Here is a 225796-nt window from a genome sequence, read left to right as displayed (position 1 = left end):
GAAAAGCCGGCGAGTATATCAATGGCGGCACACATCGAGGTGGGATTTGCGTTGTAGCTGTCGTCGATGACTCGCACACCATTGGGCGCGATCTGCGCCACGGTACGGCCCTTGACCGGTTGCACGGCGCCAAGGCCGGCGGCGATGCCGCTCAGGCTCAGACCAACGGCATGGGCAGCGGCGGCGGCGGCCAGGGCGTTGCTGACGTTGTGGGTGCCGAGCAGGTTCAACTGCACCGGGACGCTGCCGTCCGGGCCGTGCAGGGTGAACGACGGGCAGCCACGGGTGTCGCGGCCGATGTCGCTGGCGTGGAAGTCGGCCTGCGGGTTGTCCAGCGCAAAGCTGACGACGCGGTGATTGCCCGCACGCTGGCGCCAGATGTCGAACGCCTTGTCGGCCAGGTTGAGAATGGCAGTGCCGCCCTCGCCCAGGCCTTCGAGGATCTCGCCCTTGGCTTCGACGATCTTCTCCGGGCCGCCGAACTCGCCAACGTGGGCGGTACCGGCGTTGTTGATGATGACTACCTGCGGCCGGGTCAGGCCGACGGTGTAGCGGATCTCGCCGATGCGCGAGGCACCCAGCTCGATCACCGCGGCGCTGTGCTCCGGGGCGATCTCCAGCAGGGACAGCGGTGCGCCGAGGTCATTGTTGAGGTTGCCACGGGTGGCATGCACCGGCCCGCGGGTACGCAGGATCGCGGCGAGCATTTCCTTGACCGTGGTCTTGCCGCTGGAGCCTGTGATGGCCACCACAGGCTTGTCGAAGCCGGCACGGTTCAGCGCGCCGAGCTGGCCAAGCGCTACCCGGCAGTCGGCGACCACCAGTTGCGGCAGATCGACATCGGTGATTTCGCGCTCGACCAGCGCGGCGACCGCACCCTTGGCCTTCACATCGGCCAGGTAGTCATGGCCATCGAAGCGCGGCCCGCTGAGGGCGACGAACAGTTGACCGGCAGCGACGCTGCGGCTGTCGATGCTGACGCCGGTGAAGCTTGCGTCGGCGCCTGCCAGGCGTGCGTTCAAGGCCGTAGTCAGCTGGCTGAGCATCATGGGCTTAAGCATGTGGAGCCTCCCAGGCGGCAAGGGCCTTCTCGGCTTCGACCAGATCGGAGAAGTCATGGCGCTGGCCATTGATCTCCTGGTAATCCTCGTGACCCTTACCGGCCAGGACGATCACGTCGTCGGCACTGGCACTGGCGATCAGTTGGGCAATGGCAGCGCCACGACCGGCGACGAACGCGACGGCCGCAGGCTTGGCGAAACCGGGGCGAATATCGTCGAAGATCCGCAGGGGGTCTTCGCTACGCGGGTTGTCGTCAGTGACCAGCACACGGTCGGCCAGGCGCTCGGCCACTTCGGCCATCAGAGGTCGCTTGCCGGCGTCACGATCGCCACCACAGCCGAACAGGCACAGCAGCTTGCCGTGAGCGTGCGGACGTAGCGCTTCGAGTACTTTTTCCAAGGCATCCGGGGTGTGGGCGTAATCGACCACCACCAACGGCTTGTCACCGCCACCCAGGCGCTGCATGCGGCCGACCGGCCCGTGCAGTTGCGGGGTGACCTTGAGAATTTCATCCAGCGGGTAATCCAGCGCCATCAGCGTGGCTACCACCGCCAGCATGTTGCTCAGGTTGAAACGCCCCAGCAGGCGGCTGCGCAGGACATGCTCGCCCTGTGGGGTGACGATCACGGCGCGCACGCCATCATCGTTGAAGACAGCCTCTTTGCAGAACAGCGTCGCCGCCGAATCCTGCAGGCTGTAACTGATCAGGCGCGATGTGGCAGGAGCGTCTGCCAGGCGACGCCCAAAGTCATCATCCAGGTTGACCACCCGGGCACGTAGGCTCGACCAGGCGAACAACTTGGCCTTGGCGGCCTCGTAGGCCTCCATGCTGCCGTGGTAGTCCAGGTGGTCGCGGGACAGGTTGGTCATCACCGCGATATCGAAGTCCAGCGCGGCCACCCGCCCCTGTTCAAGGGCATGGGAGGAAACCTCCATGGCCACGGCCTTGGCGCCACCCTTTTTCAGGTCGTTCAAGGTCGATTGTACGGCGATCGGGTCCGGCGTGGTCAGACGGCCGCTCTGCAGCTCGCCATAAAAGCCGGTGCCGAGAGTGCCGATCAGGCCACAACGCTTGCCCAGGGCGTCAAGTGCCTGACCCAGCAGCTGGGTCACGCTGGTCTTGCCGTTGGTACCGGTCACGCCGACCAGGTCGAGCTGACGGCTCGGCTCGCCATAGAAGCGCCCGGCGATCTGCGATAACTGGCCAATCAAACCCTTGACCGGAATCAGTGGCGCATCGGTGAGCGGCAGCACGCTGGCGCCCTGCTCTTCATAGGCCACCGCGGCGGCGCCACGGGCCAGAGCATCGGCGATGTGCGCGCGACCATCGACCTTGGCCCCCGGCACGGCCAGGAACAGGTCGCCCGGACGTACGGCGCGGCTGTCCAGGGTCAGCTCGCGGATCAACGGATCGCGGCTGGCATGGGCGAACAGTTTGCTCAATGGCATCGTCATCAACCTCGCCCTCCCTTGGCGGGTACTGCGCTGGCTTGCTGCGTCGAAGGCGGCAGGTTGTCCGGCGGTACATTCATCAGGCGCAGGGTGCCCGACATCACTTTGCTGAATACGGGGGCCGAGACCAGGCCGCCGAAGTAACCACCCTTGCTCGGCTCGTCGATGACCACGACGATGGCATAGCGCGGGTCGCTCATCGGGCCGAAGCCGGCGAACAGCGAACGGTAGGCGTTCTCGGTGTAGCCCTTGGAGCCGACGGTGGCTTTACGTGCCGTACCGGACTTGCCACCCACGTGGTAGAACGGCACCTGGGCACGGAATACCCCGCGCGGCGCCTCGATTACCTGCTGCAGCATGCCCTGCACGGTTTCGGCGGTTTCCTTGGGGATCGCCTGGACCGCTTCCGGGGCCTTGTCGACCTTGAGGATCGACAGCGGCACCATCTTGCCGTCGTTGGCCAGGGCGGCGTAGGCATGCACCAGTTGCAGGGCGGTCACCGACACGCCGTAGCCATACGACAAGGTCGCGGTCTCGGCCTTGCGCCACTCGCGGTGGTTGGGCAGGTTGCCGACGCGCTCGCCGGGGAAGCCGAGGCCGGTGTACTGGCCCAGGCCAACCTGGGACATGACCCGGTAGATGGCCTCGCCACCGATATCGAAGGCGATCTTGCTCATGCCGACGTTGGACGAGTTGATCAGGATGCCGGTCAGGTCGAGGATCGGGCCCTCACTGCGCGACACGTCCTTGATGGTGTAGCGGCCGATTTGCAGGCTGCCCGGATACACCTCGACCTTGTCGGTGACCTTCCAGCGGCCACTCTGCAAGGCGGCGCTCATCGAAATCGGCTTGACCGTCGAGCCCGGCTCGAACACGTCGATGATCGCCCGGTTGCGCATCGCGGCCGGGAACATGCTGCGGCGGTTGTTCGGGTTGTAGGTCGGCTGGTTGACCATGGCCAGGACCTCGCCGGTCTTGACGTCCATGATCACCAGGCTGCCGGCCTTGGCTTCCTGTTCGGCAATGGCGTTGCGCAGCTCGCGGGTGGCCAGGTACTGCAGACGCAGGTCTATCGACAACGCCAAGGTCTTGCCGGCCTTGGCGTTCTTGGTTACCTGGATGTCCTTGATCAGCCGGCCACGCCGGTCCTTGATCACCTGCCGCTTGCCGGGCACCCCGGCGAGCCATTCGTCGTAAGCGAGTTCGACGCCTTCACGGCCATGGTCATCCAGGTCGGTGAAGCCGACCATGTGCGCGGTGACGTCGCCGGCCGGATAGAAGCGGCGGAACTCTTCGAGGCCGTAGACGCCCGGAACCTTCAGGTCGAGCACATGCTGGCCCTGCTCCGGGGTCAGGCCGCGGACCAGGTAGATGAACTCCTTGCTCGCCTGCTGGGTGAGGCGTTCGCTCAGCTGCTGCGGGTTCTGCCCGAGCGCGGCGGCCAGCTGCGGCCAGCGGTCCTTGGCCGCCTGCATTTCCTTGGGGTTGGCCCACAAGGTGGTGACGGGCGTACTGACAGCCAGCGGCTCGCCGTTGCGATCGGTGATCAGGCCGCGGTGCGCGGGGATGGGAATATGGCGCAGGCTGCGAGCATCGCCCTGCCCCTTGAGGAAGTCGCGGTCGACGACCTGCAGGTCGATGATGCGCCAGCAGATGGCGCCGACCATCAGCGCCAGCAAACCGATCACCACCCGGAAGCGCCAGGGGTAGAGTGCGCCTTCGAGCTTCATCATGGCGCCACCATCCGCACTTCGTCAGCGGCGGGCACGCGCATCCTGAGCTGCTCCGAGGCCAGGTTCTCGATACGGCTGGAGGCAGTCCAGGTGCTTTGCTCGAGGATCAACCGGCCCCACTCGGCCTGGGCCTTGTCGCGCTCGTTCAGTTCACCGTACAGGGTGTTGAGCAACTGACGGTTCCAGTGGGCGCTGTAGGAAACGGCGATCGCCGAAATCAGGACGCCGACGAACAGCAGAAGCATCAGGAAGCTTCCGCCTGGCAGCGGCTTGGCAAACAGCCTGCTCACCGCAACTTCTCCGCTACCCGCATGACGGCGCTGCGCGACCGCGGGTTGGCCTTGAGTTCGGCTTCGGAGGCGAACTGCGCCTTGCCGATCAACTTGATCTTCGGCTCGAAGGCCTTGTGCTGAACCGGCAGGTTGCGCGGCAGATTGTCTGCCTCGCCCTTGACCAGCTTGCGCATGAACAGTTTGACGATACGGTCTTCCAACGAGTGGAAGCTGATCACTGCCAGGCGGCCACCCACCTCAAGGGCGTCGAGCGCGGCTTCAAGGCCGGTCTCAAGGTCGCCAAGCTCGTTGTTGACATGGATACGCAGGCCCTGGAAGGCGCGGGTCGCAGGGTTCTTGCCCTTTTCCCAGGCCGGGTTGGCGACCTTGAGCACTTCGGCCAGATCAGCGGTACGGGTGAACGGCTGCTTCTCGCGGCGCTCGACCACGGCGCGCGCCATGCGACCGGCGAAGCGCTCCTCGCCGTACTCCTTGAACACGCGGGCGATTTCTTCGACGGGGGCGGTGGCAACGAACTCGGCGGCGCTGATGCCCTGGCCCGGGTTCATGCGCATGTCCAGCGGGCCGTCATTGAGGAAGCTGAAGCCGCGCTCGGGGTCGTCCAGCTGCGGCGAGGATACGCCCAGGTCGAGCAGAATGCCGCTGACCTTGCCATCCAGACCGCGGGTGCGCACTTCGTCGCCGAGCTCGGCAAAGCTGCGCTGCACAATGACAAAGCGGCCGTCTTCGGCCGCCAGCGCTTGCCCGGTGGCAATCGCTTGAGGATCTTTGTCGAACCCCAGCAACCGCCCTTGCGGCCCGAGCTTGCTGAGGATCAGGCGGCTGTGGCCGCCACGCCCGAAGGTGCCGTCCAGATAGCAACCGTCGGCGCGCAGGGCCAATGCCTCGACGGCTTCGTCGAGGAGGACGGTGATGTGGTTGAAGCCGCTATCTATGGTCACAGGATCAGGTCACGCAAATCATCGGGCATGGCGCCCGGTTGTTGAATAGCTGCAAGGTCGGCTGCCGAAACCGCGTTCCAGGCATCCTCATCCCACAGCTGGAATTTGTTCAGCTGCCCCACCAGCATCGCCTTCTTGTCCAGCTTGGCGTACTCACGCAGGCGGGGTGGCACCAGGAAACGCCCACTGCCGTCGAGCTCCAGGTCCACCGCATTGCCGATCAGCAAACGCTGCAGGCGACGGTTTTCCTCACGCAACGACGGCAAGGCACGCAACTTGGCTTCTATCTGTTCCCACTCATCGAGGGGATAAACACACAAGCAGGGGTCAACGGCGTCGATGGTCACGATCAGTTGACCATTGCAACGCGAATCGAGCTCGTCACGGTACCGGCTCGGCATGGCGAGACGGCCCTTTGCATCGAGGCTGACGGCGTTGGCTCCGCGGAACACGGCTGCGATTCCCCACAATGTTAGCTTTTTTGTGCCAGAAAACCCACTTCATCCCACTTTCTGCCACTTGCGCACACTATAGGAATCCGCCCGCCACACCGTCAAGGCACGTTCATAAGGAAATCCCTTACAGGACGGCGATTTAGCGCAACAAAGGAAGGTGGAAGGATTACAGGAGGGAAAAACTGACGGAAAAAATCAAACACACTCAAGCGGATAGAGTGAGAAGTTAAAGTAATTTATTAAGAGTAAGATTTTTTCGGTATTACCAGGACGCATCTGCTATCGATTCAAGCAGGAAAGGAGAGGTGGAGAGTCGATCTGTAAGCCGGGTTTTGTCGAGGACAGTCATTCCTCTACGACGGCCATCACTGGACGCCTCTAGCAACCTACCCGGTTCCGACGCGGGCCACGCCGTATGGAACCCTATTTGGTCTTGCTCCGAGTGGGGTTTACCTAGCCACGGACTGTTGCCAGCCGTGCGGTGCGCTCTTACCGCACCTTTTCACCCTTACCGGCGCCGAAGCGCTTAGGCGGTTGTTTTCTGTGGCACTTTCCGTAGGCTCGCGCCTCCCAGGCGTTACCTGGCACTCTGCCCTATGGAGCCCGGACTTTCCTCCCCCGCCTTTTGCGGAACAAAAGACGGCAGCGACTGTCCGATCGACTCTCCGCCGCCAAGGTTACCGGTAGGCGCGCTCAAGAACAAGTGATGTGACAAACAATGTCATTACGCCATCAATGGGATTTCTGCTTCTCCAGCGCCAACTGGTAGAGCAGGTTCTTGCGCACCCCAGTGATCTCGGCCGCCAAAGCCGCGGCCTTCTTCAACGGTAGCTCGGCCAGCAACAGGTCCAGCACCCGCTGCGCCTCGGCACTGATCGCCTGCTCGCCCTCCGGCGCGCTCCAGCCGGCCACCAGCACCACACACTCGCCACGCTGCTGGTTGCTGTCACCCTGTACGAATGCGCGCAATTCGGCCAACGGCAAGCCTTTGAGGGTCTCGAAGGTCTTGGTGATCTCGCGCGCCAGCAGCGCCGGACGCTCGCCACCGAACACCGCCTCCATGTCCTCCAGGCACTCGAGGATCCGATGCGGCGCCTCGTAGAAAATCAGGGTGCGCGGCTCTTCCTTGACCTGCTCCAGACGTGCCCGGCGCCCGGCGGCCTTGGCCGGCAGGAAGCCTTCGAAGATGAAGCGGTCCGACGGCAACCCCGCCGCCGACAGCGCGGCGATCAACGCACAGGCGCCCGGCACCGGCACCACCTGCACGCCCGCAGCACGCGCCTGGCGCACCAGGTGATAGCCCGGATCGGAAATCAGCGGCGTGCCGGCATCGGACACCAGCGCCACATCGTCGCCGACCAGCAGGCGGGTGATGAAGCGCCCGCCCTCGTCACGCTCATTGTGCTCATGGCAAGCGGCCAGCGGCGTGTCGATGCCGAAATGCTGCAACAGGCGCACCGAGTGGCGGGTGTCCTCGGCGGCGATCAGGCTGACATCCGCCAACACCTTCAGTGCCCGGGCACTCATGTCGTCGAGGTTGCCGATGGGCGTGGCAACGACGTAAAGCTTGCCCAACGTGGATTTCGAAACCCCTGCAACATCAGTCACTGCGCACACCTGCTTTCCGGATCAAAGGTCACCATTGTAGCCCGAGCACCGGTAACAGGGCGCAAAGAACTTCGACCCGGGCACACCGCAGGCCACCTATAGTGAAGGTTCAGTGTCGGCGAGATCGCGCCGTGCCCCCCGCTTGGGTACAATTGCCGGCCAACTTGATCGAGTAACAGGACCTTTACATGATCGCTTGTCTGCGGCTGCTCACAGCCCTCTGCCTCGCTGCCCTGCTGGCAGCCTGCGCCAGCTCGCCCTCATCCAGCCTGGGCGAACTGCCACGCACCCCGGACGCCAGCATCGAGCAACTGCTCGAGAAGGCGGCCTCCAGCAAGTCCGCCGAGGATGCAGCCCTGCTGCGTTTGAGCGCCGCGGACCTGGCATACAAGCAAAAGGACTTCCCGCGCGCCGCGCGGATTCTCGAGCAGGTCCCGCTGGAGCCGCTCAAGCCCGCCCAGCAGGTGTTCGCCTCCACCCTGGCCGCCGAGCTCGCCATGAGCCGCAACCAGCCCAAGGCCGCCCTGACCGCCCTCGCCCACCCGAGCCTGCAGCGCGTCGGCGAACTGCCAACCGAGCAGCAGGCCCGCACCTACAGCGTTCATGCCGCAGCCCTCGAAGCCGACGGCCAGGCCCTGGCCGCAGCCCAGCAGCGCGTACTGCTGGCGCCCCTGCTCAGCAGCCAGGCTGCCGCTGGCAACAATGACGCGATCTGGGCCCTGGTCGCCTCGCTGCCCGCCGAACAGCTGCAGCAGCCGGCCGCCGACGAGACCCTGGCCGGCTGGACCAGCCTGGCTCTGGCCGTGAAGCGCGCCGGCACCCTGGAACAGCAACAGGCCGCCATCGACACCTGGCGCCAGCAGCATCCCGAGCACCCGGCAGCCAAGCAATTGCCGACAGCCCTGGTCAAGCTCAAGGAGCTGGCCAGCCAGCCACTGACCAAAATCGCCCTGCTGCTGCCCCAGGAAGGCCCGCTGGCCGGTGTCGCCCGTGCCCTGCGTGACGGCTTCATGGCCGCCCATTTCCAGGCCCAGCAAGGTGGCCAGGCGGCCCCTGCGGTACAGGTGTTCGACAGCTCGCGCATCACCTCGCTCGACGACTTCTACCGCCAAGCCCAGGCTGCCGGGGTGCAACTGGTGGTCGGCCCACTGGAAAAGCCACTGGTCAAGAAGCTCGCCGCCTACCCGCAACTGCCCATCACCACCCTGGCCCTGAACTACGCCGACGCCGGCCAGAAAGCACCGCCACAGCTGTTCCAGTTCGGCCTGGCCGCCGAGGACGAAGCCCGCGAAGTCGCGCGTCGTGCCCGCGCCGACGGCATGGTTCGCGCCGTGGCCCTGGTACCGAGCGGTGAATGGGGCGACCGCGTGCTCGCCGCCTTCCGCCAGGACTGGGAAGGCAATGGTGGCACCCTGATCACCGCGCAGCGCATCGCCCAACCCGTCGCCCTCGCCCAGCAGATCGCCGATCTGTTCCAGCTGCGCCAGAGCGAAGGCCGCGCCAAGAGCCTGCAGAGCACCGTCGGCGGCACCATCGCCGCGCAGCCTTCGCGCCGCCAGGACATCGACTTCATCTTCCTCGCCTCGACGCCGCAGCAGGCCCAGCAGATCAAGCCGACGCTGAACTTCCAGTACGCCGGCGATGTGCCGGTCTACGCCACCTCCAACCTGTACAGCGCCAGCGGTGACGTGAACCAGTACAACGACATGAACGGCATCCGCTTCTGCGAAACGCCTTGGCTGCTGGACACCACCAACAGCCTGCGCCAGCAAGTGGTGCAGCAATGGCCCCAGGCCGCCGGTAGCCTCGGCCGCCTGTACGCCATGGGCGTCGACGCCTACAGCCTGGCTCCGCGCCTGGGCCAGCTCAAGGCACTCCCGGACAACCGCGTCGAAGGTTTGTCCGGTAGCCTGAGCATGAACCCCAGCCAGCGCATCGAACGCCAGCTGCCATGGGCCGAATTCGCCGGCGGCCAGGTCAAGCGCCTGCCGGACACCCCTCGCTGATGCCCGGCGCATCGCCCAGCCTTGCCGGCCAGGCAGCCGAAGATCACGCCCTTGAATACCTTCAAGGGCAAGGTCTGCGGCTGCTGGAGCGCAACTGGCGATGCAAGGGGGGCGAGCTCGATCTGGTCATGCTCGATGCCGATACAGTAGTATTCGTCGAAGTCCGCTACCGGTTGCATGCGGAGTTCGGCGGAGCGCTCGCCAGTATCGATGGGCGCAAGCAGCAACGACTGGCGCTTGCCGCCAACCTCTTCCTGCAGCACGAACCCCGCTGGGCCACCCGCCCCTGCCGCTTCGACGTAGTCGCCCTGCAGGGCCGGGGGCATGCGGGGCAACCGCTTCAATGGCTGAAAAATGCCTTCGAATGCTGAACCCAATTCGATTTTCTAGCTCTATGTTTCGCGGGCTGGTCACTGTTGCGCGTAGCAAAGGCCACCGCCCCTCTTAAGGTCACCCAGATGGACATGCAATCCCGAATTCGCCGGCTGTTCCAGGCCAGCATCGACACCAAGCAACAGGCAATGGACATCCTGGCACCCCACATCGAGCAGGCCAGCCTGGTCATGGTCAACGCCCTGCTCAACGACGGCAAGATGCTCGCGTGCGGCAACGGCGGCTCGGCCGGCGATGCCCAGCACTTCTCCTCGGAACTGCTCAACCGCTTCGAGCGCGAGCGGCCGAGCCTGCCGGCCATCGCCCTAACCACCGACAGCTCGACACTGACCTCGATCGCCAACGACTACAGCTACAACGAAGTCTTCTCCAAGCAGATCCGCGCCCTGGGCCAGCCCGGCGATGTGCTTCTGGCGATCTCCACCAGCGGTAATTCGGCCAACGTGATCCAGGCGATCCAGGCCGCCCATGACCGCGAAATGATTGTTGTCGCCCTGACCGGGCGCGATGGCGGCGGCATGGCCTCGCTGCTGCTGCCCGAGGACGTCGAGATCCGCGTCCCCGCCACGGTCACCGCGCGCATCCAGGAAGTCCACCTGCTGGCGATCCACTGTCTGTGCGACCTGATCGACAGCCAACTGTTCGGGAGTGAAGAATGATCTCCAAGCGTATCGGCCTGATGGCCCTGACCCTGTGCCTCGGCGTATCGGGCTGCAGTTCCGTGCTCACCTCGGCGCGCAACTCGCCCATCGAGGATGACCGCGGCACCCGCACCATCGGCAGCAAGATCGATGACTCGCTGATCGAGACCAAGGTCTCGGTCAACATCGCCAAGGCCAACCCGGAGCTGGACAAGGGCTCGCACATCGTCGTCAGCAGCTACAACGGTGTCGTGCTGCTTGCCGGCCAGACACCACGCGCCGACCTCAAGTCCCTCGCCGAGCAGACCGCCGGCCAGGTGCAGCGGGTCAAGAAGGTACATAACGAGCTGCAAGTCATTCAGCCGTCGTCGATCCTGGCGCGCAACAACGACGCCTGGCTGACCACCAAGATCAAGACCCAGATGCTGACCGACGAGAGCGTGCCCAGCTCGCGTATCAAGGTGATCACCGAAAACGGCATCGTCTACCTGCTCGGCCTGGTCAGGCAGCAGGAGGCCAACGCCGCCACCAATGTGGTGCAGGGCGTGTCGGGCGTGCAGAAGATCGTCAAGCTGTTCGAGTACATCGACTGACAACCCCTTGGCGAGCGTCGGGACGCTCGCCTTTTCACTCTGATCCAGGAAGTACCCCATGAAGAAGCTTCTGCTGCCCGCCCTGCTGATCGGCACCTTCGCCACCCTGGCCGGCTGCTCCACTCCGAGCGTGATCACCCTCAACGATGGCCGCGAACTGCAGACCACCGACACGCCGCACTTCGACCGCAACTCCGGCTTCTACGAGTTCAAGCAACTGGATGGCAAGCCGACCCGCATCAACAAGGACCAGGTGCAGAGCATCAAGGACCTGTAATTGCAGCAAGAATGAAAAAGGCGATCCCCGCGGATCGCCTTTTTTTGTCCCTGCCTGTTACTTCACGACTTTCAGGCTCGGACGACCACTTGGGCGCGGCGGCTCGGGCGGACCATCGTCATCCGGCTCGACACCGTCGCCCTCAAGGTCATCCTCGTCCGCGAGCGGCGGCTCCAGCTCGAAGACCATGCCCTGGCCATTCTCCCGGGCGTAGATCCCCAGGATGGCGCCAATCGGCACATACAGCGTGTGCGCCACGCCACCGAAGCGCCCTTCGAAGCTCACCGCCTCGTTGTCCATGTGCAGGCTGCGCACCGCACTGGGGGAGATGTTCAGGACGATCTGGCCATCGCTGGCGAAACCTTGTGGCACCTGGACCGCCGGGTACTCGGCGTTGACCAGCATATGGGGCGTGCAATCGTTGTCGACGATCCACTCGTACAGCGCGCGAACCAGATAGGGGCGACTGGAGTTCATCAACGGCTCCTCTTTAAACCTTGCGCATTTCACGTTCAGTAGCAGACAGGCTCGCCTGGAAAGGCTCGCGGGCGAACTGTCGCTCCATGTAATCCAGCAGCGGCTTGGCCTGCCGCGGCAACTCGATACCCATCACCGGCAAGCGCCAGAGTATGGGCAGTAGACAGCAATCGACCAGACTCTGCTCCTCGCTCATGAAGCAGGCCATTTCAGCGAACAGCGGGGCCACGCCCGTCAGGCTCTCGCGCAACTCCTTGCGCGCCTGGGTACGTGCCGCCTCGCTGCTGCGCGGGTCCAGCACGGTGTCGGCCAGGCTGCACCAGTCGCGCTGGATGCGGTGCATCAGCAGGCGACTGTTGCCGCGAGCCACCGGATAGACCGGCATCAGCGGCGGGTGCGGGTAACGCTCCTCGAGGTACTCCATCACCACGCTCGACTCGTACAGCGCCAGATCGCGATCGACCAGGGTCGGCAGGCTGCCGTAAGGGTTCACTTCGACCAGCTTGGGCGGCAGGCGATTGCGGTCGACATCGATGATCTGCACCGTGACGCCTTTCTCCGCGAGCACCAGGCGTACCCGATGGGAGTAATGGTCAGCAGGGTCGGAATAGCAGGCTAACCTGTTGGTTGCGCCCATGTAGCGCCTCCTCGTACGGGATGCTTGTAATACTGCAAATGAAAACGCGCCCGGGGCACCCCAGCGACATGGCTGGGGCACCCCGGGCGCGTTCAACTACCAGAAACTACTGCGTGATCAGTGCACGTCCTTCCAGTATTCGCGCTTGAGCAAGTAGGCGAACACGAAGAAGAAAGCCAGGTACAGCAACACGTAGGTACCGATGCGCTGGCTTTCCAGTTTGACCGGGTTGGCCGAATAGGCCAGGAAGGTCACCAGGTTCTTGACCTTCTCGTCGAACTGCTCGGCCGTCAGGGTACCGGATTTCTCCTCGACGGTCAGCTGGTCGCACGCTTCATGGGTCAATGGGCTGCCGGTCAGCGGGTCGTATTGCTTCTTGCCGTCGACCACACTCTGCACCTGCTTGCAGCCAATCACCTGGTTGCCCTGCAGGCCGACCAGCACGTTGGGCATGCCGACGTTGGGGAAGACCTTGTTGTTCACCCCGTATGGCCGCGTCTTGTCTTCATAGAAGCTGCGCAGGTAGCTGTACAACCAGTCGTTGCCACGCACCCGGGCAACCAGGGTGAGGTCGGGCGGCGCGGCGCCGAACCAGGTCTTGGCATCGTTGGGTTGCATGCCGATCTTCATGTGATCGCCGATCTTGGCGCCGGTGAACACCAGGTTTTCGAGCATCAGCTCGTGGGGGATTCCCAGGTCGTCGGCGACACGCTCGTAACGCTGGAACTTGGCGCTATGGCAACCCATGCAATAGTTGGCGAAGGTGCGCGCGCCATCCTGCATCGCGGCCTTGTCGGTCAGGTCGATATCGACCTTGTCCAGCTCCAGACCGTGTTCGGCGGCGAACGATAGGCCAGGCATCAATGCCAGCAAGCATACTGCAATAAACTTTTTCATCAGCCAGTCACCCTTTCCGGAACCGGTTTGGTCTTCTCGAGCCTTGTGTAGAACGGCATCAGCAGGAAGTACGCGAAGTACAACACCGTGCACACCTGCGACAGCAAGGTACGCCCCGGGGTTGGCGCCAGTACGCCCAGCACGCCAAGGATGACGAAGGACACGCAGAACACCAGCAACCAGATCTTGCTCAGCCAGCCCTTGTAGCGCATCGAGCGCACCGGACTGCGGTCAAGCCAGGGCAACACGAACAGCACCGCGATCGCCGCGCCCATGGCAATCACCCCGAACAGTTTGTCGGGCACCGCGCGCAGGATCGCGTAGAACGGCGTGAAGTACCAGACAGGGGCGATATGCTCAGGCGTCTTGAAGGCGTTGGCCTGCTCGAAGTTCGGTTTTTCCAGGAAGTAGCCACCCATTTCCGGGAAGAAGAACACCACGGCACAGAACACGAAGAGGAACACCACGACGCCGGCGATATCCTTGACGGTGTAGTACGGGTGGAACGGGATGCCATCCAGCGGGATGCCGTTCTCGTCCTTCTTCTTCTTGATGTCCACACCATCGGGGTTGTTCGAACCCACTTCGTGCAGCGCCAGGATGTGCAGCACCACCAGGCCCAGGATCACGATCGGCAGGGCCACCACGTGCAGGGCGAAGAAGCGGTTCAGGGTGATGCCGGAGATCAGGTAGTCACCACGGATCCACTGGGTCAGGTCATCACCGATCACCGGGATCGCGCCGAACAGCGAGATGATCACCTGGGCACCCCAGTACGACATCTGGCCCCAGGGCAGCAGGTAGCCCATGAACGCCTCGGCCATCAGCGCCAGGTAGATCAGCATGCCGAACAGCCAGACCAGCTCGCGCGGCTTCTGGTAGGAGCCGTAGAGCAAGCCGCGGAACATGTGCAGGTAGACCACGATGAAGAACGCCGACGCGCCGGTAGAGTGCAGGTAGCGCAGGATCCAGCCGTACTCGACGTCGCGCATGATGTACTCGACCGAGGCGAAGGCCTCTTCCGCCGAGGGGGTGAAACTCATGGTCAGCCACACGCCGGTGACGATCTGGTTGACCAGCACCAGCAACGCCAGCGAGCCGAAGAAGTACAGGAAGTTGAAGTTCTTGGGCGCGTAATACTTGCTTAGATGGTCTTCCCACATCTTCGTCGCGGGGAAGCGCGCATCGATCCACTCCATGAACTTGCTCATCATGCGTTCTCCTGATCGACGCCGATGACGATGAGATCGTCCGACTCGTACGAGTGCGGTGGCACTGGCAGGTTGAGGGGCGCCGGCTGGGACTTGTAGACGCGCCCGGCCAGGTCGTAGTGCGAGCCGTGGCAGGGGCAGAAATAGCCACCGACCCACTTCGGCCCCAGGTCAGCCGGGGCGACTTCAGGGCGGAAGGTCGGCGAGCAACCCAGGTGCGTGCACAGGCCGACCAGGATGAGAATCTCGGGCTTGATCGAGCGGACTTGCGGGTCGACGTAGGTGGGCTGCACCGACGCCTTGGATTCAGGATCGGACAGCTCGCCGGTGATCTTTTTCAGATTGCCGAGGATCTCCTCCGTTCGCCGCACGATGAATACAGGTTGCCCACGCCATTCAGCTACCATCTGCTGACCGGGCTCGACCTTGGCGATATTGACCTTCACCGGTGCCCCTGCGGCTTTCGCCTTGGCACTGGGAAACCATGACCCCACGAACGGTACCGCTGCCCCCACTGCCCCCGCTGCCCCGACCACGGATGTCGCGGCTACGAGGAAGCGGCGCCGGCCTGCGTTGACGCCGTCATTGCTCATTCAGTCCTCTCCCATCAGCTTGCTTGGCCTGTTTGAACAGGCATCTACTTAGGTACGTCTGTGGCACTAAAAATTGGCCGCAATGGTAAGGAACAAATCCACACGCTGACAAGGTGATTACCCGCTCGTCGGGCCACTACCCTCGCTTTGCTTGATCTGCGTCTATGCGACAAACGGCCACGGACTAGCAGACAGGTTAGTTGAAGACATAAAAAAAGCCCGGTTCCAAAAAGGAACCGGGCTTTTTTCGACTGCCGAAGCGGTATTAACGCTTGGAGTACTGAGGACGCTTACGCGCTTTACGCAGACCCACTTTCTTACGCTCAACTTCACGAGCGTCGCGGGTGACGTAGCCAGCACGACGCAGAGCGCCACGCAGGGTTTCGTCGTATTCCATCAGGGCGCGGGTGATGCCGTGGCGGATTGCACCGGCCTGACCGCTGACACCACCACCGGAAACGGTGACGTAGATGTCGAACTTCTCAACGGTTTCGGTCAGTTCCAGCGGCTGGCGAACAACCATGCGAGCGGTTTCGCGGCCGAAGAACACGTCCAGAGAACGGTTGTTGATGGAGATGTTACCGGTACCTGGACGCAGGAAAACGCGAGCGGTTGCGGTCTTGCGACGGCCAGTGCCGTAGTTTTGAGTCGCCGACATAATGAACTATCCCGTTAGATCTTCAGTTCTTGAGGCTGCTGAGCAGTGTGTGGGTGAGCAGCACCCGCGTACACTTTCAGCTTGCGGTACATGTCGCGACCCAGCGGGTTCTTCGGCAGCATGCCTTTGACCGCGGTTTCGATAACACGCTCAGGGGCCTTGGCGATCAACTTCTCGAAGTTGATTTCCTTGATACCGCCCGGGAAGCCGGAGTGGGAGTAGTACATCTTGTCGGAAGACTTGGCACCAGTCACACGGATCTGCTCGGCGTTGATGACGACGATGTAGTCGCCGGTGTCAACGTGAGGGGTGTATTCTGGCTTGTGCTTGCCACGCAGGCGGCTAGCGATTTCGGTAGCCAGACGACCCAGGGTCTGACCAGCGGCGTCGACTACGAACCACTCGCGCTTTACTGTTTCCGGTTTAGCAGTAAAAGTTTTCATTCTCTAAAGCCTCAGAGGCCGCCCAGCGAAAAATAGACGGCGAATCTTACTGGATAGTGCACAGCTTGCCAAGGGCAAGCGCGCAGCCGAACGCTGACGCTTTTGGGGGCTCGGGTCGGGCACGCCAATGTTCGACAAGGGTTCCCTGCGTGGTGGTGCATCACTTCCGCCACACGGAGAGGGGCAGAATTATCCAGATTGCAGGAAAAATTTCAACCTGCTTTTATGGTCATCTTTGCCATGGAGCGTCTACCCGATGGAATACCGCAAGCTCGGCCGTACCGACCTCGACGTCAGCGCCCTGTGCCTGGGCACCATGACCTGGGGTGAACAGAACACCCAAGACCAGGCCTTCGCCCAGATCGCCCTGGCCAAGGCCAGCGGCATCAACTTCATCGACACCGCCGAGATGTACCCGGTGCCACCGCGCCCGGAGACCTACGCCGCCACCGAACGCATCATCGGCAACTGGTTCGCCGCCAACGGCGACCGTGACGACTGGATCCTCGCCAGCAAGGTCGCCGGCCCCGGCAACGGCATCAGCCACATCCGCGACGGGCAGCTCAAGCACAACCGCCAGCACATCGTCGCCGCGCTGGACGAAAGCCTCAAGCGCCTGCAGACCGATCGCATCGACCTCTACCAGTTGCACTGGCCCGAGCGCAGCACCAACTTCTTCGGCAAGCTCGGTTACCAGCACCTGCCCCAGGACATCTTCACCCCCCTGGAGGAAACCCTGGAGGTGCTCGATGAACAGGTGCGCGCCGGCAAGATCCGCCACATCGGCCTGTCCAACGAAACCCCGTGGGGCACCCTGAAATTCCTGCACCTGGCCGAAACCCGAGGCTGGCCCCGCGCGGTGTCGATCCAGAACCCCTACAACCTGCTCAACCGCAGCTTCGAAGTAGGCCTGGCGGAGGTGGCAATCCGCGAGCAGTGCGGCTTGCTGGCCTACTCGCCGCTGGCCTTCGGCATGCTGTCGGGCAAGTACGAAAACGGCGCCCGCCCGGAACATGCCCGCCTGACCCTGTTCAGCCGCTTTGCCCGCTATTCCAACCCGCAGACCGTGGCCGCCTGCGGCCGCTATGTACAGCTGGCCCGCGAGCATGGGCTGGACCCGGCGCAGATGGCGCTGGCGTTCGTGACCCGGCAGCCGTTCGTGACCAGCAACATCATCGGCGCGACGAGCCTCGAGCAACTGCGCAGCAATATCGACAGCCAGGCGTTGAACCTGGGCGATGAACTGCTGGCGGCAATCGAGGCGGTGCATCAGGAGCAGCCGAACCCCGCGCCTTGATGCAACAGAGGCGCTGCACTGCGCTTTCGTGGGGTAGACACAATCGCCAAAAAATAAGACGATCCAGCCGGTGATTGACCACTCTACCCTATAAGAACAATGACAATGATGTTTACTCAACCCCCGGCGTCGCTGCGGCGCGTCAGCATCCTGGCCGTTGATAAAGTGTTCGCTTCGACACTGATGCAGGCCAAGGACTTCTTCCACCTGGCCAGCCTGCGCTACAGCAAGCAGCTGGGCCTGGGCCTGCAACCGATGTTCGAGATCGGCCTGGTGAGCCCGGACGGTTTGCCCGTGGACAGCTTCAGCAACGTGCAGTTGCCGGTCGACAGCGGCCTGAACGATGCCGACGTGATCATCCTGCCGGCCTTCTGGGACGACTTCGACAACCTGCTGCAACGCTATCCGCAGGTACTGCCCTGGCTGCGTGCGCAGCATACCCGTGGCGCGGTGCTGTGCGCCGAGGCCAGCGGCGTGTTCTGGTTGGCCGAGTCGGGGCTGCTCGACGGCAAGGAGGCGACCACCTACTGGCGCTTCTTCAGCAGCTTCGCCGAGCGCTTCCCGAAGATCCGCCTGAACCAGGACAAGCACCTGACCGACGCCGACAATCTCTACTGCGCCGGCGGCACCACCTCGGCCTGCGACCTGTACATCTACCTGATCGAACGCTTCTGCGGCGCCAACGTGGCCCGCGCGGTGGCCCGCGACATCCTCTACGAGGTGCAGCGCAGCTATACCCCGGGGCGCATGGGCTTCGGCGGCCAGAAGCTGCACCAGGACCTGATCATCCTGCAGATCCAGCACTGGCTCGAAGAGCACTTCGCCGACAAGTTCCGCTTCGAGGATGTCGCGCGCAACCACGGCATGAGCATCCGCAACTTCATGCGCCGCTTCCAGAGCGCCACCGGCGACAAACCCCTGCACTACCTGCAGCGCCTGCGCATCGAGACCGCCAAGGGCCTGCTGTCGAGCACGCGCAAGAGCATCAAGACCATCAGCTACGAGGTGGGCTACGACGACGCGAGTTTCTTCGCCCGGCTGTTCCGCCAGCACACGGAGTTGTCGCCGAACCAGTATCGGCAGCAGTTCATGCAGGAGGCCTGAAAGGCCTCCCAGCTGCAAGCCTCAAGCTACAAGCCACAAGAAAAAGCCAGAGCAGTACGCGAACTGCTCTGGCTTTTCTTGTGGTTTGCAGCTAGAAGCTTGCAGCTGCCGTCAGGGCTTGTGCGCCCGCGACAGGAACTCGTGGGACTGCATTTCCAGCAGACGGCTGAGCGTGCGCTGGAACTCGAAGCTCAGGCGCCCACCGGTGTACAAGTCCTTGAGCTCCACCTCGGCCGAGATGATCAGCTTGACGTTGCGGTCGTAGAACTCGTCGACCATGTTGATGAAGCGCCGGGCGATGTCGTCGGTGGTCACGCCCATCTGCTCGACATTGCTCAGCAGCACGGCATGGAAGATCTTGCCCAGCTCGATGTAGTCGTTCTGGCTGCGCGGCCCGTCGCACAGGGCGCGGAAGTCGAACCAGGCGACATCGTCGCAGGTGCGCAGGGCATGGATCTCGCGGTTCTCGATCATCAGCACGTCGTTCTCGACGGCCTGGGTGCACTCTGGGGTCAACGCCTTGAAGCTGGCGCGCAGGCTTTCATGCGCCGCGTCGTCGAGCGGGAAGTGGAACAGCTCGGCCTGTTCCAGGTGGCGCAGGCGGTAGTCCACGCCACTGTCGACGTTCACCACATCGGTGTACTGCTTGATCATGGCGATGGCCGGCAGGAAGCGCGCGCGCTGCAGGCCGTCCTTGTACAGGCCGTCCGGGACGATGTTGGAAGTGGCCACCAGCGACACGCCGTTCTTGAACAGCTCTTCCATCAGGGTGCCGAGGATCATGGCATCGGTGATATCGGAGACGAAGAACTCGTCGAAGCAGATCACCTTGGCCTCGTCGCTGAAGCGCTTGGCGATGATGGTCAGCGGGTTCTTCTCGCCCTTGAGGGTCTTCATCTCCTCGTGGACGCGCTTCATGAAGCGGTGGAAGTGCGTGCGCATCTTCTGCTTGAACGGCAGCGCTTCATAGAAGGTGTCGACCAGGTAGGTCTTGCCCCGGCCCACGCCGCCCCAGAAGTACAGGCCCTTGACCGGCGTCTGCTCCTTCTTGCCGAACAGCTTGCCGAACACCCCCGGCTTGTTGTTCTGCGCCTGCACCAGGTCGTCGTACAGGCGCTGCAGGTGACGCACCGCAGTTTCCTGCGCCGCGTCATGGAAGAAGTCGGGGCGTTTCAGATCGGCTTGGTATCGTTCTAGGGGCGTCATGATTTCGTTAGCGAGGCAACAAAAAACGGGCCGTCACTGTAGCGACCGGCCCGCTTAATGGCAATCAGACTTGCGTCAAAGTGACTCAGTCCGCCTGTGGCGCCAGGGCCTCGCGCAGGCTGGTGATGGCCGCGTCACGGGCCTCGGCGGCCTCGAACTGCGGCCCGTCGGCAACTTGCTCGCCTTCCAGCCACAGGCTGAAGCTCAAGCCCTCGACCCGCACATCGGCCTCGCCGCCCTGTTGCAGTTGCTTGCTTACCGCACCCGCGCTCTTGCCATCGGCGAAGCTGCGCGACAGCAGCAATTGCTCGCCATCGGCGGCCAGCAGGCGGAAACGGAAGCTGCCGTCTTCATCGCGGAAACTGACGAAACGGGCAGTCTTGGCGGCCTTCTTCTTCACCTCGGTGCTCGCCTGCACGGTGGTGCGGAACGAACGCAGGCCAACCGCCTCGCGCAGTTGCTCGAGGAACGGCGTGGCGATCTTGCGGGCCTTGGCGGCGCCGGCCAAGAGGATGTCCTCGAGGTCCGACGGGCGCGAGATCAGCTGGTGATAGTGCTCGCGCTTGTCGGCCAACTGGCCGTCGAGCAGCTGGAACAGGCGCTGCTTGGCATCGCCCCAGCCCAGGCCCTGCAGCAGCTCTTCGCGGAACTCGGCGCATTGCGCCGGCGTGGAGAACGCCTGGAACAGGGTGAACAGGTGCGAATTGTCCGGATCCTTGGCCTCGCCCGGGGCCTTGGAGTCGGTGACGATGCGCGAGATCGCCTCCTTCATGTCCTTGGCGCTGGTGAACAGCGGGATGGTGTTGTCGTAGCTCTTGGACATCTTGCGACCGTCCAGGCCCGGGAGCGTGGCCACGCTCTCCTCGATCACCGCCTCAGGCAGGGCGAAGAAGTCCTTGCCCTGGCCGAACAGGTGGTTGAAGCGCTGGCCGATGTCACGGGCCATTTCCACGTGCTGGATCTGGTCGCGGCCGACCGGCACCTTGTTGGCATTGAACATCAGGATGTCGGCGGCCATCAGTACCGGGTAGCTGAACAGGCCCATGCTCACGCCGGCGTCCGGGTCTTCGCCAGCCTCGACGTTCTTGTCCACCGAAGCCTTGTAGGCGTGGGCACGGTTGAGCAGGCCCTTGGCGGCGACGCAGGTCAGCAGCCAGGTCAGTTCCGGGATCTCGGGGATGTCCGACTGGCGATAGAAGGTCACCTTGGCCGGGTCCAGGCCACCGGCGAGCCAGGTGGCGGCGATTTCCAGGCGCGAGCGCTGGATGCGCTGCGGGTCATCGCACTTGATCAGGGCGTGGTAGTCGGCCAGGAAGTAGAACGAGTCGACGCCCGGCTGCTGGCTGGCGAGGATGGCCGGGCGGATGGCGCCGGCGTAGTTGCCCAGGTGCGGGGTGCCGGTGGTGGTGATACCGGTGAGGATGCGCGTGGTCATGGGGGTTCGCTTATTCAGGCTTGGCTCAGTTCGAAAGGCGCGGCAGCAGCAGATCCTTCAGATCGGTCAGCTTGCCATGGAAAAAGTGTCCGCATTCTGCCACTTTCAGCAGCTCGTGGGGGCGCGACAGGGCGGCGGACCAATCGTAGACCAGTTGCGGATCGACCACTTCGTCGGTGTCCGGCTGCACGACGGTCAGCGCGACGCGCTCGGGCAGCGGGAACTGCGCGTTCAGGCGCATCACCGCCGGGGCGATCATGAACAGCTGTTGCAGCTCGACACCCGCCGCCTCCAGGCGACCGGCCAGGCTGGCGGCAACGAAGCCGCCGAAGGAGAAGCCCATCAGCACCAGTGGCAGTTCGGGGTGCTGCTGGCGCAGCCAGGCTGCGGCAGCCTCGGCATCCGCCACCTCGCCAGCGCCCATGTCGTGGCTGCCGGCGCTCTGGCCAACGCCGCGGTAGTTGAAGCGCAGGGTGACGTAACCTGCATCACGGGCGGTACGCTGCAGGGTCGAAACCACCTTGTTGAGCATGGTGCCGCCCTGGACCGGGTTGGGGTGGCAGATCAGCACCGCGCCACGGGCATCGGCCACGTCCAGGTACAAAGCCTCGAGCTGGCCGGTCGGGCCATCGATGAACAAGGGGGTTTCGCGGATAAGCAAGGTACTACTCCGTGACCTCGTGAAGGGTCGACTCGTCTAGCAAAGGAATTCTGTTCTGATTTGCGATCGCTCGCGGTATACAGCGCAGGTCTGAGCCGTTAACGTAAAGCAAAGCCGTTTATAGAGGAAGGACTCGTGGAACACTCGCTCCTTGTTTGGTTGCTGCCGACCCTGGCCCTGGTTGTCGGTGTCGTCGTCGGTTTCGCGCTGGCCCGCCTGCTGCCCAACGCGGCACCGAGCAACACCCAACGCCAGCTGGATGACATCCAGCAGCGCTTCGACAATTACCAGAACGAAGTGGTGACCCACTTCAACAGCACTGCCTCGCTGGTCAAGAAACTGACCCAGAGCTACCAGGACGTGCAGGATCACCTGGCCGACGGCGCCAACCGCCTGGCCCTGGACGAGCTGACCCGCCAACGCCTGCTGGCCGCGCTGCACTCGGAAGCCGCGCAAGGCCCACGTGATCGCCTGACGCCGCCGAAAGATACCGCCGAAGTGCCACGCGACTACGCACCGAAGTCGCCGAACTCGCCCGGCATGCTCGATGAAAGCTACGGGCTCAAGCGCTGAATCGATGACATGAAGAAGGCCTCGCAAGAGGCCTTTTTTGTGGGAAGTCGCAAGCGGGATCTGCGTGGGAGCGGGCTTGCCCCGCGATCACCGGCGAAGCCGGTGCCATACACCGCATCGCGGGGCAAGCCCGCTCCCACGCAGTTCCATTTAACTCACAGCGTAATCTTTGCCCCGCGATTGGGCCGGCCCAGATCACCTCAGCGATACCAGGCCGCCCCCTCCTCGCCGATGCCATAAAGCGCCCGCGCCTGCCCCAGCACATCCGCTGGCAACACGCCCTGGCGCACCAGCCCATGCAGCGCCGCCAGCACCACCGCATGCCGATCCACCTCGAAGAACCGTCGCAACTGCTGGCGCGTGTCACTGCGCCCGAAACCATCGGTGCCCAGGGTGGTATAGGGCGCCTGCACATACTCGGCGATCAACTGCGGCCAGGCGCGCACATAGTCGCTGGCCGCGATCACCGGGGCGTCGCCGGGCAGGCAACGACACACATGGCAATCCGCCTGCGCCCCGGCCATCGCCAGGCGTTGCGCATCCCTGGCCCCACGCGCCAGCTCGCTGAAGCTGGTGACGCTGAACACCTCGCTGTCGACCTGCCAGTCACTGGCCAGCAACTCGCCGGCGGCAATCACCTCGCGCAGGATGGTGCCCGAACCCAGCAAGCGCACCTGGCCACGGGGTGCGACCGAGGAATGCCGGGCAAACCGATACATGCCTCGCAGTACATCGTCGTGCATGTCGTCGGGCAACGACGGCTGCGGGTAGTTTTCATTCATCACCGCCACATAGTGGAACTCGTCCTGCTGCTCCACCAGCATGCGCCGCGCGCCATGGTCGAGGATCACCGCCAGCTCGCCGGCAAAGCACGGATCCCAGGCCCGGCAGTTGGGCACCATCGACGCCATGACCAGGCTCGATCCATCCTGATGCTGCAAGCCCTCGCCACCCAACGTGGTGCGCCCCGCTGTGGCACCCAGCAACAGACCCCGGGCACGCTGGTCGGCGGCGGCCCAGATCAGGTCGCCGACCCGCTGGAAGCCGAACATCGAGTAGTAGATGTACACCGGCAGCATCGGCTCGCCATGCACCGCGTAGGCGGTCGCCGCCGCGACCCATGAGGAAATAGCCCCGGCCTCGGTGATGCCCTCCTCCAGCAACTGGCCGTCCCGCGCCTCCTTGTAGACCAGCAGCGAGCCGGCGTCTTCCGGCTCGTAGCGTTGCCCGTGGGGCGAATAGATACCGATCTGGCGGAACAGGCTGGCCATGCCGAAGGTGCGCGCCTCGTCGGCGACGATCGGCACCACCCGTGGCCCCAATTCAGGCGCCTTCAGCCAGTTGCCCAGCAAGCGCACGGCGGCCATGGTGGTGGACATCTCCTTGCCCTCGGCGTGCAGGGCGAAACCGCCGAACGCCTCCAGTTCCGGCACGGGCAAGGTGGCGCAGTCGTTGCGGCGTAGCGGCAACGGCCCGCCCAGGGCTTCGCGGCGTTGGCGCAGGTAGATCATCTCCGGGCTGTCGGCGGCCGGACGGTAGAAACGCAGCTGCTCCACCGCCTCGTCCGACAGCGGCAGGTGGAAACGATCGCGAAAGGCCAGCAGCGCCTGCACATCGAGCTTCTTGGCCTGGTGCGCGGTCATCCGTGACTCGCCGGCACTGCTCATGCCGTAGCCTTTCTTGGTCTTGGCCAGGATCACCGTCGGCCGGCCCTTGCAGGCCTTGGCCGCGGCATAGGCGGCATGCAGCTTGCGAAAATCGTGGCCACCGCGCTTGAGGGCGCTGATCTCCTCGGCGCTCATGTGCGCCACCAGGCGCTGCAAGGCGGGGTTCTGCTTGAAGAAGTGTTCGAGGTTGTAGCTGCCGTCCTTGGCGCCGAGGGTCTGGAACTGCCCGTCGGGTGTCGCCGCCAGCTGGCGCAGCAGCGCATGCTCGTGATCGCGGGCGAACAAGGCGTCCCACTCCGAGCCCCACAGCACCTTGATCACGTTCCAGCCGGCACCGCTGAACAACGCTTCGAGTTCCTGGATGATCTGGCCATTGCCGCGTACCGGGCCGTCCAGGCGCTGCAGGTTGCAGTTGACGATGAACGTCAGGTTGTCCAAGCCTTCACGGGCCGCCAGGGTCAGGCCGGCGGTCGACTCCGGCTCGTCCATCTCGCCATCGCCGAACACGCCCCAGACATGCCGGGCAGAGGTGTCGAGCAGCCCGCGATGCTGCAGGTAGCGCAGGAAGCGCGCCTGATAGATCGCATTGAGCGGGCCGATGCCCATGGAGCCTGTGGGGAACTGCCAGAAGTCCGGCATCAGCCAAGGGTGCGGATAGGAGCACAGCCCGTTGCCGCCGACCTCCTGCCGGTAGTTGGCCAGCTGTTCCTCGCTAAGGCGCCCTTCAAGAAATGCGCGGGCATAGATGCCCGGCGCCGAGTGCGGCTGGAAGAACACCAGGTCGCCACTGCGCCGTGCGCCACCACCCTCGCCGTGGAAAAAATGCTGGAAACCGACCTCGAAGATCTCCGCCGCCGAGGCGTAGCTGGCGATATGCCCGCCGAGCTCGCCATAGGCGTGGTTGGCCCGTACCACCATGGCCAGGGCGTTCCAGCGCAGGATGCCGGTAATACGCTCGTCCAGCTCGAGATCGCCGGGGTAAGCGCCCTGCTGCTCCACCGGCACGGTGTTGCGGTAGGCCGAGAACGCCTGGGCCTCACGCTCCAGGCCCAGCTCAAGGGCATGGGCCTGCAGGCGCTGCAGCAGGTAGCGCGCCCGCGCCGGGCCGCAGTGGGCCAGGGTCGAGGCCAGCGCCTCGCACCACTCGGCGGTTTCCGCAGGGTCGCTGTCCAGGGCGGCATCAAGGGCCGTCAACGGCTCGTTCGGGTTCATCATCGCTACCATCGCGCAGGCCTCGTCCGTGGCGATTCAGGCACAGGCCTTCAGGGCCTGGGCAATGTCGGCAAGCAAGTCGTCGATGTCTTCCAGCCCCACCGACAGACGCACCAGCCCTTCCGAGATGCCATGTTCGGCACGCTCCTGCTGGGTATAGCTGGAGTGAGTCATGCTCGCCGGGTGCTGGGCCAGCGACTCGGCATCACCCAGGCTCACCGCGCGGCTGAACAGCTGCAGGGCGTTCATGAAACGGCGCCCGGCTTCGATCCCGCCCTTCAGCTCGAAAGCGATCATGCCGCCCGGCAGGCGCATCTGCCGCTGGGCCAGCGCGTACTGCGGGAAGGAAGGCAGGCCCGGGTAATGCAGCAGCTCGACCTGTGATTGTTCGGCGAGAAACTCGGCCACCTGCTGGGCATTGGCGCAGTGGCGGTCCATGCGCAGGGCCAGGGTCTTGATGCCGCGCATCAACAGCGAGGCGTCGTGGGGCGAAAGTACGGCGCCGGTCATGTCCTTGAGCCCTTCCAGGCGGATGCGGTCGATCAGCGCCTTGCGCCCCACCACCAGGCCGGCGGTGATATCACCATGCCCGGACAGGTACTTGGTGGCCGAATGCACCACCAGGTCGACGCCCAGTTCCAGCGGGCGCTGCAGGTAGGGTGTGCAGTAGGTGTTGTCGACCACGATGCTCAGGTCATGGCCCTGTGCAGCCTCGACCACCGCGGCGATATCCACCAGCTGCATGTTGGGGTTGGCCGGCGACTCGAAGTAGATCATCCGCGTCTTCGCGGTGATCGCGGCCTTGAGTGCCGGGATATCGTTGAGGTCGACATGGCGGATCTTCACGCCGAACTCGCCGATGCCGTGGTGCAGGTAGGCGAAGGTGCAGCCATACAGGGTGCTGCCGACGATCAGCTCGTCACCCGGGCGTAGCAGGGTCCATAGCGTGGCGGTGATGGCGCCCATCCCGGAGGCCAGCGCCAGCCCGGCCTCGCCGCCTTCGAGCGACGCCATGCGTTGCTCCAGCAGGGCCAGCGTCGGGTTGGAAATACGGCTGTAAAAGTGCCCCGGCTCTTCGCCGGCGAAGCAGGCGGCGCCGTACTCGACAGTCGGGAAAGCGTAGGTGGCGGTCTGGTAGACCGGCGGCACCAGGGCGCCGCCGTGGGACATCGGGTCATAGCCATGGTGGATGGCCCGCGTGGAGAAACCGGTATTGTTGTTGGAGTCGCGCATGGCAACAGTCTCTTGTGGTTTGTTATAAGCTTATGCCACCAAGCTGCCGCGCTTTTTCCAAACTTGCCCACGCAATCGGGCATGTTTTGAAAGAAAAACAACAAAAACAGAACCAGGAGGGCAAGATATGCCTTCAGCTCTCGACCGTACCGACCGCGCCCTGCTCGCCGCCCTGCAGGACAACGCCCGCCTGACCGTTTCCGAACTCGCCGACCAGGTCGCCCTGACCACCTCGCCCTGCTGGCGGCGGGTCAAGCTGCTCGAAGACAACGGCTACATCACCGGCTACCAGGCCATTCTTTCGCCCAAGTCGCTGGGCTTCGGGGTGACCGCGTTCGTCAGCATCATGATGGACTCGCATACCAAGGAAATGGCCCTGGCGTTCGAGAAACGGCTGGTGGAGATCCCCGAGATCGTCGCCTGCCACAATATCTCCGGGCGCTATGATTTTTTGCTGGAGATCCTGGCGCGGGACCTGGAGTCGTTTGGCGAATTCACCCGGGAGGTGCTGCAGCGGTTGCCGGGGGTGAAGGAGATCTATTCGAGCTTTTCGTACAAGGCGGTGAAGGAGCGGCGGGTGATTCCCGTTTCCGAAGCGCATATCTAGGGCCGCCCTGCGGCCCATCGCCGCGGTTCGTCGCCACGACAAGCCGGCTCCCACACCGACCGCGCTGACCTGAAACCCTGCACCATCCCGTGGGAGCTGGCTTGCCAGCGATGGGCTGCAAAGCAGCCCTAAATGAAAAAACCCGCCGAAGCGGGTCTTTTCATGGACGGCGATGGATCAGATCGCCCCACGCTGACGCAGCACATCCAGCACCAGCTTCACGCCTTCATCGACGCTGACCGACTGGGTGTCGATCACCAGGTCCGCATCCAGCGGCACATCGAACGGGAAGCTCTCGCCCGGGATGTTGTCGCCACCGGCGGCATACAGGCCTTGCGGGTCACGCTCGCGGCATACCAGCGGCGACGCCTGTACATAGACGGTCACCAGGCGCTCCTTGCCGATCAGCGCCCTGGCCTGCTCGCGGCCCTCGGCATCGGGGGCGACGAAGGCGGCCAGGGTGAGCAGGCCGGCTTCGTTGAACTGGCGCGCCACATGGGCAGCGCGGCGCCAGTTCTCGGTGCGCCCGGCGCGGTCCTGCGGCAGGCCCTTGTTCAGGTCATGACGCAGGTTCTGCCCGTCGAGCACGTAGACTGCACGGCCCATGTCGAACAGCTTGCGCTCCACGGCGTAGGCCAGGGTGCTCTTGCCGGCGCCCGACAGGCCACTGAACAGCACGGTGGCTGGCTGCTGACCGAAGCGCAGGGCACGCTCTTCGGTGGACACATGGGCCAGCTTGCCGTGTTGGCCAGTGCCGCCGTGGGGCAGTACCGGCGGGGCGATGATCATGCCGGCGCCGACGGTGCCGTTGGTCAGGCGGTCGATGACGATGAATGCGCCGGTGGTGCGGTTGCTCTCGTAACCGTCCAGGGCGATGGCGCTGTCCAGGGCGACCTTGACCCGGCCGATCTCGTTGAGCTGCAGCGCGCTGGCGGCGCCCTGCTCAAGGGTATTCACATCGACCTTGTGGCTGATGCTGGCGATCGAGCCCGGCACATAGCTGGTGGCGCGCTTGATATCGTACTTCTTGCCCGGGAGCATCGGCTCCTCGGCCATCCACACCAGCATGGCGTCGAACTGGTCGGCCACCGTTGGAACATTGTCGGCATGCACCAGCAGGTCGCCACGGGAGATGTCGATCTCGTCTTCCATGGTCAGGGTCACCGCCTGGCCAGGCCCGGCGTTCTCCAGTTCACCTTCGTAGGTGACGATGGACTTGACCCGGCTGCTCTTGCCCGACGGCAGAACGACGATCTCGTCGCCCTTGTGCACCACGCCACCGGCAATGGTGCCGGCAAAGCCGCGGAAGTTGAGGTTCGGGCGGTTGACGTACTGCACCGGGAAACGCAGGTCGGTGACATTGCGGTCGGCGGCGATCTCGACAGTCTCGAGTATCTCCATCAGCGCAGGGCCCGTGTACCACGGCGAACGCTCGCTGCGGTTGACCACGTTGTCACCCTTGAGCGCCGACATCGGCACGAAGTGCAGGCTGCTCGGCTTGAGGTCGATGCCCTCGGCGAACTTCAGGTAGTCGGCCTTGATCGACTCGAAGACCTGCTCGTCGAAGCCCTTGAGGTCCATCTTGTTGACCGCGACGACGATGTGTTTGATGCCCAGCAGGGACGCGATATAGCTGTGCCGGCGGGTCTGGGTCTGCACGCCGTAGCGGGCGTCGACCAGGATGATCGCCAGGTCGCAGGTCGAGGCGCCGGTGGCCATGTTGCGGGTGTACTGCTCGTGGCCAGGGGTGTCGGCGATGATGAACTTGCGCTTGGCAGTGGAAAAATAGCGGTAGGCGACATCGATGGTGATGCCCTGCTCGCGCTCGGCCTGCAGGCCGTCGACCAGCAGCGCCAGGTCGACTTCCTCGCCAGTGGTGCCGGACTTCTTCGAGTCACGAGTGATGGCCTCGAGGTGGTCCTCGTAGATCATCTTCGAGTCGTGCAGCAGGCGCCCGATCAGGGTGCTCTTGCCGTCGTCCACGTTGCCGCAGGTGAGGAAACGCAGCAGTTCTTTGCGCTCATGCTGAGCCAGATAAGCGAGGATGTCTTCGCTGATCAAATCGGATTGGTGCGACATGGAGTAACCCTGAAAATTAGAAGTAGCCCTGACGTTTCTTGTCTTCCATGGAGCCTGCGCCATCGTGGTCGATGACCCGGCCCTGACGCTCGGAAGTCCGCGTCAGAAGCATTTCCTGGATGATGTCGGTCAGCGTTTCGGCTTCAGACTCGACCGCACCCGTCAACGGGTAGCAGCCCAGGGTACGGAAACGCACCTTCTTCTTGACGATACGCGCCTTCTCTTCCTCGGAGAGGTGCTCGAGGATGCGCTCGTCGTCGATCATGATCAGGGTGCCGTTCTTCTCGATCACTTCACGCTCGGCGGCGAAGTACAGCGGCACGATCGGGATGCCTTCGAGGTAGATGTACTGCCAGATGTCCAGCTCGGTCCAGTTCGACAGCGGGAACACGCGGATCGACTCGCCCTTGTTGACCTTGCCGTTGTAGATGTTCCACAGCTCCGGGCGCTGGTTCTTCGGGTCCCAGCGGTGCTTGCTGTCACGGAACGAGTAGACGCGCTCCTTGGCCCGCGACTTCTCTTCGTCGCGGCGCGCGCCACCGAAGGCGGCGTCGAAGCCGTGCTTGTCCAGCGCCTGCTTCAGGCCCTGGGTCTTCATGATATCGGTGTGCTTTGAGCTGCCATGGGTGAACGGGTTGATGCCCTGCGCCACACCTTCGGGGTTGACGTGGGTGATCAGCTCCAGGCCCATCTCTTCGACCATCTTGTCGCGGAAGCGGTACATCTCCTGGAACTTCCACTGGGTGTCGACGTGCATCACCGGGAACGGCAGCTTGCCCGGGAAGAACGCTTTGCGCGCCAGGTGCAGCATGACCGCGGAATCCTTGCCGATCGAGTACAGCATCACCGGGTTGTCGAACTCGGCGGCCACCTCGCGGATGATGTGGATGCTCTCCGCCTCCAGCTGTTTCAAGTGCGTCAGATTGTCGACCATGGCTACTCACGAAAAACGATCTTATGGACGGCCTGCGGGCCGTGTTCGAGCGAGCCACTTTATCACAGCACCTGATTCTATTTAGGAGGCTGCCTAGATCGAAAAGGTCTAATGATATGACTGGGGGTTTGGGCGAAAAGCATCGCGGGGCAAGCCCGAGATGAGGCGTTCAGATCGGATTCGGGCAATCGATGAACAGGTGCTCCAGGGCAAAGCGACGCGCCAGGTAATCGCCCAGCGCCTGCACGCCGTAGCGCTCCGTGGCGTGGTGACCGGCGGCGATGAAGCTGACGCCGTTCTCGCGGGCACTGTGGAAGGTCTGCTCCGACGCCTCGCCACTGATGAACAGGTCGACCCCGGCGGCGATGGCGGTGTCGATGTAGCCCTGCCCGCCCCCGGTGCACCAGCCGACTCGGCGGATCATCTGCTCACCCTCGATGAGCAGCGGCTCACGCCCCAGCGCCTCCTGCACACGGCGGGCGAAATCCCGCGCCGATACCGGTTCGGCCAGCGAACCGACCAGGCCCACCACCTTGGGATTGTTCGGGTCCAACGGACCTTCGACGGTGATGTCCAGCTGGCGCGCCAGCTGCACGTTGTTGCCCACCTCCGGGTGCACGTCCAGCGGCAGGTGGAAGGCCAGCAGGCTGATGTCGTGCTTGAGCAGGGTCTTCAGGCGCCGCTGCTTGATCCCGGTGATGCACGGGTTTTCGCCCTTCCAGAAGTAGCCATGGTGCACCAGCACCAGGTCGGCCTCGGCCTCGACCGCGGCGTCCAGCAGCGCCTGGCTGGCGGTGACGCCGCTGACGATGCGGCTGACCTGGGGACGGCCCTCGACCTGCAGGCCGTTGGGGCAGTAATCCTGGATCCTGGCGCTGCCCAGGTAGCGCTCGGCTTCCTCGACCAGGGTATTGAGGGCGACGGCCATGAAAAATCTCCTCGAATTCGGCATTGCGACGGGCGTCAGGCCCTATAATGGCCGCCATTATGGGCCGTCGCCGGCGTGGGGGAAACCGCTGGCGGGCGCTCGGGGTGTCCAGCCATCGCCGTTCGGTTTCTTCAGGTGTATGATCGCGCCCGCTCGCGCCCCGGGCCCATAGACACAGCCCCCGCCCCACTCCCAGGATCGATTCATGCTCAAGGCTCTGCGTTACTTCGGCTGGCCCCTGCTCACCGGTGTGCTGATCGCCATGCTGGTCATCCAGCGCTTCCCCGAATGGGTCGGCCTGCCCAGCCAGGACGTCAACCTGCAACAAGCCCCGCAAACCACCAAGCTCATGCAGGGGCCGGTCTCCTATGCCGATGCCGTGACCCTGGCCGCGCCCGCAGTGGTCAACCTCTATACCACCAAGGTAGTGAACAAGAGCGCGCACCCGCTGTTCGAGGACCCGCAGTTCCGCCGTTTCTTCGGCGACAACCTGCCCAAGCAGCGGCGCTGGGAGTCGAGCCTGGGCTCGGCGGTAATCATGAGCCCGGAAGGTTACCTGCTGACCAACAACCACGTCACCAGCGGCGCCGACCAGATCGTCGTGGCCCTCAAGGATGGCCGCGAGACCCTCGCCCGAGTGATCGGCAGCGACCCGGAAACCGACCTGGCGGTACTGAAAATCGACCTCAAGAGCCTGCCGGCGATCACCATCGGCCGCTCCGACAGCATCCATATCGGTGACGTGACCCTGGCCATCGGCAACCCCTTCGGTGTCGGCCAGACCGTGACCATGGGCATCATCAGCGCCACCGGCCGCAACCAGCTGGGCCTGAACAACTACGAAGACTTCATCCAGACCGATGCGGCTATCAACCCGGGCAACTCCGGCGGTGCACTGGTGGATGCCAACGGCAACCTGGTGGGCATCAACACCGCGATCTTCTCCAAGTCCGGCGGTTCCCAGGGCATCGGCTTCGCCATCCCGGTCAAACTGGCACTGGAGGTGATGAAGTCGATCGTCGAGCATGGCCAGGTGATCCGTGGCTGGCTGGGCATCGAAGTGCAGCCGTTGAGCCAGGAGTTGGCCGACTCGTTCGGCATGCAGGGCCGCCCCGGTATCGTTGTGGCGGGGATCTTCCGCGATGGCCCGGCGGCGCGTGCCGGCCTGCAACTGGGTGACGTGATCCTGAGCATCAATGGCGAGCCGGCCGGCGACGGGCGCAAGTCGATGAACCAGGTAGCGCGGATCAAGCCCAACGAGAAGATCACCATCGAGGTGATGCGCAATGGTCAGCAGCTCAAGCTGGTGGCCGAGGTGGGGTTGCGGCCACCACCAGCGCCGGTGGCCGCCAAGGAAGAGAAGTAAGGCTACAGGGGCCGCTCGGCGGCCCCTGGTACATCAATGCAGGATCTGGCTCAGGAACAACCTGGTCCGGTCACTGCGCGGCCGGTCGAAGAAGTCGTCCGGCGCCGCCTGCTCGACGATCTCGCCCTTGTCCATGAAGATCACCCGGTTCGCCACGGTGCGGGCAAAGCCCATCTCGTGGGTCACGCAGAGCATGGTCATGCCATCCTCGGCCAGGCTGACCATGGTGTCGAGCACCTCCTTGACCATCTCCGGGTCCAGCGCCGAAGTCGGTTCGTCGAACAGCATGATCTTCGGCTTCATGCACAGCGCCCGGGCAATCGCCACCCGCTGCTGCTGACCACCGGACAACTGCCCGGGGTACTTGTGCGCCTGCTCCGGAATGCGCACGCGCTCGAGGAAGTGCATGGCGATTTCCTCGGCCTTGCGCCGCGGCAGCTTGCGTACCCACATGGGCGCCAGGGTGCAGTTTTCGAGGATGGTCAGGTGCGGGAACAGGTTGAAGTGCTGGAACACCATGCCCACCTCGCGGCGGATCGCCTCGATCTGCTTGAGGTCGTTGGTCAGCTCGACGCCGTCGACGACGATACGCCCCTGCTGGTGCTCTTCCAGCCGGTTGAGGCAGCGGATGGTGGTCGACTTGCCCGAGCCCGACGGCCCGCACAGCACGATACGCTCGCCCTGGCGCACGTTCAGGTTGATGTCCTTGAGCACATGGAACTGGCCGTACCACTTGTTCACGCCCTGCATCTGGATGATGCCTTCGGGGCCGGCAGGCTGCTTGATCGCTTCACTCATTTCGAAACTCCTAACGCTTGTGGCCAGTGTCCAGCTTGCGCTCCAGGTGCATGGAGTAGCGGGACATACCGAAACAGAAAATCCAGAACACTAGGGCGGCGAACACGTAGCCCTCGGTAGCCATGCCCAGCCAGGCCGGGTCAGCCGCGGCCTGCTTGACGCTGTTGAGCAGGTCGAACAGGCCGATGATGATCACCAGGCTCGTGTCCTTGAACAGGGCAATGAAGGTGTTGACGATGCCGGGGATCACCAGCTTGAGCGCCTGGGGCAGGATCACCAGGCCCATCGCCCGCCAATAGCCCAGGCCCATGGCGGCAGCGGCTTCGTACTGGCCCTTGGGGATGGCCTGCAGGCCGCCGCGCACCACCTCGGCGATGTACGCCGACTGGAACAGGATCACGCCGATCATCGCCCGCAGCAGCTTGTCGAAGCTCATGCCTTCGGGCAGGAACAACGGCAGCATCACCGACGACATGAACAGCACGGTGATCAGCGGCACGCCGCGCCAGAACTCGATGAAGGTCACGCAGACCACCTTCACCGCCGGCATGTTCGAACGCCGCCCCAGGGCCAGCAGGATGCCCAGCGGCAACGCGCCGACAATGCCGACCGTGGCGATCACCAGGGTCAGCATCAGGCCGCCCCACTGGCTGGTGGGCACCGTTTCCAGCCCCAGCACGCCACCGTGCAGCAGGATGTAGGCGAGAATCGGGTACAGCACCAGGAAGCCCAGGCCATACACGGCCTTGCGCGGGAAGCGTTTGATGAACAGCGGTGCGGCGCCGAGCACGGCAAGCCACACGGTCAGGTCGACGCGCCAGCGCAGCTCCGTCGGGTAGTAGCCATACATGAACTGGCCGAAGCGCTGCTGGATGAACACCCAGCAGGCGCCCTCCTTGGTGCAGTCAGCGCGGGTGGTGCCGACCCAGTTGGCGTCGATGAACGCCCACTGCACCAGCGGCGGCACGATCAGCCATACCAGGTACAGGGCGAACAGCGTCAGCAAGGTGTTGAGCCAGCTGGAGAACAGGTTGGCCCGCATCCAGGCGAGCACGCCAACGGTCTTCACCGGTGGCGGCATGTCGGGTTTGAAAACATGGGCTGTCACGGAAGGACCCTCACCGTTCGATCAGCGCAATGCGCTTGTTGTACCAGTTCATCAACAGCGAAATGCTGATGCTGATGGCGAGATAGACGCTCATGGTGATGGCGATCACCTCGATGGCCTGGCCGGTCTGGTTGAGCACGGTACCGGCGAACAGCGAGACCATCTCCGGGTAGCCGATACCGGCGGCCAGCGACGAGTTCTTCGCCAGGTTCAGGTACTGGCTGGTCAGCGGCGGGATAATTACTCGCAACGCCTGAGGAATGATCACCTTACGCAGCGTCGGGCCTTCGCGCAGGCCCAGCGAACGGGCCGCCTCGGTCTGGCCGTGACTGACCGAACGGATGCCGGAACGCACGATCTCGGCGATGAACGCCGCGGTATAGATGGTCAGCGCCAGGGTCAGCGCCAGCAGCTCGGGGATCAGCACCCAGCCACCGACGAAATTGAAGCCCTTGAGCTGCGGCACTTCCCAGTGCACCGGGCTGCCGAACAGCAACGCGCACACGCCGGGGATGCCGATCAGCAGCAGCAGGCCCACCCAGAACTTGTGGAACGGCTGGCCGGTTTCATCGAAACGCTTGTTGGCCAGGCGCACCATCAACACGATGGCGACGATTGCCAGCACCAACGCGATAACGAACGGCCAGAAGCCCTCGGCCATCGAGGCGCCGGGCATGTTCAGGCCACGGTTGCTGATGAAGAAGGTGTCGTCGATATTGATGCTGCCCCGCGGCCCCGGCAGGGTCAGGAACACAGCGAAGTACCAGAACAGGATCTGCAGCAGCGGTGGAATGTTGCGGAAGGTCTCCACGTACACCGTCGCCAGCTTGTTGATCATCCAGTTCGGCGACAGCCGCGCCACGCCGATGATGAAGCCCAGCAAGGTAGCCAGGATGATGCCGATGAAGGTCACCAGCAGGGTGTTGAGCAGGCCGATGACGAACACTCGGGCGTAGCTGTCCGACTCCACATAGGGAATCAGGTGCTGGGCAATGCCGAAGCCGGCACTGCGCTCGAGGAAATCGAAACCGGAGGTGATGCCCCGGTGCTGCAGGTTGGTCTGGGTGTTATGGAACAGGTACCAGCCCAGGCCCACCACGAACACCACGGTGAGGATCTGGAACAGCCACGCGCGCACACGTGGATCACTAAGGGAATACCCTTTCCGTGCGCCGATTTGATTTTGCATGAAGTGCCCCGAAAAGAAGGGATTCGAACGACCCGCGGCGGCAGGATGCCACCGCGGGGTGCAGCCATCAGCGCACAGGTGGCGCGTACTGGATGCCGCCGTTGTTCCACAGGGCATTCATGCCACGGTCGATCTTCAGGTCGGTGCTCTGGCCCAGGTTCTTCTCGAACACTTCGCCATAGTTGCCGACTTGCTTGACGATCTGCACTACCCAGTCCTTGGGCAGCTTGAGGTCCTTGCCATACTCGCCATCGGCGCCCAGCAGGCGGGCGACGTCAGGGTTCTTGGTGGACTTGGCCTCGGCCTCGACGTTCTTCGAGGTAACACCTGCTTCTTCAGCGTTGAGCATGGCGAACAGGGTCCACTTGACGATGCTGAACCATTCCTCGTCGCCTTTGCGCACGACAGGGCCCAAGGGCTCCTTGGAGATGGTTTCCGGCAGCACCACGTACTCGGTCGGCGCGGCCAGCTTGGAGCGCTGGGCGAACAGCTGCGACTTGTCCGAGGTCAGCACGTCGCAACGGCCGGATTCCAGCGACTTGGCGCTCTCATCGGAGGTATCGAAGGTGATCGGGGTGTACTTGAGGTTGTTGGCGCGGAAATAGTCGGACACGTTCAGCTCGGTGGTGGTACCGGCCTGGATGCAGATAGTGGCGCCATCGAGCTCCTTGGCGCTGGAGACACCGAGCTTCTTGTTGGCGAGGAAGCCAACGCCGTCATAGTAGGTGACGCCGGCGAACACCAGGCCCATGCCGGCATCGCGCGAGCTGGTCCAGGTGGTGTTGCGCGACAGCACGTCGACCTCGCCGGACTGCAGCGCGGTGAAGCGCTCCTTGGCGTTGAGCTGGCTGAACTTGACCTTGGTCGCATCGCCGAACACGGCGGCAGCGACGGCGCGGCACACATCGGCGTCGATGCCGACGATCTTGCCCTGTGCGTCAGGCACGGAGAAGCCGGGAAGACCATCGCTCACGCCACACTGGACGAAGCCCTTCTTCTTCACCGCGTCGAGGGTGGCGCCGGCCTGGGCGAAGCTGGTGGCGCCCAGCGCGGCGGCGGCGGTCAGGACTGCCAGGGTGGTTTTCAACATCTTCATCAACAACCTCCAAATCGCTCTTGTTGTATGAGCCGGAATTGCACCGCACCCTTATGAGGCGCATCCGACCCCTTGTTGGCTTGTTTTTGGGTCAATTGGCGCAATGGGCTGTTCTATGACAGCCTTCGATCCACACGAGGGGTGTTACCGGGACCGGCCCACCTCTTCGCATGACAAGGACATAGCAAAGGGCGTACCACAGTCCACGGCTTAAGCGATAAAGCGGTAGTCAAGTAGGAAAAGTTGTAGAGTTGCGACATCTTTTTCTGGCATTAACCGCCAATGCCTTCTTTTTACGCACTACATCAGTACGCCAGCACTCTTTCGGAGCAGTCATGACCCAACCGCTGATTCTCGAACCGCAGAAAACCGCCGACGCCTGTGTGATCTGGTTGCACGGCCTGGGGGCCGACCGTTACGACTTCCTACCGGTAGCGGAATTCATGCAGGAACGCCTGCTCAGCACCCGCTTCATCATGCCCCAGGCGCCAACGCGCCCGGTAACCATCAACGGCGGCTACCAGATGCCCAGCTGGTACGACATCAAGGCCATGACCCCGGCGCGGGCCATCGACGAAGTGCAGTTGGAAGAATCCGCCGAACAGGTCATCGCCCTGATCAAGGCCGAACAGGCCAAGGGCATCAACTTGTCGCGCATCTTCCTCGCCGGGTTTTCCCAGGGCGGTGCGGTGGTGCTGCACACTGCCTATATAAAGTGGCAGGAAGCCCTGGGCGGGGTCATCGCCCTCTCCACCTACGCGCCAACCTTCGGCGACGCGCAGCAACTGAGTGCCTGCCAGCAGCGCACGCCGGCGCTGTGCCTGCACGGTGTGCACGACCCGGTGGTGATCCCCTCGATGGGCCGCACGGCGTTCGAGTACCTCAATACCTGGGGGGTGGCCGCCCAGTGGCATGAGTACCCGATGGAGCACGAAGTGGTGGTCGAGGAGCTGAAGGACATCCACGACTGGCTGAGCCGCCAGTTGCAGTGATTCTGTAGCCCAGCCCGCATTGCACTACGCCGCGCCCGATTCTTGCATTACACTGCCCGGCGTACATTCCTTAACCAGTTGACGAGACGACCGTGCTCAAGGCACTCAAGAAAATATTCGCCAAGGCAGACACCGCGCCACAGGCCGCCGAGCCCGTCGCCACGATCCCGCCCGCGCCAGCCGCGCAACCGGCTGCCGCCAAGGCCCCGACGCGCCAGCACACCAAGCCCAAGCCCGCCGCAAAGGCCGTTGCCGAGCCGCAGCCCGCAGACCAACCGCGTGCCGAGCAGCCAATCAAGGACAAGCCGCGCCGCGAACGCAAGCCCAAACCCCAGGCCAGCCTGTGGAAGCCCGAGGACTTCGTGGTCGAGCCGCAGGAAGGCAAGACGCGTTTCCACGACTTCAAGCTCTCCAATGAGCTGATGCATGCCATCCACGACCTTGGCTTCCCCTATTGCACGCCGATCCAGGCCCAGGTCCTGGGGTACACCCTGCGTGGCCAGGACGCCATCGGCCGGGCCCAGACCGGCACCGGCAAGACCGCCGCGTTCCTGATCTCGATCATCTCGCAGCTGCAGCAGACCCCACCGCCCAAGGAACGCTACATGGGCGAACCGCGGGCGCTGATCATCGCCCCGACCCGCGAGCTGGTGGTGCAGATCGCCAAGGATGCCCAGGCCCTGACCAAGTACACCGGCCTGAATGTGATGAGCTTTGTCGGCGGCATGGACTTCGACAAGCAGCTCAAGGCACTGGAAGCGCGCCATTGCGACATCCTGGTGGCCACCCCGGGCCGCCTGCTGGACTTCAACCAGCGCGGCGAGGTGCACCTGGACATGGTCGAGGTGATGGTGCTGGACGAGGCCGACCGCATGCTCGACATGGGCTTCATCCCCCAGGTCCGCCAGATCATCCGCCAGACGCCGCCCAAGAGCGAGCGCCAGACCCTGCTGTTCTCCGCCACCTTCACCGACGATGTGATGAACCTGGCCAAGCAGTGGACCACCAACCCGGCCATTGTCGAGATCGAGCCGGAGAACGTCGCCAGCGAGACCGTCGAACAGCACGTCTACGCCGTGGCCGGCAGCGACAAGTACAAGCTGCTGTACAACCTGGTCACGCAGAACAAGTGGGAACGGGTGATGGTGTTCGCCAACCGCAAGGACGAGGTGCGGCGCATCGAGGAAAAACTGGTGCGCGACGGCATCAACGCCGCCCAGCTGTCGGGCGACGTGCCGCAGCACAAGCGTATCCGCACCCTGGAAAGCTTCCGTGAAGGGCGCATCACCGTGCTGGTGGCCACCGACGTGGCCGGCCGTGGCATCCACATCGACGGCATCAGCCATGTGATCAACTTCACCCTGCCGGAAGACCCGGACGACTACGTGCACCGCATCGGCCGTACCGGTCGCGCCGGCACCAGCGGCGTGTCGATCAGCTTTGCCGGTGAGGACGATTCGTACCAGTTGCCGGCGATCGAAGAGTTGCTGGGGCGCAAGATCAAGTGCGAGATGCCGCCGGACGAGCTGTTGAAGCCCGTGCCGCGCAAGCATCACTGAAGGGCAGTATCGGGGCCGCTATGCGGCCCTATCGCAGGCTTGCCGGAAATCCGGGGCGCAGCACCGGCCAGCGAATAGAGCATCACCAGCGTTCGGCGGCATCCTGATCGCTCTGCTTGCCTTCCACCCAGCGCGGCCCTTCCTGGGTATTCTCCTTCTTCCAGAACGGCGCCCGGGTCTTCAGGTAATCCATGATGAAGTTGCAGGCATCGAACGCTGCCTGTCGATGCGCGCTGGCCACGCCGACGAAGACAATCGGCTCGCCCGGCTCCAGGGCGCCGATACGGTGCAATACCTCTACCTTGAGCAGTGGCCAACGCCCTTCGGCCTCGACCACGATCTTGGCCAGGGCCTTTTCAGTCATGCCTGGGTAGTGCTCGAGGAACATCCCCGCCACCTCCCGGCCATCGTTGAAGTCACGCACATAGCCGACAAAGCCGACCACCGCGCCCACGCCGACATTGGCAGCGTGCATCGCGTTGACCTCGGCGCCCGGGTCAAAGGCCGTCTCCTGAACGCGCACGGCCATCGTCAACCTCCGGTCACGGGTGGGAAGAACGCGATCTCGTCACCCTCTTCCAATGGCTCATCGAGCCGGCACAGCTCTTCGTTGCGGGCACACATCAGGTTCTGCTCGGCCAGCACCGCGTAGTGCCCACCCTTGCCCGCCAAGGCCTGGCGCACGTCGTCCAACACCTTGAAGTCGCCTTCCAGGCGCTCGGCGTCGATACCCAGCAACTCACGGTAGCGGGCGAAATACATGACCTTGACCTTCATCACCCCTCCACCTTGTAGTGCCCGCTCTTGCCACCGGTCTTCTCCAGCAGGCGCACCTGCTCGATGACCATGCCCTTGTCCACTGCCTTGCACATGTCGTAGATCGTCAGCGCGGCAACGCTGGCGGCAGTGAGCGCCTCCATTTCGACGCCGGTCTGCCCGGCCAGTTTGCAGCGCGCGACGATATGCACCACGTCATCGCCTTCAGCGGCCAGCTCGACCTTGACGCTGGTGAGCATCAGTGGATGGCACAGCGGGATCAGGTCGCTGGTCTTCTTCGCCGCCTGGATGCCGGCGATGCGCGCCACGGCGAACACGTCGCCCTTGGGGTGTTGGCCATCGACAATCATGCGCAGGGTGTCCGGCAACATGCGCACCCGAGCCTCGGCAATCGCCTCGCGGGCGGTCACGGCCTTTTCAGTGACGTCGACCATGTTGGCGCGCCCCTGGGAATCAAGATGAGTCAGCACAGCTCTGCTCCTGGGAAGGGATAACAGAGTGTAAACCTGCCGGTCAGCTTTGAGCAGAGGGCAGAACAGCGCATCGCGGGGCCAGCCCGCTCCCACGGTGGGAACGGGCTGGCCGGCGACAGGTTACAGGTGCGACTCGGCGTACTCGGCCAGTACCGAGCGTGGCACGCCCTGCAGGGTGATATGAACGCCGTGGGGGAAGTCCTTGAAGCGCTCTGTGAGGTAGGTCAGCCCGGAACTGGTGGCCGACAGGTAGGGGGTGTCGATCTGCGCCAGGTTGCCCAGGCAGACCACCTTCGAGCCGGTCCCGGCGCGGGTGATGATGGTCTTGATCTGGTGCGGCGTGAGGTTCTGGCACTCGTCGATGAGGATCAGGCTCTGCTGGAAGCTGCGCCCACGGATGTAGTTCAGCGACTTGAACTGCAGCGGCACCCGCTCGAGGATGTACTCGACACTGCCGTGGGTGCTCTCGTCATCCATGTGCAAGGCTTCGAGGTTGTCGGTGATGGCGCCGAGCCAAGGCTCCATCTTCTCCGCCTCGGTGCCCGGCAGGAAGCCGATCTCCTGGTCCAGCCCCTGCACGCTGCGGGTGGCGATGATGCGCCGGTAGCGCTTGCTGACCATGGTCTGCTCGATGGCTGCGGCCAGCGCCAGGATGGTCTTGCCCGAGCCCGCCGCGCCGGTCAGGTTGACCAGGTGGATATCCGGGTCGAGCAAGGCGAACAGCGCCAGGCTCTGGTGGATATCCCGTGGCTTGAGGCCCCAGGCTTCCTGGTGCAGCAGCGGTTCCTGGTGCAGGTCGAGCAGCAGCAGCTCGTCGTTGCGGATGCCCTTGATCCAGCCGACGAAGCCCTGCTCGTCGATGATGAACTCGTTGACGTGCACCGCCGGCAGGTTGTCCGTCAACTGCACCCGATGCCAGGTACGCCCGCGCTCCTGGCGGGTATCGACCTTGCTCACGCGGTCCCAGAATGAGCCCGTGACCGAGTGGTAGCCTTTGGACAGCAAGGACACGTCGTCGACCAACTGGTCGGTGCTGTAGTCCTCGGCGGCGATCCCGCAGGCACGCGCCTTCAGGCGCATGTTGATGTCCTTGGTCACCAGCACCACGTCGAGGTCCTTGCGCTTGGCGCGCAGGTCGAGCAGCTGGTTGATGATGATGTTGTCGGCGAGGTTCTCGGGGAGCAGGCGGTTGGGCTCGTTGCGCGTGCTCATGAGGATGGACAGGAAGCCCTTGGGCCCGCTCTTGCCGCGCTGGATCGGCACGCCCTGCTCGACATCGCTGGGCGAGGCGTCGCCGAGGGTCTGGTCGATCAGGCGGATGGCCTGGCGACATTCGGCGGCGATGGTCTGTTTACCGGTCTTGAGCTTGTCGAGTTCCTCCAGCACCGTCATCGGTATGGCGACGTGGTGCTCCTCGAAGTTGAGCAGGGCGTTGGGGTCGTGAATCAGGACGTTGGTATCGAGCACATACAGGATTGGCTGGTTGGAGGAAGGGTTGCGTCCTTGGTCATCCATACTCGTTCACCTTATGTGAAAGCCACACGGCGCGAACGGCTGCGCCGCAAAGTGACTGCCGTTCTCCCCGTATCCGCGTCGTTACGGGCGGGGAACTCACCTGGCAAAGAGGGCGTGGATGACGCCACCTGTGCTGCAGGGTTCGGCTGTCTGGTTCCTTGATACCGCAAAAACCATGACCGAAAAAAGTCTTTTTACGCTCAGGTGAAGTTTATTTTTCGGATTGACGAACAGCGCTTGGCGCGGGCCCTGAGCAGGACTACAGTCAAGGATCAGGTGCCGCGAAGTGCACTCAGGCGCGCACGAAACGCTGGCGCAACACGTCGCTCAGGGCGTCCACCAGCAACACCAGTACCAGCATGGCGATGATCACCGTGCTGGCCTGGGCCTCCTGGAACAGGCTCAGGGTCGCGTAGAGCATCTGCCCCAGCCCGCCCGCCCCCACGAAACCCAGCACGCTGGCCATGCGGATGTTGTTCTCCCAGCGATACAGGCTGTACGCCAGCAACTGCGGCCACAGGTTGGGCAAGGTGCCGAAGCAGAAGGCCGCCACCTGGCTGCCGCCCTGCAGGCGAATCGCCGCCGCGGGCTCCGACGGTGCATTCTCCAGCGCCTCGGCGAACAACCGCCCTAACACCCCGGCGGTATGCAGCGCCAACGCCAGGGTGCCGGCATTCGGCCCCAGGCCCGCGGCCAGCACGGTCAGCGCCGCCCAGACCAGTTCCGGAATCGCCCGCAGCGCGTTGAGCAGCAGGCGCGCCGCGCCCTGCAGCGGCAAACCGAAACGGCCGGCGGCCGGCAGCGCCAGCAACAGGCCGAGCAGCATCGCCAGCAGCGTTCCCATCCCCGACATCGCCAGTGTTTCCAAGGCGCCCTGCCCTACCGCGCGCAGGTGTGTCAGGGACAGGTCCGGGTGCAGGAAACGCGCCGCGTATTCGCCCATCTGCGCCGGCCCGCCGCTACCGACGAGCGCGGCCAGGTCCAGCTCCAGGTAAGCGAACGACGCCAGCACCGCCGTCAGGATCGCGACGATAACCAGCCCATTGATCATCCGCCTCATACAAGCCTCCCGCGCAGGAAGCGGCTGAGCAGGTCGGCCAGCACCACCAGCAGCAGGAAGGTCAGCAACATGCTCGCCACCTCGGCACCGGCGAACATGCGCATCGACAGGTCGATCTGCTGCCCCAGGCCGCCGGCGCCGACGAAGCCCATCACCACCGAGGCGCGCACCGCGCATTCCCAGCGGTACACGGTGTAGGACACCACTTCGCTCGCGGCCTCGGGCAGGGTGCCGTAGAGAAACGCCGACAGGCGGCTGCTGCCGGCCTGGAGCAAGGCATGGGCCGGGCGCTGGTCCACCGACTCGAAGATCTCCGCGTAGACCTTGCCGAGCATGCCGCTGTAGGTGATGGCGATGGCCAGCACCCCGGCGGTCGGGCCCAGGCCCACGGCGCGGACGAACAGCAAGGCCCAGACGATCTCGGGCACGCTGCGCAGAAAGATCAGCACACCACGCACCGGCAGGCGCGCAGCACGCGACCAAGGCCCCAGGCGCCCACCGCTGGAAGCCGCCCGCAGCGACAGCGCCCGACTGGCCAGCAGACTGGCCGGGACCGCCAACAGCAACGCCAGGGTCATGCCCGCCGTGGCCACGGCCAGGGTCTGCACCGTAGCGCCGAGCAACAAGTCGAGAAAATCGGCATCGTGGGCCGGGGGCCAGAACGCGCTGAGGAAACCGGCCATCTGTTGACGGTTCTCGGCCTGCAACAGCACACCGGGATCCAACTCGCTCAAGTGCAGGCCGGGCCACAGCAGCGCCAGGCACAGCAGGGTCAGCAGCAAGCGAGGCGAGGCAGCGGGATCGCGGTGGTCAGTACTCAGCATCGCGGGATCTGCACCTGCAGGCTCGCCGTCGTGGCGACAGGCGAGGCCAGCTGCTCGTTGGCATACAAGGCATCGAGCATCGCTTCGCTGACCGCTTGCGCCGGGCAATCGAACGCCACCTGCCCGGCGCGAATGCCGACGATGCGCGGGAAGTGCGCCAGGGCGAGCTCCACCGCATGCAGGCTGGCGACCAGGGTCACGCCATGGGCCTGGGCATGGCGGTTGAGCAGCGCCAGGCTGTGATCGGCCAGCACCGGATCCATGGCCGAGACCGGTTCGTCGGTCAGCAGCACGTCAGGTCGCTGGTACAAGGCACGGGCAATGCCGACCCGCTGCAACTGGCCACCGGACAACTGCCCGCACTGGGCGAACAGCTTGTCGGCCATGCCAAGCTCCGCCAGCGCTGCACGGGCACCGGGCACATCGCCGGGGTGGATCAGGTTGAGCAGCCCGCGCAGCGTGCCCCATTGCCCCAGGCGCCCCGCCAGCACGGCGGTGACCACCCGCTGTCGCGGCGGCAAGGGCGGCGCCTGGTGCACCAGGCCGACCCGTGTGCGCAAGCGCTGGCGGGCGCGGGCAGACAGCGCCCAAGGCTGCTCGCCGAACAACTCCAGCCGCCCGCTACTGGGCGCCACGGCAGTGGCCATCAGGTGCAGCAGGCTGGACTTGCCGGCTCCGGACGGACCGATGATCGCCACCCGCTCGCCCTGGCCGATCTGCAGGTCCAACGCGCTCAAGGCCTGGACCTGGCCATGGCGCACGCTGGCGCCCTGAACACGGATACTCACTTGAGCAGGCCGGCCTCGCGCGCGGCTTGCTCGGTGCCCTGGTAGTTCTCGGGGCGGGTCTCGATAAAGCGGCTGGCGGCCTGCAGGTCGAGGATCTTCTTGTCCGCAGGCTTGGCCGGGTCCAGGGCAAGGAAGGCCTGCTTGATCTTCTCTTTCAGCGCCGGGTCCATGTTGCCGCGCACGGTCCAGTTGTAGTCGAAGTACTCCGGCGTGGTGGCAAATACCCGCACCTTGCCGGTGTCGACCTTGCCGGCCTTGACCAGCTTGTCCCAGACGCTGGCGTTGAGCACGCCGGCATCGGCCTTGCCAGCCTGGACCCAGGCGGCGGTGGCATCGTGGGCGCCGGAATAGGCGACGCGGCTGAAGTATTCCTCGGGCTTGATGTTGTCGTTCTTGAGCATGAAGTAACGCGGCATCAGGCTGCCCGAGGTGGACGAAATCGAGCCGAAGGCGAAAGTCTTGCCCTTGAGGTCCTTGAGGCTCTTCACGTCCGGGTTGGCGGTAATGAACTTGCTAGTGAACTTGGCATCCTGCTCACGCTGCACCAGCGGCGTGGCCTTGGGGTCCTTCAGGTGCACCTGGACGAAGGTGAAGCCCCCCAGCCAGGCCAGGTCCAGGCGGTCGCTGGCCAGCGACTCGACCACCGCCGGGTAGTCGGCCACCGGTACGAACTGCACCTTCATGCCCAGTTGCTGCTCGAGGTACTCGCCCAGTGGCTTGAACTTGCGCAGCAGTTCGGTCGGTGCCTCGTCGGGGATGGCGCTGACGTGCAGCACATCGGCGGCCTGGGCAACCACGGCGCAGCAGGACAGCGCGAGGCCGGCAAACAGTGCCAGGGGGCGTTTGAGCATGGGGGTTCTCCGGTTCAATAGCGGGGGCATCGGTCGGTGTCGCATCGCGGGAAGTATAAGAGCCACAGGCACAAAGACCAGCTTTGCTACAATCGCGCATCACGAAAAGTCGAGGTGCACATGAGCGAGCCGATTCGTCTGACACAGTACAGCCACGGCGCTGGCTGTGGCTGCAAGATTTCTCCCAAGGTCCTGGATGTGATCCTCGCCGAAAGCGGCACGCAGGCCCTCGACCCGAAACTCTGGGTTGGCAACGCCTCGCGTGACGACGCTGCCGTCTACGCCCTGGATGACGAGCGCGGCGTGGTCTCGACCACCGACTTCTTCATGCCCATCGTCGACGACCCGTACGACTTCGGCCGCATCGCCGCTACCAACGCCATCAGCGACATCTACGCCATGGGCGGCGACCCGCTGATGGCCATCGCCATCCTCGGCTGGCCGATCAACGTATTGCCGCCGGAGGTCGCCCGCGAAGTCATCCGCGGTGGCCGCGCGGTGTGCGCCGAGGCCGGTATACCGCTGGCTGGCGGCCACTCCATCGACGCCCCCGAACCAATCTTCGGCCTGGCCGTCACCGGCGTGGTGAGCAAGCGCCACCTCAAGCGCAACGACACCGCCAGCGTCGGTTGCCGCCTGTACCTGACCAAGCCGCTGGGCATCGGCATCCTCACCACCGCCGAGAAGAAGGCCAAACTGCGCGAACAGGACCAGGGCCTGGCCCGCGACTGGATGTGCACCCTCAACACCCCCGGTAGCCGCTTCGGCAAGCTCGACGGGGTGCAGGCCATGACCGACGTCACCGGTTTCGGCCTGCTCGGCCACCTGGTCGAAGTCGCCGAGGGTAGCGGCCTCACCGCCCGCTTGCAGTTCGCCGCCGTGCCACGCCTGCCCAGCGTCGATTACTACCTGGCCGAGGGTTGCATCCCCGGCGGGACCCTGCGCAACTTCGACAGCTACGGCCACAAGATCGGCGCGCTGAGCGACCAGCAGAAGCACCTGCTGTGTGACCCGCAGACCAGCGGTGGCTTGCTGGTGGCAGTCAGCCCGCAGGGCGAGGCCGAATTCCTCGCCGTGGCGCGGGAACTCGGGCTCGAACTGGCGCCGATCGGCGAGCTGGTCGAGCGACAGAGCCACGCAGTCGAGGTGATCTGATGCGCCCCGACTGCACCGAGCTGAAACAGCTGTTCCTCGACGACGTGCCGATGATGGACATGCGTGCGCCGATCGAATTCACCAAGGGCGCCTTCCCTGGCGCCGTCAACCTGCCGCTGATGAACGACCAGGAACGGCAGAAGGTCGGTACCTGCTACAAACAGCAGGGCCAGGCCGCCGCCATCGCCCTGGGCCACCAGCTGGTCAACGGCGCGCTCAAGCAGCAGCGCCTGGAGGCCTGGGCCGCGTTCACCCAGGCTCACCCTGACGGCTACCTCTACTGCTTCCGTGGTGGCCTGCGCTCGCAGATCGTCCAGGGCTGGCTCAAGGATGCCGGCATCCAGTATCCGAAGGTGGTGGGCGGCTACAAGGCCATGCGCACCCTGCTGCTGGAGACCACCCAACAAGCGGTGCAGCACTGCGACTTCGTGCTGGTGGGCGGCCTGACCGGCACCGGCAAGACCGACGTGCTGCTCCAGCTGGACAACGTGCTGGACCTGGAAGGCCACGCCAATCACCGCGGCTCCAGCTTCGGCAAGCGCGCCACCGCACAGCCGGCGCAGATCGACTTCGAGAATGCGCTGGCCATCGACATCCTCAAGAAACGCGAGCGGGGTATCGGCCAGTTCGTGCTCGAGGACGAAGGCCGCGTGGTCGGCAGCTGCGCGGTGCCGCTGGAGCTGTACCAGGGCATGCAGCGCTACCCGCTGGTGTGGCTTGAAGACAGCTTCGAGCATCGCGTGGAACGCATCCTGCGCGACTACGTGATCAACCTGTGCGCCGAGTTCATCGCCGTGCACGGTGCAGAGGCCGGCGGCACGCTGTTCGCCGAGCGCATGCGCCAGAGCATGGCCAACATCTACAAGCGCCTGGGCGGCGAGCGCTTCCAGCGGCTGTCTGCATTGCTCGACCAGGCGTTGGAGGAGCAGTTGCGCAGTGGCGACGTGAGCCTGCACCGTGGCTGGATCGAGGGTCTGCTCAAGGAGTACTACGACCCCATGTACGCCTATCAGCGTGCAGCCAAGGCGCAACGAATCGAGTTCGCCGGAGACGGGTTGGAAGTGCGTGAGTACCTGAAGGCCCGGGCACGGCGCAATCATCACAGCGCCTGAATTGCTGGCCCGCTCCTACTCCTCTGTTGGAGCGGGCTTGCCCCGCTAACATGGGCAAAGCCGGTGCCATACCCAGCTTGCCCGACCAACCAAAGGGGTCACTGTACTTCGCGTCAATGCTTGTACAACTTGAACTCACGATCTATCCAGATCACATGAAAAATCCGCCCACTGCGGTACCCCACCATCGCCACCAGGTCGAAAGCCCTGAACGCCAGCAGCCGAACATCCTCAGTGAGGAATGAAGGCAATACAGCCCTGATACTGCCGCGCGAAATCGTCTCCGTACCATAGCCGTGGCGATCGAGCTGGCGGATCTCTCGCCACGTGCGCTGACTGATCTGACGCAAGCGCTCGAGCATCCTGGCGCGCTCTGCCTGCTGGCAGTCCTGAATGCACCAACCTGATTGCAGATACTCCAGTGAGAACACCGGGGGACGCAGGTCTGATTCGTCAGCCTCGCCTGCCATGTGGCGTGCCCTTACCTGATTTCCCTGGGCACCTCGCTCCTTGAGCCGCTTACGTACCATCGCTCAGTTCACCAGGTGATTCCTGAAATACCGTTGCATTTCGTCCCGGGGAATCTCCCGGCTGAAAGCGCCCTCCTGATAGTTGTCCCGCCAGGGATCTTCTTCATGGGTCAGTTGACGGAGCTTCCACGCCGAATACTGCCCATAGACCTCGAAGACTTCCTTGATCAGGCGGGCCTGATCCCTGGAAAAACAGGTCGGCTCGAACACTGCAGGCATCGGGATCGGATTCGAGCCATGCTGGCTGAACCGACGGTAGAGATCGGCTACGACCGGGCCATGCATCCAGGCCTCGATACGCTCTTCGAACAACGGGGCACCCAGCAAGGCCAGGCTGAAGCCCTGCGCGTAGTAGACCAGCTTCTGCAGCTTCAGGTTCGAGATCTCGCCCGTCTCGCCTTCCAGGGCAAGGAAGTAATTGGCGACATCGATGCTTTCAGGCATGTGCTCCTCCCTTGGTGAACGTGCTGCCCATGAGCTGTACAAAAATACAGCCATCAGGGTCGCGGCGATACCCTTCAGCCGACCAGTTCACCCTCCAATCTGTAAGCTGATGCTGCGCTACTGCCCCGGGCTGAGCACCCGTTCCAGCTCCGCCGCCCGGTCCTTGCTCATGTCCATCTCGCACATCGCGCCTTCGATGCGGTAGATGCTGCCGTTGCTCAATTTGCCGTGGAACGCGCAGTTGCCGTCGCGGTACTTCATCCAGATGCGCTGGACTTCGCGCAGGTCCTTCTGCTGCTGGCTGTCGAGCTTGGCCATGAGCTGCTTGTAGACCCGGTTCAGCCGGTCATCCTGCAACTGGGTCTCGGCCTGGATGCAGGCGCCCATGGCCAGGGTGCTGGAGGCTTTGTCCATGCACTGGGTGTAGGTGGGCGAGTAGTCCTCGGCCTGGGCGCCGGCAACGATCAGCAGGGCGGCGGCGCCGACCAGGCAATGCTTGAACATGGGCTTTCCTTTTCACAGATGAATGCGGCACAGCCTAGCACTCTGCTCCACCTTCGTTCACGCACAGCGCCTGGATCCGCGCCCGCAGCCAGCGGTGCCCGGCATCGCCGTCGCGCCGCGAATGCCAGGCCTGGGCGAAGGCGAACGGTGCGATCGCCAGGGGCGGCGCGAACTGGCGCAGGGCCGGGTCCAGGCGAGCACCAACGAGGCTGCGCCGCGCCACGGTGAGCACCAGGTCGGTCCCGGCAATGACACTCTGGGCCACGCCCCAATGTGGCAAGGTCAAGGCGATGCGCCGACGTGCGCCCAAGCTGGCCAGGGCCTGGTCGATCTCGTTGTCGATGCCCGGGCGCACGGCCACCAGCACATGGAGCCGCGCCAGCCACGCTTCGAGCGCCAGGCCGCCGCGGGGCGGCAGGCTGGCGCGGTCGGCCAGGCAGACGAAGGACTCCTCGAACAACACCTGTTGGGCCATTTCCGTCGGCAGCTCCGGAAACACCCCCAGCGCCAGGTCAGCCTCGCCGTCGATCAACTGGCCGAGCATCGCCTCGCGGCTGCCTTGGGATACCACCAGGTCGATGCCCGGTGCTTCGCGCCGCAACAGGCGCATCAGCGAGGGCAACACCACGCGGGCACCGTAGTCGGACATGGCCAGGCGAAAGGTACGCCGTGCCCGCGCCGGCTCGAAGCCCGGCGTGCCGAGCAATCCATCGAGTTGCTGCAAAGCCTCCTGCAACGGCGCGTGCAGGGCCTCAGCGCGGGCCGTCAGTTGCAGGCGGCCACCGCGCCGTACCAACAGCGGGTCGGCGAAGAGCTCGCGTAACTGCGCCAGGGCATGGCTGACCGCCGGCTGGCTGCGGTGCAGGCGCAATGCCGCACGCGAGACATGCTGCTCGCTGAGCAGGGCGTGCAGGGTCAGCAGCAGATTGAGGTCGATACGGCGTAAATCATCCATACCACGAATACAGCCTGTGCAAAGTTCGAATTTCCATCATTGAAGTGCATAGCAAAGACTGTGGCCAGTGTTTTGATCAGGAGTAGACACCATGCCCGCCAGCCTCTTCGCCGCCCTCCCCTTGCTCATCGCCCTGCTCGCCGGGGCCGCCGTGCCGTTTCAGGCGGGCAGCAACGCCGCGCTCGGACGCCTGCTCGGCCATCCACTGTGGGCGGCCGGGGTGTCGTTGCTGGTCAGTTTGCTGATGCTGGTGCCGGCCCTGCTGCTGATGCGTGCGCCGCTGCCGCAGGTGCAGCAACTGGCTCATGCGCCCTGGTGGGCCTGGTTCGGTGGCGTCGCCGGGGTGCTCTACATCACCGCCGCCCTGGTGCTCACGCCGCGCCTGGGGGCGGCCGGTTTCATCGTCTGCGTGGTGGCCGGGCAGGTGCTGTCGTCGCTGCTGATCGACCAGTTCGGCCTCATGGGCCTGCCGGAGCGACCGGTTAACCTGCTGCGGCTGGCGGGAGTGGGGATGATCGTGCTTGGGATGATCGTGGTGCAATGGGGGACGGCGCGGTAAGGCCATCACAAGGTTTGCGGCTGCTCCGGTGGCACGATCACCTTGTGCGGTTCGAAGCGCAGCGACGGCATCTGCGTACCGGCATACAGCGTTACGCTCAGGGCAGCGATCAATGCCACATCGAGCCAGCCCCAGCCCGGTACATCTGCCGCCGAGCGCGCCTTCCAGCACCACCAGAGCTGCCCCAGGCAGAACACCGCAATCGCCAGCAACCACAGATAGAAGCCCGCGCCGAAGCCGGTCACATCCTGGAAGGCGTAGCTCTGGTTGTCCGGCAAGCGGCTGATGGCGAAACTGCTGGCCGCCAGATACAGCGCCAGCAGGCCGCACCCCAGCGCCAGGCGGCGGAACCGTCGGTGGGCGAGGACCGCCAGCGCCAGCAGCGGGTTGGCGAACCACTGGTACAGGCCGAAGGCGATGCCCCAGGGGCCGTAGAGCAACATCTGCAATGCCGGTACATGTCGCCCTGCACCTGTCAGGGCACCGTCGAAGGCCAGGCTCAGCAGGTACAGGGCCAGGCTTGTGGTCAGGTAGAAAGCGGGCAAGTCAGGTACCTGGAGAAAGCGGGACAAGCTGCGACCTTAACCCAGCCCCTGTCGACTTTCCAAACCCATCCGGGCCGCACCGCATCAGCGGGTCGCAGCCTGCTCCGGCAACTCGTCGGCGCTGATCGGCTGGACGCGCAGGCTCGGCATCTGCGTCCCGGCGTAGATCGTCGCCGCCAGCACCGTGATCAACACGCCATCGAACCAGCGCCAGCCGGGCACATCCCTCGCCGAACGCACCTTGCGGCACCACCAGGCCTGCCCCAGGCAGAACAGCAGGATCGCCAACGTCCACAGATAGTACCCGGCGCCAAAGCCGGTCAGGGGCAGGAAGTTATAGCTGCGGTTGTCCGGCACCCGCTCGATGCCAAGGCAACTGAGCGCCAGGCCCAGCGCGATCACCCCGGCGCCAAGCGCCAGCCGGCGAAAGCGCCGATGGGCAAGCAGCGCCAACCCCAACAGCGGGTTGGCAAACCACTGGTAAAGGCCCATGGCAATGCCCCAAGGCCCCATGAGCAGTATCTGCAAAGCAGGCATATGCCCGTCGACGCCCATCAGGATGCCGTCGAAACACAGACACAACAGGAACAGCAGCAAGGTGAACGTCACATACAAAGCAGGCAAAACGCGGGCTCCATCCATCAATAAAAGACTCGTCCATGACACCTTCGGGTATCAGGCCACTGGCGGTTCCAACAACAGCCCGTACAACCCCGAGTCGGACAGCTCACCCGCCACACACCAGCGGGCGCGCAGGGTGCCTTCCAAAACGAAGCCCTGGCGTTCCAGGGTACGTGCCGAGCCCTGGTTGCGCGGGTCGATTTCCGCCTCCAGACGGCGCAGGTGCAGGGTGTGGGCCAGGTAGTCGATGAAGCAGGTCAGCGCTTCGTCCATGTAGCCCCGGCCCTGGGCGGATTTGGCCAGGCAGTAGCCGATCTCGCCCCGGCGCGAGCCCTCCTCGAGGTTGAACAGCTGGACCATGCCGATCAACTCGCCGTTGTCACGGCGGTACATGCCCAGCTTGAGTAACTGGCCAGCGGCGTAGGCCTCACGGTCGGCAGCCAGTGCGCTCTCGGCCTCGGCCAGGGTCTGCCAGGGGGCGTGGTACCAGTAACGCATCACTTCCGGGTCGGCCATGATGGTCAGCCACTGCTGCGCGTCGCCATGGCGCATGGGGCGCAGCTGCAGGCGTGGGCTTTCAAGGCACAGGTCGCTGGGGAAACTGCGGGGGTCGGGCACGCCGGGACTCCTGTCCGGTGGTGGGAGCACGGGAGTTTAACGTCAGAGTGCGTTGCGGCGCACGCCCTTGCCTCGCCCTGACAAGGCAGCGTCAGGTCATTGCCGAGCCAAGTGGATTGATACCGGAAGACATTGCCCACTACCGCGGAGTGTCATATGTCCCAGTGCTCATCCTCATTGTGCTTATGTACTCTCGTCTTCAGCCCTGACCGGTTGCAAGACCATGCAAATAAATCTAGGCTTCGCCTAACTGTTGGGGATTCAGTTCAGCACAACATGAAAGGTATCGCTAAATCAAAGCATCCTACCCACGACCCCGCTTTGATAGTAACGAGTCAAAACATGCCTCAACAATCACAGCAGGCAAATTCGAGAAGTCTGGGAATGTCCGTAAAAAACGTCACAGAAGAGATTAACTCATTTGGCTACAGTGCAGGGATTGAGTTTGAACGCCCCCCCGAGCCTGAAGACATCTCGATAGGTGAGCCCTTCAATCCTGATGACATCGACATCACCACCCGCACGATGACCATCGACTTGCTGCTTTCCAGGATCGAAGATGATGCCATTGACCTGGCACCAGACTTCCAGAGACGGGCCGGCATTTGGAACGAAGAACAGCAAAGCAGGCTAATTGAATCGTTATTATTGCGCATCCCTTTGCCCACGCTGTACGCAGCCGAAGATGAAGAAGAGAACTGGGCGATCGTAGACGGTATTCAGCGACTCAGCACGATCGTAAGATTCATTTCGCCCGACAATGAAAATTTTACGAGACTGCGTTTAAAAAACCTGGAATATCTTGGCCGGGAGTTCAACGACTGCACATTTGAAGACTTACCCCCTCGCCTCAAGCGTCGACTCAGAGAAACCGAGCTGGTCGTACATGTTATCAAACATGGAACACCCGAAGAGGTAAAGTTCAACATCTTTGCTCGAATCAATACCGGGGGCCTCCCGCTATCGGGTCAAGAGCTAAGACATGCGCTAATTCCAGGGCGGGCACGCAACGTGCTGAAAAACCTTGCAGAGTGCCCCGAGTTCAAAAGTGCTACCGACTACAGCATCCGCGATGAGCGAATGGGTGCGAGAGAGATGGCACTTCGTTTCATTGCTTTCAAACTGGATGCCCCTGCCCGTTATAAAGAACGAGACTTTGACCGATTCCTCGGCAACGCCATGCGTACCATGAACGCACTTGACGCGAAACGGCTATCGCAACTCGAAAAATCATTCAAGGACGCCCTTATAACTGCCAGATTGGTATTTAGCACCGATGCATTTCGCAAGCGGTACAATTCAAAGGATGGCAGATACCCAATCAACAAAGCCCTTTTCGAGACATTCTGCGTCGCGTTCTCAAAGCTGACCAACGAGCAGAAAGAAAACTGCATACGGAACGCCAACAGTCTGAAGAAAGCGTTCATGAAGCTCATGCTTGAAACAGATTTTGACACTTCCATCTCTCAGGGCACGGGGGATGCGGCTAAAGTAAGAAAGCGATTCGCCTCTATCCAACAACTTGTCGATGATCACGCCCAATGAAAAAAGAACTTCACATTCACAATTTCAAGGCTTTCAAAGACATCAGTATCGAGCTTCGTCCACTGACCCTGCTTTCCGGTCAAAATGGCAGCGGCAAAAGCACCACCTTACAAGCCATCGCCCTGCTGAGGCAATCCATGGATGCCAATGGTTACTCCAACCTGCACGGATTGCTGCTCAACGGAGAGTTGGTCGAGTTGGGCACTGGCAGCGATGTCCTGCACAACGAACATGATGATGAAACCATTTCCTTTACGGTTAATACCGAAGCATCGGATAACTACTACCTCTACGAAACCAGTTATTCCAGCACCTCAGACGTACTGCCTGTGGAGAACGCCTATCGCAAAGGGAACCCCATACCGGGGCTCTATGAAACGGGTTTTCAGTACTTAAGAGCAGACCGTATCAGCCCTGCTGTCAGCTATCCAAAGTCCCACCATACAGTCAGTGAGCGTAAGTTCTTAGGCACCCGCGGCGAGTACACGGCGCACTTTCTGAGCCTTTTCAGGGATGAACAGATCACTGACAGCGCCAGAAGGCATCCTTCCGCCAGCTCCACACACGGGCTTTTGACCCAAGTGAACGCCTGGTTGCAAGAGGTATCGCCTGGCGCACGCGTGAGCACCGAAGAGGTCCCAAGGACGGACTTCATGCGCTTGGAGTACAGCTACGGCAGCACTTCGGGCATACGGGGCAACAACCCTTTCAGAGCGACCAACGTGGGTTTTGGCCTGACGTATTCACTGCCGATTATCGTCGCCTGCCTCGCCTCCCCTAAAGGCAGCCTTGTCATGCTGGAAAACCCTGAAGCGCATCTTCACCCACAGGGCCAGATTGCCATCGGTGGTTTGATTGCACGCGCAGCCGCGTGTGGCGTACAAGTACTGGTTGAGACCCATAGTGATCACGTGCTAAACGGCATACGGATTGCTGTGAAAGAGGGCGTTATTCCGAACACAGCTGTCGGCCTCAATTTTTTCAACCGAGCCGATGCAGCGTCCCAACCCATTCACTCGCGCCCCGAGATTTCCCCAAGTGGACGGCTCAGCGAATGGCCCGACGGTTTCTTCGATCAGTGGGACAAAGCCCTGGACAGGATTCTGGACTAAAGATGAGACTTATAACCGTACTCAATGAGCTTTCCCACCCAACTGATCAGCTTTCGGATGCACAAGCCAGGGCGACAGTGCGTGTACTCATTGGCGTACTGAAAGAGCTCAAGAAGGTTCGTCCCGCACTTGAACTGCATACTGCCTCACCGCTCCCGTCTATCAGTCTTGGCAGCCACCGAACCCTTTCGACCTTGCGCGCAGATGCAAGCACGCGTGAGGAATGGCAGTTTTTGAGAGGCTTGGAAAACCGTGCTTTTGATATGGCTGATGCCATTCATGATCTGTCGATTGACTACGAGTACGAAGGTACGCAATGCATCGGTCTGGGCCTGGCGCACGCGCTGGAAGCCTTGGCCGTCAGCTTTGAAGGCAAACCTTGGGTGCGACCCACCCTCGAACTACTATGCCGAGAACTGGACCCGACCGGTGAAATCGAGACCTCGACAGTTCCCGTCAAGCACGTAGCCTCAAGCGCCCATGTTGCAGAGCTTCTTGCCTGGCTTCAATCAATCCCTCTTGTATATGCCGCAGATGGCCAGGCGCTATGGGAGAATCGCGAAGAATATTTTCCCTCTCTTCACTTCCTGCCGCGAACCCAACAACAGTTGGCAAGCCTGCAAAATGGATCGTTGGCACTTGCCCCCATCAACGAGCGACTCTGGCAGTTAGAAAACGCCGCAAAAAACTGGCCAGTTAACTCTCCACTCCCCACATTTGCCAGTAAAATCACAGCCGAGTATGAGCAACGACAAAACCTCTGTTATTTCGAAAGCGTAAACGCTGGGCGGCAGCTTTTCGACTTGCACGCCCGCTACACCCCAGGCGCTGGACGCATTCACTTTTGGTGCAACACAACCAACCGCACTATTGAAATCGCGCACATCGGAAATAAGCTTTAACATATATTATTAAGTTCATTTCCGCGCCAGCGCCAATTTATAGCAATGCCACTTTACGTCACCTACACTTTTACGACTGCCATCTATCTGCATAGACTGCATCCCGCGAAATTACAGGCGGGTGTGGGTAGCATCCCTTCACCCGCACAGTTTTCGATTATTTCATCAGGTTCACGACTGTCGATTCAGCCCCAATTCCATATCATCGATCAGCCCCTTGGCCAGCCCGCTGAGGATCCGAGCGGCACTGGCGGCCATGAGGTCACCCTCCATCTCGGCCTCGGTGGTGAAATGCGCCACGCAGCCGAGCAGCACCGACAGGTCGCTGAAGGCGTGGTCGAACGGGATGCCGGGCTGGATGCAGAAGATCTCGAGGCAGGTGGTCTTGCCCTGGGTCGGGCCGGGCTTGAAGTCGTCGCTCATACCGGCGCCCCCTTGGCCCGGGCGTGGCGGACCAGCGAAATGACCAGTTGGCCGAGGATTTCGACGCTGTCCATCATCACGTCAAGGCGCGCGTCGCGCTGGCAGACGGTGTAGGCGTGGACGGTGTCGCTGAGGATGTGCATCAGCTTGTTGGCGTGGGCCATCGCTTCCTCGGGGTCGAGGTCGCTGATGATGGTGACGAAGGGGATTGGATAGGGTGGGTCGGGTACTAGTTTTTTCATGGTTACTCCTCGAAATTGAATTTCAGGAACAACCACCTCGATCCTTCTCACAGATTAGGGTGGCAGTCGTACGCATGGTGAGAAGCCCGTGTGTAACCATGAATCCACGGTCAGGCCAAAGCCTGCACGCGCACGACCGCCATTGACGGAATCGACATGGTTCACACAACGGGCTTCTCACACCCGGTCGCCAAATGTGACGACCCAGTGACGGTACCCCTGATGTATTTCCCGGCCAATTCTGAGCCTTCCGGCAGGCGCGTAGGATAGGTCCGAAGCGCTGGCTGGCTGAAGGATTTGGTTTCAAATTCGGAAATGTCTTACGGGGTTTGGGTCGAGGTTTTGATCGCGTTATGGCGGACAGGTGCTTGGCGATGGCCTTGCAGCGCCTACAAGATCGAGCGCCGCCCGCGCGGCGCTCGATCTTGTAGGCGCTGCAAGGATTGCGAAGAACACCTGGTGGCCCTGATGCGGTCAACAGCCCTCGCGCCCGAGCGTTCCAGCGTGGGAGCGGGCTTGCCCCGCGATCACCGGCGAAGCTGGTGCCCAACACCGCATCGCGGGGCAAGCCCGCTCCCACGCTGACCCAGTCAAATCAAAAAACCATGTTTTGTTCCATGAGAGCACCTTGTGCCGCGAAAGGGCTGCAAAGCAGCCCCGGCGATCTACCTCAGAACCCCATGCTGAAGCTCACCACCACGCCATGGTCGCGGTTCTCGCTGGACAGCTGCCCGGAGTATCCAACCCCCAGCTTGCCGCTCGCGCCCACCGACAGGTCCACCCCGGCCTCGACCACCGCCGCATCCTTGGCAATCGGCACGCCCTCGGTGCTGAACCCGGCGCCACCGTCGATGAAGCGCAGATCGGCATCAGGCTTGTCGTCACCGAACGCATGGCGCCAGCCCACCGACAACCGCGGCGTGACGCTGCTGCCATTGTCGAGCAGGATGCGCTTGCCAGCCCGCACGCCCAGGGTGGAGAAGGTCACGTCCTGGTCGACCTTGCCCTCCAGCCGCCCTGCCCCGCCCTTCTCATGGGCGGTGTCGCTGTCGTAATTGACATAAGCCAGCCCGGCGAACGGCTCCAGGGCAATGCCGCCGGCATCGATGGCGTAACCCACCTCACCAAACACCTGGGCGCTGCGCGCCTTGTACTTGGCCTTGAGGCGGTCGTCGTAGCTGCCCACGGTGACATCGCGCTTGGTGTCGATATCGTGCCAGCTGTAGGCCACGCCCAGACGAGCGGCGAAGGCATCCAGCTGGTAACCGAGGTAGGTGGTCAGGTGGTAACTGTCCACCGTGGCGTCCGAGCGGCGACGGTGCGCGTCGATGCTCGAGCGGGTGTAGCCGGCGGCGGCGCCCACTTTCCACTCATCGTCCAGCGCGCGGTCCACACCGAGCATGAAACCCGACAGGTCGCGGTCGACGCTGGCATGGCTGCTGCTGCCATCGTAGGTACCCCAGCCGCCGATGGCGCGGATCCAGCCCACGGCCTGGCCCTGGCAGCCTTCGCTGGTCAACTGCTGGTTGGCGGTCGGCGCCAGGGTGCGGCGCGGGTCGTCCTGATTGGTGCAGTCGGCCTGGCGCAGACGGTCATTGACCGCGTCGCGGACGTAGCGCGAGTCCTCGATCAGCACGGTCGCGGTACTGGCGTGGATCTCGCCGGACAGGCTGTCGAACGCGGCCTGGGCGCCCTGGCGGTCCAGCGGCAGCAGGTTGTTGACCAGTTCGGTCGGCGCCCCGGCACTGGCCAGCGCGTTGGCCACGCCACGCTGGTTGCCAGTGGCGGCGACATCAGCGAAGGAGTTGCCGTTGCGGCTGACCGACAGGGTGACCTGGTTGGCGCCGTAGTCCAGCGAGCTGTTGAGGAACGCTGAGTTGGCCAGGTTGGTGGTGGCGAAGGTGCCGTTCACCCCGCCCGCGGCGCTGACCACGGTGTACTGGCCGTTGCCGCTGGCCAGGTTGGCGACCATCAGGCTGCCGCCGAGGTTGGCGGTGCCGCCCACGTTCAGGTAGTTCACCGGCGAGGTGCCGAGGTCGATCACCAGGGTGCCGGTGGCGCCGTTGGTGAAGTTGCCCGACACGTTCAGGTTGCCGGCCGGCCCCGGCAGCACGGTGCCGTTGTTGGTCAGCCCAGCGACGGTGCCGTTGCCGGTCAGCGCGGCGCCGTTGGCCACGGTGACCTGGGCGCCGAGGTTGCTGCCCGGGTTGGCGGCATCGCCGACCTGCAGCATGCCCTGGTTGACGTTGAAGGCGCCGCTGAATGGCTGGTTGCCGGTCAGCAGCAAGGTCCCGCCACCCTGCTTGGTGGTGGTGCCGGTGCCGCTGAGCGTGCCGTTGAAGGTGCCATTGCTGCCTTGAGCGAAGACCAGGCTGGCGTTGTTGAGGATGTTGCCCTGCAGGCTGGTGGTGTTGCCGACCAGGGTACCGCCACTGACGGTGGTGCCACCGCTGTAGGTGTTGGCGCCCGAGAGGATCAGGGTGCCGGCGTCGAGCTTCTCGATGCCGCCGCTACCGACCAGCGGTGCGCTGACGGTGGCGGTGCCGCCAGCGTTGACACGCACCGGCGCCAGGCTGCCATCGGCACCGTTGACCGGGCTCAGGCTGCCGCCAGCGCTCGGGACGACCTGATAGCCGTCGCTGAGGAACTGCAGGCCCTCGAACGGCTGGTTGCCGACCACGGTGATGGTACCCGGGGTGCCGCCGAACACCGCGTAACCGCCAGTCCAGCCTTCGTTGCTGGTGCCGCCGGCATTGGTCCAACCGGTGTTGGGCCCCCAGGTGCCGCTGCCGCCACCGATGCTGCCATCGGGGTTGGTCTTGCCGCCATTCCAGAACTGCAGCTCTTCGCCGTAGTTCTGCACCACCAGGTTGATCTGGTTGGCGATGGCGGTCTGCAGGCTCAGGTCACCCAGCACCACACTGCCCGGAATCGCACCGAACACCAGGCCGTTGTCGGTGAGCGTGCCGCCGTAGCTGAACAGTTGGTAGACACCGGTGCCGAAGCCACCGGCATCGGTGATGTTCAGCGTGCCGTCCAGCAGCAGATTGCCGTTGACCTTGACCACGGTGGTGGAGGCCGCCGGGGCGCCGAGGCTGAAGTCCAGGGCGCTGCCCGACGCCAAATCGAGGCTGCCGACAGTGAGCGGCGTGGCGCTCTGGCCGGCGGCCAGGGTGGCGCCATTGGCGATCTGCACCGCGCCGCCGTAGGTACCGCTGCCGCCCAGGCGGGCGCCGGTGGCGACCTGCACGGTGGCACTGTCGAGGCGGCCATTGACCAGCAGGCTGCCGGCGTTGACCTGGGTCGCGCCGGTCAGGCCGTTGATGCCGGTCAGCAACAGTTCGCCGGTGCCGTTCTTGGTCAGGGTGCCAGTACCGGTGAGGTTGCCGGTGTAGCTGCCATTGGCGTTCTGCTCGAAGGTCAGGGCTGCGTTGTTGAGGATCGCGCCTTGCAGGCTGGTGCTATTGCCCACCACGCCGCCTGCGTTGATCTGGGTGCCGCCGCTGTAGGTGTTGGCCCCGTTCAGGGTCAGCAAGCCGGCGCCGTTCTTGATCAGCCCACCGCTGCCGCTGACCACGCCGTTGAGGGTCATGGCGTTGCTGCCGGCGATGGTCAGGGCACCGTTGAGCACGGCATTGTTGGCCAGGGTCACGGCGGTGTTGCTGTCCAGCGTGGTGCCGCCCGCGGCCGTCAGGGCGCCACTGCCCAGCGCGCTATTGTTGCCGAGCACCAGGGTGCCGCCGTTGAGGGCGGTACCGCCGCTGTAGCCATTGGCAGCGTTGAGCACCAGGGTGCCGCCGTCTTGCTTGGCGACGCTGCCCGTGCCGTTGAGGGCGACGTTGAGGGTGGCGGTGACGCCGCTGTCGACCCGCAGGTTGGTGGTGCCGTTGCCCAGCAGTTCACCGGCGGTACCGCCGTTAAGCACATAGCCGTCGGTGACGAACTGCAGGCCGGTGATGCTGTGGCTGCCGTTCACGGTGACGGTGCCTGGGGCGCCCTGGAACACGGCGAAGGTGTCATTCCAGGTGCCGTTGAGCACGCCGTTGGCGTCGGTCCAGTTGGTGTTGGTGGCATCCCAGACGCCGTTGCCGCCCTCGATCATACCATTGGCCACGGTCTGGCTGCCGTCCCAGAACAATACGTTGCTGGCGCCACCGACCACCAGGTTGACCTGGTTGGCCACGGCGGTCTGCACCGTCAGGTCGGTGACCGGCACCGGCGTGGTGCCGAAGCTCATGCCGTTGTTGGTGAGGCTGCCGCCGTAGGCGAACAGGCGGTACACGCCGGCGCCGAAGCCGCCGATGTCGGTGACGTTGAGGGTACCGCCCAGGGTCAGGTCGTTGGCCACGTTGACCAGCGGTGTGCTGCCAGCCGACGGCGCGCCCAGCGAAGCGTTGAAGTTGGCGCCACTGTCGAGCACCAGGCTGCCGGCATTCAGGGTGCTGCCACCGATGGCTGCCAGGTTGCCGCCATTGGCCACGGTCACCGAACCACCGAGGCTGCCGGCTCCGCTGAGGGTGGCGCCACTGGCGACGTTGACCGTACCGCTGGCCAGGGAGCCATCCACCTTCAGCCCACCGCCTTGCACGTTGGTATTGCCGGTGTGGCTGTTGGCGCTGCGCAGCGCCAGGGTGCCGGCGCCGAGTTTGTTCAGGGTGCCGGTGCCACCGATATTGCCATCGAAGGTGCCGCCCTCGACGTTCAGGCTGTTGCCGGCGGCGATGGCGATCGCACCAGTGCCTCCGATGTCACCCAAGGTGGTGTTGCCGTCGAGGTTGAGGCTGGCGCCACTGCTGACGTTCAGCTCGCTCTGGGTGCCCAGGGCGGTGGTGCCGATGGTGCTCAGGCTGCCGGAGAGGATGTTGAGGATGCCGCTGAAGGTGTTGTTGCCCGACAGGGTCAGGTCGGCCAGGCCGCTCTTGTTCAGCTCGCCCCCGCCGCTGAGCACGCCGGCCAGTTGCAGGTCGTTGGAACCCAGCACGTTGAGCACACCGCTGACATTGACCGGGTTGGCCAGAGTGACGGCACTGGCGCTGTCGAGGTTGGCGTTGCCGGTGACTTCCAGGCCACCGGTGCCCAGCGCCGCGTTGTTGCCGACCACCAGTGTGCCGGCCTGCAACTCGGTGCCGCCGCTGTAGGTGTTGGCGCCCATCAGCGCGAAGCGGGCGAGACCGGCCTTGAGCAGGCGACCGCTGCCGCCGACGGTGCCGCCCAGGGTCAGGTCGTTGCTGCCCAGCACGGTGAGGTCGCCGGTAGTGGTGACATTGTTGGCCAGGGTGACCGCCTGGCTGCTGTCCAGGCTGGTGCCGGGCGCCGTGGTCAGGTTGCCGGTGCCGAGCGCGGTATTGGAGCCCAGCACAAGGGTGCCGCCGTTGAGCGCGGTATTGCCGGCATAGGTGTTGTTGCCGGCCAGCGCCAGCCGCGCGTTGCCGGCCTTGACCAGGCCTCCGGCGCCGCCGATGTTGCCGTTGAGGGCCAGGTCATTGCTACCGGCGATGTTCAGCGGGCCCGTCAGAGTCATGGCATTGCCCAGGGCGACCGAGGCGTTGCTGTCGAGGGTGGTGCCTGCTGCGGTTTCAAGCGCACCGCTGCCCAGGGCCGTGTTGTTGCCGACAATCAAGGTGCCGCCGCTGAGCAGGGTGCCGCCGCTGTAGCTGTTGTTGCCGTTGAGCACCAGGGTGCCGCTGTCGAGCTTGTTGAGCTTGCCGACGCCGGTCAGGCCGACATCGAGGGTCGCCGTGGCACCGGGGTCGACCCGCACGCTGGTGTCGCCACCCGTGCCGTTGATCAGGTCGAGCGCACCGGCGGTTCCGGCCAGCAGGCGGTAGCCATCGCTGACGAACTGCAGGCCGTTGACGGTCTGGCTGCCGTCGACGGTGACATCGCCGGCAGTGCCCTGGAACACCGCGAAGGTGCTGCCCCAGGCGGTGTTGGTCAGGCCGTTGAGGTCGGTCCAGTTGGTATTGCCGGCATTCCACACGCCGGTGCCGCCGTCGACCTGGCCGTTGGCCACGCTCTGGCTGCCGTCCCAGAACTGGATGTTCAGGCCGGCGGCGCTGACCAGCAGGTTGACCTGGTTGGCCAGGGCGGTCTGCAGGGTCACGTCGCCCAGGCCCACGCCCAGCGGCAGGCTGCCGAAGTCCAGGCCGTTGTCGGTGAGGGCGCCGGTGTAGTCGAAGACGCGATACACACCGTTGCCGAAGCCGCCGATACTGCTGACGTTGAGCGTGCCGTCGAGGGCCAGGTTGCCGCCGACGTTGAACAGCGCGGTGCCACCAGTGGACGGCGAGCCGAGGCCGATATCGACGATCGAACCGCTGTTGAGCACCAGGCTGCCGAGGCCCAGGGTGGCGCCGCTCTGCCCGGCCAGGTGGCCGCCGTTGCTGATCACCACCGCGGCATTGACGGTGCCGCTACCCGTCAGGGTGGCGCCACTGGCGACGGTCAGCAGGTTGCTGCCCAGGGTGCCGTCGACTTTCAAGGTGCCGGCGTTGACCTGGGTGTTGTCGGCCAGGTTGCTGATGCCGGACAAAGTCAGGGTGCCGCTGCCGACCTTGGTCAGGCCGCCCAGGCCGTTGAGGCCACCGGCAAAGGTGCTGCTGAGGTTGTTGCTGCCCAAGCTCAGGACGCTGCCGACGCCGACATCGACCTGGCCGCTGCCGGTCAGGCTGCCGAGGGAGGCATTGCCATTGAGATTGAGCTGGCCGCTGGCGCCGACGTTGAGGGTATCGACGTTGGCCAGCACACCGCTGCCGAGGGTGGTGAGGGAGCCGGCCTGGATGTCGACGTTGCCGGTGAAGGTCTTGACGCCGACCAGGGTCAGGTCATCGACACCGGTCTTGACCAGGTTGCCGCTGCCGCCGAGGTCGCCGCTGAGGATCAGCGCATTGGCGGCATCGACGGTCAGGTTGGCAGCATTGCTCAGGGCGATGGCGTTGCCCAGGGCCATGGGTGCGCTGTTGGCCAGGGTGGCGTCGGCGGTGACCGACAGGGTACCGGTACCCAGCGCGCCGCTGCTGCCCAGGGTCAGACGCCCGGCGTTGAGCTGGGTGCCGCCCTGGTAGCCGTTGTTGCCATTGAGGGTCAGGTTGCCGCTGTCGTTCTTGGTCAGGCCGGCGGTGCCGTTGATCACGCCATTGAGGGTCAGGTCGTTGCCGCCATCGACGGTCAGGCCGGCATTGAGGGTAACGTTGTTGGCCAGGGTGGTGCTGGTGCCGCTGCTCAGGCTCGAGGCCCCGGCAACGGTCAGGGTACCCTGCCCCAAGGCGTTGTCGTTGCCAACCACCAGCCGGCCGGCGCCGAGGGTGGTGCCGCCCAGGTAGTTGTTGGCGCCATTGAGGGTCAGGGTGCTGGCGCCGGCCTTGTTCAGGCCGCCGACGCCATCCACCACGCCGGTGAGGGTCAGGTCGGCGCTGCCCGGCAGGTTGAGGGTGCCGCCCAGGTGCACGTTGTTGGCCAGGGTGGCGCCCGCACCGCCGGCATCGAGGCTGGTGTTGGCGCCGGTGCTGAGGTCGCCGCTACCCAGCGCGGTGTTGCTGCCGACCACCAGGGAGCCGCCATTGAGGGTGGTGCCGCCGCTGTAGGTATTGTTGCCATTGAGGGTCAGGCTGGCGGCACCGTCCTTGACCAGGCTGTTGTTGCCGGAGACCACGCCGTTGAGGGTCAGCGCCTGGCTGCCGCCGAGGGTCAGGTTGCCACCGGCGAGGTTGACGGCATTGGCCAGTACCAGCGCCTGGCTGGCGTCGAGGCCGGCGCCGCCGTTGACGGTCAGGGCGCCGCTGCCCAAGGCGTCGGCATTGCCCAGCAGCAGGTTGCCGGCCTGCAGCGAGGTGCCGCCGGCGTAGGTGTTGCTGCCATTGAGCACCAACTGCCCGGCGCCCAGTTTGTTCAGCGCCCCGGCACCGCTGATCACACCATCGAGGGTCAGGGCCTGGGCATTGTTGATAGCCAATGTGGTAGCGGCGCCGAGGCCGATGGCATTGGCCAGTTGCAGCGCCCCGGTGGTGGCCAGGGTGCTGTTGCCGGTCACCGACAGGTTGCCCGTGCCCAGCGCGCTGTTGTTGCCCAGCGTCAGGGTGCCAGCACCCAGCGTGGTAATGCCTTGATAGGTGTTGGCGGCGCCGAGGGTCAGGTTGCCGCTACCGGTCTTGTTCAGGCCGCCGCTACCGCTGATCACGCCGTTCAATGTCAGGTCGTTGTTGCCGGTCAGGCTCAGGGTATCGTTCAGCGCCACCTGGTTGGCCAGGGTCAGGGCACCCGTGGAGGCCAGGTTGCTGGCGCCGCCGACGACAAGGTTGCCGGTACCCAGGGCCTGGTTGTTGCCCAGGGTGAGCGTGCCGGCATTGAGGGTCACGCCGCCAACCAAGGTGTTGGCGCCACTGAGGGTGAGGTTGCCGGCGCCGTTCTTGGTCAAGCTGCCGGCCCCTGTGACCAGCCCGCCCAGGCCCAGGTCGTTGCTGCCGGCGATGGTGAGGTTGCCCCCCAGGTTGACGGTATTGCCGATAGTGAGCGCCGTGGCGCTGTCCAGCGTGGTCCCGGCAGCCGCGTTGAGCTGGCCCAGGCCGAGGGCGCTGGCGCTACCGAGCACCAGGGTGCCGGCATTGAGATTGGTGTTGCCCAGATTGCCATTGGTGCCGTTCAGGGTCAGGGTGCCGCTGCCGGTCTTGGTCAGGCCGCCGACGCCGGTGACGTTGCCACCCAGAGTCAGGTTCTGCGCCCCGGCGATGGTCAGGTTGCCGGCCAGGTTGATCTGGTTGGCCAGGGTGACGTTGGCATTGCTGCTCAGGGTGGTGCCGCCGGCTGCGTTCAGGGCACCCGTGCCCAGCGCAGTGTTGCTGCCTACCACAAGGGTGCCGCCGTTCAGGCTGGTAATGCCCTGCTGGCTGTTGCTGCCGTTGAGGGTGAGCGTACCGGCGCCGCCCTTGATCAGGCCACCGGTGCCGCTGAGCGCACCGTTGAGGGTAAGGTCGTTGCTCCCTGGCAGGGTGAGGTTGGCGTTCAGGGCAATGGTATTGCCCAGCGCCAGGTTGCCGGTGGTGGCCAGGCTGGCGGCGCCGGTCACGGTCAGGCCGCCCGTGCCCAGCGCCTGGGCATTGCCGAGGGTCAGGCTGCCGGCACCCAGGCTGGTGCCACCGCTGTAGGTGTTGGCGTTACCCAGGGTCAGGTTGCCGCCGCCGTTCTTGACCAGGCTGCCAAGCCCCGAGACCACGCCGGACAGGCCCAGGTCGGCGGAACCGGCGACGGTCAGGGCACCGCTGAGGTTGAAGGCGTTGCCGAGGGTGACGGCGGTGTTGCTGTCCAGGGTGGTGCCGTTGGCGGTGCTGACCGCGCCGCTACCAAAGGCGGTGTTGTTGCCGACCACCACCGTGCCGCCATTGAACAGGGTGCCGCCGGTGTAGCTGTTGGCGCCATTGAGCACCAGCGTACCGCTGTCGAGCTTGGCCAGCTGGCCGCTGCCAGAGAGGCCAACGTTGAGGGTCGCGGTGACGCCGGGGTCGACACGCACGGCGAAGGCGCCGTTGCTGGCGTTGACCAGATTCAGGCCACCGGCGCCGATCAGGCGGTAGCCATTGGTGACGAACTGCAGGCCGGTGACGGCCTGGGTACCGGCCACGGTGACATCGCCCGCGGTGCCCTGGAATACCGCGAAGTCACTGGCCCAGCTGCCATTGAGCACGCCGTTGACATCGGTCCAGTTGGTGTTGCTGCCATCCCAGGTGCCGGTGCCGCCGTCGACCACGCCATTGGGCACGCTCTGCGCACCATCCCAGAACTGCACGGTGCCGGTGGCGCCGCCGACCAGCAGGTTGATCTGACTGCCAATCGAGGTCTGAACCTGCAGGTCGCCGGGCAACATGGCACCCGGCACGTTGCCGATCAGCAGGCCGTTGTCGACCAGCGCGCCGGTGTAGTCGAACAGACGGTAGATACCGGTGCCGAAGCCGCCGATATCGGTGACGTTGAGGGTACCGTCCAGGGTCAGGTTGCCGTTGACGTTGACCAGCGCCGTGCCGCCGGTGGCGGGCGAGCCCAGGCCAAAGTCGAGGATCGAGCCACTGTGCAGGGTCAACGCGCCGGTGCCGAGGGTCGCGCCGCTGTTGGCCAAAAGGTGCGCGCCGTTGGCAATGTCGACCGCGCCCAGCACACTGCCAGTGCCGCCCAGGCTGGCGCCGGTATTGACCTGCACGCCGGCGCTGGCCAGCGAGCCGCTGACATTGAGCAGGCCGCCGTTGACGGTGGTGGTGCCGCCGATCACGTTGATACCGGACAGCTCGAAACTGCCGGTGCCGGTCTTGGTCAGCCCGCCGGCACCGGCCAGGGCGCCGCTGAACACGCTGTTGAGGTTGTTGCCACCCAGGGTCAGGGTGCTGCCGCCGCTGATATTCACCGTACCGGCACCGCCAAGGCCACCAACGGTGGCACTGGCGCCGAGGTTCAGGTTGGTGCCTGCGCCGAGCGTGACCCCGAAGGTATTGCCCAGGGCCGCGCCGCCAACTGTGCTGATGCTGCCGCCGAGCAGGTCGATGGCCCCGCTGAAGGTGTTGTTGCCGCTCAGGGTGAGATCGGACGTCCCGGTCTTGATCAACCCGCCGGTACCGGCAAGCACGCCGCCCAAGGTCAGGTTGTCGCTGCCGCCGAGGGTCAGGTTGGCGCCGAGGTTGATGTTGTTGCCCACGGTCATCGCCACACTGTTGGCCAGCGTTGCGGCGCCCCCGACATTCAGCGCGCCGGTCCCCAGCGCCGCGGCATCGCCCAGGGTCAGGGTGCCGGCGTTGAGGTTCAGGCCGCCGCTGAAGGTGTTGGCCCCCGACAGGGTAAGGTTGGTGCTGCCGTTCTTGGTCAAGGCGCCCGCGCCACTGATCACCCCGCCGAGGGTGGTGGCGTTGCTGCCCGGCAGGGTCAGGGTGGCGCCGCCGGCGAGGTTGATGGCATTGCCCAGGTTGAGGGCGCCGCTACCGTCGAGGCTGGCGTTGCCACCCACGCTCAGGGCGCCGCTGCCGATGGCGTTGTTGTTGCCCAGGGTCAGCAGGCCGGCATTGAGGGTGGTGCCGCCGCTGTAGGTGTTGTTGCCGTTGAGGGTCAGCCCGGCGCTGCCGTTCTTGACCAGCGCGCCCGTGCCGCTGACCAGCCCACCGAGAGTCGTGGCGTTGCTGCCCAGCACGGTCAGGGTATTGGCGCCGAGGTTGATGCCATTGGTCACGGCGACGGCGGTGCTGGCGTCGAGGTTGGCGTTGCCGCCCAGGGTCAGGGCGCCGATGCCCAGCGCGGTGTTGCTGCCCAGGGTCAGGGTGCCGGCATTGAGCTGGGTGCCGTTGGTGTAGAGGTTGTTGCCGCTCAGGGTGAGGTTGGCGTTGCCGTTCTTGACCAGCGAACCGATGCCGCTGACCACGCCACTCAGGCCCAGGTCGGCGCTGCCGTCGATGGTCAGCGGGCCGGCGATGGTGACGTCGTTGGCCAGGCTGACCGCAGTGCTGGCATCCAGGTGGGTGCCGGCCAGGGTGCTGAGGGCCCCGGTGCCCAGCGCGGTGTTGCTGCCGACCACCAGCGTGCCGGCGTTCAGGCGGGTGATACCGCTGTTGCTGTTGGCCCCGGTCAGGGTCAGCGTGGTGGCGCCGTTCTTGGTGATGCCGCCGCTGCCGGCGATGGTGCCGCTCAGGGTCAGGTCGTTGCTGCCGGGCAGGATGAGGTTGCCGGCCAGGTTGAGCGCGTTGGCGAGGTTCAGGCCGGCGGCGTTAGCGTCCAGGGTGGTGTTGTTCGCGGCGTTCAACGCGCCGGTGCCCAGCGCGGTATTGCTGCCGACCACCAGGGTGCCGGCGTTGAGGGTGGTGGCGCCGCTGTGGCTGTTGTTGCCGCTCAGGGTCAGGGTGGCGCTGCCGCTCTTGACCAGGCCACCGGTGCCGCTGAGGGTGCCGGCCAGGGTCAGGTTGCTGGTGGTGGGCAGGGTCAGGTCGGCGCCGAGATTGACCGCATTGTTCAGGGTCATCGCCGCCGAGTTGGCCAGGGTTGCGACACCGCCGACGTTGAGCGCGCCGCTGCCCAGGGCCGCGGCGCTGGCCAGGGTCAGGGTGCCGGCATTGAGATTCAAACCGCCGCTGAAGGTGTTGGCGCCGCTGAGGGTCAGGTTGCTGCTGCCGTTCTTGGTCAGCGCGCCGGTGCCGCTGATCACCCCGCTCAGGGTGGTGGCGCTGGTGCCCGGCAGGGTCAGGGTGTTGCCGGCCAGGTTGATGGCGTTACCCAGGTCGACCGCCACGCCGGCATCGAGGCTGGCATTGCCGCCCAGGGTCAGCGCGCCAGTGCCCAGGGCATTGTTGTTGCCCACGGTCAGCACCCCGGCGTTGAGCGTGGTGCCGCCGCTGAAGGTGTTGCTGGCGTTGAGGGTAAGACCGGCGCTGCCGTTCTTGACCAGTGCGCCGGTACCGCTGATCACACCACCCAGGGTCGTCGCGCTGGTTCCCAGGAAACTGAGGGTGTTGGCCCCCAGATTGACCGCGTTGCCCAGGCTGACCGCAGTGCTGGCATCGAGGCTGGCGTTGCCACCGAGGGTCAGCGCACCGCCGCCCAGGGCGTTGTTGTGGCCCACGCTGAGTGCGCCACCGTTGAGCGTGGTACCGCCGCTGAAGGTGTTGTTGCCGTTGAGGGTGAGCGCGGCGCTGCCATTCTTGACCAGCGCGCCGGTGCCACTGATGACGCCACCCAAGGTGGTGGCATTGCTGCCTGGCAGGGTCAGCGTATTGCTGCCCAGACTGATGGCGTTGCCCAGGCTCACGCCGGCACTGGCATCGAGGGTGGCGTTGCCACCCAAGGTCAGCGCGCCGCTGCCCAGCGCGCTGCTGTTGCCGAGGGTGAGCTTGCCGCCGGCCAGGCTGGTGCCACCACTGTAGGTGTTGACGCCATTCAAGGTCAGGTCGGCCGCGCCGGTCTTGGCCAGCGCGCCGGTGCCACTGATCACGCCGCCCAAGGTCGTGGCGTTGGTGCCCGGCAGGGTCAGGGTGTTGGCGCCCAGGGCGATGGCGTTGCCGAGGTTGAGCGCCGCGGCGCTATCAAGGGCGGCGTTGCCGCCGAGGGTCAGCGCGCCAGTGCCCAGCGCGCTGTCGCCGCCGAGGATGAGCGTGCCGGTGTTCAGGGTGGTGCCGCCGGTATAGGTGTTGATGCCGTTCAGGGTCAGGTTGCCGCTGCCACTCTTGACCAGCGAGCCGGTGCCGCTGAGCACCCCGCCGAGGGTCAGGGCATTGCTGCCGGGCAGGCTCAGCGCCGCGTTCAGGGTGACGGCGTTGTTCAGCACCAGCGGCACGCTACCTTGCAGGCTGCCGGCGCCGCTGACGGTCAAGCCGCCGCTGCCGAGCGCCGCGGCGCTGGTAAGGTTGAGGCCGCCCGCGGCGAGGGTGGTACCACCGCCATAGGTGTTGGTCGCCCCGAGCGTGAGCAGGCCGGCGCCGGTCTTGGTCAGCCCGCCAACCCCGGAAACCACGCCGTTGAGGGTCATGTCGGTGGCGCCGCCGACGTTCAGGCCGGCATTGAGCACCAGCGCGTTGGCCAGGCTCAAGCCGCCGACCGTGCCCGCCAGGCCGCCACCGTTGGCGGTGATGGCCCCGCTGCCGAAGGCACTGGCGTTGTCGAAGTTGAGCTGGCCGCCGTTGAGGGTGGTCTGGGTGGTGCCGTTGAGCACCTGGCCGATCAGGCTCCAGGTACCGCTGTCGACGATCAGGCGATTGAAGTTGATGTAGTTGCTGGCGTTGATGGTGCCACTGCCACCGGTACCACTGCCGCCACCGATGGCGTTCTGCAGCGCCAGGGTGTTGTTGCCGCCGGCACCGCCGTCGATCTTGCCGGCCGGTGCGAACGCCAGGTTGGGGTTGCCGGTGACCAACAGGGCAACCCCGACACCGGCCCCGGCGCTGACACTGGAGCCGGTCACCGCGTTGAAACGGTTGGTGCTGTTGGCGCCCATCGACAGGCTGCCGGTCAGGCTACCGACGTTGGTGAAGATGTTGCCGCTGGCAGAGGTCTGGAACGCGGTACGCCCGAGCAGCGTGCCGGTGTTGGTGAAGTTCACCGTGCCACCGCCGCTCACCGCGATGATCGGGGTGTCTTCGGTAAGGATCGAAAGACCCACCAGCGGCGTGGAACCGATGGTCCCGGCGTTGGTGATGGTGGTGGTACCGGCGGCGCCGTTGCGCACGTCCATCGCCATGCCGGTGAGGTTCAGCAGGTTCACACCGAGCACCGCACCCGTGCCCTTGATCGTGCCGCCCAGGTTGTTGTTGATGGTCAGGTTGCCAGAGGTACCGGTGCTGCCGATCACCACGCCCGTGGACTGCAGGCTCAGCAACCCCAGCAGCGTGGGGTCGATGGTGCCGGAGTTGTTCAATGTGTTGCCGCTGCCGGTCAGCGTCAGCGCGGTCCCTCCTACCCCCAGCAGTACCCCAAGCCCGGCACCGGGCTGGACATTGACCGTCAGGCCGTTGGTGCTGTTGGAATAACTCGGCGCAAGCGGGTTGGCCGCGCCGCTACAGGTCACCACGCCCGCGTTGAGCGTACAGGCCGCAAGGGCCTGCTCGCTGGTCAGGCCAAGGGCCATGCCGCCAACCGCCAGACTGACGGCAAGCGATAGTTGGGAAAGACGGGCAGGCAAACGGGCGGCAACAATTCTGTCCACGGAGAGCTCCTTCGTGGATCAGGCGGTTCGCTCCTTGAATGCGTGAGCAGCGATTGTTGCGGTGAGTCTGGGCACTCGAGCGGCGAAACACCTGACCATGGCTACAAATTTTCCTTTGCTGGAATGTGTAGCCGCTCAGGAACGCGGGATACGGCGCGCAGGCCGGTCAAATGGTGTTAATACTTTGTCGAGGCGGCACGTGTTTCGCGGGTTTCAGCCGGTCGCAGGTTGGATCCAACCGACGAACGGTCATGGCGAATGGCCAATAGGGTGAGCGAAGGCGCAGTTTTTGTCGGAACGGCGGTGCGCCGCTCCACAAAACCCGCCCCCCTTTGCGTCGATCAGCTATCAAGCGACCTCAGCGCCCTCCTGCGGCCAATGCGGCTCGTTGGCCCCCGGTGGGGTCAGTGGCGGCAGGCCATAAGCGGCACGGGCATCGTCGCAGCTGGGATTGTGTACACCGTTTTCCCAGGATGCTTCGAACTCGCGGCACGGGCTGGAGCGGTTCTCGTAAATGGAGCACGCCACTTGCGTGCCGATCTCCCCGCCCAGGCTCACGCACCGGCAGGGCTTGGCGTCGGTACCGATCATGGCGACGCGGGTCGGGTTGATCTGCACCACCAGATCGTCGGGCACCACGCCGCCGGCGGACTGGCATTCACCCCAGAAGAAAGACACACGAAAGTAGCCGCAGCAGGCGCCGCAGGTCAGGCAAGGGTTCTGTTCGGACATGATGGCCAGGGAAGGAGGTTGTTGTTATCGGGGCGAGCGCCCGCGGCGCTATTTGTAATCCAGGCGCGAACGGCTGAGAAGAGGGGGGAAGCAAAAAAAGATCGCCGCTGATCGGCGATCTGGAAGTCGTGATCGATATCGCCTGTACCGGCCCATCGCCGGCAAGCCGGCTCCCACAAGGTCCGGTGCCATCCTGTGGGAGCCGGCTTGCCGGCGATGAGGTCGGACCTGCTTACTTGCTGGTCAGCCCATCGGCCCGGAACATCTGGCGGATCCCGCGAATAGCCTGGCGGATCCGGTCCTGGTTCTCGATCAGGGCAAAACGCACATGATCATCGCCGTAGTCGCCAAAGCCGATCCCCGGCGACACGCAGACCTTGGCCTCGGCCAGCAGCTTCTTGGCGAACTCCAACGACCCCAGGTGGGCGTACTGCTCGGGGATCTTCGCCCACACGTACATCGAGGCCTTGGGGTTCTCGACCATCCAGCCCAGCTCGTGCAGGCCCTTGACCAGCAAGTTGCGGCGCTGGCGGTACTGCTCGGCGATATCGCGCACGCACTGCTGGTCGCCTTCCAGGGCGGCGATGGCGGCGACCTGCAGCGGGGTGAAGGTGCCGTAGTCGTGGTAGCTCTTGATCCGCGCCAGGGCGCTGACCAGCTCCGGATTGCCGACCATGAAGCCGATCCGCCAGCCGGCCATGTTGTAGCTCTTGGACAGGGTGAAGAACTCCACCGCGATGTCCTTGGCTCCCGGCACCTGCATGATCGACGGGGCTTTCCAGCCGTCGTAGACGATGTCGGCGTAGGCCAGGTCGTGCACCACCAGCACGTCGTACTGCTTGGCCAGGGCCACCACGCGCTCGAAGAAATCCAGCTCCACGCACTGCGCGGTGGGGTTGGACGGGAAGCCGAGGATCATCATCTTCGGCTTGGGGATCGACTCGCGGATCGCCCGTTCCAGCTCGTTGAAGAAGTCCACGCCCGGTACCAGCGGCACCGAGCGTACCTGTGCGCCGGCAATCACCGCGCCGTAGATGTGGATCGGGTAGCTGGGGTTGGGCACCAGGACCGTGTCGCCATGATCGAGGGTGCCGAGCATCAGGTGCGCCAGGCCCTCTTTCGAGCCGATGGTGACAATGGCCTCGCTCTCCGGGTCGATGGCGACGTCGTAGCGTTCCTTGTACCAGTTGGAGATGGCGCGGCGCAGGCGCGGGATGCCACGGGAGGTGGAATAGCCGTGGGTATCCTCGCGCTGGGCAACCTGCACCAGCTTCTCGACGATGTGCGGCGGGGTAGCGCCATCGGGGTTGCCCATGCTCAGGTCGATGATGTCCTCGCCACGGCGGCGGGCGGCCATCTTGAGCTCGGCGGTGATGTTGAAGACGTAAGGTGGGAGACGATCGATGCGCGCGAAGCGGCGCGGCGAACCGGGGTTGGCCATGTGTTCCTCGAGAGACGTAAGCGCCCGGAACCGTCCGAGCGACGCTGGCCGCTGCGGCGACCGACAAACAACATAATCCCGCCATAGCCACTTCGTAAAGGATAATTTCCTGTTTTATTAGATTTTTTCAGCCACTTCATTTGAAAAAAACGTAATTACAGTACCACCCTCCAGCAGGCGGTGCTTGCCGAAACACCGCCAGGCACCCCCGCCAAAGGGCTCAGTACACCTGCACCCGCCACAGTTCGCGCGCGGCCGAGGCCGCGCTCATCGGCAGGCGCCCGTGCAAGGTCTGGTAGTTGTCGATCAGCACCAGGTCACCCGCCTGCCATTCATGGGCAATCAGGCATTCGGGGTCGTAGACCAGTTCGTCGAGCTGGCTAATCAATGCCTGCTGGAAGGCTTCGTCATGCCCCTGCACCTTCTGCTCGAGGGTCTGCAACGACGACTGGCAGCCCTCCTGATAGCGCAGTACCCGCTCGCCGTTGCGCGGATCGAGGTCGACCAGCGAGTAGCTGCGCGGCGAGCCGCCGAAATAGGTCATGCGCGTGTAGTAGGTCAAGTCGATGCCCTGCCACTGGCGGGCGGTGCGCAGGCCCACTTTGCGCAAGGCGTTGCGGCTGTCGACGACCGTGGTCTGCCCCTCCCCCCGCTGCGGCGGCGTCTTGCAATACAGCATGAAGGTGTGGGCGCAGAACTTGGGATCGCGCTGCACCAGCGGATCGCTGTCGGGCAGCATGTTGAGGTCCCAATGCAAGGGCGTCTTCTCCAGCGAATGCACCACGCCTTGCGGCTGGTCGGCGGGCTTGACCACATGCACCTCGCCAAAAGACCAGCGGTAGATGGTGCCGAAACGCTCGCAGTCGGCGGCGAATGCCTGTTGATCGGTGAATTCACAGCCTCTGAGGCAGACAAAACCGAAACTGCGCACCAGGGCCTGCAAGGTCTCGGTGGACAGCCGCTGGAAGCCCAGCCCCAGCGGGTCGCTGACCAGCAGGCCGAACAGCGGGAGCTTCTGCAATGTGAAGTTGAAGCCCTCAAGCGCCTCGCCCGCTGTTTCATGAAACAGCCACGGCTGCCCCTGCCAGGTCACCAGCACATGCCGCGCGGGGTCGATCTGCGTACGGCCGCGCAGGGTCTGGCGACCGTCAAGCTGGCGCACCGGCACGGCATGCCAGGGGCTGGCGACATGATCGAGCCCCTCGGCCAGGGCCACGGTGAACTTGGGGCCCGCGTTGTCGTACTGGTGCACCGACAGGCGCACGTGCCCGGGGAAAAACCGCTCGACCGCCGCATTCAAGGCCTGGCCGCGCAGCATCATCTGGTAGGCCTTGTAGCTGATCTGGCGCAGGTGCTCGTCTTCGTCCTGCCCGGCCTGGCGGCACAGGCGCAGGTCGTTGTAGAGGTGACTGCACAACTTGTCGTGGGTCCGGCCCAGGGCCTCGTCGTGCTGGCACTGCTCGATCAGCGCCTCGACGTTCTTCCACGGCAGGCGGGCCTGCTTGACCAGGGTGGCGCGCAAAGCCTCGGCACTACTGGCCTGGGGGAACAGGTCTTCCATGCTTACCCAGCGGATGCAATGGGTCGTGCACAGGGTGCGCAGCGCCTGGTTGTAGGCGCTGCGCACTTCGTCCGGCACGCCGACGATATCGTTGAAGGTGGTGCCGTCGCTGAGAATCGCGATCTCGCAGCCAGGGGCGTGGAGCTCGGCGAGTTCCTGGGCGAGGCGGTCGAGGCGCTCGATGGCGATCACCTCGCCATGGTCGGGCAGCACGCCGAAGGTCTTGTCGCGATCATTCGGCGACTTGCACGGGAAGCCCGGCAGCACCATGCGCAGCGGCTCGCCGCTGTCGAAGCAGCGCGCCAGGTCTTGAGCCAGGTGCGCCCTGCCCGCTTGGTCGAAGCGGTCGTCTTGGGCCTTGAGCAGGTAACCGTCCAGCACCTGGCCGACGGCTTCCATCCAGCTGTCTTTGTCTTGCATGTCGTGTCTTCCTTGAGAACGGCTACAGCGAACCGATTGGCGTTGCGGATTGGCTTGCACAGTGGCGCAGCGCACGGAGCAGCTGCAGGGGTTGCTGGCAATGGAACTGCGGCTGCTGCTCGAGCAAGGCATGCCACGCGCCGTAGCCCCAACCGACGGCGGCAGCGGGCATGCCGGCGGCCTTGGCGGTCATGAGGTCGATGGGGGTATCACCGACGAACAGGCAGTGGCCTGGAGCGATGCCCAGCCGCTGGGCAGCCTGCAGCGCGATATCCGGTGCCGGTTTGAGCCGCTCGCCAGGCCGATGGCCCAGCACCGCGCCAAACCGTTGCGCGGGCAGCAGCCCTTGCACGACTCGCTCGGCGAGGGTGTGGGCCTTGTTGGTGACGACAGCCATGGGCAACCCTTTGCCGGCAATCGTCTCGATCAGTGCGATACAACCCGGGAAGGGTCGGGAACGCTTGACCAGGTTGTCGTGATAGCAGCTGCTGTAGTCGTCATGCAGGCGTTGGCGTTGCTCGGCGTCGAGGCCGATTGCGGCCCGCTCGAGCATCGCCGATACACCGCCGCCGATCATGCCGCGCACCTCATCCGGCTGCAGCGTGTGCAGCCCGTGCAGGCTCAGCACATGATTCAGGCACCAGGCGATATCAGGCAGGGTATCGACCAAGGTGCCGTCCAGGTCGAACAGAACCGCGCGTATGTCCATTGGCGCCACCCTCACTGCGCGCTGGCGTAGTGGCAAGGCCGGCCACGGCGGAATACCAGCCGGCTGTAACGCTCATCGACATTGCTGCGCCGGTCGAGGGTCACCACGCCACGGCGCTTGATCGCCACCGAATGCCAGGGGGTGCGCCACAGGTCGCTGGTCGGCACCAGGCGGATGCCGATCTTGCTCGATACCGCCAGCTGCGGGTGGATCGACAGGCGCAGGCAATGCGGATAGCGCTCTTGCAGCAACGCACTCCAGGCCTCGCTACGCTGGATCACCCGCTGGGAGGCGGGCTTGGCGGCCTTCTTCACCGCGTTCATGCTCATGCCTTCGAACTCCACCAGCCCGGCGTAGTCCTCGGCGAGGAAACGATGGATGCCGCAGTACATCAGCCGCATGTGCTCCTCGTCCTCGAAGCGCTGCTGCAGGGCGCGCAGCGACTGGCCATGCTCGATCATCAGTTCTTCGCGCATGGAGTCCAGGCAGCCCAGTTGCGGATAGGCATCCTTGAGGTCGAACAGGGTGAAGCGGCCAGGATAATGCTGGCCGGCATAGCGCTGGATATCGTCGGTGTAGGCGTGGACATGGGCATCGGGCACCCGCACCAGGTCGGCGAAGACATAGCCGTCCGAGCAGATGTGAATGACCGCACCGGGGGCATGCAATGCGCGGATTTCCTCAGCCAGGCGGTTCAGCTCGTCGATAGCATGGTGCTCTGCCAGGTCCGGGAGCGGGCCGAGGGTCTTCTGGCGGTTGGGCGACTTGCCGGGAAAGGCCGGGAGGACCATCTCCACCGGCAGGCCGCGCTCGACGGCCTGCAGCACCTTGGGCAGGTGCGGGGCGAGCACGGCATCGTCCAGCGCGCCATCCTGCCCGGGGGCCAGGCTGCGTCGACGAAACAGGCATTCGAGGATGGCCAGCGCGGTAGCGGTGCTGGCAGAGGCATGGCGTTGGCGCGGCGAAGCAGCGCACGCCGAAGGAGCGAAGCTCGATTCGGTCATGGAACAGTCCCTTGTCATGTTGGTCGACCCGTATGGGTCGCGGCCTACCTTGGCCTGCAGGTCATCCTGACCTGCGGCGCATAACATCCGGCAAAGGGCATGGCGCTGTCAACTGCCCTTCGAATGAATTTTCCGAGACAAAAAAAACGCCCCGGCAAGCCGGGGCGTCTTGTGCAGCAGCGTTGTTTCAGCGTGCGTAAGTCATCAGCACGTCGGCCGCGGTCTGGCTGTCCACGCCCATCATCACGCTCAGGGCGGTGACGGTGAGGATGGAGAAGCCGAACACCTTGCGCGCCCACTTGCTGTCGTCCTCGGCCTTGTAGCCGCCCCAGGCCATGTACAGCCAGTACAGGCCCATGGCGGCCGCCACGGCGAGGTAACCCAGGCCAGCGTAGCCGCCGAGGGTCAGCATCAGGGTGGCGAGGACGAAGGCCAGCACGTACAGCACGATCTGCTTCTTCGCCGCGAGGATACCGCGCGCCACCGGCAGGACCGGGATGTTGGCGGCGCTGTAATCCTTGAAGCGGAAGATGGCGATGGCGAAGCTGTGCGGCATCTGCCACAGGCTGAACATCACCAGCAGGGTGAACGCGGCCAGGTCGAAGCTGTTGCTCACGGCGCAGTAGCCGATCACCGGAGGCATGGCACCGGACAGGCTGCCGACCAGGGTGCCGTGCACCGATTTGCGCTTGAGCCACAGGCTGTAGAAGCCGACGTAGACCACGAAGCCAACCAGGGCGCAGAACGCCGACAGCGGGTTGGCCTGGACATACAGCAAGCTGAAACCCGCCACCCCGAGCAGGGTGGCGTAGATCAGCGCCAGGGGCAGCGACATGCCGCCCTGGACCATGACGCGGTTCTTGGTGCGCTCCATCTTGTGGTCGATGTCACGGTCGATGCAGTTGTTGAACACGCATCCGGACGCGACCACCAGGGACGTACCGATCACCACCGCCAGGAACAGGGCGAAATCCACATGCCCCTTGGCGGCAAGGAAGAAACCGCCTGCCACGGAAAGCACGTTACCGAAAATGATCCCCGGTTTGGTGATTTGGATAAAGTGCTTCACGGACATGCAGTCTTACCTCACTTGGCCAGCATTTCGAAGTGGATGCTGAACATGATCCACAGCGACAGGCCGACCAGCAGTGCAATTACCAGTACGGTGAACAGGAACGTCGACACGTTGGAGCGCTGCTCTTTCGAGCGGTCCATGTGCAGGAAGTACACGAGGTGTACCACCACCTGGATGATGGCCATGGCCACCACGATCAGGACGGTCAGGTTCTTCGGCAGGCTTGGGTACATCACCAGGCCGAACGGGATCGCGGTCAGGATGATCGACAGTACAAAGCCGATCATGTAGGACTTCACGCTACCGTGATTGCCTTCGTGATGAGTGTCGTGTGCGCTAGCCATTACAGAACCCCCAGCAGGTAGACGACGGTGAATACGCAGATCCAGACCACGTCGAGGAAGTGCCAGAACAGGCTCAGGCAGCTCATGCGGGTCTTGGCGGTCGGCGTGATGCCGTGCTTGTTGATCTGGTACATCATGATTGCCATCCAGATCAGACCGGCGGTCACGTGCAGGCCGTGGGTACCGACCAGCGCGAAGAACGCCGACAGGAAGCCACTGCGCTGCGGGCCGTAGCCTTCGGCGATCAGGTGATGGAACTCATAGATTTCCATCGCGATGAAGCCTGCACCGAACAGGAAGGTCACAGCCAACCAGCCCAGTACACCTGCCTTGTTGCCGGCGAACATCTTCAGCATGGCGAAGCCGAAGGTGATCGAGGACAGCAGCAGGAACGCGGTTTCGACCAGCACGAAGTCGAGCTGGAAGATGTCGTGACCCGACGGGCCGCCGGCGAAACCGCCGGACAGCACCGCGTAGGTGGCGAAGAGCGACGCAAACAGGATGCAGTCGGTCATCAGGTACAGCCAGAAACCGAGTACGGTCATCTGGCCCGAGTCGTGGTGGTGGTCATCGTGCGCATGGTCATGACCATGCGCACCACCGTGGATTACTTGACTGGACATTGATTACACCCGTTCAAACGATTCGACACGTGCGCCGCCGGCAGGCAGTGCACCAGCGTTGGCCAGCGCTTTCATGCGCTCGCCTTCGATGCGCGCCACTTCTTCGGCCGGCACCATGTAGCCCTGGTCGTCACGCGCGGCGTGGCGAACGAAGACAGCGATGGTCGCAACCAGGCTCGCACCCACCAGCCACCAGATGTGCCAGATGAAGGCGAAGCCGAACACGGTCAACAGCAGGCCCATGAACAGACCGGTGGAGGTGTTGCTCGGCATGTGGATCGCTTCGTACTTGGCCGGAGCTTTGTACGCGGCGCCGGCTTGCTTGGCTTCGTGCCAGGCGTCCAGGCCAACGTGCTCAGGCATGTGAGCGAAGTTGTAGAACGGAGGTGGCGACGAAGTCGACCATTCCAGGGTACGGCCGCCCCATGGGTCGCCGGTGACGTCCATGTTGTCCTTGCGATCGCGAACCGAGACGTAGATCTGGATCAGTTGGCAAGCGATACCGAACAGGATCAGTACGGCGCCGACCACGGCTACGTACAGGTAGGGTTCCCACAGTGGGTTGTCGGAGTGGTTCAGACGACGGGTCATGCCCATGAAGCCCAGGGCATACAGCGGCATGAACGCTACGTAGAAGCCGGAGATCCAGAACCAGAAGGCAGCCTTGCCCCACTTCTCGTTCAGGGTGAAACCGAAGGCTTTCGGGAACCAGAAGGCGAAGCCGGCGATGTAGCCGAAGACCGCGCCACCGATGATCACGTTGTGGAAGTGGGCGATCACGAACAGGCTGTTGTGCAGAACGAAGTCGGCACCTGGAACAGCCAGCAGAACGCCGGTCATGCCACCGATGGAGAAGGTGACCATGAAGCCCAGGGTCCACATGATCGGCGCGGTGAAGCGCAGACGGCCCTGGTAGATGGTGAACAGCCAGTTGAACAGCTTCACACCGGTCGGAATGGAGATCAGCATCGTCGCCAGGCCGAAGAAGGTGTTGACGCTGGCGCCGGCACCCATGGTGAAGAAGTGGTGCAGCCAGACCGCAAAGCCCAGGATGGCGATCGCGCCCGATGCGTAGATCATCGAGTGGTGACCGAACAGGCGCTTGCCTGCGAAGGTCGAGGTGACTTCCGAGAACACGCCGAAGGCCGGCAGGATCAGGATGTAGACCTCAGGGTGACCCCACGCCCAGAACAGGTTGACGTACATCATCGGGTTCCCACCAAGCTCGTTGGTGAAGATGTGGAAGTCCAGATAACGGTCAACAGTCAGCAGTGCGAGTGCGGCGGTCAGGATCGGGAACGAAGCGACGATCAGCACGTTGGCCCAGGTGCAGGTCCAGGTGAAGATCGGCATGTCCATCAGCTTCATGCCAGGGGCGCGCATCTTCATCACGGTGACGAGGAAGTTCACGCCGGTAAGCGTCGTACCCAATCCGGATAGCTGTAGCGCCCAGATGTAGTAGTCGACACCCACCCCAGGGCTGTACTGGATACCCGCAAGCGGCGGATAGGCAACCCAGCCGGTCTTGGCGAATTCACCAACACCCAGCGAGATGTTGACCAGCAGCACGCCTGCCAGCAGCAGGTAGAAGCTCAGGGAGTTCAGGAACGGGAAGGCAACGTCACGTGCACCGATCTGCAGCGGAACCGCGAGGTTCATCAGGCCGGTGAAGAACGGCATCGCCATGAAGATGATCATGATCACACCGTGGGCGGTGAAGATCTGGTCATAGTGTTCAGGCGGCAGGTAGCCTTCCGAGCCACCGGTGGCGGCGGCCAGCTGGGTACGCATCATGATGGCGTCGGCGAAGCCGCGCAGCAGCATGACCATAGCGACGATGATGTACATCACGCCGATTTTCTTGTGGTCGACCGTGGTCAGCCACTCGGTCCACAAGTAGGTCCACTTGCGGAAATAGGTGATGGCACCAACGACAGCGAGACCACCGAGCGCGATCATGGCAAGCGTCACCATGACTATCGGCTCGTGATACGGTATCGCCTCCAGAGTTAATTTACCGAACATCTCTTACTCCTCTGCACCGGCAGCTGGTTGCATACTCGATTCCACACCCTTGGTAGTGGCCAGGTCTTTGCTGCCTGCTTCTTCGTGGTTCGGACGACCGCGGTTCATGCCTTCGTACTTGTCGACGATGCGCTGGAACTGGTCAGCCTGAGCCTCGCTGTACAGCGCGACTGGATTGTTTTCGCTTGCTTTGGCCAAGGCGTCATATTCGGCCTGGTCCAGTTTCTTCGGCGAAGCCTTCACCTCGGCGACCCATGCATCGAAGTCGGCCTGGGAGGTGGCAACAGCCTTGAATTTCATACCGGTGAAGCCGGCGCCGCTGTAGTTGGCGGAGATACCGTCGAACTCACCGTTCTCGTTGGCGATCAGGTGCAGTTTGGTGGTCATGCCAGCCATGGCGTAGATCTGGCCACCCAGGCCCGGGATGAAGAAGGAGTTCATCACGGCGTCGGAGGTGACACGGAAGTTGACCGGGGTGTTGGCCGGGAAGACGATCTTGTTGACCGTGGCGATACCCTGTTCCGGGTAGATGAACAGCCATTTCCAGTCCAGCGCGACCACGTCGATCTGCACCGGCTTCACATCGGAATCCAGTGGACGGTACGGGTCCAGCTTGTGGGTGGAGTGGTAGGTGAAGTAACCCAGGGCGATGATGATCAGGATCGGGATGATCCACACCGCGGCCTCGATCTTGGTCGAGTGCGACCAGTCGGGGGTGTAGGTGGCGGCCTTGTTGGAAGCGCGATACTTCCAGGCGAACGCCAGGGTCATGATGATCACGGGCACGACCACCAGCAGCATCAGGCCGGTGGCGATCAGGATCAGGTTCTTCTGCTCAATGCCGACCTGGCCCTTCGGATCGAGCAGGGTCCAGTTGCACCCACTGAGTAAAAGCATGCCTAAAAAGGGCAATATGCCAAACAGTCTGGGGTAACGCTTTTTACTCATCTCACGACCTCTAGATCAGCTTGCTTCAATGCAATTTGTGTTTTGGTAGCCAACACTTCGTCCTGCCAAGTGCGGCAATTGGCGCCCGTACTCGCCCCTGCCAGGGATCCGACTGCTGGATCTTGGCGTCAAGCGGGTTGGCGGTGCTTATGGTTTCGTAGGCAACAGGCCTGTACTTCAGACCAAGTCCATTTGGTGCGGGAAAACGCGGAGGGGTGTCCGCCCGGTATCGCCGTTGGGCGAAACTTGTCGAAGTCAGCAAATGGAAAGCGCTGCGGCTCCCATCAATCCTGCGACTCGCAAGCAGTGCCGAACGGAAATTGGGGGCGATTGTAGATAGGTCGCCACACGATGACTATGACTTATTGAGCAACAGTCTTTTACAGAATGCGTAACAATACTGGTCAAAAAATCAACTTCGCGACAGTTTGTCGCACCCTGCGCAGTAGCCCTGAAACCCTTGCCGCGCAAGGGCTGGTGGCTGACCTGGATCAATCATCGGGGGCCATTTGCAGCTTATCTCGCCGCGCAATAGACCCAGGTCAATTCGGGACTTTGGTCTAAGCGCGGCGACGGTTACGGTAGATGCCCAGGGGCACCAGGACCGCCGTCAGCACGAACGCCACCAGCGCCCATTGCGCAAGAGACAGGCCGAGGATCGGTGGGTAGGGCGTGGCGCAGAACCCATCGACCTGGAACGCCAGCGGCCAGAGCTTGGCCAGCGGCAGGTCGTCGACGATGGGCTGCAAGGTGTCGATACCACAGCTGACCATGGGGTTGGCGAGTATATACACATGGTTGCCGGCGGCAACGATGCCACCGATGGCGCTGAGCACCACCAGCGCCTCGAAGAAGGTCAGGCTACGGCGCCCGGGCATGGCGGCGGCGATGAAGGCGAAGATCGCGATGAACAGCAGGGCATAGCGCTGCAGGATGCACAGCGGGCAGGGTGCCTCGCCCAGCACCACCTGCATGTACAGGGCGCCGCCGATCAGCGCCAGGCAGATCACGCCGAGGAGCACCAGAAAGCGCCGTTCCCGATTCAGGCGCGATGAGAGTTCGTTCATTGCCGATTCCTTCGATGGAGAGTGACAGCGCGGGCTGCCCGAGGGGCGCCCAGTCTACACGCTGGAGATGACCTTTGAATGCATCGAGGAGGGGCGTGCGCGGCTATCCACTGATGACCTAGGACCGAGCGGGTCGATTTCGGTTCACTGACGCGCGTGAAAAATGCGCCAGCCCAGGTGCCGGGCAGGAGCAGGCCCCTCGACACCTGGGAGTGAAGGATACAGTGATTAAAGGAGGATTAAAGATGAAAGCGGGTGTAACCGCGTTCACCTCTTCCTTATATAGAAGATTGGTTAGGCCCAATCGCTGCGGTTCGGCGCTCGGCCAGGCCGACAGCGCCGAATGTCATCGTCCGCTTCGTTCTCGATTACCCACGGCCGGGAGCATCCGTGTGCTGGTGGCCCGACAGAACGCCGAACCGCAGCGATTGGGATGAAGTCCATCGCGGGGCAAGCCCGCTCCCACGCCGCCATCCTCGGCTTCGTGGGAGCGGGCTTGCCCCGCGATGGGTTCAGCACTTCACTCCAAAGCCGCAGCCGGCCCGAAGAACTCGTAGCGGCTCTGCCCTTCCGGCACACCCAGGCCCTTGAGCTGGCGCTTGATCGCCGCCATGAAGCCCTTGGGCCCGAGGAAGTAGGCGTCGATATCGCGCTCACGCGGCAGCCATTCGGCCAGCAGGTCCTGGTCCAGCAGGCCCACTGCGTCGGCAGCCTGGCTGCCATCTTCTTCTGCGTAGCAGTAGAAGCGCTTGAGTTGCGGATGACGCGCCGCCAGGCCATCGATCCAGTCGCGGAAGGCATGCACCGCGCCGTTGCGCGCGCAATGGATGAAATGCACCGGGCGTTCGGTCTCGAGGGCCGCCTCAAGCATGGCCAGGGTCGGGGTGATGCCCACACCGCCGCTGATCAGCACCAGCGGCTTGTCGCTGGCGACCAGGGTGAAATCACCGGAAGGCGGGAACAGTTGCAGGGTATCGCCGACCATCAAGCCATCATGCAGGTAGTTGGAGACCTTGCCGCCCGCCTCGCGCTTGACGCTGATGCGGTACTGCTCACCGTCGCACAGGGCCGACAGCGAATAGTTGCGGCGCTGCTCCTGGCCATCGATTTCCAGCTTCAGGCCGATGTACTGGCCCGGCTCGGCCTTGAGCACCGGTTTGCCATCGACCGGCGCGAAGTAGAACGAGACGATCTCGCGGCTTTCCTGCTCGCGGCGCACCAGGCGGAATTCGCGGGTGCCGCGCCAGCCGCCGGCGGCCTCTTCCTTCTGCTTGTACAGGTTTTCCTCGGCACCGATGAGGATGTCGGCAAGCTGGCCGTAGGCCGCCGCCCAGGCAGCGATCACCTCGGCGGTGGCGATCTCCTTGCCCAGCACTTCCTCGATGGCGCGCAGCAGGCAGCTGCCGACGATGGGGTAGTGTTCAGGGAGAATCTGCAGGGCGACGTGCTTGTTGATGATCTGGCCTACCAGACCGCCCAGCTGCTCGAGCTGGTCGATATGCCGGGCGTACATCAGCACGCCGTTGGCCAGGGCACGCGGCTGGTCGCCGCTGGCCTGGTGGGCCTGGTTGAACAGCGGGCGTACCTCGGGGTACTCGCTGAGCATCATCTTGTAGAAGTGGGTGGTCAGGGCCTCGCCACCGCTTTCCAGCAGGGGCACGGTGGCTTTGATGATTGCACGTTGTTCGGCATTGAGCATTACGACAACTCCTGAGCCTGTGGCTTCGAATGGTTGCGTAGACCACTTCAGCAATCGTGCCAACTTTGATCGTCAGTAAAACCGGGGGTTTTCATTGATCGATGTCAAAAGGACACACTCAGGCGTATAGTCATTCCGACCAACAGGAGTCCATATGACTGCAAAGCCCCTGCTCACCGCCCTCCTCCCCCTGGTGAGCGACTTGTCCCGCGACCTCCCCGACCAGGAACGCTACCGCCGGCTGCTGCAGGCCATGCGCGGTCTGCTGCCGTGCGATGCCGCGGCGCTGCTGCGCCTGGACGGTGAATGGCTGGTGCCGCTGGCGGTGGATGGCTTGTCGGCGGACACCCTCGGCCGACGCTTCCGGGTCAGCGAGCACCCGCGCTTCCAGGCCCTGCTCAGCCGCCCCGAGCCCACCCGCTTCCCTAGCGACAGCCCGCTGCCCGACCCTTACGACGGCCTGGTCGACGCCGCCCATGTGGATCTCGAGGTGCACGACTGCATGGGTTGCCCGCTGATGGTCGACGAACGCCCGTGGGGCCTGCTGACCCTCGACGCGCTCACCGCCGGCCAGTTCCAGAGCCTCGAACTCGACGCCCTGCAGGCCTTCGCCAGCCTGGCCGCCGCCACGGTGACCGTGGCCGAGCGCATCGAGCACCTGGCCCTGCGCGCCGAGGATGAACACCAGCGCGCCGAAGTGTATCGCCAGGCCAGCGGCCAGGACCGCGAACTGATCGGCCAGAGCAAGGCGCACAAGCGCCTGGTCGAGGAAATCCGCCTGGTCGGCGGCAGCGACCTGACCGTGCTGATCACCGGCGAGACCGGCGTCGGCAAGGAACTGGTGGCCCAGGCCCTGCACCATGCCAGTCAGCGTGCCGGCAAGCCGATGGTCAGCCTCAACTGCGCCGCCCTGCCCGACACCTTGGTGGAGAGCGAACTGTTCGGCCATGTGCGCGGCGCCTTTACCGGCGCCCATGGCGAACGCCGCGGCAAGTTCGAGCTGGCCAACGGCGGTACATTGTTCCTCGACGAGGTCGGCGAACTGCCGCTGGCGGTACAGGCCAAGTTGCTGCGGGTGTTGCAGAGCGGGCAGTTGCAACGCCTGGGTTCGGACCGCGACCATCAGGTCGATGTGCGCCTGATCGCCGCGACCAACCGCGACCTGGCCGAAGAGGTGCGCAACGGCAACTTCCGCGCCGACTTCTACCACCGGCTGAGCGTGTATCCATTGCACGTCCCGCCGCTGCGCGAGCGCGGCCGCGACGTGCTGTTGCTGGCGGGCTTTTTCCTCGAACAGAACCGCGCGCGCCTGGGGCTGGGGAGCCTGCGGCTGTCCACCGACGCCCAGGCCGCCTTGCTGGCGTACGGCTGGCCGGGCAACGTCCGCGAACTGGAACATCTGATCGGCCGCTCGGCGCTCAAGGCATTGGGGCAGCACGGGCAGCGGCCGAAGATCCTCACCCTGGAAGCGGCTGACCTCGATCTGCGCAACGTGGCGCCGAGCATGCAGGTAGTAGCCGAGGCGCCGTCGGCCGACCTGCCGTTGCCCGAGGGTGGGCTGCGCGAAGCGGTGGATGATTATCAACGGCAGATCGTCGAAGCATGCCTGGATCGTCACCAGGACAACTGGGCAGCCGCAGCCCGGGAGCTGGGGCTGGATCGGGCCAACCTGAACCGGCTGGCCAAGCGCTTGGGGCTGCGCTGATGGGGCCGCTTCGCAGCCCCCCCTACAGAGCGAATAGCAAACTAAGCTAAAGCCTGGCGCCAGAAAGCCGATAACCCGGCATCCTCCCCCTCATTCATAGCGAAGGTTGTCCATGGCCACGCAAAAAGCCCGCGCGGACTCGCTGTCCCTGCTGCTGTTCACCCTGCGCAGCGGCAAGCTGATGGCTATCAACCTGCTCAAGGTCAGCGAGATCATCCCCTGCCCGCCACTGACCAAGCTGCCGGAGTCCCACCCGCACGTCAAAGGCGTCGCCACCCTGCGCGGCAACTCGCTGTCGGTGATCGACCTGTCCCGCGCCATCGGCGAAATGCCCCTGGCCGACCCCGACGGCGGCTGCCTGATCGTCACCGAGATCAGCCGCTCGCGCCAGGGCCTGCATGTGCAGGCGGTGAGCCGCATCGTCCATTGCCTGAGCACCGACATCAAGCCGCCGCCGTTCGGTTCGGGCAACCGTTCATTCATCACCGGCGTCACCCGGGTCGACAACACCCTGGTGCAGGTACTGGATATCGAGAAGGTCATCCACGGCATCGCCCCGCCGCCCCACGAACCACACCCTGGGGAGGTCAGCGAAGAAGATGCAAGCCTGCTGGCCGCCGCCAACATCCTGGTGGTGGACGACAGCCAGGTCGCGTTGCAGCAGTCGGTGCACACCCTGCGCAACCTTGGCATCGAGTGCCACACCGCGCGCAGCGCCAAGGATGCGATCAACGTGCTGCTGGAGCTGCAAGGCACCGAGCGGGAAATCAACATCATCGTCTCCGACATCGAGATGTCCGAGATGGATGGCTTCGCTTTCACCCGCACCCTGCGCGAAACCCCGGACTTCCAGCACCTGTACATCCTGCTGCACACCTCGCTGGACAGCGCCATGAGCGGTGACAAGGCCAAGCTGGCGGGGGCCAATGCGATCCTTACCAAGTTCTCCTCGCCGGAGCTGACCAACTGCCTGGTGACGGCGGCGCGGGCGGTGGTGTTCGAGGAGCGCTGACACATCAAGTCAGGATTTTCCTGACTTGATGAAGGAAAACGTTCGGGCATAATTCGCGCCCTTCGCAGGTTCATTGCCGGTGTCGCGTATGAAATTTCTCAATTCGTTCCTGATTCTCTGCGCCCTCGCCAGCGGCGCAGTCCACGCTTCGAGCAACCAGGCCTGGAGCGACCAGCGCCAGCACATGCTCAAGGCCTGCCTGGCCGCCAGCCAGTTCAAGGATGCCCACGCCCTGGGCAAGCCCGCCGAGTTCGACGACCAGGTCGGTTACAGCGCGCTGCTGATCGAGGGCACCTACCCGCAGAAGCACATGCAGAACCGCACCGGTACCGAGCTGTGCCTCTACGACCGCCAACGCCAGCAAGCCTTCACCAGCGAATGGGAAGCCGGCAAGCGATGAGCGACAGTATTCGCTTCGCCTGCACCGGCTGCGGCAAATGCTGCACGGGCCATCATGTGCCGCTGACGCTTGCCGAAGCCCACCAGTGGGCGATCTCTGGCGGTCAGGTGGTGGTGCTGATCGAAGGTTTTCTCGTCGATGGCCCTGGCATGCCGGCAGACCAGCGCGAGCATGTGCTGCGCCGTTCGCACCCGGTGCCATGCGGTGACGCGCAGTTGCAGGTCTCGGTGACCTTCGCCGCCTTCAATCCGGGGCGCTGCCGCAACCTCGATGACAATGACCTGTGCGGCATCTATGAAAGCCGCCCGCTGGTCTGTCGCATCTACCCGGCGGAGATCAACCCGCACCTGCCGCTGCGCCCGGAAAACAAGGACTGCCCGCCCGAGGCCTGGACCCAAGGGCCGGAACTGATTCACGGCAGCCTGCCGGTGGATGAGGCGCTGCGTGCCCTGATCGAGGCCTCACGCCAGGCCGACCGCGACGATATCGCGGCCAAGGTGGCGATCTGTCAGGCACTGGGGATGACCACCAGTGCGCTGAAGGGTAACGGGTTTACCGCGTGGTTGCCGGACATGGCGGCGTTTGCCTCGGTGCTGGAGCAGGCGCCACAGGCGGTCGATGGACCGTGGGCGGTGCATGTGCAGGACGAGGCGCTTGCGGCAGAGCTACAGGAACATCGCCTGCAGGTGACGGGCGAAGCGCCGGTCTACTATGCGTTCATCGGTTTCTAGATAGATCCAATCGCGGGGCAAGCCCGCTCCCACGCCCTGTCCCTTCGAAGCCTGGATGCCAACATTGTGGGAGCGGGCTTGCCCCGCGATAAGGCCGGCACAGACAATCCAGTCAATCACTGACACCGCCGCCAGAACTCATCCGCCAGCCGCCGCAGGTCCTTGGCCAGGTCCGCCACGTCACTGGCACTGCTGTGGCTGCGCTGCCCGACGCTGACCGTCGCCTCGCTGGCCTGGCGGATGCTGGTGATGTTGCGGTTGATGTTCTCGCTGACCTGGCTCTGCTGCTCCACCGCCGCGGCGATCTGCAGGCTCATCTCGTTGATCTGGTTGACCCGCACGCTGATGCTGTCCAGCGCGTCGCTGGCCAACTGTGCCTGCTCGACACTGTGCCCGGCATGGGCGCTGCTCTGCTGCATCACCTGCACCGCCGCGCGGGCACCGTCCTGCAGGGCACCGATCATGCGCTGGATATCGTGGGTCGACTGCGCGGTGCGCTGGGCCAGGCCGCGCACCTCGTCGGCGACCACCGCGAAACCGCGCCCCTGGTCGCCCGCTCGCGCCGCCTCGATGGCGGCATTAAGCGCCAGCAGGTTGGTCTGCTCGGCGATGCCACGAATCACGTCGAGCACCCCGGAAATCTCCCTGCTATGGTTCTCCAGTTGCTGGATCACCTCGCTGGCTTCCACCAGCGAGCCGGCCAGGTCCTGGATCGCGCAGCGGTTGCGATCGACCAACTGGTGGCCGGACTGGGTCTCGTCCTCGGCCTGGTCGGCCGCCATCGCCGCCATCTGCGCGCTGCTGGCCACCTGGGCGACGCTGGCGCTCATCTGGTGGATCGCCGTGGCCACCTGATCGGCTTCGCTCTGCTGCTCCAGGCTGTTGGCGTGGCTGCTGTGCAAGGCCTCGGCCAGCGAGCCCGAGTGACCGGCCAGGCGCGAGGAGGTGTCGCCGATGCGCCCGACCACCGCCCCCAGCTGCGCCTTGAGCATGCGCATGGCGAACTCGATCTGCCCCAGGCCATCACGCCGGCCGGTGTACAGCTGCTGGCTCAGCGGATTGTCGGCAATTACCTGGGCCTGTTGACGCAGCCGCTCATAGGGGCGCAGCAGCAACAGGATTGCCAGGCTGCTCAAGCCGGCAGCCGCCAACACCTCCAGCAATGATTCCAGCAGCGGTGCCCCCAGCCACCATTGACCCGCGCCTATCACCAGCGCCAGCACCACACCGACCGCCAACGACAAGCGCGTGCCCAGCTGCAGCACCGGCAAGCGCTCGCGCCAGCCACGCCGGCCTTCGCGCAACCTTGCATAGCAGCGCTCGGCCGCCGCGACCTGCTCCACCCCAGGCTTGGTCCGCACCGACTGGTACTCCAGCACCTGCCCGCCGCTGCTGATCGGCGAGACGAAGGCACTCACCCAGTAGTGATCGCCGTTCTTGCAGCGGTTCTTCACCAGCCCCATCCACGAACGCCCGGCCTTGAGCGCCTGCCACATCTGGGCGAAGGCCTGGGGCGGCATGTCGGGATGGCGGACGATGTGGTGAGGATTGCCCAGCAGCTCCTCGCGCGGGAACCCGCTGACCCGCAGGAAATCTTCATTGGCATAGGTGATGCGGCTGTCCAGGTCGGTAGTGGACAGGATGTTGGCGTCGCCGGGGTAATCCACTTCGCGACCGGTAACAGGCATATTGCACTTCATCGGAGGCACTCGTTGTTGTACGGGAAATCGGCAGGGCGTACGACTCTAGGGGCAAACGCCGGCGTAACATTGATCCATGGCAGGGTATTGGCACTTGGCCATCAACGCGCCGAAACTGACAGCCGTGACAGCCTGGCGTCACGCTGCCGACCCGGTCGGCGCGCTATAACCCTGCAATAGCCGAATCCATTTCCCAGCCCCTTGGCCAAGGTGCCCGCCCCGATGCGACGTCCGTCCCGCTCCCTCGTACTCGCCGCCCTGGCCCTCGCTCTGCTGGTCGCCATCGGCGCCTGGCAGGGATTGCGCCGCGAAGCCCCGGTCAACCGCGCCGCCAGCGCGATACCGGTGCGAGTGATCGCCGTGGCCCAGCAGGACGTGCCGCGCTACCTGAGCGCCATCGGCTCGGTGCTGTCGCTGCACAGCGTCGAGGTGCGCCCGCAGGTCGAGGGCGTGCTGACCCAGGTGCTGGTCAAGGAAGGCCAATGGGTCAAGCAGGGCGACCTGCTGGCCACCCTCGATGACCGGGCGATCCGCGCCAATCTCGACCAGGCCCGCGCCCAGCTCGGCCAGACCCAGGCGCAGTTGCAGGTGGGCAACGTCAACCTCAAGCGCTACCAGTTGCTCAGCAGCGACGACGGCGTATCGAAGCAGACCCTCGACCAGCAGCAGGCGCTGGTGAACCAGTTGCAGGCGACGATCAAGGGCAACCAGGCGGCCATCGACAATGCCGCGGTGCAGCTCAGCTACACGCAGATCCGCTCGCCGGTGAGCGGTCGCGTCGGCATTCGCAACGTCGACCCTGGCAACCTGGTGCGCACCAGCGACACCCAGAGCCTGTTCAGCGTCACCCAGATCGACCCGATCGCCGTGGAGTTCGCCCTGCCCCAACAGCAGCTCCCAATCCTGCAGGGCCTGCTCAATTCAGCCACGCCCGCCGAAGTGGAGACCTACCTGGACGCCGACGGCGAACGCAGCCTGCTCGCCAAGGGGCACTTGATGCTGATCGACAACCAGGTCTCGGCCACCACCGGCACGGTGCGAGTCAAGGCCGAGTTCGACAACCGGGACGGACGCCTGTGGCCGGGCCAGCTGGTTACCGTGCGCCTGCGCACGGCAGTGGACGAGGACGCCCTGGTAGTGCCGCCGCCGGTGGTGCAGCGCAGCATCGACGGCCACTTCGTCTACCGGCTGGACGGCGACAAGGTCAGCGCCGTGCCGGTCAAGGTGGTGTACCAGGACAGCACGCTGAACGTCATTGCCGGGGTCAAGGCTGGCGATCGCCTGGTGCTGGACGGTCAGTCGCGGCTCAAGCCCGGCAGCACTGTCGAGGTCACGCCCGATGCCCCCGCCCCAGCGGAAATGGCCGACCGCAGGAGCCAGCCATGAACACCCGCAACGGCGTCTCGGCCTGGTGCATCGACCACCCCATCGCCACCCTGCTGCTGACCTTCGCCCTGGTGCTGCTCGGTGCCATCGCCTTCCCGCGCCTGCCGGTGGCGCCACTGCCCGAGGCTGACTTTCCGACCATCCAGGTCACCGCCCAGTTGCCCGGCGCCAGCCCGGAAACCATGGCCTCGTCGGTCGCCACGCCCCTGGAGGTGCAGTTCAGCGCCATCCCCGGCATGACCCAGATGACCAGCAGCAGCGCCCTGGGCTCGACCAACCTGATCCTGCAGTTCACCCTCGACAAGAACATCGACACCGCCGCCCAGGAGGTCCAGGCGGCGATCAACACCGCCACCGCGCGCCTGCCCCAGGACCTGCCCAGCCCGCCCACCTGGCGCAAGGTCAACCCGGCCGACAGCCCGGTGCTGATCCTCACCGTCAGTTCGGCGCAGATGCCCGGCAACCAACTGAGCGACTACACCGAGACCCTGCTGGCCCGCCAGCTCAGCCAGATCGACGGGGTCGGCCTGATCAACATCACCGGGCAACTGCGCCCGGCCATCCGCGTGCAGGCCCAGCCCGAAAAGCTCGCCGCCATCGGCCTGACCCTGGCCGACATCCGCCTGGCCATCCAGCAGACCAGCCTCAACCTGGCCAAGGGCGCGCTGTACGGCGAGCACAGCGTGTCGACCCTCGCCGCCAACGACCAGCTGTTCCACCCCGAGGACTACGCGAAGCTGATCGTCAGCTACCGCAATGGCGCCCCGGTGCACCTGGCCGACGTCGCCAAGGTGATCGACGGCGCCGAGAACGCCTACGTCAGGGCCTGGTCCGGCGAACAGCCGGGGTTGAACCTGGTGATCTTCCGCCAACCCGGGGCGAACATCGTCGACACCGTGGACCGGGTGATGGCCGCCCTGCCCCGCCTGCAGGAGATGCTGCCGGCAGCGGTCGAGGTATCGGTGCTGCAGGACCGCACGCAGACCATCCGCGCCTCGCTGCACGAGGTCGAGCTGACCCTGCTGATCGCCGTGGCCCTGGTGATCGGGGTGATGGCGTTGTTCCTGCGCCAGTGGTCGGCGACCTTCATCGTTTCCAGCGTGCTCGGCGTGTCGCTGATCGCCAGTTGCGCATTGATGTACGTGTTCGGCTTCAGCCTGAACAACCTGACCCTGGTGGCCATCGTCATCGCCGTGGGCTTCGTGGTGGACGATGCCATCGTCGTGGTGGAGAACATCCACCGCCACCTGGAGGCCGGCGACGACAGCCGCACCGCCGCGCTCAAGGGCGCCGGCGAGATCGGCTTCACCGTGGTGTCGATCAGCTTCTCGCTGATTGCCGCGTTCATTCCGCTGCTGTTCATGGGCGGCGTGGTCGGCCGGCTGTTCAAGGAGTTCGCCCTGACCGCCACCGCGACCATCCTGATCTCGGTAGTAGTCTCGCTGACCCTGGCGCCGACCCTCGCCGCGCTGTGCATGCGCCGCCCGCCCGAGACGCAGCATGATGGTTTCGGCCAGCGCCTGGTGCGCTGGTACGAGAAGGGCCTGGACCGGGCCCTGGCGCACCAGCGCGTCACCCTCGGCGTGTTCGGCCTGACCCTGGCACTGGCGGTGGTCGGCTACGTGGCCATCCCCAAGGGCTTCTTCCCGTTGCAGGACACCGGCTTCATCCTCGGCACAAGCGAGGCGGCGGCCGATGTGTCCTATCCCGCGATGATCGAGAAGCACAAGGCCCTGGCGAAGATCATCGAAGCCGACCCGGCGGTGCGCGCCTTCTCCCATTCGGTCGGTGTCACCGGCAGCAACCAGACCATCGCCAACGGGCGCTTCTGGATCTCCCTCAAGCCCCGTGGCGAACGCGACGTGTCGGCCAGCGAATGGATCGACCGCATGCGCGCGAAACTGGCGCAGGTTCCCGGCATCGTCCTGTACCTGCGCGCAGGGCAAGACATCAACCTCAGTTCCGGGCCGTCGCGCACCCAGTACCAATATGTGCTCAAGAGCAACGACGGCGTCGCGCTGAACCTGTGGACCCAGCGCCTGACCGAACGCCTGCGCGAGAATCCGGCGTTCCGCGACCTGTCCAACGACCTGCAACTGGGCGCCAGCGTCACCCGCATCGACATCGACCGCCAGGCCGCCGCGCGCTTCGGCCTGACCACCACCGACGTCGACCAGGCGCTGTACGATGCCTTCGGCCAGCGGCAGATCAGCGAGTTCCAGACCGAGACCAACCAGTACAAGGTCATCCTCGAACTGGACGCCCGCCAGCGCGGCAAGGCCGAGAGCCTCAACTATTTCTACCTGCGCTCGCCGCTGTCCGGCGAGATGGTGCCGCTGTCGGCCCTGGCCCATGTCGCACCGCCCAGCACCGGGCCGCTGTCGATCAGCCACGACGGCTTGTTCCCGGCGGCCAACCTGTCGTTCAACCTGGCCCCCGGCGTGGCCCTGGGCGATGCGGTGCAGATCCTCGAACGCACCCAGCGCGAACTGGGCATGCCCGACTCCATCGCCGGCAACTTCCAGGGCGCCGCCCAGGCGTTCCAGAGTTCACTGTCGAGCCAGCCCTACCTGATCCTCGCCGCGCTGGTGGCGGTGTACATCATCCTCGGCGTGCTCTACGAGAGCTTCGTGCACCCGCTGACCATCATCTCCACCCTGCCCTCGGCGGGCCTGGGCGCGCTGATCCTGCTCTGGGCCATGGGCCAGGACTTCACCATCATGGGCCTGATCGGCGTGGTGCTGCTGATCGGCATCGTCAAGAAGAACGGCATCCTGCTCATCGACTTCGCCCTCGAAGCCCAGCGCAACCACGGCATGACGCCCGAGCAGGCGATCCACCAGGCGTGCCTGGTGCGCTTCCGCCCGATCATCATGACCACCCTGGCCGCATTGCTCGGCGCGCTGCCGCTGATGTTCGGCTTCGGCGCCGGCGCCGAGCTGCGCCAGCCACTGGGCATCGCCGTGGTCGGCGGCCTGCTGGTGAGCCAGGCCCTGACGCTGTTCACCACCCCGGTCATATACTTGGCCCTGGAGCGCCTGTTCCACCGCCGCCGGGCCACCGTCGCCCCCGCGCCGACCGCCAGTTGAGGCAAGACCATGCGTGTACTGATCATCGAAGACGAAGAAAAAACCGCCGACTACCTGCATCGCGGCCTCACCGAGCAGGGCTTCACCGTCGACCTGGCGCGCGACGGCATCGACGGCCTGCACCTGGCCCTCGAAGGCGACTACGCGGTGATCGTGCTCGACGTGATGCTGCCTGGCCTCGATGGTTACGGCGTGCTGCGCGCGCTGCGGGCGCGCAAGCAGACGCCGGTGATCATGCTCACCGCCCGCGAACGGGTCGAGGACCGCATCCACGGCCTGCGCGAAGGCGCCGACGACTACCTGGGCAAGCCGTTCTCGTTCCTCGAACTGGTGGCCAGGCTGCAGGCCCTGACCCGGCGCAGCGCGATCCACGAGCCACTGCAGATCCAGGTGGCGGACCTGTGGATCGACCTGATGGCGCGCAAGGCCAGCCGGGCCGGCCAGCGCCTGGACCTGACCGCCAAGGAGTTCTCGCTGCTCAGCGTGCTGGCGCGCCGCCAAGGCGAAATCCTGTCCAAGACCGCCATCGCCGAGCTGGTCTGGGACATCAATTTCGACAGTGATGCCAACGTGGTCGAGGTAGCGATCAAGCGCCTGCGCGCCAAGCTCGACGGGCCGTTCGACAACAAGCTGCTGCATACCATCCGAGGCATGGGCTATGTCCTGGAAAATCGTGGGTAGCCTCAGGGGCGCTGCGCGCATTTCGTTGATAGCGTGGGAGCGGGCTTGCCCCGCGATGCAGGCGGCGCCGTGGATGGCACCGGCTTGGCCGGTGTTCGCGGGGCAAGCCCGCTCCCACGCAATCCCCAAGAGCACACGGGCATGAAGCGCTTGCACACAAAACCGAGCAACTCCATCGCCCTGCGCCTGTCGGCGCTGTTCGCAATGGTTGCCCTGGCCGTGTTCGTGCTGATCGGCAGCGCCCTGTACCGCCAGGTCGATCGCAGCCTCGACCTGTTGCCTGAAGCCGAACTGGATGCGCGCTTCAGCGTGCTCGAATCCACCCTCAACCGCTACGGCACCCCCGAGCACTGGGCCAAGATCAACAACAAGCTCAACCTGCTCGGCGAAGAAGACCGGCGCATCCGCTTCTGGGTGGTGAGCGGCACTCCGGCCTTCGAGTATGGCCAGCCCAGCGAACAGGTCCGCGCTTTCGCCGACGGCCCGGTGGGCATGCGCGACCTGCGCCTGAGCGACAGCCCCTATCCCTACAAGGTGCTGGTCAGCGCCCTGCCCGCGCTGGGCGAGCGCCCGCCGCTGCGTTTTCTGATCGGCATCGACACCGAGACGTTCTGGCAGGCCCAGCACAGCCTGCTGGTGGCCATCGTCGGCCTGGCGGCCTTCGGCGTGGTGCTGGCCTCGCTGCTGGGCTACTGGGTCGCGCGCATTGGCCTGCGCCCACTGCTGGCCCTCTCCGACGAAGCCCAGGCCCTGGCCCCGCCACGCCTGGATGGCCGCCTGCAGACCCGCGACCTGCCGCCGGAACTGGCGCGCTTCGCCGGCACCTTCAATGCCGCCCTCGACCGCGTCAGCCAGGCCTATTCGCAACTGGAAGCCTTCAACGCCGACGTCGCCCACGAACTGCGCTCGCCGCTGACCAACCTGATCGGCCAGACCCAGGTCGCACTGACCCGCGGGCGCAGCGCCGAGCACTACTTCGAGGTGCTGCAATCGAACCTCGAAGAACTCGAGCGCCTGCGCAGCATCATCAACGACATGCTGTTCCTGGCCAGCGCCGACCAGGGCAGCAAGGCCACCGCCCTCACCCAGGCCTCGCTGGCCGAGGAAGTGGCCACCACCCTCGACTACCTCGACTACATCCTCGAAGACGCCCACGTCAGCGTCACCGTCAGCGGCGATGCCCAGGCGTGCATCGAGAAGGCCCAGTTGCGCCGGGCACTGATCAACCTGTTGAACAACGCCGTGCAGCACACCGCGCCGCACCAGGCGATCCAGGTGCGCATCGAAGCGGATGACGAGCAGGTCAGCATCGCCGTGAGCAACCCGGGGCCTGCGATAGACGACGAACACCTGCCGATGCTGTTCGAGCGCTTCTATCGGGTGGATGCAGCCCGCGCCAACAGCGGCGGCGGCAACCACGGGCTGGGCCTGGCCATCGTCAAGGCAATCGCACTGATGCACGGCGGCAGTGTTTTCGTGCACAGCGAGGCCGGGGCCAACACCTTCGGTATCAACTTGCCGAGCGCTCAACTACGCGGGTTTGCGGTAAAAGTCTGAGTGTTTTTGCCGTGATCATTACTTTTTGCGCAACAGTGCTTATCTGAACAGCCTCTGTTTCCCCGCTGTTTACAGGACTAACTTTAGCCCTGTCTCCATTAGCACTTGCCCCGCAAGAAGGTTGTTCCAAATGTCCAACAGTATGGGTATTGCCAGCGTCTTCGTCCTGTCTTCCCTGTTGTTGTCGCCCCTGGCCATGGCGGAAGAATCCCCGGCCTTCGTCGCCCGCAACGCCGAACTCGCCGCGGTTCACCAGGAGGCGCGTGACGCCTACGCCGCGCAGCAATCCGCTGCGGCTAAAGACGCACAGCAGACAGCTTCCAAGGTATCTGTCGATACCGATGCCGATAGTTGACCGGCTACGTCGACTGTTTCCAGTTTTCCCTGGGCTACACCATGGGCACTGCCTGTGACGATATGTTAGCCTTTCAAAGCCGCTGCCTTTCAGCGGCTTTTTTTATGCGTCGAAAATCTCAGCCTGGCTGTTACGTCTCTAATAAGAACTTGCAGACACGACAATAAAAAACTGCCCCATCGCTTGACCAAAGGAGTTTGTACCGGTGTCTTTCGCGTTTCGTTTCACCCCGTTGTTCGTTGCATTGGCCGCAACGATGCCCGTGGCCGCACAGGCCGATGAAGACAAGGCTGATGGCTTCATCGAGGGTTCCACGCTGAACCTGCATTTCCGAAATGCCTACTTCAACCGCAACGAGAAGAATGCCTCGATCAAGGACAAGCGCGAGTGGGGCCAGGGCGCCGTGGCGCGCTTCGAGTCCGGCTACACGCCGGGCGTGATCGGCTTCGGCCTCGACGCCCACGCCATGGTCGGCCTGAAGCTCGACGGTGGTGATGGCCGCGCCGGCACCTCGATCCTGCCGAGCGCGCCGGAGGACAAGGCACGCCATGCCTTCTCCACCGCCGGCGGCGCGATCAAACTCAAGGGCTTCGATACCGAGTTCAAGGCCGGTGACCTGTTCCTCACCAACCCGGTGATCGCCGGTGGCGAAAGCCGCATGCTGCCGCAGACCTTCCGCGGCGTCGCGCTGACCAACAACAGCATCGACGGGCTGATGCTCGAAGGTGGCAAGGTCAGCTTCACCAAGCCGTACAACCAGAGCGGCCACCGCCGCATCAACACCTACTACAGCAACCAGACGCCCGAGCAGGACAGCCAGAACCTGAGCTGGGCCGGCGCGTCGTGGAGCGGTACCGAGGGCGTCACCGCCAACCTCTACGCCGCCGAGCTGAAGGACATCTGGAACCAGTACTACGCCGACTTCGACTACACCTACGCGGTCAACGACCTGGTCAGCCTGAACCCAGGCGTGCACTTCTATCACACCCAGGACACCGGCCAGTCGAAGCTGGGCAGCATCGACAACAACACCTGGAGCGTGCACTTCACCGTCGCCGCCGGGTACCACAGCGTCACCGCCGCCTACCAGCGGGTCAATGGCGACACGCCGTTCGACTACATCAACCTGGGCGACAGCATCTTCCTCGACAACTCGCGCATGTACTCGGACTTCAACGCACCGAACGAGCGCTCGTGGAAGCTGCAGTACGACTACGACTTCGCCGGCCTCGGCATGCCGGGCCTGAGCACCTCGCTGTCGTACTCGCGCGGCAAGGCCGACCTGACCAAGGCCAGCCAGGACACCCAGTACTACGCCTTCTACAACGCCGACGGCGAAAATGCCCGGCACTGGGAGCGCGACTTCGACGTGAAGTATGTGTTCCAGGAAGGCCAGTTGAAGGACCTGTCGGTGCTGCTGCGCTATGCCACGCACCGGGCCAACGCGGCGTACTCGACCATTCAGGACAACAACGAATTCCGTATGATCGTGGATTATCCGCTGAACGTGTTCTGATCTGAAACCGATCGCGGGGCAAGCCAATCTCCAGGTCATTGATCAGCGCCTTGGCCATGGCGCTGAGCATCCGCGCCGCACTCCCCGCTTTCAGGTCACCTTCCATTTCCGCCTCGGTGGTCAGGTGCAGGATGCAATCCTGCAATACCGACAGTTCATCGAATGCCCGGCTCAAGGGCACACCCGGCAGCACGCGATAACATTCCAGGAAGGTCTCGTCGCCCGCGGTGACGGGCATATCGAGCTGCTCGCTCATGGCTGCACCTCCAGTGAGCTGGCGTGGGCCATCAGGCAGCTCAGCAGCCGGCTGAGGATGGAAATGTTATCCACCAGGATCTCGGGACGCTCATCCACGGGAAAGGCCATGTAGACATCGCAGGTGCGGGTCATCATGGTCATCAGGACAGCGGCATGCTCCCAGACTTCGGCGAGGGGCAGATGGTCGATGATGGAGATGTAGGGGATGGGGGGATCAGGTACCAGCTTTTTCATAAGCAATTTCCAATGTCATTAAAGGAAACCGCCAGCTCATCCTTTCTCACCAGATAAGGGTGGCAGCCGTACATGGGGTGAGAAAACCGAGGACATTGGAACCCGGTCAGACCTAAGTCTGCCCATGCACGGCTGCCGTAACAGAATGCGGAACCAACATCGTTCGGGTTTCTCACGCCCGGTCACCAAATTTGGCGACCCGACGACGTTAGCCCTGATGCATTTCCCAGCCTATCCAGACCCTTCCGGCAAGCGCGTAGGATAGGTCCCAAGCACAGCCCGACTGAAGCATTTGGTTTCAGATTCGGAAATGTCGTACATCCCATCGCGGGGCTACTGAATCAATTCCGTCGGGCAAAACACCTTTGATCTTGTCCGACAATCCCGCCTTGCCTAAAATACCGCCGCCGCTTTCCGGCCCACTCCCCATGGATCCCGGGGCTTATGCAGTTGCGAGCATGACGTTGCCCACCCGATCACCACGATCCGCCCTGTACAAGTCACACCCCGAGCTGGTCCTCAACCTGGGCAGCTGCCTTGCCGTGCTCGCCATCGTGGCCATCGTCGGCTACCTGCTGGCCCGCGAGCGCGACAGCGTCGAGCAATCGGAAATGCGCTCGTCGAGCAACATCGTGCAACTGATCGAAAGCGACATCCTGCGCAACGTCGAGCTCTACGACCAGTCGCTCAAGGGCCTGATCTGGGCCGTGCAGCACCCCGAGCTGCTCAACGTGCCGACCAAGCTGCGCCAGCAGATCCTGTTCAACCAGGCCTTCTCCGCCCCGGTGCGCGGTGACATTCTCTGGCTCGATGCCAAGGGCGACGTGCTCGGCGACTCCACCAGCGCGGTGCCGCGCCAGGCCAACTTCGCCGACACCGTGGCCTTCCAGGCGCACCGCGACCGCCCGGGCCTGGGCCTGCTGATCAGCCCACCGTTCAAGGCGCGGCTGGGCGACCTGGACTGGTGCATCAGCTTCAGCCGGCGCATCTCCGGCGCCAACGGCGAATTCCAGGGCCTGGCCGCCGGGGCCCTGCGCCTGTCCTATTTCAATGAGCTGTTCCAGCGCCTGGACATCGGCGTGGACAGCAGCATCAACCTGCTCAACACCGATGGCCAGCTGCTGGCGCGCCAGCCGACCCGGCCGCAAGACCCACTGATCGGCACCAGCTTCAGCGAGCGCCCCAACTTCAAGCGCATCCTCGGCGAGCGCAGCGGCAGTTTCACCGCCCGCTCGACGGCCTATGAAGGCCAGCGCCTCTACACCTTCGCCCGGGTCGCCGACCTGCCGCTGATCGTGCTGGTGGCCCACTCGGCCGATGAAGTGTTCCAGTCGTGGCGGCGTACCGCGATCGTGGTCAGCGTGGCCACCGGCGTGTTGTGCATCGGCATCCTTTGGCTGACCTTGCTGCTGGGCCGCGAACTGCGTCGGCGCCACGATGCCGAACTGGGTCTGGCCACCCTCGCCGCCACCGACAGCCTCACCGGCCTTGCCAACCGCCGCCGCCTGGACCAAGTGCTGCGCCAGGAATGGGCGCGCGCCCAGCGCAACCGCAAGCCGCTGGCAGTGCTGATGGTGGATGTGGATCACTTCAAAGCCTTCAACCAGCGCCATGGCCATGCCGGTGGCGACCATGTGCTGCGCGAGGTGGCCACCACCATCGAGCTGTGCATCCGTCGCCCGGCGGACCTGGCGGCGCGTTACGGCGGCGAGGAGTTCCAGGTGGTGCTGCCGGAAACCGAACTGGCCGGCGCCCGGTTGCTGGCCGAGCGCATTCGCGCCAGTGTCGAGGCGATGCCGCCATTTGGCGATGACGAGCGGTCGGTGACCGTCAGTGTGGGGATTGGTCTGCACACCCCAGGCAACCATCAGGATCTGGCGGCACTGCTGGGTGATGCGGACGAGGCGTTGTACCGGGCCAAGGCCAATGGCCGGAATCGGGTTGAGGGGGCATTAGACGAAATCTCGTAAATTAGAGGTTTTTCAACTGGATCTTTATGCCTACCCGATTCCTTTCGGGACGATGCCCGAGAAGGGTATTTTTCAGCAGAATCAATGAGTAGGTGAGCTGGAACGAGCTTGCTCTCCTAGACGATTGTTTTCTATACCGGAACCCGCTACGATAACAACATGTCAGTGACTAGGAGTATCTCCAGTCGCAACGCTGACCTCTACAGGCCTTGACTCATGTTACTTTTGTATGACTTTTCTCCTGCGTTTTGGAGAAAAGTCATACAGATAGTAAATTCGAATACAAGGCCATCAGTTTATCCCTCCCTCTTTCTCCTGCCTTCTTCAGTCTTTCTTAGCATGCGCACTTTGTTAGTTTGGCGCTCAACCTAAGATTTATTCACATACATCTTAGACTCTCGTGCCAAATAGGCTATGCTACCTTATTTGCTACAAGATCGTCCGAGAACCAGCATGGCAAATATTACATTCGAATCTGCTTTTGAAGCAATGTATCATGAAAAATATGATTTTTCAGACTTCATATCCGGCGACATATCAAAAAGAGTAAAAAAACGAACCAAAATCGCTGAGAAAATTATATATGAAGCCGACCCAACGCTAAAAACCTATCATAAATTTCTTAATCTTTTTGTACTCCAATGGTTAAAGTACAATGAATCCTGCGTTTATTCGTACCGCAAGGGCTTTAACGTTTCGGACGCGGTAAAAAAACACTCTGCAGGCAAGTATTTCTTTCAGACCGACTTGAATAATTTTTTCGGCAGCCTAAGTACGGAACTAGTGAGAAAATGCATTATTCAAAGCATCGAAAGTATTCCTATTAGCGATACATTGCAGTACGTTGATCGCATTCTGGATATGATTACCATAGACGGATGGTTGCCAGTTGGATACTCAACATCGCCACTAATTAGCAACGCTTGTCTTTTGGAGTTTGACGACCTACTTGAAAGCTTTTGCAGAGACCACGGCTTTACCTATACTAGGTACTCTGACGACATAATAATTTCAGGAGGCAACAAAGAGCTATACAATATCAAACCAGCAGTAGAGGCGATACTAAAGCAGTGTTTCGGCGATACGCTATCGCTGAATAGTGCAAAAACAAAATTCAACTCCATAGGTAACAGGGTGATCATTCTTGGCATGATGATTTTACCCAACGGCTCGATCACTATTGACTCGAAATTAAAAAATGAAATCGAAGTACTCCTTCACTTTTACACAAAAGATAGAGAAAAGTTCCTAGACAAAATAAATACTGAAAGCAACGCAGCCCTTACAAAAATATCTGGATACCTTAACTACATAAACACAACAGATAAAATATACTTAGACAAGCTCAGAAGGAAGTACGGAGCCTCAGTTGTCGACATGTTCGTTCGCGGATCGGTAAAATCACTATGAAGATACATCTCGAAATTTGTAACATCCAACACGTTTCGAGCCTAAGCTTTAGCATCGACTTAAACGACCCGAAACTTACATGTCTAATAGGCAAAAACGGAGTTGGAAAAACAACACTAATAAAATCGATTCAAAACTTGAAATTTGCTGACACTTTCACGCAAACATCCCAACCTGGCATATTCAGCAATGAAAGCTTCATAAAATACAAAGTCAACGATTCGGAATACACTTTCACTTACGACCATAACATCCGCACGCTGAATACAAAGACCCTCATACCAGATCATATAAAGGCCAACATAGACGTAGAGCTCCCTATACCACACGGGCAACGCTTCAGTTTTTTTCAAACGCTGACGAAAGCCGACCCTGATATTCGAAGCAACATTGTCTTGCGCACATTTGACCGCCCAACGGAGCTCATCAACTTCCTAAATTACATATACTCCACGACCAAGTTTGATTCACTGATACGCATAAAGGTTAAACGCACAGATTACTTCTGCATACTCTTAGACAACAGCCGATACATCAGGGAAGACTACCTCAGCTCTGGCGAGTATTTATTAATTAGCGTCTACAGAAAAATAAAAAACCACTGCAAGTTAATTGTAATAGATGAAATTGATATATCACTCGACGCAGCAGCGCAGACGAGACTAGCTTTTAAGCTTCGTGAATTTTGCCATCTATACAACGTAAATATTGTATTTACCACACACTCCCTCGCCCTTATAAAAACCCTTTCAGACAACGAGATATTTTACCTACTAGAAGACAACGGAAACGTCTCAGCAGCACCAGCGTCCTATGGGTATGTGAAGAGCCTGCTCTTTGGCTTTAGGGGGTGGGACCGTTACATCCTTACAGAAGATGAGTTACTTCAAAAACTTTTAGAGCACATACTTACTAAACATCACCCTGCGACTCACTTCCAGTACAAAATAATTTACATAGGTGGCGGAAGCGGTGTTGTAGATTTAATGACCAGAAATGCTAAAGAAGAATTTTTTTCTGAGCAAAAAAATGTAATTTCCATATTAGATGGAGATCAAGCCGAGCTCAAGCACGCCAAAAACTTCAAAAATGTTTACTGCATTCCATTTGACAGTGTAGAAAAGCAATTACACTCAGATTATCACAATGGCGCACCTGACTTAGTAAAAACTCTTGGCGCTATACCAACAGATCTAGACAATAAAAAATTTTATAAACATGTCATAAAAAACAAACTAATGTCTGAATCTCAAATAATCGAGCACCTCTGCTTAACCCACCATGAAAAAACCCTAGAATTCTCAAAAATATTCAATGAATTTCTTTACCTAAGCGATCAAAAGAAACAAGCATAGCATTCAATAATCACAGCATGTCTCTCGTTAATTTTTACACTATCTATATTTACATACTCCGCCACTGAACTATCTCAATATAAGCTGATAGCCCAGTGGCGGCATTAACTAATTAAATCTATGAACGGGCGCGGGCTGCGTTACGCAGCGCCTTCACCTGATCATGGTTACGCTGCACACCCTGCAGCTGTTTCTCTACCAAGGCATAGGAAGTGTCGTTGGCTGACCGGCCCAGCTTGACCAGCTTCTCACGGGCCTCTTTGTAGGCCTTCAGCGCATGGTCTTCACCACGCTCCACTTCGTTGAGCACCGCCTCTTCGTCCTTGCCGGTGACCATCGACTTGAGGTTGACCCAGCCACGGTGCAGGTCGCCGCTGATGCTGGTGCTGGTTTCCGGGTCGCCGCCCAGGCGCCGCACTTCGCCCTGCAACTCGGCGGCGGCACTGGCGCATTCGCCTGCCCGCTGCACAAAGAATGCTTTCAGTTCAGGGTTCTTCACATCCTCGGCGGAGGTCTTGAAGCCTTTCTCACCATCCTTGCTGTACTCGATCAGGTCGTTGAGTACGTCGATCGTGTCTTTGTTGGGATTACTCATGGCAACAACTCCTTGGCAGGTGATAGTCACCTTGATCGGAGCAGGCTTCGTGCCAGGCCCATGAAATAAAAATAATTCATATAAATCAGCGACTTGAATAACTCATAAACAGGCCGTTCAACGGCGTTCTGCATGATCGCCGCTTGGGTCGTCGTGCAGTTTGCAGTATGGTCCGCGCTTCACCCGCAACAGGCTGCCCCCGATGAAACCCGAAACCCTGCAACTGCTGGTCACCCGCACCATGCCCTTCGGCAAGTACCAGGGGCGGATCATCGCCGACCTGCCGGGGGATTACCTGGCGTGGTTTGCCCGTAAAGGCTTTCCGCCCGGTGAGCTGGGCGGGTTGCTGGCGTTGATGCACGAGATCGACCACAACGGTCTGGGCGACCTGCTCAAACCGCTGCGGGGCAAGACCAGGGGTTGAGGCGTTTGATGGCCCTATCGCGGGGCAAGCCCGCTCCCACGTCTTGTCAGCTGCCAGACGTGGGAGCGGGCTTGCCCCGCGACAGGGCCCTGCTGGGTTACCCCTTGGCCGGCGCCACGACCATCTCCACCTGCTCGCTCTTCTTGATCAGCGCGTACACCACCGCCGTCAGCAGGCTGCCGGCGACGATGGCCAGCAGGTACAACAGCGCATGGTTGATTGCGTTGGGGATCAGCAGCACGAACAGCCCGCCATGGGGCGCCATCAGCTTGCAGCCGAAGTACATCGACAAGGCCCCGGTCAGCGCGCCCCCGGCGATGCTCGCCGGAATCACCCGCAACGGGTCCTTGGCGGCGAACGGGATCGCGCCCTCGGAGATGAAGCACAGGCCCAGCGCCAGCGCCGCCTTGCCGGCCTCGCGCTCACTCTGGGCGAACTTGCGCCGGGCGAGGAAGGTGGCGATGCCCAGACCGATCGGCGGCACCATGCCGGCGGCCATGGTCGCGGCCATCGGCGCGTAGCTCGAGGACGCCAGCAGTCCCACCGAGAACGCGTAGGCGGCCTTGTTGATCGGCCCGCCGAGGTCCACGCACATCATGCCGCCGAGCAGCAGCCCGAGCAGGATGGCGTTGGTGGTGCCCATGCTGTCGAGGAAGTGGGTCAACCCTTCGAGCATGGCGGCCACGGGCTGGCCGACTACATAGATCATCACCAGGCCGGTGAACAGACTGGCCAGCAGCGGGATGATGAGGATCGGCTTGAGCGCGTCGAGGCTACTGGGCAGGCGCACCCAGCGGGCGATGGCCTTGGCGCTGTAGCCGGCCAGGAAGCCGGCGACGATGCCGCCGATGAACCCCGCCCCAAGGGTGCTCGCCAGCAGGCCGCCGATCATCCCGGGCGCCAGGCCCGGGCGGTCGGCAATGGACCAGGCGATATAGCCGGCAAGCAACGGCACCATCAGCTTGAACGCCGCCTCGCCGCCGATCTGCATCAAGGCGGCGGGCAGCGTGCCGGGTTCCTTGTAGGCCTCGATGCCGAACACGAACGACAGCGCGATCAGCAAACCGCCGGCCACCACCATCGGCAGCATGAACGACACCCCGGTCAGCAGGTGCTTGTAGACGCCAGTCTTCTCGGCCGGCGGCACTGCGCCGGTCGTCCCCGTCGCCTCTACCTTGCCCTCGGCCAGTGCCTTGTCCAGCGTGGCGCGGGCCTGCTTGAGGGCGATACCGGTGCCGCAGCGGTAGATACGCTTGCCGGCGAAGCGCGCAGCCGGTACTTCGATATCGGCGGCCAGCAACACCACATCGGCTGCGGCGATGGCCTCGGCCGGCAGCGGGTTGCGCGCGCCGACCGAGCCCTGGGTTTCCACGGTGAGCTGGTAGCCCATGGCCTGCGCCGCCTGTTGCAGGGCTTCGGCGGCCATGAAGGTGTGGGCCACGCCGGTCGGGCAGGCGGTTACCGCGACAATCTTCGGCGCGCCACGCACCGGGGTTTGCGCCACCTGCACCTGGGCGCCGGCAGCGGCCTCGTCGAGGAAGCCTTCACGGTCGGCCAGGGCCTGGGCCGGCGTACTCTGGTACAGGCGCTTGCCGGCGAAACGCGCCAGGTCCACCGGCCCGGTGCTGACCACCAGCACCCAGTCGGCCTCGGCGATCTGCGTTGGCGTCAGGCGCAGCTCCGGGTGTTCGGCGTCGTGCACCTCGACGCAGGTTTTCCAGCCCCGACGCTGGGCGGCGGCGGCCAACAGGCGGGCGCTGAGCACGCTGGACACCTGGCCGTTGGGGCAGGCGGTGACAATGGCAATGTTCATCAGCAGCCCTCTTCTTGTTGTTCTGTAACGCGCACGGCGGCTTCCAGGCGCTGCAGTTGTTCACGGTCGTGAATGCCGAAGCCGACCTGAGTGACTGCCTGGGCGGCGATGGCGGTGGCGCGGCGCAAGGTGGCGGCGGGCGCTTCGGCCTGGAGCAGGCCATGGACCATGCCGGCGACCAGCGAATCACCGGCGCCGACGGTACTGGCGATGCGCACTTTCGACGGTTGCGCATGCAACGCCAGGCCAGCGGCGAACCAGCTCACACCCTGCTCGCCCTGGGACACCACAACATGCTCGACGCCAGTGGCGAGCAGCCGCCGTGCGGCCGCGCGTTGCTCGTCCGCGGCCTGCACCGGCAGCCCAAGGACTTCACCCAGTTCCTCGGTATTGGGCTTGACCAGCCAGGGTGCGGCCTGCAGGCCGGCGCGCAAGGCTTCGCCGCTGCTGTCCAGGGCCACCTTCAGGCCCTGCGCCTTGAGTATCAGCAGCAGCTCGCGCAACCACTCGGGGCTGATCCCCCGTGGCAGGCTCCCGGCCACCACCACGGCGTCATGCCCCGGGGCTACGTGCGCCAGACGTTGCAGCAAGGCATCGCGGGCGGCCTGGTCGACTTCAGGCCCGGGTCCGTTGATATCGGTGACCTGGCCATCGGCCTCGACCAGCTTGATGTTGCTGCGGGTCTCACCGGGCACGCGGACGAAGCAATCGGCAAACCCGCGCCAGGCAATCAGCGCCTCGAACGGCGCCAGGTTGTCCTGCCCCAGGAAACCGCCGACGGTCACGCTGTGGCCCAGGTCGGCCAGCACCTGGGCGACGTTCAGCCCCTTGCCGGCTGCATGGCTGTGCTGGGCCTGGCTGCGGTTGACCGCACCGGGTCGCAGGCGATCGAGGCTGATGGTGATATCCAGCGCCGGGTTGAGGGTGAGGGTGAGGATCTTGGCCATCAGTAACGCTCCACCAGCGCCCGGACTGCTTCGGCGCTGTCTTGTTGCAGGGCCTCGCGCGCCAGGGCGCGGGCCGTCGAAAGGTCGGCCTGGCGCACCAGTGCCTTGACTTCAGGGATGCTGCGGGCAGCGACGCTCAGTTCGTCCACCTCCAGGCCCAGCAGCACGGCGACCGCCTGCGGATCGGCCGCCAGTTCGCCGCATACGCCCACCCACTTGCCCTGGGCATGGGCGGCGCGCACGGTCATGTCGATCAGGCTGAGCACCGCCGGGTGCAGGCCGTCGGCCTGGGCCGAGAGGCTCGGGTGGCCACGGTCGATGGCCAGGGTGTACTGGGTCAGGTCGTTGGTGCCGATGCTGAAGAAGTCCACTTCGCGGGCCAACTGCGGGGCCAGCAAGGCGGCCGACGGTACTTCGACCATGATACCCACCTGCAGGTCGGCCACCGGGATCTCCTGGCGCAGGCGCTCGACCATGGCCTTGGCGGCGCGCCATTCATGGAACTGGCCGACCATGGGGAACATGATGCGCAGCGGGCGCTCATCCGCGGCACGCAGCAGGGCCCGCAGCTGGTCTTCCATCACCTGCGGGCGTTGCAGGGTCAGGCGCACGCCGCGCACGCCGAGAAACGGGTTTTCCTCAGCCGCGATCGGCCAGTACGGCAAGGGCTTGTCGCCGCCGACGTCGAGCGTGCGCACCACCAGTGGCCGTCCGTCCAGGCCATCGAGCACCTGACGGTACTCGGCTTCCTGAGTCGCCACATCGGGCAACTGCGGGTGGGCCATGAAGATCAGTTCGGTGCGCAACAGGCCGATGCCTTCGGCACCTTGCTCCACCACCTTGTCGATGCCGTTGCTCTGGCCGATGTTGGCGAACACTTCGACGGCATGGCCGTCGCGCGTCCGCGCGGGCTCATGGCGGTTGGCCCAGGCGATCTGCAGCCGACGCTCGCGGGCATCACGCTCTGCCAGGGCTCGTTGCAACTCGGCCTCGGCTGGCGAAACCACGACCCGCCCGCGCTGACCATCGAGCAGCATCGGCGTGCCGGTCTCCAGCAACAGCACGGCCGCCCCGGCCCCGACCACCGCCGGGATGCCCAGTGCCCGGGCGACGATGGCGCTGTGCGCGGTGGCGCCACCCTGGGCGGTGACGATACCGGCAACCCGTGCCGGGTCCAGGCGCGCCACGTCCGAAGGGCCGACTTCGGCCATCACCAGCACATAGGGCTGCTCTGGCTCGGCGCTGTCCTTCACGCCGCACAGTTGCGCCAGCACCCGACGACCGATATCGCGCAGATCGGCGGCCCGCTCGGCCAGCAGCGCATCGTGCAGGGCCTCCTGCTGACGGGCGGCGGCTTCGATCACTGCCATCCACGCAGCGGCGGCGCTTTCGCCCTGGGCCAGGCGCACCTCGACGTCGTCGGTCAGGGCCGGGTCGGCGAGCATTTCCTGATGGGTGACGAAAATTTCGCCGATGGCCTTGTCGCTGCGTTGCACCAGGGCCTGAAGATCGGCGTGCACCGTGTCGATGGCCTGGCGCAGCCTGGCCCGCTCCTGGGCGGGCGACTCGCCGCGCAGCGGGTAGTCGATATCGCGCTCGACCTGGACATGGGCCGGACCGCTGGCGATGCCCGGCGCCGCAGCAACACCTTGCAGCGTGCTGCCTGGCAACGGAGCCTGCAGGGCCGGCACCGCTGCCTCGTCCTGCATCGCTGTGGGCGGCAGTGCCTCCACCTCCTCGCCCAGGCCCTGCTCGATGGCCGCCAGCAACGCCGGCAAGGCATCGGCGGCGATGTCGGGTTCGGCGATCAACTCCAGCACCTGGCCACGACGGGCGCCGAGGCTCAGCAGCTTGCTCAGGCTCTTCACCGAGACGGCAGGCTGGGCACTGTCTTGCAGCCGGATGCGGATCTCACCCTCGAACCCCTTGGCCAGTTGCGCCAGCACCTTGGCCGGGCGCGCGTGCAGGCCATGGGCGTTGGCCAGCGCCACACGGGCGCTAGGCCAGTCGGCGGGCGCCTCGCCGCCGAGCACTTCGAGCACGGCGCGGCTGCTGGTGGCCTGGTAGAGCATCTGCCCGCGCCCCTCGATCAGCACCTCGCACAGGCGCTCGAGCAGGGCCTGGTGGGCGGCACCGAGGCTGGCCAGGCAGAACAGGCCATTGAGTGGCTGGTCGCGGTAGCGCAGGGGGTGTTGCGGGGTAACGAACGCCAGGCCTGGCTGGCGCACCTGGCGTTCGCTGTGCAGCCACCACAGGCCTTCGCCCAACGGCAGCGGCTCGGTCTGCTGCAGCACGGCGGCAAAGCCGCTGTCGGCGCAACCGGCGCGTTGCAGCAGGCGAGCACCGCGCCAGGCCAGCTCGTCGAAGTCTTCCGCCGCCAGGTTGAGGCCGACCAGTTGGGCATCCAGCGCCAGCTCGCGTGGCGCTCCTTGCAATAACTTGAGCAGTGCCTCGGCACTGCCGGAGCGACGCAGCGCCTCGGCCAGGTCGGTTTCACCCAGGGCACGGGTCAGCAGTTGCAGCAGACGCAAATGTTCATCGGAGCGCGCGGCGATGCCGATGGCCAGGTAGACGATCTGGCCGTCGCCCCAGTCCACGCCGTCGGGAAACTGCAGCAAGCGTACGCCAGTGGCGAACACCAGGTCGCGGGTCTGCGGCGTGCCGTGGGGGATGGCGATGCCCTGGCCGAGGAAGGTCGAACCCTGTGCCTCCCTGGCCTGCAGCCCGGCCAGGTAACCCTCGGCGACCAGACCATCGGCAACCAGTCGATCGGCCAGCAGCGCCAGTGCCTCGCCCTTGTCGGCGGCACGCTGGCCCATGGCAATCTGCTCAACGGCAAGCTCGAGCATGACCCTCTCCTTTTGCGGCAGCCCCATCGGCTACCGAGGTATTGTTGTGGAATTCGGCGGTAAAAGCCGCCAAAACGATCAGCGCAACGGGCAAGTGCGCATTTCCAGGCAGGAAATTTCGTCTTGCTGAAACGTTTAATCTGACCAAGCGGCCACGTTACTCGATAATCTGCCAACGAAAAAGCCCCATCCTGTCGGACAATTGCGACAATGGTCGTCTGCGCGCGGGCTCGTCGATGGGTGAAACTAGCCGGTCAAGCCCCGCAGGCAGTCCCGGAAACAACAAGGAAAATTCGGTGAAACTCAGCGATATCGCCCGTCTGGCCGGTGTGTCCGTGACCACCGCCAGCTACGTCATCAATGGCAAGGCCGAACAGCAGCGCATCAGCAGCAGCACCGTCGAGCGGGTGCGTGCGGTGGTCGAGGCCCACGGCTTCACCCCGAACCCCCAGGCTGCCGGCCTGCGCAGCCGCCACACCCGCACCCTGGGCTTCATTCTCCCGGATCTGGAGAACCCCAGCTACGCCCGCATCGCCAAGCAGTTGGAGCAAGGCGCCCGCGCCCGTGGCTACCAGCTGCTGATCGCCAGCAGCGACGACCAGCCCGACAGCGAACGCCAGTTGCAGCAGCTATTCCGTGCCCGGCGCTGCGACGCGCTGTTCGTCGCCAGTTGCCTGCCTGCGGAAGACGACAGCTACCGCGAGCTGCAGGCCAAGGGCCTGCCGGTGATCGCCATCGACCGGCGCCTGGACCCCGCCCACTTCTGCTCGGTGATCAGCGATGACCGCGACGCCAGCCGCCAGTTGGCCCAGAGCCTGTTGAAAACCCGCCCGCGCAGCATCGCCCTGATCGGCGCGCGCCCCGAACTGTCGGTCAGCCAGGCCCGTGCCGGGGGCTTCGACGAAGCCCTGCAAGGTTTCGACGGCGAAGTGCGCCGCTGCCAAGGCGAAGCCTTCAGCCGCGAGTGCGGCCAACGCCTGATGCAACAACTGATCGATGAACTGGGTGGCCTGCCGGATGCATTGGTGACCACTTCGTACGTGCTGCTGCAAGGCGTGTTCGACACCCTGCAGGCGCGCCCCGAGGACTCACGCCAACTGCAGTTGGGCACCTTCGGCGACAACCAGTTGCTCGACTTCCTGCCGCTGCCGGTCAACGCCATGGCCCAACAGCACGGCCTGATCGCCGCCACCGCGCTGGAGCTGGCCCTGGCCGCCATCGAGGACAAGCGCTACGAGCCCGGCGTGCACGCCATCGGCCGCACCTTCAAGCAGCGGATCGCCAAGGCCTGAGCATGCGCCTGATCGACACCCACACCCACCTCGACTTCCCTGATTTCGACGCCGACCGCCCGCGCCTGCTAGCCAACGCGGCGGCGCGCGGGGTGGAGCGCATGGTGGTGCTGGGGGTGTACCAGGACAACTTCCAGCGGGTCTGGGACCTGGCCTGCGCCAACGAAGGCGTGTACGCGGCGTTGGGGCTGCACCCGATCTACCTCGAGCAGCACCGTCCCGAGCACCTGGCGCAGTTGCGCGACTGGCTCGAACGCCTGCGCGGCAATCCACGGCTGTGCGCGGTGGGTGAGTTCGGCCTGGACTTCTACCTGCCCGAACTGGACCCGACGCGCCAGCAGGCGTTGTTCGAAGCCCAACTGCAACTGGCCTGCGACTTCGAGTTGCCGTCGCTGCTGCACGTGCGTCGCAGCCACGCCCAGGTGATCGCCACGCTCAAGCGCTACAAGCCAGCGCGGGCGGGGATCATCCATGCCTTTGCCGGCAGCTACGAGGAGGCGCGGGAGTACATCAAGCTCGGCTTCAAGCTGGGACTCGGCGGCGCCGGCACCTGGCCCCAGGCGTTGCGCCTGCGCAAGACCTTGCCACGCCTGCCGCTGGACAGCGTGGTGCTGGAAACCGACGCGCCGGACATGGCGCCGGCGATGTTCCCCGGGCAGCGCAACAGCCCGGAATATTTACCAGAAATTGCACAGGCACTGGCTGAAGTTATCGGCGTTGATGTCGAGCAATTGGCCAAGGCCAGTAGCCACAACGCCTGCGCACTATTTGGCTGGTAAATCACCACTGTTCCAGCCTGCCCTTTGGCAACACCCAGAAGCTACTTTCCTATTTCCGACACCTCGACCGTCCAACTAGATTGATGCCCCGAACGCGCCTGAGTGAACCTTGTTCAAGTACGCCTACGAGCTAGTCACAAGGACATCGAGGTTGGCAATGGACAGTCTGAATGTAACGCCTCCACACCCGAACACCCACAGCGATCTGGGACAAGCCCTGATTCTCTTCACATCCGCCTTGAACAAACTTGCCAGGCTCCCCCTGAGTCAAGCGGATGACTCGACGCTTGTCCGTGTGGCACAGGCTGTCTGGTATTCGGATGTCGACCTGGTCGGCGCTGCCCGAGTATTTCTTAGCCGCCACCCTGATGAGCTTCAGGTCCGTCGAGTGGGTTACTTGTTGGAAAAGCTGACGCGTTTCTCCTGTGTGTCAGTCCACCGCGTCATGGATACCCGCCATGCACTTGAGCTGTTTCCCCACGCCATGCCAATTGCCCTGCCACCGAGCGCTGTACGCAAGCGCCGTGATGAGTTGGCAGCATACTGGGGGCTTGATGAAGGGCTCGGTTTGAAAGCGCAAGCCCTGCTGCCTTACCAGACACGCCATTACGAAGCCCGCCAATCCTCCCCCTGAGACACCCCAAACGAAAAACCGACTTGCGTCGGTTTTTCAATGCCACTGCTTAGACCCGAAACGCCCCGATCAACCGCTTGAGCTCCACCACCTGCGCCGACAACGCGCGGCTGGCATCTTCGGTCTGACAAGCGCCTTCGGTAGTGTCCTGCGCCGCACGGTTGATCGCCACGATGTTCTGGTCGATGTCATGGGCCACGGCGGTCTGCTGCTCGACGGCGGCGGCGATCTGCTGGTTCTGCTCGACAATCCCGCCGACCGCGCCAAGGATATTGCCCAGCGCCTGTTGCACCTGGCGCGCTTCGTCCACGGTGCCGGCGGCCATCTGGTGGCTGCTGCCCATCACCCGCACCGCCGCGCCCACGCCTTCGCGCAGGCGCTGGATCATCTGCGCAATCTCCTCGGTGGAGTCCTGGGTGCGCCTGGCCAGGGTGCGCACCTCGTCGGCGACCACGGCAAACCCCCTGCCCTGCTCGCCGGCGCGGGCCGCTTCGATGGCGGCGTTGAGGGCCAGCAAGTTGGTCTGCTCGGCGATGCTGCGGATCACCTCCAATACCCGGCCGATGGCCTGGCTGTCGCCCGCCAGCTGGTTCACAGCCGCCACGCTCTGGTCGATCTCGCCGGCCAGGCGGGCGATGCTGCCCTGCTGGCTCGCCACCAGGTCGCGGCCCGAGGCGCTCTCATGGTTGACCCGCTGCGCGCCTTCGGCGGCCAGGGCCGCGCTGCGGGCGACCTCCAGCGCGGTGGCGCTCATCTGGTTCATGGCCGTGGCCACCTGCTCGATCTGCTCGCGCTGGCCACTGACTGCCTGGTTGCTGCGGCTCGACACCGACAACACCTGGCCGGCCTGCTCCTCGACCGTGGTCACGGTCTCGCCGACCTGCTCGATCAGCCCGCGAATGCGCCGCACCGTCTCATTGAAACCGCGCCCCAGTTCGCCCAGTTCGTCCCGGCTGCTGGCCTGGAAGCTGATGGTCATGTCGCCTGCGGCCACCTTGTCCATGGCGTTGCCGAGATTGCCGAGGGTTTCCCGGGTGGACACGTAGAAGCCGCTGTAGAGGTAGATGATCAATGCGAAGACGCTGGCCAAAGCCGCCACCAGCGCGGCCGTGCGCAGGCGATGCTGGCCGAGGCGCTCTTCCAGTTGCCCGTGCAGATGGGCCAGCACGGCATCGTTCAAGCGGTAGGTTTGCGCCATCAGGTCGCTGGTCTGCTGGTAGAAACCGGCCCACGGCGCGTCCAGGCTCTCGGCCACCACCACCTGGTCCTCGAACAGGGTCGCCGCCTGCTTGACGGTGGCCTGGCTGGCCTGGGCGCTGCCGGCGAGCGCGAGCTTGAGCCCGGCATCGGTTGCCAGGGCGTCATCCAGGCGAATGGCGTAATCGGCGGACAAGCGCTCCAGGCGCTGCAGCAGGTCTTCGAAACGCGCGCTGCCCGAGGAGTCCATGAAGCCACGGCCCAGGGCCACCGCGCCCATTGCCCGGCCCTCACCGATGGCCTGGGTCACCTGGGCGGTGGCATTGCCGAGCAGCTCGCTCAACTGACGCACCGAGGCCTGGCTGTCCTGGCTGAGGCCAGACTGGCTGGCCACCAGCTTGCCCAGCACCTGGGCCTGAGCCAGCAACTTGTCGAACAGCGCCGCCTTGTTCTGCAGCGAGCTTTCGTCACGGGCACTGGCAAAGGCCTCGGCCAGCTCGGCACGCTTGGCCTCGAACGCAGGGTCGCTACCCTTGAGGCCATCGAGCCGGGACTGGACCTTGTCCTGCAGCGCCGCGATGCGGCTTTCCACATCGCCGGCCTGGCCCGACTGGCCCAACACGGCATTGATTTGCAGCAGATTGCCCAGGGTCTCCAGGTCGCCGCGCAACGTCAGGCTCTCCGACAACGGCGCCAGCCCCTGCAATTCACCACGGGTTGCCTGGAGCTGGCTGTAGGCGTCGCGTACCAGATAAAAGCTGGTGACCAGCATGGGCAGGAAGAACAGGACGCTGATCAGGCTGAACTTCATGCCGAAGCTCAGCCGGTTCATCAGTGCGATGGCCGGATAGAGCAGACGCTTCACAGGTCACCTCCTTGAATTCTTGTTGTTCTGCGGGGTAGCACTAGGCCATCTAGGGCCAGTGGCTTTGTATAGCGCAGATTGGAATCAAGGTTTGTAACTTATGGTTAAGCGATCAACTCGGTAGCGAACGGTTCAGATCAGTACCGTCCACAGCGCGAAGCAGGCATACCACAGCACCGCGCAGCGCAGCAGCAGCTCCCACAGGCTGTCCAGCCGCTCCAGGCCGCGCTGGCGGTCCTCTTCCTCGGGGATATCGTCGGCCACCCGGCCAACCTTGGCCACCAGGTGTCCGGCGCTGACGTGCCAATCGAGCAGCTCGTGCAGCATCACGCGGGTCACCGCGACGAAGTTGCCGACCAGGGCGAAACTCACCGTCATCACCCGTACCGGCAGCCAGTCCATGGCGTGGCGCAGTTGCCCGGCCAGGCTCTGCAAGGCCGGCTGGCGGCTGTTGTCCATGGTCAGCGCCAGCAGGCGGTAGGCCAGTGCCGCCGCCGGGCCAAGCAGGAAATACCAGAAGATCACCGCGAAGAAGCTCTGGTAGGCCTGCCACAGCAGGTGGCCCTGAACCTGCCTGATCAAGCTCTGTGCATCGTCGGCGGCCAGCCCCAGGTCGCGCTCGGCCACATGCAGCGCGGCCTGTTCATCACCCCGGCGCCAAGCATCGCGAAACGGCCCGAGCGCCGCTTTCACATCGCCGCGCCCCAGGCTGTAGATCAAAACCAGCAAATGCAGCGGCAGCGCCAGCAAGCCGTAGGCCACCGGCTCCAGCACATGCAAAAGCAGCACGAGCAGCACCACCGGCGCCAGGATCAGGATACCCAGCGTCCACCAGGGGTGGACCTTGCCGCTGCGCTCCAGGCGCACCAGCTCACCCAGGTAGAAGCCGTCGCGCTGCAACCGCTGGCGCAGGGCCGAGAACTTCTCGACCCACAGCGCCAGCACCAACACCAGAAAACTCATGCCTTGTCCTCGTTGCGTTGCAGCGCGGCCCGGTAGCGCGGCCAGTCGAAGGCCGGGCCCGGGTCGGTCTTGCGCTGCGGGGCGATATCGTTGTGGCCACAGATGCGCTGGGCGTCGATCACCGGCCAAGCCGCGCGGATCTCGCGGGTCAACTGCTCCAGGGTGGCGTACTGGGCATCGGTGTAGGGCAGCTCGTCAGTGCCCTCCAGCTCGATGCCGATGGAAAAATCGTTGCAGCCCTCGCGCTCGCCGAAGCGTGACACGCCGGCATGCCAGGCGCGATCGAGCAGCGAGACGAACTGGGTCACCGCGCCATCGCGCTCGACGAACAGGTGCGCCGAGACGGTCAGGTGGTTGATGGTGGCGAAATACGGGTGCTCGTCCGGGTCCAGGCGGTTCTGGAAGAACTGTTGCACCTTGCCGGTGCCGAAGCAGGCCGGAGGCAGGCTGATGTTGTGGATGACCAGCAGCGCAATGGCCTCGCCATCGGGGCGGGCGTTGAAGTTCGGCGAGGGGCAGTGGCTGACGCCGGTGAACCAGCCGGTCGCGCGGTCCAATTGCATGGTGCAGATCCTGAAATGACGCCCGAGACAGATGGTCAGTATGCCGTGGGCGGCCAGTGCTTGCATGTAAATGATTGTGCAGGAAGACTCGGCTTTACTGCGCCTGCTGCCCACGCAACTGCTCCAGCACCGCCTCCAGCGCCCGCTCGAACAGCAGGCCATCGTCCAGCAAGCGTACCTCGCCACGGCGCAGGGCCATGGCCAGGCCCATGCGGTTCCACTCGCGCACTTTCATACCGGTGCGGTTGCTGAAGACCAGCCGGTCGTTGCTGTCGATACGCGCCACCAGCTTGCAGCGCAGCGGCTCGTCGTCGTCCATCACCTCGACCCAGGTGCCGACCTGCAACCGCTGTACCTGATTAACGGCAGGGTCATGCTCATCGAGCGTCAAGCCGGCGTCCAACTCGGACTCATCGCTGACGACCAGCACGATATCGTCCTCCACCCACACGTCGTCCAGCGCGGCATCCGGCTCCGGCGTGCCGCCACAGGCACGCTGGTGCAGCTTCTCCAGTTGCAGGAAGAAATCACGGGTGGCGGCGGAGTCCAGCGCCACCCCGGCCAAACCGTCGCGCAGCGCCTTGAGCAGGCCCGGCACCTGCTCCAGCAGGCGTTGCGGCTCACGGTACGGGGCAATGCTGACCAGCAGGTCGTCCACCGTCGCCAGGGCCTCGGCCCAGACAGGCGAAGCCTCACCCTGCTTCAGCCAGGCCAGCAGCAGTACCTGGCTCCAGGATTGCACCAACATCTGCACCACCACCTGCGGCAGCACCCGGCCATGCAGGCGGTCGTTCAGCTCCTGCTGCACACGCTGACGAGCTAGCAGCGTACGGGCACGGCCCTCCTCGGCGTCACGGGTGCGCTGCTCAAGCAGTTCGTTGCGCCGACGTTCATCCTGGCTGAAAGCGAGGAACTCATCGAGGAGCTCGTCGAACAGGGCGCAATCGTCAGAAAAATCATTGAGCAGGCGCTGCACGATACGCTCTACACGCAGGTGCAGGCTGTCGCGCAGCCCCTCGGCCTCGGTCTCCCAGCCAATGGCCGCGGCGGCGATTTCGTTGAGCAGGCGGCGCGCCGGGTGGCTGCCACGGCTGAACATGCCCTTGTCGATCAGCGCCACCTTGAGTACCGGAATATGCAGGCGCACGATCAACGCGCGCAGGCTGGCCGGCAGGTTGTGGTCACCCTGGATGAAGGCGAACAGCATATCGACCAGGTTGATCGTGTCTTCGTCGTCGGTGGCAATGCGCCGCCGCGTGCCGCTGCGCACACTCACCCGCAACAGCAGTTGCTCCAGCTGCTGGCCGAGGTTGAAGTCATCCGGCTCGCCAGGGGCCGGCACATAGTGCTGCAAGTGGGTGAGCAGGCGCAGCAGGTCGCCGGTACTGGTCGGCTGGGCCGCGCCGGCCGCCTGCAAACGCGGCGTGACCCGCCCGCGCACCGGCGCCAGCAGCGCCTGCACCGAGGCGAAGAACGCCTGGCCGGCGGAGTCGGGCAGCCCGCCCGGCATGATGCTGGCCGGCACGCGCCTGGCGATGCCGCGCCGGTCCTCGGCACGGCGCCGTGGCGCGGGCAGCAGGTCCGGCAGCACGCCGGCACTGGCGAGCAACTGGCTGGCCTCGCCGTAGAGCAGGTCGAGGTCGCGCAGCACATAACGCTCGTACAGCTTGAGCAGCACCATCTTGACGTTGGCGCCGACCCCCAGGTTGCGCCCGGCATCCAGGAAGTAACCGCAGAGGTTGCCAGGCCCGAGTGGGTTGTGCGCGGTCTCCAGCGGCACTTCCAGCAACGTGGTGAAGCGCAGGTTCAGTTGATCGAGCAGAAACCCGTCACGCGACAGCACCCGATCGACCATGGCCTGCACGGCCACGCTGCGCTCCAGCGCCGACCTGTCCTGGGTCTGTGACCTGACCAGGGCCTCGAGCCCGCCGCCCTGGCCGATCCGGGCAAAGGCGTCGTAGAAGGTGTCGAGGAACCCGCGCTCGATGCTCTTGCGCTTCAGGCGCAGGTCACGCATGGCTTCGAAGTACAGGTTCTGGTCGAGGCGACCACTGGCCTTGTCGGCCATTTCGAAGAGGGTGTCGTCGGCATTGTCGAACAGCGCCTGCAAGCCCTGGCGCAGTTGCAGCGCGGCCTTGTCGCGCACCTGCAGGAGCAAGACCGGAAGGCATGGCGAGGGCGCGCGCGCACCCCGGTCGATGGCAGCCGCCAAGGGCACCACCTTGCCTTCATCATGCATCCCGGACTCCTTGCTGGATGTTGCGTTGTTCGACTGGAAGGGGAATCGTCAAAGCTATGACGCCAATTACAAGGCGCTATTATCGGTGAAAATTCTGGCAGCTGCTAGCACGCCTTTCGCACGCCTCAACGGACAATGCTTTTGCAGAATTGCTCAAACCGCCTGACCAAAGGTCATAACCCCGGCAGCTGTACACGCCGCCCCCCTGCCCTATAATCGCCGGCATCTAGCTTGTGGAGCCGACCATGCCGAACCTACGCCTCGCCGACCTGACCGCCGAAATCGAAGCCAACGTGCGCCGCGCGCTGCTCGAGGACATCGGCAGCGGCGACATCACCGCCCAGCTGATCCCGGCCGAGCGCCTGGCCAAGGCGACCATCATCACCCGCGAGGACTGTGTGATCGCCGGCACCGCCTGGGTCGATGCGGTGTTCCGCCAGCTCGACCCGCGGGTGGCGGTGCACTGGCAGGTGGCCGATGGCGAGCGGGCTACCGCCAACCAGGCGCTGTTCCACCTCGAAGGCCCGGCACGCTCGCTGCTCAGTGGTGAGCGCTCGGCGCTGAACTTCCTGCAACTGCTCTCGGGGGTGGCAACCCGCGCACGCTTCCTGGCCGACCTGGTAGAAGGCACCCAGGTGCACCTGCTCGATACCCGCAAGACCCTGCCGGGCCTGCGCCTGGCGCAGAAGTACGCGGTTACCTGCGGCGGCTGCCACAACCACCGCATCGGCCTGTACGACGCGTTCCTGATCAAGGAAAACCACATCGCCGCCAGTGGTGGCGTGGCCGAGGCCGTGGCGGCGGCGCACCGCATCGCCCCGGGCAAGCCGGTGGAGATCGAGGTGGAAAGCCTGGACGAACTGCGCCAGGCGCTGGCGGCGGGCGCCGATATCGTCATGCTCGACGAACTGAGCCTGGATGAAATGCGCGAAGCGGTACGTATCACCGCGGGCAAGGCCAAACTCGAGGCCAGCGGCGGGGTCAACGAGACCACCTTGCGGGTGATCGCCGACACCGGTGTGGACTACATCTCGATCGGCGCGATGACCAAGGATGTGAAGGCGGTGGACCTGTCGATGCGCCTGAGCCTCTGAGGTTTTCGCAAGGCATGAAAAAACCGGCCAGATGGCCGGTTTTTTTATCGCGGGGCCAACCCGCTCCCACGCTCAGTGCAGGAGCGGGCTGGCCCGCAAAGGCTGGATCAGTGCGCGGCGTTGGCCAGGCCGTCCAGGTAACGCTCGACGTCCAGGGCCGCCATGCAGCCGGCACCGGCCGAGGTGATGGCCTGGCGGTAGACGTGGTCGGCCACGTCGCCGGCGGCGAACACACCCTCGACGTTGGTGGCAGTGGCGTTGCCTTCACGGCCGCCGTGGACCACCAGATAGCCGTCCTTCAGGGTCAGCTGGCCTTCGAACAGCGAAGTGTTCGGGGTGTGGCCGATGGCGATGAACACGCCGTCGACCTTGAGTTCGTCGAAGCTGCCGTCGTTGTTCTTCAGGCGCGCACCGGTCACGCCCATGTTGTCACCCAGCACTTCGTCCAGGGTGGCGTTGAGCTTGAGCTCGATCTTGCCTTCGGCGACACGGGCGTGCAGCTTGTCGATCAGGATCTTCTCGGCGCGGAAAGTGTCGCGACGGTGTACCAGGGTCACCTTGCTGGCGATGTTGGCCAGGTACAGCGCCTCTTCGACGGCGGTGTTGCCGCCGCCGACGACCGCTACCGGCTTGTTGCGGTAGAAGAAGCCGTCGCAGGTGGCGCAGGCCGACACGCCCTTGCCCATGAAGGTTTCTTCCGACGGCAGGCCCAGGTAGCGGGCGCTGGCGCCAGTGGCAATGATCAGCGCGTCGCAGGTGTAGGTGCCGCTGTCACCGCGCAGGGTGAACGGCTTGTTGGCCAGATCGACGGCGTTGATGTGGTCGAAGACGATCTCGGTCTCGAAGCGCTCGGCGTGTTCCTGCATGCGCTGCATCAGGGCCGGGCCGGTCAGGCCGTGGGGGTCGCCCGGCCAGTTGTCGACTTCGGTGGTGGTGGTCAGCTGGCCACCCGCCTGCATGCCGGTGATCAGCAGCGGCTTGAGGTTGGCGCGGGCGGCATACACCGCGGCGCTGTAACCGGCAGGGCCGGAACCGAGAATGATGACGCGCGAATGACGTACTTCGGACATGTCGAACTCCTGTCGAGCGGGCCGCACGGGGCCGGCGTCGGTGCGCCGGTTGCGCCAGCTGGAATTAAAAGGGACCCACGCAGCACTTGGGGAAGGCTACAACGCGTTGGTCCAAAACCAAAAAAGTTGAGCGCACTGTAGCGAGGCCGCAGAGATTAAGGAAATATCCTTCGACAATCCACCTTATAGACAGTCTCTATCCGGCAGCCATTGTCCCAATGCTTTGTTACACGCCGTTTCCCAGAGGCGCGGTGCCTTTCGTCGGCGCGCCAAACTCGGTAAGGTCAGCGCGTTTTCCTCAAGCGGAGCATTCCGATGCAAGCCCCCGTCCTTTCCGGCCCCCAGTACCTGCGCGAGGGCCTGAAACTGGTCCTGAGCCCGAGCCTGCGCCTGTTCGTGCTGCTGCCCCTGGCGGTCAACCTGCTGCTGTTCGGCGGCCTGATCTACTTCGCCGGCCACCAGTTCAGCCTGTGGGTCGATGCGCTGATGCCCACCCTGCCCGACTGGCTGAGCTTTCTCACCTACATCCTGTGGCCGCTGTTCGTCGCCCTGGTGCTGTTGATGGTGTTCTTCAGCTTCACCCTGCTGGCCAACATCATCGCCGCGCCGTTCAACGGCTTTCTGGCGGAAAAGGTCGAGGTGGTGGTGCGCGGTCAGGACAACTTCCCACCTTTCAGCTGGGCCGAGCTGATGGCCATGGTGCCACGCACCCTCAGCCGCGAGATGCGCAAGCTGGGCTACTTCCTGCCACGGGCCATCGGCCTGTTCATTCTCTCGTTCATCCCGGTGGTGAACGTGATCGCCGCGCCGCTGTGGCTGGTGTTCGGCGTCTGGATGATGGCCATCCAGTACATCGACTACCCGGCGGACAACAACAAGATGAGCTGGCAGGACATGCTCGCCTGGTTGCGGCAGAAACGCTGGCAGTCGATGGGCTTTGGCGGGATCACCTACCTGGCGTTGATGATTCCGGGGGTCAACGTGCTGATGATGCCGGCGGCGGTGGCCGGGGCAACGTTGTTCTGGGTGCGTGAGCGCGCCTGAATGAGCGCCATCGGGGCAAGCCCGCTCCCACTGGATCCGTGGGAGCGGGCTTGCCCCGCGATGACTTGAGTTCGGTCAGTGGCTCAGCTGGCTGGAAAACTGCCCCACCGCATCCACCACCTTCTTCGCCCCTTCCTGGATTTCGACGATCACCCCGCCGGTATCGGCGGCCAGGGCCAGGCCTTGCTCGGCCTGGCGCTTGCTGGTGTCGATGATGTCCACCGCAGCCTGGGCCAACTGTTCGTTCTGCTGCACCACCTTGGCGATTTCCTCGGTGGCGCTGCTGGTGCGCGAGGCCAGTTGACGCACTTCGTCGGCGACCACGGCGAAACCACGCCCCTGCTCGCCGGCGCGGGCCGCCTCGATGGCGGCGTTGAGCGCCAGCAGGTTGGTCTGCCCGGCAATGTCGCTGATGGTCTTGATGATCGCGCCGATCACCTTCGACTGCTTGTCCAGCGCCTGGATGCCCTCGGCGGCGTCCTGCATCGAGCCCTCCAGCCCACGCATCACCTCGACGGTCTGGGTCACCACGTCGGTGGCCTTGCGCGCGCTGTCGTCGGTCTCCAGCGAGGTGGTGTAGGCGATGTCGGCGGCCTGGGCCACGGCCAGTTCCTGGTTGACCTGGTCGGTGATCACGGTGGCGAACTTGACCACCTTGTAGAGCACGTCATGGGCGTCGATGATCGGGTTGTACGAGGCCTCCAGCCAGACCACGCGGCCATGGGCGTCGATGCGCTTGAAGCGCTCGGCGACGAACTCTCCGCGGCGCAGGCGGTTCCAGAACTCCTGGTAGGCCGCCGAGTTGGCCTCCTCCGGCTCGCAGAAAATGCGGTGGTACTTGCCGCGAACCTGATCCAGGCTGTAGCCCATGGTCTGCAGGAAGCGGTCGTTGGCGGTCAGCACCTGGCCTTCGAGGTTGAACTCGATCACCGCGGTTGAGCGCATCAGGGCCTTGATCAGGCTTTCATGCTCGCGGGAGGTCTCGATGGTGCGGGTCAGGTCGCTGGAATGCAGGGAGAAGTACTTGATACGCCCTTCGCTGTCCTTGACCGGCTGCAGGATCGAGCGCAGCCAGGCTTCCTCACCGTTGCCGCGCAGCAGGCGGAAGGCGCCGTTGAGGTGTTCGCCGCGGGTGATGGCGTGTCTCATGCGCTGATAGAAATCGAGCTTCTTCACATGGGCCGGGACGATCTCCTCGATGTTGCGCCCGATCAGTTGCTCGGCGCGGTAGCCCATCTCGGCCTCGAAGTTGCCGTTGACCGACTCGATGCGCCCCTGAGGGTCGAGCTGGAGCACCAGCATCTCGCTGTCGAGGCTGTTCTTGACCTGCTCGATGGACATCAGTTCTTCGCGCAGTTGCTGGATTTCTTTCTTCAGTTTGCTGTTGAACATGGCCGCTCTCCCGGAGCGAATTCCTGTAGTCGAATGCCTCTGCATCGGCTGCGTCCCGAGAGTTCTTGAGTGCGTTGCAAGGAAATATTCATACGGATGAAACTGCCGAAAATCAGGCGTCATCGGCACGTCACAAAGGCGTCATATGGCCGCAACGGGGGCGTCGGACACTTTTTGTCATGAACACACCGTCCTTGCGCATCACCCTGGTCAGCGAAACCTTCCCACCCGAGATCAATGGCGTGGCCAACACCCTTGGCCGCCTCAGCGAGGGGTTGCGCCAGCGCGGGCATCAGGTAGAGCTGATCCGCCCGCGTCAGGCCGCCGACAGCGCAACGGGCAACGATGACGAACTGCTGCTGTGCCGTGGCTGGCCACTGCCCGGCTACCCCGGCCTGCAGTGGGGCGAAGTGTCGATGCACAAGCTTTGGCGCCGCTGGCGCCGGCAACGTCCGGACGTGCTGTACATCGCCACCGAAGGCCCCTTGGGCCTGAGCGCCCTGCGCGCCGCCCGGCGCCTGGGCGTGGCGGTGGTCAGTGGTTTTCACACCAACTTTGCGCAATATTCGGGGCAGTATGGCCTGGGACTGCTGTCGCGGCTGCTCACCCACTACCTGCGCTGGTTCCATCGGCGTACCGCCATCACCCTGGTGCCCAGCATCAGCCAGCGCCTGGAACTGGAACGCCGCGGCTTCGAACGCCTTGGCCTGATGGCCCGCGGGGTCGATGCCAGCCTGTTCACCCCGGCACGGCGCAGCCAGGGCCTGCGCGAACAGTGGGGGCTGGGCGTGGATGACATTGCCGTGCTGCACGTCGGGCGCCTGGCCGCGGAGAAGAACCTGGCCTTGCTGCACCCTTGCATGGAAGCCCTGCACAGGGCCTACCCACACCGGCGGCTGCGCCTGGTGATCGTCGGCGATGGCCCGCTGCGCGGCCAGCTCGAACAGCAGCTGCCCGATGCGGTGTTCTGCGGTGCGCAGCGCGGTGAAGTGCTGGCCGAGCACTACGCCAGTGGCGACCTGTTCCTGTTCCCGAGCCTGACCGAGACCTTTGGCAACGTTGTGCTCGAGGCGCTTGCCTCGGGCCTTGCCGTGGTCGCCTACGATGAAGCCGCCGCCGCCCAGCACATCCGCCACGGCCACAGCGGCGCGCTGGCCATGCCGGGGGACCAGGCGGCGTTCATCGACGCCGCCTGCTGGTTGCTGGAGGAAAGCGAAACCCTGCGCCGGGTGCGCCTCAATGCCCGCCAGCACGCCAGCCGCCAGGGCTGGCCGGCGATCATCGAGCAGTTCGAGGGGTATCTCTATAGTGCATACATCAGCGAGAAAGCTGAGATCAATAAAACGTGTTCTTCAGACAACTCGCCCTCCAGCTCTGTTCAGCTGTGAGTTTCTAAGTTCTTCATTCTTCTTGGCAAGATCACGGCTCTCAGCCGACTTCTTGACATCACCTACCGCTTGATAGAGCTTCGGTTTTTGCTCCATTATCTGGATTGTAAGAATATCTGAAATGTAGTCCTTGCTCTCATCGTAAATAATCTTTCCACCCTCATGGCCCTGCTCGGCGCTTGTCTTGGCATTGAGAAGATAGCTCAAGTTTTCGCCAGTAAACGTCAATGCCTTGCGCGCCTTTATCTCGGCGAAAGTAGCGTCAAACAGACTCAGTTTTTTTCCTGTACGCATATTTTCCATAATGGAATTGCCCTTTACCGCGTCCACCGCATGGAAAATCAGGTCGTTCATAAAGGCTGCAGCTAAGCGCTTAACTTTAATGTGACCGGACGGGTCGACTCGATTGACCGGGTTATTTTCACAGTAGGCAAACGCATTCAATCCGCCTTCACCAAACGGACTCCAACTGTCCGGCGCGCAAAACCGCATCAGCGTCGGGTTGTATAATCGATAGCCATTGCCGAGCAAATAACCCACCGTAATTTCCGGAATCTGCCCGGCAAACCCCAAACGTCCTGGCTGAGGGCGCAGATAACCATAAGGCGTATAACCTCTGAATTGCTGGGTCTGTCGCTCGACCCTCGCCATTACGGAAGCCTGAACATCATTCGCCAGTAGGCTTATGCCCATTGAAAACCTCGCTATCCCGTCAACGTCCAGGCCCGAGCCATGAGTTGATGACGCCTAGATTGAACGTGACTGACAGACCTTAAGCTACTGGCAGATTTGTCAGGTCCTGCGATCAAGCAAGGCTCGTCAGCGCCTCACGGCTGAACGGCAGCACATCGTCTTCACGCCCGTCCCGCACTTTGCGCGCCCATTCGGCATCCACCAGCAGGGCGCGGCCCACGGCCACCAGGTCGAACTCCTGGTCCTGCAAGCGTTGCAGTAAGCCTTCGAGGCTGGCCGGCTTGGCCACCTTGTCGGTGGCGACCATGAACTGCAGGAACTCGCCGTCCAGGCCGACACTGCCCACGGTAATGGTCGGCTTGCCGGTGAGCTGCCGTGTCCAGCCGGCGAGGTTCAGCTCGCTGCCCTCGAACTCCGGCTCCCAGAAGCGCCGGGTGGAGCAGTGGAAGATGTCCACACCCGCGTCGGACAGGGGTTTGAGGAACGCTGCCAGGGCCTCAGGGGTTTCCACCAGGCGCGCGCTGTAATCCTGCTGCTTCCATTGCGAGAAACGCAGGATGATCGGGAAGTCCGGCCCGACGGCTGTGCGCACGGCCTGGATCAGTTCGATGGCGAAACGCGAGCGTCCGGCCAGGTCGCCGCCGTATTCGTCGTCGCGACGGTTGCTGGCTTCCCAGAAGAACTGGTCGATCAGGTAGCCGTGGGCGCCGTGGATTTCCACACCGTCCATGCCGATGGCCTGGGCATCGCGCGCGGCCTGGGCGAAGGCGGCGATCACCTCGCGGATGTCGTCGCGGCTCATCTCCTGGACCAGTACCTGGCCATCCTTCTCCTTGCCGCTCGGGCCATAGCCCGGCACCTCGGCATCCGGCTCGGTGCCCAGGCGGCGCACACTGCCCACGTGCCACAGTTGCGGCACGATGCGCCCGCCTTCGGCATGTACCGCGTCGACTACACGCTTCCAACCGGCCAAGGCATCTTCGCCATGGAAGCGCGGCACATTGGGGTAGCCATTGGCCGCCTTGTGCCCGACAGTGGTGCCCTCGGTGATGATCAACCCGACACCGGCGGCGGCACGACGGCGGTAATAGTCGACCACGCCATCATGGGGCACGCCGCCCGGACAGAAGGTACGGGTCATCGGCGCCATGACCACGCGGGTCGGCAAGTCGAGGGAGCCGAGGGTGAAGGGCTGGAACAGAGGGTTGCTGGACATGCTGCGCTCCCGAGGGATCAGATGGATGCGCCCGAGCTTAGGGCCGGCCAGGTGCGTGTCACAGCATCATTGATTGCAGTGATCGGCAGCTATCGCTGCGAACGGACCAATTTGCAACAGAAAATTTATTTTGCAAAGGGGCTTGAATTCATCCGGTGCTTGCCTGACTTTAGAGTCAAGAGGCGCAGAAAACCCAACGCCCTCAGTGGCCTAGGCACGCCTCTCGCGAGCAAGCTGAATAAGGATTGAATCATGCAAATCCAGGTCAACAGCAGCAACCACATCGAAGGCAACATCCGTCTCGACCAATGGGTCCGCAGTACCCTGCAAAGCAGCCTCGAACGTTACGAGGACGACCTCACCCGCATTGAAGTCCACCTGCGTGACGAAAACGGCGCCAAGCCCGGTCCCCATGACAAACGCTGCCAGATGGAGGCTCGCCCGAAGGGTCACCAACCGATTTCCGTGACCCACACCGCCACTTCGCTGGAACATGCCGTCGATGGCGCCGCCAGCAAGCTGAACCACGCGCTGGAACACTTCTACGGCAAGTTGCGCAGCAAGCGCGGCGCCCTGGAACTGAGCGATCCAGACGCCTGATCGGCAATGGTTCAGACAACAACGCCCGGCCTTGCGCCGGGCGTTTTCGTTGTTCACCGATCAGCGGGCCTGAACCAACCTCGGCCGAGCCCGGTCAACTTCTGCAATCATTCAGTGCAGAACCCGACCATGAACAATCCCTTCGATCAGATCAGCGCCGCCTTCGCCCCGGAGTACCGGGTCAACCTGAGTATCGAACGCCTGGATGGCAGCATCATGCTGACCCTCTCCGACGACAGCGGCGTGGTTGCCAAGCGCCTGATCAGCCAGGCCCAGCGCAATGACCCGGTGCGTCTGCAGCGGGTCATCGACAGCATCCGCCTGGGCCTGGCCATCGAGCTGGGGCAGAACCCGCTGGAAGTGCTGGCCGCCCTGACCCGCCCCGCGCAGGGCGAGCGCCGCTTCCCTGCCGCCGGCCTGGCCAACTGAGGGCTATTTGCCCTCGTCCACTTCCTTGCCGCTGGCATCCAGCGCCTTGGTCGACGGGTAGCGGTACGACGCATAGCGCACCACCAGGATGGCGAAGGCCAGCAGCAGGATACCGCCGCACACGTACAGCAAGCCGACATCCGGCGCCTTGTGGTGCGAGACATCGCCGATCAGCAAACGCGTGAGCGCGGTGATCGCCACGTAGAGCAGGAAGCGGATCGGCATGTGGTTGGTCTTGAAGTAGATCCCCACCATCGCCCCCAGCTCCAGGTAGATGAACAGCAGCAGGATGTCATCGACGCTGACCCCGCCCTTGCCCAACATGTCCAGGAAGGTCACCACTGCCGCATAGGCGGTGATCGCGCCGATACCGAACAGCGCCAGGTAGTGGAAGGCCTCCACACACAGGTTGCCCAGCGAGTCGGCGGAGCCGTGCAGGCCCTTGCGCAGCTTTTCTGCCCATTTGATGTTCACGATTGTTCGATTCCTGATACTGAAGGTCTAGTGCCATGCAGTTAAAGGGCCATGGCCCCTGTCTTGGAAGGCGGTCGATTGCCGCAGGGCACCTGTGGGCTACGCTGATTTTCAGTTTGCCTGGCCATCATTGCGGTTGCACGGTGATGGCCTGGCGATGTACTGTATAAAAATACAGTTGTCCGCAACCCAATCAGCAAAAAGGCACAGAGGTGATGAATGGCCGTCGAAGTGGTGTACCGCAGCAGCCGCGACCCGGAGCGCTTGTTCATGGATAAGGCCGAAGCAGACCGTCACGACAAGATGCTCGAACTGGCCGAACGCCTGGCCGAGGTACTGCACAAGGCCGTGCCTTCGATGAGCGAGCAGCAGGTCGAGGAAGCCGGGATCTACATGGCCAAGAACCGCGATGTGTTCGCCCGGGCGTTCAAGAGTCAGCCCGATGCGCTGGCGGAGCTGCTCGAAGGCGGCGCGGCCGAATAAACAGCATCGCGGGGCAAGCCAGCTCCCACGCTCCCCCTCCTACTCAAGGCGGCCAACGTGGGAGCGGGCTTGCCCCGCGATTGGGCCATCAGCCATACAACAATCTTTCCGCCAGCATCTGCGCCACCCTGGCCGGCGAACGCTTCTCCGCCTGGGCATGGGCAAATACTTCGGTCAGCCGCGAAGGTATCCGCGCCAGGTGCGCGGTAATGGTCCCCAGCCCCTCGCCCCGATGGGTCAGCGCCACATAGATCAGCCCACCGGCATTGATCACGTAGTCCGGCGCATACAGGATGCCCCGGTTCTCCAACTGGTCGGCCACCTGCAGCGTGGTCAACTGGTTGTTTGCCGAACCCGCCACTGCCGCGCAACGCAGTTGCATCACGCTCTGTCCGTTCAACACCGGCCCAACGCCACATGGCGCAAAGATATCGCACGGCGTGCTGAGCAAGGCTTCATGGGCCACCGGGTGGGCATTGAGCTGCTCCACGGCCAGGCGCACCTTGCCTGAATCCAGGTCACTGACCAGCAATTCGGCACCCGCCGCATGCAGTTGCTCGGCCAGCGCATAGCCGACGTTGCCCAACCCTTGCACCGCCACTCTCAGCCCTTCCAGGTTGTCACTGCCCAGCCTGGCCATGGAGGTGGCGCGGATGCCGGCGAACACGCCCATCGCCGCATGGGGCGAAGGATCGCCCGAGGCGGTGGTGCTGGTGACGTAAGGGGTGGCCTGGGCAATGCAGTCCATGTCGAGGGTCGAGGTGCCGCTGTCCACCGCCGTGATGAAACGCCCCTGAAGCGTGTCGACGAAGCGCCCGAACGCCTCGAACAGCGCGGCACGGTTCTCCACATGCGGATTGCGCACGATCACCGCCTTGCCACCGCCCATCGGCAGGCCGGCCAGGGCCGCCTTGTAGCTCATGCCCTGGGCCAGGCGGATGGCATCGGTCATGGCGCTCTCGTCGTCGGCATAGGGCAGGTAACGACAACCGCCCATGGCCGGGCCCAGTTGTTCGCTGTGAATCGCCACCACGGCCTTCAAACCCGTGGGCGGGTCGATGAACAGGTGCAGTGACTGGGTGCGGGTGCTTTGCATGAGCGCGAACATCGACGGGCTCCCCCGAGAGGTGCTCCTACCAGTATAAACAGGTCAAGGCCGCATACCGCGCGGGCGGACCACTGGACGAAAAGCCGCGTCAGGGCTACAAGTTAAGCGTGATGGAGAAGCCCCATGAACCCACGCCAAGCCTGCCTGGCCTGCCTGGAACGCGAGCCGGTCGCCCTGCTGGAAGCCGCCCTGTGGATCGCCGCGGAGCATGATCGCACTGTCGAGCCCGCGGCCAGCCTGGCCAGGCTGCAGGAGCTGCAGCGCGAAGTCAGCACCAGCCTGCCGATGCTGCCGGTCAACGAACTGGCCCAGCCCTTGCTGCGTCAGCTCAACGCCCTGGGCTACCAGCAGGACGAGTACCACCCGTTGCGTCCGCACGTGGCCTTGATGGACAAAGTGCTGCAACGCCGACGTGGCCAACCTCTGCTGCTGGCGATCCTTGCCCTGGAGCTGGCCCACCGCCTGTCGATCCCTTTGGAGGGCGTGAACTTTCCCGGCCACTTTCTGCTGCGCGTGCCCGGTGCCGATCACCTGCTCGACCCTTGCGGCGGCCGACGCCTGTACCCCAACGACTGCCGCGAGCTGCTCGCCCGCCAGTTCGGCCCACAGCTGCCGCTGACCGCCGAGCACCTGCGCAGCGCCTCGCCGATGCAGATGCTCCAGCGCCTGTCGCGTAACCTTCGCCAGTTGCATATCAGCAACGACAACGACCTCGCGGCGCTGATCGATGCCGAACGGGTCATGCAACTGGGCCCGGTGCAGGTCGGCGACTACCTGGCGCGGGCCACGCTGTACCAGCACCTGGACTGCCCCCAGGCAGAGCGCTTCGACCTGGAGCACGCCCTGCTGCTGACCGACGACCCGGTGCAGCGCCTGAAACTCACGGAACGCCTCGGCCAGTTGCCCAGCGGCAAACGCTCAATCCACTAATGCCTCGCCCTTGACCGTCGCTTCGCGCGGCTGCGGTGCGCGTACCCGGCTGATCAGCAGCGCGCCGAGCAGCGCCGGCACGGCGCAGAAGAAGAAGATCTGCTCCACCGGCATGTGCAACGTCAGCAGCAGACTGCCAAGCAAAGGCCCGAGGATTGAGCCGAAGCGCCCGACGCCCAGGGCCCAGCCGGTACCGGTGGCGCGCACCTGGGCCGGGTAGAAGTTGCTGACGAAGGCATTGAGCGTCAACTGCCCGCCAATGATGCAGAACCCGGCGGCGAACACACTGGGCACCAGCCAGCGCGGGTCGTCATGGTTGAGGCCGACCAGCACGCTGAACAGCGCCGCCCCCAGCAGCACGCCGGCCAGCAGGTGGGCCTTGTTGGCCATGCGGTCGGCGCACCAGGCCAGGCACACCGCGCCGAAGGTGCCGGCAAACAGGAACAGCGAGGTGACCAGGTTGGCCCGGTTCAGCGCCAGGCCGCTTTCCTGCAGCAGCGACGGCAGCCAGCTGATCATGAAGTACAACAGGATCAGGCTGACAAAGAAGGTGCTCCACAGCAGCAGCGTGGGCCGGGCGAACCCCTCGCGAAACAGCGCCACCACGGTGAGCTTGCTGTCCGTCGGCTCGTCGGTGGCGATGCGCGCCGCCGGTACCTGCCAGCCCGGCAGCAGGCGAGCGGTGATCCGCTGCAGCCGCGTATAGGGCGGGGCGTCGCGCAGCAGGCGCGGCAGCGACTCTGGCAGGAACAGTGCCAGGAACGGGAACAGCAGCAAGGGCGCCACGCCGCCAGCGAGGAACACCGCCTGCCAGCCGTGATAGTCGATGAAGCCCGCGGCGACGAAGCCCCCCGCAGCACCACCCAGGGAGAAACCGCAGGCCGCCAGGGTGACCATCAGGGTGCGCAGTCGAGGCGGTGCGTAGTCGGCCATCAGCGCCATGGCGCTGGGCATCGCGCCGCCCATGCCGATACCGCAGAGAAAGCGCGCCAGCATCAAGCTGTCGAGCGAAGAGGCGAACACCATCAGCAGCGTCAGGCTGGCGTACAGCAGTACGCAGCACAGCAACACCCGGCGCACGCCGAAGCGGTCGGCCAGTGGCGTCACCGCCAGCGAACCGACCGTCAGCCCCAACAAGTTGGCGCTGAACACCGGCCCGAAGGCGGCCTTTTCCAACCCCCAGTCCTGAGCCAGCGCGGGGATCACATAGCCCAGCACCTGGGCGTCATAACCATCGGTGACCAACAGCAGGATCAACAGCAGCAGCAGGCGCCACTGATAGGGTGACACCGGGCGCGCGTCGAGCGCCGCGCGAAAGCTGGCTATCTGGTTGTGCATCGCAAGGTCCCTGTCTTTTGTTGTTATGAGTGCAGGTGCGGGCGGTGGCGATCAGTCGGGCGTGTCGGGCTGCCTCGCCGGGTGGGCCTGGTGGAAGGCCGGATGCTGCTCGGCCAGGGCGGCCACCCGGCGAATGCGCGGGTAGCCACCGAGGTCGATATTGAAACGCTCAGCCGCATACAACTGCGGAATCAGGTAGACGTCGGCGAGGCCCGGCGTCGCCCCGAAGCAGAAACCCTCATCGCCGATCAGTTGCTCGACCGCCGCCAGCCCCTGGCCGATCCAGTGGCCGATCCACCGGTTGACCTGGGCCTCGTCATGCCCCAGCTGACGCAGCTGGTTGAGCACACTGACGTTGTGCAACGGGTGGATATCGCAACCGATGATCGCCGCCACGCCGCGCACCTTGGCCCGGGCTTCGGGCGCACGGGGCAGCAGGGGCGTTTCGGGGAAGGCTTCCTCCAGGTATTCGATGATCGCCGGCGACTGCACCAGCAGCTCGCCAGCGTCAGTACGCAGGGCCGGCACCCGCCCTTGCGGATTGAGCGCCAGGTAGTCCGCGCCGCGCTGCTCGCCCTTGAGCAGGTTCACAGGCAGGGCCTGGTAATCCAGGCCCTTGAGCGCCAGGGCGATGCGCACCCGATACGAAGAGGTGGAGCGGTAGTAAGTGAACAGTTCCATCGCCCTGCCCTCCTCAGCCGGCCGCGACGATGGTGCCACGGCATTCGCCGAAGCCGATGCTGGCCACGCCATCGCGCACGCAACGGGCGCGCAGGATGATCTCGTCGCCGTCCTCGAGGAACTTGCGCACTTCACCGCTGGCCAGTTCCACCGGGTGCTTGCCGCCTTCGGTGATCTCCAGCAGGCTGCCGAACGAGCCTGGCGCCGCGCCCGACAGGGTGCCTGAGCCAAACAGGTCGCCCGGTTGCAGCTGGCAGCCGTTGACGCTGTGGTGGGCAACCATCTGTGCCACGGTCCAGTACATGCTGCGGGTGCTGCTCAGGGTCAAGCGATGCGCCGGCAGGTTCTGCTCGCGCATGCGCTCGGTCAGCAGCAGCACTTCCAGCTCGATGTCGAAGGCGCCGGCGGCCTGGTCGCGCTTGTCGAGCAGGTACGACAGCGGCTGCGGGTCACCCTCCGGACGGGCCGGCTGGGCGCAGCGGAACGGCTCCAGGGCTTCGGCGGTGACCACCCACGGCGACACCGTGGTGATGAAGCTCTTGGACAGGAACGGGCCCAGCGGCTGGTACTCCCAGGCCTGGATATCGCGTGCCGACCAGTCGTTGAGCAGGCAGAAGCCAGCCACGTGTTCGGCGGCGTCACCGACCGGGATCGGCCGGCCCATGTCGTTGCCCTGGCCAATCCAGATGCCCAGTTCCAGTTCGTAGTCCAAGCGCGCGCAAGGGCCGAAGCTTGGCTCGGTCTGGCCCGCCGGCAGGGTCTGGCCCTTGGGGCGGCGCACGTCGGTGCCGGACGGGCGGATGGTCGAGGCGCGGCCGTGGTAGCCGATCGGCACGTGCTTGTAGTTGGGCAGCAGCGGATTGTCCGGGCGGAACAGCTTGCCGACGTTCTTGGCGTGCTCGATGCCGACGTAGAAGTCGGTGTAGTCACCGATCTTCGCCGGCAGGTGCAGTTGGCATTCGCTGGCCGGGTACAGGGCGGCCTTGAGGGCAGCCTGGTGCTCGCTGCCTTCGCCCAGCAGCATCAGCAGGCGCTCGCGCAAGGCGACACGGGCCTCGCGGCCAAGGGCGAAGAAGCCATTCAGCGCACCACCGACGGTGGCTTCGACGGCAGCCTTGGCCGCCCCCTCGAACAACCCGGCGGCCAGCACGGCCTCGAGATCGAGGATCGCGTCGCCGATGGCCACGCCGCAACGTGGCGCCTGCCCCGGGCGGCTGAAGATGCCTAGCGGCAGGTTCTGCAACGGGAAGTCGCGGTGCCCGTTGGCGTGCTCGACCCAGCTACGGGCAATGGCGGTGTGGTTCATCGGTTATCTCCGGTTCGGGTTGAAGGTGCTCGGCAAAGTGGCCCAGCAACTATCGTAGTCGGCCTGCAACTGTGGGCTTTCGAGGGCCTGGCGGCTCGGGCGCAGCACCTGGCTGGTCTCGAACATGAAGGCCATGGTGTTGTCGATCTTGTGCGGCGCCAGGTCCACCGAAATGGCCTTGTCGCAAGTCTCGGCGTCGGGGCCGTGGGCGCTCATCACCCCGTGCAGCGAAGCGCCGCCAGGCAGGAAGCCTTCGGCCTTGGCGTCGTAGGCACCGTGGATCAGGCCCATGAACTCGTTCATCAGGTTGCGGTGGAACCATGGTGGACGGAAGGTGTTCTCGGCCACCATCCAGCGCGGCGGGAAGATCACGAAGTCCATGTTGGCCATGCCGTGCACGCTGGTGGGCGAGGTCAGCACGGTGAAGATCGACGGGTCGGGGTGGTCGAAGCTGACCGTGCCGATGGTGTTGAAGCGGCGCAGGTCGTACTTGTAGGGCACGTTGCTGCCGTGCCAGGCGACCACGTCCAGGGGCGAGTGCTGCAGCTCGCAGGCCCAGTGTTCGCCGAGGAACTTTTGCACCAGCTGCACTGGGCCGATGCTCTCTTCGTAATGGGCGACCGGGGTGAGGAAGTCACGCGGATTGGCCAGGCCATTGCTACCGATCGGGCCAAGGTCCGGGATGCGCAGCGGCGCGCCGTGGTTCTCGGCAATGTAGCCCCGGGCCTGGGCATCGAGCAGTTCAACCCGGAACTTCATGCCCCGCGGGATCACCGCAATTTCCAGCGGCCCGACCTCGAGCACGCCCAGCTCGGTGGCGATGCGCAGGCGGCCTTGCTCGGGCACCAGCAGCAACTCGCCGTCGGCGTTGAAGAACACCCGCTCCATGGAACGGTTGGCGCGGTAGATGTAGATACTCACGCCGGCCGGTTTCTCCGGTGCCGAGTTGGCCACCATCGGCACCCAGCCGTCGATGAAGTCAGTCGGTTCGGACGGGATCGGTTGCGGGCTCCAACGCAAGCGGTTGGGATTGACGCCTCCCAACGGCCCGATCAGCGGCTGGCGCTCCAGGCGCTCGAAGCGCGGGTGCAGGGCCGAGGGGCGAATACGGTACAACCAGGTGCGACGCAGTTCGCTGCGGGTCATGGTGAAGGCGGTGCCCGACAGCAGCTCGGCGTACAGACCGTAAGGGGCCTTCTGCGGCGAGTTCTGCCCGACCGGCAGGGCGCCGGGCAAGGCTTCGCTGGCGAATTCGTTGCCGAAGCCGCTCAGGTACTCGAGTTCAGGGGAAGTGTCGCGGGTCATCGGTGCCTCCGGGCTGCTGGGAGCCGTTGCGGGCAGCTGGCTGCGGGCCCGATCCTGAAACCGGCACCAAGGGCGGCAGCGCGTCTGCATTGTTTTTATCGTAATCAGATTACGAATAACGTAATTTGCCCGCGCGCAGGCGTCAAGCTATAAAGGCGCCACCCCATGAAATCTGCATAGAAGTCCCCCATGGCCAAAGCCAGCAGCACCGACAACGGCAAACAGAAGGTCCGCTCGGCGGAAGTCGGCACCGACATCCTCAAGGCCCTGGCCGAGCTTTCTCCCTCCACCTCGCTGTCGCGCCTCGCCGAACACGTCGACATGCCGGCGAGCAAGGTACACCGCTACCTGCAGGCGCTGATCGCCAGCGGCTTCGCCGAGCAGGACCCGGCCACCAACCACTACGGCCTGGGCCGCGAGGCATTGCGGGTAGGCATGGCGGCACTGGGCAGCATCGATGTGCTGAAGGTGGCGGCGCTGCCATTGTCGCAATTGCGCGACGAGCTCAACGAAAGCTGCTTCATCGCCGTGTGGGGCAACCAGGGCGCAACCGTGGTGAGCATCGAGCCGGCCGTTCGGGCGGTGACGGTGGTGACCCAGATCGGCTCGGTGCTGCCGTTGCTCAGCTCGTCCACCGGGCTGGTGTTCGCCGCGCACCTGCCCGAGCGCGAGACCGTGGAGCTGCGCGACCGGGAACTGACAGCACTCGGCCAGTCGGCGGACGACTATGCCGCCCTGCTCGAACAGATCCGCCAGCGCGGCCTGCACCATGTGCACGGTTTGCTGATGCCGGGGGTGGACGCGCTGTCCGCGCCGGTGTTCAACGCCATGGGCCAGGTCGCCGCAGTGATGACCGTGGTCGGTCCTACCTCGATCTTCCACGCCGACGAGCACGGCCCGGCCGCCCGGCGCCTGCTCGCCGCCACCCAGGCCACCAGCTGGCGAATGGGCTACGGCGCAGATCAGTGAAAGGGCTTACAAAGCATTACGGACTTTTCCCGCGAGAGCTGCCTATAGTCCGCCTCGCACTTTTACTCGAAACGTAAAGGTGAATGTCATAAGCGGCTATTTTTCCCACGGGATCATGCGCTTATTCTGATCTCACTGGCCGGCACGAAGGGCTCTCCCCCCTGCTTTTCGCGCCCGCCCAGGTTCACCGACGTTGATTTTGAAGCTCCTTGATCTAACGTCTCGATTGGCCGCTGCGATTGCAGCGGCCTTTTTTATTTGTGCAAGAATCGCCTGGCGAAACCTTGTGGGAATGGGAGCGGGCTTGGTGCGGGCTGCGTGGGAGCGGGCTTGCCCCGCGATCACGGGCGAAGCCCGTGCCATGTGGCGCCGTTGCCTGGACTGGCCTCATCGCGGGGCAAGCCCGCTCCCACGCATGCCCCGCTCGCCTGCCCGCTCCCAAGCAAATCCAACCAAACCGTGACTCTCGCGCCTCAACCCAACGGATACTTCTGCAGGTTCGCCATCATCTGCTGCAACGCCTGCAGGCTGTCCTGCGGGTGCTGCGCGCCCTCGAAATCACCGATCCGCGCCCAGTTGTCCGCCACCTGCTCGGGGGTGAACCCTTCACGCGGGTCGAAGCCCACGCCCTGGCTGCGCTCCCAGCGCACCTTGCCGACCCAGCCGCCGCCCACCTCGAACAGTTCGCCGCTGTCCTGGCACTGTTCGCTGCCCAGATACACCACCAACGGGCTGATCAGCTCGGGCTGCAGCCGTTCGAACACCTGTGGCGGGATCAGCCCCTCGGTCATGCGCGTGCCGCCGGTCGGGGCGATGGCGTTGACCAGGATGCCGTGCTTGCGGCCCTCGATGGCCAGGGTGCGGGTCAGCCCGTAGAGCCCGAGCTTGGCCATGCCGTAGTTGGCCTGGCCGAAATTGCCGTAGATGCCCGAAGTGGATGAAGTGAAGATCACCCGCCCCCAGTTCTGCGCCCGCAGGTGCGGCCAGGCGGCGTGGGTGACCTTGTAGGCGCCCTCGACGTGCACGCGGTAGACCAGCTCCCAGTCGCTGTCTTCCATCTTGTGGAAGGTCTTGTCGCGCAGGATGCCGGCGTTGTTGACCAGCACATCGACCCGGCCGAATGTGTCAAGGGCCTGCTCGACGATGCGCGCGCCATCGGTGACCGAGTCATGGTTGGCGATCGCCGAGCCGCCCGCGGCGCGGATCTCCTCCACCACGCGGTCGGCCGCCGAGGCGTTGGCGCCTTCGCCATGTGTAGACCCACCCAGGTCGTTGACTACCACGTGGGCGCCGCGCGCAGCGAACAGCAGCGCATGGGCCCGGCCCAGGCCGCCGCCGGCCCCCGTGACGATCACCACTCGATCCTGCAGACGTACCGGTTCGCTCATGCTCAAGGCTCCTGGCAATGAAGGGATGCAACGCAGTCTCCGCCAGCCGCCGGGGCCGGGCAATCAAGCGCACCGTGGCGAATGCCGCTTGATAACGCCCGGCGATGATCGCCCGGTCAGGACCAGGCGACCTTCATCGGTACATAGCTCATCGGTTGTTCACGAAAGGCCAGGTAGTGGCGCAGCACCTGTACCGGCGCCTCGGTGTGCGGGTAATGGCCGATGCCCTGCAGCACCACGGTGTCGGGGTCCGGGACGATTTCCCGGTAGCGCTCGACCATGTGCGCTCCGGACAACGGATCGACCGCACCATTGATGAAGCGCAGCGGCACGCCCGGGCGTTGCAGCGCGGCGACCCAGCGCTCGCGCTGGGCCCGGCGCTCCGGCAGGAAGCTGACCAGTTTATGCAGGATCCGGGGGCCACGGTTGGAGGCGATCAGGCTCCAGTAGTCATCCAGGGCGCTCTCGCTGGGATGGGTGCACGGGCCATAGACCTGGGTGACGTTGCGCACCAGGTCGTCGCGCCCGAACGAGCGCCCGACCAGCCAGCCCAGGCGGCTGAGCAGCAGCTTCTGCACCAGCAGCACCCGGCAGCTCTCGGGGAACAGCCCGCTGTTGAGGAATACGCAACTGGCCACCTCGAGCCGCTGTTCGTGGTGCCGGGCCAGCAGCTCCTGGGCAACGCTGCCGCCGTAGTCGTGGGCCAGCAGGTGCACCGGCTGGTCGATATGCAGGTGCGCCAGCAAGGCCTGCTGCAGGTCGGCCTGTTCGAGCAGGCTGTAGTCGTGGTCCGCAGGCTTGGCCGAATCGCCGAAGCCAAGCATGTCGCAGGCCACCACGCGAAAACGCTGGGTAAGGGGTGCCCACAGGTAGTGCCAATCCCAGCTGGCCGTGGGGAAACCGTGAAGCAATAGCAGGGGCTCTCCTTGCCCTGCCGTCCAGTAGCGGATGCTCTGGCCCCGGAAAGTGAAACCCTGGCTCCGGGTGCGCCAGACGCACAATGGAATTTCGGCCAGTGGCATCACGGTCGTCCCGGTGGATAAGTGTCGGAAGAGGGCAAGGCTGCGTTCATTGCATGTCACCTCGGCACATACATGTGCTCTCTATGTCGAGGCTCAGTCTAGAGGCCTATACGAAGGTGATAAGTCGCCTTGGCAGCCAGCCTGATGACCGTGCGAGTCAGTGGCACGAACGGTCAGACCAGCATCACCAGCAACGGCGCGGCCAACAGGTTGAGCAGCCCGGTCAGAACCATGACCAGGCCGGCCACCGAGCCCTCCTCGCGCCCGACTTCCTGGGCGCGGCTGACCCCCGCGCCATGGGCACCGACACCGAACAGAGCGCCCCGTGCCAGGGGTGTGCGCAAGGGCAGCCAACGCAGGAGAATGCCGCCGAACATCGCCCCGAGCACCCCGGTAAACATCACGAACACCGCCGTCAGCTCCGGCACGCCGCCCAGGTCTTGGGCCACGGGCATGGCGAACGGCGTGGTGATCGAGCGCGGCAGCAACGACAGGCTGACCGCGTCGTCCAGCGCGAGCAGGTGCGCCAGCGCCCAGGAGCTGCCGATAGAAGCCACGCTGCCGGCGAGCATGCCGACCAGCAGCGCCGGCCAGTGCCGTGCCAGCAGTGCCCGCTGCTGCCAGATCGGCACCGCGAAGGCGACGGTGACCGGGCCCAGCACGCCCATCAGCCAATGCGTGTTGCGGGCGTACTCGGCGTAGGCGGTATGCAGCGGCACGGCCACCGCCAGCAGCAAGGCCGGCACCAGGATCAGCGGCGACAGCAGGTAGCGTCCGCTGCGCCGGTACAGCCAGCGGCTGCCCAGGTAGGCGCCCAGGGTCAGGGCCAGCCAGAACAGCGGCATGGGTTCAAGGCTCATGGCGCAACCTCCAACGGCACACCAGCTCGACGGTGACCGCGGTGACCACCATCACCAACAGGGTGCTCAGCGCGATCACCAGCAAGATGCGCCAGCCCTCGCTGCGCAGCAGGCTGCCGTAGTCCAGCAGGCTCATCAGCGCCGGAATGAAGAACAGCAGCATCTCTGCCATCAGCCAGCCGGCACCCAATTGCAGCGTGGCGGGTTTGAGCAGGCCGGTGGCGAACAGTGCCAGCAGTAGCGCCAGGCCCATTACGCCACCGGGAATCGGCCAGCCGAGCCAGGTGGCCAGCTGGCCACCGATCAGGAACAGCGCCAGCAACACCGTCAGCTCGACGAGCAGGCGCAAGGTCTTTTTCAATAATGCAGGATTCATGGGCGGGGGTTCCTCGACAACGGGCCCATTGTAAAAGTCGACCCCCTAGGCCAGAAGCGAATTGTTAGACTGGCAGCCATTCCAAAACGGAATCCGGCATACATGGAATTCAAACAGCTGCGCAGTTTCATCGAAGTCGTCCACAAGGGCGGCTTCACCCAGGCGGCGGCCACCTTGCACATCAGCCAATCGGCGGTGAGCAAGCAGGTCGCCCAACTGGAGCAGGACATCGGCCAGCCGCTGCTGGAACGCCAGGGCTCACAGTTGCTGCTGACTGCCGCCGGGCGCATCGTTCTGGAGCGTGGCGAGGCGCTGCTGCGCCAGCGCCAGGAACTGCTGAGCGAACTGGACGACCTCAGCCAGATGGCCCGCGGCGAATTGCGCCTGGGCCTGCCGCTGTTGGGCAGCGATGCACTGTTCGCCGGGTTGTTCGCCGAGTACCGGCGACGCCATCCGAATATCTCGATCCAGCTGCTCGAAGGTGGCAGCCGTATGGTCGAACAAGCCGTCAAGAGTGGCGAGTTGGAGTTGGGCGGCAGCCTGACGCCGAACGATCCGGCGTTCGATTACCAGCCGTTCTGCAATGAACCACTGGAAGCCTTGCTGCCCGCCGGCCACCCGCTGGCCGGGCAGGTCGACGTCGCCCTGGCACAGCTGGCCGACACGCCGTTTCTGCTGTACCAACGCAGTTTCGTGCTCAACGATCGATTGCTCAGCGCCTGCCAGCAGGAAGGCTTCACGCCCAGGGAAGGTGGACGCAGCGGCCAGGCAGACTTCCTTGCCGCGCTGGTGGCGGCCGGGCAAGGCGTGGTGTTGCTGCCGGCGATCGTCGCACGGGCACTGGAACGGCCCGGGGTGGTGCGCTTGCCGTTGCGGGCGCCGGAGTACCTGAGGTGGGATATAGCTTTCATCTGGCGGCGCGGGGCGTATCTGTCACGGGCGGCACAGGCGTGGCTGGCGTTGTTGCGTGAGCACTCAGCCATGCATTGAGGCGACCGGCCCTATCGCGGGGCAAGCCCGCCCACGATGGCTGCATGATGCTCGTGGGAGCGAGCTTGCCCCGCGATAGAGCCGGTCCAGGTAACATCAGCCTTTAAGGACAGCCGCAAACTCCGCCAGCCACGGCTCGGCATCGGTCTCCGGTGTCACGGTCTCACTGGCATCGAGTCGCAGCATCGGCAGCACTTCGTTCACCCCCAGCTCGGCAAACAACTCGCGCATCTGCTCGCCACCGCCGCAGTAGGTGTCGCCGTAGCTGGAATCGCCGAGGCCGATCACCGCCCCCGGCAAGCCGCGCCAGGCCGCCGGCAGCACGTCGCGGATCGTGCTGTACAGCGGCATCAGGCTGTCGGGCAGCTCGCCCATGCCGGTGGTCGAGGTCACCGCCAGCAACGCATCGGGGCCAAAGCCCTCGATGTCCTGCAGGGTGGCGCGTGCCGCGTGCCAGGCTTCAAGGCCGGCGGCCTTGAGCAGCGACTCGGCGTGGCGGGCGACTTCGTCGGCGGTGCCGTACACCGAACCGGAAATAATGGCGACTTTCATCGGGTGAGGATTCCGAAACTGAGTGAAAACGTAGGATACTAGCACTCGACAGTGGCAAAAGGCCGCCTCCGGCTAAAGTCACAGGCTTCAGGATTATCCGACGAATGACCGGAACGAAGCGGATTGACCACTGTCCACCGCCGTGAAGAAATCGCCGTTACCGATCGCCCCTTCGAGTCAGACCATGCAAGCAGACGCCCTACTCTCCCAGGACGAACTGGATTTCATCCAGGACATGCAGCATTCGCCCCAACTGAACCTGGCCGACCCCATGTCGAGCCTGCTGGTCAATGGCGACCGTCGTCTCAAGGACCTGCTCACCCGCCTGGTGGCCAACGAGCAGGTGACGCTGCAGGCCAGCTTCAACAACCAGCAGCTGAGCTTCCCCCTGCAACTGGTCGAGGATGAATTCCACGCCCTGCACCTGCAACTGGGCTCGCCGGACATCTACGAGGACGGCCCCATGCTGCGGCCCTGGCGCCTTTCGCTGCAGCAGCCGACCGCGTTGCTGGACGATCACGGTCAGGCCAGCGACCTGTGGGTACGCGACATTTCCTTCAAAGGTGTGCTGCTGGAAGTACGCGGTGGGGCTGAAGCCCCTGCGCAATTCAACCTGCGCTTCGCCGCCGAGGACATCCCGCCGATCGGCCTGCACGGCGCGCTGCGCCGGCGCATCGGCCCGCGCCTCGCCGCCTACGACCTGACCCACACGCCGGCCGAAGAGGTCGAGCGCCTGCGCGAGTACATCCTCCAGGCCCACCGCAAGGCCCACCCCGAGCTGCACGCCCAGGCCCCCAGCACCTTCTGACGACCGTCCAGCCATTGAAACTGACCGGTCATGATTGATCGGCGATAATCCGTGCCCGATTCTTGCAAGCCCGCCTGCGCCGCCCATCACCCCGGGCCGCAAGCCAGGGGCCGGCTACCCGCCAGCCCCGTCGCCAGGAGATACACGATGTCTACCCCACCCGTCACCTTGATGGTGTCGCGCCGCGCCGCCTGCGGCCGTTACCAGGACCTGCTGGCCTGGCTGCACGAAGGCGAGCAGTTGGCCACCGACTTTCCCGGCTACCTGGGCTCGGGCATCCTCGCCCCGCCGAGCGAGGGCGACGAATTCCAGATCATCTTCCGCTTCGCCAGCGAACAGGCCATGCACGCCTGGGAGCATTCCGCTTCGCGCAGGGCCTGGCTGGAGCGCGGCAACGGCCTGTTCGAGCGCCCCAAAGAGAGGCGCGTGAGCGGCATCGACGACTGGTTCGGCACCAATACAGTGCAAAAACCACCGCGCTGGAAGCAGGCAACGGCCATCTGGCTGGCGTTCTTTCCGGTTTCACTGCTGTTCAACCTGCTGTTCGGCCATTGGCTGGCGCCACTCGACCTGCTGCCTCGAGTGCTGCTCAGTACCCTGGCCCTGACGCCATTGATGGTGTACCTGTTCATCCCGCTGTCCACCCGGCTGCTGGCCGGCTGGCTCAACGCCACGCCACGCGCTGCCACCGAGCGCTCCCAGGGGCTGCGCAGCCGCTGAGGCACGGGCTCGCAAGGCCGCGCAGTTCGGGTATGCTGGGGCATCACGCACGGACAGACGAACAGACCGCCCGAACATGAACAGCCCAATCCTCATCACCGGCGCCAGCCAGCGCGTCGGCCTGGCCCTGGCCCTCGAGCTGGCCCAGGCCGGCCATACGGTGGTCAGCGCCAGCCGTACCTTGCAGGGGCAGGCTGCCCACCCGAACATCCGGCAGTTCCAGGCCGACCTGACCCGCAGCGAAGACCGCCAGGCCCTGATCGAGTACCTGCAACGTGAGTACGACGGCCTGCGTGCGATCATCCATAACGCCTCGCTGTGGCTCGACGACGGCCTGGACAACCTCGACACCATGTTCCGCCTGCACGTCGAGGCGCCCTACCACCTCAACCTCGGCCTCGGCGAGCTGCTGAACAAGGTGGACAAGGCCGACATCATCCACATCTGCGACGAGACTTCCTCGCGCGGCAGCAAGAGCCACATCGGCTATGCCGCGACCAAGGCCGCGCTGCAGAACATGGTCCTGTCGTTCGCCGAAAAGTACGCGCCCAAGGTGCGCGTCAACGGTATCCTGCCGGGCCTGCTGATCCTCAAGGAAGGCGGCGACGAGCAGTACCGCGAGCAGACCCTGAAAAAGGCCCTGCTCGAATTCGAACCCGGCGCCCGTCCGCTGATCGACGCCGTGCTGTTCCTGCTGCAAAGCCAGTACAGCACCGGCAGCCAGGTGGTCATCAACGGTGGCCGCCATCTGAAGAACCGCATGACCTGAAGAGACTGCCCATGACCCCGCAACAACAGCTCGAACTAGAAGCCGCCGCGTTCCGGCGCCTGGTCGACCACCTGCAAAAACGTACCGACGTGCAGAACATCGACCTGATGAACCTCTCCGGCTTCTGCCGCAACTGCCTGTCCAAGTGGCTCAAGGCCGCCGCCGACGATCGCCAGATCGAGCTGAGCCTGGACGATGCCCGCGAGCAGGTGTACGGCATGCCCTATGCCGAATGGAAAGCCCAATACCAGAACGAAGCCAGCGCCGAGCAGAAAGCGGCGTTCGAACAAGGAAAACCGCGTGACTGACCTGAATACCCTGCGCAGCAGCCTCGCCAGCGGCGAACACGTTTTTGCCGACACCCTGGCTTTTATCGCCGCGAACTACAGCTTTCAGCCCCAGGCCTTCGACAATGGCGACGTGCACAACGCCGCCGGGCAGAACGAAGGCTCGTGCAAAACCCTGGGCCTGGCGCTGCTCGAAGGGTTGAGCGACCAGGAGGCGCTGCTGGCCTTCGGTGAGCACTACCGTAGCGTGGTCGCCACGCCCGAGGGCAGCGACCATGGCAATATCCGGGCGCTGATCAAGCATGGGCTGGCCGGGGTGAGGTTCACCGCCCAGCCACTTGCACGCCTGGCCTGATAGCAGATGGGGCCGCTGTGCGGCCCCAAGTCCCACAGGCCTTTGCGGGCCCCGGACATCAACTGATGAGCTGGCCTGGTGTTCCAGCCTCAAGACGCCCCTTGTGCAACCACTCCAGCGCAATCGGCCACAGACTTTCACGAAACCGATCGTGAAAAAACGCGAAGTGCCCGATCTCCCCGACCGAGATATCCACAGGCGCCACCCGCAGATGCCGCCGCTCGCCCGTTTGCAGGTACCCCAACAATCGCTCAGTGGCCGCCACCGTGCCAAATGGATCGTCAGTCAGGCTGATGGCCAGGGTCGCCGCCTGTACCTGGGCAAATGGCGTCGCCGACAGTAAACGACCACTGGGGCGCTGCTCGTAACGCGGTGTACGGGCAACCCAATCGCGCACCACGCCGGCCGGGGTGTCTTCCAGCCAGCCCAGGCGCTTGCCGGGAAAGTAGCCGAACATCCGGGTCAACAGTGGCATCACCACGTGCCATTTGCCGAACAGCTGCCAACGCTGCTCCGGCGCATAGTCGCGCCAGTAGGCGAACTGCGCGCCCACCAGCAGCGCATGGCGCACCTGCCCCGCCGACGGCGCCAGCCCGAGCGCCCAGCCGCCGAAACTGTGGCCGACCACATGTATCGGCTGGCCCGGATGCTCGGCGGCGGCCAGTTGCAACATCGCTTCGAAGTCCAGCCGGCCCCAGTCGCTCCAGGACGCCTGGAAACCGCGCAGCGTGGCCGGGCGCGACTCGCCGATGCCGCGATAATCGTAGGTGAGCACGTCAAAGCCCTGGGCGAACAGGTAGTCGGCGAAACGCGAGTAGTAGCGACAACGCACCGAGGTGGCGGCGTTGATGATCACCAGTGGACGCAGGGGGTCGGGTTCGGCGTGGCGCCAGCGAAATCCGCCGAGGCCATAGCCGTCGGCGGCGACATGACGAAAGGCACAGGCGGGTTGGGTAAGGCTGCTCATGGCGCGCTCCCTGCGGCGTCGCGCCATGCTGGCGGACGGGCTGTTGTCGTGCGCCAACGCTAGCAAAAAAATGCCCGAACAGCTCAAGTTCCTTGTAGGAGCGGCTTCAGCCGCGATCACCAGCGAAGCTGGTGCCATACACCACGTTGGCTTCATCGCGGCTGAAGCCGCTCCTACAGGTCCCTGTGCCCTCAGGTGGTCGGCAGTGCCCGCGCCACGCCCGGCTTGCGCAGCACCGCCAGGCGCGAACCGTGGTAGCGGGTTTCGCGGAACAGCTTCCAGCGACCGAACAGGCCGTACACATGCATCACCCGGCCCTGCTCGTGGTAGCCCATGCGCAGGTGCAGTTTCATGGCTGGCACGTTGTGGGTCTCCACCACGTCCACCACCTTGTGGCAGCCCTTCTCACGCATGGCGTTCCACAGCTCGACCTGGGCCGTCACCGACAGCTCGCTGCCGAAGTACGGCCGGGTCATCTCGCCGCCGAACTCGAAGAATTCGCCGGGTTTCACCGGGAAGGTGCAACCGTAGTAGTGCTTGTCGTGATAGTCGACCACGCTGGCCCAGATGAAGGCCACGGCATCGCCCTGCTCATCCAGGTACATGTGCCCGGTATGGCCCTCGGCGGCCAGCTCGCGCATGGTCTCGACACGGTCGCCGAAATGCCGGGCGAAGGCATCGGCATTGGCCGTGGTGATCTGCACCAGGGTGACCGGTGCATGCGCTTTGAGGCTGTGCGGCGGTACCGGACTGATCAGGTCGCGCTCCATCCACAGCAGTTCCCAATGGAAAAACACGTAGCGTTCGAAAAAAGTCTTGAAGGTGCGCTTGAGGCCCTTCTGGCGGATGCGTTCTTGTAGTTTTTGCAGTACGCCCATTGCTCCCTCCTCGGCGCCAGCGAAATTGCCAGGCCAATAGCTGGGGTATAGATCAGGCGGAGGGTGGCCATGGCAAAGGGCCAGCGAGGGATTTGTTTCAGAATATTAACAAGTCGTCGGCGGGAACCGCGCAGCCACCATCAACGGCTGCGCGGTCAAGGACTTGCTTACAGCTCGACGCAGTCGAACCGTACGTCGGTGGCCACGTCTTCGTCGTAGTTGACGTCAGCGCGCTCGAAGCCGAACAGGTTGAGGAACTGCTTCTTGTAACCGGCGTAGTCGGTCAGCTCGAACAGGTTCTCGGTGGTCACCTTCGGCCACATGGCACGGCAGGCGTCCTGCACATCATCACGTAGTTCCCAGTCGTCCAGACGCAGACGGCCTTGGTCGTCCAATGCAGCCGGCGCACCGTCCTCACGGTACATGCGGTCACGGAACATGCGGTCCAGCTGGTGCTGGGTACCTTCGTGGATACCCTTCTCCTGCATGATCTTGAAGACCATCGACAGATACAGCGGCATCACCGGGATCGCCGAGCTGGCCTGGGTGACCACCGATTTCAGCACCGCAACGTTGGCAGTGCCACCGACTTTCTTGCCCAGGCGCTGGGCGGTTTCGTCCAGGTCCTGCTTGGCCTTGCCCAGCGCACCGTCCCAGTAGATCGGCCAGGTGATGTCGGAGCCGATGTAGCTGAAGGCCACGGTGCGGGCTTGCGGTGCCAGCACGCCAGCGGCGTTCAGGGCGTCGATCCACAGTTCCCAGTCCTGGCCGCCCATGACGGTGACGGTGTCGGCGATTTCCTGCTCGGTGGCCGGCTCGATGCTGGCCTCGATGATGGTGTCCTTGTTGGTGTCGATGGCGGTCGACTTGTACGGCTGGCCGATCGGCTTCAGGGCCGAGCGGATCACTTCACCGGTCTGCGGCAGCTTGCGCACCGGCGAAGCCAGGGAGTAGATCACCAGGTCGACCTGGCCGCCCATTTCGTTCTTGATCAGCTCAATGACCTTGGCGCGGGCTTCGTCGGAGAAGGCGTCACCGTTGATCGACTTGCTGTACAGGCCTTCGGCCTTGGCGAACTTGTCGAAGGCGGCGGCGTTGTACCAGCCGGCGGTACCGGCCTTGGTCTCGGTGCCCGGTTTTTCGAAGAACACGCCCAGGGTGTCGGCCTTGAAGCCAAACGCCGCGGTGATGCGGGCGGCCAGGCCGTAGCCGCTGGAGGCACCGATCACCAGGACTTTCTTCGGACCATCCTCGCGCACGCCCAGTTTGCGGGTGGCTTCGATCTGGTCACGGACGTTGAGCTCGCAGCCCTTGGGGTGAGTCGTGGTGCAGATGAAACCGCGAACCTTGGGATGAATGATGGCCAATGTCTGTACCTCGTCAGGTTTAGGCTGGGGCAGCGCCCGGATTCGGGGTGCTGCCGTTTGATCTAGAGGGTGAGACTACCCTCGCGGGATATCCGACACATATTACGGGGTGATCGGATCGATGCAAAACACCAACTGCCCCCACTACTCCTGTGCCAGCGCCGCCTTCAACCACCCCAGGAACTGCCGCGCCAATGGATCCTCCTGGCTTTCCCAATGCACCAGGCAGCTCCACACCGGCCCGCGCACGCGCTGTAGCGACAAGGGCCGCAGGCGCCCTTGGTCGACCATCCGCCGTGCCAGCAACTGGCTGACCAGGGCGATCCCCAGGGCCTCACCCGCCGCCTCCAGCAGCAACCCTGGGTCAGAGAAGTTCAGCCCCTTGCCTTGCTGCCCCACATCCTCCCCGCCCTCCAATTGCCAATGGCTCCAATCCATCTCCCGCTCGCCATGCAGGGTGGTGCGCCCCTGCTCGGGCAGGTCTGGGTGGCACGCCGGATACAGCTGATCCTGGTGCAGCACGGTGAAGCTGCATTCGGCCTGGGCGCCAATATCGTCGCGGATCGCCAGGTCGATGGTCTCACTGGCCATGTCCGGCACCTCGAAGCTGGTGAACAGCCACAGGTCCACTTCCGGGCAGCGCTGGTGGAAGTCCGCCAGACGCGGCAGCAACCAGTGCCGGGCGAAAGCCGGGGTGGTGTTGACCACCAATTGGTTGGGCTTGCGGTACTGCTCCAGCCGGCGGATGCCCACCGCCAGTTGCTGCAACAAGGCCTGCGTAGTGCTGAGCAGATCGTGCCCGGCGTCGGTCAGGCTGACGCTGCGCCCGCTGCGGTGGAACAGCGGCTGTTCCAGGTAGCCCTCCAGGCTGCGGATCTGCTGGCTGATCGCCGACTGGGTGAGGTTGAGGGCCTCGGCGGCCTTGTGGAAACTGCCCAGCCGGGCAGCGGCTTCGAAACCGCGCAGGGCGTTGAGCGGGGGCCAATGCTTGAGCATGCTGATAAGCCTGACTGATCAGAAATACGCTAAATCTATCGTTTGTCGCTGCGGATTCCCAGCCATAACATGGACGACAACACCCGCGACGGCGGGCTTCGTTGATAACAATCCCTAATAGATCGGAGTTCACTATGACCCTGTCCCGCGACAGCGGCTGGCGCATGCCCGCCGAATGGGCCCGCCACGCCGCCACCTGGATGATCTGGCCACACAACAAGCCGCTGTGGGAGTCGGGCTGGGGCGTGACCCTGGCCGACGTGCAGCGCGACTATGCCCGGGTGGCCGCCGCCATCGCCCGCTTCGAGCCGGTGAAGATGGTGGTCGATCCATCGGCCATGGCCATTGCCCGCGAACTGTGCGGCGCCGGTATCGAGCTGGTCGAGTTGGCCGTGGACGACAGCTGGTGCCGCGACAGCGGCCCGACCTTCCTGACCCACCCGCAACACGGCGTGGCGGGTTTGAGCTGGCGTTTCAATGCCTGGGGCGGCAAGTCCGAGCACGGCAAGGACCGCAGCCTGGCCCGGCGCATCCTCGACCACCTAGGCCTGGAAGGCCTGAGCACTCCGCTGTGCAACGAAGGCGGCGCCATCCATGTGGACGGCGAAGGCACCCTGATCACCACCGAATCGGTGCTGCTCAACCCCAACCGCAACCCGGGCCTGAGCAAGGCTGACTTCGAGGATTGCTTCGCCCGCCTGCTGGGCATCCGCAAGACCATCTGGCTGCCGGGCGACCCGCAGTACGTCACCGGGGACATGACCGACGGTCACGTCGATGGCGTGTGCGCCTTCGCCCGCCCCGGCGTGCTGCTGGTGGACGCCACCCACGATCAGGGTTCGGTGTACGCCGAGGTAGCCCGCGAGAATCGCCGCGCGCTGGAACTGGCCACGGACGCCCAGGGCCGTTCGTTCGAACTGCTTGACCTGTTCGAGGCCTCCGCAGCCGTGGACACCGAAGCCGAAGTGTTCTGCGCCTCGTACACCAACTTTTATCTGGCCAACGGCGCGGTGATCATGCCGGCCTATGGCATCGACGCCGACCAGGCCGCGGCGCAGCAACTGGCCCTGGCCTTCCCCGGCCGCGAAGTGGTGCCGGTGCGCATCGACCATATCGCCCACGGCGGTGGCGGCATCCACTGCATCACCCAGCAGCAGCCGGCCTGGCAGGGAGCGCGCCCATGAGCACGCTGCGCATCGCCACCACGCAGATGGCCTGCAGCTGGGACCTGGCCGCCAACCTCGACCGCGCCGAGCAGCTGGTGCGCCAGGCCGCTGCCAAGGGTGCCCAGGTGATCCTGTTGCAGGAGCTGTTCGCCACCCCGTACTTCTGCATCGAGCAGTGTCACAGCCACCAGGCCCTGGCCCAGGACTATCACCACAGCCCGCTGCTCAAGCGCTTCGCCGCGCTGGCCAAGGAGCTGGGCGTGGTCCTGCCGCTGAGCTGGTATGAACGGGCCGGCAACGCCTTCTTCAACTCGCTGACCGTGGCCGATGCCGACGGGCGCCTGCTGGGGGTGTACCGCAAGACTCACATCCCCAACGCCATCGGCTATCAGGAGAAGGAGTACTTCAGCCCCGGCGACACCGGTTTCAAGGTCTGGGACACCGCCTTCGGCCGCCTGGGCATCGGCATCTGCTGGGACCAGTGGTTCCCCGAGACCGCCCGCTGCCTGGCACTGATGGGCGCCGAAGTGCTGCTGTTCCCCACTGCCATCGGCTCGGAGCCTGGCGCCGCCGAACTGGATTCACGCGACCATTGGCAGATGGCCATGCGCGGCCACGCCGCCGCTAACCTGCTGCCAGTGGTGGCCGCCAACCGCGTCGGCCATGAAGTGGCGCGCAGCGACGACAGCCTGAGCATGCGCTTCTACGGCTCGTCGTTCATCTGCGACCACAAGGGCGCGATGCTGCAAGAGGCCGACCGCGACAGCAGCGGCGTCTGGCTGCACGACCTGAACCTGGAACGCATGCGCGAGGATCGCCTGACCTGGGGCATCTACCGCGACCGCCGCCCCGACATGTATGCGCCGCTGCTGACCCTTGACGGCCGTACCCCACAGACCGCGAGGGCCTGAACCATGCCAAGCCGTCCATCGAAACTGCTCGCCATCGCCACCCTGCTGGCCTGCGCCGGTGTTGCCCAGGCCGAACAGGACGCCCTGCGCCTGTACAACTGGGCCGACTATTTTGCCGAGGACACCCTCAAGCGCTTTACCGCCGAAACCGGCATCCCGGTGATCTACGACGTCATGGACGGCAGCGAGGTGCTCGAGGCCAAGCTGATGTCCGGGCGCAGCGGCTACGACCTGGTCTTCCCAGGCGACACCGTGGCCGAACGGCTGATGCGCGCCGGCAGCCTGCGGACACTGGATCGCAAGCAGCTGACCGCGCTCGACGATATCGAGCCCGGCCTGCGCCAATTGCACGACCGCTACCCCAAGGCCAGCCAGGCCACCGTGCCCTACACCTGGGGAACCATCGGCCTGACCATGGATGCGCAGAAGATCCGCGAGCGCATGCCCGACGCCCCGCTCGACAGCCTCGACCTGCTGTTCAAGCCGGAGCTGGCGGCCAAGTTCGCCGACTGCGGCATCTCGATGATCGACTCGCCCGACGAAGTGCTGGCCGTGGTGCTCCACTACCTGGGCCGCGAACCGCGCAGCGCCAAACGCGAGGACCTGGCCGCCGCCAGCGAGCTGCTCAAGGGCATCCGCCCGTACGTGCGCAAGCTGCAGTCGCAACCGGTCACCGAACTGGTCAATGGCAACACCTGCCTGTCGCTGGGCTACAGCGGCGACGTGATCCAGGCCCAGCGCACCGCCGAGGCCGCAGGCAAGGCCATCGACTTCCAGTACCGCGTGCCCCGTGAAGGCACCACGGTGTGGATGGACACCATGGCCATCCCCGCCGACGCCAAGCACCCGGAATACGCCTATCGTTTCATCAACTTCGTCATGCGCCCGGAGAACATGGCCGCGATCAGCAACTTCACCGGCTACCCCACTGCCAGTGCCAAGGCCCGGTCGCAGGTGGACGCGCGCCTGCGTGACAACCCAGACATCTACCTCAGCGATGCCACCTTCACCCGCTTGATCCCGGGCAAGGACATCCCCCAGGCCGACATGCGCGCGCGCATGCGTGTCTGGACCCGTTTCAAGACCGCACAGGACTGACCCCATGCCCACTCGCCGCACTTTCCTCCAACAGATGAGCGTCGTCGCCGGCCTCGGTGCCGCCGCCAGCTTCGGCCTGCCGTTCGGCGGCAGCAATGCCCGCGCCGCCGAGTCGGGCCGCTGGTTCATGCCCGACGAGGGTGAAAAGCACCAGCGCGCCTACATCGCCTTCGGCGCCCAGGACGCCATCTGGGAAGACTTCACCGAAGACGTCCAGGCCGCGCTCGGGCGCATCGCCCGCGCCATTGCCGCCTTCCAGCCGGTAACGGTGTTCTGCCGCGCCAGCGAGCGCGACATCGCCGAGGAGGAATGCGGCAGCCACAACATCACCTATGTCGAGACCGAACTGGACGACATCTGGATGCGTGACATCGGCGCCAACTTCGTGGTCGACGACGACGGCGCGCTGGGCGCCGTGGACTTCAACTTCAATGGCTGGGGCGGCAAGCAGCAGCACCGCTACGACGCCAAGCTCGCGGCCCGCGTCGCCAAATTGGCCGGTGCCCAGTACCAGCGCAGCGAGCTGGTGGGCGAAGGCGGCGGTATCGAGGTGGACGGCCACGGCACCGGGATCATGACCGAGAGCAGCTGGATCAACGGCAATCGAAACCCAGGCTGGAGCAAGGCCCAGGTCGAGGCGGAGCTGAAAGAGCGCCTGGGGCTGCGCAAGATCATCTGGCTGCCGGGCATCAAGGGCAAGGACATCACCGACGCCCACGTCGACTTCTATGCGCGCTTCGCGGCGCCCGGCGTGGTGGTGGCGAACCTGGACAACGATCCGGACTCCTACGACCACGAGGTGACCCTCGAGCACCTGGAGATCCTGCGCAACGCCACCGATGCCGATGGGCGCACGTTGCAGGTGCACACGATGTCGCCGCCATTGAAGCCGCGGCGCAGCAAGTTCAGTGAGGACAATCCGGACTTCGCGGCGGGATATATCAATTACTTCGTGATCAACGGCGCGGTCATCGCCCCGCAGTTCGGTGATCGCAGTGCTGATGAGAAGGCGCGGGCGTTGCTGGTGAAGCTGTATCCGGGGCGCAAGGTGGTGCAGTTGGACATCGACGCCATTGCGGCAGGAGGGGGCGGGATCCACTGCGTGACCAACCAGTGCCCGGCGGCGTAGCGCGATTGCCGGGGCTGGCGCGTAGCCCCGGCATCTTCAATGGCGCTTATGGGTACTGCTGCACGGTCCCTTGCTGGTCATACTGCTGACCCGGGATCGGCTTCAGGTTGACCTCGACCCGACGGTTCTGCGCACGGCCGTTGGTGTCAGCGTTGCTGGCGATCGGCTGGTCCGGGCCCATGCCACGCACACTGACCCGCGACGCGTCCACGCCCTGGGAGGTCAGGTAGGTGCTGACCGCCTGGGCGCGGCGCTGCGACAGGTCCATGTTGTGCTGGCGGCTGCCGGTGCTGTCGGTGAAACCGACCACTTCGATGGTGTTCTGGTTGAACTGCTTGAACGAGTTGGCCAGGTTGTTCAACGGTGAGTAGAAGCTTGGGGCAATGTTCGCCGAGTCGGTGGCGAAGGTGATGTTGCCCGGCATGATCAGTTTGATCTGGTCACCCTGGCGCTGTACTTCGACGCCGGTATTGGCCATCTGCGCCCGCAGTTCGGCTTCCTGCTTGTCGGCGTAGTAGCCGTAACCGGCAGCGGCGGCACCGACCGCGGCGGCGCCGATCAACGCCCCCTTGCCACGGTTGTTGTGGTCGATGGCGGCACCGGCGATGGCGCCGGCCAGCGCGCCCAGGCCACCATATTTGGCGGTCTTGCTCATCCCTGTGGAACCCTGCGCCTGGCCCTGGCTGTCATACGGGTTGGGGCTGGCACAACCAGACATCAGCGCGGCGGCGGTAGCGACGATAATCAGACGACGCATGGTGAACATGGACAAGCTCCTACTGAAATTCGAAAGTGCAGCGGATCGACTACGGATCTGTGCCAGCCTTGGATTGCAGCGCAGCGGAAAAATTCCATGAAACCTCAGGCGCGCACGAAGGGGTTCTCGCGCATCTCGTCGCCGAGGCGGGTGTCCGGGCCGTGGCCGGTCACCACGATGGCGTCCTCATCCAGGCGGTACAGCCGTTCCTTGATGGAACGAACGATAGCCCGCTGATCGCCGCCCCACAAATCGGTGCGCCCGACGCCACGGCGGAACAAGGTATCGCCGGCGATCAGCAACTTGTGCTCGGCGAACCAGAAACTCATCGAGCCTGGCGTATGCCCGGGGGTGTGCAACGCCACGCCGCAGCCGCAGGCCAGCTCTTCGTCGTCGCCCAGCCAGCGGTCCGGCGACGGTACCGGCGTATAGGGCACGCCGAACATCTGGCACTGCATTTCCAGGTTTTCCCACAGCGGCTGGTCGGCCTTGTGCAGGTGCAGGGTGGCACCGGTCAGCTCCTTGAGCTTGCCCGAGGCGAGGAAATGGTCGAAGTGGGCATGGGTGTGGATGATGCTCACCAGGGTCAGGCCATGGTGCTGCAGGCGGGCGAGGATCTTCTGCTCGTCCCCGCCCGGATCGACGACGATGGCCTTCTTGCTGAGCGGATCGCCGATCAAGGTGCAGTTGCACTGCAACGGGCCGACGGGGAAGGTTTCGCGGATGAGGGTTACCGCAGAATTTGCCATGAAAGAACGGCCCATTACTCGAATAGTGTTTGAACGCGCGCCAAGGCATCCAGGATTACTTCCTCAGGCACAGACTCGATGCGCTTGGCTTGCCTTGCCTCCAGATCAACGATTCGGATCTGATTACAGAGCAATACGCCTTGCGTCTGGGTACCGGCGCCGCTAAGCGTAACCGCGAATCCTGCATGTCGGGCAAAATCCCCGCCCTGCGATATCGGCGCGATCACTGCAAGCCCGGAAATGTTGAACGTGCTCGGGGTAAGGACCAGTGCTGGTCGTGCCGCACCTTGCTGCTCTCGACCAACGGTAGGGTCCAGGTTAACCCTGACGATATCTCCCCTCGCGAACTTGGCGCGCCTCACACTTCACGCCCGGCCGGACGCATCGTGTTCCAAGCAGCCATGTCCTCCGGCTCCGGAGCATTCAGATCACACTGCGCCATCAGCTCTTCAAGCGTGTATCTGGGCTTCGACCTGACAGGCTTAAGCACCATGCTCTCGCCAGCCGTATCCAGACTCAGGGTTGATCCCACTTCAAGACGCATCTGCTTGAGGACGGTGGAGGGAATTCGAATAGCGGCGCTGTTTCCCCACTGCTGAATCTTGATCTGCATAAGTATCTCCCACGGTAGATACATAGTAGAAACCCTCCCGGCTATAGCAAGTGAAATGTAGAAACCAAGTATCTACATTGCCACTCGTCCAGCGCAGAAAAAAGACCACCTACCGCGAGAAGGAAATGCCTCACTGTATCTTGGGAAACGAGCCCATGCAGGCAACAATTTCTACCGTCTTCAGGGCAGATACAACCGGAACAACCCGCCCCCCAGCGTCCCGCCATTGGCGATCTCGATTCGCCCGCGCACGCCATTGCGCTCGTGCAACGCGGCAATCCGCGCCGCGAAATACAGCCCCAATCCGGTACTGCCGCTCTGCGAATCGATGCCCTGCACGTAGTCATGCTGGCGTTCGAGCATGCGCTGTGGATAACCGGCGCCGTCGTCGTTGACGCTGATCACCAGCTGCTCGCCCTCTTCCTCGATGCTGATCAGCAGCGCGTGGCCGGCATAGCGGATGGCGTTGGTGAGAACGTTGGCCACCACCGAGGCGACCAGCTCACGGTCGAAGAAGCCCAACGGGCTTTCGGTCTCGATACGCCAGGTAGCGAGGATGTCGCGGTGCTTGATCACGTCTTCCTGGGCCGCCAGCTGGGCCTCGATGAAGTCGTCCAGCTCGTGGTAGTCCGGGCAGATGGGCAACTGGTTGACACCCAGCTTGTACAGCCCCAGCAATTGCACGAGCATGCCGTTCAGGTGGCTGAGTTCGTGCTCCACCACGCCCTGCTCGGTACCGCCACGCAGCTCCTCGGGCAGGCGCGCCAGCCATTGGCTGTGGGCATGGGTCAGCGCCGAGAGGGAGTTCTTCAGGTCGTGCACGGTGGAGGCGATCACCGTGGAAAAATCCAGCCCCTGATTGTCCTGGTTCATGCGCCAAAGACCCGGATGTGCAGTTTACGGTAACGGTCATAGCGGCTGTCGCTGGCGGGAATGCCGGCCACGCTGGTGAGGCAGTCGCGGCACTCCTGCATCAACGCCGGCGGTGGCGTCTCGCCGCCGATGCGCAGCAGCGCCTGGGCGGTGTTCAGGGCAATGCTGATGTTCTTCGGCTGCAGCGACAGCGCCTTGCGGAACATGCCCAGCGCCTCGTTGAGCTGGCCTCCCTGGTAGCTGCGCACGCCCTGGCGGTTGAGGTCCACGGCTTCGGTCACCGCCCCCAGCACCAGCGGGTCGTCGGTGAGCTTGGCGACGCTCTGCATGACCTTGGGATCGTCCCCGTAGGTTTCCACGCAGCCCTTGAGGATAGAGGTGCCCGCCGCGTCCTGACCGAGTTGCTGCAACTGCTTGGCCACCGTCAGTGCCGCCTCGACGGAGAAGAACTGATCCATCTTTTCCAGGCGCAGCATCGCCTGCTCGGTGAGCTTGGCGGCGGTATCCGGGTCACCGGCCTGCTGCAGGCTGGCAGCCTTCATCAAGCGGGCGCGCACCTGCAGGCCCTGGTCCTCGACGTTTTCCTTGGCCACCTCACTGAGCACGGTGTTGATTTCCACCCGGGTGCGCGCATCAAGACCGTTGCCGGTGTTCTTGCTCATCAGCGCCTGGACCAGGCCCAGATTGCTTTCGGCGTCCTTGTAGCGCGAACTCTGGCCCTGGTTGACCGCATGGCGATAGGCCTTGGACGCGCTTTCGAAGTCGGCGTTGTCCAGCGCCAGCTTGCCCAGCGCGGCCTGGCGGCGCACGGCGAGCGGCGACAGGCGTACAGCCTCCTCGAGCATGTGCTGGGCGCGCTTGGTTTCGCCTTGAGCCACCAGCACATCGGCCATGCCATCGTACAGGTTGGGCATGATCGGGAAGGCCTTGAGCGCCTGCTCGTAGACGCCCTGGGCCTGGGCGTTCTGGCCGCGCTTGTGCAACAGGCTGCCGAGCGCCGCGTAGGCCCACGGCTGCGGGCGGCTGGCCAGGATGTTCTTGAGGAACTTCTCCAGCTCGTCGAAACGATTGAGGTCACGCAGGGCATCGGCGCGATAGCGCAGGCACAACGGGGCAAACCGCGGGTCTTTCTTGCACAGTTCGGCGCAGGCGGCGAGTACCTCGGCCGGGCGGCTGCGATCCAGGGCCTGGAGGATGGGCTTGAGCAAGGTCTTGCGCTGGGTCAGCTTCTCCAGACGCTGGGCCAGGCCTACGCGGTTGAAGGGCTTGGTCAGGTAGGCGTCGGGTTCGTGCTCGATGGCACTGAGCACGATGGACTGGCTGCTCTCGGCGGTGACCATGATGAACACGCATTCATGGCTGATGAGCTTGTCGAGAATCAGGTCCTCGAGCACCTGCTGGCCATTCTTCTTGCCATCGCCCAGGTGGAAATCCTGAAGGATGAAGTCGTAGCGCTTCTGCCCACACATGCGTAGGGCCTGTTCGCCACTGTCGGCGGTGTCCACGTCGCGTACGCCCAGCTCGCGAAGCATCGAGCGGGTCGAAGTGCGGAAGTCGGTAAAGTCGTCGACGATCAGAAAGCTTTTTTGCCCGTACTGCAGCATCAACACGACCTGTATTGAAAGAAGTGGGGAAGTGGCGATGCGTACCGCCGAAATGTGTATCGGCAGCGGATCAGGAAAGATGAGCCACTAGGGTCTGTACGAAAAGTGTCTGCGCGAAGGCCAGACAAGGCGAAACGGGGGGAGGAAGCGGAGTGTACTGGAGTACATGAGCATTCCGAGCCCCGTTTCAACGCAGTATGGGCGAGTGCAGATACATTTCGTACAGAGCCTAGACCAGCAACCCGAGGGACTTGGCCCTGGCCACCGCCTGGGTACGCCGCTCCACGCCCAGCTTGCTGTTGATGTGGCTGGCGTGGGTCTTGACGGTATGCAGGGAAATGAACAGCCGCTCGCTGATCTGCTGGTTCGAGCAACCCTGGGCGATAAGTTCCAGCACGGCGAACTCGCGGCTGCTCAGGGCCTCGGTGCTACAGGTGCTGGCGACGAGGGTTTGCGGCAGGTGCGCCAGCAGATCGCGCTGCACGGGGCAGGCGGCACGGCCGGCCAACTGCTCACGCAGCCATTGCGGCTGCTCCTCGATCAAGCGCTGGAATGCCTGCAAGGCGCCTCCCTGCGCAGCCTCCAGTGCCTGCGCAAGCAGCTTGGCCGCCTCGGGCTCACGCCCCTGGGCCAACAGCAACGCGATCAACTGGCATTGCGCGCTGACCATCAACGTCATGCCACCGCTGGCCTGCCCGCGGTCGAGCAGCTTGCGCAGCCTTGCTTCGGCATCGTCGACACGGGCCAGCACCCGCTCCAGCAACGCTTGCTGCAACTCGATGTGCAGCGGCAACAAGGGGTGGAACTCCGGCGCGGCGGCAGGCTGCTCGCCACCGTAGGTCTGCCCCAGGCGCAACAGCCACGACTCCGCCAGGTCCGTACGGCCCTGGGCCAGCCAGAGCTCGCACTTCACCAGGGTAATCATGGCCAGGTAGAAGATCGGCGGCACATCCCAGATATGCATCAACCGCTCGGCCTCGGCCAGCTCGGAGAACGCTTCGGCGAATCGCCCTTCGCGTCCATCGAGCGAAGCGATCACGCAGTGCCCGATCAGGACACTGATATCGCGACAGCTGCGCGCCTCGCTGAGCCCGGCGCGCAAACGCGCACGGCCTGGGGCGCAGTGCAGGCGGGTGGCCAACAGGTAGCCCTCGTACAAGGTGAGGCGGGCGCGCACCGCATACAGGCGTTGGCCCGACAGGCCCTGTAACCGTTGCAGCCCCTGGCGCACTTCATCCAGCGCCCGCAGTATCTCGCCTCGGGCGTGCAGCACCCGCGCCCGGTCGTAATGGGCCAGTGCCTCGAACAGCGGATTGCCGACCCGTTGCGCCAACTCGAGCGCCTCTCGGTTCCACCCGCGCGCGCGCCAGAAATCGCCATCGGCGATGGCCAGGTTCGACAAGGTCGACAGGCACACCAGGCGCTGCCCATAACGTTTGCTCGGCAGGCTCTGCAGCGCCTCGCCACAATAGGTGAGGGTACGCTCGCGATCACCACGGCCGCGGGCGATCACCCCGCTCAAGGCCAGCCATTGGGCGAGCATCGATTTTTGCGCCGTGGCCGAAGGCGCGGGCAGGAAACGGCTCAGGTAGGCCGCCAGCTCTTCGGCGGCGTCCAACTGGCAGGCAAGCCCCAGGGCCCAGCTGTACAGGACAATCAACCTCGGCGTGCTGATCAGCAGGCTGTCGGGCAAATCCATTTTCCAGCGCAGCAGCATGCCGACATTCTGCTCGGCGAGCAGTTGCTCCTCCGACAGGCTTTGTACCAGGTCCGCCGCCACATCCAGATGGCCGGCCCGCAGGGCCTGCTCCACCGCCTCGTCCAGCAGGCCCTGCCCTTCGAACCAACGGCAGGCACGCAAGTGCAACCCCGCCTGGGGGCCACTGGCCTGCCGGCTGCGCAACAGGTCGGAAAACAGGTGGTGATAGCGGAACCATAGCCCATGCTCATCCAGCGGCACCAGGAACACCTGGTGGGCCTGCAGGAAGCGCAGGATCTCGGCACTGTCGTGCCGCTCGCGCAGGGCATCGCACAGTTCGGCGCAGAAACGCTCCTGGCAGGCGGTGTCGTAGAGAAACGCCTGCACGGGCGCCGGCAGGATTTCGATCACTTCCTCGAGCAAGTAGTCGCGAATCAATCCCTCGCCGCCATGCAGTGCCTGGGGCAAGGCGTTGTCATCGCCGGATTCGCTGGCCGCCAGCTGCCAGAAGCGCAGCCCGGCCACCCAGCCGTCGCTGCGCTGGATCAGGTTGTCCAGGGCCTGGCCGCGCAGACCGGTGGGCTGACGACCAATCACCGCCAACGCTTCATCGGCAGTCAGGCGCAAGTCCTGCTCGTTGAGCTCGACCAGCTGGCGCGACAGACGCAGGCGTGCCAGATGCCAGTCGGGCCGCTGACGGCTGGTGACCAGCAGGACCAGCCCGGCAGGCAGGTGATTGAGGAAGAACTGCAGGCATCGATCGAGCACCGGGCCCTGGGCCAGATGGTAGTCATCCAGGACCAGCAGCAGGGGGGTATCCGGCTGCAGGTAGAGCGCGAGCTCATCGAGCAGCCCATCGAGCCATTCCTCGAAAGCGAAGGGCTGATGACGCTGGCGCATCTTCAACAGGCCCATGGCCTGCCCGCCGAGCGCCGGACAAAACTGCTGCAGCCCTTCGAGCAGGCGCTCGAGAAAGCGACCCGGGTCGGCATCGCGCAGGCTCAACCCTAGCCAGAGGCTGCGCCAATGGCTGGGCAGCTCCTGACAGAACTCGATGGCGAGCGAGCTCTTGCCGAACCCGGCCGGGGCGTTCACCAACAGCAGACGCCCGCCCAGCCCGCCTTGCAAGCGCTGGCACAAGCGTGCCCGGGGGACGTGAGCCTCCGGCAGGGGTGGACGGAAGAAACGCCCGTCCAGCAGGCCCAGGGCCTGGCTGGCGACTCCATGCGTACGGGACAAATCTGTCATGGCCGGCTCGTTCTGATTGGAGTAATGCGGCAGTACGGATGGTTGCGAGACTAGCGGCAAACGCGGCGCATTTGAAGATGATGGAAACGCATCGAGAGAAAAAGACTACAACAAAAAGAAACAATGCTGACTGGCGGACACATCTGGAACAGAAACGCCCCGGTAAGCCGGGGCGTTCTGGGAGATCAAACGGAGTTTGCGTTTAACGGTTCAGCGGACACCTGACTGACGCAGCGCTGCCGGCTGGAATTCAGCCTTGCTGGCGCTAAATCCGAAGTTGTAGGCACTTTTCTCTTCGTTCTTCATGCCCAGCGCCAGGTAACGGCCCGACTGCAGGTCGTAGATGGCTTCCAGGGTGTACCACGGCACCTGCACGTTGTAGTACGGCTGGGCGTGAGCCTCGGAAATACGCCACAGCTGGTTGCGACCGTCGTACTGGTCAATCACTGCGGCCTGCCAGGTGTCCTCGTCGATATAGAAGTCACGCTTGGCGTAGATATGACGCTGGCCCGGCTTGAGCGTGGCGACCACGTGCCAGACGCGACGCAGCTCGTAACGCGACAGGTCCTGGTTGATATGCCCGGCCTTGATGATGTCACTGTACTTGAGCTTCGGATCGTCCAGCTTGTAGGCGTTGGAGGCGATGTACATCTCCTTCTTGCCCTCGAGCTTCCAGTCGTAACGGTCTGGCGCGCCGTTGTACATGTCGAGGTTGTCGGAGGTGCGCAGACCGTCGGCGGCGGTACCCGGGCCGTCGTACGACACTTGCGGCGCCTGGCGCACACGGCGCTGGCCAGCGTTGTAGATCCACGCCTTGCGCGGTTCCTTGACTTGGTCGAGGGTTTCGTGAACCAGCAGCACGGTCCCGGCCAGACGTGCCGGAGCGGTCACTTCCTGCTTGAAGTAGAACAGGATGTTGCCCGGGTTGGCCGGATCGTAGTCCTTCATCTTGTCGCGGAAGACGAACTGGTCCTGGAAGTACACCAGGCTGTACGAGCCGTTCTGCTGCGGAGTGGCCTGGGTGACCAGACGGGTCACACTGCCACCACGGTAGCGGGTGATGTGGTTCCAGATCACCTCCAGGCCGTCCTTGGGAATCGGGAACGGCACGGCGGTCTTGAAGTTCTCCAGGCCGTTGCCACCGGCGACCAGGGTGGTCTTGGTGGCGTTTTCCTTGATGGCGGCGAAGACATCGTCCGGCACCGTGGAGCCGCGATGGGTCTTGTACACCGGAATCTTGTAGCTATCCGGGTAACGCTTGAACATCGCGACCTGGCCAGGCGAAAGCTTGTCCTTGTACTGGTCGACGTTTTGCGCGGTGATGGTGAACAGCGGTTTTTCGCTGGCGTAAGGGTCGGAGAGGAAGCCCTTGGCGTCGGCACTGCCGGCCGTCTTGGATAGCGGCTCCCACGGGCCGATGGAACCATCGGCGTTACCGGCCTTCTCGGCCCCCATCGGGGTGAGCGACGCGCCCAGCTTGGCGGCCTCGTCAGCGGAAACCGCAGCCATGACGCTGGTTGCCAGCAGGGACATGCCCAGTACACCGGCTTGCAGCAGACGTGTGGTCATTTTCATTCTTTGTCGTCCTGGATCAATGTTCTTAGAAGTTCACGCCGAAGCTGAGGGCGACGAAGTCGCGGTCATCCACGGTGGTGTACTTGCCATCGAAGAAGTTGGTGTACGACAGGCTCGCCGTGTAGGTGTTCTGGTACTCGGCGTCCAGGCCCAGGCTGACCGCCTTGCGCCCTTCCTCGAAGTTGCCGCCGGGGCCCGGGGAGTAGCCGTCGACGTCGTGGGACCAGGCCACGCTGGGGCGCAGGTTCACACCGGCGAAGACGTTGTTGTAGTCCCAGATGGCGCGGACGCGATAACCCCAGGAGTCGGAGGTGGTGAAACCGTCGTTCTCGCAGTAGCGCGACAGGTTGTTCTGCTCGACACCGGCCAGCGTGGTGGCGTTAAGGCTCTGGCAGCGACCATTGGGCAGCGGGCCTGGGCCGTAGACCGGGTCGCGGCCATAGCGGGCCTTGGAGGTGCTTTCCAGACCACCGACGTGAGTCCAGCCTACCTCGCCGACCATGGTCAGACGCTCGGCGCCCATCACCTGATCGAAGAAGTGGGTGAAGGTGGTTTGCAGCTGGGTGATTTCCTTGCGGCGATAACCTGCCTGGTCGGCGTCCGGCGTGCCCTTGAGAACGGATGCGTTGGGGTCCAGCGGCGTCAGCCCCGAGTACAGGATGTCGGTGGTGTTCAGCTGCACCGGCGCATTTGGCCGGTAACTGATTTCACCACTCCAGGCCGTGCCGGTGGGCAAGGTGGTGGAGAAGCTCAGGCCGTAGAGGCGGATATCTTCCGGGTACTCGACGTAGTAGCTGGAGTTACCCGCCACGTACAGCGGCATCAATGCCTGGAGCAGGGCCGGGTTGGTGGCGGCGGCCCCTGGTACACCTGCCCGGACCAATGCCCCAGCCAGGTTGGCCGGGTTGTAGAAGCCGGCAGCTGCACCGCGGCCGCTGAAGATTGGCGCCCGGCTGTGGTAGTTCATGAAGTAGCCACCGAACTCGGTATTCAGTGGCTCGTACATGTAGCGCAGGGCCACACCGAACTGGCCGCTGTCACGGGCATCACGGTCAGGGCCGCGGCGCACGATCACGCCTTCGTCCGGCGAGCCCCAGGACACGCCTTGCCCGGTCAATGCGTTCATCGCAGGCCCGGCAAACGGGCCGATCTGCGCGGCAAGGCTCCTCGACACGTTGGCCTGCTTGGCCAACACCGCCAGGTTGTTGTTGCAACCGTCAGCGATCACGTCAGGCTGAGAGAAGAAGGTACCGCAGTTGTCGACGACGGTCTGGTCCCACTCGATCTGGTAGAAACCCTCGGCGGTGAGGTTGTCGGTCACGCTCTGCGACACATAGAACATGTTGACGGGGATCAGGCCTTCCTTGATCTCCGCGCCAGGACGGCGAAACGCCGAGACATCGATGGGGTTGATGGCGTTGATGCCACCGCCGATGAAGGTACTCTCACCCCAGCTCACCACCTGCTTGCCCAAGCGCACGTTGCCCGGCAGGTCGCCGATGCTGTAGTTGTGGTAGACGAAGGCGTCGAGCAGTTCCGCGCCCGAGGACTTGGCGCCCTCCTTGCGGTTCGAATCGCTGATGTCCTTGAACTGGCGGTTTTCATCCTTGAGCTCGAAGTCGTACCAGTACTTGCCGCGGACGAACACGCCCGTGTCGCCGTACTTGAGCTCCAGGTCGTGGATACCCTTGAAGATCTTCGAGAAGGTCTCGCCTTTCTTGAAGTTGAGGTGGCCATCGTCGGAGGTCTGCGACAGCCCCCTGCCGCCGTTGTTGGCCCCGATGAGGTTCTTGTTGGGATTGGCCGTCGACCAACTGGCGCCAACGGAGAGCGACGAGTCGAACTGGCCTTCGATTTCACCGATGTTGAAGCTGACCGCGAAAGCAGGACTTGCGAGCGTAGAAGCGAGGCTGACGGCCAGGGGCAGTTTCGCCCTGCGCCAGAACGGGTTTGCAGATGTCATCGACGCTACTCCATGTACTTTTTTGTTATGGCAGTGAGTCCTTTCAGAAACGGCTCGAGCGCCTGGTGAAGCAGGCTCCTGCCCGTGACGCCGCGCGTTGCCGTGCGGCGCCCTCCCCCATTCCTGAAAATCCCCTGACCCGACTATAGCCAGCGGTCACAGGTGCTTGATCCCTCTAAAGTGTGATTTGCGCGTCCTGCTTGCGGCCCACCCCGATCGGCCGGCCTGCGCGCTGGCAGTGCTCAAGCATGGCTCAATTCTGCTGTTTGACAAGGCGGCATCCTGTCTAGTCTGCGGGGTCGCGCTGAAAAAGCGCGACCCGCGCCTGGGTTACAGGGTGGAAAGGAAAGCGCTGTTACTGGCCTGCCACTGGCTGATGTCCACGCGGATGCGCTTCTTGTCGAGCTTGCCGACGCTGGTCTTGGGAATTTCAGTAACAAGGGCGATCTGGCTGGGAATCGCCCACTTGTTGATGTGCCCCTGCTCGACGAAAGGCTTGAGGTGCTCCTTGAGCGCACGTGCATCGATAGTCTGCCCCTCGCGCACCACCAGCAACGCGAACGGGCGCTCGCCCCACTGCGGATCGGGCACCCCGACCACCGCGACCTCGCGCACCGCCGGGTGGCGGCTGACCAGGTCTTCGAGATCGAGCGAGGAGATCCATTCGCCACCGGTCTTGATCACATCCTTGATGCGGTCACGGATATCGATGAAACCCATGCCATCGAGCGTGGCGACATCGCCAGTGTGCAGCCAGCCACCCTGCCAGAGTTCCTCGCCCTTCTCCGGCTCGCGGAAGTAGCCCATGGTCAGCCAGGGCGCGCGCAGCACCAGTTCGCCCTGGGTTTCACCATCGGCAGGCAGGAAATTGCCATTGCCATCGACGATGGCGGCTTCGACCAAGGGCACCGGCACGCCAGCCTTGATCCGGTAGCTGGTGCGCTCATCTTCGCTGCCGGCCTGCAACTCGTCGTTCAGGTGCGCGGCGCTGATCAGCGGGCAGGTTTCGGACATGCCGTAGGCGGCAGTGAGCTGGATACCCCGGGCCAGTGCGGCCTGGTAGAGGGCGCGGTTGAGCGCGCTGCCGCCGATGATGATCTTCCAGCCACCAAAATCCTGGCCGGCTGCCGACGGGCAGTTGAGCAGCATCTGCAGGATGGTCGGCACGCAGTGGGAGAAGGTCACCTTCTCCTCACGCCACAGCTTGATCAGCATGTCAGGCTCGTAGCGCCCCGGGTAGACCTGCTTGATCCCCATCATGGTCGCCGCGTAGGGGATGCCCCAGGCATGCACATGGAACATCGGCGTGATCGGCATGTAGACATCGTTGCTGCTCAGCAGCCTCACGCTGTCCAGGCTGCCGAGCACCGAGGTTTCGGCCAGCGTGTGCAACACCAGCTGGCGATGGGTGAAGTAGACGCCTTTGGGGTTGCCCGTGGTGCCGGTGGTGTAGAAGGTGGTGGCCACCGAGTTTTCATCGAAATCGGGGAAGTCATAATGCGGGTTGGCGGCGGCCAGCAGTTGTTCGTACTCACCCACCAGGTTCGGCAGGTCGGCGCTCTTGTCGGGGCCGTCGGTCAGCAGCAAGGTCTTGTCGACTGTGGTCAGCTGGCCGGCTATGGCCTGGTAAAGGCCGATGAAATCACTGTTGACCAGCACGAAGCGGTCTTCGGCGTGGTTCATGGTGTAGAGGATCTGCTCAGGCGACAGACGCACGTTGATGGTATGCACCACCGCGCCGATCATCGGGATGGCGAACATGCATTCCAGGTAACGGTGGCTGTCCCAGTCCATCACCGCCACGGTGTCACCGGCCTTCACCCCAGCCGCGGTCAATACGTTGGCCAGGCGGGCGATACGCTCGTTGATCTGCGGGTAAGTCAGGCGGATCTGGTCGCGGTAGACGATCTCGCGGGTCTTCTCGTAGCGGCTGCCGGACATCAGCAGGCGCTTGATCAGCAGCGGGTATTCGTAGGCGCCCTCGGCGGGCTTGATGATGCGCGTCTGCAACATGGGTATCCCTTTTCTTCAAAGCGGGCAGGACAGTTCAGGCAACAACTGTAGTTCGGTGACGCAGCGGTCAAATCAGCCGAAGGAATGATTTGTGCCGTGCAGGTATGAGCGCAGGCGCTACCGTTGACGAGCGGCGGCGCCGGGCCGGACACTGCGCCGACCCCATCCTGCCCTGCCACCGGAGCCCCTGATGTCCAGCCCACGTCGCGCCGTGTTTCTCGATCACCAGTCACTGGACCTGGGTGACCTCGACCTTTCGCCCCTGCATGCCCAGTTCGACGCGTTGCAACTGCATGCCACGACCCGCCCGGAGCAGGTCGCCGAACGCCTGCAAGGTGCCGTGGCCGTCATCAGCAACAAAGTGATGCTCGATGCCGCCACGCTCGCCGCCAACCCGCAACTCAAGCTAATCCTGGTGGCCGCCACCGGCACCAACAATGTCGACCTGGCCGCCGCCCGGGCCCAAGGCATCACCGTGAGCAACTGCCAGGGCTACGGCACGCCGTCCGTGGCCCAGCACACCTTGGCCCTGCTGCTGGCCCTGGCTACGCGCCTGTGCGACTACGACCAGGCGGTGAAGGCCGGGCAATGGGCCAAGGCCAGCCAGTTCTGCCTGCTGGATTTCCCCATCGTCGAGTTGGAGGGCAAGACCCTCGGCCTGCTCGGCCACGGCGAACTGGGCGGCGCAGTGGCGCGCCTGGCCGAGGCCTTCGGCATGCGCGTGCTGAGCGGGCAGATCCCCGGTCGGCCACCCCGGGCCGATCGCCTGCCACTGCACGAACTGCTGCCACAGGTCGATGCCCTGACCCTGCACTGCCCGCTCAACGAGCAGACCCGGCACATGATCGGCGCCCACGAGCTGGCGCTGCTCAAACCCGGTGCGCTGGTGGTCAACACCGCCCGCGGCGGGCTGATCGACGAGCAGGCCCTGGCCGATACCCTGCGCGCGGGCCATCTGGGCGGCGCGGCCACCGATGTGCTCAGCGTCGAGCCGCCGGTCAACGGCAACCCGCTGCTGGCGGCGGATATCCCGCGTCTGATCATCACCCCGCACAGTGCCTGGGGCGCGGTGGAGTCGCGCCAGCGCATCGTCGGCCAGCTGGCCGAGAACGCCCAGGCCTACTTCGCCGGGCAGCCGCGGCGCGTGGTCGGCTGACCCGCCTCTGGTACACTGCGCCACTTTTTCAGGAGGCGTCGTCCATGGACCCGCGCAGTGAAGTGTTGCTCCGCCAGGCAGAGCTGTTCCAAGGCCCGCTGCTGGTCGCCGGCGCCCAGGCCGATGGCCTGCTCGGCCAGTTGCCTGGGGCCCACGGCTGGACCTGGCATGCCGGCGACCAGGCCGTGCTCGAGAGCCGCTTCGCCGGGCGCAGCCACTACGGTGTCGAGGTGCCCGAGGTAGCCTTCGACGCCGCCGTGCTGTTCCTGCCCAAGTCACGCGAGCTGGCGGCCTACCTGCTCAACGCCCTGGCCTCGCGCCTTGCCGGTCGCACGCTGTACCTGGTGGGGGAGAAACGCGGCGGCATCGAGGGCGCGGCCAAGCAATTGCAGGCCTTCGGCCGGCCGCGCAAGCTCGACAGCGCCCGCCACTGCCAGCTATGGCAGGTGACCGTGGACAACGCACCCGAGGCCAAGCCGCTGGAAAGCCTGGCCGAACGCTTCGAACTGCCACTCGAAGATGGCCCGCTGCAGGTGATCAGCCTCCCCGGTGTGTTCAGCCACGGGCGCCTGGACAAGGGCACCGCCCTGCTTCTGGAACACCTCGACGGCCTGCCGAGCGGCCATGTCCTGGACTTCGGCTGTGGCGCCGGGGTGCTCGGCGCCACGATCAAGCGTCGCTATCCGCAAAGCCAGGTCACCTTGCTCGATGTCGACGCCTTTGCGGTAGCGGCCAGTCGCCTGACCCTGGCCGCCAATGGTCTGGAAGGCGAGGTGATCAGCGGTGACGGGATCGATGCGGCCCCCACCGGTCTGGGCGTAATCCTGAGCAATCCGCCGTTCCATACCGGTGTACACACCGACTATCACGCCTCGGAAAACCTGCTGAAAAAATCCAGGGAACATCTGCGAAAAGACGGTGAAATCCGCTTGGTAGCCAACAGCTTCCTACGTTACCAGCCACTCATCGAAGGCGCCCTGGGCAACTGTGAGATCCGTGCCGAAGCACAAGGTTTTCGCATCTACCGCGCAACACGCGGATAAAAACAGGGCTTGCCGAAAGCGATTCGCCTAGGCAGAATCCGCTCCGTCCTAGGGGAGTAGTCTCCCGCGAGCACCAAGCTCGCCCGGTACGCGTCAACACACTTGGCCCACAGGCCATGGCGCGTGCGACCCACGATCTGCGCAGACAGGTCCAGGGTTTGACAAGACCTATGACACGCACACCTTACCCGGGGCGGGGAGGTCGTACGTGTCATAGCCGTGTCGACCCGCCCCCGTAGGAATCCTGATGCTGGAATCATTGCTCGTCCCCACCGCGATCGTCGCGCTCGCCGAAATCGGCGACAAGACGCAGTTGCTCGCGCTCATCCTCGCCGCCCGCTTCCGCAAGCCCTGGCCGATCATTGCCGGCATCGTCGCCGCGACACTGGCCAACCATGCCGCCGCAGGCGCGGTCGGCGCCTGGGTCAGCAGCTTCTTCACCGAGTCGGTACTGCACTGGATCCTCGCCGCGAGCTTCACCGCCACCGCGTTGTGGACCCTGGTACCGGACAAGATGGACGATGAGGAAACCAGCAATGCCCGACGGTTCGGGCCATTCGTGACCACGCTGATTGCGTTCTTCCTGGCGGAAATCGGCGATAAGACCCAAGTGGCCACAGTGATGCTGGCCGCCCAGTATCCGCACCTGATCATGGTGATCATCGGCACCACCCTGGGCATGCTGATCGCCAACGTGCCGGTGGTGCTGGCGGGCAACTTCGCGGCGGAGAAACTGCCGCTGACGCTGATCCGTCGCCTGGCGGCGACCGCGTTCATCGTGCTGGCCATCGTCGCGGTGTATTCGGCGATGAAGACCAGTGGCTGGATAGGCTGACCGTAGATGCGGGCTTGCTTTCGCTCTGAAGGTGCCGGGCTTTACACCTTCATCGCGGGGCAAGCCCGCTCCCACGCCTTAGATATCCCCGAAGGATTACTTCTTCGCCCCTTGATACAACGGCATCACCTTCGGAATCGCCGCCTGCAGCGAGGCGATTCGGCTGGTCGAGGCCGGGTGGGTACTCATGAACTCAGGCGGCGCGCCTTCGGATGCCTTGCTCATCTTGTTCCACAGGGTGATCGCGGCGTTCGGGTCATAGCCGGCACGGGCCGACAGTTCGAGGCCGATCAGGTCGGCTTCGTTCTCGTTGGCACGGCTGTTGGGGAGGGTCATGGCGTAGTTCACCACGGTGTCGGCCATGGCCATGCTGTCCTGCCCCAGGCCGAAGATCGCACCCGCGCCCTGGCGGGCCATTTCCACGCCGTAGGCCTTGGACATCGCTTCACGGCTGTGCTCGCGCAGGGCGTGGGCGATTTCATGGCCCACTACCGCGGCGATCTCGGCGTCGGTCAGTTGCAGCTGATCGATCAGCCCGGTGTAGACGATGATCTTGCCGCCCGGGCCGCAGTTGGCATTGAGCTCGTCACTCTTGATCACGTTGACTTCCCAGTTCCACTGCGCGGCATCCGGCCGGAACTGTGGCGCCTGGGCGATCAGGCGCTTGGCGATGGCCTGCACGCGCTTGGCATCATTGCTGCTCTTGTCCAGCACGCCCTTGCTCGACGCCTCGCCGAGGGTCTGCTGGTAGGACTGGGCATACATCTTGTTGACCTCATCGGTCGAAAGCATGCTGAACATGTATTGCTGGCGCTGGACGCCCACGGCACCACCACTGGTGGTATTGACCGCCTGGCAGCCGCCAAGCAGGACGCCGACCGTCAGCATGCTGACAACGAATGACTTACGCATGAAAACACTCCCTTTTTACGTGCCGCGTATCCTAGGCCCAGACGCCCGCCCCTGCCAGAGCCGCAGGTAAGATTTCTGACAAGGTCCTCATGCTTTGGTATTAGCCCGCCGATAACACTCGGTAACGACCTCCTTGCGCGCGGAGCTTTGCCATGAAGTTCAAGTCGATCCAGTTTTCCGTGGCCGCCCTGGCCGGTGCCATCGTGCTGAGCATTGTCGCGGCCCTGGTGCTGTACGCCGTCTACTCCGGGCAACGCACCCAGGCCCTGGTGCAACAGCGCACCCAGCAACAGTTCGAAAACGTCATCGAGCAGCGCCTCACCGCCCTGGCGCGCACCCAGGTCAGCGAGATCCAGCGCGGCCTCGAAGCCCCGCTGGCGATCGCCCGCAGCCTGGCCACCGGCAACGCCATGCTTGGCATGCAGGCTGCCGACGGCCAGCCGCTGATGCGGGTCGACCGCGAGCACCTGATCAACCAGCTCAAGCGCACCGTGGAGGTCAACCCGAGCGTGCTCGGCGCTTACCTTGGCTGGGAGCCGAACGCCCTCGACCACGCCGATGCCCGCTACGTCGGCAGCAGCCTGGTGGGTATCGACAGCGCCAACGGCCGCTTCCTGCCCTGGTGGTTCCGCAATGGCGATGGCAGCCTTGGCCAGGACAAGCTGGCCGATGTCGACGACCGCACGGTACTCGCCACTGGCGTGCGCGCCAGCGAGTACTACCTGTGCCCCAAGGAGTCGAAGAAGGCCTGCGTGATCGACCCCGCGCCTTATAAAGTGGGCGACAAGATGGTCATGCTGGCGTCGTTCGTCGAACCGATCATGGTCGATGGCCAGTTCCAGGGCATGGCCGGTGCCGACCTGTCGGTGAACTTCATCCAGGACCTGCTCAACGCCGCCGATCACCAGCTGTACGACGGCGCCGGCGAGCTGGCGCTGGTTTCCAGCAACGGCCGCCTGGTGGCCTATACCCGTGACCCGGCGAAATTCGGCGAGAAGGCCAGCGACGTGCTGGACAGCGACGAAGCCGGCACCCTCAGCAACCTGAGCGGCGAAACCCTGCACTACGAAGTGGACGCCGGCAAGGATCGCATCGAGCTGTACCTGCCGTTCAAGGTCGCCAACACCGATGCGCGCTGGACACTGCTGCTGGAGCTGCCGTTGAGCGCCGTGATGGCGGAGGTCAACCAGTTGCAGCAGGACCTGGGCGAGCAACGTCGTACCGATATCACTGGCATGACCCTTGTAGGCCTCGGCATCGCCGCCCTTGGCCTGCTGGTGATCTGGCTGCTGGCCCTGGGCATCGCCCGTCCGCTCAAGCAGATGGTGGCGATGCTCGACGACATCGCCCAGGGCGAAGGCGACCTGACCCGTCGCCTGCACAGCGACCGCGCCGACGAACTGGGTGCCATCGCCAAGGGCTTCAATACCTTCCTGGCCAAGTTGCAGGCCATGATCAGCCAGGTGGTGGGTTCGGTGCAGAAGGTCAGCGACTCGTCCGAGCACACCGCCGACATCGCCATCCGCACCAACCAGGGCGTGCACAAACAGATGGCCGAGATCGACCAGGTGGCCACCGCGGTACATGAAATGACCGCGACCGCCCAGGACGTGGCGCGCAACGCCACGCAAGCGGCCCAGGCCGCCAGCGCGGCCGACCGCGCCGCCAACCAGGGCCTGGAGATCGTGCGCGACACCTCCAGCGCCATCAGCGCCCTGGCCAGCGAGATCGGCCGCGCAGTCACCGTGGTCCAGGACCTGGCCCGCGACAGCGAAAACATCAATGCCATCCTCGTGGCCATCCGCGCCATTGCCGAGCAGACCAACCTGCTGGCGCTCAACGCCGCCATCGAGGCCGCCCGCGCCGGCGAGCAGGGCCGTGGCTTCGCCGTGGTCGCCGACGAGGTGCGCAACCTGGCGCAGAAGACCCAGCAGGCCACCGAAGAAATCCAGCAGATGATCCAGCAGTTGCAGCAAGGCACCCGCGAAGTGGTCAAGGTGATGGAAGACAGCCAGGGCAAGACCGACGACAGCGTGCTGCAGGCCAGCCGTGCCGCCGAGGCGCTGGAAAGCATCACCCAGGCGGTGTCGGTGATCAACGACATGAACACTCAGATCGCCAGCGCCGCCGAGGAACAGAGTGCCGTGGCCGAGGACATCAACCGCAACGTGATCAACATTGGTCAGGTGGCCGGCGAAGTGGCCGGCGGTGCCGACGAGTCGAGCCAGGCCAGCGCCGAGCTGACCAAGCTGGCGGAGCAGCAGCGCCGCCTGATCAACCAATTCAGGGTGTAGGTATCAAAAGGGGCGGGGGTGTGGGAGCGGGCTTGCCCCGCGATACGATCCTCGCCCCACCACCGCCATCGCGGGGCAAGCCCGCTCCCACCAGAAAAGCTGTTTGCTCACGCCGGTGTCAGGCACTCCGGCCCATCGAGCTTCGGGTCGTTGACGAAATGCGCCAGCGCTCGCTCACGCAGTGCCGTCGGCGGCTTGGCCAGCAGCTCGTGCAGTTTTGCCATCGGCGTGTCGGGGTCCAGCCACAGCGCCTGCTCGGCCTCGTCCAGAATCAGCGGCCGACGCTGGTTCATCGCCGCTTGCGTAACCACCGCACAACTCAGCCATTGTTGTTCCTGCACCGGGTAGACCTCCCACACCGCGGCGAAGAACAGCGACGCGCCCTCCCCCGGCGTTACCCAGTACGGGCGCTTGCGCGCCGTGCCGCGCCATTCGTAGAAACCGTTGGCGGGCATCAGGCAACGCCGCTGGCGCAGGGGCTCGCGGAACATCGGCTGCTCGGCGAGGGTTTCGGCACGGGCCTGTGCCGGTGTGCGGGAGAGGTCGGTGAGCCAGGCCGGGGTCAGCCCCCAGCGAGCGCTGGCCAGCTGCAAATGGCCGTCGAGCTGGCGCTGGATCAGCACCGTGGCACCGGGCGAGATGTTCCATTGGGCCCGCTGGCCCGGGGGGAAGCCCGGCAGGCCGGCGAAGCTCTGGGACCAACGAAACAGGGCATAGCGTCCACACATGGGCGAAATCAAAACCTAGCAGATCAGGGTTCCGGGATAACTCTCCGGTTCGTCGCCGACAAGCGGCTGGGCGGCATTGTACTCATCGATCAGCTGCCGTGCGTACCCGGCCTGCTCGTCGGGCACCGCCAGGCCGAGCAAGCCGTGCATCGGCAACTCGCCCACAGCGCCCATCAGGTCGCGCCCGACCAGGTGCACCTCGATGCCTTCACTGGCCAGCATGCCCACCAGCACCTGGGCTTCCAGCAGGCTTTCCGGTTCATAGATTCGCCGCATCAGTCGTTCTCACCGTAGACATCCAGCATCCACTCCTCACCATGGACCTGCAGCACGAAGCGAATGGGCTTGCAGCACACCTGGCAGTCCTCGATGTACTGCTGGTCGCCGCCGGACAAGTCCACCGTGGTTTCGACTTCCTCGCCACAATAAGGGCAATCGTAGAGCGCAGTTTCCAGCATCGCGGCCTCCGGAGTGACTTGTGCGTATAATTGCCGGTCTGTTTACAGGGCCTGTGTGCGTCCGAGCCGTTTTTCGGAGCCCGCCCCTACCTAATTACCCTAGCCGTTTCCAACAAGAGAGCATGATGGGCGAATTCGATGCCATCCGACCGTACGACGACGCTGAGGTCCCTGCCGTTCTGGCACGCCTGCTCAGCGACCCGGCATTCCTCGATATCCTCACCCACTTCCGCTTTCCGCGCGCGGCGGGTGCCTTCGGCTGGCTGCTCAAACCGCTGATCGCCCGGCGCCTGCGCAAGGAATTTGCCGGCGTGACCTGCGTGTCCACGCTGCAGGACAAGGTCGAGTACTACGTCGACCGCACCATCGACCGCGCCACCGACGGCGTCACCTACAGCGGCGTCGAACAGCTCAAGTCCGGTACCGCCTACCTGTTCCTGGCCAACCACCGCGACATCGTGATGGACCCGGCCTTCGTCAACTACGCGGTGTACCACGCCGGCCTGCCGACACCGCGCATCGCCATCGGCGACAACCTGCTGCAAAAGCCGTTCGTCAGCGACATGATGCGCCTGAACAAGAGCTTCATCGTGCACCGTTCGATCAGCGGCCGCCGCGAAAAACTGGCCGCCTATCAACTGCTCTCGGCCTACATCAACCACTCGATCCGCAACGATGGCGCGTCGATCTGGATTGCCCAGGCCGAAGGCCGCGCCAAGGACGGTGACGACCGCACCGATTCGGCGATCCTGAAAATGTTTCACATGAGCCGCAAGGACGAACCGTTCGGCGCGGTGATCCAGAGCCTGAACCTGATCCCCGTGTCGATCAGCTACGAGTACGACCCCTGCGACCAGGCCAAGGCCCGCGAGCTGTACATCCGCGCCACCACCGGCACCTACAAGAAGGCGCCAGGCGAGGACGACAACAGCATCGCCCAGGGCATCACCGGCTACAAAGGGCGGGTACACATCAACTTCGCCCCCCCGGTGACCGAGTACCACGAGGACACCAAGCAGCTGGCGCAGGCCATCGACCGGCAGATCCTCGGCGGCTACCGGCTGTTCCCGGTGCATTACCTGGCCTATGCGATGTGGGCGGAGAAGGATGCGGCACTCGAAGTGCCGAGCGCGGAAAAACTGTTCCCCGCCGATGAACTGGCCAAGGCCAAGGAAGAGTGGCAGCGCCGGCTGGACGCCTGCCCGGTCGAGCAGCAGCCGTACCTGGTGCAGCAATACGCGACGCCAGTGCGCAATCAGTATCAGGTGAAGCGTCAGCCCGCTTCAGCCTGACAATACGTTTCGTGGGAGCGGGCTTGCCCCGCGATGGTGTCAGCTCGACCGACAGCGTCGCCCAGAAGGATGCAATCGCGGGTCAAGCCCGCTCCCACGCAGCAGGCGAAACGTTTTCAGATCCAGGTACTGAACCAGGACAGCAGCAACGCCATCGCCAGGCAGCAGAAGCCTAGGATGTAGTAATAGCGCGGCACCCGCTGCTCAAGCGCATCCACCACGCCTTCATCCACTGCCAGGCTTTCCCGCGCAAGCGCCTCGCGGCGTCGGGCGCCGTGCAGCAGCAGCCCGCCGGGGCAGGTGATGAGCAACGCCAGCAGATTGATCAGCTTGGCCGGATGAGCGGCCAGGAAGCCCCAGAGCACTTGCAACGACATTACGCGACCTCGGTATCACGTGTGGCAAAGCCCGGCATTCTACCCAAGCCCACTTCAACCACCGCCACTTTGCGACCAGCTGTCATCTAATTTCATCTGTCACACGCTCGTCATCAAGACAGGCCACCCTGTCGGCCTTCAACTGACCGGAGCTTGTCATGCTGCACGCCGAAAACCAGGACCGCCTCTACCTCGTGGCCCAGAGCGACGAACAACAGGCGCTGATCGACGGCTTCGCGATCAACGTCCAGGACCGTCAGTGGCTGGTGTATTGCGCCCTGGGCGGGCATGCCCATGACGATCTGCCGGAGATCGACCCGCACACTGGCATCAGCCTGCTGGACTTTCACGTCCAGGCCGCTTGATCGGGCGCTCGAGACAGCCATGAAAAAGCCCGCTGCCTGTTTCGCAGGCAGCGGGCTTTTTTGCGCGGTAGCGGCTTGCTTACTCGCCCAGCACCTGACCGACGGTCGGGTCCTTGAACAGGCGGGTCAGGGCATCGCTGAGCACGTCACTCACCAGCTTGGTGTTGGTTTCCTGGTTCGGCGCCATGCCGAAGCGCTGGTCCAGCGACGCACCGTAACGGCCGCTGTAGCGACGGTTGGCGTTCGACACATCAGCGCGGAAGGTGGCACCGATGGTCGCCTCGGTCACGTACATCTTGTCCTTGGGCGACTGGTACTTGAGCTCGGCCAGGGTCACGGTCAACTGCGGGGCATTGCCGGCATTCGGCGTCGGGGTGAAGCCCAGCAGGCGCACCGCCGCCTCGGCCTGGGCCTGCAGCTTGGGCACCACGTCATTGCCATTGACGGTGATGGTGCTGGTCTCGGGGTACATGCCACCACGGGTGCCGAGCGACTGCGAGGCGCGCCCGTCGACGACCCTGACCACCACCGGCTGGCCGTGGCCGACCGGGGCCAACTGCTGGGTGAGCTTGGGTTGCGGGCTGAGTTGCTGCGGGCTGTGGGCACAACCGGCCAGGCTCAGGCTGGCCACCGCGAACAAACCGACCAACAGACGTTGCAACATGCGCATTTCTCCAGAAAAAGCGGCAAAGGCCCACAGTATACCTAGCGCGCCACACGCCAGCCATCGCCCGGCCCGCTTGTCACAATCGTTTCATGCCCCTGCGTTTATCCTTGCGCCAGCCCTCACACACAGGACGCCACGTCATGGCCTCGCTCTGGACCCTGCTCTTCCACCGCCCGCGCCACGCCACCTACGCCCGCCTCGACAGTGAGGGCACCTGCCTGGCCTTCAAGCACTGCACCACGCCGCCGGGCAACGGCACCTGGGTGCAGGTCAGCGAAGCGCGACTGGCCTGGCTGGGCCGCCCGCTACCGGCCAGCGCCCGGGTTTGCAACGGTGCAACGCGCCGCTGGCAGCATCGCACCCTCGCGGCCTGACAAACGCTGCAATAAAAACCCAACAAGTACGCCCTTTCCGCCCGCGACATCGTTATAATCTCCCCCCGATTATAAGGACGTCTCCTGATCGGGCCCCGCATTCGCCGCTTCAACCCGGCACCCTCGACGCTTCGCCCACAGAGAGCCTTCCACTCAGGTCTTGCATTGGCTGTCGTGCCTGCTGTTTCCGGCCGTCCGCTGCGCATGAACCTGCGGGTTGCCATCGCGCAGTCCACTTTTGAGGTTCACGACTCCAAAAGAGCGTGAAAAAACGGTTTTTCACAACTTCACGAGAGTGTGGCGAGCAAATGAACAGTCTGGCATGTGCAAGAGCGGCAGATGTGTACCGAACAGCCCTGAACAGACGGCAAAAGCGCTCATCCCTAATGAACGCCTGAGGCCGGTCCATAACGCACGACGGACCACTTGACCATAAGTCGAATTGCCGCACCCGTGGCAATGGGCGTTCAATAGCCGAACACCCAAGACTGATTGGCGGTGTCCGCGGAAGTTGCAAGAACTGCGAAGAGTCGGACATGGCGATCCTGGCCAACCCAGGGATCCTATGCTGTCAATTAGGTGCTGTAGATTGTGGAGACGCGTTAATGGCGCAGAACGAATCGGTTGATGTGGTACTGGTAGGCGCGGGCATCATGAGTGCCACCCTGGCCGTACTGCTCAAGGAGCTCGACCCGACCCTGAAGCTCGAGGTCGTCGAGGCGATGGACTCCGGAGCCGCGGAGAGTTCCAACCCCTGGAACAACGCCGGTACCGGCCATGCCGGCCTGTGCGAGCTCAATTACACCCCGCAGGCCGCCGATGGCAGCATCGACATCAAGAAGGCCGTGCACATCAACACCCAGTTCGAGGTTTCGCGCCAGTTCTGGGCCTACCTGAGCCGCAAGGGCAGCTTCGGCTCGCCGCGCGCCTTCATCAACCCGGTGCCGCACCTGAGCTACGTCGAAGGTGACAAGGGCGTCTCGTTCCTCAAGAAGCGTTTCGAGCAGCTCAAGCAGCACCACGCCTTCGCCGAGATGGAATACACCGAAGACAAGGCCGTGATGAAGGACTGGATGCCGCTGATGATGCCCGGCCGCCCGGCCGACCAGCACATCGCCGCCACCCGCGTGATGAAAGGCACCGACGTCAACTTCGGCGCCCTCACCAACAAGCTGCTCAAGCTGCTTGGCGACTCGCCGGATGCTCAGGTCAAGTACAGCAAGAAGGTCGTCGGCCTGCGCCGCAACGGCAGCGGCTGGACCGTGAGCATCAAGGACGTCAACAGCGGCGGCAGCCGTGAAGTGGACGCCCGCTTCGTCTTCCTCGGTGCCGGCGGCGCCGCCCTGCCATTGCTGCAGATTTCCGGCATCCCGGAGAGCAAAGGTTTCGGTGGTTTCCCGGTCAGCGGCCAGTGGCTGCGCTGCGACAACCCGGAAATCGTCAAGCAGCACCAGGCCAAGGTCTACAGCCAGGCCGCGGTCGGCGCCCCGCCGATGTCGGTGCCACACCTGGACACCCGGGTAGTCGATGGCAAGAAATCGCTGTTGTTCGGCCCGTACGCCGGCTTCACCACCAAGTTCCTCAAGCACGGCTCGCTCATGGACCTGCCGCTGTCGGTGCGCATGGGCAACATCGGCCCGATGCTGGCCGTGGCCCGCGACAACATGGACCTGACCAAATACCTGGTCAGCGAAGTGATGCAGTCGATGGAGCAGCGCCTGGAATCGCTGCGCCGCTTCTACCCCGAGGCGAAAGCCGAGGACTGGCGCCTGGAAGTGGCCGGCCAGCGCGTGCAGATCATCAAGAAGGATCCGAAAAAAGGCGGCATCCTGCAGTTCGGCACCGAGCTGGTTTCCGCCGAAGACGGCAGCCTGGCCGCACTGCTGGGCGCATCGCCGGGCGCCTCGGTGACCGTGTCGATCATGCTCGAGCTGATCGAGCGCTGCTTCCCAGAGCAGGCCAAGGGCGCCTGGGCCGCCAAGCTCAAGGAAATCTTCCCCGCCCGTGAGAAGACCCTGGCCACCGACGCGGCCCTGTACCACAAGATCAGCGCTGAAAACGATGTGGCGCTGGAGCTGGTTGAAAGCAGCCCGGCCAAGCATTACGCCTGATCCGGCTAAAACGAAAAAACGCCCTTCGGGGCGTTTTTTTTGTGCCTGGGCCGCGCCCGCAAAGCGGGCCAGCCAGATCAGCCGCGAGCTTTTCCGATGATCTCGATGTACTCCGGCGCATTGCGCTGGTCGGCGATGGCCTCGACGAAGGTCTTGCCATGTTCGTCCTTGCCGTCCAGGTCGTAACCGGCCGCCACGAAGAAACCGACGTAACGCTCGAAGTCGTCGATGCGCAGACCACGGTAACCTTTGATCAACTTGTGATGCGAAGGCGAGGTCAGGCCATCGGCCGGCTCGAATTGCAGGAACGTCTTGATGTACTCGTCACTGATCTCGTCACCAATCACTTGTTTCTTGTCTTTACGCATCGCCGACTCCAACTGGACCATCACGGACATTTTCGAAGGCCGGCAGTTTACCCCCCGGCGACGGCGAGCCTCAACGCGTACGTACGGTGCCGGTGTGCAGGTCGGCCCAGATATGGCCGTTGGCATAGGTGAGGAACTGCACATAGAGCGTCTCGTTACGCAGCAGGTCGATGATCACCCGGTAATCGGCCAGCGGGTAGTTGAGCGTCAGCGTGCGGGTCTTGTCGTCGTAAACCGGTTTCTTCAGGCTCTTGCCGCCTTCACCATCAAAATTGAGCAGGACCTGGCCGATGGTCGAGCCTTTGCTCAGCGGCTTGCCCTTCAGGCGCATCTGCAAGGAGGAAGTGATCGGGATCGGCTGCTGGTCGGACTGGCGCTGGGTGCCGACCACCACCGTGTAGTCGGTGACCTGCAGCAATTGCTGGCTGGCCGGTGCTTCCTGGCGCAGGGAAAGGTCGTCGGGAGGCAGGAACTGGCTGTGCAGGGGGGCAGCAGAGAGCGGCAGGCTCACCGCCAGCAGGAGGGGGACGATCGCACGCATGTGGGGCTCCTTGGCATGAGCAGGCACTCTACGCACAGGCCCTGGCGCGGGGCAAGCCCACTCCCCCGATAAGGGAGCGGGCTCACGGTTGGCGCAAGTTCAATCGAACTGCGCGCGCATCCAGGCGTGATAATCGGCGACGCCCGCTTCGCCGTCGCGAGGCGCCCATTCAGCCAGCTCACCCTCGCCTACCGGACGATACGGCCCTGCCTTGCATTCGAACATGATGCTGTCATCTTCCAGGACAACCAGGCCATGGAAAACCCCCGGGACCAGGTCGACCCCCAGGCACTCCCCTCCCGCCTCAAGTACACGCTTGCCAATCACCGCGCCCTGGTCATCGAAAATCAGCAAGCCCAGACGCCCTCTCAGCACGATCAGCGTCTCGGCCTTGTCGTCGCTCAAGTGGCGATGGGGCTGGATATAGGTGCGCGGCTGCAGGCCAACGGCCATGCGGTGGCACGGTTCCTCCATCGCATGGAAGTTATGGTTCTGCCGTCCACGTGGGCTGGAGATGGCTTGTTGCGCCAGCCCGACGAACAACGACTGATCGAGGAACGCAGGCTGGCGCATGCTCACATCCCCTTGACGGCGAAGAGGCCGTTGGCGTTGCGCCAGTAACCCTTGTAGTCCATGCCGTAGCCGAAGACGTAGCGATCGACGCACGACAAGCCGGTGTAGGTGGCCTTCAGGTCCGGGCTGGCCTTGCGGTCGTGGTCCTTGTCGATCAGCACTGCGGTGTGCACGGCGCGGGCGCCGGCGTGCTTGCAGAACTCGATGATGGCGCTGAGGGTGTGCCCTTCGTCGAGGATATCGTCGACAATCAGCACGTCACGGTCGATGAACGACACTTCCGGCTTGGCCTTCCAGAACAGCTCGCCACCGCTGGTGGTGTTGCGGTAGCGGGTGGCGTGCAGGTACGAGGCTTCAAGCGGGAACTGCAGGTGGGTCAGCAGCTTGCCGGAGAAGATCAGGCCACCGTTCATCACGCAGAAGACCACCGGGTTCTTGTCGTGCAGGTCCTTGCAGATCTGTTTGCCGACCTCGGCGATGGCGGCCTCGACCTCGGCTTCGTTGTACAGGCAATCAGCCTCGCGCATCACTTGACGGATATGCTCGAGATCGGCGGACATGGCGCTCTCCAGGGGGTGCGTTTTGGAAAAGCGGGCAAAGGTACGCATCCGCTCGTCTCAGATCAAGCCTTTATGGACTAACGTGCACAATGACTGCACGACATCAAAGACTGAATAGATTAATCTAGCGCGGTTTTTTTGCCCGCCTCCCGGAGCCCTCCCCCTATGCCTACTCGTGAGATCCGCCATCCGCTGATCCGCCACAAGCTCGGCCTGATGCGCCGTGCCGATATCAGCACCAAGAATTTTCGCGAACTCGCCCAGGAAGTCGGTGCACTGCTGACCTATGAAGCCACCCAGGACCTGCCGCTCGAAACCTACGAGATCGACGGCTGGTGCGGCAAGGTGCAAGTCGAGAAAATCGCCGGCAAGAAGATCACCGTGGTGCCGATCCTGCGCGCCGGCATCGGCATGCTCGACGGTGTGCTCAGCCTGATCCCCGGCGCCAAAGTCAGCGCCGTGGGCGTGGCCCGCAACGAAGAAACCCTCGAGGCCCATACCTACCTCGAGAAGCTCGCGCCGGACATCAACCAGCGCCTGGCCCTGATCATCGACCCGATGCTGGCCACCGGCAACTCGATGGTCGCCACCATCGACCTGCTGAAAAAAGCCGGCTGCAAGGAAATCCGCGCCATGGTCCTGGTCGCGGCGCCCGAAGGCATCGAAGTGGTGGAAAAAGCCCACCCGGACGTGCAGATCTACACCGCCTCGATCGACCAGCGCCTCAACGAGCACGGCTACATCGTGCCGGGCCTGGGTGATGCCGGCGACAAGATCTTCGGCACCAAGCAGAAGGACGCCTGACCATGCAGGACGGCTTCAACGACCCGCTCTGGCGCCAGGTCGTTTCGGGCGCGCAGATGCTCTTCGTGGCATTCGGCGCGCTGGTGCTGATGCCGCTGATCACCGGCCTCGACCCCAACGTGGCGCTGTTCACCGCCGGCATCGGCACCCTGCTGTTCCAGCTGGTCACGGGCCGTCAGGTCCCGGTGTTCCTGGCGTCGAGCTTTGCCTTCATCACCCCGATCATCCTCGCCAAGGGCCAGTTCGGCCTAGCCGAGACCATGGGCGGCGTGATGGCTGCAGGCTTCGTGTACACCTTCATGGGCCTGATGGTGAAGATCAAGGGCACCGGCTTCATCGACCGCATGCTGCCGCCGGTGGTCATCGGCCCGGTGATCATTTCCATCGGCCTGGCCATGGCGCCGATTGCCGCCAACATGGCAATGGGCAAGGGTGGTGACGGTGCTGCGCTGATGCCGTACCAGACCGCCATGCTGATCTCCATGCCGGCACTGCTGACCACGCTGATCGTGGCCGTGTTCGGCAAAGGCATCTTCCGCCTGGTGCCGATCATTGCCGGTGTGCTGGTGGGCTTCGGTCTGTCGTTCGCCTTCGGCGTGGTCGACACTGCCAAGATCGCCGCGGCCCCATGGCTGGAAATACCCAACTTCACCGCGCCGGCCTTCAACTGGCAGGCCATTCTGTTCATCGTGCCCGTGGCCCTGGCTCCGGCGATCGAACACATCGGCGGGGTGATTGCGGTGGGCAGCGTGACCGGCCGCGACTACCTGAAAAAACCCGGCCTGCACCGCACGCTGCTGGGTGACGGCCTGGCCACCACGGCAGCCGGCCTGTTCGGCGGCCCGCCCAACACCACCTACGCCGAAGTGACCGGCGCGGTGATGCTGACCAAGAACTACAACCCGAAGATCATGACCTGGGCGGCGGTATTCGCCATCACCCTGGCCTTCATCGGCAAGTTCGGCGCATTGCTGCAGAGCATTCCGGTGCCGGTGATGGGCGGCATTCTCTGCCTGTTGTTCGGCTCGATCGCCGCGGTGGGCATGAACACCATGATCCGCCACAAGATCGACCTGGCCGAAGCCCGCAACCTGGTGATCGTCTCGGTGACCCTGGTGTTCGGTATCGGTGGCGTGCTGATCGGCAGCGGTGACGGCCCGGACGACTGGGGCCTGAAGGGCATTGCCCTGTGCGCCGTGGTGGCCATTGCCCTGAACCTGATCCTGCCGGGCAATGATGGCTGGAAGAACAAGACGCTGGATGATCAGTTGCCTTGAATGAGTAGGTAGAAGCACCCTTGTGGGGAGCGGGCTTGCCCCGCGATGGCGTCAGCCCAGACTATCGCCATCGCGGGGCAAGCCCGCTCCCACGAAGCATCACGAACCCACGCTCAGGCCTTCTCGCACATCCCCGCCAGCACCCTCACCCACTCCGGGTGATCGTTCAGGCACGGCACCAGCACCAGCTCCTTGCCGCCGGCCTCGATGAATTGCTCACTGCCGCGCATGCCGATCTCTTCCAGCGTCTCGATGCAGTCGGCAACAAAGGCCGGGCACATCACCAGCAACTTCTTCACCCCCGCCTTGCCCAGCTCGTCCAGACGCGTCTCGGTGTAGGGCTCGATCCACTTGGCCCGGCCCAGGCGCGATTGGAAGGACACTGACCACTTGCCGTCCGGGATGCCCATCTTCTGGGCGAACGCCCTGGCCGTGGCCAGGCACTGGCCGCGATAACACACCGCGCGCATCTCGGCGCTGGCGTCCTTGCAGCAGTCGGCAGCCTGGAAATCATGTTGGCCGGTGGGGTCAAGCTTCTTCAGGTGCCGCTCGGGCAAACCATGGAAGCTCAGCAGCAGGTGATCGTAATCCTGCTCCAGGTATGGGCGCGCACTGGCCACCAGGGCATCGATGTACTCAGGGTGGTCGTAGAACGGCTGCAGAATGCGGGTCTGCAGGGGCAGCTTGCGCTCGGCAATGGTCTGCTTCGCCAGTTCCACGACCGTGGTCACGGTGCTGTCGGCGAACTGAGGATAAAGCGGCGCCAGCGTCACCTTGCGCACGCCTTGTGCGGCCAGGCGCTCAAGGACCTCCGGCAGCGCCGGTTGCCCATAGCGCATGGCGATCTCCACCGGCCCATGGGGCCAATGGGCGGTCATCGCCTGCTGCAGACGGCGGGTCAGCACCACCAGCGGCGAGCCTTCGTCCCACCAGATCGACCCGTAGGCATGGGCCGACTGCTCCGGCCGCTTGATCAGGATCAGCGACACCAGTAAGCGCCGCACCGGCCAGGGCAGATCGATCACGTACGGGTCCATCAGGAACTGGTTGAGGTAACGGCGCACGTCGGCCACCGAGGTGGAAGCCGGCGAACCCAGGTTGACCAGCAGCAGGGCATGATCGGTCATGCAGCGTCCTATGTCAGAGGCGGCTGGACAGGTTGTCCAACGCCGATTGCAGATCGTTGAAGCGGAACGTGAAGCCCGCCGCCAGCAGGCGTACAGGGCGGGCGCGCTGGCCACCGAGCAGTAGCGTCGACATCTCGCCGAGCCCGGCCTTGAGCAGCAGCGCCGGCATCGGCATGAATGCCGGACGATGCAAGGTGCGCCCCAGGCGCTTGGCGAATTCGCGATTGCGCACCGGCTCCGGTGCGCAGGCATTATAGGGACCGCTGGCTTCCTTGTGCTGCATGAGAAAATCAATCACGGCGATTTGATCATCGATATGCACCCAAGGCATCCACTGCCGGCCATCGCCCAGCGGCCCGCCCAGACCCAGTTTGTAGGGCAGGCGCAGGCGCGACAAAAAGCCGCCATCAGCGGCAAGCACCAGGCCGGTGCGCACCAGCACCACGCGGATCCCCAATGCCTGGGCACGCAGGGCAGTCTCCTCCCAGGCGATGCACAGCTGGCTGGCGAAGTCCTCCTTCACCGGAGCCGAGGTCTCCGTGAGCTCGCGCTCACCGCCGTCGCCGTACCAGCCTACCGCAGAGCCGGAGATCAGCACCGACGGGCGCTGTTCGCGGCGCTCCAACCAGGCCAGCAACTGCTCGGTGAGCGCCACCCGGCTGGCCCAGAGCAGGGTGCGGCGCGCCGCAGTCCAGGGCCGATCGGCGATGGGCGCGCCGGCCAGGTTGATCACCGCATCCACTGGGTCGTCCGCGGCGATATCGTCCAGCCGCGCGACGCCCCGCACTCCAGTGCCACAGATTTTCGCCACCTGTTCCGGCCTGCGACTCCAGACCGTCAGCCGATGGCCCTCGCCCTGCCACCGTTGGCACAGGTGTTGGCCGATAAGGCCGGTACCGCCGGTCAGCAATATATGCATGGCTGTGTCCTCACACTTGGCGGCCGTGGTCTATTTTTAAGATCAAGGCACTTTTTTGACCGATCGCTCTCGGATAAACATAGGCCACCTGCCTATCGAGCGGAATAACCTTATACAAACATTGTGCATTGTACAGGTTTGCCGGGCAGCGTACGCTGCGCAAAGCTAGGTTCGAAGAGGCCATCATGACAGTACCCATCGCCATCATCGGAGCCGGTATCGCCGGCCTGTCCGCAGCCCAGGCCCTGCAGAAGGCCGGGCAGACCGTCCACCTGTTCGACAAGGGCCATGGCAGCGGCGGCCGCATGGCCAGCAAGCGCAGCGAGGCGGGGGCCCTCGACCTGGGCGCGCAGTACTTCACTGCCCGTGACCGGCGCTTCGTCGAGCAGGTCCAGCACTGGGTCGCCTCAGGCTGGGCCGAGCAGTGGAAACCGCAGCTGTACAACTACCGCGATGGCGAACTGACGCCCTCCCCCGACGAACAGGTCCGCTGGGTCGGCGTGCCGCGCATGAGCGCCATCACCCGTGGCCTGCTCAAGGATGTCACGGTCAACTTCGGCTGCCGCATCGCCGAGGTATTCCGCGGCAAGCAGTACTGGCACCTGCAAGATACCGAAGGCTGCAGCCATGGGCCGTTCAGCCGCGTGGTGATCGCCGTGCCGGCCCCCCAGGCCACACCGTTGCTGGCGGCCGTACCGAAACTCGCGGCGGTTGCCGCTGGTGTGCAGATGGAGCCGACCTGGGCCATCGCCCTGGGCTTCGAGACACCACTCGACACCCCCATGCAGGGCTGCTTCGTCCAGGACAGTCCGCTCGACTGGCTGGCACGTAACCGCAGCAAGCCAGGCCGCGACGAGCAACTCGATACCTGGGTGCTGCATGCCACCTCCAGCTGGAGCAGGCAGCATATCGACCTGGCCAAGGAGGAAGTGATCGAGCAGCTGCGGGGTGAGTTCGCCGAACTGGTCGGCTGCGTGGTACCCGCGCCAACCTTTGCCCTCGCCCACCGCTGGCTCTACGCTCGCCCCACCAGCAACCATGAGTGGGGCACGCTGGCCGATGCCGACCTGGGCCTGTACGCCTGTGGCGACTGGTGCCTGTCCGGGCGCGTCGAGGGCGCCTGGCTCAGCGGCCAGGAAGCCGCCAGGCGCTTGCTGGAGCATCTGGATTAGTCGCTCATAAAACTTATACAAAAAATTTGTTTGTATAAGTTTTCATCTGTGCTGAAATTGTCTTGTACAAATTGTGCTGCCTGTACAAGTCATTCGGAGACAGTGATGAACGCTCCCTCGCCCACCGGCAAGCCGCGCCTGGCCATCAGCGCCTGCCTGACCGGCCTCAACGTGCGCTACAACGCCGGCCACAAGGCCTCCAGCCTGTGTCTCGACCTGCTCGACAAGCACTTTGACTGGGTGCCGTTGTGTCCCGAAGTCGCCATCGGCCTGGGCACCCCGCGCGAACCTGTCCGCCTGGTGGGGGACCCTGAACATCCTGCGGTCACCGGCACGCGCAACAGCACCACCGACCTTGCCGGCCCACTGCGGGCCTACGGTGAGCAGATGGCCGGCGAACTGGACGATATCTGCGGCTACATCTTCATGCAGAAGTCACCGTCCTGTGGCCTCGAACGGGTCAAGGTGTACCAGGAAGACGGCCACCCGGCTCATCATGGTCGCGGTGTCTATGCCGCAGCCTTCTGCGCCCTGCGCCCGGACCTGCCGGTCGAGGAAGAAGGTCGCCTGCACGACCCGGTACTACGGGAAAACTTCATCACCCGTGTGTACGCCTACGCCGACTGGCAGCAGCAACTGCGCCAGGGCCTGAGCCGCGGCGCCCTGATTCGCTTCCATGCCCGCTACAAGTACCTGCTCATGGCCCACAACCCCCAGGCGTACCGCACCCTTGGCCGCCTGCTCGGCATCATGCGCCGGGACGACGATCCGCAGCAGCTCGGCCCGCGCTACTTCAGCCAGTTGATGCAGGCCCTGCGCCGATGCGCCAGCCGCGGCACCCATGGCAATGTGCTGCAGCACCTGAGCGGCTACCTGCGCAACGACCTGGGCCAGAGCGACAAGGCCGAGCTGCAGCAGGTCATTGGCCAGTACCAGAGAGGCGTGGTGCCGCTGGTGGTCCCACTGACCCTGCTCAAGCACCATTTGCGCTGCCATCCAGACCCTTACCTGTTGCAACAGGCCTACCTGCAACCCCACCCGGAAGACCTTGGACTACGCAATGCCATCTGACGAGTTGCTCCCTATCGGCGAGGTAGCGCGGCTCACCGGCGTCAACCCGGTCACCTTGCGCGCCTGGGAGCGGCGCTACGGCCTGATCAAGCCTCAGCGCACACCCAAGGGCCATCGCCTCTATCCACAAGACCAGGTGCAACGGGTCCAGGCCGCGCTGCGCTGGCTGGAGCGCGGCGCAGCAATCAGCCAAGTGCGCGGGCTGCTGGACAACACGGAGAACACTCCGCCGCCCCTCCAGGGCGAATGGGGCGAGCGTATCGAGCAACTGATCACGGCAATCGCTCGCCTTGCCCAGCGCCCTCTCGACCAACTATTGAACCAGGTGATGGCCCTCTACCCCGCCGTGACCGTGTGCGAGCGCCTGCTGCTCCCCCTACTGGAGGCCCTCACCCTGCGCTGGCAAACCCATTTCGACGCCTGCCTGGAGCAGGTGTTCTTTCACAGCTGGCTGCGCAGCAAGCTGGGGGCGCGGGTCTATCACGACGGCCACTCGCTCACCGGCCCCTGCCTGCTGCTTGCCCGCACCGACGATACCCCCTTCGACCCGGAGTTCTGGCTCTGCGCCTGGCTGCTGAGCAGCAATGGCCACCCTCTGGAGATACTCGAGTGGTCGGTCGAGCCTCGTCAGTTGCGCCAAGCCGTGGAGCGCTTGCAGCCACAAGCGCTGGTGCTCTTCCTCGGACGCCGCCCCGACCTTGCCGCACTGGGCCGCATGCTGCAGGAAGTCGCCGTGAAGAAACTCCTGGGTGGCGGTACAGTCACTCTCCATGAGGCCGAGCTACGCGCATTGTCGCTTACCGACCTGTACCTGTTCGATAGCCCGCAAGCCGCCTTGCGCGGCCTGCAACAACCCTGACCAACCTTGGGCTCGTATTCCATGCAATTGATATGGCTACGCAGTGACCTGCGTGTGGACGATAACACCGCGCTCGCGGCCGCCTGCCAGCGCGGTCCAACCGTGGCCCTCTGGATCGCCAGCCCTGGCCAGTGGCTGACCCATGATGACGCCCCCTGCAAGGTCGACTTCTGGCTGCGCAACCTGCGGCTGCTGCGCCAGTCACTTGCGACGCTGAACATTCCCCTGTTGATTCGCCAAGTCGATACGTGGGAAGACGCCCCGCAATGCGTGCTCGAAGTCTGCCGCCAGCACGGCATCGAGGCCGTGCACTGGAACGAGGAATACGGCATCAACGAGACCCGGCGCGACGAAGCGACCCGCGACCTCTTGCAACAAGCTGGAATCGGCGCTACCGCTCACCTCGACCAGTTGCTGTTCAAGCCCGGCAGCGTACTGACCCGCGGTGGCCAGTATTTCCAAGTCTTCAGCCAGTTTAAACGGGTCTGCCTGGAACATCTGCACCGCGGCCTCCCCGCTCTCGCCGCGCCTGTACGTCGTCAAGAGGCGCTGGGTATTCACGGCGACGCCATCCCCGAGCATATCGACGGCTTCGAGGCACCTTCCGACGCCCTGCGCCAACACTGGCCCGCCGGTGAAGATGAAGCACGGCAGCGGTTGCAGCGCTTCGTCGACGAAACCGTCGAGGATTACGCGCAACTGCGCGACTTGCCCGCCAAGGCCGGTACCAGCCAGCTTTCGCCTTACCTGGCGGCAGGTGTGCTCTCGCCACGTCAGTGCCTGCATGCGGCCCTAGGTAGCAACCAGGGCGAATTCGACAGCGGCAGCGTCGGCGTACAGACCTGGGTCAACGAGCTGCTGTGGCGCGAGTTCTACAAGCACACCCTGGTGGGCTATCCCCGCGTCTCGCGGCATCGCGCCTTCCGCCCGCACACCGAAGCGCTGCCCTGGCGCGACGCGCCGGCCGACCTGCAGGCCTGGAAAGAAGGCCGCACCGGCTTCCCTATCATCGATGCCGCCATGCACCAGTTGCTGCACACCGGCTGGATGCACAACCGGCTGCGCATGGTCGTCGCCATGTTCCTCAGCAAGAACCTGCTGATCGACTGGCGGCATGGCGAGCGCCACTTCATGCGCCACTTGATAGACGGCGATCTGGCCGCCAACAACGGCGGCTGGCAGTGGAGTGCCTCTACAGGCACTGACGCAGTGCCCTACTTCCGCATTTTCAATCCTGTTACCCAGTCACAGCGCTTCGACCCGAAGGGTGTGTTCATTCGTCGATGGCTGCCAGAATTGAAGGACAGGGACGATAAATCGATTCACTACCCGGTGAAATCTGCCGATCTATTTGCTACTAATAATTACTCGGGCCCGATAGTCGATCTCGATAGCAGTCGCCAACGCGCATTGGAAGCCTTCAAAAGCTTGTCCAGCTGGCAGGATCAGGGGGCATAGAGCATGACACGTCGCTTCTGGATTACAGGAGCCAGCCACGGACTTGGCCTGGCCTTGGTAGAACAGTTGCTCGCGAGCGGGCAAGAGGTTGCCGCCAGTGGCAGGGATAGCCAGCAACTCGACAGCCTGGGCCAACGCTACGGTGGGCACCTGATGCGCCTGGGAGAGCACTTGCCGGACGCCGCCCAGCGCCTCTCTAGTCGCTGGAGCACGCTGGATTGCCTGATCATCAATGCCGGAACCTGCGATTACCTGCCCGCCGATGTGGCGGATGCGCAACTGTTCGAACAGATCGTCAGCAGCAACCTACGCGCCACCGAACAGTGTCTGGTTGGCGCACTGCCGCACCTGGCCAAAGGTGACCAACCCCAGGTCATGGCCGTTCTCAGCCGTTACTCGGCATTGCAGTTGTACGAGCCGAACCAGCCAGCCAGTGGCAGCAACAGCCTGCCACAGTGGCTTCGCCTGCAGCGTCCTGCCCTGAAGGCGCTAGGTATCGACCTGACCGTGGCGGCGCCACAGTCGCTGAAAGGCCCGGTGACTTCGGCACAGGCCATTCCGGAACCCTGGACGGCGCAAAGTGCCGCGCAGGAGTTGCTGGCACGCCTGGGTCAGCGGCAACCCGAACTGGTGCTCGAGGTTCTCGAGCCAGGCGAGTTGTGGCCGCTGCCGGAGAAAATCTGACTCATGCAGGTACGGGCGCACCCGCTCCTGCATGTATCCGCTCAAGACAGGAAGCGTTGCACGCTGCCGGACTGACTCCATAAAAGCGGCAGGACTTTCTGCAGGCGTTCTGGCTCCCCACTGCTCCAGAATGCGGTCGTCTGCGCCGGGCCCTCGCCGAGCAGCCCGCGCGCCTCCAGCAATCTTTGAAGTTGCCGCGCCACGGCAGCCCCGGTGTCGATGATCGCCACCTCAGCCGGCACCATTTCGGCCAGCATCGGCCGCAGGAACGGGTAGTGAGTACAGCCCAGGATCAAAGTGTCACAGCCGGCCGCCAGTAACGGCTCCACATAGCCCGACAGCAATTGGCGCAATTGCTCGCTGAACAGGTCGCCCGCCTCGATACGCTCCACCAGCCCGGGGCAAGGCTGGGTTACCACCCGCACATCATTGGCGAAACGGTCGAGCAAGGCGGCGAACTTGGCGCTCTGCAGGGTACCGGTGGTCGCCAGCACGCCGACCACGCCGGAGCGGGTCGCCACCGCCGCCGGCTTGACGGCCGGCTCCATGCCCACCAGTGGCCAGTCCGGATACCGCTCGCGCAGGTCGGCCACCGCGGCCACGGTGGCGGTGTTGCACGCCAGCACCATGGCCTTGGCGCCCTGTTCGTGGAAAAACCGGGCGATATGCCGCAGGCGCTGACGAATGTAGTCAGGCGATTTCTCGCCATACGGCACATGACCACTGTCGGCCACGTACAACAAGGACTCCCTGGGCAGCAGGCGCTGGATTTCGGCCAGAACCGACAAGCCGCCGACGCCGGAGTCCATCACGCCCACCGGCGCCGTGCGCTCAGCCATGGCGCGTGGCGCACACGGCGCAGGCCGGATCGCGCTTGACCCGCAGCTCACGCATGCGGGTGCTCAGGGCATCAATCAGCAGCAGGCGGCCGATCAACGGCTCGCCGAAACCGGCCAGCAACTTCAGCGCTTCCAGAGCCTGCAGGCTGCCGACCAGCCCCACCAACGGGCCGATCACCCCGGCCTCGCTGCAAGTCAGTTCGGCTTCGCTGCCATGGCCATACAGGCAGTGATAGCAGGGGCTGGTATCGCGCCGGGTGTCGAACACCGACAACTGGCCCTCGAGACGGATCGCCGCACCGCTGACCAGCGGCTTGCCCGCACCAACACAGGCGGCGTTGACCGCCTCGCGGGTGCTGAAGTTGTCGGAGCAGTCGAGCACCACATCGACCGCCGCCACTGCGGCGGCCAGCGAATCCTCGTCCAGCGCCCGGCGATGGGCAACCAGGCTGATTTGCGGGTTGATCGCCTGCAGACGCTTGATGGCCGAATCGACCTTGCTCATGCCGACGCTGTCGCTGTCGTGGATCACCTGGCGCTGCAGGTTGGTCAGGTCAACGGTGTCGAAATCAGCCAGGTGCAGCTCACCGACACCCGCCGCTGCAAGGTACAGCGCCACCGGGGAACCCAGCCCGCCAAGACCGATGATCAGGGCCTTGCCGTATTTCAGGCGCAACTGGCCGTCGATATCCACCTGCGACAGCAGGATCTGCCGGCTGTAGCGCAACAGCTCCTGGTCGCTCAGCATGGCAGGCGCCCCAGGCTGATACGTTCGTGTCCGCCCAGGTCGACGCGGCTGGCAACGTCGATGAAGCCGGCAGCCGCCAGCAGGTCGCGTACGGCGGGCGCCTGGTCATAGCCGTGCTCGAGCAGTAGCCAACCGCCAGGCAGCAGGTGAGCCGGGGCCTGGTCGACGATCACACGTAGATCGTCCAGGCCGTCTTCGCCGGCCACCAGGGCACTGCTGGGTTCGAAACGCACGTCCCCGGCCACCAGGTGCGGATCGGCGGCGCGGATATAGGGCGGATTGCTGAGAATCAGGTTGAAACGCTCACCCGCGAGGGCGTCGAACCAATGGCTGGTACGCACCTGGACATTGCCCAGGCCCAGGCGCTGGCGGTTGCGCTCGGCCAGGGCGACAGCCTCCTCGATGCGGTCCACCGCCGTGACCTGCCATCCCCGGCACTCATTGGCCAGGGCCAGGGCGATAGCCCCGGTGCCGGTGCCCAGGTCGAGCACCCGGGCAGGCGTGGGCGGCACGAGTTCGAGGGCGGTTTCCACCAGCAGCTCGGTATCCGGGCGCGGAATCAGCGTGTGTGGCGCGACTTCCAGGTCCAGTTTCCAGAAACCCTGCTGGCCAAGGATGTAAGCCACCGGCTCACCGGCGCGACGCCGGTCGAGGTAGCCGGCGAACACCTGCGCCGCCTCGCTGCTGACGATGCGCTCGGGCCAGGTGTGCAGGTAACTGCGCGACTTACCCAGGGCCGCGGCCAGGAGCAACTCGGCGTCCAGCCGTTCGGTCGGCGAGTCGGGTAGCTGGGCATTGCGCAGCAAGCTGGCGATGATGGTCATCTCAGTCCCCCAGGGCAGCCAGCTGGTCGGCCTGGTACTCGGCCAGCAACGGTTCGATCACCGCGTCCACGCCACCAGCGAGAATATCGTCGAGCGAGTAAAGGGTGAGGTTGATGCGGTGATCGGTAACCCGGCCCTGCGGGTAATTGTAGGTACGGATGCGCTCGGAGCGGTCGCCCGAGCCGACCAGCAGCTTGCGCTCGCTGGCGATGGCGTTCTGCGCGGCGCTGGTCTGCATGTCGTTGAGCTTGGCCGAGAGCCAGGACATGGCGCGGGCACGGTTCTTGTGCTGCGAACGTTCTTCCTGGCACTCGACCACGATGCCGGTGGGCAAGTGGGTGATGCGGATCGCCGAATCGGTCTTGTTGACGTGCTGGCCGCCGGCACCGGATGCGCGGTAGGTGTCCACGCGCAGGTCGGCCGGGTTGATCTCGATCGCCACCTGCTCGTCGGGCTCGGGCAACACCGCCACGGTGCAAGCGGAGGTATGGATACGGCCTTGCGACTCGGTTTCCGGCACACGCTGCACACGGTGCGCGCCGGACTCGAACTTCAGCTTGCCGTAGACGCTGTCCCCTTCGACCCGGGCAATGATCTCCTTGTAGCCACCGTGCTCGCCTTCGTTCTCGGAGAGGATCTCCAGGCGCCAGCCGCGCTTCTCGGCATAGCGTGAATACATGCGGAACAGGTCGCCGGAGAAGATCGCCGCCTCGTCGCCCCCGGTGCCGGCACGGATTTCCAGGAACACGTTGCGCCCGTCGTTAGGGTCCTTGGGCAGCAGCATGCGCTGCAGCTGCGACTCCAGGCCAACCAACAGCTCCTTGGCCTCGCGCACTTCCTCTACCGCCATCTCGCGCAGATCGGGGTCGGCGTCCTTGAGCAGTGCCTGGGCACCTTCGAGATCGTCCTGGACCTTGCGCCACTCTTTATAGGACCCGATGACCGGTTCCACTTCGGCATATTCGCGTGAGTAGGCGCGAAAGCGCGTCTGGTCGGAAATGACTTCGGCATCACCGAGCAGCGCGGTGAGTTCCTCGAAGCGGTCCTGGAGCGTGTCCAGTTTGTTCAGCAGCGACGCTTTCATTGCGGGGATTTGTCCGTCGAGCCCTCATCGAGGGCGAAGAGTTCCTGGGCCATGGCCAGCGCATCGAGGCGGCCTTCGGCGGAGAGCTTTTTCAGTTGCACGCTGGGAGCATGCAACAGCTTGTTGGTCAGGCCCCGGGCCAGCTGCATGAGCACGTCCTCGGGGTTGCCGCCGTTGGCCAGCAGGCGCTGGGCCTTTTGCAGTTCCTCGTCGCGCAGGCGCTCGCTCTGCTGGCGGTAGGCCTTGAGCACGTCCACCGCCGCCAGCTCGCGCAGGCGCACCATGAAATCGTCCGCGCCCGCCGATACCAGTTCCTCGGCGGCCTGGGCCGCGCCCTGGCGGCTCTTGAGGTTTTCCGCGACCACTTCATGCAAGTCGTCGACGGTATAGAGGTAGACGTCGTCCAGCTCGCCGACCTGCGGCTCGATATCACGCGGCACGGCGATGTCGACCATGAAGATCGGTTTGTGCCGGCGCTGTTTCAGCGCACTCTCCACCGCGCCCTTGCCCAGGATCGGCAACTGGCTGGCGGTGGAACTGATGACGATGTCGCTGTTGACCAGCTCCTGCGGGATGTCCGCCAGCAGTACCGCATGGGCGCCGAACTGTTCGGCGAGGATGCTGGCGCGCTCCAGGGTGCGGTTGGCCACGACGATACGTCGCACACCCTGTTCGTGCAGGTGGCGGGCGACCAGGGTGATGGTCTCGCCGGCGCCGATCAGCAGCGCCTGGCTGCGCCCCAGGTCGGAGAAGATCTGCTTGGCCAGGCTGACCGCGGCAAATGCCACCGACACGGGGTTCTCGCCGATGGCGGTGTCGGTGCGCACCTGCTTGGCGGCACTGAAGGTGGCCTGGAACAGGCGCCCAAGCAGCGGGCCAACAGTGCCGGCCTCGCGGGCCACGGCGTAGGCCGATTTCATCTGGCCGAGGATCTGCGGCTCGCCAAGCACGAGCGAATCGAGGCCGGAGGCCACGCGCATCATGTGCCGGACCGCGTCGTGCTCCTCGTGGACATAGGCGCTGGCGCGCAGCTCGTCGAGGCTCAGCTGGTGATAGTCTGCCAGCCATTGCAGCACGGCATCGGCGGCAAGGTGGTCCTGTTCTATATAGAGTTCGCTACGGTTGCAGGTCGACAGGATCGCCGCTTCGCGGCTGGCGGTCAGTCGGCACAGCTGCTGCAGGGCGTCGACCAGCTGCTCGGGCGTAAACGCCACGCGCTCGCGTACGTCTACCGAGGCAGTCTTATGGTTGATACCAAGGGCAAGAAAGGCCATGCAAGATCGCTGGTTGGGACGTGAAGCCGATAATTGTCCTACTTCGCAGGTTTTAGAACAACCACCGTTCGCTATTGTGCTAATGCGGCGAGCCTATCGCCCGTACCTACACTCTCCCCTGCCGTTGCCGTTGCCGTTGCCGTTGCCGTTGCCGTTGCCGTTGCCGATCGAGAGTTTATCCCTTGGTCCACTAGCGACAGCTGCGTCAGCCCAGGCGCCGCCCGTAACTTCGCGACTTCAGGAGGCCGAACGCAGGTCTTGCGAAGGGAGGTGACGGGCATGGATGCCCGTCAAGCGCTGCGCCCCAGGATGGGGCGTTCAGCGCGGTCCTCCCGGGAGCAAGGCCGGAGTGAGGGAACCCGGAGCGCAGCGGAGGGCCGGATGAATGGAGCGAGGATTTTTTGCTTACTTTTTGATCCTTCAAAAAGTGAGCCGCCGTAAGGGCGGAAAGGTGATTGAGCGTCGACATAGCAAATGAATGCGCTTGCACCTGTAGAAACCCACGCCGACCGACTTTGACTTTCAGAGCGTGGGTTTTGAAAGTTATACGCTCATTCATTGGCGATGGCGACGCACAGTCACCTTTCCGCCCTTACGGCGGGTTACCTACGCTTCGCTCCGGGGTCCCCTCACTCCGGCCTTGCTCCCGGGAGGACCGCGCTGAACGCCCCATCCTGGGGCGCAGCGCTTGACGGGCATCCATGCCCGTCACCTCCCTCCGCAAGACCTGCGTTCGGCCTCCTGAAGTCGCAATTGGCGTTGCCTGAACTACCGAGCGCTTAGAAGCAAAAGCAAAAACAACAGCAAGGGCAAGGGCAAGGGCAAGGGCAAGGGCAAGGGCAAGGGCAAGGGCAAGGGCAGGATGCCGTGGACGGGTTGCGAACCACCGCCCCGGCGCATTGTCCCTATACTCCGAAGCGCCGCTTCACACCACGACCTTCGCAGGTGGGTTTGCCATCGCGCTTGTGTCATCATGCTCTGACCGCCGGTTTAGCCTCTTTATAAGCCTCTATGAACAAATCCTACGCATTGCTGCTTGCCCTCGCCCTGCTTCAAGGCTGCCAGAGCCTGGCCCCGAAGACGGACGTCCAGACGCCCGCCGCCGACGCCGGCAAGAGCGCGGAAAAGCCCGTGGTGTACGGATCGTTCAAGCAGGACACCCTTTACAGCCTGCTGGTGGCGGAGCTGGCTGGCCAGCGCAACCGTTTCGACATCGCCCTGGCCAACTACGTCGATCAGGCCGAGAAGACCCAGGACTCGGCAGTCTCGGAGCGAGCCTATCGCATCGCCGAGTACCTGGGCGCCGATGAACCGGCTCTGGACACCGCGCTGATCTGGGCCCGTAACGACCCGCAGAACCTCGACGCCCAGCGCGCTGCCGCCATCCAGCTGGCCCGCGCCGGGCGTTACGACGACTCCATGACCTACATGGAGAAGGTGTTGCAAGGCCAGGGTGACACCCACTTCGACTTCCTCGCCCTGTCGGCCGCCGAGACTGACCAGCATACCCGCGACGGCTTGATGCAAAGCTTCGACCGCCTGCTGGTGAAGTACCCCGAGAACAGCCAGCTGGTGTTTGGCAAGGCTTTGCTGCTGAACCAGGATGACAAGCCGCAACAGGCACTCGACCTGCTCGAGGCCCACCCGCCACAGAATGGCGAGATCGCCCCGGTGCTGCTGCGCGCTCGCCTGCTTCAGTCCCTGGACCGCGGTCCAGAGGCCCTGCCGCTGCTGCGCGGGGCGATCCGCGACAACCCTGAAGACAAGCGCCTGCGCCTGACACTCGCGCGCACCCTGGTCGAGCAGGACCGCATCGACGACGCCAAGGCCGAGTTCGAGAGCCTGCTGCAGCAGTATCCGGAAGACGACGAGATCCGCTACTCGCTGGCCCTGGTGTGCCTGGAAACCAAGCACTGGGATGAGGCCGAAGGCTACCTGCAGGAACTGGTCGAGCGTGACGCCAATGTCGATGCCGCCCACCTCAACCTCGGCCGCATCCGTGAGGAACGCAGCCAGCCGGCTGCCGCCCTGCGCGAGTACGCACTGGTCGGCCCCGGCCCGGACTACCTGCCGGCGCAACTGCGCCAGGCCGATATCCTGATTGCCAACGGCCGCAGCGCCGAAGCCTCGAAACTGCTCGCCGAGGCCCGCGAGGCGCAGCCGGACTACGCCATCCAGCTGTACCTGATCGAGGCCGAAAGCCTGGGCAACAACGGCAAGGAAACCCAGGCCGCCCAGGTGCTGGAGCAGGCGATCAAGCGCTATCCGGACGACCTCAACCTGCTCTACACCCGCGCCATGCTCGCAGAGAAGCGCAACGACCTGGCGCAGATGGAAAAAGACCTGCGCGCCATCATCGCCCGCGAGCCGGAAAATGCCATGGCCCTGAACGCCCTGGGCTACACACTGGCCGACCGCACCACCCGCTATGGCGAAGCCAAGGCGCTGATCGAAAAAGCCCACCAGCTCACCCCGGACGACCCGGCCGTGCTCGACAGCCTGGGCTGGATCGCCTATCGCACGGGCAACCTCGAGGAAGCCGAGCGCCAACTGCGCCTGGCCTTCGAACGCTTCCCCGATCATGAGGTCGCCGCCCACCTGGGCGAAGTCCTCTGGGCCAACGGCAAGCGCCGCGAAGCCCGCCAAGTCTGGGCCAAGGGTTTCGAAGCCCAGGCCGACAGCCCCATCCTGCGCAAGACCCTGCTGCGCCTGACCGGATCCGAGAGCCTGTAAACCATGTTCCTGCGTCATTGCATTACCTTTACCCTCATCGCCCTGCTCGCCGGCTGCGCCGGCTTCGGCAGCAAGGAAGCCGTGCAAGGTCAGGGCAACCCGCAGCTGTGGCGCGAGCACAAACAGCAGCTGGGCAGCCTCGACGGCTGGCAGATCAACGGCAAGGTCGGCATCCGCGCCCCGCGTGATTCGGGCAGCGGCACGCTGTTCTGGCTGCAGCGCCAGGACTACTACGACATTCGCCTGGCCGGCCCCCTGGGCCGCGGCGCGGCACGCCTGACCGGGCGACCCGGCGGTGTGGTGCTGGAAGTCGCCAACCAGGGCCGCTACGAGGCTGCCAACCCCGAGGCCCTGCTGGAAGAACAACTGGGCTGGCGCCTGCCAGTGTCGCACCTGGTCTGGTGGGTGCGCGGCCTGCCCGCCCCGGACAGCAAGAGCCAGCTGACCCTCGACGGCGACAGCCGCCTGGCCAGCCTCGCCCAGGACGGCTGGAAGGTCGAATACCTGAGTTACGTGGAGCAGAACGGTTACTGGCTGCCCGAGCGCCTGAAGCTACACGGCGAGAACATCGACGTGACCCTGGTGGTCAAGGACTGGCAGCCACGCCAGCTGGGGCACTGATTCGATGCAAACGCTGACACTGCCCGCGCCGGCCAAGCTCAACCTGTGGCTGCACATCACCGGGCGCCGCGCCGATGGCTATCACGAGCTGGAAACCGTGTTCCAGTTTCTCGAGCATGGCGACGAGCTGAGCTTCGCCCTGCGCGACGATGGCCAGATCTGCCTGCAAACGGAAATTGCCGGCGTGCCCCACGACAGCAACCTGATCGTCCGCGCGGCGCGCATGCTGCAGACCCAGTCCGGCACAGCACTCGGTGCCGACATCTGGCTGCGCAAGGTGCTGCCCATGGGCGGCGGCATCGGTGGCGGCAGCTCTGACGCGGCGACCACCCTGCTGGCACTTGCGCACTTGTGGCAGCTGGACTGGGACGAAGACCGCCTGGCGACCCTGGGCCTTTCGCTTGGCGCCGATGTGCCGGTGTTCGTCCGCGGCCATGCTGCCTTTGCCCAGGGTGTCGGCGAGCAACTGACCCCGGTCGACCCCGCCGAACCCTGGTACGTCGTGCTGGTACCGCAAGTGTCTGTCAGCACAGCGGAAATTTTTTCGCATCCAGAGTTGACACGTGATTCCCTCCCCCTTAAGATGCGCCCCGTTCCCGAGGGAAACAGTCGAAATGACTGCCAACCGGTAGTAGAGCAACGGTATCCTGAAGTTCGCAATGCGCTGATTTCACTGGGTAAATTCACCGAATCTCGAATGACCGGCACTGGAAGTTGTGTGTTTGGGGCCTTCCCAAGCAAAGCCGAAGCTGATAGAGTTCTGGCCCTTCTTTCAGAGACCCAAACAGGGTTTGTGGCGAAAGGAAGCAATGTTTCGATGTTGCATCGCAAGCTGCAAAGTCTGATCAAGAAGTCGAGTTCATAAGAATTCGCAGCAACAGATACAGGGGCGTCGCCAAGCGGTAAGGCAGCAGGTTTTGATCCTGCCATGCGTTGGTTCGAATCCAGCCGCCCCTGCCATTTCTTATACTCATCCAGGTTACCCTCAGCCTTCAGGTACTGCGCGTGTCCAAGATGATGGTCTTCACGGGGAATGCTAACCCCGATCTGGCTCGGCGTGTCGTACGTCAGCTGCATATTCCACTGGGTGATGTTTCTGTCGGCAAGTTCTCCGACGGCGAAATCAGTGCTGAAATCAACGAAAATGTCCGCGGTAAAGACGTCTTCATCATTCAGCCCACCTGTGCCCCAACCAACGACAATCTGATGGAACTGGTAGTGATGGCCGACGCCTTCCGCCGCTCCTCAGCGTCGCGAATCACCGCCGTGATTCCTTACTTCGGATACGCCCGCCAGGACCGCCGTCCGCGTTCGGCACGTGTAGCCATCAGCGCCAAAGTCGTCGCTGACATGCTCACTGTCGTGGGTATCGACCGTGTTCTCACCGTCGACCTGCACGCTGACCAGATCCAGGGTTTCTTCGATATCCCCGTCGACAACATCTACGGCTCGCCCGTACTGGTCGACGACATCGAAGACCAGCGTTTCGAGAACCTGATGATCGTTTCCCCGGACATCGGTGGTGTGGTGCGAGCTCGCGCCGTCGCCAAGTCCCTGGGCGTCGATCTCGGGATCATCGACAAGCGCCGCGAAAAGGCTAACCACTCCGAGGTTATGCACATCATCGGCGACGTCGAAGGACGCACCTGCATCCTGGTAGACGACATGGTCGACACCGCCGGCACCCTGTGCCACGCGGCCAAGGCCCTGAAAGAACACGGCGCTGCCAAGGTTTACGCCTACTGCACGCACCCTGTCCTGTCGGGCCGCGCGATCGAGAACATCGAGAAGTCGGTACTGGACGAGCTGGTGGTGACCAACACCGTTCCGCTGTCCGCCGCTGCTCAAGCCTGTGACCGTATCCGCCAGCTGGATATCGCACCGGTTGTCGCTGAAGCGGTACGCCGCATCAGCAACGAAGAATCGATCAGCGCGATGTTCCGCTAAGCGGAACACGTGTTGATATGAAGCGCCCCGCCCCAGCATTCGTTGGGGCGGGGCTTTTTTGCCATCCCCGTTGGCGCTGGTCGCAAACGCCCTCGGGGGGCTATTTTGGAGAAGCAAAATGACTGATTTCATCCTGAACGCCCAAGCGCGTACTGACCTGGGGAAAGGTGCGAGCCGCCGCCTGCGTCACTCCGCCAACATCCCTGCCGTTGTCTACGGTGGCGATAAAGAAGCCCAATCCCTGACCATCGTGGCCAAGGAAATCGCCAAGCTGTTCGAAAACGAAGCTGCCTTCAGCCACGTTATCGAACTGAATGTCGACGGTGCCAAGCAGAACGTCGTGGTCAAGGCCATGCAGCGTCACCCGGCCAAAGGCTTCATCATGCACGCCGACTTCGTTCGCGTCGTTGCTGGCCAGAAGCTGACCGCCAAGGTTCCAGTTCACTTCGTCGGCGAAGAAGCCCCGATCAAGAAAGGCGGCGAGATCTCGCACGTCGTTTCCGAGATCGAAGTTTCCTGCGAAGCCAAAGACCTGCCTGAGTTCATCGAAGTCGACCTGGCCAACGCCGAAGTCGGCACCATCATCCACCTGTCGGACCTGAAAGCTCCGAAAGGCGTAGAGTTCGTCGCTCTGGCCCACGGTGATGACAAAGCTGTTGCCAACGTCCACGCCCCGCGCGTTGCCGCTGAAGCTGCTGAAGGCGCTGCCGAGTAATCCACTCGCACGCCGGCGTTGATCGGGTTACAGTGCCGCGCGCACCGTAACCCACCAACTCCAAGGAAGAGCCCCTGACGTGACCGCCATCCAGTTGATCGTCGGCCTGGGTAACCCCGGCCCCGAATACGAACAGACCCGGCATAACGCAGGGGCTCTTTTCGTTGAACGCCTCGCCAGCGCCCAGCGCGTCTCGCTGTCCGCTGACAAAAAGTATTTCGGCCTGACGGCTAAGTTCAGCCATCAGGGCAACGATGTTCGTTTGCTGATCCCCACCACCTACATGAACCGTAGCGGCCAGTCCGTGGCGGCTCTGGCCAATTTCTTCCGCATCAAGCCGGAAGCGATCCTGGTGGCGCACGACGAACTCGACCTGCCCCCAGGCGTCGCCAAACTCAAGCGAGGCGGCGGCCACGGTGGGCATAACGGCCTGCGCGACATCATCGCGCAGCTCGGCAACCAGAACGACTTCCACCGCCTGCGGCTTGGCATCGGCCACCCGGGTGACGCCAAACTGGTCTCCAACTTCGTCCTGGGCCGCGCGCCGCGCGCCGAGCAGGAGAAGCTCGACGCCAGCATCGATTTTGCCCTCGGCGTGATGCCCGACGTGCTTGCCGGCGACTTCGCCAAGGCGATGCGCGAACTGCACAGCCAGAAGGCCTGACACTTTTAGAAAGGGGAATACCCATGGGTTTCAATTGCGGCATCGTCGGCCTGCCCAACGTCGGCAAGTCCACCCTGTTCAACGCCCTGACCAAGTCTGGCATCGCGGCGGAGAACTTCCCCTTCTGCACCATCGAGCCGAACAGCGGCATCGTGCCGATGCCCGACGCACGCCTGGCCGCGCTGGCCGAGATCGTCAAGCCGAACCGCATCCTGCCGACCACCATGGAATTCGTCGACATCGCCGGCCTGGTTGCTGGCGCCTCCAAAGGTGAAGGCCTGGGCAACAAGTTCCTCGCCAACATCCGCGAGACCGACGCCATCGCCCACGTGGTGCGCTGCTTCGAAGACGAGAACGTGATCCACGTTTCCAACAGCGTCGACCCCAAGCGCGACATCGAGATCATCGACCTCGAACTGATCTTCGCCGACCTCGACAGCTGCGAGAAGCAACTGCAAAAGGTCGCGCGCAACGCCAAGGGCGGTGACAAGGAAGCCCTGGCGCAGAAAGCCATCCTCGAAAAACTGATCCCGCACTTCACCGAAGGCAAGCCGGCACGCAGCCTGATGAAGCACATGGCTGACGACGAGAAAGCCGTCATCCGTGGTTTCCACCTGCTGACCAGCAAGCCGGTGATGTACATCGCCAACGTTGCCGAAGACGGCTTCGACAACAACCCGCACCTGGACGTGGTCAAGGCCATCGCCGAGGAAGAAGGCGCGGTGGTGGTACCGGTGTGCAACAAGATCGAAGCCGAGATCGCCGAGCTCGACGACGGTGAGGAGAAGGACATGTTCCTCGAGGCCCTGGGCCTGGAAGAGCCTGGCCTGAACCGCGTGATCCGCGCCGGCTACGAGCTGCTGAACCTGCAAACCTACTTCACTGCCGGCGTGCAGGAAGTGCGTGCCTGGACCGTACGCGTGGGTGCCACCGCACCGCAGGCGGCCGGCGTGATCCACACCGACTTCGAGAAAGGCTTCATCCGCGCCGAAGTGGTGGCCTACGACGACTTCATCCAGTTCAAGGGTGAGAGCGGCGCCAAGGAAGCCGGCAAATGGCGCCTTGAGGGCAAGGACTACATCGTCAAGGACGGTGACGTGATGCACTTCCGCTTCAACGTCTGATGCAGCGCCCCTGAAAAAACCCGCTTCGGCGGGTTTTTTTTCGCCCAAAGAAAAGCCCTACACCCCCGCCCGCAAAGACCGACATGCATATCGGCAATTCTTTATGCATAAATATTTCCATTTTCGCATTGACTGCATATGCATTGCTGCATAACCTGTGTCTCGAACCGGACAGCAACCGGTTGTTACACAGGCAGCGATGAACAGGCCTCGACTGTTCAGAGGGTTGGCAACTGGCCCGGGTGTGCAGCGTAAAGCACCACGATCAGTTATCCGGCGGGCACACGGCCGCGGTCGGAGTCACCAATTCGAAGCGCAACCGCATGGCGTCACCAGTCGTGGCCAGCGGTGACGACGCGCATTACTGAAAAGCCTGCACGGCGGGCTTTTTGGAATGCCGCTCCCTAGGGCTAACCACTCTCACACGAGCACTCAACGATGATTTACTCAGGCAACCCCACCCCAAGGTCAGCCCCATGAACCAGTTGAAAGCACTGACCGCCTACCTGCTCGAACGCAAGCTGGTGCCCGCTGAGCAACTGCATGCCCGGGCGCAGCAACTCGACCTGCACCTGGCCTGGACACAGACCGAGCTGGGTCTGCACATGGGCAACCTGCGCTACCGCGCTCTGTTCGACTTCGACGACTTCAGCGGCCATCCCGGGCGCCTGATGGCGCTCGCCGGCAGCTGGCTGGAGGGCAACGACCCCGGGCGTCACCTGTTCGCCCTTCCGGCACCGACGCTCACCGTCAAGCAGAAGGTCCCAGGCAGCGACTTGCTGGATGTGTCGCTGGCCCTGGAGTTCGTCGAGCCCCTTTACCTGACCGAGGACGCGGCCGGAGAAATCGAGGTCTTCGGCAAGACCTGGTCATTCCAGCACCACGACCTGTGGGTCGCCGAACAAGGCGATGTGGTCGTGCAGGGCAGCCCCCTCCCCTGACCTGTTACCCGGGCCCAGCGCCCGTCCCGCCGGCGACCTGATTGGCAGGCTCCGGCACAACCCTTCAATTACCCCGCTAACGAGGCAACCTATGGCACTCGGTAAAATCAGCGTGAACAATCTCAACCTCGGCCAGGGTGCCGTGACCGAGATCGAGCGCTACTTCCTTTTCATCGGCCCCGCCGCCAAGAACGTCGGCAAGCTGTTGGCCCTGAACACTGACAGCGACCTGGACAACGAGCTGGGCGTGGCCGCCAGCGACCTGAAGACCCAACTGACCGCCGCCCGCGCCAACGGCGGCGACCGCTGGGCCTGCCTGGCCGCGCCGATCGGCGCCGAAGGCGACTGGGCGACCGCCCTGGAGTACGCCCAGCAACACGGCTACTCGGTCGAAGGCATCGTCATCACCAAGCCGGCGACCGCCGGCGCGGAGCTGCTGGCCATGCACACCGCCGCCGAACAGCTGAACGCACGCTATGGCCGGCGCTCGTTCGTCCTGGCCGCGTCCGCCGGCATCCTGCCGACGGTGACCTGGTCGGATTACCTGCTCGAACAGAAGGCGCTCACCGGCGGTATCGCCGCGCCGCGTGTCGTGGTGGTGCCGCAGCTGCACGGCAACGACCTGGGCGTGCTCGCCGGGCGCCTGGCCAATGCCGCCTGGAGCATCGCCGATACCCCGATGCGTGTCGCCAGTGGCCCTGTCCTGGGCCTGGGCGCGGTACCCGCGGACAAGGACGGCGTGCCACTGCCATCGGCAGTGCGCAGCGAGCTGGACAAGGCGCGCTACTCCGTTTCGCAGACCTACCCGGACTACGAGGGTGTGTACTGGGGCGATGCCAACATGCTCGACACCGCCGCCAGCGACTTCCAGGTCCTGGAATACCTGCGCCTGGCCGACAAGGCCGCCCGCCAGGTCCGCCCGCTGCTAGTCCGTCGTATCGGCGACCGCCGCCTGAACAACAGCCCCGCCAGCATGGCCGCCAACACCAGCGCGCTGATGGCGCCGCTGCGCCGAATGGCCAAGGCGGTGAAATTCGCCGGCGAAGTGTTCCCGGGCGACATCCAGCCACCCCGTGACGGCGACCTGGTCATCGTCTGGAAAAGCCACACCCAGGTGGAAGTGTTCATCCGCATCCGCCCGCACAACTGCCCCAAGGACATCACCGCGAACATCGCGCTGGACCTTTCCCAGGACAATCAGGAGTAACCCATGGCCAAGATCAGTGGCTTGAACTTCGACATCAACGTGGGCGACCTGAAGATCCACGTTGAAAGCGCAACCCTCGACATCACCGACAACAGCGCCGTGGCCCACACCAAGGGCGTGCCTGACGGCTGGGTCGCCGGCGACGTGGCCGCCAGCGGCGAGCTGGAGGTGGATACCAGCAACTTCAACCTGATCATCGAAGCCGCCGCCAAGGCCGGCAGTTTCCGCCAGCTGAGCACCTTCGACCAGCTGTTCTACGCCAAAACCCCCACCGACGAGATCCGCGTCGAGGCCTTCGGCTGCCGCTTCAAGATCTCCAGCCTGCTCAACATCGACGCCAAGGGCGGCGAGAAGACCAAGCACAAGCTGCCGTTCGACGTCACCAGCCCGGACTTCATCCATGTCAACGGCGTGCCGTACCTGTCCTTTGCCGAGGTTGAGGGCCTGAGCTGATGGTGTGCCCATTCGACCGCGCCCAGGCCCTGGAACAGCTCAGGCGTGATCTGGCGATCGCCGCTGTGCGCGACCGACGGGCGGCGACTGGGCCGAGCCTCACCGATTGCGCGGACTGCGGCGACGAGATCCCCGAGGCGCGCCGCGCCTTGGGTGGCATGCGCCGCTGCGTTCCCTGCCAGCACCGCCACGAGCGCAACGCAGCGCTCACCCCTTTGTTTTGATTCCCGTATTTCATTGGAGTAGTACCCCCATGACCCAACGCACCGAAATTACCCTGGAAGTCGGCGAGCTGTCCCTGGACTTCGCCGTCGATCCGGCCCTGATGACCAAGTACATCAACGCCCTGACCCCGTCCAACAAGGTCGCCCCGGCCAACAACCTGCTGGTCACCGCCGTGAAGCCCGAGCACAAGGACCAGCTCAAGCCGCTGCTGGCCAACCCGATGACCGTTATCCAGCTGGCCGGTGCCCTGGTCGAGGAATACGCGCCGACCGTCGAGGTCACCGTAAAAAAGCGCTCGGCCACGCAGAGCGACTGACCGAGGACGGCCTGGGCCAGCTGCTGGCCCTGACCGAACGCTGGCTGCCCGGTGCTGCGACTACGCCCGAGAACCTGGGCACGGCCAAATGGCTGGAAGACGAGCATTGGCGGCGAATGGAAATCGCCATCGCCAACGGCATCGCACGTGCATTCAATGGAGGCTGACATCCCATGAGCGCGAACAACGCAATCAGCCGGCTGGATTTCATCCTGTCGCTGACCGACAAGGTCACCGCGCCGCTCGCGAGGGTGACCCAAGGCTTCAACAAGCTGACCGAGAAGAGCCAGTCCGCCATCAAGCAGATCAGCGAGGGTACGCAGAAGCTGCAAAGCTCCGCCAGCGGCTTCGGCACCTTCCTTGAGCCCGCCCTGGAAATGAATCGTGCCCTGGGGGATCTGCGCTCGCTTGGCGTGGCCGAAAACGCCCTGGAGGCCTTGAACAAGAAAGCCCTGATGTTCTCCATCGCCTATGGCGAGAACGCCCGTGACTTCGTCGCCTCGGCGTACAAGATCGAAGGCGCGATCAAAGGTCTGTCCGGCTCCCAGCTGGCCACATTCACCTACACCAGCAGCGTGCTGGCCAAGGCCACCAAGTCTGACCAGGGCGTGATGGCCGAGTATGTCGGCACGATGTACAACCTGCAGAAGCAGCAGGCCGACACCATGGGCAAGGGCCAGTGGGTCAAGATCCTGGGCGGGCAGACCGCCCTGGCAGTCCAGCTGTTCCGCACCAGCGGCGAACAGATGAAGGATGGCTTCAAGGAGGCTGGCGCGCAGGCCTCCGCCGCTGGCATCGGCCTGGCCGAGCAGATGGCCGTGATCGGCAGCCTCTCCGGCAGTATGGACGGCAGCGCGGCCGGCGGGCTCTACAAGGCATTCTTCGAAAAGATCGAGGACGCCTCGGACAAGCTCGGCATGAAGTTCACCGACACCAATGGCAAGGTCCTGCCAATGCTGGACATCCTGGCCAAGCTGCAGGGTAAGTTCGGCGACCTGCGCGGCGCAGCGGCCAACACCAAGATCAACGAGGCCTTCGGCGGTGAGGCAGCCCAGCTCATCGGCGCCCTCGCCCAGGACACCGACCGTCTCAAGAACGGCATCGACAAGCTGGGCCAGGTGCGTGGCCTGGAACAGGCCGAGCAGATGGCCAAGGCCATGGTCGACCCCTGGCAGCAGTTCAGCGCTGCGGTGAAAGGGCTGCGCATCGCCTTTGGCCAGGCGCTGATTCCCATCTTGCAACCGCTGATGACACGCCTGGTCGAGATCGCCCAGACCCTGGTCCGCTGGATCAAGCTGTTTCCCAACATCACCCGGGTGATCGCCATCGCCACCCTGGCGATCCTTGGCACCAGCGCCGCGCTAACCGCGCTTGCAGTGCTGAGCGGGCTGGCCCGGATAGCCATGCTGGGGGCACAGGCCGCCTGGGCCCTGCTCAACATGACCGGTTTGAAGAGCATCTTCATGTTCCTCCGGCACGCCTTGGTGCTGTCGATCTTCCTGACAAGCCTGATCGCCATGTACGCCTGGATGGGAATCGTGAGGCTCGCCACCCTTGCCTGGCAAGGCGCACTCTGGCTGGTGAACGCCGCACTCCTGGCCAATCCGATCATCCTCATCATTGCAGGCATCATCGCGCTGGTCGCTGCCGTGGTCCTGGTCATTGCCTACTGGGACGAGCTCAAGGCCGCGTTCCTGGACAGTGCCGCCTTCCAGTGGGTCAGCGCACAGCTGGACGCACTGAGCAAGTGGTTCACCGACATGGGGGGCTGGACAGGCATGGCCAAGGCGGCCTGGGACGGCATCGTCAAGGTCTTCCGCAGTTCGCTCGACCTGGTGATCGAGTGGTTGAACAAGATCCCGGGCGTCAACATCGAGACCTCGTTCGCCGATCTGCCGGAAGCACCCAATGTGCCAGGGCTTGCCAGCCAGGTCGCGCCAATCGGCGTACTGCCCATGAGCAACACAACGCCACTGCTCAAGACCCTGATGCAGGTGCCATCACCGGCCCCGATCACGGCTTCGGTGGCACCCGCAGCCGTCGCGGCCACCATGGCCAGCGCACCGGTCGACCAACTCGATCAGCAGCGCCAGCGCATGACCCAGACCGCACTCAACCTCTCGCCGGCCAGCCCGACGAGTGTTCCCCAGGGGGGGCTGATGACCCAGATCCAGAGCAGCACCCAGACCCAGGATCGGCGCATGCACGTCGAGAGGATCGAGATCAACACCAGCAAGGCCATGAACCCGCTGGAGCTCGAACAGATGATGGCAATGGCGGTGGGCTGATGAGCGACTACATCGACCTGCTGATCCACGACAACGACCTGGTCCTCGACCCTTCCCACCAACCGCTGCTGATCGAGGACCGGGCCAGCATCGCCCAGGACATCGCTCACATGATCCGCGACAGCGGCCTGCTGGTGACCCTGGTGGCCGAGCGCAGCCGCCAGCGCCAGGCCGACTGCATCCTGCAACTGGAGCTGCTGGTGGAGGACGACGAACGCCTGCTGCCGGGTACCGCCCGCATCCTGCAGGAGCGGCCGGGCGTGTACCGGGTCACGGCGAAAACCCTGAAATTCGGTGATATCGAGGTATACCTGTGAGCGACTTGGACTTTCGCAAGGTGCTGGCCGACGCCGGCATTCCCACCACTGAGGCGGCCCTGCACAAGGCCTGGGAGGCCGAAGTGGCCGCCCAGGGCAGCAAGCTCAGCAACACCAGCGCCTATTCGCCGTTCTGGCGCGTGGTGACGGCGTTGGTGACCAAGCCGGTGCTCTGGCTGGTCGGTTTCATCAGCGACACCGTGCTGCCCAACTTCTTCGTCAAGACGGCCAGCGGCGCCTGGCTGGACAGCCTGGCCTGGGCGGTGAACGTCGAGCGCAAAGGCGCGACCAAGGCCCAGGGCCTGCTGCTGTTCACCCGCGAGAACAGCGCCGGCGAACTGCTGATGCGTGCTGGCGTGGTGGTGCAGTCCGCCGCGATCAACGGGCACGTCTACCAGCTGGTGACGGTCGAGGACACGCTGTTCCCGGACGGGCGCCTGCAACAGTCGGTCAAAGTCCAGGCACAGCAGGTCGGCAGCGGCTACAACCTGGCGCCCGGCTACTACGCCATCCTGCCCGAGCCGGTGCCGGGGATCGTCCAGGTGGTCAACGACGACGGCTGGATGACCTCGCCCGGGGCCGACCCCGAGCCCGACGACCAGTTACGCCTGCGCACCCGCAACCAGTTCAGCGCAGTCAACCAGTGGCACACCGACGCGGTCTACCGCGCCATGATCGCCGCCTTCCCGGGGGTGCGCCCCGATGGGGTGTATTTCCTCCACGACGCACCGCGTGGTCCGGGCAGCGCCAACGCCTACGTGCTGTTCGACGCCGACGTGCCGGCGCAGGCGTACCTGGAGCAGGTCAACGCCCACGTGCGCGACGAAGGCAACCACGGCCACGGCGACGACCTGCTGGTCATGGTCATGCCCGAGACGCGGCACGACATCGCGCTGACGGTCTGGCCGCGGGCGAACCTGACAGCCAAGCGTCGCGAGGCGCTGCAGCAGGGCATTGCCCAGTTCATCCGCGCGGCGTTCCGCGAAAGCACGGCCGGCGACTACCGGCCGACGCTGACCCACCCACAGTCGCGGTTCTCCTTCAGCCGTCTCGCCGAGGAGCTGCACCAGGCGTTCGCCGACATCGAGTCGCTGCATTTCGCCAGCGAAGACATCGTCTCGCCGCTGAGCATCGCGCGCATCGCCAACCTGCGGGTGGACCTGGTATGAGCCCGTTGAAACTGCCGTTCTGGCTCGCCGGCAGCGAACTGACCAAGCTCAAGGACGCCGCCCAGGCCTGGTGGGCCAGGGTGACCGAGTGGCTGCGCTGGCCGCTGCTGCAGATGGACGCCGAGACCTGCCACCTCACTGTGCTGGACCTGCTCGCCTGGCAGCGGGACATCACCCGCTTCAAGGACGAACCGGAACGCCTGTACCGGCTGCGGGTGAAGTTCGCCTTCATCAACGCGGTCGATGCCGGCAGCACCGCTGGGCTCAAACGCATCCTGCGCCGGCTGGGCGTTGGCTATGTGGAGATCGACGAACGCCTGGCGGACCGCGACTGGGACGTGGTCCTGCTGCGCCTTTCCGACTCGCAACTCTCGGAAAACCCCGAGCTGCTGCGGGTACTGATCCAGCAGTACGGCCGGACCTGCCGCCGCTACGACTTCGTCAGCATCACTCCCGTGACCCTGCGCATTGCCGCAGTCCAATTCAACGACGACCAGCAGACACTGGTCGCCACGCTCTAGGAGCCCGCCGTGGCCAGAATCACTTTCGCCGGCGAAAGCCTGATCGCCCAGAAGCAGGGGGCCAAGGAAGTCCTGCAGATCACCCGCTTCATCTACGCCAATGTGCCCGGACTCGACCCGAACACGCCGGTCGACCGCACCGCGACCAAGCCGCTAGCCAGCCAGATCGTGCACACCTACGACATCCCGGCGGGCAACAGCGGCTACGTGAACCCCAACCAGGTCGTCTACAGCTCGATGCTGGGCAGCGACATCGGCGACTTCGACTGGAACTGGATGGGCCTGGAAAGCGCAGAGGGCGTGCTGTTCGCCGTGGCCTACCTGCCGCTGCAGCAAAAACGGCGCAACATCCCGCCGCTGCAGATCGGCAACAACATCACCCGCAACATCCTGGTGGAGTACACCGGCGCCCAGGAGCTTACCGGCATCACCATCGATGCCAGCACCTGGCAGCACGACTTCACCGTGCGCCTGAAAGGCATCGACGAGCGTGAGCGCCTGAGCAACCGCGACGTGTATGGGCGAGCGTGCTTCTTCGGCGACGCGTTGCGGTTCCAGAAGGTGGGCGACGACTACCAACTGGCCGCCGGCATTGCCTACGTGGAGGGCATGCGCCTGGAACTGCCCAAGGCCGTGCCGCTGAGCCCGCCGCAAGGGGCGACCCAGGTGTGGATGCACATCACCTGGCGCCGCGAGCAGAACGATGTGACCCCCAGCTGGAAGGTGGTGTACATGCCCGACCAGCAGGATTACGTCACGCCAGACGGCTGGGTCTACTGCATCCAGCTGGCGGACATCGCCAGCTCCGGGGTAATCACCGACAAGCGCAAGTACGCCCCCATTGCCGGCCCGCTGGTGGAGCACTTCGCCAGCCGCAAGTCGGTTTCGGACCTCGAGGAGGGTGTGACCTCCGCCGGCAAGGCGCGCCAGCTGGCCGAGTCGCGACAGATCGCATTGCAGGGCGATGTCGTCGGGCACGTGGACTTCGACGGCTCCAGGAACGTGGCGATCCAGTCCACGCTTGCAGACATCGGCGTGGTGCCCGGGACTTACTCCAAAGTCACAATCAACGGCAAAGGCCAGGTCATCGGCAGCGAGGCACTGCTGCAGATCGACATCCCCAGCCTGGACTGGAGCAAGATCACCAGCGGCAAACCGAACAGTTTGCAGGGGTATGGCATCACCGATGCCATCAAACGCGGCGACTATGGGTTGGCGTCCAACTTCGCCTCGGTCAGCCCGGTCGACACGATCGGGCTGGCCGGCGGCTTCCACACGATAGCCGACGGCCCAACCTCGCTGGCGAACTACTGCAGCGTGCTCAACATGCCGTACTACTCCGAGAAGTTCTCCGCTCAGATTGCAATGATCCAGGGAGCCCCGGGAGTGCGCATGTTTGCCCGCGCCACAACCAACCAGGGGCAGTGGACCCCAACCGTCGAGATGTTCCATACCGGAAACCTGACACCCGGAGCCATTGTCCCGCCAGGGACACTCGTCCAGACGTTCAGCCGTGCGGCACCGACGGGCACGCTTCGCTGCAATGGCGCGGCTGTCAGCCGGACGACCTTCGCAGCCTTGTTCGCGGCAATCGGCACCTCTTTCGGAGCAGGCGACGAGGCAACCACGTTCAACCTGCCAGATACCCGTGGTCTGTTCATTCGTGATGTCGATGACGGCAAAGGCCTGGATTTGGGGCGTTCACCAGGCACGTTCCAGCAAAACCAGAACCAGTACCACGCCCACAACACCTCTACCAGCCTGGCGGGTGCCCATGCGCATGCCGGTAGCACTACATCGGTCGCAGGCAGCCATACCCACGCCTTCAACTACGTGAATACACCGACAACCCAGGATATCCCGGGGATCGGGGCCGCCATGCACCAGGCTGGCGTGAACTGGGTGGCCAACAATCGTATCCAGGCTGCCGGAGACCACAGCCACACCGTGAACATCACAACCGATGGTGCGCATACCCACTCGGTATTTGTGGATCCCTCCGGCGGGGCCGAGGCACGACCGGTGAACATGGCCCTGTACTACTTCATCAAATATTGAGGTGCCCGATGGCAAAGACGAAAACGGTCTACCAGACATCCCCACTGGGCTTGTTCACTGGTACTGCCGAAGCGGACGAGTCGCCGCTGGAGCCCGGCGTGTTCCTGATCCCCGGCGGCTGCGTGGAGACGGCGCCGCCGTCGATCCCCGAGCACAAGGCCGCCCACTGGAACGGCCAGGCCTGGTCTCTGGTGGACTACTACGACGGTCTGGTGGTCTACAGCATCACCACCGCCGAAGCCCTGACCATAGCCGGCATGGGGCCGGTCCCCTCGGGTTACACGGTGAAAAAGCCTGGCCCTGACCAGGTATGGAAGAACGGCGAGTGGGTCGACGACACTACCGCCGTGCTGGCCAAGCTCCATCAGCAGAAGCTGGACGAGATCAACACCGGCTGCGCGCAGTACATCGAGGCCGGCTTCGATTCGACGGCCCTGGGCAAGGTGCATCGCTACAGCAGCTCGCTGGAAGACCAGGTCAACCTGACCGGCCTGGTGTTCAGCGGCCTGGACGGCGCCTACCCCTGCGTCGGCAGCAAGGGGGCGCGCCAGTTCCTGGCCCACACCCGCGACCAGCTGCTGCAGGTAAACAAGGACATGGTGCTGTTCAAGCAGGCAGCCCTGCAACACGCCGACCAGCTCAAGCGTGACACGGCAAAGGCGCTGCAGGACAAGAAGCTCGATGCGTTGCGCGCAATCAAATGGACGGTACCGGCATGAGCTGGGCGCCCGTCACCTTGCGCTGGCCTGCCGAGGCGACCCGCTGGATGGACCAATTGGACGCCGCCAAGGCCCTGGCCGGTAGCGAGCTGGCCAGTACCGCCCAGCGCCTGAGCGGCCTGCAGGGACTGGCCAGCACCAACCCCGGTCCGGTCGGCGCCGCGGCCAAGGGCGCGATCGAGGCCGGGCGCCAGGCCCTGGCAGAACAACTGGGCGAAGTGCCCAGGTGCCTGGTGGTGACGCCCTTCCAGAGCGGGATCGGCCAGGGGCGTGGCTATCAGCGTTTTCTGTCGGCGCCGAACCTGCTGCTGCAACTGGCCAACAAACTGACCGATGCCACCGACGACGGCAGCCCCAACGGTGAACAGCACGCGCTGTGCCTGCTGTTCCTGGGCACCCGCCACGATCAGCTGGCCGCCGGTCTTGGCCGCTTCAATGCCCTGATGCCAATCCCCGAGCTGGTGCGCGCACAACGCCGCGCGGAGCACCTGGCCCGGCTCGAAACCGAGAAGTGGCAGATTCCCCAGGCCACCGCCCTGCCGCGTTGGGAGGCCTTGCCGCTGGAGCGCTGCACGGTGCTCAAGGCCGCGCAGCAGTCGCTGGCCGGGCAGATCGCGGTGCTGGAAAGCTACGCCGCCGACAGTTCGCCCATGAGCGACCTGGCCGGGCTGGCGGCACGCAAGGCCAACCAGCAGCAGGTCCGCGACCAGCGCCTGGCCGACCTGCGCCAACTGCTGGAGGGCGGCCAGGCCGACAGCTCGGTGCGCACCCGCCTGCTTGGCCCAGGCAACAACGCGCAACTGCGGCGCATGCTGCTCGAAGGCGATGCCCCGGGACATGAGTGGGTGATGAGCGCCGGCGTGTTCCTGGTCGGCTCGGCAAAAGGCCTGAGCTTCGTTCGTGAAATGGTGGGTTTATGACACTGCTACTGTTGGACGGCCAGCCCGTCGAAGGCAAGACCCTGAAAGTCACCGGCAACCTGCGCATCGAAGCCGAGGACCTGTCCGGCCAGACCAGCAACACCGACACCGCGCACAAAGGCTTCAAACCCAAGACCCTCACCGTCACCCTGGCCATCCCCTACGTCAACAGCGTCTGGCTGCGCAACCTGATGCGCCTGGCCGAAGCCACCCAGAGTGGCGGCCAACTCAAGACCTACCGCATTGTCAACGACACCGCCGAGGCCTTCGGCATCCGCCAGGTACGCTTCGCCGATAGCGTCAGTGCCCGGGAGGACGACTCGCTGGCCTGCTGGCGGGTGCAGTTCGGCCTGGCCGAAAAGACCTCCAACCCGGAAAAGGTCGAGAAGCGTCGCGCCAAAAAACGCGTCAAGGCCCAGGCCGCTCCGGGGGCCGCGGTGGGCGCGAAAGAGGACGAAGAGGACAAGGACCCTGAGCTGACCAGCTTCGAGCACCTGCTGAAGAAAGTGGATGACTGGCTGGGAGAGACGTCATGAAGCTGCATCAGGTACTCACTGTCGGCGGCGAGCGTTATGACCTGGTCAGGGCAGATGTGCGCCTGGAGTTGCGCAACCCGGGGCGGGCCACCTTCATCGTCCAGGCCGACGCGCCCCTCAAGGGCCTGGTCACCTTGGACATCGGCTATAACGACAGCCCGCTGCAACGGCACTTCATTGGCTACGTCGAACGCTGTACCAGCGCCAACGCCAAGCAGCAATTGGTGTTCTGCCGGGAACTGGCGGCGATCCTGGCCAGGCCGCTGCCGATGAACCTGCGCCATGTCGACCTGCGCGGCGTGCTCGATCAGGTCAGCCAGCAGACCGGCCTGCGCTTTCGCGTGCCCGAGCAGCCCTACGCCTCAGTGCGCGCGCCGTTCTTCTACAGCCTGGCCGCCGGCTTCCAGGCCATGGAAAGCCTGGCCCAGGTGTTCGACATCCCCGACTTCATCTGGCAGCAGCAAGGCAACGGCGAGGTGTACGTGGGCAGTTGGGCCGACAGCTACTTCGGCGCGCGCCCCGCGCTGCAACTGCCCATTGAGCTGTTCGACCACTACCAGGGCAACCAGAGCGCCAGCATTGCAGCCCTGCCAGGGCTGCGTCCGGGCGCACCGATCAACCACGGCGAGCGCGTGACCCACGTCGCGCTCGCCGACAGCCAGATGGCCATACGATGGAAGACGCAATCCGCCGCGCCTTAGCGCGCCAGTTCCCCGAGATCACCGGCGGCTATCACCTGCCGCGCTTCGGCCGGGTGGTCGCGGTACCCGATGCGCCAGCGGCGCCCGGGCTGTGCGACGACTTCCGTCCGCGTTTCGGCGTCGATGTCCAGGTGCTGCTGCCGGACGGCGAGCCCGACCCGGCGTTGCCGGTGTTCACCAGCCTGCCGCTGCCGGCGCCCATGGGTGGCCAGGAACGCGGCATGTTCGGCTTCCCCGAAGAAGGCACCACCGTGGTGGTGTCGTTCGCCTACGGCCTACCCCACAAACCCTTCATCCAACAGATCCTGCCCCACGGGCTCAGCCTGCCCAGGGTGCCAAAGGGTGATCTGGTATGGCAACACAGCGAGGCCTGCCAGCAGCGTGCCGACGCCGATGGCAACTGGCTGCGCCAGACCGATGGCCGGATCCGCGACAAGGCGATCGAGCGCGAGGTCGAGGCGCTGGCCAATACCGAGCAGTTCCAGAGCCATGCGCGGACGGTGGACGACCACTCGACCGAGACGGTCGGCGGGGTGAAGAAGATCGAGGCCCTCGGCGCGCTCAAGCTGCTGTCCGGCGGCTCCGCCAGCCTGGCTGCCCTCGACGACCTGCACCAGGCCACCGGGCGCGACCTGAACCTGGCGGTGGGGCAAAAGCTAAATGCGGCGATCGGCGGCGACGTCCAGGAGCGCATCGAGGGGCTGCGCGACAGCGTGGTGAAAATCAGCCAGCGCCTGCAGGCGCCGAAGACCTGGTTGGGCTCGGAGGCGGTGAACGTGCTGCAGGTGCTCTGCGACCTGCTCGAGCTGGTCCAGGCGATGAACACCGAACTGGCCGGGCATGTGCACGGCCCCACGCCACCACCCAGCAATGCGGCGGCCTTCAGCGGCGCGGCAGTGCAGGCCCAGGCCATGGGGCTCAAGTTGAAGCCGATCACGCTGTAGTTTTCAGGGCATTTCGTATCGCGGGGCCAGCCCGCTCCCACAGGTTCAACCTTGAGCCTGTGGGAGCGGGCTGGCCCCGCGTTGCGTTTGCGCCGGAAAAAGTTGAGTGTGCACACGACTGACTGCCAGCAGACTTGGATTTAAACCACCGGGCAAGCGGTCCAGGCTGAACGCTTTTCCGTGAACAGGCCTATCCCATGACGCAGAAGCCCCAACGCCCCAAAGCCGTACCCACCGTTCAGGTGAACACCGACGAAGTGCTCGTCACCGAATGGCGCTTCGCCCCAGGTGCCGAGACTGGCCGGCACCTGCACGACCATGACTACGTGGTGGTGCCGATGACCGATGGCACGTTGCTGCTGGAAACCCCGGAGGGCGAGAAGCTCGCCCCTCTGGTGGCGGGCCAGAGCTACTTTCGCAAGGCCGGCGTGGAGCACAACGTGGTCAATGCCAGCGACCACGAAGTGGTGTTCATCGAAACCGAGCTGAAGTGATGAACCAGCGCGCGCCTGCGCAGGTTGCGCGTGTACCTCACCGGCCCTACACTCCCCCTGCTTGAACCGGGATAACCGAAGCACTGCCTCGAAACCCGATGGACCTGACCCTTGCCGGTCAACCGTCGGGACAAATGGGTCCGCACCTTGGCCGGCCTGTTTATCGGAGGCAACACAATGAGCCCGCGTATCTGGCTGCTGGCCCTGGCGACGTTCGTCACGGGCATGGCAGAAAACATCACGGTCGGCATCCTGCCGGCCCTGGCCGATGGCCTGCAGGTCCCGCTCGGTATCGCCGGGCAGCTGACCACGGTGTTCTCCCTGAGCTTCGCCCTCGCCGCGCCCTTCTCTCCCCTGCTGACCACACGCCTGCCATTGCGCCGCCTGCTGTGCGCCACCCTGGCGATCTTTGCCCTGTGCAACCTGGCAGCAGCCCTGGCGCCTGGCTATACCGCATTGCTGGTGGCGCGCATAGGCATGGCCGCGACCAGCGCCCTGACCTGCCTGACCTGCACCCTGATGGCCACGCGCATGGTGCCCGAGGCCCTGCGTGGCCGCGCCATCGGGGTGATCTTCATGGGCATCTGCAGCTCGCTGGTGCTGGGGGTGCCGGCCGGGATGCTGCTGTGCGACGTGCTGGGCTGGCGTGGCGTGTTCACCGGGCTGAGCGTGCTGGCGATGGCGGTGCAGCTGATGGCCTGGCAAGGGTTGCCGCAGCTGCAGAGCAGTGAACGCATCGCCCTGCGCAGCTATGTCCGCCATCTGCGCGACAGCCGCCTGATGGCAGCTCAGGGCGTGTCGTTGCTGATGATTGCCGGGCACTTCACGGTCTTCGCCTACCTGGCCCCCTATGCGCACCAGGTCGCCGACATTCCGCTGCAATGGCTGGCGGCAGTGTTCGCCGCCTTCGGCATCGCCGGTGTTTCGGGCGGCTATGTCGGCGGCTGGATGGCGGACCGGCTCAGCGCAAGCCGCTCCATCACGCTGGCGCCGCTGCTCTATCTCGCCAGCTTGCTGGTACTGCCCTTGAGCGTGGGCACGCCATGGTTGTTCCTGGCGACCATGATGCTCTGGGGCGGGCTGAGCTGGACCACCTCACCGGTGGTGCAGAGCTACCTGGCGACCCGTGGCCCGGACACGTTCCCGGCCGGCATGAGCCTGAACATGTCGGCCATGCACCTCGGTGTCGGGCTGGGTTCGGCCATCGGCGGCGTGGTGATCACCGGGGCGACACTCGCGGCCACCCCCTGGGCTGGCGCCGCGCTGACCGCATTGGCGGCGGGCCTGGCTTTCTGGTCGGCCCGCCCTCCTGCCGAACCAGGCTTCAGCGAGCGCGAACCGGCGTAGCGGCCTGCTGCTCCTGCTCGAAGGCATCAGCGAGGTAGTCGATCAGCTTGCGCACTGCGGGCATCAACCCGCGCCGGGAAGGGAACAGCGCCACCACCTCCCCTTCCCGTGGCGCCCAATCGTCGAGGACATGCACCAGCCGCCCGTCAGCCAGGTCGGCACGCACCGCCTCCTCGGGCAGCAGCACCGCGCCCACGCCGGCCAGGGCGGCCTCGCGCAATACCGCGAGGTCGTCCGACACCACACGGGGGCGATGGCGCACCGCAGCCTCGGCGCCAGCAGGCCCGACCAGCATCCAGGTGGCGTCCTGCACATTGGCGCCCCAGTTCAAGCTCGGCAGGACCTGGAGTCCTTCCGGCGACACCGGGCGCCCGTGTTCGGCCAACAGCCCCGGAGCAGCCACCAGGCACTGACGGCTCGGGGCCAGGCGACGCATGATCAGCTCGCTGCTCTCCAGTGGCTGGTGCTGAACGCTCAAGACCAGGTCGAAGCCCTCGCCGATCACATCCACCCGGCGGTTGTAGCTTTTGACCAGCAGCTCGACCACCGGGCATTGCGCCATGAAGCGCGCCAGCATCGGTGCCAGGCGCGAGTCGAGCAGCGCGGTGCTGCTGGCCAGGCGCACGATGCCACGGGGCTCGGCGCGGTTGCGCTCGACGGCATCCTCGGCGGCGACAGCCTGCTCGAGCATGCCCAGGCAATGGCGGTAATACTCCAGGCCCACCTCAGTCACCTGGAACTGCCGCGTGGAGCGCTGGATCAGGCGCACGCCCAGGCGCTCCTCAAGCTTGGCGACACGCCGGCTGAGGCGTGACTTGGGCAGGCCAAGGATGCGCCCAGCGGGCGCGAAGCCGCCGTGCTCCACCACCTTGGCGTAGAGATAAAGGTCGTTCAGGTCGAACATCGGCAACACTCGTCCACGGCTCACCGCTGCATCATCCGCCATTCTCAAGGGATCGTCACAGGGGCCGTGGGCGTCACCAGGCCCGGGCCCCGGCAACGGGGCCCGGGCTGGCGGTCACTTGGCCAGCTTGCTGTAGCTGGTCATCAGGTTGCGGTAGTCGGGGATGTGGTTGGAGAACAACGTGCCCAGCCCTTCGATGTCGTTGCGCCAGTCACGGTGCAACTCGCAGGCCACGCCGAACCAGGTCATCAGCTGGGCGCCGGCGGCTTCCATACGGCGCCAGGCCGAGTCGCGGGTCAGTTCGTTGAAGGTGCCGGAGGCGTCGGTGACCACGAACACCTCGAAGCCCTCCTCCAGCGCCGACAGCGCCGGGAAGGCCACGCACACTTCGGTGACCACGCCGGCGATGATCAGTTGCTTCTTGCCGGTGGCCTTCACCGCCTTGACGAAGTCCTCGTTGTCCCAGGCGTTGATGTTGCCGGGGCGGGCGACATAGGGCGCCTCGGGGAACTGCTCCTTGAGCTCGGGCACCAGCGGGCCATTGGGGCCGGTCTCGAAGCTGGTGGTGAGGATGGTCGGCAGCTTGAAGTACTTGGCCAGGTCGGCCAGCGCCAGCACGTTGTTCTTGAACCGGTCCGGGTCGATGTCGCGCACCAGCGACAACAGCCCGGTCTGGTGATCGACCAGCAGTACCGCGGCGTTGTTCTTGTCCAGACGCTTGTATTGGAATGCCATGGTGGATCTCCTTGCTTGGATGGGAAACAGCCAGGTTCAGTTGCGCTGCGAGTCCAGTTGCTCATGGCCGGTGACGACGGCCTGGGCCTTGGCGTAGCTCTCGATCAGCAGTTGATAGTGCGGGAACACCGCGCTGTAGGCCTCGGCCCACTGGGCGGCGTCCGGGCGGTTCCAGGTACGCTGTACCTCGGAGCACACGGCAGCGGTGTCCATCGGCACCACGCCGGCCTGGACCACCCGCGCCAGGGTGACTTCCTGGGCCATTTTGGAGTACGTGCCTGACGCGTCGATGACAGCGAACACCTGGTAGCCGGCGGCTACTGCGCTGATGCTGGGGAAGGCCATGCACACGCTGGTGATGGTGCCGGCGATGATCAGCTGCTTGCGCCCGGTGGCCTTCACCGCAGCGACGAACTCGGGGTTGTCCCAGGCGTTGATCTCACCTTTGCGGGCCACGTATTGCGCGTGTGGCGCGGCCTCGTGGATTTCCGGGATCAGCGGGCCGTTGGGGCCCTGGGGCACGGAGGCGGTGGTGATGACCGGGATCTTCGCCAGGCTGGCGACCTTGGCCAGGGTAATGGCATTGGCCCGCAGCTCGGTCATCGGCATGTCCTTGACCGTCTGGAACAGGCCGCTCTGGTGGTCGATCAACAGCATCGTGGCGTTGTCGGGGTCGATACGCGGCACCTGGCCTTCGAAGTTGGCTGCTTGCGAGAAATTGCTCATCGTTCTCTCCTCTTGGTGTGAGAACAGGCCATCCTGGCCGCTGCGGTCGGGCCGCGCCCCACACATCCACAGTGAGGACTATGAGAGTAGGCAACGCAGGCTGAACGAAGCGACCGTCAGTCGGCGGGCCGTGGCAAGTGCCCGTGCGGCCTGTGGCCAGACGGGCGACAGGGCTAACGGTAGTGAGGAGAGATGCTGGCCGGTAGGGCCATGGGTGAACCCTCAGCGTTGCGCTGGGGGAACGATGATGAAATGCCTGCCCCCTCACCGATCCGATGGATCGGCAATTTTTAGCAGCGCTACTTGGTCGATAACTTAGTCGGTTACTTGGTCGGTTACTTGGTCGGTCAGCCCATTGGTTCACAATTTCCTGAACTGATTATTTGTCCACAGCGATTTTTCCCCCCGCCCGCCCCCACCAGAATCGCTTCACCAACAATCACAATAAACCGTGAGGCCACTCCCGTGGACCAGACACTCCAGGTGCGGCAGGCCGTCGCCGACCTCGTCGCCGCCTTCGCCAGCAACGACACCGCCCGCTACTTCGCCTGCTTCAGCAAAGACGCCACCTTTCTCTTCCACACCGTGCCGCAACCGCTGATGTCACGCCGCGCCTATGAAGAACTCTGGGCCAGCTGGCAGGCAGACGGTTTCGCCGTGCTCGGCTGCGTGTCGAGCAACGCCCAGGTGAGCCTGCAGGGCGACGTGGCGATTTTCATGCACGACGTGGCCACGCGCCTGCGCGTCGCCGGTGAAACCCTCGACCTGAATGAGCGCGAGACCATCGTCTTGCGCCTGCACGGTGAGCGCTGGCTGGCCTGCCACGAGCACCTGTCGGTCGTCTCGCCGGCCTGATTCCCTTTCAAGCGGCCCTGCCGCACTGCCATCGCACCTACAACAAGGCCGCTCGACGGCCGACAACATTCGCGCTGGAGCATCACCATGAGCCACTCGACCGGTATCGAGACCAATGGCGTCGAACAGATCCCCGACGATCAACGCGACGCCGCCCCGCTGGACCTGTTCCGCCTGATCTTCGGCGGTGCCAACACCTTCGCCACCGCCGTGCTGGGCAGTTTCCCGGTACTGTTCGGGCTGTCGTTCCAGGCCGGGGTCTGGGCGATTTTGCTCGGCGTCGGCGTGGGTGCGCTGATCCTTGCGCCGATGGGCCTGTTCGGCGCGCTCAACGGCACCAACAACGCGGTATCGTCCGGCGCGCACTTCGGCGTGCACGGGCGCATCGTCGGCTCGTTCTTGTCGCTGCTGACCGCCGTTGCGTTCTTTTCGCTGTCGGTGTGGAGCTCCGGCGATGCCCTGGTCGGCGGCGCCAAGCGCCTGGTCGGCCTGCCGGAAACCGACCTGACCCTGGGCCTGGCCTACGGCCTGTTCGCGATACTGGTGCTGGTGGTGTGCATCTTCGGCTTCCGCTTCATGCTGTGGGTCAACAAGATCGCGGTATGGGCCTCGAGCCTGCTGTTCCTGCTGGGCATCTTCGCCTTCGCCGGGCCCTTCGACGCGGGCTACGCCGGCAGCGTCAACCTCGGCCAGGCCGGGTTCTGGGCGGCGTTCGTCGGCGCGGCGATCCTGGCCATGAGCAACCCGGTATCGTTCGGCGCCTTCCTCGGCGACTGGTCGCGCTATATCCCGCGCGAAACACCCAAGGCGCGCATCATGCTGGCGGTGATCCTCGCCCAGGCCGCCACGCTGATCCCGTTCCTGTTCGGCCTGTGCACCGCCACCCTGGTGGCCAGCCAGGCACCGGACTACATCGCCGCCAACAACTACGTCGGCGGCCTGCTGGCGATCTCGCCGGGCTGGTTCTTCCTGCCGGTGTGCCTGATCGCGGTGATTGGCGGCATGTCCACCGGCACCACGGCGCTGTATGGCACGGGCCTTGACATGTCCAGCGTGTTTCCGCGCCTGCTCAGCCGCGCCGCCGCCACATTGCTGATCGGCGTGCTGGCCATCGGCTTCATCTACGTCGGCCGCTTCACCTTCAACCTGGTGCAGAGCGTGTCGACCTTCGCCGTGCTGATCATCACCTGCACCAGCCCCTGGATGGTGATCATGATCCTCGGCCTGATCACCCGTCGCGGCTTCTACCATGCCGACGACCTGCAGGTGTTCACCCGCGGCCAGCAAGGCGGCCACTACTGGTTCGACCACGGCTGGAACTGGCGTGGCATGGGTGCGTGGCTCCCCAGTGCGGCGGTCGGTCTGTGCTTCGTCAACCTGCCCGGGCAGTTCGTCGGCCCGCTGGGTGAGCTCGCCGGCGGCATCGACCTGAGCCTGCCGGTGACCCTCGGCATCGCCTGCGTGCTGTACCTGATCCTGCTCAACCTGTTCCCTGAACCTGCTGGCGTGTATGGCCCCCGCGGCCCGCGCTGGGTGCGCTGCAAAAGCACGCCCGTAAAGCCCGTGACCACCGCCGAAATGGCCTGACTGGAATCCGACCATGACCACTCCTCACTACATCGACGGCCGCTGGGTCGAAGGCCAGGGCAGCGATTGCATCGTTGTCCACAACCCGTCCGATGGCCAGCCGTTTGCCGAACTGATGGCCGCCAGCAGCGCCCAGGTCGACCAGGCCGTGGCCGCTGCGCGCCGCGCCCTGGCGTCCTGGAAAACGGTCAGCGCCAGCGAGCGCGCCGCCTACCTGCGCGGCTTCGCCGAACAGCTGGGCCAGCGCCGCGACGAACTGATCGCCCTGCAGATACGCAACAACGGCAAGCCGCGCCACGAGGCCGAGATCGACCTGGACGACGCCATCGCCACCTTCGCCTACTACGCCGACCTGGCCGAACAGCTGCCGGCGAAGAACCGCGACGTGCCCCTGGCCGTACCGGGCTTCACCGCCCGCACCCACCTGGAGCCGGTGGGCGTGGTCGGCCTGATCGTGCCGTGGAACTTCCCGTTGGTGACCAGCGCCTGGAAGCTCGCCCCGGCCCTGGCCGCCGGCTGCACCGTGGTGCTCAAGCCTTCCGAAGTCACCCCGCTGATCGAGCAGGCCTACGGCCAGATCGCCGAGGTGCTGGGCCTGCCGGCCGGCGTGCTGAACATCGTCGGCGGCAAGGCCGAGACCGGCGCCGCCTTGAGTGGGCACAACGGCCTGGACAAGCTGTCGTTCACCGGCAGCAACGGCGTCGGCAGCCAGGTGATGCGCGCCGCCGCGGCCCAGTGCCGGCCGGTGACGCTGGAGCTGGGCGGCAAATCGGCCATCGTGGTGTTCGACGATTGCGATGTCGACCAGGCCGTGGAGTGGATCGTCGCCGGCATCACCTGGAACGCCGGACAGATGTGCTCGGCCACCTCGCGCCTGCTGGTGCAGGACGGCATCGCCGATGCCCTGCTGCCGCGCTTGCAAGCGGCGCTGGCGGCGTTGCGCGTGGGCAACCCGCTCACTGAAGAAGTGGACATGGGCCCGCTGACCAGTCAGGCGCAGTGGCTCAAGGTCGCCGGCTATTTCGCCACCGCCCGCGAGGAGGGCCTTGAATGCCTGGCCGGCGGCAAGGCGCTGGACCGCGACGGCTGGTTCGTCAGCCCGACGTTGTATGTGGACGTACCGGTTAGCAGTCGCCTGTGGGGCGAAGAAATCTTCGGCCCGGTGCTGTGCGCGCGGCGCTTCGGCAGCGAGGCCGAGGCCATCGCCCAGGCCAACGACAGCCGCTTCGGGCTAGTGGCCACTGTCTGTTCCGCCGACCTGGAACGCGCCGAGCGCGTAGCCGATGCGCTGGAGGTCGGACATGTATGGATCAATTCGGTGCAGGTGGTGTTCGTCGAGACCTCGTGGGGCGGAACCAAGGGCAGCGGCATTGGCCGAGAGCTCGGGCCTTGGGGGCTTTCGGGGTATCAGTCGGTGAAGCATGTGACGCGGTGTTTGGGCTGCCAGCTCCAATGACGAAAAGGCCCTTGCCAGCTCGAACGGCAAGGGCCTTTTGCTTTACGCTGATAGTGAGTCTGCAAGAGGAGTGTTTCCATGGAATATGACGATCAACTCATCGAGGATCCCGTACTGGCCCTGCTGGCGACATTCAGCATCAACAACGGCAATGCTTGGAAGGGCTTTGATTTTCAGGTGATGAACAAACTGCACGAGAAGGCGTTCATCACCAAGCCCTGGGGCAAAGCAAAGTCAGTCTGGCTTACTCCGGAAGGACTGGAGCGTGGCCGGATGATTGCCGATCAGCTATTCACGAAACCTGAAAAAAAAGTGATCGGACATACATCAGCCGCTGTCACCGTAGAGCAAGCATCATCGTCTTCGGTGACAGCTGTGGACAGGTTGTGAACCCCGCAGCGTTGGCATAGAAACGCTCCAGACGCGCATCAAGTGGGGGCACGATCATTGCCACACATCCGACGATCTCGGATGCCACCAGAGCTCTCTCGACAGCATCCTGCAAAAGGTCAGTGGCGACCCCTTGCCCAGTGGCTCTCAGGGTTACACCCATTCGCCCCAGCACCACCACCGGCAAGTCATTTGGAGCATTGCGTCGCACGCTTGCAGAAGAACCATGGGCACGCGCCACAGATCCCGTCGAAAGCGTGTAGTAACCGGCCACAACTGACGTGCCCTTGAAGCAGGTGACATACACCACTGCGTGCTTCGCTATCTGCGCCTTGTAAGCCTTT

The 225796-nt window shown here is 64.3% G+C and carries 212 protein-coding genes, 1 tRNA gene, 1 other RNA gene, 5 pseudogenes and 1 riboswitch (2 of these 220 running past the window's edge); of the genes and pseudogenes, 99 read left to right on the top strand and 120 right to left on the bottom strand.

Going from position 1 to position 225796, the window contains the following annotated elements:
• From ABZO33_RS09990 to rsmI, 8 genes are all read right to left on the bottom strand, one after another.
• Positions 1 to 1061, bottom strand: the 5' portion of a protein-coding gene (locus tag ABZO33_RS09990) for a UDP-N-acetylmuramoyl-tripeptide--D-alanyl-D-alanine ligase (RefSeq protein WP_414535904.1). Its footprint begins 307 nt before the window's first position; only the first 1061 of its 1368 coding nucleotides appear in the window; the start codon lies at positions 1059 to 1061; its stop codon lies beyond the left edge, outside the window.
• Entirely contained in the window at positions 1054 to 2517 is a 1464-nt protein-coding gene (locus ABZO33_RS09985; RefSeq protein WP_414535903.1) for a UDP-N-acetylmuramoyl-L-alanyl-D-glutamate--2,6-diaminopimelate ligase, read from the bottom strand. Before ABZO33_RS09985 ends, ABZO33_RS09990 begins: the two co-directional genes overlap by 8 nt.
• Positions 2517 to 4244 (bottom strand): peptidoglycan D,D-transpeptidase FtsI family protein, encoded by a 1728-nt coding sequence (locus tag ABZO33_RS09980; RefSeq protein WP_414536335.1) that lies wholly within the window; start codon positions 4242 to 4244, stop codon positions 2517 to 2519. Before ABZO33_RS09980 ends, ABZO33_RS09985 begins: the two co-directional genes overlap by 1 nt.
• Positions 4244 to 4537: a cell division protein FtsL gene (gene ftsL / locus ABZO33_RS09975; RefSeq protein ID WP_414535902.1), complete on the bottom strand. Its 294-nt coding sequence runs from the start codon at positions 4535 to 4537 to the stop codon at positions 4244 to 4246. The genes ABZO33_RS09980 and ftsL overlap by 1 nt, the downstream gene beginning before the upstream one ends.
• On the bottom strand, positions 4534 to 5481 hold the full coding sequence (gene rsmH, locus ABZO33_RS09970) for a 16S rRNA (cytosine(1402)-N(4))-methyltransferase RsmH (protein WP_414535901.1): 948 nt from the start codon (positions 5479 to 5481) through the stop codon (positions 4534 to 4536). Before rsmH ends, ftsL begins: the two co-directional genes overlap by 4 nt.
• The gene (gene mraZ, locus ABZO33_RS09965; RefSeq protein ID WP_011535546.1) at positions 5478 to 5933 is read right to left on the bottom strand and encodes a division/cell wall cluster transcriptional repressor MraZ; all 456 of its coding nucleotides are present in this window, start codon (positions 5931 to 5933) and stop codon (positions 5478 to 5480) included. The genes rsmH and mraZ overlap by 4 nt, the downstream gene beginning before the upstream one ends.
• A 308-nt stretch (positions 5934 to 6241) precedes the next feature.
• An RNA gene (gene rnpB, locus ABZO33_RS09960) (RNase P RNA component class A) lies at positions 6242 to 6601 on the bottom strand.
• 67 nt (positions 6602 to 6668) lie between these two features.
• The gene (gene rsmI / locus ABZO33_RS09955; protein ID WP_414535900.1) at positions 6669 to 7544 is read right to left on the bottom strand and encodes a 16S rRNA (cytidine(1402)-2'-O)-methyltransferase; all 876 of its coding nucleotides are present in this window, start codon (positions 7542 to 7544) and stop codon (positions 6669 to 6671) included.
• Positions 7545 to 7732: 188 nt separating this feature from the next.
• Here rsmI and ABZO33_RS09950 point away from each other — a divergent pair, with 188 nt between their 5' ends.
• From ABZO33_RS09950 to ABZO33_RS09930, 5 genes are all read left to right on the top strand, one after another.
• The gene (locus ABZO33_RS09950; protein ID WP_414535899.1) at positions 7733 to 9550 is read left to right on the top strand and encodes a penicillin-binding protein activator; all 1818 of its coding nucleotides are present in this window, start codon (positions 7733 to 7735) and stop codon (positions 9548 to 9550) included.
• On the top strand, positions 9550 to 9921 hold the full coding sequence (locus ABZO33_RS09945) for a YraN family protein (RefSeq protein ID WP_217867147.1): 372 nt from the start codon (positions 9550 to 9552) through the stop codon (positions 9919 to 9921). Before ABZO33_RS09950 ends, ABZO33_RS09945 begins: the two co-directional genes overlap by 1 nt.
• A gap of 87 nt (positions 9922 to 10008) precedes the next feature.
• Complete coding sequence (locus ABZO33_RS09940; RefSeq protein ID WP_046857018.1) at positions 10009 to 10602, top strand: phosphoheptose isomerase; 594 nt, start codon at positions 10009 to 10011, stop codon at positions 10600 to 10602.
• Positions 10599 to 11177, top strand: coding sequence for a BON domain-containing protein (locus tag ABZO33_RS09935; RefSeq protein WP_023630217.1), 579 nt, complete (start codon positions 10599 to 10601; stop codon positions 11175 to 11177). Before ABZO33_RS09940 ends, ABZO33_RS09935 begins: the two co-directional genes overlap by 4 nt.
• A gap of 58 nt (positions 11178 to 11235) precedes the next feature.
• Complete coding sequence (locus tag ABZO33_RS09930; protein ID WP_023630218.1) at positions 11236 to 11454, top strand: YgdI/YgdR family lipoprotein; 219 nt, start codon at positions 11236 to 11238, stop codon at positions 11452 to 11454.
• A 57-nt stretch (positions 11455 to 11511) separates the two neighbouring features.
• On the opposite strand, the gene ABZO33_RS09925 is transcribed toward ABZO33_RS09930, so the two are convergent.
• The 7 genes from ABZO33_RS09925 to rplM all read right to left on the bottom strand — a co-directional run bounded on the left by ABZO33_RS09925 (position 11512) and on the right by rplM (position 16370).
• Positions 11512 to 11931, bottom strand: coding sequence for a ClpXP protease specificity-enhancing factor (locus ABZO33_RS09925; RefSeq protein ID WP_401104798.1), 420 nt, complete (start codon positions 11929 to 11931; stop codon positions 11512 to 11514).
• A gap of 13 nt (positions 11932 to 11944) precedes the next feature.
• Positions 11945 to 12568: a glutathione S-transferase N-terminal domain-containing protein gene (locus tag ABZO33_RS09920; RefSeq protein ID WP_414535898.1), complete on the bottom strand. Its 624-nt coding sequence runs from the start codon at positions 12566 to 12568 to the stop codon at positions 11945 to 11947.
• A gap of 117 nt (positions 12569 to 12685) precedes the next feature.
• Positions 12686 to 13465 (bottom strand): cytochrome c1, encoded by a 780-nt coding sequence (locus ABZO33_RS09915; protein ID WP_414535897.1) that lies wholly within the window; start codon positions 13463 to 13465, stop codon positions 12686 to 12688.
• The gene (locus ABZO33_RS09910) at positions 13465 to 14676 is read right to left on the bottom strand and encodes a cytochrome b (protein ID WP_046857021.1); all 1212 of its coding nucleotides are present in this window, start codon (positions 14674 to 14676) and stop codon (positions 13465 to 13467) included. Before ABZO33_RS09910 ends, ABZO33_RS09915 begins: the two co-directional genes overlap by 1 nt.
• Positions 14676 to 15269: a ubiquinol-cytochrome c reductase iron-sulfur subunit gene (gene petA / locus ABZO33_RS09905; RefSeq protein ID WP_414535896.1), complete on the bottom strand. Its 594-nt coding sequence runs from the start codon at positions 15267 to 15269 to the stop codon at positions 14676 to 14678. The genes ABZO33_RS09910 and petA overlap by 1 nt, the downstream gene beginning before the upstream one ends.
• Before the next feature lie 265 nt (positions 15270 to 15534).
• Positions 15535 to 15927: a 30S ribosomal protein S9 gene (gene rpsI / locus ABZO33_RS09900; protein WP_003260797.1), complete on the bottom strand. Its 393-nt coding sequence runs from the start codon at positions 15925 to 15927 to the stop codon at positions 15535 to 15537.
• 14 nt (positions 15928 to 15941) lie between these two features.
• Positions 15942 to 16370: a 50S ribosomal protein L13 gene (gene rplM / locus ABZO33_RS09895; protein ID WP_008097538.1), complete on the bottom strand. Its 429-nt coding sequence runs from the start codon at positions 16368 to 16370 to the stop codon at positions 15942 to 15944.
• Positions 16371 to 16626: 256 nt separating this feature from the next.
• On the opposite strand from rplM, the gene ABZO33_RS09890 reads away from it, so the two are divergent.
• Together ABZO33_RS09890 and ABZO33_RS09885 are read left to right on the top strand one after the other, a co-directional pair.
• Entirely contained in the window at positions 16627 to 17667 is a 1041-nt protein-coding gene (locus tag ABZO33_RS09890) for an NADP(H)-dependent aldo-keto reductase (RefSeq protein WP_414535895.1), read from the top strand.
• Between the two features lie 207 nt (positions 17668 to 17874).
• Positions 17875 to 18771 carry a GlxA family transcriptional regulator gene (locus ABZO33_RS09885; protein ID WP_414536334.1) on the top strand — a complete coding sequence of 299 codons (897 nt, stop codon included), beginning with the start codon at positions 17875 to 17877 and terminating at the stop codon, positions 18769 to 18771.
• A 111-nt stretch (positions 18772 to 18882) separates the two neighbouring features.
• On the opposite strand, the gene zapE is transcribed toward ABZO33_RS09885, so the two are convergent.
• From zapE to ABZO33_RS09870, 3 genes are all read right to left on the bottom strand, one after another.
• Positions 18883 to 19977 (bottom strand): cell division protein ZapE, encoded by a 1095-nt coding sequence (gene zapE, locus ABZO33_RS09880; RefSeq protein WP_217867154.1) that lies wholly within the window; start codon positions 19975 to 19977, stop codon positions 18883 to 18885.
• A gap of 85 nt (positions 19978 to 20062) precedes the next feature.
• The gene (locus ABZO33_RS09875; protein ID WP_414535894.1) at positions 20063 to 21412 is read right to left on the bottom strand and encodes a tryptophan--tRNA ligase; all 1350 of its coding nucleotides are present in this window, start codon (positions 21410 to 21412) and stop codon (positions 20063 to 20065) included.
• Positions 21413 to 21437: 25 nt separating this feature from the next.
• The gene (locus ABZO33_RS09870; protein ID WP_414535893.1) at positions 21438 to 22073 is read right to left on the bottom strand and encodes an alpha/beta hydrolase; all 636 of its coding nucleotides are present in this window, start codon (positions 22071 to 22073) and stop codon (positions 21438 to 21440) included.
• Between the two features lie 135 nt (positions 22074 to 22208).
• Between ABZO33_RS09870 and ABZO33_RS09865 the strand changes: the two genes are divergently transcribed.
• Entirely contained in the window at positions 22209 to 22646 is a 438-nt protein-coding gene (locus tag ABZO33_RS09865; RefSeq protein WP_023630140.1) for a YhcB family protein, read from the top strand.
• Between the two features lie 200 nt (positions 22647 to 22846).
• Here ABZO33_RS09865 and mdeB read toward each other — a convergent pair whose 3' ends face one another.
• Positions 22847 to 25528, bottom strand: a complete 2682-nt coding sequence (gene mdeB / locus ABZO33_RS09860) for an alpha-ketoglutarate dehydrogenase (RefSeq protein WP_414536333.1) — start codon at positions 25526 to 25528, stop codon at positions 22847 to 22849.
• Positions 25529 to 25561: 33 nt separating this feature from the next.
• On the bottom strand, positions 25562 to 26758 hold the full coding sequence (locus ABZO33_RS09855; RefSeq protein WP_414535892.1) for a methionine gamma-lyase: 1197 nt from the start codon (positions 26756 to 26758) through the stop codon (positions 25562 to 25564).
• Between the two features lie 127 nt (positions 26759 to 26885).
• On the opposite strand from ABZO33_RS09855, the gene ABZO33_RS09850 reads away from it, so the two are divergent.
• The gene (locus ABZO33_RS09850) at positions 26886 to 27365 is read left to right on the top strand and encodes an Lrp/AsnC family transcriptional regulator (protein WP_414535891.1); all 480 of its coding nucleotides are present in this window, start codon (positions 26886 to 26888) and stop codon (positions 27363 to 27365) included.
• 177 nt (positions 27366 to 27542) lie between these two features.
• Here the strand turns inward: ABZO33_RS09850 and cysN are convergent, their stop codons facing one another.
• The 3 genes from cysN to ABZO33_RS09835 form a co-directional block, all read right to left on the bottom strand.
• Positions 27543 to 29444: a sulfate adenylyltransferase subunit CysN gene (gene cysN / locus ABZO33_RS09845; RefSeq protein WP_414535890.1), complete on the bottom strand. Its 1902-nt coding sequence runs from the start codon at positions 29442 to 29444 to the stop codon at positions 27543 to 27545.
• Positions 29445 to 29460: 16 nt separating this feature from the next.
• Complete coding sequence (gene cysD, locus ABZO33_RS09840; protein WP_038707406.1) at positions 29461 to 30378, bottom strand: sulfate adenylyltransferase subunit CysD; 918 nt, start codon at positions 30376 to 30378, stop codon at positions 29461 to 29463.
• A 169-nt stretch (positions 30379 to 30547) separates the two neighbouring features.
• Entirely contained in the window at positions 30548 to 31306 is a 759-nt protein-coding gene (locus ABZO33_RS09835) for a Nif3-like dinuclear metal center hexameric protein (RefSeq protein WP_414535889.1), read from the bottom strand.
• A 205-nt stretch (positions 31307 to 31511) separates the two neighbouring features.
• On the opposite strand from ABZO33_RS09835, the gene algW reads away from it, so the two are divergent.
• Complete coding sequence (gene algW / locus ABZO33_RS09830) at positions 31512 to 32672, top strand: Do family serine endopeptidase AlgW (protein ID WP_046857030.1); 1161 nt, start codon at positions 31512 to 31514, stop codon at positions 32670 to 32672.
• 33 nt (positions 32673 to 32705) lie between these two features.
• Here the strand turns inward: algW and ABZO33_RS09825 are convergent, their stop codons facing one another.
• The 4 genes from ABZO33_RS09825 to ABZO33_RS09810 all read right to left on the bottom strand — a co-directional run bounded on the left by ABZO33_RS09825 (position 32706) and on the right by ABZO33_RS09810 (position 36863).
• Positions 32706 to 33470: an amino acid ABC transporter ATP-binding protein gene (locus ABZO33_RS09825; RefSeq protein ID WP_023629378.1), complete on the bottom strand. Its 765-nt coding sequence runs from the start codon at positions 33468 to 33470 to the stop codon at positions 32706 to 32708.
• Between the two features lie 10 nt (positions 33471 to 33480).
• Positions 33481 to 34578 carry an amino acid ABC transporter permease gene (locus tag ABZO33_RS09820; RefSeq protein ID WP_414535888.1) on the bottom strand — a complete coding sequence of 366 codons (1098 nt, stop codon included), beginning with the start codon at positions 34576 to 34578 and terminating at the stop codon, positions 33481 to 33483.
• Positions 34579 to 34588: 10 nt separating this feature from the next.
• The gene (locus tag ABZO33_RS09815; protein ID WP_414535887.1) at positions 34589 to 35767 is read right to left on the bottom strand and encodes an amino acid ABC transporter permease; all 1179 of its coding nucleotides are present in this window, start codon (positions 35765 to 35767) and stop codon (positions 34589 to 34591) included.
• A gap of 67 nt (positions 35768 to 35834) precedes the next feature.
• Positions 35835 to 36863 (bottom strand): amino acid ABC transporter substrate-binding protein, encoded by a 1029-nt coding sequence (locus ABZO33_RS09810; RefSeq protein ID WP_102685462.1) that lies wholly within the window; start codon positions 36861 to 36863, stop codon positions 35835 to 35837.
• A 335-nt stretch (positions 36864 to 37198) separates the two neighbouring features.
• On the opposite strand from ABZO33_RS09810, the gene ABZO33_RS09805 reads away from it, so the two are divergent.
• Together ABZO33_RS09805 and rhlB are read left to right on the top strand one after the other, a co-directional pair.
• Positions 37199 to 37855, top strand: a complete 657-nt coding sequence (locus ABZO33_RS09805) for an alpha/beta hydrolase (RefSeq protein WP_414535886.1) — start codon at positions 37199 to 37201, stop codon at positions 37853 to 37855.
• 92 nt (positions 37856 to 37947) lie between these two features.
• Positions 37948 to 39414 (top strand): ATP-dependent RNA helicase RhlB, encoded by a 1467-nt coding sequence (gene rhlB, locus ABZO33_RS09800; RefSeq protein WP_414535885.1) that lies wholly within the window; start codon positions 37948 to 37950, stop codon positions 39412 to 39414.
• Between the two features lie 82 nt (positions 39415 to 39496).
• Here the strand turns inward: rhlB and moaE are convergent, their stop codons facing one another.
• The 8 genes from moaE to ABZO33_RS09760 all read right to left on the bottom strand — a co-directional run bounded on the left by moaE (position 39497) and on the right by ABZO33_RS09760 (position 45702).
• Complete coding sequence (gene moaE / locus ABZO33_RS09795) at positions 39497 to 39943, bottom strand: molybdopterin synthase catalytic subunit MoaE (RefSeq protein ID WP_414535884.1); 447 nt, start codon at positions 39941 to 39943, stop codon at positions 39497 to 39499.
• A 2-nt stretch (positions 39944 to 39945) separates the two neighbouring features.
• Positions 39946 to 40191: a molybdopterin converting factor subunit 1 gene (gene moaD, locus ABZO33_RS09790; protein ID WP_023629385.1), complete on the bottom strand. Its 246-nt coding sequence runs from the start codon at positions 40189 to 40191 to the stop codon at positions 39946 to 39948.
• Entirely contained in the window at positions 40191 to 40661 is a 471-nt protein-coding gene (gene moaC / locus ABZO33_RS09785; RefSeq protein ID WP_414535883.1) for a cyclic pyranopterin monophosphate synthase MoaC, read from the bottom strand. Before moaC ends, moaD begins: the two co-directional genes overlap by 1 nt.
• A gap of 123 nt (positions 40662 to 40784) precedes the next feature.
• Positions 40785 to 42179 (bottom strand): PhoH family protein, encoded by a 1395-nt coding sequence (locus tag ABZO33_RS09780; RefSeq protein ID WP_023629387.1) that lies wholly within the window; start codon positions 42177 to 42179, stop codon positions 40785 to 40787.
• 292 nt (positions 42180 to 42471) lie between these two features.
• A complete protein-coding gene (gene phnE, locus ABZO33_RS09775) occupies positions 42472 to 43239 on the bottom strand; it encodes a phosphonate ABC transporter, permease protein PhnE (RefSeq protein WP_414535882.1) in 768 nt (255 codons plus the stop codon).
• Positions 43236 to 44063: a PhnE/PtxC family ABC transporter permease gene (locus ABZO33_RS09770; RefSeq protein ID WP_414535881.1), complete on the bottom strand. Its 828-nt coding sequence runs from the start codon at positions 44061 to 44063 to the stop codon at positions 43236 to 43238. Before ABZO33_RS09770 ends, phnE begins: the two co-directional genes overlap by 4 nt.
• Positions 44057 to 44851, bottom strand: a complete 795-nt coding sequence (locus tag ABZO33_RS09765) for a phosphonate ABC transporter ATP-binding protein (RefSeq protein ID WP_414535880.1) — start codon at positions 44849 to 44851, stop codon at positions 44057 to 44059. Before ABZO33_RS09765 ends, ABZO33_RS09770 begins: the two co-directional genes overlap by 7 nt.
• Positions 44848 to 45702 (bottom strand): putative selenate ABC transporter substrate-binding protein, encoded by an 855-nt coding sequence (locus ABZO33_RS09760; protein ID WP_414535879.1) that lies wholly within the window; start codon positions 45700 to 45702, stop codon positions 44848 to 44850. Before ABZO33_RS09760 ends, ABZO33_RS09765 begins: the two co-directional genes overlap by 4 nt.
• 120 nt (positions 45703 to 45822) lie before the next feature.
• Between ABZO33_RS09760 and selD the strand changes: the two genes are divergently transcribed.
• Entirely contained in the window at positions 45823 to 46857 is a 1035-nt protein-coding gene (selD, locus tag ABZO33_RS09755) for a selenide, water dikinase SelD (RefSeq protein ID WP_414535878.1), read from the top strand.
• Positions 46857 to 47969 (top strand): tRNA 2-selenouridine(34) synthase MnmH, encoded by a 1113-nt coding sequence (mnmH, locus tag ABZO33_RS09750; RefSeq protein ID WP_414535877.1) that lies wholly within the window; start codon positions 46857 to 46859, stop codon positions 47967 to 47969. The genes selD and mnmH overlap by 1 nt, the downstream gene beginning before the upstream one ends.
• A 113-nt stretch (positions 47970 to 48082) precedes the next feature.
• On the opposite strand, the gene ABZO33_RS09745 is transcribed toward mnmH, so the two are convergent.
• The 4 genes from ABZO33_RS09745 to ABZO33_RS09730 all read right to left on the bottom strand — a co-directional run bounded on the left by ABZO33_RS09745 (position 48083) and on the right by ABZO33_RS09730 (position 50402).
• Positions 48083 to 48439: a hypothetical protein gene (locus tag ABZO33_RS09745; RefSeq protein WP_156177685.1), complete on the bottom strand. Its 357-nt coding sequence runs from the start codon at positions 48437 to 48439 to the stop codon at positions 48083 to 48085.
• A 63-nt stretch (positions 48440 to 48502) separates the two neighbouring features.
• Positions 48503 to 48943, bottom strand: coding sequence for a Panacea domain-containing protein (locus ABZO33_RS09740; RefSeq protein WP_414535876.1), 441 nt, complete (start codon positions 48941 to 48943; stop codon positions 48503 to 48505).
• A 117-nt stretch (positions 48944 to 49060) separates the two neighbouring features.
• Positions 49061 to 49447, bottom strand: coding sequence for a lysozyme inhibitor LprI family protein (locus ABZO33_RS09735; protein WP_414535875.1), 387 nt, complete (start codon positions 49445 to 49447; stop codon positions 49061 to 49063).
• 34 nt (positions 49448 to 49481) lie between these two features.
• Positions 49482 to 50402: a LysR family transcriptional regulator gene (locus ABZO33_RS09730; RefSeq protein WP_414535874.1), complete on the bottom strand. Its 921-nt coding sequence runs from the start codon at positions 50400 to 50402 to the stop codon at positions 49482 to 49484.
• A gap of 91 nt (positions 50403 to 50493) precedes the next feature.
• On the opposite strand from ABZO33_RS09730, the gene ABZO33_RS09725 reads away from it, so the two are divergent.
• Positions 50494 to 50961, top strand: coding sequence for a DMT family transporter (locus tag ABZO33_RS09725; protein ID WP_110736788.1), 468 nt, complete (start codon positions 50494 to 50496; stop codon positions 50959 to 50961).
• A 5-nt stretch (positions 50962 to 50966) separates the two neighbouring features.
• On the opposite strand, the gene ABZO33_RS09720 is transcribed toward ABZO33_RS09725, so the two are convergent.
• The 3 genes from ABZO33_RS09720 to ABZO33_RS09710 form a co-directional block, all read right to left on the bottom strand.
• Positions 50967 to 51506, bottom strand: a complete 540-nt coding sequence (locus ABZO33_RS09720; RefSeq protein WP_414536332.1) for a hypothetical protein — start codon at positions 51504 to 51506, stop codon at positions 50967 to 50969.
• 84 nt (positions 51507 to 51590) lie between these two features.
• Positions 51591 to 52130 carry a hypothetical protein gene (locus ABZO33_RS09715; RefSeq protein WP_414535873.1) on the bottom strand — a complete coding sequence of 180 codons (540 nt, stop codon included), beginning with the start codon at positions 52128 to 52130 and terminating at the stop codon, positions 51591 to 51593.
• Between the two features lie 51 nt (positions 52131 to 52181).
• Positions 52182 to 52745: a GNAT family N-acetyltransferase gene (locus tag ABZO33_RS09710; protein WP_110604401.1), complete on the bottom strand. Its 564-nt coding sequence runs from the start codon at positions 52743 to 52745 to the stop codon at positions 52182 to 52184.
• A 342-nt stretch (positions 52746 to 53087) separates the two neighbouring features.
• Here ABZO33_RS09710 and ABZO33_RS09705 point away from each other — a divergent pair, with 342 nt between their 5' ends.
• From ABZO33_RS09705 to ABZO33_RS09695, 3 genes are read left to right on the top strand one after another with little or no spacing between them, the layout of a single operon-like run.
• Positions 53088 to 54290: a DUF262 domain-containing protein gene (locus tag ABZO33_RS09705; protein ID WP_414535872.1), complete on the top strand. Its 1203-nt coding sequence runs from the start codon at positions 53088 to 53090 to the stop codon at positions 54288 to 54290.
• A complete protein-coding gene (locus ABZO33_RS09700) occupies positions 54287 to 55402 on the top strand; it encodes a DUF3696 domain-containing protein (protein ID WP_414535871.1) in 1116 nt (371 codons plus the stop codon). Before ABZO33_RS09705 ends, ABZO33_RS09700 begins: the two co-directional genes overlap by 4 nt.
• 2 nt (positions 55403 to 55404) lie before the next feature.
• Positions 55405 to 56304, top strand: coding sequence for a hypothetical protein (locus tag ABZO33_RS09695; RefSeq protein WP_414535870.1), 900 nt, complete (start codon positions 55405 to 55407; stop codon positions 56302 to 56304).
• A 171-nt stretch (positions 56305 to 56475) separates the two neighbouring features.
• Here ABZO33_RS09695 and ABZO33_RS09690 read toward each other — a convergent pair whose 3' ends face one another.
• The 15 genes from ABZO33_RS09690 to hmpA all read right to left on the bottom strand — a co-directional run bounded on the left by ABZO33_RS09690 (position 56476) and on the right by hmpA (position 85273).
• Positions 56476 to 56727 (bottom strand): DUF3077 domain-containing protein, encoded by a 252-nt coding sequence (locus tag ABZO33_RS09690; protein WP_414535869.1) that lies wholly within the window; start codon positions 56725 to 56727, stop codon positions 56476 to 56478.
• Entirely contained in the window at positions 56724 to 56969 is a 246-nt protein-coding gene (locus tag ABZO33_RS09685; protein ID WP_023631578.1) for a hypothetical protein, read from the bottom strand. Before ABZO33_RS09685 ends, ABZO33_RS09690 begins: the two co-directional genes overlap by 4 nt.
• Positions 56970 to 57639: 670 nt before the next feature.
• Complete coding sequence (locus tag ABZO33_RS09680) at positions 57640 to 71625, bottom strand: autotransporter-associated beta strand repeat-containing protein (RefSeq protein ID WP_414535868.1); 13986 nt, start codon at positions 71623 to 71625, stop codon at positions 57640 to 57642.
• Positions 71626 to 71973: 348 nt separating this feature from the next.
• On the bottom strand, positions 71974 to 72357 hold the full coding sequence (locus tag ABZO33_RS09675; protein WP_414535867.1) for a YkgJ family cysteine cluster protein: 384 nt from the start codon (positions 72355 to 72357) through the stop codon (positions 71974 to 71976).
• Between the two features lie 232 nt (positions 72358 to 72589).
• Positions 72590 to 73798 (bottom strand): alanine transaminase, encoded by a 1209-nt coding sequence (gene alaC, locus ABZO33_RS09670; RefSeq protein ID WP_414535866.1) that lies wholly within the window; start codon positions 73796 to 73798, stop codon positions 72590 to 72592.
• 220 nt (positions 73799 to 74018) lie between these two features.
• Positions 74019 to 75779: an isocyanide synthase family protein gene (locus tag ABZO33_RS09665; protein WP_414535865.1), complete on the bottom strand. Its 1761-nt coding sequence runs from the start codon at positions 75777 to 75779 to the stop codon at positions 74019 to 74021.
• A gap of 22 nt (positions 75780 to 75801) precedes the next feature.
• Positions 75802 to 76488 carry an HAD family hydrolase gene (locus ABZO33_RS09660; RefSeq protein WP_414535864.1) on the bottom strand — a complete coding sequence of 229 codons (687 nt, stop codon included), beginning with the start codon at positions 76486 to 76488 and terminating at the stop codon, positions 75802 to 75804.
• Positions 76489 to 76499: 11 nt separating this feature from the next.
• Positions 76500 to 77492, bottom strand: coding sequence for an L-tyrosine/L-tryptophan isonitrile synthase family protein (locus ABZO33_RS09655; protein ID WP_414535863.1), 993 nt, complete (start codon positions 77490 to 77492; stop codon positions 76500 to 76502).
• 187 nt (positions 77493 to 77679) lie between these two features.
• Positions 77680 to 78567 (bottom strand): heme o synthase, encoded by an 888-nt coding sequence (cyoE, locus tag ABZO33_RS09650; RefSeq protein ID WP_023629877.1) that lies wholly within the window; start codon positions 78565 to 78567, stop codon positions 77680 to 77682.
• A gap of 11 nt (positions 78568 to 78578) precedes the next feature.
• Positions 78579 to 78911 carry a cytochrome o ubiquinol oxidase subunit IV gene (gene cyoD / locus ABZO33_RS09645; RefSeq protein WP_414535862.1) on the bottom strand — a complete coding sequence of 111 codons (333 nt, stop codon included), beginning with the start codon at positions 78909 to 78911 and terminating at the stop codon, positions 78579 to 78581.
• Positions 78911 to 79534 carry a cytochrome o ubiquinol oxidase subunit III gene (locus tag ABZO33_RS09640; RefSeq protein WP_023629875.1) on the bottom strand — a complete coding sequence of 208 codons (624 nt, stop codon included), beginning with the start codon at positions 79532 to 79534 and terminating at the stop codon, positions 78911 to 78913. Before ABZO33_RS09640 ends, cyoD begins: the two co-directional genes overlap by 1 nt.
• 3 nt (positions 79535 to 79537) lie before the next feature.
• The gene (cyoB, locus tag ABZO33_RS09635; protein ID WP_102682485.1) at positions 79538 to 81559 is read right to left on the bottom strand and encodes a cytochrome o ubiquinol oxidase subunit I; all 2022 of its coding nucleotides are present in this window, start codon (positions 81557 to 81559) and stop codon (positions 79538 to 79540) included.
• A gap of 3 nt (positions 81560 to 81562) precedes the next feature.
• The gene (gene cyoA, locus ABZO33_RS09630; protein ID WP_038707394.1) at positions 81563 to 82507 is read right to left on the bottom strand and encodes a ubiquinol oxidase subunit II; all 945 of its coding nucleotides are present in this window, start codon (positions 82505 to 82507) and stop codon (positions 81563 to 81565) included.
• A 560-nt stretch (positions 82508 to 83067) separates the two neighbouring features.
• Positions 83068 to 83574 carry a disulfide bond formation protein B gene (locus ABZO33_RS09625; RefSeq protein WP_414535861.1) on the bottom strand — a complete coding sequence of 169 codons (507 nt, stop codon included), beginning with the start codon at positions 83572 to 83574 and terminating at the stop codon, positions 83068 to 83070.
• 520 nt (positions 83575 to 84094) lie between these two features.
• The gene (gene hmpA, locus ABZO33_RS09620) at positions 84095 to 85273 is read right to left on the bottom strand and encodes an NO-inducible flavohemoprotein (protein WP_102682488.1); all 1179 of its coding nucleotides are present in this window, start codon (positions 85271 to 85273) and stop codon (positions 84095 to 84097) included.
• A gap of 154 nt (positions 85274 to 85427) precedes the next feature.
• Between hmpA and norR the strand changes: the two genes are divergently transcribed.
• From norR to ABZO33_RS09600, 4 genes are all read left to right on the top strand, one after another.
• A complete protein-coding gene (norR, locus tag ABZO33_RS09615) occupies positions 85428 to 86978 on the top strand; it encodes a nitric oxide reductase transcriptional regulator NorR (RefSeq protein ID WP_414535860.1) in 1551 nt (516 codons plus the stop codon).
• 112 nt (positions 86979 to 87090) lie between these two features.
• A complete protein-coding gene (locus ABZO33_RS09610) occupies positions 87091 to 87990 on the top strand; it encodes a chemotaxis protein (protein ID WP_414535859.1) in 900 nt (299 codons plus the stop codon).
• A gap of 88 nt (positions 87991 to 88078) precedes the next feature.
• Entirely contained in the window at positions 88079 to 88390 is a 312-nt protein-coding gene (locus ABZO33_RS09605; RefSeq protein WP_414535858.1) for a hypothetical protein, read from the top strand.
• Positions 88387 to 89121, top strand: a complete 735-nt coding sequence (locus ABZO33_RS09600) for a YkgJ family cysteine cluster protein (RefSeq protein ID WP_414535857.1) — start codon at positions 88387 to 88389, stop codon at positions 89119 to 89121. Before ABZO33_RS09605 ends, ABZO33_RS09600 begins: the two co-directional genes overlap by 4 nt.
• A gap of 116 nt (positions 89122 to 89237) precedes the next feature.
• Here ABZO33_RS09600 and ABZO33_RS09595 read toward each other — a convergent pair whose 3' ends face one another.
• Positions 89238 to 90821 (bottom strand): PAS domain-containing methyl-accepting chemotaxis protein, encoded by a 1584-nt coding sequence (locus tag ABZO33_RS09595; RefSeq protein WP_414535856.1) that lies wholly within the window; start codon positions 90819 to 90821, stop codon positions 89238 to 89240.
• A 222-nt stretch (positions 90822 to 91043) separates the two neighbouring features.
• Here ABZO33_RS09595 and ABZO33_RS09590 point away from each other — a divergent pair, with 222 nt between their 5' ends.
• From ABZO33_RS09590 to ABZO33_RS09565, 6 genes are all read left to right on the top strand, one after another.
• The gene (locus ABZO33_RS09590; protein WP_414535855.1) at positions 91044 to 92207 is read left to right on the top strand and encodes an efflux RND transporter periplasmic adaptor subunit; all 1164 of its coding nucleotides are present in this window, start codon (positions 91044 to 91046) and stop codon (positions 92205 to 92207) included.
• Positions 92204 to 95296 carry a multidrug efflux RND transporter permease subunit gene (locus tag ABZO33_RS09585; protein WP_414535854.1) on the top strand — a complete coding sequence of 1031 codons (3093 nt, stop codon included), beginning with the start codon at positions 92204 to 92206 and terminating at the stop codon, positions 95294 to 95296. Before ABZO33_RS09590 ends, ABZO33_RS09585 begins: the two co-directional genes overlap by 4 nt.
• Positions 95297 to 95305: 9 nt before the next feature.
• Positions 95306 to 95977 carry a heavy metal response regulator transcription factor gene (locus tag ABZO33_RS09580; protein WP_134690028.1) on the top strand — a complete coding sequence of 224 codons (672 nt, stop codon included), beginning with the start codon at positions 95306 to 95308 and terminating at the stop codon, positions 95975 to 95977.
• Positions 95978 to 96118: 141 nt separating this feature from the next.
• The gene (locus ABZO33_RS09575; protein ID WP_414535853.1) at positions 96119 to 97534 is read left to right on the top strand and encodes a heavy metal sensor histidine kinase; all 1416 of its coding nucleotides are present in this window, start codon (positions 96119 to 96121) and stop codon (positions 97532 to 97534) included.
• Between the two features lie 130 nt (positions 97535 to 97664).
• Positions 97665 to 97889: a hypothetical protein gene (locus tag ABZO33_RS09570; RefSeq protein WP_023631633.1), complete on the top strand. Its 225-nt coding sequence runs from the start codon at positions 97665 to 97667 to the stop codon at positions 97887 to 97889.
• 205 nt (positions 97890 to 98094) lie between these two features.
• On the top strand, positions 98095 to 99405 hold the full coding sequence (locus tag ABZO33_RS09565) for an OprD family porin (RefSeq protein WP_414535852.1): 1311 nt from the start codon (positions 98095 to 98097) through the stop codon (positions 99403 to 99405).
• A 13-nt stretch (positions 99406 to 99418) separates the two neighbouring features.
• On the opposite strand, the pseudogene ABZO33_RS09560 reads toward ABZO33_RS09565, so the two are convergent.
• Both ABZO33_RS09560 and ABZO33_RS09555 read right to left on the bottom strand, forming a co-directional pair.
• Positions 99419 to 99661: pseudogene (locus ABZO33_RS09560) on the bottom strand (DUF3077 domain-containing protein); the annotation flags it as partial.
• On the bottom strand, positions 99658 to 99897 hold the full coding sequence (locus ABZO33_RS09555; RefSeq protein WP_414535851.1) for a hypothetical protein: 240 nt from the start codon (positions 99895 to 99897) through the stop codon (positions 99658 to 99660). The pseudogene ABZO33_RS09560 and the gene ABZO33_RS09555, both read right to left, overlap by 4 nt.
• A 464-nt stretch (positions 99898 to 100361) precedes the next feature.
• Here ABZO33_RS09555 and ABZO33_RS09550 point away from each other — a divergent pair, with 464 nt between their 5' ends.
• From ABZO33_RS09550 to ABZO33_RS09540, 3 genes are all read left to right on the top strand, one after another.
• Positions 100362 to 101867, top strand: coding sequence for a diguanylate cyclase (locus ABZO33_RS09550; RefSeq protein ID WP_414536331.1), 1506 nt, complete (start codon positions 100362 to 100364; stop codon positions 101865 to 101867).
• A gap of 453 nt (positions 101868 to 102320) precedes the next feature.
• Positions 102321 to 103277, top strand: coding sequence for a reverse transcriptase family protein (locus ABZO33_RS09545; RefSeq protein WP_414535850.1), 957 nt, complete (start codon positions 102321 to 102323; stop codon positions 103275 to 103277).
• Entirely contained in the window at positions 103274 to 104632 is a 1359-nt protein-coding gene (locus tag ABZO33_RS09540) for a hypothetical protein (protein ID WP_414535849.1), read from the top strand. The genes ABZO33_RS09545 and ABZO33_RS09540 overlap by 4 nt, the downstream gene beginning before the upstream one ends.
• A gap of 118 nt (positions 104633 to 104750) precedes the next feature.
• On the opposite strand, the gene ABZO33_RS09535 is transcribed toward ABZO33_RS09540, so the two are convergent.
• On the bottom strand, positions 104751 to 105227 hold the full coding sequence (locus ABZO33_RS09535; protein ID WP_367857072.1) for a ferritin-like domain-containing protein: 477 nt from the start codon (positions 105225 to 105227) through the stop codon (positions 104751 to 104753).
• A gap of 202 nt (positions 105228 to 105429) precedes the next feature.
• On the opposite strand from ABZO33_RS09535, the gene ABZO33_RS09530 reads away from it, so the two are divergent.
• Positions 105430 to 105651 (top strand): DUF3820 family protein, encoded by a 222-nt coding sequence (locus tag ABZO33_RS09530; protein ID WP_031315465.1) that lies wholly within the window; start codon positions 105430 to 105432, stop codon positions 105649 to 105651.
• Between the two features lie 97 nt (positions 105652 to 105748).
• On the opposite strand, the gene ABZO33_RS09525 is transcribed toward ABZO33_RS09530, so the two are convergent.
• Genes ABZO33_RS09525 through ptsP form a run of 3 tightly spaced genes read right to left on the bottom strand, consistent with a single transcriptional unit; the run spans position 105749 to position 111260 of the window.
• Entirely contained in the window at positions 105749 to 107464 is a 1716-nt protein-coding gene (locus ABZO33_RS09525; protein ID WP_414535848.1) for a PTS fructose-like transporter subunit IIB, read from the bottom strand.
• The gene (gene pfkB / locus ABZO33_RS09520; RefSeq protein WP_414535847.1) at positions 107464 to 108411 is read right to left on the bottom strand and encodes a 1-phosphofructokinase; all 948 of its coding nucleotides are present in this window, start codon (positions 108409 to 108411) and stop codon (positions 107464 to 107466) included. The genes ABZO33_RS09525 and pfkB overlap by 1 nt, the downstream gene beginning before the upstream one ends.
• A complete protein-coding gene (ptsP, locus tag ABZO33_RS09515) occupies positions 108411 to 111260 on the bottom strand; it encodes a phosphoenolpyruvate--protein phosphotransferase (protein WP_414535846.1) in 2850 nt (949 codons plus the stop codon). The genes pfkB and ptsP overlap by 1 nt, the downstream gene beginning before the upstream one ends.
• Before the next feature lie 296 nt (positions 111261 to 111556).
• On the opposite strand from ptsP, the gene cra reads away from it, so the two are divergent.
• The 3 genes from cra to ABZO33_RS09500 all read left to right on the top strand — a co-directional run bounded on the left by cra (position 111557) and on the right by ABZO33_RS09500 (position 113965).
• A complete protein-coding gene (cra, locus tag ABZO33_RS09510; RefSeq protein WP_414535845.1) occupies positions 111557 to 112552 on the top strand; it encodes a catabolite repressor/activator in 996 nt (331 codons plus the stop codon).
• Positions 112553 to 112554: 2 nt separating this feature from the next.
• Positions 112555 to 113331, top strand: a complete 777-nt coding sequence (locus tag ABZO33_RS09505; RefSeq protein ID WP_414535844.1) for a TatD family hydrolase — start codon at positions 112555 to 112557, stop codon at positions 113329 to 113331.
• Between the two features lie 157 nt (positions 113332 to 113488).
• On the top strand, positions 113489 to 113965 hold the full coding sequence (locus ABZO33_RS09500) for a hypothetical protein (protein WP_414535843.1): 477 nt from the start codon (positions 113489 to 113491) through the stop codon (positions 113963 to 113965).
• A gap of 49 nt (positions 113966 to 114014) precedes the next feature.
• Here ABZO33_RS09500 and ABZO33_RS09495 read toward each other — a convergent pair whose 3' ends face one another.
• The 5 genes and pseudogenes from ABZO33_RS09495 to ABZO33_RS09475 all read right to left on the bottom strand — a co-directional run bounded on the left by ABZO33_RS09495 (position 114015) and on the right by ABZO33_RS09475 (position 119792).
• A complete protein-coding gene (locus ABZO33_RS09495) occupies positions 114015 to 114719 on the bottom strand; it encodes a methyl-accepting chemotaxis protein (RefSeq protein WP_376752406.1) in 705 nt (234 codons plus the stop codon).
• A 153-nt stretch (positions 114720 to 114872) separates the two neighbouring features.
• Positions 114873 to 115163: pseudogene (locus tag ABZO33_RS09490) on the bottom strand (HAMP domain-containing protein); the annotation flags it as partial.
• Positions 115164 to 116159: 996 nt separating this feature from the next.
• Entirely contained in the window at positions 116160 to 116990 is an 831-nt protein-coding gene (gene ampE / locus ABZO33_RS09485; RefSeq protein WP_414535842.1) for a regulatory signaling modulator protein AmpE, read from the bottom strand.
• Positions 116987 to 117553, bottom strand: a complete 567-nt coding sequence (gene ampD, locus ABZO33_RS09480) for a 1,6-anhydro-N-acetylmuramyl-L-alanine amidase AmpD (protein ID WP_414535841.1) — start codon at positions 117551 to 117553, stop codon at positions 116987 to 116989. Before ampD ends, ampE begins: the two co-directional genes overlap by 4 nt.
• Before the next feature lie 94 nt (positions 117554 to 117647).
• Positions 117648 to 119792, bottom strand: a complete 2145-nt coding sequence (locus tag ABZO33_RS09475) for a DUF1631 domain-containing protein (protein ID WP_414535840.1) — start codon at positions 119790 to 119792, stop codon at positions 117648 to 117650.
• Positions 119793 to 120037: 245 nt separating this feature from the next.
• Between ABZO33_RS09475 and nadC the strand changes: the two genes are divergently transcribed.
• Positions 120038 to 120886, top strand: coding sequence for a carboxylating nicotinate-nucleotide diphosphorylase (nadC, locus tag ABZO33_RS09470; protein ID WP_414535839.1), 849 nt, complete (start codon positions 120038 to 120040; stop codon positions 120884 to 120886).
• Between the two features lie 107 nt (positions 120887 to 120993).
• Here nadC and trxB read toward each other — a convergent pair whose 3' ends face one another.
• Positions 120994 to 121956 (bottom strand): thioredoxin-disulfide reductase, encoded by a 963-nt coding sequence (gene trxB / locus ABZO33_RS09465; RefSeq protein WP_367857081.1) that lies wholly within the window; start codon positions 121954 to 121956, stop codon positions 120994 to 120996.
• Positions 121957 to 122271: 315 nt separating this feature from the next.
• Between trxB and cysZ the strand changes: the two genes are divergently transcribed.
• Positions 122272 to 123000, top strand: a complete 729-nt coding sequence (cysZ, locus tag ABZO33_RS09460) for a sulfate transporter CysZ (RefSeq protein ID WP_414535838.1) — start codon at positions 122272 to 122274, stop codon at positions 122998 to 123000.
• 75 nt (positions 123001 to 123075) lie between these two features.
• On the opposite strand, the pseudogene ABZO33_RS09455 reads toward cysZ, so the two are convergent.
• Together ABZO33_RS09455 and ABZO33_RS09450 are read right to left on the bottom strand one after the other, a co-directional pair.
• Positions 123076 to 123495 (bottom strand): annotated as a pseudogene (locus tag ABZO33_RS09455) (methyl-accepting chemotaxis protein); the annotation flags it as partial.
• 174 nt (positions 123496 to 123669) lie between these two features.
• Positions 123670 to 124302 (bottom strand): annotated as a pseudogene (locus tag ABZO33_RS09450) (PAS domain-containing protein); the annotation flags it as partial.
• Positions 124303 to 124571: 269 nt separating this feature from the next.
• On the opposite strand from ABZO33_RS09450, the gene ABZO33_RS09445 reads away from it, so the two are divergent.
• Positions 124572 to 125780, top strand: coding sequence for a glycosyltransferase family 4 protein (locus ABZO33_RS09445; protein ID WP_414535837.1), 1209 nt, complete (start codon positions 124572 to 124574; stop codon positions 125778 to 125780).
• On the opposite strand, the gene ABZO33_RS09440 is transcribed toward ABZO33_RS09445, so the two are convergent.
• Positions 125745 to 126473: an RHS repeat-associated core domain-containing protein gene (locus ABZO33_RS09440; protein ID WP_414535836.1), complete on the bottom strand. Its 729-nt coding sequence runs from the start codon at positions 126471 to 126473 to the stop codon at positions 125745 to 125747. The genes ABZO33_RS09445 and ABZO33_RS09440 overlap by 36 nt on opposite strands.
• Before the next feature lie 112 nt (positions 126474 to 126585).
• Positions 126586 to 127689, bottom strand: a complete 1104-nt coding sequence (locus tag ABZO33_RS09435; RefSeq protein WP_414535835.1) for an NADH:flavin oxidoreductase — start codon at positions 127687 to 127689, stop codon at positions 126586 to 126588.
• Between the two features lie 252 nt (positions 127690 to 127941).
• Between ABZO33_RS09435 and ABZO33_RS09430 the strand changes: the two genes are divergently transcribed.
• Both ABZO33_RS09430 and ABZO33_RS09425 read left to right on the top strand, forming a co-directional pair.
• Complete coding sequence (locus ABZO33_RS09430) at positions 127942 to 128289, top strand: HPF/RaiA family ribosome-associated protein (RefSeq protein ID WP_023630676.1); 348 nt, start codon at positions 127942 to 127944, stop codon at positions 128287 to 128289.
• 129 nt (positions 128290 to 128418) lie between these two features.
• Positions 128419 to 128718: a DUF3509 domain-containing protein gene (locus ABZO33_RS09425; RefSeq protein WP_046857083.1), complete on the top strand. Its 300-nt coding sequence runs from the start codon at positions 128419 to 128421 to the stop codon at positions 128716 to 128718.
• Between the two features lie 3 nt (positions 128719 to 128721).
• On the opposite strand, the gene ABZO33_RS09420 is transcribed toward ABZO33_RS09425, so the two are convergent.
• Positions 128722 to 129192 (bottom strand): phosphate-starvation-inducible protein PsiE, encoded by a 471-nt coding sequence (locus ABZO33_RS09420; protein WP_031315617.1) that lies wholly within the window; start codon positions 129190 to 129192, stop codon positions 128722 to 128724.
• 219 nt (positions 129193 to 129411) lie between these two features.
• Here ABZO33_RS09420 and ABZO33_RS09415 point away from each other — a divergent pair, with 219 nt between their 5' ends.
• Positions 129412 to 129675, top strand: coding sequence for a YebG family protein (locus tag ABZO33_RS09415; protein ID WP_414535834.1), 264 nt, complete (start codon positions 129412 to 129414; stop codon positions 129673 to 129675).
• 88 nt (positions 129676 to 129763) lie between these two features.
• Here ABZO33_RS09415 and ABZO33_RS09410 read toward each other — a convergent pair whose 3' ends face one another.
• On the bottom strand, positions 129764 to 130783 hold the full coding sequence (locus tag ABZO33_RS09410; RefSeq protein WP_414535833.1) for a Leu/Phe/Val dehydrogenase: 1020 nt from the start codon (positions 130781 to 130783) through the stop codon (positions 129764 to 129766).
• Positions 130784 to 130906: 123 nt separating this feature from the next.
• On the opposite strand from ABZO33_RS09410, the gene ABZO33_RS09405 reads away from it, so the two are divergent.
• Positions 130907 to 131713, top strand: coding sequence for a SirB1 family protein (locus ABZO33_RS09405; protein WP_414535832.1), 807 nt, complete (start codon positions 130907 to 130909; stop codon positions 131711 to 131713).
• On the opposite strand, the gene ABZO33_RS09400 is transcribed toward ABZO33_RS09405, so the two are convergent.
• The 4 genes from ABZO33_RS09400 to hmgA are packed head-to-tail and all read right to left on the bottom strand — an operon-like array spanning position 131702 to position 136343.
• Complete coding sequence (locus ABZO33_RS09400) at positions 131702 to 133051, bottom strand: MFS transporter (RefSeq protein WP_414535831.1); 1350 nt, start codon at positions 133049 to 133051, stop codon at positions 131702 to 131704. The two genes, ABZO33_RS09405 and ABZO33_RS09400, sit on opposite strands and share 12 nt — an antisense overlap.
• Positions 133052 to 133102: 51 nt before the next feature.
• Entirely contained in the window at positions 133103 to 133732 is a 630-nt protein-coding gene (gene maiA / locus ABZO33_RS09395) for a maleylacetoacetate isomerase (RefSeq protein ID WP_414535830.1), read from the bottom strand.
• Positions 133733 to 133745: 13 nt separating this feature from the next.
• Positions 133746 to 135038 carry a fumarylacetoacetase gene (gene fahA, locus ABZO33_RS09390; protein WP_414535829.1) on the bottom strand — a complete coding sequence of 431 codons (1293 nt, stop codon included), beginning with the start codon at positions 135036 to 135038 and terminating at the stop codon, positions 133746 to 133748.
• A gap of 3 nt (positions 135039 to 135041) precedes the next feature.
• On the bottom strand, positions 135042 to 136343 hold the full coding sequence (gene hmgA, locus ABZO33_RS09385; protein WP_414535828.1) for a homogentisate 1,2-dioxygenase: 1302 nt from the start codon (positions 136341 to 136343) through the stop codon (positions 135042 to 135044).
• A 189-nt stretch (positions 136344 to 136532) separates the two neighbouring features.
• Between hmgA and ABZO33_RS09380 the strand changes: the two genes are divergently transcribed.
• A complete protein-coding gene (locus tag ABZO33_RS09380; RefSeq protein WP_367857089.1) occupies positions 136533 to 137312 on the top strand; it encodes an IclR family transcriptional regulator in 780 nt (259 codons plus the stop codon).
• 473 nt (positions 137313 to 137785) lie between these two features.
• Here the strand turns inward: ABZO33_RS09380 and ABZO33_RS09375 are convergent, their stop codons facing one another.
• The 4 genes from ABZO33_RS09375 to ABZO33_RS09360 form a co-directional block, all read right to left on the bottom strand.
• Entirely contained in the window at positions 137786 to 138700 is a 915-nt protein-coding gene (locus tag ABZO33_RS09375) for an SDR family oxidoreductase (protein ID WP_414535827.1), read from the bottom strand.
• Between the two features lie 116 nt (positions 138701 to 138816).
• Positions 138817 to 139722, bottom strand: a complete 906-nt coding sequence (locus ABZO33_RS09370; protein WP_414535826.1) for an alpha/beta fold hydrolase — start codon at positions 139720 to 139722, stop codon at positions 138817 to 138819.
• Positions 139723 to 139895: 173 nt separating this feature from the next.
• On the bottom strand, positions 139896 to 140582 hold the full coding sequence (locus ABZO33_RS09365; RefSeq protein ID WP_046857092.1) for an LrgB family protein: 687 nt from the start codon (positions 140580 to 140582) through the stop codon (positions 139896 to 139898).
• Positions 140572 to 140958 carry a CidA/LrgA family protein gene (locus tag ABZO33_RS09360; RefSeq protein WP_414535825.1) on the bottom strand — a complete coding sequence of 129 codons (387 nt, stop codon included), beginning with the start codon at positions 140956 to 140958 and terminating at the stop codon, positions 140572 to 140574. The genes ABZO33_RS09365 and ABZO33_RS09360 overlap by 11 nt, the downstream gene beginning before the upstream one ends.
• A gap of 102 nt (positions 140959 to 141060) precedes the next feature.
• On the opposite strand from ABZO33_RS09360, the gene ABZO33_RS09355 reads away from it, so the two are divergent.
• A complete protein-coding gene (locus tag ABZO33_RS09355) occupies positions 141061 to 141948 on the top strand; it encodes a LysR substrate-binding domain-containing protein (RefSeq protein WP_414535824.1) in 888 nt (295 codons plus the stop codon).
• A 96-nt stretch (positions 141949 to 142044) separates the two neighbouring features.
• Here the strand turns inward: ABZO33_RS09355 and ABZO33_RS09350 are convergent, their stop codons facing one another.
• Positions 142045 to 142500, bottom strand: a complete 456-nt coding sequence (locus tag ABZO33_RS09350) for a flavodoxin (protein ID WP_401106546.1) — start codon at positions 142498 to 142500, stop codon at positions 142045 to 142047.
• 184 nt (positions 142501 to 142684) lie between these two features.
• Between ABZO33_RS09350 and ABZO33_RS09345 the strand changes: the two genes are divergently transcribed.
• The 5 genes from ABZO33_RS09345 (at position 142685) to ABZO33_RS09325 (ending at position 145439) form a co-directional block, all read left to right on the top strand.
• Positions 142685 to 143308, top strand: a complete 624-nt coding sequence (locus tag ABZO33_RS09345; protein ID WP_414535823.1) for a hypothetical protein — start codon at positions 142685 to 142687, stop codon at positions 143306 to 143308.
• A gap of 147 nt (positions 143309 to 143455) precedes the next feature.
• Positions 143456 to 144028, top strand: coding sequence for an antibiotic biosynthesis monooxygenase (locus ABZO33_RS09340; RefSeq protein WP_414535822.1), 573 nt, complete (start codon positions 143456 to 143458; stop codon positions 144026 to 144028).
• A gap of 76 nt (positions 144029 to 144104) precedes the next feature.
• On the top strand, positions 144105 to 144797 hold the full coding sequence (folM, locus tag ABZO33_RS09335; protein WP_414535821.1) for a dihydromonapterin reductase: 693 nt from the start codon (positions 144105 to 144107) through the stop codon (positions 144795 to 144797).
• 11 nt (positions 144798 to 144808) lie between these two features.
• Positions 144809 to 145105, top strand: a complete 297-nt coding sequence (locus ABZO33_RS09330; protein ID WP_102682537.1) for a DUF1244 domain-containing protein — start codon at positions 144809 to 144811, stop codon at positions 145103 to 145105.
• Positions 145098 to 145439, top strand: coding sequence for a HopJ type III effector protein (locus ABZO33_RS09325; protein ID WP_414535820.1), 342 nt, complete (start codon positions 145098 to 145100; stop codon positions 145437 to 145439). Before ABZO33_RS09330 ends, ABZO33_RS09325 begins: the two co-directional genes overlap by 8 nt.
• Before the next feature lie 58 nt (positions 145440 to 145497).
• Here the strand turns inward: ABZO33_RS09325 and ABZO33_RS09320 are convergent, their stop codons facing one another.
• The 4 genes from ABZO33_RS09320 to ABZO33_RS09305 all read right to left on the bottom strand — a co-directional run bounded on the left by ABZO33_RS09320 (position 145498) and on the right by ABZO33_RS09305 (position 149647).
• Positions 145498 to 146406: an alpha/beta fold hydrolase gene (locus ABZO33_RS09320; RefSeq protein WP_414535819.1), complete on the bottom strand. Its 909-nt coding sequence runs from the start codon at positions 146404 to 146406 to the stop codon at positions 145498 to 145500.
• Positions 146407 to 146597: 191 nt separating this feature from the next.
• Positions 146598 to 147284 carry an N-acetyltransferase family protein gene (locus tag ABZO33_RS09315; protein ID WP_414535818.1) on the bottom strand — a complete coding sequence of 229 codons (687 nt, stop codon included), beginning with the start codon at positions 147282 to 147284 and terminating at the stop codon, positions 146598 to 146600.
• 167 nt (positions 147285 to 147451) lie between these two features.
• A complete protein-coding gene (gene fabV, locus ABZO33_RS09310) occupies positions 147452 to 148651 on the bottom strand; it encodes an enoyl-ACP reductase FabV (RefSeq protein ID WP_414535817.1) in 1200 nt (399 codons plus the stop codon).
• Between the two features lie 144 nt (positions 148652 to 148795).
• Positions 148796 to 149647 carry a LysR family transcriptional regulator gene (locus ABZO33_RS09305; RefSeq protein WP_414535816.1) on the bottom strand — a complete coding sequence of 284 codons (852 nt, stop codon included), beginning with the start codon at positions 149645 to 149647 and terminating at the stop codon, positions 148796 to 148798.
• Positions 149648 to 149781: 134 nt separating this feature from the next.
• On the opposite strand from ABZO33_RS09305, the gene ABZO33_RS09300 reads away from it, so the two are divergent.
• Genes ABZO33_RS09300 through ABZO33_RS09285 form a run of 4 tightly spaced genes read left to right on the top strand, consistent with a single transcriptional unit; the run spans position 149782 to position 153951 of the window.
• Positions 149782 to 150831, top strand: a complete 1050-nt coding sequence (locus ABZO33_RS09300) for an agmatine deiminase family protein (RefSeq protein WP_414535815.1) — start codon at positions 149782 to 149784, stop codon at positions 150829 to 150831.
• Positions 150828 to 151724: an N-carbamoylputrescine amidase gene (gene aguB, locus ABZO33_RS09295; protein WP_414535814.1), complete on the top strand. Its 897-nt coding sequence runs from the start codon at positions 150828 to 150830 to the stop codon at positions 151722 to 151724. Before ABZO33_RS09300 ends, aguB begins: the two co-directional genes overlap by 4 nt.
• Positions 151725 to 151727: 3 nt before the next feature.
• Positions 151728 to 152822, top strand: a complete 1095-nt coding sequence (locus ABZO33_RS09290) for an extracellular solute-binding protein (protein WP_414535813.1) — start codon at positions 151728 to 151730, stop codon at positions 152820 to 152822.
• A 4-nt stretch (positions 152823 to 152826) separates the two neighbouring features.
• Positions 152827 to 153951: an agmatine deiminase family protein gene (locus ABZO33_RS09285; RefSeq protein WP_414535812.1), complete on the top strand. Its 1125-nt coding sequence runs from the start codon at positions 152827 to 152829 to the stop codon at positions 153949 to 153951.
• A gap of 46 nt (positions 153952 to 153997) precedes the next feature.
• Here ABZO33_RS09285 and ABZO33_RS09280 read toward each other — a convergent pair whose 3' ends face one another.
• The 10 genes from ABZO33_RS09280 to ABZO33_RS09235 form a co-directional block, all read right to left on the bottom strand.
• Positions 153998 to 154717 (bottom strand): OmpA family protein, encoded by a 720-nt coding sequence (locus tag ABZO33_RS09280; protein ID WP_414535811.1) that lies wholly within the window; start codon positions 154715 to 154717, stop codon positions 153998 to 154000.
• A 95-nt stretch (positions 154718 to 154812) separates the two neighbouring features.
• Positions 154813 to 155457, bottom strand: a complete 645-nt coding sequence (locus ABZO33_RS09275; protein ID WP_414535810.1) for an MBL fold metallo-hydrolase — start codon at positions 155455 to 155457, stop codon at positions 154813 to 154815.
• Between the two features lie 14 nt (positions 155458 to 155471).
• The gene (locus ABZO33_RS09270) at positions 155472 to 155819 is read right to left on the bottom strand and encodes a type II toxin-antitoxin system ChpB family toxin (RefSeq protein ID WP_414535809.1); all 348 of its coding nucleotides are present in this window, start codon (positions 155817 to 155819) and stop codon (positions 155472 to 155474) included.
• Positions 155816 to 156094, bottom strand: a complete 279-nt coding sequence (locus tag ABZO33_RS09265) for an AbrB/MazE/SpoVT family DNA-binding domain-containing protein (RefSeq protein ID WP_414535808.1) — start codon at positions 156092 to 156094, stop codon at positions 155816 to 155818. The genes ABZO33_RS09270 and ABZO33_RS09265 overlap by 4 nt, the downstream gene beginning before the upstream one ends.
• Positions 156095 to 156250: 156 nt before the next feature.
• Positions 156251 to 156943, bottom strand: a complete 693-nt coding sequence (locus ABZO33_RS09260) for a sensor histidine kinase (protein WP_023631285.1) — start codon at positions 156941 to 156943, stop codon at positions 156251 to 156253.
• A complete protein-coding gene (locus tag ABZO33_RS09255; RefSeq protein ID WP_414535807.1) occupies positions 156940 to 158547 on the bottom strand; it encodes a response regulator in 1608 nt (535 codons plus the stop codon). The genes ABZO33_RS09260 and ABZO33_RS09255 overlap by 4 nt, the downstream gene beginning before the upstream one ends.
• 229 nt (positions 158548 to 158776) lie before the next feature.
• Positions 158777 to 161494: a LuxR C-terminal-related transcriptional regulator gene (locus tag ABZO33_RS09250; RefSeq protein ID WP_414535806.1), complete on the bottom strand. Its 2718-nt coding sequence runs from the start codon at positions 161492 to 161494 to the stop codon at positions 158777 to 158779.
• Between the two features lie 210 nt (positions 161495 to 161704).
• On the bottom strand, positions 161705 to 163069 hold the full coding sequence (locus ABZO33_RS09245) for a DUF1329 domain-containing protein (RefSeq protein ID WP_414535805.1): 1365 nt from the start codon (positions 163067 to 163069) through the stop codon (positions 161705 to 161707).
• A 25-nt stretch (positions 163070 to 163094) separates the two neighbouring features.
• Complete coding sequence (locus ABZO33_RS09240) at positions 163095 to 165032, bottom strand: DUF1302 domain-containing protein (protein ID WP_414535804.1); 1938 nt, start codon at positions 165030 to 165032, stop codon at positions 163095 to 163097.
• 330 nt (positions 165033 to 165362) lie between these two features.
• Positions 165363 to 167045 carry a fatty acid--CoA ligase gene (locus tag ABZO33_RS09235; RefSeq protein ID WP_414535803.1) on the bottom strand — a complete coding sequence of 561 codons (1683 nt, stop codon included), beginning with the start codon at positions 167043 to 167045 and terminating at the stop codon, positions 165363 to 165365.
• Between the two features lie 190 nt (positions 167046 to 167235).
• On the opposite strand from ABZO33_RS09235, the gene ABZO33_RS09230 reads away from it, so the two are divergent.
• From ABZO33_RS09230 to ABZO33_RS09220, 3 genes are all read left to right on the top strand, one after another.
• A complete protein-coding gene (locus ABZO33_RS09230) occupies positions 167236 to 168201 on the top strand; it encodes a 2-hydroxyacid dehydrogenase (protein ID WP_414535802.1) in 966 nt (321 codons plus the stop codon).
• A gap of 44 nt (positions 168202 to 168245) precedes the next feature.
• Positions 168246 to 169244, top strand: coding sequence for a methyltransferase (locus tag ABZO33_RS09225; protein ID WP_414535801.1), 999 nt, complete (start codon positions 168246 to 168248; stop codon positions 169242 to 169244).
• A gap of 39 nt (positions 169245 to 169283) precedes the next feature.
• A riboswitch (yybP-ykoY riboswitch) is annotated at positions 169284 to 169403 on the top strand.
• 91 nt (positions 169404 to 169494) lie between these two features.
• Positions 169495 to 170079, top strand: a complete 585-nt coding sequence (locus ABZO33_RS09220) for a TMEM165/GDT1 family protein (RefSeq protein WP_172670939.1) — start codon at positions 169495 to 169497, stop codon at positions 170077 to 170079.
• A 96-nt stretch (positions 170080 to 170175) separates the two neighbouring features.
• Here the strand turns inward: ABZO33_RS09220 and ABZO33_RS09215 are convergent, their stop codons facing one another.
• Positions 170176 to 170991 (bottom strand): M48 family metallopeptidase, encoded by an 816-nt coding sequence (locus ABZO33_RS09215; protein WP_414535800.1) that lies wholly within the window; start codon positions 170989 to 170991, stop codon positions 170176 to 170178.
• Positions 170992 to 171143: 152 nt separating this feature from the next.
• Between ABZO33_RS09215 and ABZO33_RS09210 the strand changes: the two are divergent.
• Positions 171144 to 172430, top strand: a pseudogene (locus ABZO33_RS09210) (HAMP domain-containing protein); the annotation flags it as partial.
• A gap of 12 nt (positions 172431 to 172442) precedes the next feature.
• Positions 172443 to 173285 (top strand): methyl-accepting chemotaxis protein, encoded by an 843-nt coding sequence (locus tag ABZO33_RS09205; protein WP_371919247.1) that lies wholly within the window; start codon positions 172443 to 172445, stop codon positions 173283 to 173285.
• Positions 173286 to 173392: 107 nt separating this feature from the next.
• On the opposite strand, the gene ABZO33_RS09200 is transcribed toward ABZO33_RS09205, so the two are convergent.
• Genes ABZO33_RS09200 through ABZO33_RS09190 form a run of 3 tightly spaced genes read right to left on the bottom strand, consistent with a single transcriptional unit; the run spans position 173393 to position 174471 of the window.
• Positions 173393 to 174013, bottom strand: a complete 621-nt coding sequence (locus ABZO33_RS09200) for an SOS response-associated peptidase (RefSeq protein WP_414535799.1) — start codon at positions 174011 to 174013, stop codon at positions 173393 to 173395.
• A gap of 15 nt (positions 174014 to 174028) precedes the next feature.
• Positions 174029 to 174289: a putative signal transducing protein gene (locus ABZO33_RS09195; RefSeq protein ID WP_414535798.1), complete on the bottom strand. Its 261-nt coding sequence runs from the start codon at positions 174287 to 174289 to the stop codon at positions 174029 to 174031.
• Entirely contained in the window at positions 174289 to 174471 is a 183-nt protein-coding gene (locus ABZO33_RS09190; RefSeq protein WP_414535797.1) for a CPXCG motif-containing cysteine-rich protein, read from the bottom strand. The genes ABZO33_RS09195 and ABZO33_RS09190 overlap by 1 nt, the downstream gene beginning before the upstream one ends.
• Before the next feature lie 125 nt (positions 174472 to 174596).
• Between ABZO33_RS09190 and ABZO33_RS09185 the strand changes: the two genes are divergently transcribed.
• Positions 174597 to 175763, top strand: a complete 1167-nt coding sequence (locus tag ABZO33_RS09185) for a 1-acyl-sn-glycerol-3-phosphate acyltransferase (RefSeq protein WP_414535796.1) — start codon at positions 174597 to 174599, stop codon at positions 175761 to 175763.
• Positions 175764 to 175879: 116 nt separating this feature from the next.
• Here the strand turns inward: ABZO33_RS09185 and ABZO33_RS09180 are convergent, their stop codons facing one another.
• Entirely contained in the window at positions 175880 to 176140 is a 261-nt protein-coding gene (locus ABZO33_RS09180; RefSeq protein ID WP_217868375.1) for a hypothetical protein, read from the bottom strand.
• A gap of 158 nt (positions 176141 to 176298) precedes the next feature.
• Here ABZO33_RS09180 and ABZO33_RS09175 point away from each other — a divergent pair, with 158 nt between their 5' ends.
• Entirely contained in the window at positions 176299 to 176505 is a 207-nt protein-coding gene (locus ABZO33_RS09175) for a hypothetical protein (protein ID WP_046857121.1), read from the top strand.
• Positions 176506 to 176584: 79 nt separating this feature from the next.
• On the opposite strand, the gene ABZO33_RS09170 is transcribed toward ABZO33_RS09175, so the two are convergent.
• Entirely contained in the window at positions 176585 to 177169 is a 585-nt protein-coding gene (locus ABZO33_RS09170; protein WP_023630961.1) for a YajG family lipoprotein, read from the bottom strand.
• 143 nt (positions 177170 to 177312) lie between these two features.
• Here ABZO33_RS09170 and ABZO33_RS09165 point away from each other — a divergent pair, with 143 nt between their 5' ends.
• Positions 177313 to 177546: a hypothetical protein gene (locus ABZO33_RS09165; RefSeq protein WP_414535795.1), complete on the top strand. Its 234-nt coding sequence runs from the start codon at positions 177313 to 177315 to the stop codon at positions 177544 to 177546.
• A 605-nt stretch (positions 177547 to 178151) separates the two neighbouring features.
• Positions 178152 to 179657 carry a malate dehydrogenase (quinone) gene (mqo, locus tag ABZO33_RS09160; RefSeq protein WP_414535794.1) on the top strand — a complete coding sequence of 502 codons (1506 nt, stop codon included), beginning with the start codon at positions 178152 to 178154 and terminating at the stop codon, positions 179655 to 179657.
• A gap of 77 nt (positions 179658 to 179734) precedes the next feature.
• Here the strand turns inward: mqo and ABZO33_RS09155 are convergent, their stop codons facing one another.
• From ABZO33_RS09155 to ABZO33_RS09140, 4 genes are all read right to left on the bottom strand, one after another.
• Entirely contained in the window at positions 179735 to 180025 is a 291-nt protein-coding gene (locus ABZO33_RS09155) for a PA4642 family protein (RefSeq protein WP_414536330.1), read from the bottom strand.
• Positions 180026 to 180095: 70 nt separating this feature from the next.
• A complete protein-coding gene (locus tag ABZO33_RS09150) occupies positions 180096 to 180566 on the bottom strand; it encodes a hypothetical protein (RefSeq protein ID WP_414535793.1) in 471 nt (156 codons plus the stop codon).
• A gap of 99 nt (positions 180567 to 180665) precedes the next feature.
• Entirely contained in the window at positions 180666 to 181139 is a 474-nt protein-coding gene (locus ABZO33_RS09145) for a WbuC family cupin fold metalloprotein (protein WP_414535792.1), read from the bottom strand.
• A gap of 2 nt (positions 181140 to 181141) precedes the next feature.
• A complete protein-coding gene (locus tag ABZO33_RS09140; RefSeq protein ID WP_023630749.1) occupies positions 181142 to 181699 on the bottom strand; it encodes a hypoxanthine-guanine phosphoribosyltransferase in 558 nt (185 codons plus the stop codon).
• Between the two features lie 165 nt (positions 181700 to 181864).
• Between ABZO33_RS09140 and upp the strand changes: the two genes are divergently transcribed.
• On the top strand, positions 181865 to 182503 hold the full coding sequence (gene upp, locus ABZO33_RS09135; protein WP_023630748.1) for a uracil phosphoribosyltransferase: 639 nt from the start codon (positions 181865 to 181867) through the stop codon (positions 182501 to 182503).
• 2 nt (positions 182504 to 182505) lie between these two features.
• The gene (locus tag ABZO33_RS09130) at positions 182506 to 183780 is read left to right on the top strand and encodes a uracil-xanthine permease family protein (protein WP_414535791.1); all 1275 of its coding nucleotides are present in this window, start codon (positions 182506 to 182508) and stop codon (positions 183778 to 183780) included.
• Positions 183781 to 183893: 113 nt separating this feature from the next.
• On the opposite strand, the gene hemH is transcribed toward ABZO33_RS09130, so the two are convergent.
• Positions 183894 to 184907 (bottom strand): ferrochelatase, encoded by a 1014-nt coding sequence (gene hemH, locus ABZO33_RS09125; RefSeq protein ID WP_414535790.1) that lies wholly within the window; start codon positions 184905 to 184907, stop codon positions 183894 to 183896.
• A gap of 13 nt (positions 184908 to 184920) precedes the next feature.
• Positions 184921 to 185826, bottom strand: a complete 906-nt coding sequence (locus ABZO33_RS09120) for a TIGR01777 family oxidoreductase (protein WP_414535789.1) — start codon at positions 185824 to 185826, stop codon at positions 184921 to 184923.
• A 185-nt stretch (positions 185827 to 186011) separates the two neighbouring features.
• Between ABZO33_RS09120 and ABZO33_RS09115 the strand changes: the two genes are divergently transcribed.
• The 5 genes from ABZO33_RS09115 to ABZO33_RS09095 all read left to right on the top strand — a co-directional run bounded on the left by ABZO33_RS09115 (position 186012) and on the right by ABZO33_RS09095 (position 191070).
• Positions 186012 to 186998 carry an NAD(P)/FAD-dependent oxidoreductase gene (locus ABZO33_RS09115; protein WP_414535788.1) on the top strand — a complete coding sequence of 329 codons (987 nt, stop codon included), beginning with the start codon at positions 186012 to 186014 and terminating at the stop codon, positions 186996 to 186998.
• Positions 186999 to 187103: 105 nt separating this feature from the next.
• Complete coding sequence (locus ABZO33_RS09110; protein ID WP_414535787.1) at positions 187104 to 188069, top strand: YbgA family protein; 966 nt, start codon at positions 187104 to 187106, stop codon at positions 188067 to 188069.
• Positions 188059 to 188928 (top strand): MerR family transcriptional regulator, encoded by an 870-nt coding sequence (locus tag ABZO33_RS09105; RefSeq protein ID WP_414535786.1) that lies wholly within the window; start codon positions 188059 to 188061, stop codon positions 188926 to 188928. Before ABZO33_RS09110 ends, ABZO33_RS09105 begins: the two co-directional genes overlap by 11 nt.
• A 21-nt stretch (positions 188929 to 188949) precedes the next feature.
• The gene (gene phrB, locus ABZO33_RS09100) at positions 188950 to 190386 is read left to right on the top strand and encodes a deoxyribodipyrimidine photo-lyase (RefSeq protein ID WP_414535785.1); all 1437 of its coding nucleotides are present in this window, start codon (positions 188950 to 188952) and stop codon (positions 190384 to 190386) included.
• A gap of 3 nt (positions 190387 to 190389) precedes the next feature.
• Positions 190390 to 191070 (top strand): SDR family NAD(P)-dependent oxidoreductase, encoded by a 681-nt coding sequence (locus ABZO33_RS09095; protein WP_414535784.1) that lies wholly within the window; start codon positions 190390 to 190392, stop codon positions 191068 to 191070.
• Positions 191071 to 191111: 41 nt separating this feature from the next.
• Here the strand turns inward: ABZO33_RS09095 and murI are convergent, their stop codons facing one another.
• Genes murI through hemA form a run of 5 tightly spaced genes read right to left on the bottom strand, consistent with a single transcriptional unit; the run spans position 191112 to position 195839 of the window.
• Complete coding sequence (gene murI / locus ABZO33_RS09090; RefSeq protein WP_414535783.1) at positions 191112 to 191909, bottom strand: glutamate racemase; 798 nt, start codon at positions 191907 to 191909, stop codon at positions 191112 to 191114.
• Positions 191902 to 192657: a molybdopterin-synthase adenylyltransferase MoeB gene (locus ABZO33_RS09085; protein ID WP_414535782.1), complete on the bottom strand. Its 756-nt coding sequence runs from the start codon at positions 192655 to 192657 to the stop codon at positions 191902 to 191904. The genes murI and ABZO33_RS09085 overlap by 8 nt, the downstream gene beginning before the upstream one ends.
• Positions 192651 to 193481: a peptide chain release factor N(5)-glutamine methyltransferase gene (gene prmC, locus ABZO33_RS09080; RefSeq protein WP_414535781.1), complete on the bottom strand. Its 831-nt coding sequence runs from the start codon at positions 193479 to 193481 to the stop codon at positions 192651 to 192653. The genes ABZO33_RS09085 and prmC overlap by 7 nt, the downstream gene beginning before the upstream one ends.
• Before the next feature lies 1 nt (position 193482).
• A complete protein-coding gene (gene prfA / locus ABZO33_RS09075; RefSeq protein ID WP_414535780.1) occupies positions 193483 to 194565 on the bottom strand; it encodes a peptide chain release factor 1 in 1083 nt (360 codons plus the stop codon).
• Complete coding sequence (hemA, locus tag ABZO33_RS09070; RefSeq protein WP_414535779.1) at positions 194562 to 195839, bottom strand: glutamyl-tRNA reductase; 1278 nt, start codon at positions 195837 to 195839, stop codon at positions 194562 to 194564. The genes prfA and hemA overlap by 4 nt, the downstream gene beginning before the upstream one ends.
• 1011 nt (positions 195840 to 196850) lie before the next feature.
• Between hemA and ABZO33_RS09065 the strand changes: the two genes are divergently transcribed.
• The 26 genes from ABZO33_RS09065 (at position 196851) to ABZO33_RS08940 (ending at position 218799) form a co-directional block, all read left to right on the top strand.
• Positions 196851 to 198572: a tetratricopeptide repeat protein gene (locus ABZO33_RS09065; protein ID WP_414535778.1), complete on the top strand. Its 1722-nt coding sequence runs from the start codon at positions 196851 to 196853 to the stop codon at positions 198570 to 198572.
• 3 nt (positions 198573 to 198575) lie between these two features.
• Positions 198576 to 199193, top strand: a complete 618-nt coding sequence (gene lolB / locus ABZO33_RS09060; RefSeq protein ID WP_046857139.1) for a lipoprotein insertase outer membrane protein LolB — start codon at positions 198576 to 198578, stop codon at positions 199191 to 199193.
• Positions 199194 to 199197: 4 nt separating this feature from the next.
• Positions 199198 to 200058, top strand: coding sequence for a 4-(cytidine 5'-diphospho)-2-C-methyl-D-erythritol kinase (gene ispE / locus ABZO33_RS09055; RefSeq protein ID WP_414535777.1), 861 nt, complete (start codon positions 199198 to 199200; stop codon positions 200056 to 200058).
• Positions 200059 to 200078: 20 nt separating this feature from the next.
• Positions 200079 to 200153: transfer RNA gene (locus ABZO33_RS09050), tRNA-Gln, on the top strand.
• Between the two features lie 45 nt (positions 200154 to 200198).
• Positions 200199 to 201140 carry a ribose-phosphate pyrophosphokinase gene (locus tag ABZO33_RS09045; RefSeq protein WP_016391678.1) on the top strand — a complete coding sequence of 314 codons (942 nt, stop codon included), beginning with the start codon at positions 200199 to 200201 and terminating at the stop codon, positions 201138 to 201140.
• A 118-nt stretch (positions 201141 to 201258) separates the two neighbouring features.
• Positions 201259 to 201855: a 50S ribosomal protein L25/general stress protein Ctc gene (locus ABZO33_RS09040; RefSeq protein ID WP_046857141.1), complete on the top strand. Its 597-nt coding sequence runs from the start codon at positions 201259 to 201261 to the stop codon at positions 201853 to 201855.
• Between the two features lie 79 nt (positions 201856 to 201934).
• Positions 201935 to 202519 carry an aminoacyl-tRNA hydrolase gene (gene pth / locus ABZO33_RS09035; protein WP_023629555.1) on the top strand — a complete coding sequence of 195 codons (585 nt, stop codon included), beginning with the start codon at positions 201935 to 201937 and terminating at the stop codon, positions 202517 to 202519.
• 23 nt (positions 202520 to 202542) lie between these two features.
• On the top strand, positions 202543 to 203643 hold the full coding sequence (gene ychF / locus ABZO33_RS09030) for a redox-regulated ATPase YchF (RefSeq protein ID WP_201201642.1): 1101 nt from the start codon (positions 202543 to 202545) through the stop codon (positions 203641 to 203643).
• Positions 203644 to 204119: 476 nt separating this feature from the next.
• Positions 204120 to 204584: a phage tail protein gene (locus ABZO33_RS09025; protein WP_414535776.1), complete on the top strand. Its 465-nt coding sequence runs from the start codon at positions 204120 to 204122 to the stop codon at positions 204582 to 204584.
• A gap of 91 nt (positions 204585 to 204675) precedes the next feature.
• On the top strand, positions 204676 to 205791 hold the full coding sequence (locus ABZO33_RS09020; RefSeq protein WP_414535775.1) for a DUF2586 domain-containing protein: 1116 nt from the start codon (positions 204676 to 204678) through the stop codon (positions 205789 to 205791).
• A gap of 3 nt (positions 205792 to 205794) precedes the next feature.
• A complete protein-coding gene (locus ABZO33_RS09015; protein ID WP_367857129.1) occupies positions 205795 to 206244 on the top strand; it encodes a phage protein in 450 nt (149 codons plus the stop codon).
• A complete protein-coding gene (locus ABZO33_RS09010) occupies positions 206244 to 206468 on the top strand; it encodes a TraR/DksA family transcriptional regulator (protein WP_414535774.1) in 225 nt (74 codons plus the stop codon). Before ABZO33_RS09015 ends, ABZO33_RS09010 begins: the two co-directional genes overlap by 1 nt.
• A 29-nt stretch (positions 206469 to 206497) precedes the next feature.
• Positions 206498 to 206785, top strand: coding sequence for a putative phage tail assembly chaperone (locus ABZO33_RS09005; protein ID WP_217868354.1), 288 nt, complete (start codon positions 206498 to 206500; stop codon positions 206783 to 206785).
• A gap of 20 nt (positions 206786 to 206805) precedes the next feature.
• A complete protein-coding gene (locus tag ABZO33_RS09000) occupies positions 206806 to 206952 on the top strand; it encodes a DUF6890 family protein (protein WP_414536329.1) in 147 nt (48 codons plus the stop codon).
• 6 nt (positions 206953 to 206958) lie between these two features.
• Positions 206959 to 209073, top strand: coding sequence for a phage tail tape measure protein (locus ABZO33_RS08995; protein ID WP_414535773.1), 2115 nt, complete (start codon positions 206959 to 206961; stop codon positions 209071 to 209073).
• Positions 209073 to 209390, top strand: coding sequence for a DUF2590 family protein (locus tag ABZO33_RS08990; protein ID WP_046857148.1), 318 nt, complete (start codon positions 209073 to 209075; stop codon positions 209388 to 209390). Before ABZO33_RS08995 ends, ABZO33_RS08990 begins: the two co-directional genes overlap by 1 nt.
• Entirely contained in the window at positions 209387 to 210559 is a 1173-nt protein-coding gene (locus tag ABZO33_RS08985; RefSeq protein ID WP_414535772.1) for a baseplate J/gp47 family protein, read from the top strand. Before ABZO33_RS08990 ends, ABZO33_RS08985 begins: the two co-directional genes overlap by 4 nt.
• The gene (locus ABZO33_RS08980; protein WP_414535771.1) at positions 210556 to 211080 is read left to right on the top strand and encodes a phage tail protein; all 525 of its coding nucleotides are present in this window, start codon (positions 210556 to 210558) and stop codon (positions 211078 to 211080) included. The genes ABZO33_RS08985 and ABZO33_RS08980 overlap by 4 nt, the downstream gene beginning before the upstream one ends.
• A 9-nt stretch (positions 211081 to 211089) precedes the next feature.
• Positions 211090 to 213138: a phage tail protein gene (locus tag ABZO33_RS08975; RefSeq protein WP_414535770.1), complete on the top strand. Its 2049-nt coding sequence runs from the start codon at positions 211090 to 211092 to the stop codon at positions 213136 to 213138.
• Between the two features lie 8 nt (positions 213139 to 213146).
• Entirely contained in the window at positions 213147 to 213857 is a 711-nt protein-coding gene (locus ABZO33_RS08970; protein ID WP_414535769.1) for a hypothetical protein, read from the top strand.
• Positions 213854 to 214777: a hypothetical protein gene (locus ABZO33_RS08965; protein WP_414535768.1), complete on the top strand. Its 924-nt coding sequence runs from the start codon at positions 213854 to 213856 to the stop codon at positions 214775 to 214777. Before ABZO33_RS08970 ends, ABZO33_RS08965 begins: the two co-directional genes overlap by 4 nt.
• Entirely contained in the window at positions 214774 to 215313 is a 540-nt protein-coding gene (locus ABZO33_RS08960; RefSeq protein ID WP_414535767.1) for a DNA-binding protein, read from the top strand. The genes ABZO33_RS08965 and ABZO33_RS08960 overlap by 4 nt, the downstream gene beginning before the upstream one ends.
• Complete coding sequence (locus tag ABZO33_RS08955; protein ID WP_414535766.1) at positions 215310 to 216014, top strand: hypothetical protein; 705 nt, start codon at positions 215310 to 215312, stop codon at positions 216012 to 216014. The genes ABZO33_RS08960 and ABZO33_RS08955 overlap by 4 nt, the downstream gene beginning before the upstream one ends.
• Positions 215987 to 216958 carry a hypothetical protein gene (locus tag ABZO33_RS08950; RefSeq protein ID WP_414535765.1) on the top strand — a complete coding sequence of 324 codons (972 nt, stop codon included), beginning with the start codon at positions 215987 to 215989 and terminating at the stop codon, positions 216956 to 216958. The genes ABZO33_RS08955 and ABZO33_RS08950 overlap by 28 nt, the downstream gene beginning before the upstream one ends.
• 197 nt (positions 216959 to 217155) lie before the next feature.
• Positions 217156 to 217452, top strand: a complete 297-nt coding sequence (locus ABZO33_RS08945; protein ID WP_414535764.1) for a cupin domain-containing protein — start codon at positions 217156 to 217158, stop codon at positions 217450 to 217452.
• A 177-nt stretch (positions 217453 to 217629) separates the two neighbouring features.
• Positions 217630 to 218799 carry an MFS transporter gene (locus ABZO33_RS08940; protein WP_414535763.1) on the top strand — a complete coding sequence of 390 codons (1170 nt, stop codon included), beginning with the start codon at positions 217630 to 217632 and terminating at the stop codon, positions 218797 to 218799.
• Here ABZO33_RS08940 and ABZO33_RS08935 read toward each other — a convergent pair.
• The 3 genes from ABZO33_RS08935 to ABZO33_RS08925 form a co-directional block, all read right to left on the bottom strand.
• Positions 218777 to 219703: a LysR substrate-binding domain-containing protein gene (locus tag ABZO33_RS08935; RefSeq protein WP_414535762.1), complete on the bottom strand. Its 927-nt coding sequence runs from the start codon at positions 219701 to 219703 to the stop codon at positions 218777 to 218779. The two genes, ABZO33_RS08940 and ABZO33_RS08935, sit on opposite strands and share 23 nt — an antisense overlap.
• Before the next feature lie 114 nt (positions 219704 to 219817).
• Complete coding sequence (ycaC, locus tag ABZO33_RS08930) at positions 219818 to 220438, bottom strand: isochorismate family cysteine hydrolase YcaC (protein WP_023632674.1); 621 nt, start codon at positions 220436 to 220438, stop codon at positions 219818 to 219820.
• A gap of 36 nt (positions 220439 to 220474) precedes the next feature.
• Positions 220475 to 221164 carry a hydrolase gene (locus ABZO33_RS08925; RefSeq protein WP_102683840.1) on the bottom strand — a complete coding sequence of 230 codons (690 nt, stop codon included), beginning with the start codon at positions 221162 to 221164 and terminating at the stop codon, positions 220475 to 220477.
• Between the two features lie 465 nt (positions 221165 to 221629).
• Between ABZO33_RS08925 and ABZO33_RS08920 the strand changes: the two genes are divergently transcribed.
• The 4 genes from ABZO33_RS08920 (at position 221630) to ABZO33_RS08905 (ending at position 225452) form a co-directional block, all read left to right on the top strand.
• Positions 221630 to 222019, top strand: coding sequence for a YybH family protein (locus ABZO33_RS08920; RefSeq protein WP_414535761.1), 390 nt, complete (start codon positions 221630 to 221632; stop codon positions 222017 to 222019).
• Between the two features lie 87 nt (positions 222020 to 222106).
• The gene (locus tag ABZO33_RS08915; protein ID WP_414535760.1) at positions 222107 to 223606 is read left to right on the top strand and encodes a purine-cytosine permease family protein; all 1500 of its coding nucleotides are present in this window, start codon (positions 222107 to 222109) and stop codon (positions 223604 to 223606) included.
• A gap of 13 nt (positions 223607 to 223619) precedes the next feature.
• Positions 223620 to 225062: an aldehyde dehydrogenase family protein gene (locus tag ABZO33_RS08910; RefSeq protein ID WP_414535759.1), complete on the top strand. Its 1443-nt coding sequence runs from the start codon at positions 223620 to 223622 to the stop codon at positions 225060 to 225062.
• 78 nt (positions 225063 to 225140) lie between these two features.
• Complete coding sequence (locus ABZO33_RS08905) at positions 225141 to 225452, top strand: DUF6429 family protein (protein ID WP_414535758.1); 312 nt, start codon at positions 225141 to 225143, stop codon at positions 225450 to 225452.
• Here the strand turns inward: ABZO33_RS08905 and ABZO33_RS08900 are convergent.
• A protein-coding gene (locus ABZO33_RS08900; RefSeq protein ID WP_414535757.1) for a hypothetical protein crosses the window boundary here: on the bottom strand, positions 225400 to 225796 show its 3' portion. 125 nt of this gene lie beyond the right edge of the window; 397 of the gene's 522 nt are visible here — the last part of the coding sequence; its start codon lies off the right edge, out of view; the stop codon is at positions 225400 to 225402. The two genes, ABZO33_RS08905 and ABZO33_RS08900, sit on opposite strands and share 53 nt — an antisense overlap.

It is taken from the genome of Pseudomonas sp. CAM1A, from assembly GCF_047501685.1.
Taxonomy (GTDB): Bacteria; Pseudomonadota; Gammaproteobacteria; order Pseudomonadales; family Pseudomonadaceae; genus Aquipseudomonas.
Note: the sequence above shows the minus strand (reverse complement) of the source record. Positions and strands in the feature narration are given on the sequence as shown.

Bases quoted from the DNA above. Each gene is read 5' to 3' on its own strand.
- ABZO33_RS09365 (WP_046857092.1), bottom strand. From the start codon at position 140,582: ATGAGCCTTGAACCCATGCCGCTGTTCTGGCTGGCCCTGACCCTGGGC.
- ABZO33_RS09505 (WP_414535844.1), top strand. From the start codon at position 112,555: ATGCGCCTGATCGACACCCACACCCACCTCGACTTCCCTGATTTCGAC.
- mnmH (WP_414535877.1), top strand. From the start codon at position 46,857: ATGCGCCCCGACTGCACCGAGCTGAAACAGCTGTTCCTCGACGACGTG.
- ABZO33_RS09360 (WP_414535825.1), bottom strand. From the start codon at position 140,958: ATGAATCCTGCATTATTGAAAAAGACCTTGCGCCTGCTCGTCGAGCTG.
- ABZO33_RS09980 (WP_414536335.1), bottom strand. From the start codon at position 4,244: ATGAAGCTCGAAGGCGCACTCTACCCCTGGCGCTTCCGGGTGGTGATC.
- ABZO33_RS09115 (WP_414535788.1), top strand. From the start codon at position 186,012: ATGACAGTACCCATCGCCATCATCGGAGCCGGTATCGCCGGCCTGTCC.
- ABZO33_RS09600 (WP_414535857.1), top strand. From the start codon at position 88,387: ATGAGCGACAGTATTCGCTTCGCCTGCACCGGCTGCGGCAAATGCTGC.
- ABZO33_RS08970 (WP_414535769.1), top strand. From the start codon at position 213,147: ATGGCAAAGACGAAAACGGTCTACCAGACATCCCCACTGGGCTTGTTC.
- ABZO33_RS09945 (WP_217867147.1), top strand. From the start codon at position 9,550: ATGCCCGGCGCATCGCCCAGCCTTGCCGGCCAGGCAGCCGAAGATCAC.
- ABZO33_RS09910 (WP_046857021.1), bottom strand. From the start codon at position 14,676: ATGAGCAAGTTCATGGAGTGGATCGATGCGCGCTTCCCCGCGACGAAG.
- ABZO33_RS09020 (WP_414535775.1), top strand. From the start codon at position 204,676: ATGGCACTCGGTAAAATCAGCGTGAACAATCTCAACCTCGGCCAGGGT.
- ABZO33_RS09735 (WP_414535875.1), bottom strand. From the start codon at position 49,447: ATGTTCAAGCATTGCCTGGTCGGCGCCGCCGCCCTGCTGATCGTTGCC.
- ABZO33_RS09370 (WP_414535826.1), bottom strand. From the start codon at position 139,722: ATGCCACTGGCCGAAATTCCATTGTGCGTCTGGCGCACCCGGAGCCAG.
- ABZO33_RS09575 (WP_414535853.1), top strand. From the start codon at position 96,119: ATGAAGCGCTTGCACACAAAACCGAGCAACTCCATCGCCCTGCGCCTG.
- ABZO33_RS08950 (WP_414535765.1), top strand. From the start codon at position 215,987: ATGGAAGACGCAATCCGCCGCGCCTTAGCGCGCCAGTTCCCCGAGATC.
- ABZO33_RS09405 (WP_414535832.1), top strand. From the start codon at position 130,907: ATGAACCCACGCCAAGCCTGCCTGGCCTGCCTGGAACGCGAGCCGGTC.
- ABZO33_RS09230 (WP_414535802.1), top strand. From the start codon at position 167,236: ATGTCCAGCCCACGTCGCGCCGTGTTTCTCGATCACCAGTCACTGGAC.
- trxB (WP_367857081.1), bottom strand. From the start codon at position 121,956: ATGTCCGAAGTACGTCATTCGCGCGTCATCATTCTCGGTTCCGGCCCT.
- ABZO33_RS08990 (WP_046857148.1), top strand. From the start codon at position 209,073: ATGAGCGACTACATCGACCTGCTGATCCACGACAACGACCTGGTCCTC.
- ABZO33_RS09145 (WP_414535792.1), bottom strand. From the start codon at position 181,139: ATGCGCCAGCCTGCGTTCCTCGATCAGTCGTTGTTCGTCGGGCTGGCG.
- ABZO33_RS09265 (WP_414535808.1), bottom strand. From the start codon at position 156,094: ATGTATCTACCGTGGGAGATACTTATGCAGATCAAGATTCAGCAGTGG.
- ABZO33_RS09835 (WP_414535889.1), bottom strand. From the start codon at position 31,306: ATGGCCGTCGCCCTCAATACCCTGGTCGAGGAAGCCGAGCGCTACCTG.
- ychF (WP_201201642.1), top strand. From the start codon at position 202,543: ATGGGTTTCAATTGCGGCATCGTCGGCCTGCCCAACGTCGGCAAGTCC.
- ABZO33_RS09940 (WP_046857018.1), top strand. From the start codon at position 10,009: ATGGACATGCAATCCCGAATTCGCCGGCTGTTCCAGGCCAGCATCGAC.
- algW (WP_046857030.1), top strand. From the start codon at position 31,512: ATGCTCAAGGCTCTGCGTTACTTCGGCTGGCCCCTGCTCACCGGTGTG.
- ABZO33_RS09235 (WP_414535803.1), bottom strand. From the start codon at position 167,045: ATGTTGCAGACGCGCATCATCAAGCCCGCCGAGGGCGCCTACGAATAC.
- ABZO33_RS09150 (WP_414535793.1), bottom strand. From the start codon at position 180,566: ATGCGTGCGATCGTCCCCCTCCTGCTGGCGGTGAGCCTGCCGCTCTCT.
- hemH (WP_414535790.1), bottom strand. From the start codon at position 184,907: ATGACCGATCATGCCCTGCTGCTGGTCAACCTGGGTTCGCCGGCTTCC.
- ABZO33_RS09950 (WP_414535899.1), top strand. From the start codon at position 7,733: ATGATCGCTTGTCTGCGGCTGCTCACAGCCCTCTGCCTCGCTGCCCTG.
- ABZO33_RS09320 (WP_414535819.1), bottom strand. From the start codon at position 146,406: ATGAGCAGCCTTACCCAACCCGCCTGTGCCTTTCGTCATGTCGCCGCC.
- ABZO33_RS09695 (WP_414535870.1), top strand. From the start codon at position 55,405: ATGAGACTTATAACCGTACTCAATGAGCTTTCCCACCCAACTGATCAG.
- ABZO33_RS09580 (WP_134690028.1), top strand. From the start codon at position 95,306: ATGCGTGTACTGATCATCGAAGACGAAGAAAAAACCGCCGACTACCTG.
- ABZO33_RS09935 (WP_023630217.1), top strand. From the start codon at position 10,599: ATGATCTCCAAGCGTATCGGCCTGATGGCCCTGACCCTGTGCCTCGGC.
- ABZO33_RS09245 (WP_414535805.1), bottom strand. From the start codon at position 163,069: ATGAAAATGACCACACGTCTGCTGCAAGCCGGTGTACTGGGCATGTCC.
- cyoB (WP_102682485.1), bottom strand. From the start codon at position 81,559: ATGTTCGGTAAATTAACTCTGGAGGCGATACCGTATCACGAGCCGATA.
- ABZO33_RS09165 (WP_414535795.1), top strand. From the start codon at position 177,313: ATGGCCTCGCTCTGGACCCTGCTCTTCCACCGCCCGCGCCACGCCACC.
- ABZO33_RS09445 (WP_414535837.1), top strand. From the start codon at position 124,572: ATGAACACACCGTCCTTGCGCATCACCCTGGTCAGCGAAACCTTCCCA.
- aguB (WP_414535814.1), top strand. From the start codon at position 150,828: ATGAGCACGCTGCGCATCGCCACCACGCAGATGGCCTGCAGCTGGGAC.
- ABZO33_RS08910 (WP_414535759.1), top strand. From the start codon at position 223,620: ATGACCACTCCTCACTACATCGACGGCCGCTGGGTCGAAGGCCAGGGC.
- ABZO33_RS08980 (WP_414535771.1), top strand. From the start codon at position 210,556: ATGAGCCCGTTGAAACTGCCGTTCTGGCTCGCCGGCAGCGAACTGACC.
- ABZO33_RS09275 (WP_414535810.1), bottom strand. From the start codon at position 155,457: ATGGCAAATTCTGCGGTAACCCTCATCCGCGAAACCTTCCCCGTCGGC.
- ABZO33_RS09875 (WP_414535894.1), bottom strand. From the start codon at position 21,412: ATGACCACGCGCATCCTCACCGGTATCACCACCACCGGCACCCCGCAC.
- ABZO33_RS08955 (WP_414535766.1), top strand. From the start codon at position 215,310: ATGAAGCTGCATCAGGTACTCACTGTCGGCGGCGAGCGTTATGACCTG.
- phnE (WP_414535882.1), bottom strand. From the start codon at position 43,239: ATGAGGCGGATGATCAATGGGCTGGTTATCGTCGCGATCCTGACGGCG.
- ABZO33_RS09155 (WP_414536330.1), bottom strand. From the start codon at position 180,025: ATGCGTAAAGACAAGAAACAAGTGATTGGTGACGAGATCAGTGACGAG.
- ABZO33_RS09525 (WP_414535848.1), bottom strand. From the start codon at position 107,464: ATGAACATTGCCATTGTCACCGCCTGCCCCAACGGCCAGGTGTCCAGC.
- ABZO33_RS09255 (WP_414535807.1), bottom strand. From the start codon at position 158,547: ATGCTGCAGTACGGGCAAAAAAGCTTTCTGATCGTCGACGACTTTACC.
- cyoE (WP_023629877.1), bottom strand. From the start codon at position 78,567: ATGTCCGTGAAGCACTTTATCCAAATCACCAAACCGGGGATCATTTTC.
- ampE (WP_414535842.1), bottom strand. From the start codon at position 116,990: ATGAGTTTTCTGGTGTTGGTGCTGGCGCTGTGGGTCGAGAAGTTCTCG.
- petA (WP_414535896.1), bottom strand. From the start codon at position 15,269: ATGAGCAATGACGGCGTCAACGCAGGCCGGCGCCGCTTCCTCGTAGCC.
- ABZO33_RS09110 (WP_414535787.1), top strand. From the start codon at position 187,104: ATGAACGCTCCCTCGCCCACCGGCAAGCCGCGCCTGGCCATCAGCGCC.
- ABZO33_RS09085 (WP_414535782.1), bottom strand. From the start codon at position 192,657: ATGCTGAGCGACCAGGAGCTGTTGCGCTACAGCCGGCAGATCCTGCTG.
- nadC (WP_414535839.1), top strand. From the start codon at position 120,038: ATGCCGAACCTACGCCTCGCCGACCTGACCGCCGAAATCGAAGCCAAC.
- ABZO33_RS09015 (WP_367857129.1), top strand. From the start codon at position 205,795: ATGGCCAAGATCAGTGGCTTGAACTTCGACATCAACGTGGGCGACCTG.
- ABZO33_RS09660 (WP_414535864.1), bottom strand. From the start codon at position 76,488: ATGGACATACGCGCGGTTCTGTTCGACCTGGACGGCACCTTGGTCGAT.
- ispE (WP_414535777.1), top strand. From the start codon at position 199,198: ATGCAAACGCTGACACTGCCCGCGCCGGCCAAGCTCAACCTGTGGCTG.
- rplM (WP_008097538.1), bottom strand. From the start codon at position 16,370: ATGAAAACTTTTACTGCTAAACCGGAAACAGTAAAGCGCGAGTGGTTC.
- moaE (WP_414535884.1), bottom strand. From the start codon at position 39,943: ATGGCCGTGCGCGTTCAGGAGACGGCCTTTGACCCGGGCGCCGAGGTC.
- ABZO33_RS09495 (WP_376752406.1), bottom strand. From the start codon at position 114,719: ATGAGCGCCACCGCGCTGGAGGTCGCCCGCAGCGCGGCCCTGGCCGCC.
- cysN (WP_414535890.1), bottom strand. From the start codon at position 29,444: ATGTCGCACCAATCCGATTTGATCAGCGAAGACATCCTCGCTTATCTG.
- ABZO33_RS09330 (WP_102682537.1), top strand. From the start codon at position 144,809: ATGACCCCGCAACAACAGCTCGAACTAGAAGCCGCCGCGTTCCGGCGC.
- mqo (WP_414535794.1), top strand. From the start codon at position 178,152: ATGGCGCAGAACGAATCGGTTGATGTGGTACTGGTAGGCGCGGGCATC.
- ampD (WP_414535841.1), bottom strand. From the start codon at position 117,553: ATGCAATTGGACCGCGCGACCGGCTGGTTCACCGGCGTCAGCCACTGC.
- ABZO33_RS09475 (WP_414535840.1), bottom strand. From the start codon at position 119,792: ATGCATGATGAAGGCAAGGTGGTGCCCTTGGCGGCTGCCATCGACCGG.
- ABZO33_RS09240 (WP_414535804.1), bottom strand. From the start codon at position 165,032: ATGACATCTGCAAACCCGTTCTGGCGCAGGGCGAAACTGCCCCTGGCC.
- ABZO33_RS09290 (WP_414535813.1), top strand. From the start codon at position 151,728: ATGCCAAGCCGTCCATCGAAACTGCTCGCCATCGCCACCCTGCTGGCC.
- hemA (WP_414535779.1), bottom strand. From the start codon at position 195,839: ATGGCCTTTCTTGCCCTTGGTATCAACCATAAGACTGCCTCGGTAGAC.
- ABZO33_RS09770 (WP_414535881.1), bottom strand. From the start codon at position 44,063: ATGCTGAGTACTGACCACCGCGATCCCGCTGCCTCGCCTCGCTTGCTG.
- ABZO33_RS09605 (WP_414535858.1), top strand. From the start codon at position 88,079: ATGAAATTTCTCAATTCGTTCCTGATTCTCTGCGCCCTCGCCAGCGGC.
- ABZO33_RS09345 (WP_414535823.1), top strand. From the start codon at position 142,685: ATGCAAGCAGACGCCCTACTCTCCCAGGACGAACTGGATTTCATCCAG.
- ABZO33_RS08995 (WP_414535773.1), top strand. From the start codon at position 206,959: ATGAGCGCGAACAACGCAATCAGCCGGCTGGATTTCATCCTGTCGCTG.
- ABZO33_RS09815 (WP_414535887.1), bottom strand. From the start codon at position 35,767: ATGCAAAATCAAATCGGCGCACGGAAAGGGTATTCCCTTAGTGATCCA.
- ABZO33_RS09410 (WP_414535833.1), bottom strand. From the start codon at position 130,783: ATGTTCGCGCTCATGCAAAGCACCCGCACCCAGTCACTGCACCTGTTC.
- ABZO33_RS09655 (WP_414535863.1), bottom strand. From the start codon at position 77,492: ATGACCGAATCGAGCTTCGCTCCTTCGGCGTGCGCTGCTTCGCCGCGC.
- ABZO33_RS09745 (WP_156177685.1), bottom strand. From the start codon at position 48,439: ATGGCAGGCGAGGCTGACGAATCAGACCTGCGTCCCCCGGTGTTCTCA.
- ABZO33_RS09530 (WP_031315465.1), top strand. From the start codon at position 105,430: ATGAAACCCGAAACCCTGCAACTGCTGGTCACCCGCACCATGCCCTTC.
- ABZO33_RS09415 (WP_414535834.1), top strand. From the start codon at position 129,412: ATGGCCGTCGAAGTGGTGTACCGCAGCAGCCGCGACCCGGAGCGCTTG.
- ABZO33_RS09005 (WP_217868354.1), top strand. From the start codon at position 206,498: ATGACCCAACGCACCGAAATTACCCTGGAAGTCGGCGAGCTGTCCCTG.
- ABZO33_RS09430 (WP_023630676.1), top strand. From the start codon at position 127,942: ATGCAAATCCAGGTCAACAGCAGCAACCACATCGAAGGCAACATCCGT.
- ABZO33_RS09640 (WP_023629875.1), bottom strand. From the start codon at position 79,534: ATGTCCAGTCAAGTAATCCACGGTGGTGCGCATGGTCATGACCATGCG.
- ABZO33_RS09850 (WP_414535891.1), top strand. From the start codon at position 26,886: ATGCCTTCAGCTCTCGACCGTACCGACCGCGCCCTGCTCGCCGCCCTG.
- ABZO33_RS09570 (WP_023631633.1), top strand. From the start codon at position 97,665: ATGTCCAACAGTATGGGTATTGCCAGCGTCTTCGTCCTGTCTTCCCTG.
- mdeB (WP_414536333.1), bottom strand. From the start codon at position 25,528: ATGATGAACCCGAACGAGCCGTTGACGGCCCTTGATGCCGCCCTGGAC.
- ABZO33_RS09540 (WP_414535849.1), top strand. From the start codon at position 103,274: ATGAAGATACATCTCGAAATTTGTAACATCCAACACGTTTCGAGCCTA.
- ABZO33_RS09195 (WP_414535798.1), bottom strand. From the start codon at position 174,289: ATGCGGCGAATCTATGAACCGGAAAGCCTGCTGGAAGCCCAGGTGCTG.
- ABZO33_RS09985 (WP_414535903.1), bottom strand. From the start codon at position 2,517: ATGACGATGCCATTGAGCAAACTGTTCGCCCATGCCAGCCGCGATCCG.
- ABZO33_RS09435 (WP_414535835.1), bottom strand. From the start codon at position 127,689: ATGTCCAGCAACCCTCTGTTCCAGCCCTTCACCCTCGGCTCCCTCGAC.
- ABZO33_RS09260 (WP_023631285.1), bottom strand. From the start codon at position 156,943: ATGAACCAGGACAATCAGGGGCTGGATTTTTCCACGGTGATCGCCTCC.
- ABZO33_RS09285 (WP_414535812.1), top strand. From the start codon at position 152,827: ATGCCCACTCGCCGCACTTTCCTCCAACAGATGAGCGTCGTCGCCGGC.
- zapE (WP_217867154.1), bottom strand. From the start codon at position 19,977: ATGACGCCCCTAGAACGATACCAAGCCGATCTGAAACGCCCCGACTTC.
- ABZO33_RS08915 (WP_414535760.1), top strand. From the start codon at position 222,107: ATGAGCCACTCGACCGGTATCGAGACCAATGGCGTCGAACAGATCCCC.
- ABZO33_RS09250 (WP_414535806.1), bottom strand. From the start codon at position 161,494: ATGACAGATTTGTCCCGTACGCATGGAGTCGCCAGCCAGGCCCTGGGC.
- ABZO33_RS09915 (WP_414535897.1), bottom strand. From the start codon at position 13,465: ATGAAAAAGTTTATTGCAGTATGCTTGCTGGCATTGATGCCTGGCCTA.
- ABZO33_RS09925 (WP_401104798.1), bottom strand. From the start codon at position 11,931: ATGAACTCCAGTCGCCCCTATCTGGTTCGCGCGCTGTACGAGTGGATC.
- ABZO33_RS08945 (WP_414535764.1), top strand. From the start codon at position 217,156: ATGACGCAGAAGCCCCAACGCCCCAAAGCCGTACCCACCGTTCAGGTG.
- ABZO33_RS09225 (WP_414535801.1), top strand. From the start codon at position 168,246: ATGGACCCGCGCAGTGAAGTGTTGCTCCGCCAGGCAGAGCTGTTCCAA.
- upp (WP_023630748.1), top strand. From the start codon at position 181,865: ATGCCTACTCGTGAGATCCGCCATCCGCTGATCCGCCACAAGCTCGGC.
- ABZO33_RS09920 (WP_414535898.1), bottom strand. From the start codon at position 12,568: ATGGGCGCAACCAACAGGTTAGCCTGCTATTCCGACCCTGCTGACCAT.
- ABZO33_RS09040 (WP_046857141.1), top strand. From the start codon at position 201,259: ATGACTGATTTCATCCTGAACGCCCAAGCGCGTACTGACCTGGGGAAA.
- ABZO33_RS09705 (WP_414535872.1), top strand. From the start codon at position 53,088: ATGCCTCAACAATCACAGCAGGCAAATTCGAGAAGTCTGGGAATGTCC.
- rpsI (WP_003260797.1), bottom strand. From the start codon at position 15,927: ATGTCGGCGACTCAAAACTACGGCACTGGCCGTCGCAAGACCGCAACC.
- ycaC (WP_023632674.1), bottom strand. From the start codon at position 220,438: ATGGCATTCCAATACAAGCGTCTGGACAAGAACAACGCCGCGGTACTG.
- ABZO33_RS09500 (WP_414535843.1), top strand. From the start codon at position 113,489: ATGGACAGTCTGAATGTAACGCCTCCACACCCGAACACCCACAGCGAT.
- ABZO33_RS09690 (WP_414535869.1), bottom strand. From the start codon at position 56,727: ATGAGCGACGACTTCAAGCCCGGCCCGACCCAGGGCAAGACCACCTGC.
- ABZO33_RS09010 (WP_414535774.1), top strand. From the start codon at position 206,244: ATGGTGTGCCCATTCGACCGCGCCCAGGCCCTGGAACAGCTCAGGCGT.
- cyoA (WP_038707394.1), bottom strand. From the start codon at position 82,507: ATGAGTAAAAAGCGTTACCCCAGACTGTTTGGCATATTGCCCTTTTTA.
- ABZO33_RS08935 (WP_414535762.1), bottom strand. From the start codon at position 219,703: ATGTTCGACCTGAACGACCTTTATCTCTACGCCAAGGTGGTGGAGCAC.
- selD (WP_414535878.1), top strand. From the start codon at position 45,823: ATGAGCGAGCCGATTCGTCTGACACAGTACAGCCACGGCGCTGGCTGT.
- norR (WP_414535860.1), top strand. From the start codon at position 85,428: ATGACTGCAAAGCCCCTGCTCACCGCCCTCCTCCCCCTGGTGAGCGAC.
- ABZO33_RS09065 (WP_414535778.1), top strand. From the start codon at position 196,851: ATGAACAAATCCTACGCATTGCTGCTTGCCCTCGCCCTGCTTCAAGGC.
- ABZO33_RS09140 (WP_023630749.1), bottom strand. From the start codon at position 181,699: ATGTCCGCCGATCTCGAGCATATCCGTCAAGTGATGCGCGAGGCTGAT.
- ABZO33_RS09890 (WP_414535895.1), top strand. From the start codon at position 16,627: ATGGAATACCGCAAGCTCGGCCGTACCGACCTCGACGTCAGCGCCCTG.
- ABZO33_RS09760 (WP_414535879.1), bottom strand. From the start codon at position 45,702: ATGCTCAAACGCCCCCTGGCACTGTTTGCCGGCCTCGCGCTGTCCTGC.
- ABZO33_RS09730 (WP_414535874.1), bottom strand. From the start codon at position 50,402: ATGGATGATTTACGCCGTATCGACCTCAATCTGCTGCTGACCCTGCAC.
- ABZO33_RS08960 (WP_414535767.1), top strand. From the start codon at position 214,774: ATGACACTGCTACTGTTGGACGGCCAGCCCGTCGAAGGCAAGACCCTG.
- ABZO33_RS09740 (WP_414535876.1), bottom strand. From the start codon at position 48,943: ATGCCTGAAAGCATCGATGTCGCCAATTACTTCCTTGCCCTGGAAGGC.
- ABZO33_RS09425 (WP_046857083.1), top strand. From the start codon at position 128,419: ATGAACAATCCCTTCGATCAGATCAGCGCCGCCTTCGCCCCGGAGTAC.
- ABZO33_RS09130 (WP_414535791.1), top strand. From the start codon at position 182,506: ATGCAGGACGGCTTCAACGACCCGCTCTGGCGCCAGGTCGTTTCGGGC.
- ABZO33_RS09545 (WP_414535850.1), top strand. From the start codon at position 102,321: ATGGCAAATATTACATTCGAATCTGCTTTTGAAGCAATGTATCATGAA.
- ABZO33_RS09810 (WP_102685462.1), bottom strand. From the start codon at position 36,863: ATGAAGATGTTGAAAACCACCCTGGCAGTCCTGACCGCCGCCGCCGCG.
- ABZO33_RS09610 (WP_414535859.1), top strand. From the start codon at position 87,091: ATGGCCACGCAAAAAGCCCGCGCGGACTCGCTGTCCCTGCTGCTGTTC.
- ABZO33_RS09355 (WP_414535824.1), top strand. From the start codon at position 141,061: ATGGAATTCAAACAGCTGCGCAGTTTCATCGAAGTCGTCCACAAGGGC.
- alaC (WP_414535866.1), bottom strand. From the start codon at position 73,798: ATGGCCAACCCCGGTTCGCCGCGCCGCTTCGCGCGCATCGATCGTCTC.
- ABZO33_RS08965 (WP_414535768.1), top strand. From the start codon at position 213,854: ATGAGCTGGGCGCCCGTCACCTTGCGCTGGCCTGCCGAGGCGACCCGC.
- ABZO33_RS09700 (WP_414535871.1), top strand. From the start codon at position 54,287: ATGAAAAAAGAACTTCACATTCACAATTTCAAGGCTTTCAAAGACATC.
- phrB (WP_414535785.1), top strand. From the start codon at position 188,950: ATGCAATTGATATGGCTACGCAGTGACCTGCGTGTGGACGATAACACC.
- prfA (WP_414535780.1), bottom strand. From the start codon at position 194,565: ATGAAAGCGTCGCTGCTGAACAAACTGGACACGCTCCAGGACCGCTTC.
- ABZO33_RS09375 (WP_414535827.1), bottom strand. From the start codon at position 138,700: ATGAGCGAACCGGTACGTCTGCAGGATCGAGTGGTGATCGTCACGGGG.
- ABZO33_RS08940 (WP_414535763.1), top strand. From the start codon at position 217,630: ATGAGCCCGCGTATCTGGCTGCTGGCCCTGGCGACGTTCGTCACGGGC.
- ABZO33_RS09685 (WP_023631578.1), bottom strand. From the start codon at position 56,969: ATGAAAAAACTAGTACCCGACCCACCCTATCCAATCCCCTTCGTCACC.
- ABZO33_RS09190 (WP_414535797.1), bottom strand. From the start codon at position 174,471: ATGCTGGAAACTGCGCTCTACGATTGCCCTTATTGTGGCGAGGAAGTC.
- ABZO33_RS09930 (WP_023630218.1), top strand. From the start codon at position 11,236: ATGAAGAAGCTTCTGCTGCCCGCCCTGCTGATCGGCACCTTCGCCACC.
- ABZO33_RS09175 (WP_046857121.1), top strand. From the start codon at position 176,299: ATGCTGCACGCCGAAAACCAGGACCGCCTCTACCTCGTGGCCCAGAGC.
- ABZO33_RS09665 (WP_414535865.1), bottom strand. From the start codon at position 75,779: ATGCAAGACAAAGACAGCTGGATGGAAGCCGTCGGCCAGGTGCTGGAC.
- cyoD (WP_414535862.1), bottom strand. From the start codon at position 78,911: ATGGCTAGCGCACACGACACTCATCACGAAGGCAATCACGGTAGCGTG.
- moaD (WP_023629385.1), bottom strand. From the start codon at position 40,191: ATGAAGGTCAAGGTCATGTATTTCGCCCGCTACCGTGAGTTGCTGGGT.
- ABZO33_RS09780 (WP_023629387.1), bottom strand. From the start codon at position 42,179: ATGGATGACCAAGGACGCAACCCTTCCTCCAACCAGCCAATCCTGTAT.
- pfkB (WP_414535847.1), bottom strand. From the start codon at position 108,411: ATGGCCAAGATCCTCACCCTCACCCTCAACCCGGCGCTGGATATCACC.
- ABZO33_RS09805 (WP_414535886.1), top strand. From the start codon at position 37,199: ATGACCCAACCGCTGATTCTCGAACCGCAGAAAACCGCCGACGCCTGT.
- ABZO33_RS09300 (WP_414535815.1), top strand. From the start codon at position 149,782: ATGACCCTGTCCCGCGACAGCGGCTGGCGCATGCCCGCCGAATGGGCC.
- ABZO33_RS09585 (WP_414535854.1), top strand. From the start codon at position 92,204: ATGAACACCCGCAACGGCGTCTCGGCCTGGTGCATCGACCACCCCATC.
- ABZO33_RS09855 (WP_414535892.1), bottom strand. From the start codon at position 26,758: ATGCGCGACTCCAACAACAATACCGGTTTCTCCACGCGGGCCATCCAC.
- ABZO33_RS09340 (WP_414535822.1), top strand. From the start codon at position 143,456: ATGTCTACCCCACCCGTCACCTTGATGGTGTCGCGCCGCGCCGCCTGC.
- cysD (WP_038707406.1), bottom strand. From the start codon at position 30,378: ATGGTCGACAATCTGACGCACTTGAAACAGCTGGAGGCGGAGAGCATC.
- ABZO33_RS09105 (WP_414535786.1), top strand. From the start codon at position 188,059: ATGCCATCTGACGAGTTGCTCCCTATCGGCGAGGTAGCGCGGCTCACC.
- hmpA (WP_102682488.1), bottom strand. From the start codon at position 85,273: ATGCTCAATGCCGAACAACGTGCAATCATCAAAGCCACCGTGCCCCTG.
- prmC (WP_414535781.1), bottom strand. From the start codon at position 193,481: ATGACCATCATCGCCAGCTTGCTGCGCAATGCCCAGCTACCCGACTCG.
- ABZO33_RS09400 (WP_414535831.1), bottom strand. From the start codon at position 133,051: ATGCACAACCAGATAGCCAGCTTTCGCGCGGCGCTCGACGCGCGCCCG.
- ABZO33_RS09350 (WP_401106546.1), bottom strand. From the start codon at position 142,500: ATGAAAGTCGCCATTATTTCCGGTTCGGTGTACGGCACCGCCGACGAA.
- ABZO33_RS09170 (WP_023630961.1), bottom strand. From the start codon at position 177,169: ATGTTGCAACGTCTGTTGGTCGGTTTGTTCGCGGTGGCCAGCCTGAGC.
- ABZO33_RS09555 (WP_414535851.1), bottom strand. From the start codon at position 99,897: ATGAAAAAGCTGGTACCTGATCCCCCCATCCCCTACATCTCCATCATC.
- ABZO33_RS09625 (WP_414535861.1), bottom strand. From the start codon at position 83,574: ATGAACGAACTCTCATCGCGCCTGAATCGGGAACGGCGCTTTCTGGTG.
- folM (WP_414535821.1), top strand. From the start codon at position 144,105: ATGAACAGCCCAATCCTCATCACCGGCGCCAGCCAGCGCGTCGGCCTG.
- ABZO33_RS09315 (WP_414535818.1), bottom strand. From the start codon at position 147,284: ATGGGCGTACTGCAAAAACTACAAGAACGCATCCGCCAGAAGGGCCTC.
- ABZO33_RS09215 (WP_414535800.1), bottom strand. From the start codon at position 170,991: ATGCGTAAGTCATTCGTTGTCAGCATGCTGACGGTCGGCGTCCTGCTT.
- ABZO33_RS09205 (WP_371919247.1), top strand. From the start codon at position 172,443: ATGATCAGCCAGGTGGTGGGTTCGGTGCAGAAGGTCAGCGACTCGTCC.
- ABZO33_RS09440 (WP_414535836.1), bottom strand. From the start codon at position 126,473: ATGGGCATAAGCCTACTGGCGAATGATGTTCAGGCTTCCGTAATGGCG.
- ABZO33_RS09185 (WP_414535796.1), top strand. From the start codon at position 174,597: ATGGGCGAATTCGATGCCATCCGACCGTACGACGACGCTGAGGTCCCT.
- ABZO33_RS09825 (WP_023629378.1), bottom strand. From the start codon at position 33,470: ATGAGTGAAGCGATCAAGCAGCCTGCCGGCCCCGAAGGCATCATCCAG.
- hmgA (WP_414535828.1), bottom strand. From the start codon at position 136,343: ATGACCCGCGACACTTCCCCTGAACTCGAGTACCTGAGCGGCTTCGGC.
- ABZO33_RS09675 (WP_414535867.1), bottom strand. From the start codon at position 72,357: ATGTCCGAACAGAACCCTTGCCTGACCTGCGGCGCCTGCTGCGGCTAC.
- ABZO33_RS09590 (WP_414535855.1), top strand. From the start codon at position 91,044: ATGCGACGTCCGTCCCGCTCCCTCGTACTCGCCGCCCTGGCCCTCGCT.
- ABZO33_RS09095 (WP_414535784.1), top strand. From the start codon at position 190,390: ATGACACGTCGCTTCTGGATTACAGGAGCCAGCCACGGACTTGGCCTG.
- ABZO33_RS09120 (WP_414535789.1), bottom strand. From the start codon at position 185,826: ATGCATATATTGCTGACCGGCGGTACCGGCCTTATCGGCCAACACCTG.
- ABZO33_RS09025 (WP_414535776.1), top strand. From the start codon at position 204,120: ATGAACCAGTTGAAAGCACTGACCGCCTACCTGCTCGAACGCAAGCTG.
- murI (WP_414535783.1), bottom strand. From the start codon at position 191,909: ATGGCTGAGCGCACGGCGCCGGTGGGCGTGATGGACTCCGGCGTCGGC.
- maiA (WP_414535830.1), bottom strand. From the start codon at position 133,732: ATGGAACTGTTCACTTACTACCGCTCCACCTCTTCGTATCGGGTGCGC.
- ptsP (WP_414535846.1), bottom strand. From the start codon at position 111,260: ATGCTCGAGCTTGCCGTTGAGCAGATTGCCATGGGCCAGCGTGCCGCC.
- ABZO33_RS09380 (WP_367857089.1), top strand. From the start codon at position 136,533: ATGGCCAAAGCCAGCAGCACCGACAACGGCAAACAGAAGGTCCGCTCG.
- ABZO33_RS09595 (WP_414535856.1), bottom strand. From the start codon at position 90,821: ATGAAGTGCAATATGCCTGTTACCGGTCGCGAAGTGGATTACCCCGGC.
- ABZO33_RS09180 (WP_217868375.1), bottom strand. From the start codon at position 176,140: ATGTCGTTGCAAGTGCTCTGGGGCTTCCTGGCCGCTCATCCGGCCAAG.
- lolB (WP_046857139.1), top strand. From the start codon at position 198,576: ATGTTCCTGCGTCATTGCATTACCTTTACCCTCATCGCCCTGCTCGCC.
- ABZO33_RS09725 (WP_110736788.1), top strand. From the start codon at position 50,494: ATGCCCGCCAGCCTCTTCGCCGCCCTCCCCTTGCTCATCGCCCTGCTC.
- cysZ (WP_414535838.1), top strand. From the start codon at position 122,272: ATGCAAGCCCCCGTCCTTTCCGGCCCCCAGTACCTGCGCGAGGGCCTG.
- ABZO33_RS09305 (WP_414535816.1), bottom strand. From the start codon at position 149,647: ATGCTCAAGCATTGGCCCCCGCTCAACGCCCTGCGCGGTTTCGAAGCC.
- fahA (WP_414535829.1), bottom strand. From the start codon at position 135,038: ATGAACCACACCGCCATTGCCCGTAGCTGGGTCGAGCACGCCAACGGG.
- ABZO33_RS09280 (WP_414535811.1), bottom strand. From the start codon at position 154,717: ATGTTCACCATGCGTCGTCTGATTATCGTCGCTACCGCCGCCGCGCTG.
- ABZO33_RS09200 (WP_414535799.1), bottom strand. From the start codon at position 174,013: ATGTGTGGACGCTATGCCCTGTTTCGTTGGTCCCAGAGCTTCGCCGGC.
- ABZO33_RS09535 (WP_367857072.1), bottom strand. From the start codon at position 105,227: ATGAGTAATCCCAACAAAGACACGATCGACGTACTCAACGACCTGATC.
- ABZO33_RS08905 (WP_414535758.1), top strand. From the start codon at position 225,141: ATGGAATATGACGATCAACTCATCGAGGATCCCGTACTGGCCCTGCTG.
- ABZO33_RS08925 (WP_102683840.1), bottom strand. From the start codon at position 221,164: ATGAGCAATTTCTCGCAAGCAGCCAACTTCGAAGGCCAGGTGCCGCGT.